Genomic DNA, 230,686 nt, shown 5'->3' with positions numbered 1-230,686 from the left:
GACCTCTTCCGTTCCACCGCCCACATCCCGCACGAAGAGCTGCGGATTCTCTGCGACAGCCAGTATGTCATCAACTGCATCACCAAGTGGATGCCGGGGTGGAAGCGCAAGGGTTGGCGCAAGGCCGACGGTAAACCCGTGTTGAATGTCGATCTGCTCAAGGACATCGATCGCGCGATCGCAGGACGCAAGTACACCTTTGAATGGGTCAAGGGCCATGCAGGCCATGAGCTCAACGAGGCCGCGGACGAACGCGCCAGGGCCGTTGCAACCGCCTATCAGCAGGGCGTGGCTGCGCCCACCGGCCCCGGTTTCTCCGGAGCCTCCGGAGCAGCTGCCGAGCCTGTCCCTGTGCACGCGGCACCAGCCGCCGCATCGGCCGCAGCTCCTGCTGCCAAGGTGGCTGCTGCAACTCCAGCTTCAGCCCCGGCTGCCAAGGCGCCGGCCCCCTCCAGCCCCTTGCCTGCCTCGAGGCTGGACCGGGCTCCACGGCTGCATTCGGAGCCCACTTTGTTCGGTGAATCCGGTATTTTCGGCCAAGCGGACCTGTTCAGCGAGCTGGAAGATGCCGCCGCCCCGGAGCTGACACCGGAAGAACTGGTCGTGGCACTGGAACGGGAGCTCCTCCGCCCTGATGTGCGTGCTGACATCGGGCGGATAGGCGTCCTGCTTCATCCGGACTTCGCGGAGATCGGCCAGTCCGGCAGGTTCTGGACCCGCGATGCGATGATGGTGGCGCTGGAGGAAGATCCCGGCGAGCACGTGGAACTGGAACTGCTCAGCGCGGACCGTCTGAGTGAAAACACGATCCTGCTCAACTACAGGAGCCTCGCGCACTCGGGTTCGGCGCTCCGAAGCTCGGTCTGGCTGTTGGAACGCGGACAGTGGAGGCTCCGCTTCCATCAGGGGACGCCGGAGAGCTGAGCGGTACCGTTGCTGGCTGCGAACCCTGAAGATATTCCGTCGGAACCTGCGGGGGAACAACCGGAGGGGAACAGGCGGCGAGAAGCAGACTGTGGAAAGTAACCTGCGGGAAGTAGCCTGGGGGAAGTAGCCTGCGGGACCGGCCGAAAGGGGGACATCGGCCGGCCCCGCAGGGGTCATGTCCCGGATAAGGGCTCCGGGTACAGCGGAAGGAGCGCTCCTAGTAGGCGAAGCGCTGGGTATTGCCCTGTTCCACCTCGGCATAGCTGGTTGCCGCCGAAGCCAAGGCCACGTTGATGGATGCGAGGGATGCCTCCACCTTGCCCTGGGTCAATGCCCACTCAAGGACGAGCGCGTGGAAGTTGCTGGCAGCCGAACCGCGCCACGTGGCTTGCAGCTCTTCAAGGCCCATCTTCATGGCCTGAACGTCGGCGCTGATCCTGTCCACGGTGGTCTTGACGTTGGACGCCTTGAGTTGCAGCAATTCGGTGTCTACGGAGATGACACTCATGGATAAAGCCTTTCGACGAGGTTGTTCCGCGGTTTGCGGTGGGTGCGTGGGCCACAAGACAAGAGCCTATGAACTACCCCAAACGCCTGGAACAGCACGTCGCCGCTATGTGGATAACGCCTCGGCCGGTTCCTCGTGGAGTGGAAGGCTGACCACCAGTGTTGCGCCGCCGCCGTCGGTATCCTGCACCCGCACGGAACCGCCGTGGCTGCCAACAATTGCCGCCACAATGGCCAACCCAAGGCCGCTGCCGCCGGTTTCCCGGGTCCGGGAAGTGTCGGCCCGATAGAAGCGTTCAAAGACCTTGTTGGCCTCGTCATCGGGAATCCCCGGCCCGTGGTCGCGGATCTCGATCACGGACATCCTGCCCTCGGGAACGTTGCGGACCCCTACCGCGAGTTCAATGGGGCTGCCCTCCGGTGTGTAGCGCAAGGCATTGCCGACGAGGTTTCCGATCACCTGGCGGAGTTTGGCTTCGTCCGCTTGAACGGGAGCAGCAGCGGGGGAGGCGCCGTCCAATCCCACCAGCTTGATGGTCCTGTTGCCGGAGGACGCCTTGGTGTCCACCACGGCGTCGTTGGCCAGCAACTGCAGGTCGACGGGCTTGAGGTTGAGCGGCCGTTGTTCGTCCAGCCTTGCCAGCATGAGAAGGTCCTCCACCATTGAACCCATGCGTTTGGCTTCGCTTTCGATCCTGCCCATGGCGGTTGCCACGTCTTCGGGCGAAGTGAGGGCCCCATGGCGATAGAGCTCGGAGAAGCCGCGGATGGTAACCAGCGGGGTGCGCAGCTCATGGGAAGCGTCGGCCGCGAACCGGCGCATCCGTGCTTCGGAAGCTGCCCGTGCCGCAAACGAGGCCTCGATATGGGCAAGCATGGCATTCAGGGAGCCGCCCAGCCGGCCGACTTCGGTATGGATGTTGTCGATCTCCACGCGGCGGGACAGGTCCCCGGCCGCAATCGCAGCGGCCGTCTTCTCCACCTTGGCCAGGGGCCGGAAGGAACGGGCCACAGTCCAGGTGGCAATGAAGAAGGCCAGCACCAGGGTCAGCAGCCCCACACCGACCACCACCAGGACGGCATGTTCCATGACTTTGTCCACGGGTGCCAGCGGAAGGCCGATGATGACCACGCCGTTCTTGCCGTTGGCGGTCACACCTACGGCCACCACCCGCCAGTTGTTGCCTGCGGTGCCGTTGACTTGGAACGGTGTGTTTCCGCGGGCCTTCGCCTCAGCCGGGGTGATGCTGGAAATGGCCGGACGGTCGTCGGGGCTTCCACCAAATTGGTAGGGCGCAAGTCCGGGTACATACAGCGTCAGCGAGTAGTCCGTTGGGACCGCGGGGTTGTATTCGGAGAGCTTGTCAAAGGACTGCTGGTCCAGGGCAAGGGCGACGGCGGCCTTGAGTTTGTCGTCCACCTGGCCTTGGAGATAACTCTTGACGAGCGTCAGCGTGCCTGCCCCGGTGGCCGCGAGGGCCAGTAGGAGGAGTCCCATGATGATGGCAACGAGTTGCGACCTCAGGGACGCTGTTTTCCAGCGTTGCAGCAAGGTCAGCGCTTCTCTGCCGTCCGCAGCACGTAGCCCACGCCGCGCTTGGTCTGGATGAGCGCCGGGGCGTCGGGGTCGATGTCTACCTTCCGGCGAAGGTAGGAGATGTACGACTCAACGATTGAGGCATCACCGTTGAAGTCGTACTCCCACACGTGGTCCAGGATCTGGGCCTTGGAGAGGACGCGGTTGGGGTTGAGCATCAGGTAGCGCAGCAGCTTGAATTCCGTGGGGGACAGCTCGATCACCGTGCCGCCGCGCCGGACTTCGTGGGCGTCGTCATCCAGTTCAAGGTCGTCGACGCGGATAACGGCGTCGTCGTCTTCAAGCGGCTGGGTGCGGCGGAGGACAGCCCGGATGCGCGCGACCACTTCGTCCAGGCTGAAGGGCTTGGTGACGTAGTCGTCGCCGCCGACGGTCAGTCCGGTGACCTTGTCCTCGGTGTCATCCTTGGCCGTGAGGAAAAGGACCGGGAAGTGCTTGCCCGCTGCGCGGAGGCGTCGGGTTACGGTGAAGCCGTCCATGTCCGGGAGCATGACGTCCAATACGGCGAGGTCAGGGGCATGGGTGTCCGCAGCAGCAAGCGCTTCGCGACCATTGGACGCTGCAACGACCTCGAAACCTGCGAAACGCAGTGACGTGGAGAGAAGCTCGCGGATGTTGGGTTCGTCGTCAACAACAAGGAGCTTGGCTTCGGGGCCGTTCTTTTTCATGCATCCATGATGCTCCCGGATTCTGGGAGTTATCTGAATGCTTTATGGGAGCGGACTGCGTGCAAGGTGGTGCCGGGCAGGGCTCCTAGCTCCCCAACGCGAGTCCCGTTCCCAAAGCCACCATGGTGACGGCGATGCCGCCGTCGAGCAGTTGCCAGGAGCGGGGCCGGGAGAAGAATCCCTTCAGGAACCGGGCGCCGAACCCCAGCGACGAGAACCAGAGAATGCTGCCCAGAATGGCTCCCGCCCCGAACCACCACTGTTCCCCGGAACCTTGGGCGCTGGCAATGGAGCCCAGGAGCGCGATGTCCAGGTACACGTGGGGATTGAGCCAGGTCAGTGCCAGCACTGTGGTTATGGCGGCGGCGAGGCTTTTCTTTCCGGATTTTGGAGGACTGCCGTCAGCTGTCAGGGACTGCGGGTTCAGCGCCCGCCGTGCCGCCATGATGCCGTACGTGACAAGGAACGCCGCGCCCACGTAGCGAAGGATGACGACGGCGGTGGGCGCCGCCGCGATCAAGGCGCCGGTACCGAGGACCCCGGCCGCAATGAGAACGGCGTCCGAGAGTGCACAGATGGTGACGATAGCGGCGACGTGTTCTCCGCGGATACCCTGCCTCAGCACGAAGGCATTCTGTGCCCCGATGGCAACGATGAGGGCAAGGCCGGTGGCGAGGCCGAGGCCCGCCGCGTTGATGGTGTCAGGAAAATTCACTCCTCCAACGTATTGGCGGAGCTCGACTAAGAACAGCTAAAGATTCTTCACTGGATTAAGCTTTGCTTATGAGATTTCCTTCGGAACAGTTGTCGACGTTCGCCGCAGTCCTTTCCGAAGGCACGCTTGAAGCAGCAGCCAGGACGCTTCACATCACCCCCTCCGCGGTTTCCCAGCGGTTGAAGGCCCTGGAGCAAACCGCCGGGCGGGTGCTGCTGCAGAGGAGCAACCCCGCCCAACCGACGGAGGCGGGGGAGGTTGTGCTTCGGCTTGCCCGCCAAGTGGCGCAACTGGAGGCTGATGCCGGAGCGGAACTGGGCTTGGGGGCAAGTGGTCCGCGCTTGGCCATACCGGTTGTGGTGAACGCCGATTCCCTGGGTGTCTGGTTCCTGCAGGCCCTGGCGCAGGTAGCTGCGGAGGTTGACGTCACCTTCGATCTCCACCGCGACGATGAGCAGCACTCCGCCTCCTTCCTGCGCTCGGGGAAGGTGATGGCGGCTGTGACAGCAACACCGGATCCTGTGCAGGGTTGTCGGGTGGAGCCGCTGGGTGTCATGCGCTATTTGGCGGTCTCTGAACCGGCCTTTGCTGCCCGCTGGTTCTCCGACGGCGTCGACCCCGGGAAACTTAACACGGCACCCACTGTGGATTTCGACCGGAAAGACACCTATCAATGGGCCTTTGTGCAGTCGTTGGCCAGTACGCCGGCCGGTGAATCGATTGACGTCAAAGGGCCTCGGCATTACGTTCCATCCAGTCACGACTTTGGAAATGCCATCCGCTTGGGCCTTGGCTGGGGCCTTATCCCGGAGATCCAATGCCAACAGGACATCAAGGACGGCACACTGGTGGAGCTTGCCCCGGGCCGACCCCTCGATGTGGCGCTCTACTGGCAGCGGTGGAAGACCGCCTCTCACGTGCTGGACGTGGTGAGCGACACCGTTCGAACCGTAGCAGCGCAGTTCCTCAGGCAGCCCTGACAAGCCGCAGGACAGTGTTGTTTTGGAACACGCCCGTCGATGCTTCCAAAAATGTCAGTGCCCCATTCCACACTTGAAACATGGCAAAGAAAACAGCACCAGTCAGCAACGCCGCACACCCGGTGGAAGTTCAGTACGAATACCACGTGAGCTACTTTGACTCGGAAGTTGGCCGGGTCCAGGTAGAGGAGTTCGAGGACCTGCAGGCAGCCGAGCGCTTCGCTTCCATCCAACTCCGCTCGGAAGATTGCTGGGCCGTAGTGGAGCGCTTCGACATTCAGGCCTACATCCACCTCGCCGCCTGAGGAGCGTGCCTACTCCGGCCGGTTGTGGGCATGCCCTCCGTGGACGAACGGTGAGGACACTCCCTCGTACTGCATGAGCATCATCATCCCTTCGGCGGCATGGTCCAGGTTGTGGCAGTGATCCATCCAGATCCCCGGATTGTTGGCCACTAGCAGGACTTCCCAGACCTCTCCGCCCTGGATATCAACGGTGTCCAGGACCAAGGGTGATCCGCTCGGTGCCACTCCGTTCCGGCTGAGTACCAGGACATGATGACCGTGCGGGTGCATCGGGTGCGGTTCGGCGGTCCGGTTGATGATCGTTACCTTCACGACGTCCCCCTCCGCGACCTGCATGGAGGGCACCAACGGATAGGCCGCGCCGTTCACCGTGAAGGCATAGCGGGGGACCCCGTCCACAAACCGGAATTGCCGGTCCAACACGATTACGTCCTCACGGTCGGCCGTCGGAGTATCAACCCTTCCTGGCACGGGTTCGCCATAGCCCAACAGATCAAGGACGGGAGTGGTCGCAAAAATTCCAGGAGTGGCCTTCTCCGGGTTGCTCCCCGCTGAAGGGCTGTTTCCGCCGGAAACGGCACCCGAAACTTCGCCGGAAGTGCCACCCGAAACTTCGCCGGAAGTGCCACCCGACACCTCACCCGACATCTCGCCGGGACTCCCGGGGCTGATGACCACCGCGGCGTCAGCGGCAGCATCCATCCGAATGGTTACAGGAGACCCGGGCATGGCAAAGGTCAGGTCATACCGGCCGCCGGCGCCGAGACGGAGCAGCTTTCCTGACACTTCGCCCGGCTTGTTGACTTCGGTTCCATCGACGGCGGCCACTGTGAACGCCGTTCCCTGCACGAGGTAGCGCTGTGGCAAGGAGTCGGTATTGATCAACCGCACGCGAACCAGCGAGCCCGGCTTCACCGTATACACACTGCTACGGTCTGAGGAGCCCAGCATCCCCAGACCGCCGAGGTCGTGCCCTGCCACCACGATGTCCGCGTCACTACGGACCATGGCGGGATCGTGCACGACGAATACGCCGTAGAGCCCCTTGCGGACTCCTTCGGCCGAATCCTGATGGGTGTGGTACCAATACGTACCTGCCTGTGCCGCGGCAAACCTGTACGTCATGGACTGGCCGGGCAGGACAGCGTCCTGGGTGGCGCCTGCCACTCCGTCCATGGCGTTCGGCACGTCGTAGCCGTGCCAGTGCAGCGTCACCCCGGCCTGGACGTCACGGTTGTTCAGTACTACTTCCACTACTTCGCCCAGTTGGGCTTCCAGCATAGGTCCCGGCAGGCTGCCGAACGTCCAGGCTTCCGTTGTCCGCCCCGATGGCAGGGTTACTTGTTCAACCCTCGCCGTGAGTTCATAACGCCGGACTGTGGCATTCGCAGGCATGTCGCCCAGTAGGGCAGTCACCGGCGTCATGGCTGACACCGGAACCGGACTGCCGGCGTCGTGATGTCCGACGGCGGTGATGATCCCGGTGCCGTCCGCGGCACGGCTGCCCAGCCACGTGAAAACGCCGGCTCCCAGGGCCGTGCATGCCATCAGGCCCGCCAGCGCCGTGGCTGCCGTTGCATGCCTGCCGCCACGAGCCGGGCCCAGTGCGGTAACAGCGTGTCGCGGGAAGAGCGCCATTCTGGCCAGCACAACCACCCCTGCGACGAGGAAGAGCAGGATCATCAGGGTCCAGAGTGCGGGGAAGGGTCCCAGAACGAACATCAGGGCGAGGGAACCCACAGCGCCGGCGCCGGCTGCCACCATGGCCAGGACGGCGGCTTCACGCCCCCGGAGGGGTGTCGGCACCTGTGAGTCGTCGTTGGGGGAAAGGTGTGCGCCGGTGTTCCGCCTCCTCAGCAAGAACGGAACACCGGCCATCGCGGCCCAAGCCGCGGGGATGGCGGTCAGCGGCAAGCTGATGGTTATGCGTTCGCTGGCAAACCACCAACTGCCCGCCGCCAAGGCAGGGAGTAAGGCGTAGCGGGCTGCCGTTGCCACCAGGGCGACGGCAGTCGCGAGGAGCGCCAAACCGGTCAAGCGAGGCTTGGCATGGCCTTCACTGGCTGTTGACGTCCACGTCATCCAAGCTGCCGCGGCCCAGGCACCGGCAGCCAGGACCGCCAGCACCAGGTCCACAGCCAACAGCTGTGAAGTGTTCAAGACAGCAGGTGGTCAGGCCGAAGCGGGAGACGTGGGCGCGTCGGAGGAGGTGTCCTTGGGTGGCAGCGGTTGCGGGTTGAGGGCAGCAGCCCGTGCCCGGCTGAACAGCCAGTAGGACATGAAGATGATCAGCAGCCCGGTGATGGGATGGATCGATGCCACCCACGAGCCGGATGGAGTGATGAAATCCTCGGATGAGCCCGTCAGCATGCCGCCAATGATGAAGATGAACAACTGGACCCAGGTCATCAGGAAAATTCCGGCGGCAAGCCAGATGGTTCGGGAACCCATACGGGCGATCGCGGCCACAATAGCGGCGAGGAGCGCGCCGTAGCGGAGGACGTACTGGCCGTTCAGGACGTGGTAAACACCCGCTTCGCGCTGGGCTTCGATGGTGTTTTGGAAGTGGAAGTAGCCGGCAAAAAACAACTGGGCAAGTGATGAAAGCAGAACGATGGCCGCAAGGACCATGAGGGTCTTACGCATTGGGGATCCCTCTGACAGGAACTTCACAGATTCAGTAAAGGCCTTCAAGCCATCGGCACCCTTGGCTGCGGGCTACCCCCACTGCCGATGACTGGCCGCCAGGCTGCCTGGACCAAGGGCAGCTTTTTAAGGGCGGAGAGCTTCACTTGGAATCGTAAAATTGCTGGAGATAAATAGCAAGGGTGCGGGGGTTATTCGCCCCAACGGCTCCCGGCCCCCTGCCCCCAAAGGCTACTGGCCCTGTTCGGTCCCGACGTCCTTTCCGACGTCCTTGGCGTCCATGATGCGGTAGGCATAACCCTGCTCGGCCAGGAACCGCTGCCGTTTCGCGGCGAAGTCCTGGTCGAGCGTGTCGCGGGCAACCAGCGAGTAGAAGCGCGCGGCCCGGCCGTCCTGCTTGGGCCGCAAGAGCCGGCCCAGGCGTTGGGCCTCCTCCTGCCGGGAGCCGAAGGAACCGGAAACCTGGATCGCCACGGAAGCCTCCGGGAGGTCGATGGAGAAATTCGCCACCTTGGACACCACCAGAGTTTGGAGCTCGCCCTTCCGGAAGGCATCAAAGAGTTTCTGGCGGGCCTTGACACTGGTTTCGCCCTTGATCAGGGGAGCGTCCAGCCTTTCGGAAATCTCATCCAGCTGGTCGATGTACTGTCCAATGACCAGTAGCTGCTCGCCTTTATGTGCCTCCACGAGCTGTTCCACCAAGGCGGTTTTGGTCTCCGACGTGGCGCACAACCGGTATTTGTCAGCGTCCTCGGCCATCGCGTAGGCCACGCGCTCGTCCCGGGGCAGGTCCACCCGGACCTCCACGCAATCGGCGGGGGCAATGTAGCCCTGGGCTTCGATGTCCTTCCAGGGAGCGTCGTAGCGCTTGGGGCCGATAAGGCTGAAGACCTCGCCCTCGCGACCGTCTTCACGGACCAGGGTGGCGGTCAGGCCGAGTCGCCGCCGGGCTTGCAGGTCGGCAGTCATGCGGAAGATCGGGGCGGGAAGCAGGTGGACTTCGTCATAGATGATCAGTCCCCAGTCATGGCCGTCGACAAGTTCAAGATGGGGGTACAGCCCGCCGCGTTTGGTGGTGAGCACCTGGTAGGTGGTAATGGTGACGGGCCGGACCTCCTTGACGGCACCTGAATACTCGCCGATCTCGTCCTCGGTCAGGGAGGTCCGTTTGAGGAGTTCGTCCTTCCATTGGCGGGCCGAGACGGTGTTGGTCACCAGGATCAGCGTGGTGGTCGAGGAGGTGGCCATGGCCGCTGCCCCCACCAGCGTCTTGCCGGCGCCGCAGGGAAGCACGACGACGCCGCTGCCGCCGGCCCAGAAGTTCTCCGTGGCCACCTTCTGGTATGGGCGCAGCTGCCAGTCTGTCTCGTCCAGCATGATCAGGTGCGGCTGGCCATCCACATAGCCGGCCAGGTCCTCGGCCGGCCAGCCCAGCTTGAGGAGCAACTGCTTGAGCTGCCCGCGCTGGGAGGAATGCACCACCACGGTCTCGCCGTCGATCCTCGGGCCCAACAACGGCGCAATCTTCTTGGCGCGGATGACCTCCTCCAGCACCGGGTAGTCGTCCGTGCGCATCACCAGACCGTGCTGCGGGTCTTTTTCCAGCCGCAGGCGGCCATAGCGGGACATGGTTTCTTCAATGTCGATCAGCAGCGCGTGGGGTACGGGAAAGCGGGAGTACTTCAACAGGGTGTCCAGCACCTGTTCGGCGTCCAGTCCTGCGGCCCGCGCATTCCAGAGGCCCAGGGGGGTGAGCCGGTAACTGTGCATGTGCTCCGGTGCGCGTTCGAGTTCGGCGAAGGCAGCGATGGCGTGCCGTGCTTCGGTTGCCAACTCGTGGTCGACTTCCAACAGGATGGTTTTATCGCTTTGAACGATCAGCGGACCGTCGGTCACTCTTCATTCCTATCTTGCGCGCCTCCGCGGGCCCGCCGTTTGCTGCAGCTAGGGGTGCCGGTCACCGGCTGGCTCCACATCGATGATCCTGTGGATGGACAGTACCCGTTCGGTGTCCTTCGCGGGATCGAAAACCCGCACCCGGCCACCCGATACGGAGACTGGAACAACGGTTTCCGTATTTGAATTCCCCAGGCTGTCCACCACGTTCATAGTGACTGCCTGCTTCATCCGGATTGCTTTCTGCAGGGTCTCCAGGCCCAGCTGGGTTGATGCCTCGCCCGTCCCGTCACCCGGGACGCTGCGGTGCTGCCGCAGAATCGCCAGTTGAGCCTCGACGTCGTCGTCCGGCGGAGCCGTCCGCGGCGCTGTATAAACCGGTCGGGCGCTGCCGGATACGGCGGTGGTCCGCTTCAGGCGTACGACGGCGGGTTCGGCGTCCTGCACGGCAGGTGAGAGTCCCAGCTCGCGCAACACCCGGGCGGTTTCCCGCGGGCTGGCCGAGGAGGTCAGGACAGTCGGGGCGAGGCGTACCAGGCTCAGGGCCGACGTCCGGGCTTCCAGCAACAGTTCGGAGATGGCCGATTCGTCGTCGCTCTGGATGAAGCTCGCGCTCGAACTGATCCGCAACCGGCCGTGCCGGGACGCGGTGTCCTGGATGAGGTAGGAAAGCGGCTGGGGCACCTCGGTGGCCGAGTGCTCCCGAAGGAACGCCAGCAGCGATTCCGCATCCTCTCCGGCGTCGAGCGCCCTCCGGATGGAGGAGGCAGAGAAACGGTAGATCGACGCCGGTCCTTGCCCTTCGGCGTCGGACATCAGGAGCAGCCTCTCACTGAGCTCAGGCGCCAAATATCCGGGAGCCACGGCGGTCAGGTCCGCCTGCAACAGGATGTGGTTCACCGCAGCGGGCAAGTGTTCGCCAAGGATGGTCATGGCATGTTCGGGGCGGCCCGCCGCGATGGCCGAACCGAGCTGCGTGAACGCCCCCGAACCCATGAGGCCCAGGAGAGTGGCTTCCTCGAGGATGCCGCGCACCAGGGAACTGAACCGCCGGGCCATCCGGGGCTGCGCCCATTCCGCGCGTTGGAGGACCGCACGGGCGTCGAGCACCGGCGCCTTTCCATCCGGCGCTGCCGCCTCGGCGGTGAGTTCGTCCAGGATCTCCAGAAGCCTGCGCCGGACAATAGGGGCATCGGGACGCTGGGCTTCGGCGGACAATGCGTTGATGGTGCTGCCGGCCGCGCCGTGGTGGGAGCCCCCGGTGTTTCCTGCGATGGGCTGGCCCACCATGGACGGGGCGCGTTCGCTGGCGAGCCACGCATTCACCAACCACAACCACTGCTCCTGGCGTGGCAGGCCCGGCCATTCGAGCGCCGGGGACTGCACCCAGGTGGAGCTGTCCACATCCAGGCGCAACAGCCCGGACAGGGCGCACAACTCAAGCAGGACAGCCGTTTGGTGCACCCCGCACCGGATCGACTCGGCAAGCCGGCGCAGCTCGCGCACGCCCACGCCGCCGCTTCGAAGAGTGGCCAACGGTTGCTCCCGCACGACGAACAGCAGTTCATTGCACAGCCTGAGCGTCTCCGCGATGGCACCCATGGCCGCGTTGCGCCGCAGGGCGCCACTGGTGTGCCCCAGTTCCGGCACAGGAGGGGTCAGGCTGAAGTCGTTCACAATGACGCCGCCACGCAGGGCGATGCCAACGCTGTGCGGCAGCTCAACGTGCCCGGCATCGAGGGGGACCAGCAGTCCGCGGGCCAGCAGCCAGTCGATCGGTCCGACGTCGGCACTTTCGTGCGTCACCGAAGCCCGCCTTTGCGCCTGGGGTAGGGCGCCCATGGCCCAGCTGCCGAACTTGTCCAGCAGGGCAGTGGTCCTCTCCGGAGCAGTGGCGAGGATGGCCCGGACGCCTTCCGGCGTGGCAGTCCATTTCTGCAGGGACAGCGCAGCATCCATCGGGGTGCTGGCCGGATGGATATCAATGCCGCTGTGGTGCAGTTCGGACACAAGCTGGACCACGCGCTGGGCAAAGGCCGGCTGCAGCCTGACAAGTTCCGTGTAGCTGCGGCCCAAGCCCGCGGGGTAGATGCCGATGACATCCTTGAGGCTGCCCACGGGCAAATAGAAACGCTGCCTGGAGCCTGCCGGCATGTGGGCAGATGCCGGTGGTTCCGCCCGATGGACCAGTGCCAGGTCCTGCAGCTTCGCGAGGATCGGTTCCAGCGCGGACAAGGTTGACCCTGCAATGACCTTCTTCAGGCCGGCAGCGGAGGCACTGTGTCCGGTATCTGTGTTGGTACACAGATGGAGCGTTTCGAGGACCTGCATTTCCGGCTTGGTGAGCCGCTCCAGGGCCCGCTGGACGCTGACCCGGGCGCTGGCCCTGGCCGCGAGTGCCGCAAAGTCCGGCGCCATGGGGGAGATGAGGTCCGGCCGCGCCGCAAACAAAGCCCGCAGCGAGGCATCGCTGCGCGCCTCGAGTTCCTTGCTGAGCGCTCGAATCAGGGACATCAGTTCAACGTTACCGCCAGCGGCACGCAGATGCCTGTCCCGCCGCAGCGGCTATTGGCGCCGGCGCTGGCGGGCTGCGTCCACCACCAGGAAAACGGCCATGATGAAGGCTATCGGCAGTCCGTAGAGTGCAGTCGAGGTAACCCATACGGGTGCGGCCCCGCCGTTGAAGGCAATGGCCATGACCGCTGCCACGGCAGCCAGCGAAACAAAGGCGACGACGGCGGCAGCAACAGTCAGGGGGCGGCGGTAACCCGGGGAAGTCATGCTCCAAAGGTATCCGGTTGCCGTGGGCTTCCGCTAAGCGCGAAGCGCCAAAGCGGGAATAGGGGGCCGGGCAGGATAACCTTGAAGGAGCAGACCCACACGGACCGGGCTGTCGCCCCTGATCCCGCAGGACCCTGTGGATGCGGCGCCGGCCTGACGTGTTTCCCACGCAAGAACGAAGAAGGTTGATTACGTGCCCACCGGCAAGGTCAAGTGGTATGACAAGGACAAAGGCTTCGGATTCCTCGCGGCCGAAGACGGCCAGGAAGTATTCCTGCCCAAGACGGCCCTGCCCGCGGGCGTAACCGAGCTTAAGGCAGGAACGCGGGTGGAGTTCGGCGTTGCCGACGGTCGCCGCGGGGCGCAGGCGTTGGGCCTGCGTATCCTGGACAAGACCCCCTCCATCGCCAAGGCCAAGCGTATGAACGCACGGGACCTCGCGCCGCTCGTCCAGGACCTGGTCACTGTGCTGGACAACCTCTCCGGCACGTTGTCCTCCGGAAAGTACCCGGAAGGCAATAAGGCGAAGGCAATCGGTACGGCACTGCGCAAGGTTGCCGACGAGCTGGAAGCCTAAGGAACAGCCATGACTTCCGAATCCGCACAGGATACGCAGGCCGCCGGGAACGCATCCAATGCTGCCTCCGCTGCCGAGGCTCCTGCCAACGGGGAGACCCCTGCGGGCGGGGCCGGCCCGGCAGCCAGGGAAGTCCCCGCGCGGAAGGGTGCTGCGCCGAAACCCCGCGCCGGAGTTCCGGTGTGGCGCACCGGTAAGCCGGACGCGTTCCTGGCTGCCGCCGTCGACGTGGCGCGGACAGCCGTGGAGGGTATCGCGAAGCCCGGCGAGGTAGGCGCCCACATCGGGGCCAAATCGGAGGGCGACCGCGTTGTCACCCACCTGTTCGAATCCAAGCTGCCCGGCTATGGCGGGTGGCAGTGGTACGCGGTGGTCACCCGGAACTCGCGTTCCAAGATTGTGACCGTGAGCGAGCTGGGATTGCTGCCCTCGGAGGACTCCATCCTCGCGCCCGAGTGGGTCCCGTGGGCCAAGCGGGTCCGGCCGGAAGACGAGACGCCGTTGGTCGAGGAGACCGCCGGAGAAGTTCCGGAAGAAGCCGTGCAGGCGGAAGAAGCTGAAGCCGAGGCTTCCAGGAATGAACCGGCCGAAGACGCGGACGATGCCGACGCGGACGCCGAGGACGCCGTGCGGGAGCCTGCAGACTCCCCGGAAGCCTGATCCACCAAGACTTTAAAAATAATCGGCGCCTGCCGGGAGCTTCTCCCGGCAGGCGCCGATTGTTTGTGGGGGCTACTTCTTCAGCTCGCCCACCACGTAGTCAATGCTGGCGAGCAGGGCGGAGACGTCGTCCGGTTCGATCGCAACGAACGTCGCGATCCGCAGCTGGTTGCGGCCCAGCTTGCGGTAGGGCTCGGTGTCAACCACGCCGTTGGCGCGCAGCACCTTGGCGATGGCTGCGGCATCGATCGAATCGTCGAAGTCGATGGTGGCAATGACGTTGGAACGCTCTTCGGGGTTGGCAACAAACGGAGTCGCGAATTCGGAGGACTCTGCCCACGAGTAGACGCGGCTGGCGGAATCCGCCGTGCGCTTGCTGGCGAAGTCAAGGCCGCCGTTGCTGTTGAGCCACTGGACCTGCGCATCCAGGGTTACCAGCGTGGAAAGCGAAGGCGTGTTGTATGTCTGGTTCAGCTTCGAGTTATCGATGGCGGTCTGGACGTCAAGGAAGTCAGGAATCCAGCGTCCGCTTGCCTTGATGCGGGCAGCGCGTTCAAGCGCCGCGGGGGAGAAGAGGCCGAGCCACAGGCCGCCGTCGGACGCGAAGTTCTTCTGCGGGGCGAAGTAGTAGACGTCGGACTCAGCCACATCCACGTCGAGGCCACCAGCCGCGGAAGTAGCGTCCACCAGCACCAGGGAACCCTCATCGGCGCCGGCAACGCGCTTGACCGGCGCAGCCACACCGGTGGACGTCTCGTTCTGCGGCCACGCATATACGTCCACGCCGGCTTCCGCAGCGGGAGCGGGGCGGGTCCCGGGCTCGGACTTGATGATGGAGGACTCGTCCAGGAACGGAGCCCTGTTGGTGGCGGCTGCAAACTTGGAGCCAAACTCGCCGAAGGACAGGTGCTGTGCCTTCTTTTCCACGAGGCCGAAGGCCGCGACATCCCAGAACGCCGTTGAGCCACCGACGCCGAGGACTACCTCGTACCCTTCAGGAGCACGGAAGAACTGGCTGAGGCCCTCACGAACGGAGCCTACGAGGTTCTTGACCGGGGCCTGGCGGTGGGAGGTGCCAAGGATGGTCTTCGATGCAGCGGACAGGGCTTCGATCTGCTCCGGGCGGACCTTGGACGGTCCGGCGCCGAACCTTCCGTCCTTGGGCAGCAGGTCGGCGGGAATGGTGATGCTGGTGTCGCTCACGCGTGGCTCCAATGTGTATCGGTCAAAGACGGGGAGGTGGCAGGTGGCATCAACTGCCCCTTCGACACCCCCAATTCTGCCTGAACAGGCGCGGGTGCGCGTACCCGGTGGTGTCATAGTCCGCCACGTGGAACGTGGTTGCGCGCGTTCCCGTCGTCAAGGGGGTGGAGGCAAGGTACCCGGAACCTTTGTGACCCTTTGAAAATTATCAAGAGTAATTCCAAATAAGCTAGGCTTGAGTACGCGTTCACAGGGTGGCGCAGGGGGACGTGCAGCCTCTACGGACGCGGTACGGTGGACATTACGCAAGAACTGCGTTCGAGGAGAGCTGAGCTGGATGACGGATCTGATCGATACCACTGAGATGTATCTTCGGACCATTTTGGAACTTGAAGAAGAAAACATCGTGGCTCTCCGCGCCCGCATCGCTGAGCGGTTGCGCCACTCCGGTCCTACGGTCTCCCAGACGATCGGACGCATGGAGCGCGACGGCCTGGTGGTGGTGTCCAATGACCGGCACCTGGAGCTCACGGAAGTCGGCCGCAAGCGCGCCACGGAGGTGATGCGCAAGCACCGCTTGGCTGAACGCCTCCTTGCCGACGTCATTGGCCTCGACTGGGCGTACGTCCATGACGAAGCGTGCCGCTGGGAGCACGTGATGAGCGAACGCGTGGAACGCAGGCTGTATGAACTGCTGGAGCATCCCACGCAATCCCCGTACGGGAACCCGATTCCCGGCCTGGAGGCCCTGGGCGGCCTCGCTGTCCAAGCTCCCTTCCGCCCGGACGTCAACCTCCTGCAGGCAATGGATGGTTACGCTGCGGACTCCCGCGTTGTGGTGAGCCGGCTCGCCGAGCCCATCCAGGTTGAGCCCGAACTCCTGACCCAGCTGGACGAGGGCGGCATCCGTCCGGGTGCGGCCGTTTCCCTGGAACGCGTGGGGGACTACATCTCCGTCCGGGTGCCGGGGATTGAAGGGGCCCTCGAGCTGCCGCCGGAAGTAGCTGCCCACGTATTCGTAGCAGTCGGCTAGCAAGCGAAAGCCGGCCGGCTGCAGGCGCTCACTCCATGTGGGCGCCTTTGCCTTGCCAGGGGCGTGGTTGATCTCACGTTGCACCGCCGCGCGGCGGTGTGACCTGCGGTTTCCGCGGATAGGTGATAAGGGGAGCAGTCAAAAGACGACCGCCCTGTAGATAACGAATTTATTACCGCGGGCCTTAATCCCCTATAGTTATCTACTAGCGCCGATATCAAAGCGTTACCTGATCTGGAGCCGAGCTCTGCCAGCAGATCAGGGGTGTTAAACATCTACTGGCAGAGGCGGGGGAACCACAATCGGCTGCCTAGAGAAGCAGCCTTGGGGTGAAGTCCGCAGCAGCAGTGCCTTACTTACGCAATTCCCTCCTGGGATACCTGTGTGCCGTGAGCGCTGCGTGCGGGCCGGGTCTTTGCACTCTCTGATCCGAATCCGACAGCTAACTTCGCAGGCTTTTGAGAGAGGAACAGAGTTTGACTTCGCAGAACGTCAGGGGCCGTCGACGCGCTACCGGCCCCGCTACTGAGCTGCGGCCAGCCCGCGTAGTATCGGAGATCCGGCCCCGCGACACCCAGCGTCAGGTGCGCCGCCGTAAGAGCCCGATGCGCCAGGTGGCCGATTTCGCAGCAGCCAGTGGTGTAGGGCAGAAGGCCGGCGTAGCACTCGCTGCTACCGGTCTTGCGCTCACTGTCGGCCTGCCTGCAACGAGTCCCGTCATGGCCACGTCCGAGTCCGGGCAGACTGAGGCCGCACTGGCTGTGGGCGGCGGGAGCCAGCCCGAGGTCTCCGCGGAAGCGTCCGCCAAGATCGACTTCAGCCGCGCCGCGGTGGCAACCAAGGCGGATCCCGACGGCAAGCTCAAGCAGTTGCTGAGCGCCCAGTCCGTAGGAAGCATCCAGGCCAGCTCCTCCAAGGGCACCATGGCCAGCCCCTTGGATACCCTCAGCACTGCATCACCGTTCGGCTACCGCATCAGCCCGCTGACAGGCGGCAGCGGCGATTTCCACCGCGGCCAGGACTTCGTGGCCCAGTGCGGCACGGCAGTCCACGCTGCTGCGGCAGGCAAGGTCACCTTTGCGGGTTGGCATGAATACGGTGGAGGCAACCGCGTGGTAGTGGACCATGGCAACGGCCTGGAAACCACCTACAACCACTTGTCGTCATTCAACGTCAAGGTCGGCGACACCGTGAATCGCGGAGATACCGTTGCCTTGAGCGGCACCACGGGCGCTTCCACCGGCTGCCACCTCCACTTCGAAGTCCAGGTCAACGGCGAAGTCGTCGACCCCATGGGCTGGCTCTAACCCGAGTTGATGGTCGTCTCTCGCATTCTTGACACGCCCCGTGATCTGAATGTGACATTTGCGTTCAACTGTTGTACCGTACAAAGCGCATCGGCTTTTTAGGGGGCCGATGCACTTGGGTGGATTGCCTAGCTCTGCCACCACTCAAGGTCCGTTCGCATAATTCGTCTGGCAGGGGCGGGGGAACCAATTTTGGTCTTCGAAAGAGGGCCTTGGGGTTAAGTCACAAACGCTTCCAACGGCGTGTGGCCGGATGACTCCCATCCGAATCCGACAGCTCACCTCGCAGGCATTGGGAGAGGCTACCTTCGTGTCATCACGCACTACTTCTGCGCGCCACCGCGCCCAGACGGTTACCCCGTTGAACACTCTTTCCAAGGCTGTTTCAGCGAATGCCGGAACCGTCGGCCGCCAGGCCGCAGTCCTTGCAGCAGCATCGGGCCTGGTCCTCAGCGTCGGCCTTCCTGCCCAGGCAGCGGATACTGACGTTTCCAAGGCTGAGTCCAGCGCACAGCAGCTGGTGACCACCGCCGTCGTCACGGCGGAACCAACCGCCACTGTTTCCTTTGAGAGCCCCGTTGTGGTTACCAAGGAAGCCCCCAAGATCCAGCGCGCTTCCCAGACCACGCAGCGCTCCCAGGCCAACGGCAACCAGAATGCCGGCCAGGGCGAGGCCGCAGTCACCGCCAAGTCCGCCGGCTCCAAGGATTCCGCAGCCAGCGCCGCGGCTTCGGGCCTCGCAGCAATCGCGTACACCGGCATCGGCCACCCGTACGTCTGGGGCGGCACCACCCCCAACGGTTGGGACTGCTCCGGCTTCACCCAGTGGGTTTACGCACAGGCCGGCATCAGCATTCCCCGCGTCAATGCATGGACCGCCATGAAGCCCACCAGCACTCCCGCTCCCGGCGACCTCGTCATGCAGAACGGCGGTGCCCACGTTGGTATTTACGTCGGCAACGGCATGATGGTCAGTGCCCTGAACCCCAGCCAGGGCACGCTGCTTCACTCGGTAGCTTCTACCGGAACCTCCTCCTTCTTCACCCTGCGCTAAGAACCGTCCAGGTAAGCCAGCGCGCCCCCAGGTGCTGGCCTGCCCATGACCCGCGTGCTTCCCAGCGGCACGCGGAAACGAAAAGAGATCATCATGACCAGTGCAAACAAGGTTGCGCGGCACCGGGCCGAGGCTCCCAAGACCAGCTCACTTGCCGTGATTGCAAAGGCAGTTTCGGTGAACGCCGGTGGCGTCGGCCGCCAGGCAGCAGTGATCGCCGCGGCTTCGGGCTTGGTCCTGACCAGTGGCGTTGCTGCCAATGCGGCGGATACCAATGTGGATCGCGAGTCCACCTCAACCACCTCCCTGGACATCCAGTCCGTTGTGCAATCCACCATCGCCGCTGACTCCACCGTTGCCATCTCCTACGAGAGCCCGGTTGTCACCACGGTCGAGGCGCCCGCGCCCGTCGTGGAGAAAGCCCCGGCCAAGGCTGAAGCGAAGAGCACCGCACGGGAAGCCACTGTCTCAGCTTCCAACGCTGGTGGCGGCGCGACCGTGGCAGTCAGCAACGCCGCACCGGCAGCAAAGGCTCCGGCTGCTTCCAGTGGCCTCGGTGCGGCCATTGCCGCTGCAGCCTACGCCCAGCTCGGCGTGACCCAGGACTGCACCATGTTGGTTACCAACTCCCTCGCAGCCGTGGGTATCAACTTCCATGACTGGCCTGCGGGTTACCTTTCCCTTGGACGTACGGTCAGCGCAGCGGAAGCCCAGCCGGGCGACCTCGCTTACTACGCCAACGGTGGCCTGGCCGGACAGGCCCACATCGCCGTCTACGTCGGCAACGGCATGGCAGTGCATGGCGGATGGAACGGATCCACCACTGCTCTGTTCAGCGTCAACGTCGGCTCCGGTCCGGTCTTCATCCGGGTCAACGGCTGATCGAACTTTAAGGAAATACCCCGCAGGTTTCACCTGCGGGGTATTTCCGTCTTAAGGGTCAGGGCCGGGGCCTGTGGGCGACATCACAAGCTAATTCCACTGATAATTCGTTGATATGGCATATAGGTGCTTACTCTTATGGTGTCGATCCACAGCCCGTACATGCAGAGGGCAGCCGGCCCTCGTGCCCCTGGCGGGTGCGGCCGTTAAGAGGTACGTGCATGCGCACACTCGTTCTGAATGCTGGATATGAACCGCTGGCGGTAGTTACCTTCCGCCGGGCGCTGGTCCTTGTGCTCACCGGAAAAGCAAGCGTAGTGGCCGAAGGCGGCGAACCTGTCGTCGGGCCGCAGGAGATTCTGGGACGCCCGTCCGTGATCCTCCTCAATCGCTACATCCGGCCGCGGTACAACAGGATTACGGCCGTCAGCCGGCGCGGAGTTCTCCGCCGCGACGGCCACCGCTGCGCCTACTGCGGTAAGACAGCCCACACCATAGACCACGTCCACCCCAAATCCAGGGGCGGCGCGGATTCCTGGGAAAACCTGGTTGCGGCGTGCCTGAAATGCAATAACGCCAAGAGCGACCACACGCCGGCAGAGATGGGTTGGAAACTCCGTTTCACACCCGGCGTTCCCTCCGGAACCATGTGGCAGATCAAAGAACTCGAGAAGCCTGCGCCGGACTGGGATCCGTTCCTCTTGCCGGAATCCGCTGCCTGATTGATGTGCGTCCGCCTTATGCGGCACCGGCAATCCTGTGCGGCACCGGTAATCTGGGCGGATGGAGTTCAACGCAGTGATCTTGGCGGGTGGCAGGGCCACCCGCCTTGGCGGTGTGCCCAAACCTTCGCTGACCTACGACGGCGCCACCCTGCTTTCGCATGCCCTGGACGCAGCCCGGGGTGCTGTGGCAACCGTGGTGGTTGGCCCCGATCCCGGCACCTTGCCGCCCGGCGTGCTGACTGCACGGGAGGAACCTGTGTTCGCCGGTCCTGCTGCGGCGATTGCCGTAGGCCTGGCTGCCCTGGCGGATCGAGGGGCCGCCCCTTGGACCCTGGTCCTCGCGTGCGACATGCCGCATGCCTCCCGCGGTGTGCAAGCGTTGTTGGCTGCGCTGATTGCCACGCCGGAGACCGAGGGCGCCATGGCCGTGTCCCCGGACGGGCGCAAGCAGCCGTTGCTGGGGATCTACAGCACACAGGCCATGGAAAGGGAAGTGGCCCTGGCATCGGGCGAGGGAGGGTTAACGAACTCTTCAGTGTTCCGCCTGCTTGCTAGGCTGAAGGTGATGGCGGTGCCTGTTCCCAGTGGTTCCACGGATGACGTGGACACGTGGGCAGACGCCGCGGTACTGGGCATAGACAAACAGCAGGAGGCGGACGTGAAGAGCCAGGAAGAGACTCTCGAGGAATGGTGCCGCATGCTGCTGCAGGCATTCGAACTTGAAGGCGTCGAGGTGGATGTCAACGAGGTCCTCGCCGTTGCCGGCGTTGCGGCGCATTCCGTAGTGCGTCCCGCTGCACCCCTGACCACGTTCATTGCCGGCTATGCGGCCGGAATGGCCCGGGGTATCGGGCAAGCCAACGACGACGCGGCCATGAGTGCTGCCCTCGGCTTGGCACGCCAAGTGGCTAAGCAATACCCGGAACCCGGGGCAGAATCGGAATGACCGCGGCCCCGGAACAGGGCCACCACGCGGCACATACCTGGCAGGAGGCCCGGCAGCGCGCCTTTGAGGTTGCTGCTCCCATCCCCGCGAGCCCCGTTCCCCTGAGGGCTGCGCTCGGCCGGACGCTTTCCTCGGATGTACTGGCTCTCCAGGACATGCCCCACTATGCCTCGTCCGCCATGGATGGGTGGGCTGTCAACGGCAGCGGACCCTGGATACTGAGCGAACCGGGGCAGCGCCTTGCCCCGTACCAAGCCAGCCCGATCGTTACCGGCGGACTCATTCCGCCCGGGGCCAAGGCAGTACTGCGCAGCGAGAGCGGCGTCATCACCACGGACGACGACGGCCTGCCGGTACTTGCGCTCGGCGGAGCCGCCAAACCCGGGGAGCCCCGCAACGGGCAGCACATCCGTAAAGCCGCGGAGGAAGCAGCCGAGGGCGAGGTCCTGATCAAGGCCGGGGTGGTCCTGAATCCCGCCCATCTGGCCCTGGCGGCCTTGGCCGGACTGGACGAGGTGGAGGTGCTTGGCAAGCCGCTGGTCCGTTTCCTCTTGACGGGTTCCGAAGTGGTGGATCAGGGCATGCCCGGCCCGGGCCAGGTCCGTGACACCTTCGGTCCGCAGCTTGGCGGGGTGGTTGAACTTCTTGGCGGCATAGCGGGGGAGCAGGTCAGGGTCGGCGACAGCTACGAAGATTGGCTTGCCGCCCTGCAGGACGTCGAACCGGACGTCCCCCAAGAAGCCGCGGGGTTGGCGGACGTGGACGCGGAGCCGCCGGCCGACGTCGTCATTACCACGGGCGGTACCGGCCGCTCCGGTACCGACCACTTCCGGAAAGCGATCGCAGAGCTCGGCGGAACGCTGCTGATCGACGGCATCGCCATGCGCCCGGGGCACCCCGCTGTTTTGGCGGAGCTTCCGGATGGACGGTTCGTCCTGGGCCTGCCTGGCAACCCGTTGGCCGCCATGATGGCACTGTTCACGGTGGGTGGACCACTGCTGGCCGCCTTGGGGCATGGCAGCATGCCGGACACAGGCGAGGTGCCCTCCGGTGCCATGATCGACGCCGACCCCGGGCGCACCCGGTTGATGCCGTTCAAACTGGTCTACGGCCTGGCCTCACCCGCCCAACATGCAGGGCCGGGAATGCTGCGGGGGCTCGCCAACGCAGATGGCGTCATGGTGGTGCCGCCGCATGGAGTCCAACTCGGCGAGCTGGTGCAGGCGTTCGCGCTCCCGTGGGGCAAGCCGCTGCCCGTGCCCAAGCCGCCGGAGGAAAAGCCGCGCAAGGCGCCTGCGCGAGGCCAGCGGAAGGGTCCCCAGGGACCGGTCGACTGGAGCGCGCTCGACGCTTGACGCCCGCGGGTGGAACCAAGTGGCCAGCGGGCAACAGGCTTGCCATGATGGACACATGAACCTGGAGAAGGGAGCCTGACCATGGGACGCGTCACCCAACGCCGCAAGATCCATAAGTTCGTCCTGGATGGCTCACCCCAAGCGCTGGAACACCCGGTCCGCTTCAAGGAAGACGTCCTCGCAGTGGAGGAGCCACTGGAGATCCGGCTGGGGGAGATGTCCTTCGCGGTGACCATGCGGACGCCGGGGGACGACTTCGACCTTGTTGCCGGCTTCCTTGTCTCCGAGGGCATCATCTCCGAACCCGGCCAGCTGGTCTCCGAGCGGTTCTGCGCGGGGGAGGACGAGGACGGAGTGCAGACCTTCAACGTGGTGGACGCCCAACTGCGCCCCAACGTCGAACGCCCCGCAACAGGCCGCAACGTGTACACCTCAAGCTCGTGCGGGATTTGTGGAACGGATTCGATAGAGGCCGTCCGCAAGTCTTCCCGGCACAGCCCCAAGGAGGACCCGCTCACGGTTCCCGTCCGCGTGCTCGCTGAACTCCCGGACAAGCTCCGCGAGGCACAGGCCGTTTTCTCCAAGACGGGAGGGGTGCATGCTGCCGGCCTCTTCAGGATCCACGACGACGGTACTTCCGAGCTGCTCTGCCTGCGCGAAGATGTGGGGCGGCATAACGCGGTGGACAAAGTTGTGGGATGGGCGTTGCGCTCGGGGCGGTTGCCCTTGACCGGGACGGTGCTGCAGGTTTCCGGAAGGGCGTCGTTCGAACTGGTCCAGAAGGCTGCAATGGCCGGGATTCCGGTGCTCTCCGCAGTCAGCGCACCCTCAAGCCTCGCCGCCGAACTCGCCGAGGAATCCGGCATCACCCTGGTGGGTTTCAGCCGGGGCCACAGCCTTAATGCCTACGCCGGGCGTTGGCGCATCCGGGAAGAGGACCTTGCCCCTTCCGTTGCCTAGCTGGAGCCGGTTTCAGTTGACTGACACTTGGCTATCAGCTGGGAACGACGTAGATTTTATCCATCGAATGGAATCATGGTTGCCCGCGCCGGCCCTCGCCACGAAGGCCCGGATGCCAGCCAACCACTCCTGCCGCCCGGCTGATTTTCTAAAGAGGTTTTAATTGCACGACGACCGCAGGATCACCGAACAACGTCTGGACAGGTTTGTGCGTGAGCGTCTGCTCCCGGCCATCTACGGCCGTTCGATCCCGCTTGAACTGAGCAGCTGGGAAGCCCCCGGCGAGCCCGTGCCCGCTGCGGAAGCCCTGCGTCAGGTCTTCACGCCCCAAGAGCACGGTGCGGCATGGGGCAAGGCCTGGAGCACAAAGTGGCTGCGGCTGCAGGGGGAAGTTCCGGAGGCCTGGGGCTCGGCAGAGAACACGGCCGTGGAAATCATCGTGGATTTGGGCTTCAACAGCGACGTTCCCGGCTTCCAGTGCGAGGGCACCGCATGGCGCGCGGACGGAAGCATCATCAAGGCAATCTCGCCACGCAACTACCACGTCCCGTTGAAGCTGATTGGCAGCGGCCTGTCCGTGGATTTCTACGTTGAGGCCGCAGCGAATCCCGACGTCGCGCAGGGGTGGTCCTTCGCACCGACGCCCTTGGGGGACAAGGCGACGTCCGGAGATGAACCGCGGTACCGCTTGGGCCGCATAGCCATCGCGGAGCTGAACGAGACCGTCTGGGAGCTCAACCAGGACGTCTGGACACTGAGCGGGCTGATGCACGAGCTCCCCATGGAGATGCCCCGGCGCCACGAGATCCTGAGGGCGTTGGAACGGATGCTCGACGTCATGGATCCGGACGATGTGGCCGGAACAGCTGCTGCGGGGCGGGAAGCCTTGGCGGAGGTGTTGGCCCGGCCTGCCTACGCGTCAGCTCATGAGCTGCTTGCCACCGGGCACGCCCACATCGATTCCGCCTGGCTATGGCCTGTCCGCGAAACCATCCGCAAATGCGCGCGGACCTTCTCCAACGTCGTGGCGCTGATGGACGACAACCCGGACTTCGTCTTTTCCTGCTCATCGGCCCAGCAGATGGCGTGGATGAAGGAGTTCTATCCTGAGCTCTTCGTCCGCATCCGCGAAAAAGTACAGGCGGGCCAGTTCGTGCCCGTCGGCGGCATGTGGGTGGAATCGGATACCAACATGCCCGGCGGGGAAGCCATGGCGCGCCAGTTCGTGGAGGGCAAGAGCTTTTTCCTGCGGGAGTTTAACGTGGAATGCCAGGAGGCCTGGCTGCCGGATTCCTTCGGCTACTCCGGTGCGCTTCCGCAGATCGTCAAGTCTGCCGGTTCCCGCTGGTTCCTGACCCAGAAGATCTCCTGGAACAAAGTCAACCGGATGCCGCACCACACTTTTGCGTGGGAAGGAATCGACGGGACGCGGCTGTTCACGCACTTCCCCCCGGTGGACACTTACAACGCCGAACTCCATGCGAGGGAACTTGCCCACGCCGAACGCAATTTCCGGGAACACGGCCGGGCAACCATTTCCCTGGTGCCGTTCGGTTACGGCGACGGCGGAGGCGGACCCACCCGCGAAATGGTCGCGGCGGCGCGCCGCACTGCGGACCTGGAAGGTTCTCCCAAGGTCCGGCTGGGCACCGCCAAGGACTTCTTCGTCAAGGCCGAGGCCGAGTACCCGCAACTGCCGGTGTGGGTGGGCGAGATGTACCTTGAGATGCACCGGGGAACCTACACCAGCCAGGCCAAGACCAAGCAGGGCAACAGGCACAGCGAGCACCTCCTGCGCGAAGCGGAACTGTGGTGCACCACCGCGGCCGTCCGCCTGGGCGCGGCCTACGAGTATCCTGCCGGTGAACTCAAGAGGCTCTGGCAGCTTGTCCTCCTCCAGCAGTTCCATGACATCCTCCCCGGCAGCTCCATTGCCTGGGTCCACCAGGACGCCGAACGCAACTATCTGGCGATCGCCCGCGACCTCGAGGCAATCATCGTTCAAGCTGCCCAGGCCCTCCTCGGCCCGGGCGACACCGAGTTCCTGCTCAACGCGGCACCCCACAGGAGACTCGGAGTGCCGGCATTGGGCGCATCGGAGCCCGGCAGCTCGCGGACGGGCTCATTGGGCGGCGTTGTGCAGGCGAGCGAAGAGACGGGCGGATACGTCCTGGACAACGGCATCATCCGTGCCGTGCTTGACGATCGCGGGCTGCTGACTTCCCTGGTGGACCACGCCAGCGGCCGGGACGCCATCGCCCCAGGGCAGGCAGGAAACCTGCTGGAACTCTTCAGGGACACGCCCAACGAGTGGGACGCCTGGGACATTGAGGAGTTCTACCGGCGCAACGTCACGCCACTGACCGAAGCGGAAAGCATCGGCCTTGAGCGCACGGCTGCAGCCGCCGTCGTGGTGGTCAAGCGGACCGTTGGCGCCTCCACCATTACGCAGCGCCTCACGCTCGCCGCGGGGGCGGAGTCCTTGGGCATCAGCACGATTGTTGATTGGCAGGAGCGCGAGAAGATGCTCAAGATCGCCTTCCCGCTGGATGTGCGCGCGGACCAGTCCGCGTCGGAAACCCAGTTCGGACATGTCTTCCGGCCCACCCACACCAATACCTCCTGGGACGCTGCAAAGTTCGAGATTTGCGCGCACCGCTGGATCCACGTCGGCGAACCCGGCTATGGCGTTGCCGTCAGCAACGGGTCCAGCTACGGCCACGACGTCACCCGCGCAATCCGCGAAGACGGCGGGACCACGACGACGGTCCGCACCTCGCTGCTGCGCTCGGCCCGGTTCCCGGACCCTGAGGCGGACCGTGGCGAGCACGTGCTGGAGCTGTCCATCCGGCCCGGGGCGGACATCGCCGACGCGGTCGAAGAGGGTTACAGGACCAACCTCAAGCCACGCTTGATGCGGGGCGGGAACCCGGTTGAGCCGTTGGTATCGGTGTCCAACCCAGGCATTGTGGTGGAGGCCGTGAAGCTCGCCGAAGACGGCAGCGGAGACGTGGTTGTGCGCCTTTACGAATCCCTGGGCCAGAGGTCCACGGGAACAGTGACGGCGAACTTCCCGGCCCGGACGGTGGTGGCTACCGACCTGCTGGAGCGTACGGTGGAAACCGCGGGCGTGGCCTCCAGGAGTGCAGACGCGGGCGGTGCAGATCCGGGTACTGCCGTGGCCGGGCTCGTCCTTCGCCCGTTCCAGCTGGTGACCCTGCGCTTCGGCAAGTAGCCCGGGCTTCGGCAAGTAGGAGCGGCGCCTACTCCACCAGTTCGGCGTCGATGACGTCCTTCACCAGCTGCACGCGCAGGGGAATCACAGCTTCGTAGTACTTGACGTCCTCTGTGACGTTCTTGGTGAAGACCTCATCCACGAGGTCCGGCATGCCCTTGACCCCGTCAAGGTAGCGCTCCGCCGCGAAGTCGAACTCTGACCGGTTGGCGCGGATCTTGCTGTTGAGCTCCCGGGCGTCGTCGGCGATCTTCAGCACTTCGTCGGCGGGGGCGTTGCGGGCTTCGGCGTCGGCCAGTTTCTTCACGAAGTCGTCCTTGATCCGGACGAACTCTTCGTAGCTCTCCTCGGACTTCGCCGTCGCCTCGGCATGCTTCTCCAGGTCCGCCACCCTCTTGTCGAAGGTGCGGGCGAACTCCTCGTAGGCGACGTTCCCTGACTGCCTCAGTTCATTTGCCGCTTCCCGGCATGGGGCTGCCGCTTTAACCAGCAATTGCTGGCGCTCCCGGAGGTTGGCGGCCTTGTTACCGACAAACAAGCCGTTGCACCCTGCGGCATCATCAGCGCGGAAAAGGCCCTCGAAACGGGGATAGGACTCCACGAGGCCCTCCATGTAATCGAAGTAGCCCAGATGGGACTCTTCAAGCTGTTGCACCGCTGTGTTGACGGCTTCACTGGAGTCGAGCCCGGCCTTCACGGACTGCAACGACGTGCGTGCCGCCTCTGCGGCCTGCCGGAAGTCATCCAGCTCCTTTTTGCTGTCCTGCACGGCCTGGTCTCTGGAAGCCGGTGCGTTCCGTGCTTTCTTGTACGCCGCCAGGTATGCGTTAACGGCGGGCTGCAGTTTGTCGCGGGCCGCGGCCAGGTCATTGAGGCGTTGGTCCTTTACTTCCAGCAGGGTGTCCTTGCGCTGCTGGGCGGCGGATTGCGTCAAGGCCACGGCAGTCCCGGCGGCGGCCACGAGCAAGGCGATGACGAGGCCGATGATGAGGACGGCGCGATTCCGTTTCCGGGGGCCCGGCTTGGTGGTTTGTTCGGGAGCCGGCCCTGCGGGAGGGTACTGGTTGCTCATGACTGGTCCCCGTCTCCGGATGCTGCCTCAAACTGCTCCAGCCGGCTCTTCAAGACTTTCTCCAATTCCTGGTTGGCCGCGTTCGCATCAGCAACCACCTTGGTGGATTTCTCCTTCACTGCGGCCTCGTATTCGGTCCGTGCCTTGTTCAGGGGCTCGTTGATTCCCAACATGGCCGCAGCCGCCAGTGTTCGCTTGGCGATGCGCACCAGGTCCTCGTCGGCGTCAAGGACTTCCTGTTGCTTGTCCCGCTGGCCCTTGATGACGCCTTCAACGGCTGTCAGCAGCTTGTTGGTCTCTGCATCAGTGCCGTCTTTTGCCTCCGCAATGGCTTTCAAGCACGCATCGGCAACTTTGACGTATTCCGCAGAGTAGTTGTCGCTTTGCAGGTTCAGTTCGGTGTGGAGCGGCCCGCACGGCCCGCCCACCGACCGCGTAATGCTGGCGGTGTTGATGATGCGTTGGTCGTTGTAGGCAACCACCGCGCCATACTTCTCCTTGAACTTTCCAAAAGCGTCGGAAACGGCAGGGTCCTGCAGGGCGGGGGATTCAGCCATCCGGTCCAGCTTGGCCATGTTGGCCGCGGATTCCCGTTGGAGCAGGTCACCCTCGCGTTTGAGGACGGCGTCCTGCTCTTCCTGTGCATCTCCCTTGGAGACGTTGGTGTACCGCGCAGTGAATTCCTGAACCAAGGGATCATAAAGGTTCATGGAGTTGTCCACGATCGACCGTTCCTTGTCCAAACGGACTACATCGGCGCGCTGGACGCCCGCGGGGCGTGAAAAGTACCACCACGCCCCGATTCCCAGGGCCGCGGCGACCAAGGCCACGACCACAACGATGATGACGTTCCGCCGCCCTTTTGCGCGTGCCTGTTCGGTGCCACTACTCACAGCTTGGCTATCAGTCAAAGCTTGTTCCCCCAATTTTCATCCGCTCAATAGAGTCTAGACGTCGTGCTGCAGCCTCTTGACGAAAAGCTTGGTCCGTTCCTGGGTTGGTGAACTCAATACTTCGGCCGCCGGTCCGCGTTCAACCACCACTCCACCGTCCATGAAAATGACTTCGTCCGCCACATGCCGGGCGAAAGCCAGTTCGTGCGTGACGATCACCATGGTCCAGCCTTCTTCGGCGAGCTCCTTGATGACACCCAGGACGTCTCCCACCAGTTCGGGGTCCAAAGCGGACGTCGGCTCGTCGAAGAGCAACAACTGGGGCTTCAGCGCCAACGCCCGCACAATACCCACACGCTGCTGCTGGCCGCCGGAGAGCTCAAACGGGTAGGCATCACGCTTGTCGGCCAGGCCCACGCGTTCAAGGAGCCGTTCGGCCTCGGCAATTGCTTCGGTGCGGGGGCGCTTTTGGACTTGGACGGGGCCTTCAATGACGTTCTTCAACACGGTCATGTGCGGGAAGAGGTTGTAGTGCTGGAAGACCATCGCGCTGCGGTCCCGCAAGGCGGCGATTTCCTTCTTGCCCACCTTTTTGCCGAAATCGATGGAAAGGCCACCCTCGGATTCGGTGCCGCCAAAGGTGACCGTACCGGCGTCGGGCACTTCCAATCCGTTGAGCGAGCGCAACACGGTGGTCTTGCCGGAACCCGAGGGACCGATGAGGGCCACTACCTGGCCCCGGCGGATGTCGACGTCGATGTCGCGGAGCACGACGTTCATGCCGAACGCTTTGGCAAGGTTCCGGGCCTGGAGGACCGGCGCAGCTGCCGGGCCGGCCTGCGAAGGGACGTCAGTGGGCGACATAGCGGTCCAATCTCCTCTCCACGGCTGATTGCGCGGTGGAGAGGACCAGGCAAATGACCCAGTAAACCAGCGCGGCCTGCAGGTACAGGACCATGAACTCCTGGCTGAAGGCGGCGATCTGCTGGGCGTTGCGGAACAGTTCGGTGACCAGGATGAGGGAAGCGAGCGAAGTGTCCTTCACCAACGAGATGAAGGTGTTGGACAGCGGGGGAACTGACACCCTTGCCGCTTGGGGGAGGATGATGCGGAGCAAGGTCTGCCCGCCGGACATGCCGATGGTGTGCCCGGCCTCCCACTGTCCCTTGGGGACGGAAAGGATGGCTGCCCGGATAATCTCAGCCGCGTAGCCGCCGACGTTCAGGGAAAAGGCGATGACGGCGCTGGGCCAGGGATCAAGTTTCACGCCAATGCTGGGCAGGCCGTAGAAAATGACGAACAACTGGACCAGGAGCGGCGTGCCGCGGATCACCGAGACATAGAACCGGCCGATCCCGGACAGCAGCACGTTGGGGCTCAGCCGCATCAAGGCCACTACCAGCGCCAGGACCAGGCCGAAGGCGAAGGACAGCAACGTGAGCGGAATGGTTCCGGTCACTGCCCCCGTGACAATCGGCCCGAAGGAACTCCAGACGAGGTCCCAGTCCATCTATTTGGTGACGTCCGCGCCGAAGTACTTGTCCGAGATCTTCGCCAGGGTGCCGTCTGCCTGGAGGTCGGCGAGGGCCTTGTCCACCGCCTTCGTCAGCTCGGTTGAGCCCTTACGGAAGACGAACGCGCTCTCGGTCTTCTCCGGGGCCTCCGCAGCCACCTTCAAGCCGGAGTCGGGAGTGGTCTTGGCGTAGTCGAGGTACGTGAGCTTGTCATTGACGGTGGCGTCAACGCGTCCCTGCTGGACCAGGGTTGCTGCCTGGGCCCAGCCTTCCACTGACTGCACGTTGGCGCCGGCTTCCACTGCCATCTTGTAGAAGTTGCTGGTCAGCGACTGGGCGGTGGTTTTGCCCTTGAGGTCGGCGAAGCTGTTGATGTCCGACGTGTCCTGCTTGGTAACCACCACGCCGGTGGAAACGGTGTACGGCGTGGAGAACTCGTACTTGGCCTTGCGTTCGTCGTTGATGGAGATCTGGTTGGCGATGGTGTCAAAGCGCTTGGCATCAAGGCCGGCGAAGATGCCGTCGAACTGCGTCTCCTGGAACGTCGCCTTGACGCCGAGCTTCCCGGCAACAGCCTCGGCTATTTCGACGTCATAGCCGGTGAGTTCCCCGGCGCCGTCTGCATGGAAGCTGAAGGGGCGGTAGGTGCCTTCCGTGGCAATGACCAGTTCGCCCTTGGACGTTACATCCGACAAGGAGGTGTCCCCGCCGGACTGGGACTGGGATGATCCGCCGCCCCCACAGGCCGAGAGTGCAAGGGCAACAGAGGCCACAGTGGCTGCAAGGACAGAGCGACGGGTGCGAAGACTGGTCATGGAGTCATCTTAGCCACGAGGTCTGACGGCGACGGCCAAGTGGGCGCTTAAAAAGGCTGAGTGGGGGCGGTCCCCAACAGCCCGCCACCACTCATCCCCCCAATTGTGATCCTGTGGGCGCCACATCCACCGGAAACCCGTTCTCTGATTCCGCTGCCAGGCCGCAAGCCGCATTCACACATTCATGATTGTGCCACGATCTAATGGTTTTGTGAAAGTCTTACGTTGTGCGACGCGCTTTCCGCTTCGCATAGGCCTTGGAGAACCAGATGCCTGCAAGCCCCACTGACGTTGCGAGGACAGCGGAGTAGTTGATCACCGAACGCAGCCAGAGGTGCACAGCAGGGATCAGGGGGAACAACTGGGACACCAGAAGCAGGGTCAGGCCCAGCATCAGCAACGCTGACGCTCCCCGGAGCAGGGCAGGAAAGCGGCCCGTGATTGTTCGCCAGATGGCAGGGAGCAGGCAGGCGGCAACGTACCCGGGGTAGAAGCGCCCCAACGCTGCGTAGGCTTCCATGGATGGACCCCATGTCAGGCCGTTCATGCCCACGGAAGATCCCCGGGTGTCGGTGATGACAAAGAAGAAAGTGGTCAGGGCTGCGATGACACCCAACACCGCAAGTCCCCACGGCCCGTGGATGGCCCGCCCGGCAGACTTGGAGTCGAACCCGGCAGCGACCTTGGTGCCCAGCAACAGGAACGTGCCGTAGAGGAGGAAGCGCAGGATCAGGTTGGTGACGTTCATGCCCCCCAGCACAGCGTCGATGGCCAGGTAGGGGGCCTCGATGCTAAGGAAGATATCCATGGTGATCAGGGCGAAAAGGTAGAACAGCACGCGGTTCTCGCCGCGCAGCGCGCTGGGAATGCGCGCCACTGTGATTGCCAGGCAAATCACCAGGGTTGCCCAGGGCAGGACAGCCGTCATCCGAGGTTCTCCCAAATTCTTTCAGTTCGTTCATGGTCTTGTTCCTGGCGCCGCAGGGTCTTCCCGAGGGCCTGAAGGCGTTCACCGGCCAGGGTCACCAGCTCTCCCAGGGTCATCCGGTCCAGTGCGTCCTGGCGCCCTTCGGCCGGCCAACCGGCTTCCGCTTCGGTGATCAGCCCGCCGGCCACCAGTCCGCCGGCCGGTCCCACCCCTGCTGCCCGGGAGGTGGCTATGGCCAGTTCCGGCGGAAGGCGGTTGGCTGTCAGGTGGGCGGAGAAGTTTTGTGGCGCAATCCCGGTGGCTTCGCTGACCCGGTGCCGCAATTCGCCGTCGTCGATCGCGTCCACCCAGTTGCGCACCGCGGTCGGGTGCGGTGTCCCGGAGAGTCCGGGCGGCGCAGCCTGCCCGGGTTCGCTGCGCTGCACCACGGCACGCAGAAGGTCGATCGTGGCGATCTGGCTGACCAGCTCCGCGGGCGTGGGAGGCACCGGATCTCCGTGCAGGACCGCGTAGAGGTCGAAGGTCGCCAGCTCCTGGACCGGATTGAGGCCGTAAGCCCGGCTGATGCTCACCAGCGTTGACTCGGCCACCTTTCCCCGGACCAGCTGCTGGGCAAGAGTGGTGCGTTTGATGCCGGACACCCTGCAGACATCAGCCGTGCTGGCGTCGGGCGCAACGTTGTGCAGCCAGCGCTGGAACGCCTTGGACTGTAAGGGCATGAAGGACTTTCTACGGGTCTGTAAGGGTGGTTCCAGCCATGCTCTGAAAGATTGCCGGAAGTGGGAGTACGAATCGATTTTACGCGGACGCCACATTGAATTATGCTTGTTTCTTGAACCCGCTGGTCCGTACACCCCCCAAGTCCGGACCGGCGGGTTTTTCCATGCCTGCCCACCGGCGGCAGGCCGCGAGAGGATTTAGAGAATGACTGCAACGTTGGTTGCCAAGGACCTGTCCGGCGGCCACGGCTACCGCACGCTCTTTTCCAAGCTGTCACTCACCGTTGCTCCCGGCGACGTCGTGGGCGTGGTGGGCGCCAACGGTGCCGGAAAGTCCACGCTGCTGCGCCTCCTGTCCGGAGTGGACCAGCCCCAGGGCGGCAAGGTCAGCCTTGCCCCGGCTGACGCTTTTGTGGGCTGGCTGCCGCAGGAACACGAGCGCACCGAAGGCGAAACGATCGCCGCCTACATCGTCCGCCGGACCGGTTGTGCGCGGGCAACAGCGGACATGGAAGCCACGGCCGAGGCTCTGGGTTCCGGGGCGCCCGGTGCCGATGATGCCTACTCGGTTGCCTTCGACCGTTGGATGGCATCCGGCGCTGCCGACCTTGAAGAAAGAATCCCTGCCGTCCTTGCAGACCTCGGCCTGGAAGTGGGCTCCGAGGCCCTCATGACGGGACTCTCCGGAGGGCAGGCTGCACGCGTTGCGCTCGCCGCCCTCTTGCTGAGCCGCTTCGACGTCGTCCTGTTGGACGAGCCCACCAATGACCTCGACCTTGACGGACTCGCCCGGCTGGAGGCGTTCGTCCAGGGCCTGCGTGGCGGCGTCGTGCTGGTGTCCCATGACCGCGAGTTCCTGGCCCGCTGTGTCACCACAATCGTGGAGCTGGACCTCGCGCAGAACTCCGTGGCCGTTTACGACGGCGGATACGAGGCTTTCCTGGAAGAACGGGCCATTGCCAAGCGCCATGCCCGGGAACGGTATGAGGAGTACGCCTCCACCAAGGCAGACCTCGTGGCGCGGGCACGCACGCAGCGTGAGTGGAGCTCCCAAGGCGTCCGGAACGCGATGAAGAAGAATCCGGACAACGACAAGATCCGCAGGGCAGCCAGTACGGAATCCTCGGAAAAGCAGGCGCAGAAAGTCCGCCAGATGGAGTCGCGGATTGCCCGGCTCACGGAAGTGGAAGAGCCGCGCAAGGAGTGGCAATTGCAGTTCAGCATTGGCCAGGCGCCGCGTTCCAGCGCCGTCGTGGCCACCTTGCGGGACGCCGTCGTACGTCAGGGCGACTTCACGCTGGGGCCGGTGAGCCTGCAACTCAACGGCGGCGAACGGATCGGCATCACAGGCCCCAACGGGGCCGGCAAGTCCACGCTGCTGCGGCTGCTGCTGGGGACGCGCGTTCCCGACGACGGCGATGCTTCCATGGGTGCCTCCGTCGCGGTGGGTGAGATTGACCAGGCCCGCGGACTGCTCGACGGCGGCAAAAAGCTGGTCGACGCTGTTGAAGCGGTGCTCGTGGACTGGAACAGCGCCGACGTCCGAACACTCCTGGCCAAGTTCGGCCTCAAGGCGGACCACACGTCCCGCACTGTCGACTCCCTGTCTCCGGGGGAGCGGACGCGCGCGGGACTGGCCCTGCTGCAGGCCCGCGGCGTGAACCTGTTGGTGCTCGACGAGCCCACCAACCACCTCGACCTGCCCGCGATCTCACAGCTTGAGGAAGCGTTGGAGAGTTACGATGGCGCTTTGCTGCTGGTCACGCACGACCGACGCTTGCTGGAGAACGTCCGGCTCGACTCCCGATGGCACCTGGAAAACGGCCGCGTCCAGGAGCTGCACCACACGCCAGGCCAGGAGAAGTAACCATGAGCATGGATGGCGTTGCCTGGAGCTCGCTGCATAAACTGACCCGCGCCCAAAGCGGCTCGCAGCCGTTCTCGAAGGAAACCCTGAAACGGGTCATGGCCTTCGCCGCGCCGCACAAGGGCAAGCTCATCGGGTTCGTCCTTGCCTCGATCGCGGGCGCCGTGCTGGCCGTCGCCACCCCTGTCCTCGCCGGGCAAGTAGTGGACGCCATCATCGGCAACGCCGGCGCTGGCACGGTGATCTGGCTTGCTGTCCTGATCGCCCTGGTCGCAGTGGGTGAAGCGGGCGTTGGGCTCGTGACCCGCTGGCTGTCCTCCACCATCGGCGAGGGCGTCATCGTGGACCTTCGCACCCGCGTGTTCGACCATGTCCAGCGGATGCCCATCGCGTTCTTCACCCGGACCCGCACCGGCGCGCTGGTGAGCCGCCTCAACAATGACGTGATCGGCGCACAGTCCGCGTTCGCCGGCACGCTGTCCGGGGTCGTCAGCAACGTGGTGGCGCTTGTCCTGACGCTCGCGGTCATGCTCAACACCTCGTGGCTGGTCACCGTGCTGGCCATGATCCTGTTGCCGATCTTCCTCATTCCCGCCCGGCGCATGGGCTCCAGGCTGGCCGATCTCCGGCGCGAGGCTGCTGCCCACAACGCGGCCATGGGCACCCAGATGACCGAGCGGTTCTCAGCCCCAGGCGCTACGTTGGTGAAGCTTTTCGGACGCCCGGATGAGGAATCACGGGAGTTCGCTGCCCGTGCAGGCCGTGTGCGGGACATCGGCATCCGCACGGCCATGCTGCAGTTCACTTTCGTCACGGCGCTGACCCTGGTTTCCGCCCTCGCTTTGGCCCTGGTTTACGGGCTTGGCGGTTGGTTGGCCATCGGCGGCCAGTTGGCGGCGGGCGACGTCGTGGTCCTCGCCCTGTTGCTGACCCGCCTCTACGCACCGCTCACCTCGCTGTCCAATGCCCGCGTGGAGATCATGAGTGCGTTGGTCAGCTTTGAGCGCGTGTTCGAAATCCTCGACTTGAAGCCGCTCATCACGGAAAAGCCCGACGCCGTCACCGTTCCGCCGGGGCCGGTGGCCATTGAGTTCGACGACGTGCGCTTCGCCTACCCCTCCGCGGAAAAGGTGTCCCTGGCCTCCCTTGAGGACGTAGCCACGCTTGATACCCGCGGCGGCGAAGAAGTCCTTCACGGCGTCAGCTTCCGCGTCGAACCCGGGGAGACGGTGGCGCTGGTGGGATCGTCGGGCGCCGGCAAATCCACCATCGCCCAGCTGCTCTCCCGCCTCTACGACGTCGACTCCGGTGCAGTACGGCTGGGCGGCACAGAAGCCCGGGACGGCGTGGACGTGCGCGATGTCCGCTTCGATTCGCTGCGGGACACCTTGGGAATGGTCACGCAGGACGGCCATTTGTTCCACGAAACCATCGCCTCCAACCTCCGCCTGGCACGGCCGGACGCCACGGAAGAGGACATGTGGGACGTGCTTCGCAGGGCGCGCCTGGAAGGCATGATCCGTTCCCTTCCCGATGGCCTGGAAACTGTGGTGGGGGAGCGCGGTTACCGGCTCTCCGGTGGCGAAAGGCAACGCCTCACCATCGCCCGGCTCCTGATCAAACAGCCGCGCGTCGTCATCCTCGACGAGGCCACAGCCGCACTCGACTCCACCAATGAAGCCGCCGTCCAAGCGGCCTTGGGAGAAGCGCTCGAGGGGCGCACCGCCGTCGTGATTGCCCATCGCTTGTCCACCATCCGCGCCGCGGATGCGATCCTGGTGGTTGAGGACGGCCGGATTGTGGAGCGGGGCACGCACACGGAGTTGCTTGCGGCGGACGGACGCTATGCGGAGCTCTACCGGACGCAGTTCGCCGAAGCTACGGCCGTGGCCCGCGAGTTCTAGCCCAACTGACTGGCATTAGGGGTTGCTCTGAGCCCTCAGAACAACCCCTAATGCCAGTTACTTCGGGGATTCGAGGGCAGGGAGGACGTGGTCCGTGAGCAGCGGTGCGAGGTCCTCCGGCCAAGGCTCCGTCACATCGAGCCAACGGATCTCAGCAATCTCCGCTGACGGGTGCGCCTCCCAGATGCCGGGCGCCGTGAAGACCGTGGCCTCGATGGTGGTGGCTTCCTCATTGGCGGCCACGGCATGCCAAACGCCCAAGGGCTCGAGGTCCGCGGGCGCCACATAGATGCCGACTTCCTCCAGCAGCTCGCGGGATGCTGCCTCCGCGGCATTCTCGCCGGCCTCGGGCTTCCCGCCGGGATGCATGAATTTTTCGGTGCCCCGCTTGCGAACGGTCAGGAGTTGGCCGGCCCGGTTGTAGACACAGACGGCACTGACCACGATCACGTTCATTGCGCTCTCTCCAAGTGCGATTCCAGCAGCAGGTCCTTCGCCGGGCCGTGGACGTCCCACGTGAAGCTGAAGGCATCCGGTCCTTGCCAGGAATAGCGGACGTGATAGTCGTCGGGGTCGCACCAGTGCTTGTCCGTGGCCAGGCCGGAGAAGCTCATCACGTGGAAAGGACGGCCATCAGGGAAGAACACGTCCAGGGTGCGCCGGTCGGCGCCGGGTTTCAGGACATACTCACGGAAAGCGGGGCCGGTGTGCGTGGGCCAGTGCATGGTTCCGTCTTCGCGGTAGTCCAGTCCGCCGTCGGGGTTCCTGGTGTAACGCACGACGCCGGTAAAGGTTCCGCGGGTGCCGGTGGCGCGGTCCAGAAGGGTTCGTTCCACGGACCATTCGCCGGCCAGGTAGGCCAGCAAGTCCTCCGGCGGCTGATGGTCCTTCAAGTGCCCTCGATTGGAATCGAACCAACGACACCGGCTTTAGGAGAGCCGTGCTCTATCCACTGAGCTACGAGGGCATGTTTCCTGGTCCTGGATTCCTCCGCGGAGAGGTCCAAGGCCCGGACACGACTACAAGCATACAAGCTGCCGGGGCAGTGCCCGAACACCGCTAGGCTGGCGGACATGAAAGGACAAGCGACTGCGCCGGAAGTGGCCGGAACTTTCCTCCCGAACGTTCGGAGCATCCGGGCAGGGATCGGTGGCTGGGCGCAACTGAGCGTTGTCCAGTACTTCGTGGCGGAGGCCGCTGTGATCGAGGCATGGGCGGGCCCGGAGCCCTACAGCCGCGCCACCGGATTCATTAGCGACCTCGGTGCCGTGTCCTGCGGGGTCTACGAGGACCGCGACGTTTGTTCACCCCTGCATCTCCTCATGAACGTGTCCTTTGTTGTGCAGGGACTGGCCCTGGTGTTGGGTGCGTTGTTCCTGACAGCGGGCCTGCTGTGCGTTGCCGCCCGACCGGGGGTTCCTGCCCGGCGCTTCCACACCAATTCCGTGCGGGTGTTGGCCAAGCCGTGGATCCTTGCCGTGGCTATCCGGATCCTTACGGGTGTTGCCGGCGTGGGGACGATCATCGTGGGCCTGGTTCCCGAGGACTATGGCTCGCCCTGGCATTTGGCCGGCGCGCTCATGTTCTTCATCGGCGGCGGGTTCGCGTTGCTGCTGTTTGGCTTCCTCTGGGTGAAGCAAACTCCGGTGAGCTGGTTCCTTGCCGCTTGCGGTGTTGTGTCCGTCGGGGCCCTGGTTGTTGGCGGCGTGACTGCCATGGATGTGCCCCAGCCGGGTTTGCTGGAGCGGTTCATGGCGTACCCGGTGACCGTCGGGTTGGCTGCGGCGGGCCTGGTGATCGCGCAACGCGTGCATCGGGAACGGCGTTTCCGTGCCCTGCAGGCCCGGTAGGGGTGCTCGCAGGTCCGGAACGGGTGCGACGGGCGGGAACGGTAGCGACACAGGTCCGGAAACGGGCGAGAACCATGCTCACAAGGGCTGCGTCGTGCACGGCCCAGGTCTATCCTTGGCGCTATGACGACGGCGGCTGGTCCGCGGGGCGGTGAACGGGGGCTTTTGCCGGACCTCGCAGGGCGACGCGAGCTTGTTGGAGGTTGGGCGGCGATCACGCTCATCCATTACTTCGTGGTGGAAGCGATTGCGATGGCTGCGTGGCGTGGCAACCCTGGCTACGACCGGCGCGAACACGTCATCAGCGACTTAGGGGCAGCACACTGTGGCCCGTTCAACGGCTACGAGGTCTGTTCGCCCCTGAATTGGCTGATGAACGCCTCGTTCGTGCTTCAAGGAGTGGCCATGGTGCTGGGAGCAGTGTTGCTGAGTTCGGCCGTATTGTCCGTGGCAGCGGAGCACGGGCAGCGAGCCATCACGCCAGCCATGGCAGGCAGGTCCGCCGAGGCTTTTCCCTGGATCGCGGCGTGGGCGGTACGTGCATTGGTCCTCGTTGCCGGGATCGGACAGGCAATGGTGGGCCTGGTCCCTGAGGACACGGACCTCGCGCTGCATCTGACCGGCGCCGGCATGTACTTCATTGCCGGACCGCTGGCCCTGGTGGTCCTGGGCCTGGTGTGGCGGGGGCACACGCAGATGTCTTGGATGGTCCTGTTATTCGGAGTGGTGTCCCTTGGAACCACGATCTACGTCCTGGCAGTCCAGTTGCGGGTGGAAGAGGCCGGCGCTATCGAACGCACCATGGCGTACCCCATCATCCTGGGCTTGTCATTGGTGGGCCTGGTGGTGGCCCGCCGTGTCACCAAGGAACGCAGGGCAGTCAGGACTTTGCGGCGCCCGGCCCTCCAGTAGCGTCCGGCCCTCCAGTAGCGTTCCGCCCTTTAGCAGCGTCCGGCCGTCCGGCGGAGGCAGCAGAATCCTTCCGCCCAAGGAACACCGCAGCCACACCACACAGCAAGCTGAGAAGGAACAGCACCCACGACGCAACGGTGACCGCCGACGCCACGGCCACCGAACCGGCGTCGGGCGCTTCCGCTGCCAGTACCGAATCGATGGCGACGTTCGACCACAAATGCGCCACGGCAAAAAGCAGGGGAGCCGCCCACATGGCCCACCGCCATGCTTTACGGGCAACGTTGGTGCCGATGAGCAGGAGCCAGCTGAAACCGAAAATCAGCGGAAACAGGGTCCCGGCGGTCTTGTGCACGTAGTTCAACTGTCCGCGTGCGTCCTCGTCCATGGCCGCGTGCAGTTGGGCGATGTAGTCCTGCGAGAAGCCTCCGATGAGCGAGTCGGGCATGGCCAGGCCACCGGACAACTGGGTCATCTGGTTCAGGGTGAGCAGGTGCAGGTACCAGAACAGGAAAAGGCTGGCCACCACGCCGGCGATGACAATCAGTTTCGAGTTGCTCTGTGCCTTTTGGGGCGTCCGGGCGGTGGTGGGATTAATGACGGGCGGCAACGAGTGTTCCGGAACCACTGCCTTTGCTCCGTGTTTCTTGATGCGCTGCGCTGGGGTCTTGGCCATGTGATTCATTATCCCGCCACATAAGCTGGAACCATGACCATCGGCAGGCACACAGCAACTGAACTCGATCCATCCCTCGACGATTACCAACTGGCCAGCGCTTTGGTCCGCGAGGCAGGCCAGCTCGCGCTCCTGATGCGGATGGGCGGCCTGCAGGGCGAACGCAAAACCTCGGTGTCCGACGTCGTCACTGCAGCCGACCGGGCCGCTGAAGCCTACGTGCTGGAACAGTTGCGCCGCTGCCGGCCGGATGACGGAATCCTTGGCGAGGAGGGCGCATCGGTAGCCGGGACCAGTGGCCGGACGTGGGTGATCGATCCCGTGGATGGCACGTACAACTTCCTGCACGGCTCCACTTACTGGTGCTCGGCCATAGCCCTCAAAAGGAACGATTCGGACCACGGGGGCAATGCCGTGGCGGATCCTTCCGTGATCCTCGGCGCCATCTACCAGCCCGAAACGGACAAGCTCTGGCTCGGCGGCGAAGAACGCGCAGCAACCCTTAACGGCGAAGCGATCTCCGGTTCGGGTGATACCTCAGTGAGCCAACTGTGCGCGGCCACGTACATCCATCCGACCTGGCTCGCCGACCCCCGAACCGCCATGCCGTGGCATGCAGCCGCCATCACCGCAGCATCCTTGCGGATGTTCGGTTCAGGATCCTGTGACCTTGGCCGCGTCGCCGACGGTGAACTCGGGTGCTGGTTCCAACACAGCTGCCCCGAATGGGACTGGCTTCCGGGCAAAGCGATCGTCCGGGCTGCCGGCGGGGACACCGCGGTGGTGCAGGTCAACGGGCTGAATTGGTTCGTGGCGGGAGGCTCGACGGCGGTCAAGGAGTTGAGCGCGGCCCTTACCTCAGTGCCGCAGTTCGCTTAGTTCGCCTGGCTTTCAGTGGCCCGGTCCCGTCCACGGACCGGGCCCGGGCCAAGGAGTGTCAGACCCACCGCCTAGACTGGTAGGCACCATGGATATGTTGTTTGACCCATACGCAGACGGACCCTTCAACGCAGGCCCCCGGGCCGCAGTCAAGGCTGCGCCGGAGCTTTCCCGCCCCGGTGGTGGTGCGGGAGGCGCCCGGGTGGGAACGGACAACAGCGGCCCGGGGGAGGCCCCCGGCTCGGGCGGCTGGGGTCATCACGACGGCGGGATGCCGGCCGCCGATGCGCTTCTCCAGGGGTTGAACCCGCAGCAGGAAGAAGCCGTGAAGCATGCCGGCAGCCCCCTGCTGATCGTGGCAGGTGCCGGCTCCGGCAAGACCCGCGTCCTCAGTAACCGCATTGCCTACTTGATCGCCACCAAGCGGGCGCATCATGGCGAGATCCTGGCTATCACCTTCACCAACAAGGCCGCCGCGGAGATGCGCGAACGTATCGAAGCCTTGGTGGGCGGCCGGGCCAAGGCCATGTGGATTTCCACCTTCCACTCCTCCTGTGTCCGCATTTTGCGGCGTGAGGCGGCCAACGTCGGGCTGAACTCCAACTTCTCCATCTACGATTCCGCGGACTCCCTGCGGCTCATCACGCTCGTGGCCAAGAACCTGGACCTGGATCCCAAGAAGTTCCCGCCCAAGGCAATCCAGCACAAGATTTCGGCGTTGAAGAACGAGCTGGTGGACGATGATTCCTTCGCGTCCTCGGCCAACTACAACGATCCTTTCGAAACTGCGGTCGCCGAGGTCTTCAAGGGCTACACGCAACGTTTGCGGCAGGCAAACGCCATGGACTTCGATGACCTTATTGCCCAGACCGTCTACATGTTCCGGGCATTCCCGGCGCTCGCGGAGTCGTACAGGCGGCGCTTCCGGCACGTCCTGGTGGATGAATACCAGGACACCAACCACGCCCAGTACGCCTTGGTGCGGGAGATCGTGGGACTGGGCACTGACACGGATGTGGCCCCCAGTGAACTGACGGTGGTGGGCGATTCCGACCAATCCATTTATGCCTTCCGTGGCGCGGACATCCGCAACATCGTGGAGTTCGAACACGATTACCCGAATGCGCGGACCATCAAGCTGGAGCAGAATTACCGCTCCACCCAGAACATCCTCAGCGCAGCCAACGCGGTGATCTCCCGGAACCCCAACCGGCAGGAAAAGCGGCTGTGGACGGCCGAGGGCGACGGCGAGAAAATCATTGGCTACGTCGGTGAAAACGAACACGACGAAGCCCAGTTCATCGCCAAGGAGATCGACCGGCTGCAGGACGAGGAAGGGCTGCGTCCGGGCGATGTGGCCATCTTCTACCGCACCAACGCGCAGTCCCGGTCCATCGAAGATGTGTTGGTTCGCGTCGGCTTGCCGTACAAGGTTGTGGGCGGCACCCGGTTCTACGAACGCAAGGAAATCAAGGACGCCCTGGCTTACTTGCGTGTTCTGGTGAACCCGGACGACGACGTCAATTTGCGCCGCGTGTTGAACGAACCCAAGCGCGGGATCGGAGACCGCGCGGAGGGTGCCATTGCCGCCCTCGCAGAGCGTGACCGGACTTCCTTTATGGACGCTGCCCGCCGGGCGGACCAGGCACCGGGAATGGCCACGCGTTCGGTGAACGCAGTGTTGGGCTTCGTGAAACTCCTGGATGACCTCGCCGAGGTTGCTACGGGTTCGGGAGCGTCGGCTGCGTTGGAAGCCGTCCTTGAACAAACCGGCTATCTTGCGGGACTCCGTGCCAGCAACGATCCCCAGGACGAGTCCCGCGTAGAGAACCTCGCCGAACTTGTTGCGGTTGTCCGGGAATATGAGCGGGACAACCCGGAAGGGACGCTGGGTGAGTTCCTGGAACAGGTTTCACTTGTTGCCGACGCCGACCAGATCCCGGACGCCCCCGGCGCCGACATCGATGCCGCTGTTGCCGAGGCGAAGCGCCTGGGCGTTGTCACGCTCATGACGCTGCACACGGCAAAGGGCCTGGAGTTCCGCGTGGTGTTCCTGACCGGCATGGAGCACGGAATCTTCCCGCACCAGCGCTCGGCCACGGACCCGAAGGAACTCGCTGAGGAGCGCCGCTTGGCTTACGTAGGCCTCACGCGTGCCCGTCAGCGGCTGTATGTCACCCGCTCCGAGGTCCGCAGTATGTGGGGCCAGAGCCAGTACAACCCGGCCAGCCAGTTCCTGCAGGAAATTCCTTCGGAGTTGGTGGACTGGAAGCGTGAAGGAACCAGCCGCCAGGTGGGAGGGTGGGGCAACGCGCCCATCGGGTCCAAGCAATACGGCGGGTCATTCTGGGGTGCGGGAGGCTCGCGCGGCGCTGCCGCCAGCCCAACGGCGGGTTTCGACGCCGACGTTCCGGCCGCCGTCGCACGCACCCGAGTGCAGCCGCAAAAGGAAGTCATTTCCGTGGCCGTCGGGGACAAGGTCAACCACACCAGCTTCGGCAACGGCGTGGTGCTGGGCGTCGAAGGCGCCGGGGACAAGACCGTGGCGAAGGTGAAGTTCGACGTCGGCGAGAAGCGGCTGCTTCTGCGTTACGCACCGCTGACCAAGCTTGATGCGTGACACCCACGGCATAATTGGTCGCATGCGACGGACTGTATTGGGGATCCTTGCCGCCTTGCTCCTGCTGGGCAGCACGGCGTGTTCCTTCTCCACCAAGGATCCCAACTACGTTCCGCCGGAGCCTTTGCCTCCCTTGGAGCAGTTGAAGCAGGTCCCGGTCACGGAGCAGACCACCCTGGCTGCAGGCAATGACGTAACGGCCTTTGTGACGCCGGACCGCAACATCGTCTGTGCCATGACGTCGGCCAGGGGCGGCCACCTCAACGTGCCCTACGAGCCGAACAGCTACTCGGACTCGGCCAACAACAAGTTTGCCGTGGTTCCGGTGGTCCATTGCGAGCTGGCGGCGTACCCCAAGCCCGAGGTGGATGACGTCGCCGATGACTGTGGCGGCACCGGCCTGGGATACCTCGGCGGCACGGTCTTGTTGACTCCGGACAGTGCCGTGTACGGCTCGTGTCGCTCCGGCGTAACACAGATGGAGGCGGAGTTCGGCCCCAAAGGCAGCAAGGACGGACCCGTCTCGCAGCTTCGGGAGTTGAGCGAAGGGCAGAACATTGAGCGCAACGGCCTGCGTTGTTCGGCCTACAACAGCGGGGTTGCCTGCGGAAACGTTTCCGGCGGGGTGGCGTTCTTCGTCAGCCGCGAGGGCTACCAGCTGGTTTCCGACGGCGGCAAGACGGTCCGCGGGAGCCTCAAGGAACTTTCCTGAACACCGCCGGGGCTTCCGGAGGGCCAAAAATCCCCGTTATCACGGGGATTTTCTACGTTCCATAGAAGTGTAAGCTTACTCACTTAACCGGTAGTGTGGGAGGGGCGGGACTCCTCAAAGGGCTAAAGTTCCGAGAGGACCTTACGCAATGTGACCGGACGTTGATTCGGATTTTCGCTGCGTACTTTCCGCAGCTGGCTTCGCGTCATCGCGGTTCCGGCTGGACAGAAACTACTTCGACGTAGAAGGACACTAAACCGTGGACCTGTTTGAATATCAGGCGCGCGATATGTTCGAAGCGCACGGTGTACCCGTGCTCGCCGGCATCGTGGCGCACACTCCTGAAGAAGCGAAGGCAGCTGCTGAGAAGATCGGTGGCGTTACTGTCGTCAAGGCACAGGTTAAGGTCGGTGGCCGCGGCAAGGCTGGCGGCGTGAAGGTTGCCAAGTCCGCTGATGAGGCGCTTGAGCACGCAACCAACATCCTGGGCATGGACATCAAGGGCCACACCGTCAACAAGGTGATGATCGCCCAGGGTGCCGACATCGCGGAAGAATTCTACTTCTCGGTCCTCTTGGACCGTGCAAACCGCAACTACCTGGCCATGTGCTCGGTTGAGGGCGGCATGGAAATCGAGCAGCTCGCCGTCGAGCGTCCCGAAGCCCTGGCCAAGGTTGCCATTGATCCCGCAGTCGGCATCGATCAGGCCAAGGCCGATGAAATCGTTGCAGCCGCAGGCTTTGCCGAAGAACTCCGCGGCAAGGTTTCCGATGTGATCCTGAAGCTGTGGGACGTCTTCAAGAAGGAAGACGCCACCCTGGTTGAGGTGAACCCCTTGGTCCGCACGGGTGCAGGCGAGATCGTTGCCCTGGACGGCAAGGTCTCCCTGGACGAGAACGCAGATTTCCGCCACGTCCACCACGCTGAGCTGGAGGACAAGGAAGCAGCTGACCCGCTTGAGGCCAAGGCAAAGGCGCAGGACCTCAATTACGTGAAGCTGGACGGCGAAGTCGGCATCATCGGCAATGGTGCCGGTCTTGTGATGTCCACCCTCGACGTCGTTGCTTACGCCGGCGAGAACCACGGCAACGTGAAGCCCGCCAACTTCCTTGACATCGGTGGTGGAGCTTCCGCTGAGGTCATGGCCAACGGCCTTGACGTCATCTTGGGCGACTCCCAGGTCAAGAGCGTCTTCGTCAACGTCTTCGGTGGCATCACCGCTTGTGACGCAGTCGCCAAGGGCATCGTGGGCGCACTGGCAGAGCTCGGTTCTTCCGCGAACAAGCCGCTGGTTGTTCGCCTCGACGGCAACAACGTCGAAGAGGGCCGCCGCATCCTGACCGAGGCCAACCACCCGCTGGTTACCCTGGCCGCCACCATGGACGAGGGCGCCGACAAGGCCGCCGAGCTCGCCAACGCAGCTAAGTAAAGGGACGCGAGAATGTCTATCTACCTCAACAAAGACTCCAAGGTCATCGTTCAGGGCATCACGGGCGGCGAAGGCACCAAGCACACCGCACTGATGCTCAAGGCCGGCACCAACATTGTTGGCGGCGTCAACGCCCGCAAGGCCGGCACCACGGTCCTGCACGGCGACAAGGAAATCAACGTCTTCGGCACCGTCAAGGAAGCCATGGCTGAAACCGGCGCAGACGTCTCCATCGTCTTCGTTCCGCCGGCTTTCACCAAGGACGCCGTTGTTGAAGCCATCGAAGCCGGCATCGGCCTCGTCGTGGTCATCACCGAAGGCGTTCCGGTTCAGGATTCTGCCGAGTTCTGGGCCCTCGCCCAGTCCAAGGTTGACGCCGACGGCAAGCAGATCACCCGCATCATCGGACCGAACTGCCCCGGCATCATCACCCCCGGTGAAGCATTGGTCGGTATCACCCCGGCCAACATCACCGGCAAGGGCCCCATCGGCCTGGTTTCCAAGTCCGGTACCTTGACCTACCAGATGATGTACGAACTCCGCGACCTCGGTTTCTCCACTGCGATCGGCATCGGCGGTGACCCGATCATCGGCACCACCCACATCGACGCCCTGGCTGCGTTCGAAGCCGACCCGGAGACCAAGGCGATCGTCATGATCGGTGAAATCGGTGGCGACGCTGAAGAGCGTGCAGCCGACTTCATCAAGGCCAACGTCACCAAGCCTGTTGTGGGCTACGTGGCAGGCTTCACGGCTCCCGAAGGCAAGACCATGGGCCACGCAGGCGCCATCGTCTCCGGTTCCGCCGGAACCGCACAGGCAAAGAAGGAAGCCCTTGAAGCAGCAGGCGTGAAGGTCGGCAAGACGCCGTCCGAGACCGCCAAGCTCCTGCGCGAGGTTTACGCAGCGCTCTAGTTTTTACGGCTGACCCACGACGGCGGCCCGTCACCTTTCCAGCGAAAGGTGGCGGGCCGCCGTCGTGCTTTAAGCGAACCGCCGCGAACGACCGGCACCGGGTGTACCCAAAGTTCCACACGTTTGTTAGTATGTCAGGACAAATTTCTGGAAAGGACACCTCCATGCCCCTGGTACGCATTGACGTCAACGAAGGCCGCACCCGCGAAGAGTTGGCAACCATAAGCCGCACCGTCCATGACGCCATCCTGGCCGAATATGGAATCCCCGAGCGCGACTACTTCCATATCCTCACCGAACACCCGCAGGGTCAGATCGTCGCCCAGGACGCGGGCCTCGGTTTTGAGCGTAGTTCCGGGGTGGTCATGATCCAGATCTTCACCCAGGGCGGCCGCAGCCAAGATGCAAAGAGCGCCCTCTTTGCGGCGATTGCGAAGGGCTTGGGCGAGGTGGGGATAGCCGGTGAGGACGTCTTCGTGGGCTACGTGGAGAACACTGCAGGGGACTGGTCGTTCGGCTTTGGCCGCAGCCAGTATGTCACCGGCGAGTTGGCTGTGCCGGCCAAATAACCGGGCCCTGTGTCACGTTGTAAATATGTCAGTACAAACCTTTGACAGGACATTAAATCTGGTGCAAAGTAGTCATGTGGCCCCGCTCACTGAGGGGTAGCAAGGCATTGGGGCCCAGCGCTCAAAGGTTCAGAGTTCCAAGAGAAAGGTCAACGAGTACCGTGACCCACGAACTGCTCACAATCGGGCGCATCAGCGTTGATATCTACCCGAACGACATTGGAGTCGGGCTGGAGGATGTAACCTCCTTCGGCAAGTACCTGGGAGGTTCGCCCTCCAACGTGGCCGTTGCTGCCGCCCGCCACGGCCGCCGCACCGGCGTGATCACCCGCACCGGCGATGATCCCTTCGGCAGCTTCCTGCACCGCGAACTGCGCAAATTCGGCGTGGACGATTCCTTCGTCACGCCGGCGGCCGGGCAGACTCCCGCCACCTTCTGTGCGATCAAGCCCGCAACGGATGAATTCCCGCTGTACTTCTACGGCCGGTTCCCCACGGCCCCGGACCTGCAGATCAAGGCCGAAGAGCTGGACCTGGACGCAATCCGGGACGCCGGGATCTTCTGGTCCACCGTCACCGGCCTCTGCCAGGAGCCTTCCCGCAGCGCCCACATCGCGGCGCACGAGGCACGCCCCCGGACCGGCCTGAAAGACGGCCAGTTCACCATCCTGGACCTCGACTACCGGCCAATGTTCTGGGCATCCGAAGAGGAAGCCCGCGCCGAGGTTGCCAAGATCCTCCCGCACGTGACGGTCGCGATCGGCAATGACAAGGAATGCGCCGTGGCCGTAGGGGAGGGAACTCCTGATGAGCAGGCGGACCGCCTCCTGGCCGCCGGCGTGGAGATCGCCGTCGTGAAGCTTGGCGCGGAAGGCGTCATGGCCAAGACCCGCACCGAGCGCGTGGTTTCCGCACCCGTGCCGGTGGAGACGGTCAACGGCTTGGGCGCCGGTGATTCTTTCGGGGGAGCCTTCTGCCACGGCTTGCTGTCCGGCTGGCCTCTGTCCGAGGTTCTGGACTACGCAAACGCTTCCGGTGCGATCGTCGCATCCCGCCTCTCTTGCGCGGATGCGATGCCGACGCCGGACGAGGTTACCTCGCTGCTGGCCGAACGCGGCCGGCCCATCCCCGGCGCATCCGCCGCACTCGCAGAAGGAGCCGTGCGTTGAGCCTCAACGATGACCCCCGCCGTTACGAACACCTGAGCCGGATCCGGCTGGAGGACCCGCAGGCCGTAGCCCGCGCAGCCGCCACCCGCCGTCGTCATCCCGGCCTGAAGCACGGCGTGCAGAACTTCATTGTTGCCGCCGACCACCCGGCCCGCGGCGCCCTCGCCGTCGGCAGCGACCCGATGGCCATGGCCGACCGCCGCGATCTTTTGGACCGTCTGCAGATCGCTTTGGCTAACCCGGCCGTTGACGGCATCCTGGCCTCGCCGGACATCATGGATGATCTGCTGCTGCTCGGCGCCCTCGAAGGCAAGCTCGTCTTCGGTTCCATGAACCGCGGCGGCCTTGCTGGCCTGGTGAATGAGTTCGATGACCGTTTCACGGGCCACACCGCCGCAGCCCTTGAGGCGCTCGGTGCCGATGGCGGCAAGATGCTGACCCGCATCTGCCTGGGCGATCCGGACACGGTGGCTACCTTGGAAGCTACGGCGAAGGCGATCGATTCGCTCGCCGAGCGGAAGCTGATCGCCATGGTGGAGCCGTTCCTGTCCGTGCGCGACGCCAACGGCAAGGTCCGCAACGATCTCCGTGCCGATGCCGTGATCAAGTCTGTCGGCATCGCCGAGGGCCTCGGTTCCACCAGCGCCTACACCTGGATGAAGCTGCCCGTGGTGGCCGAGATGGAACGCGTCATGGCCTCCACCACGCTGCCCACCGTGCTGCTCGGCGGTGACCCCGACGGCAGCCCTGATGAAGTCTTCGCATCGTGGCAGGCCGCGCTGGCGTTGCCCGGCGTGCAGGGCCTCACCGTGGGGCGGACGCTTCTGTACCCGCACGACGGCGACGTGGCAGGTGCCGTCGCGACGGCCGCCTCGCTGCTGAACAACACTGAGCCCGCGGCACTGGACGCCGCAGGGCTCACCTCGTCAGACCGTATCCCCGTGAAAGTATCGGAGTATCTCGCCATGCGGACCATAACCGGAACAGCAACCCGTCGGATGACCGTGGCGCAGGCCGTGGTCGAGTTCCTGTCCAAGCAGTACACCGTTGATTCGGTGGGTGGCGTGGACTTCTGTGAGCGCCTGATTCCGGGCACATTCGGCATTTTCGGGCACGGCAACGTTGCCGGTGTGGGCCAGGCATTGAAGCAGTATCAGGCCGCTGACCCGTCCATCATGCCGTACTACCAGGGCAGGAACGAGCAGGCCCAGGTCCACCAGGCTGTGGGTTATGCCCGGCACACGCGCCGCCGCCAGACGTTCGCGATCAGCACCTCGATCGGTCCGGGGTCCTCCAACCTGCTCACCGGTGCAGCCCTGGCTACGACCAACCGGCTGCCGGTGTTGCTGCTTCCGTCTGATACGTTCGCGACCCGTGCCGCTGACCCTGTGCTGCAGCAGCTCGAGCTGCCATACGCGTACGACATCACGGTCAATGATGCGTTCCGGCCGTTGTCGAAGTTCTTTGACCGGGTGAACCGTCCGGAGCAGTTGTTCTCCGCGTTCCACCACGGCCTGCGGGTGCTGACGGACCCGGCCGAGACCGGTGCGGTGACTATTTCGTTGCCGCAGGATGTCCAGGCGGAGGCGTTTGATGTTCCCGAAGAATTCCTGGCCGAGCGGGAGTGGCGCATCCGCCGTCCCGAAGCCGAAGATGATGACATCCGCCGTGCCGTGGAAGCGATCCGTGCAGCGAAGCGTCCGCTGATCATCGCCGGTGGCGGTGTTCTCTACGCGTACGCCAATGAGGAACTGGCGAAGTTCGCGGAGCTGACCGGTATTCCGGTGGGCAACACGCAGGCCGGTGTCGGCGTGCTCCCGTGGGACCACAAGCACTCCCTTGGCGCGATCGGTTCCACGGGAACGACGGCGGCGAACGCCATCGCTGCCGAAGCGGACCTGATCATCGGTATCGGCACCCGCTACGAGGACTTCACCACCGCGTCCCGCACGGCGTTCCAGAACCCGGACGTGAAGTTCGTGAATATCAACGTCGCCGCGATCGACGCGTACAAGCACGGCACGCACCTGCCCATCGTGGCCGATGCCCGCAAGGCGCTCGTGAAGCTGAACCAGGCCCTGGGTGGCTACCGCGTGGGCGCTGACCTGGAGCAGAAGGTCGCCGCCGAAAAGAAGCGCTGGGACGCGACCGTGGATGAAGCGTTCGAGACACGCTTCACGCCGTTGCCGGCTCAGAACGAAATCATCGGTGCCACGAACAAGGCCATGGACGCCCAGGACGTGGTGATCTGCGCAGCCGGGTCACTGCCCGGTGACCTGCACAAGATGTGGCGGGTCCGGGACCCGTTCGGGTACCACGTGGAATACGCGTACTCCTGCATGGGCTACGAGATCCCCGGTGGTTTGGGCGTCAAGCGTGCAGCGCTTGCCGAGGCAGCAGCAGGCGGCCCGGAGCGGGATGTGGTGGTCATGGTGGGGGACGGCTCCTACCTGATGATGCACACCGAACTGGTCACCGCCGTCGCCGAACGCATCAAACTGATCGTGGTGCTGATCCAGAACCACGGCTACGCCTCCATCGGCTCCCTTTCTGAGATGCTGGGTTCGCAGCGTTTCGGTACCCAGTACCGGGTGCTGGACAAGGAACAACACTCCTTCGACGCCGGCGAGAACCTGCCCATCGACCTCGCCACGAACGCCGAATCCCTCGGCGCGAAGGTCATCCGGATCGAACCGGGCGAGAAGGTCATCGCCGAACTCGAACAAGCCATCCGCGACGCCAAGGCAGCCCCCGATGAGACCGGCCCGATCGTGATCCACGTCGAATCCGATCCGCTCCTGGACGCCCCGTCCTCAGAGTCCTGGTGGGACGTGCCCGTCTCGCAGGTCTCCGAACTGGAATCCACGCAGCAGGCCTACAAGACCTACACCGACCACAAGAACCGCCAGCGCAAACTGCTCGGCTAGAACCCAGACATCCGCCCCTAAAGCTTGAAGACGAGGAAGTCCGCATGTCGACGACGACCACCACTTTGACCACTATCAACCACTTCATCAACGGTGCTGAGTCAGCCGGTGAAGGTGACCGCACCCAGCCGGTGTACAACCCGGCCACGGGCCAGGTCACTGCCGAGCTGCGCCTGGCGAACGGGAATGACCTGAACACCACGGTCGCCGCAGCCCGGAAAGCCGCCGACTCCTGGGGTGACATTTCCCTGGCCAAGCGCACTGCGGTGCTGTTCAAGTTCCGTGAACTCGTCGCAGCCCACGTGGACGAACTCGCTGAACTGATCACGGCCGAGCACGGCAAGGTCCTCTCCGACGCCAAGGGCGAGATCGGCCGTGGCCTGGAAGTCATCGAGTTCGCCTGCGGCATCCCTACCTTGCTCAAGGGTGACTACTCGGACCAGGTCTCCACCGGCATTGATGTGTTCTCCTTCCGCGAACCGTTGGGTGTGGTGGCCGGTATTACCCCGTTCAACTTCCCGGTGATGGTGCCGTTGTGGATGGCCCCGATGGCCATCGCCACCGGCAACGCGTTCATCCTCAAGCCCTCCGAGCGGGACCCGTCCCCGTCGCTGCTGCTCGCCAAGCTGTGGCAGGAAGCGGGCCTGCCTGATGGTGTGTTCCAGGTTCTGCACGGCGGCAAGGAAACCGTTGATGGGCTGTTGACTCACCCGGACGTGGACGGTATCTCCTTCGTGGGCTCCACCCCGATCGCCCAGTACGTCCACGAAACCGCCACGAAGCACGGCAAGCGGGTCCAGGCACTGGGTGGGGCGAAGAACCACGCGATCGTGCTCCCGGACGCTGACCTGGACAACGCCGCGGACCACCTCGCCGCCGCTGCTTTCGGCTCGGCGGGGGAGCGCTGCATGGCGATCTCCGTGGCCGTCGCCGTCGGGGACGCCGCTGACCTGCTGGTGAAGAAGGTCGAAGAACGCGCCCTGGCCGTGAAGGTCAACAACGGCACCGAACCTGGCGCCGAAATGGGCCCGGTCATCACCCCCGCCTCGAAGGAACGCATCGTCAAGATAGTCACCGAAGCAGAAAGCGCCGGTGCCGCGATGGTGGTGGACGGCCGCGACCTGGTCGTCCCAGGCCACGAAGACGGCTTCTGGGTAGGCCCCACCGTGATCGACCACGTCAAGACCGAAATGAGCGCCTACACCGAGGAAATCTTCGGACCCGTCCTGGTGGTGGTCCGCGTGGACACCCTCGAAGACGGCATCAAGCTGATCAACTCCAACCCGTACGGCAACGGCACCGCGATCTTCACCTCCTCGGGAGCGGCGGCACGGAAGTTCCAGCGCTCGGTCACCGTGGGCATGATCGGGATCAACGTGCCCCTGCCCGTCCCGGTGGCCTACCACTCCTTCGGCGGCTGGAAAGCCTCCCTCTTCGGCGACAAGCACATCTACGGACCCGAAGGCGTCTCCTTCTACACCCGCGGCAAGGTAGTCACCTCCCGCTGGCCCGAAACCCACCACGCCTCCGGCGCCTCCTACAACTTCCCCTCCAACTAGCCCCCACCTCCGCTGCCCCGGCACCAAAGCCGGGGCAACGGAGGCTATCAAGAAAGACACCGTTGTCATGACTGACGTCGAGAACAAACTCATCATCGGCACCGCTCCCGATTCCTGGGGTGTTTGGTTCGCGGACGATCCCCAGCAAACACCGTGGGAGCGGTTCCTGGACGAGGTCGCAGAGTCCGGCTACAAGTGGATCGAACTGGGTCCCTATGGCTACCTGCCGACCGACCCCGCCCGCCTCGCGGAGGAACTCAAGCAGCGTGACCTGAAGGTCAGCGCCGGTACTGTCTTTACTGCTTTCCACCGCGGCGCCAAGCAGTACGAGGAAGCCTGGGAGCCCGCCCGCAAGGTAGCCGAACTCACTGCAGCCATGGGCGGCGAACACATTGTGGTTATCCCGGCCATGTGGCGCGACGACGTCACGGGCGAAGCCGTGGAGAACGGCGAACTGACGGACGAACAGTGGGCAGACCTGTTCGCCGGCCACAACCGCATGGGGAAGGTCCTGTTGGAGGACTTCGGGCTGCACCAGCAGTTCCACTCCCACGCCGACTCCCACGTGGGGGCGCAGAAGGACATCGAGACCCTCCTCGCCGCAACGGATCCCCAGTACTTGAACCTGTGCCTGGACACCGGCCATGCCGAATACTGCGGAGCCTCCAGCCTTGAGCTCATCAAGAACTACCCGGAACGCATCGGCTACCTGCACCTGAAGCAGATCAACCCCGAGGTCCTGGCCGAAGTCAATGAGAAGAACATGACCTGGGCAGCGGCAAACCTGGCCGGCGTCATGACCGAGCCGCCGAACGGTCTCCCGGACCTGCGTGCCGTCATCGAAGCCGTGGAGGGCCTGAACCGCCCCATCTTCGGCATCGTGGAACAGGACATGTACCCGGTAGCCTTCGATGTACCGATGCCGATCGCCAAGCGCACCCGAAACTACCTGCTCTCCTGCGGCTCCCGGACCCGTGTCCAGTAGCACCGTCCAGTAGCAGCCAAACCACACTCACCAAAGGACAGAAACTGTGACAAAGACTCTCCGCGTAGCCGTCATCGGTGCAGGCCGCATGGGTGCTGACCACATCAAGCGCCTCAGCACGCGCATCCACGGCGCTGAAGTTGCCGCCGTCGTCGACGTTGACCTGGCCCGTGCGCAAGCCGCCATTGAAGGCATCGACGGTGCAGTGGCCCTGGCCAGTGCCGACGAGGCCCTCAACAACGGCGACGTCAACGCCGTCCTGATCGCAACGCCGGGGTTCCTGCACGAGGAAATCCTGTACAAGGCGCTGGAGAAAGATTTCCCGATTCTGTGCGAGAAGCCCCTGACCCCGGACGCCGAGAGCTCCTGGAAGGTTGTCCAGGCGGAGCTCGCCCTGGGCCACAAGCGCATCCAGGTTGGCTTCATGCGCCGTTTCGACGCCGAGTACTCGGCTTTGGGTTCCATTATCCGCAACAGCGAATTGGGGGAGCTGTTGATGCTGCACCACCAGCACCGGAACCCGAGCACGCCGGAGGGCTTCACCAATGAGATGCTGATCAACGACTCCGTGGTCCACGAGTTCGACGCCATCCGCTACTTCACCGGCGAGGAGATCACGTCCGTGCAGGTCCGCCTGGGCAAGCCGACGCGCAACGCTCCCAACGGCCAGCACGATCCCCAGCAGGTCCTGATCGAAACCGAATCCGGTGTGCTGGCCGACGTCGAAATCTACGTCAACGCCAAGTTCGGCTACCAGGTGGCCACGCAGGCTTCCTTCGAGGACGGCATCGTGAGCATCGGCGGTGACAGCGGCCCGTACGTCCAGACCGCGGGCAAGTGGGGCGGCAACGTCACGCCCGGTTTCGAGGACCGTTTTGGAGCCGCGTACGACGTCGAGGTGCAGGCTTGGGTGGATGCGGCACTTCGCGGCGAAATCGGCGGACCAACGGCATGGGACGGCTACGCCACCGCCGCCTGCTGCGAGGCCGGCGTTGAGGCGCAGAAGTCCGGCGAGAAGGTCAAGGTCCACTTGAACGCCAAGCCGGATCTGTACAAGTAGGGGACTGAACATGAAGATCGCACTTGATCCCACACCCTTCCACCACAGCCACAGCCTGCTGGAGTTCCCCCGCGTTGCTGCCGACCTCGGGTACAAGTACCTGCAGATGACGCCGCACGCGGACCTCATCCCCTTCTACAACCACCCCAAGGCCGACGATGAACTGGTAGGCAAGCTGAAAGCAGCGTGCAAGGATGCCGGCGTGGAAATCGCTTCCGTCCTGCCCGTGCTTCGCTGGTCCGGGCCGGACGAAGATGCCCGTGAGGCCGCTGTCCGTTACTGGAAGCGGGCCATCCGGATTGCCGTGGACCTTGGCGTCCAGACCATGAACACCGAGTTCAGCGGGCGCCCGGAGAAGGCCGAGGAATCCGAGCGTGCCTTCTACCGTTCCATGGAGGAGCTCCTGCCGATCATCGAGCGCGAAGGCCTTGATGTGCTGATCGACCCGCACCCGGACGACTTCGTGGAGGACGGCCTGGCCGCTCTGCGTGTTATCCGCGGCGTCAATTCGCCGAACATCGGGATGGTCTACGTCGCCTCCCACACGTTCCACATGGGCAACAAACCGTTGGAGATCATGCGTGCCGCCGGTGACAAGCTGCGTCTGGTGCACATCTCCGACACCATGAACCACCACGCCTCCCACGGACTGCGGTACATCACCAACCCGCCCGGGAACGCCGTACGCGTCCACCAGCACCTGAAGATCGGTGACGGGGACGTCAACTGGAACGAGTTCTTTGGTGGCCTCAAGGAGATCGGCTTCCTGGACAAGGAGAACACCGTGATGGTCTCTTCCGTGTTTGCAGAGGACGAGAACGCCGAGGAAGTCTCCCGCTACCAGCTCAAGACCATGACGGACTACATCGCCCAGGCCTAGTAGCGCTGAACACCAAGGAAGCCCCTGTGAATCACAGGGGCTTCCTTAGTGCTTGGAATCAGGCTTAGTGTCTGAAATCAGGCCGAGAAAGGCAGCCGCGGGTCCACGTCCTGGCCGTCCCAGGTCTGGCGGATCCAGCCGTGGTGGGGGTCGTCGCTGATGAGCCAGTCCCGGACGCGGCCGGGGCCGGCCATGACGTTCAGGTAGTAGAGGTCGTAGCCGGGTGCTGCCATGGCGGGGCCGTGCCAGCCGTAGGGCACCAGGACAACGTCGCCGGTGCGGACTTCGGCGGAGACGTCGATGGGACGCTCATCGGAGGCGTAGACGCGGGCGTAGCCGATGGCGTCCGTATCTTCCGGGGCGGGGGAGCCGGGAGCTACGCGGGTTTCGAAGTAGTAGATCTCCTCGAGGCTGGTTTCGCCGTCCTTTTCCTCGTCGTGCTTATGGGGAGGGTAGGAGGACCAGTTGCCGGCGGGGGTGATGACTTCGCAGACGATGAAGCGGTCGGCTTCCAGTGCTGCGGGCGTGCCGAAGTTGTGGACCTGGCGGGAGCAGTTGCCGGCGCCGCGGAGTTCCACCGGGGTTTCTGCGGCGGTGATCAGCCTGGTGGGGTAGGACGCTTTGGCGGGTGCGGTCGCGACGGCGACGCGGCCGCCGTCGTTCGAACTGATGGTGACCGCTTTCTCGATGCCGGTGTAGAGGACGTCGCTTGGCCCGTGGAAGACAGACTGCCGTCCCTGAAGACGGTACTGCTCGCCGTCGACCGTCACCGTGAAGGAGCCGCTCAGCGGCACCACGATGCGTTCCTCGCCCGCGGCGGAAAGCTCGACGGCGGAACCCGCGGCGAGCGTCGCCACCTTCAGTCCCGTGTGGGCCCAGCCGTCGACGGCGAGGCTGGAATCGGAGGTGCCGAGGGAGGTGTCCCACTTGCCGTCGGCGGCGGATCCAAGAGGGTATACCCAGTTGGCCATAGTTAATGTCCTTGCGTTAGCGCTGTACGAGGGTCATTTCAAAGCTGTAGGAATCGCCGCGGTAGACGTGGTGGCCGGTTTCCACCATGCGTCCGGTGTCGTCCACCGCGGTGCGTTCCATGGTGACCAGGGCCGATCCCACTTCGGTCTCCAGCAGGGGTGCCTGGTAGTCGTTGGCGATCATGGCGCCGATCCGCTGCGAGGCGAGGCGGAAGTTGACGCCGCCGCGCCGCAGGATGGCGTAGAGGCCTTCGCTGGCGAGCTGGGCTTCGTCCATGGTGACGATGTCATCACGGACCCAGTTCTCCATGAGGGCCAGCGGTTTGCCACCTACTTTGCGGAGGCGGGTGAAGTGGTAGACCTTGGAACCGGCAGGCAGCTGCAGCGCGGCGAGGGTGGCCGCATCCGCTTCGTCGTGGGAGAAGCTCAGCACATCCGTTGTGGGCTTTTTGCCGTTGTTGCTGAGGTCGTCGTAGAGGCTGGAGAGTTCCAGCGGGCGGCGGACCTGACTGGCAACAACCTGCGTTCCTACGCCGCGCTTGCGGACAAGGAGTCCGGCACGGACCAGTTCGTCCATGGCCTTGCGCATCGTGGGTCGTGACAGGTTGAGCTGAGCCGCGAGGTCGATCTCGTTGTCCAAGCGGCTGCCCGGTTCCAGGACGCCGCTGTGGATGGCAGCTTCAATGCCTTGGACAACTTGGTGGTAGAGCGGCACCGGGGACGAACGATCGATGCTGAGGCTGAGTTGGTTCGCCACTGGTTTCCTCCTGGACGGCTGTGCATGACCGGCGGGAGCAGGGTTTCGGCTCCTCTGCCGGAAGGATGTATTTGTCCGTTCATGTTCTCTTGATAGGACATACTGCCTTTTCCTGATCATAGCAGCCGGGTTTCCGCCGTCAAGGAAGCGCCCTTGACGGACGTGTTCCTTGACTGGTGCGAGGGGTGGAAACGTAAAAACATCCTAATGTCAGGACAAAGTATTGACAAAGTGTGATGTCAGTCACCATGATCTGAGTAGTGGATGGTTCGGATACGAGTCTCCGGACACCCCAAGCTGACATCAAAGGAGATAACGGTGGCAAAATTCTCGTGGCGCAAAGCGGCCCTCGCCGCAGCAGTGGTTCCCCTCATAGCACTGAGCGCCTGTTCGAGCCAGGGCGGCAGGCCGTCCGATTCCGGTGGTGGAGCTGCCGCCGGCCAGGTGGCCTCCACCGACCGCATCAAGGTAGCCCTCATCACGCACGCCGCAGCAGGTGACACCTTCTGGGACATCGTTCGTAAGGGTGCCGAGGAAGCCTCAGCCAAGGACAACGTCGAACTGCTTTACACGAGCGATCCCGAAGCCGGGCGGCAAGCCCAGTTGGTGCAGCAGGCCATTGACCAGAAGGTTGACGGCATCGCAGTAACGGTCGCCACCCCTGACGCCCTGAAGGACGTCCTGAAGAAGGCAACCGACGCCGGCATCCCCGTAGTCAGCCTCAACGCCGGTGAGTCCGTATCCGCCAAGCTCGGAGCATTTACCCACTTCGGCTCCAACGAACAGTTGGCCGGCGAAGCCGTGGGCACCCGCCTCGCCGCTGAAGGGTACAAGCACCCGGTCTGCGTCATCCAGCAGCAGGGCCACGTCGGCCTGGAAGCACGCTGCGCAGGCGTGAAGGCCAAGGTCCCCGCCACTGAGATCCTCTACGTGGACGGCAAGGACATGACAGCGGTTCAGTCCACCGCCACCGCCAAGCTCCAGGCTTCCAAGGACGCAGACGTCATCATCGGCCTCGGTGCTCCGATCACGCTGACCCTTCTGAAGTCCGTCACGGATGCAGGAAGCTCCTCCAAGGTAGCCAGCTTCGACCTCAATGCTGAACTTGCCCAGAAGATCGTTGATGGCAACGTCATCTTCACTGTGGACCAGCAGCCCTGGCTCCAGGGCTACATGTCCGTTGACGCCCTGTGGCAGGCCAAGCGCGGCGGCTTCAAGATCGGTGGCGGCCAGCCCGTCCTGACCGGTCCCACCATCGTGGACAAGGCCAACGCCTCTGACGTCCTCAAGTTCGCCCAGCAGGGCGTCCGCTAATCCAGGCATCAGGCTGCGCGGCCCACACCGCGCAGCCTGACCAACCGCGAAGCCTGAACAACCGCGAAGCCTGAAACAACAAGGAGTCATCCCCATGGCAAGCACAGCAACCCTGCCACCGGCACCAGCCCCGGCGTCCGGTGACGAACGGGTAGGACGCCGCAACCCGTTCCAGAAATTCCTCGCCCGCCCGGAGGTCGGCGCCCTCGTTGGCGCAGTCGTCCTCTTCATCTTCTTCGCCTCCGTATCGCAAACCTTCACCCAGCCCAACGCCCTGGCCACAGTGCTTTACGGGTCCTCAACCATCGGCATCATGGCCGTCGGTGTTTCCCTCCTGATGATCGGCGGCGAGTTCGACCTTTCCACCGGCGTCGCCGTCATTTCCTCGGCCCTGACAGCCTCGTTGTTCAGTTGGTACTTCTCCATGAACGCCTGGGTAGGTGTCCTGCTGGCACTGGTGGTTTCCCTTGCCATCGGATTCATCAACGGCTGGATCCTCATCAAGACCAAACTGCCCAGCTTCATCGTCACCCTGGCGACCTTCCTCATGCTGACCGGCCTGAACCTGGCACTCACCCGGCTTGTGGGCGGTTCCGTTTCCTCGCCGTCGATCTCCAAGCTTGACGGCTTCGAATCTGCCCGCGCAGTCTTCGCCTCGTCCATCAGCATCGGCGGGGTGGAAGTGAAGATCACCGTCTTCTTCTGGATCGTCCTGGTTGCCGTGGCCTCCTGGATCCTGCTCCGGACCCGGATCGGCAACTGGATCTTCGCCGTCGGCGGTGACGCGAACGCTGCCCGCGCAGTCGGCGTGCCGGTGACCAAAACCAAAATCGGCCTCTTCATGGCCGTCGGCTTCTGCGGCTGGATCCTCGGCATGCACAACCTCTTCGCCTTCGACGCCGTCCAATCCGGCGAAGGCGTCGGCAACGAGTTCCTCTACATCATCGCCGCGGTCATCGGCGGCTGCCTCCTCACCGGCGGTTACGGATCGGCGATCGGCGGGGCAATCGGTGCCTTCATCTTCGGCATGGCCAACAAGGGCATCGTGTACGCACAATGGAATCCGGACTGGTTCAAGTTCTTCCTGGGCTTGATGCTGCTGCTGGCTACCATCGTCAACCTCATCGTCAAACGCCGGGCAGAGCTGAAGTAAGGGGCCGGACCAATGAACGCACAACGAATCGACCAGCAAACCCTGCTAAGAGACGAGAAAGATCCTTTGACCCACACGCCCGTTCATCTGCTCTCCCTCGAAGCGGTCGGAAAGCACTACGGCAACATCATCGCGCTGCGGGATGTCACCATGGCCGTGGACAACGGCAGGGTCACCTGCGTCCTGGGCGACAACGGCGCAGGCAAGTCCACGCTGATCAAGATCATCGCCGGCCTGCACCAGCACGACGAGGGCAGCTTCAAGATTATGGGCGAGGAGCGCAAGCTGGGCTCACCCCGTGAAGCCCTCGACGCCGGGATCGCGGCCGTGTACCAGGACCTCGCCGTCGTCTCTCTCATGCCAATTTGGCGGAACTTCTTCCTCGGTTCCGAACTCACCACCGGCGTAGGCCCGTTCAAGCGCATGGATGTCCAGAAGATGAAGGACATCACCAAGAAGGAACTCGCGGACATGGGCATCGACCTGCGCGATGTGGAGCAGCCCATTGGCCAGCTCTCGGGCGGTGAACGCCAATGTGTCGCGATCGCCCGCGCCGTGTACTTCGGGGCAAAGGTCCTGATCCTCGACGAACCGACAGCCGCGCTGGGAGTCAAGCAGTCCGGCGTCGTACTTCGCTACATCCTGCAGGCCCGCGACCGCGGCCTCGGCGTCATCTTCATCACCCACAACCCGCACCACGCGTACCCCGTGGGCGACCGGTTCCTGCTGCTCAAGCGCGGCAAGTCGATTGGTTACTACGAGAAGAAGGACATCACGGTCGAGGAACTCACGGCCCAAATGGCCGGCGGCGCCGAACTGGCCGAACTCGCCCACGAACTCGAACAACTCGGTGGACACACCGAAGCGCTCAACGAGGTCAAGGCCGAAGTAGCAGACGTAGCCGACGCAGCACCGGAGAAGGCATGAAGGAAATAACGCTCGGCCTGGTGGGCGTGGGCCGCATCGGTGTGATGCATGCCCGGAACATCAGCGCGTTGAACGAGCAACTCAATCCTGAAGGAGTCAACGTCAGGCTCAAACTGACGGACGTTGCCGAGGAACACGCACGATCGGTGGCCCGGGACTTCGGCGCGGAGTACTTGCCGTCCGTGGAAGCCTTGATCGCCGCCGGCATTGACGGGTTGGTCGTGGCCACCGGGACGGCCACCCATCCGGATCTGATCATGGCGGGCGTTGATGCCGGCATCCCGGTCTTCTGCGAGAAGCCGGTGGCCGTCAACGTGGCAGAGTCCCTCCCGGTCCTGGACTACATCCGGGAAAAGGGCGGCACGGTCCAGATCGGACACCAGCGCCGCTTCGATTCCGGCTACCTCGAGGCCAAGCGGGCCTATGACGCCGGCGAACTCGGCTGGATCCATTCCCTGCGAGCGGTCACCTGCGACATGGCGCCGCCGCCCGTGTCCTTCCTGGCAACCTCAGGCGGACTCTTCCGGGACTGCTCGGTCCACGACTTCGACATCCTCCGCTGGTTGACGGGACGCGAAATCGTGGAGGTTTACGCGAAGGGATCCAACAACGGCGACCCTGCAATCGGTGAGGTGGGCGACGTCGATACCGCTTTGGCAGTGGTGACGTTCGACGACGGCACCGTAGGCACGGTGTCGGCCAGCCGCTACAACGGGGCCGGGCATGATGTCCGGCTGGAGCTGCAGGGCTCGGAAGGATCCGTGGTGGTGGGCATGGACGACCAGATGGCGCTGCGTTCCGGAGAGCGCGGAATCACCTTCCCGGCGGGGACTCCGCACAAGACCTTTGCCGAAAGGTTCGACCAGGCCTACCGCTCCGAAATGGCCGCGTTCGTGGAAGTGATCCTGGGGGAGCGCAAGAACCCCTGCACTCCCGAGGACGCGGTGGCGGCTTCCCGCGTGGCGGACGCGGCACAGGAATCGTTGGAGACAGGCGTCCCCGTGAGAGTCCCCGTGTAACGCTCTATCATTTCCCGACGCTCTTCCGCGGTTGCTCTATCACTTTCCGACGCCTTTCTGCGGTTGCTCTATCACGTCTCGCGGGAGGGTTCGACGGCGGCACTCGGCCTGAGTGCCGCCGTCGAGCTTTTGGTGGGGATGGCTCCCTGCCCGATTGATCGCCTCCGCCCAGGCCCGTCCACCCCGCAACCGTTCCCGCCGAATGCAGCCAGTGCTACGGGTGCATTCGGCGGCAAAGGGTGCGCCACCCGTGTGGCGGACGCGGCACAGGAATCGTTGGCGAAGCGCGTCCCGTGAGAGTCCCCGTGTAACGCTCTATCATTTCCCGACGCTCTTCCGCGGTTGCTCTATCACGTCCCGCTGGAAGGTCCGACGGCGGCACTCGGCCTGAGTGCCGCCGTCGAGCTTTCTGTGCGGATGGCTTTCTCTCCCATTGGCGTCGGTCCGTCCGTTCCCGCCGAATGCACCCCTTGTTCCACACGTGTCAGGCCCCAAACCGCGGGCCCCAAACCCCAGTGGCAGAGGGGTGGTGGGGAGGGGGTGGGATGTGAAAGAGGAACCGGCAAAACCCGGTGGGATGTGAAAGAGGAACCGGCAAAACCCGGTGGGATGTGAAAGAGGAACGGGCAAAACCCGGTGGGATGTGGCAGAGGGATGGTGAAAAAGGGGTGGGATGTGGCAGAGGGATCGGGCGTGGCTGACGCGGGCCGGAAGAGTCTGGGGGAAAACTCCGACCCGCGCCAGGTATGTGGGGGTTGGATCAGGCGATGACCTTCATTCCCTGCCAACCCGTGCCCAGGCTGATCGGCGGCACGTTGCCCAGCGTTCCGCCACCCGATCCGGGGTACAGCCACAAGGTGTCTCCGATGCGGCCGAGGACGTCGTTCTTGCCGTCGCTATCAAGGTCCCTGGGGCCGGCCAGCGCAGTGCGGGTGCTCCACCCGGTTGCGATCTGCTTCCAAGTCAGCCAGCCTCCGGAGCCATTGCCCGGATATAGCCATAATGCGCCTGTATCCGTGCGCCGCGCCAGTACGTCCCCCTTGCCGTCACCGTTGAAATCGCCGGTGCTGAAAATGGCGTTCATAACGTCCCAGCCCCAGCCGACGGTGTAGGGCGAGCGTTGTCCGCCGCTGCCGTTTCCTTCGTATAGACGCAGTTCTCCGTTGCTCCTGCGGCCGATGAAATCGGGGATGCCGTCGCCACTGAAGTCGCCGGGGGAGAAGATCTGGGACATGGTGGTCCAGCCTGTGCTCACCTGTTTCCGCGCCCCGAAGCTGCCGGCTCCGTCGCCGGGGTAGAAGTACAGGATGTCTCCGGCACGGGCAAGGAGATCGTTCTTGCCGTCCCTGTTGAAGTCGCCCGGAGTGATGGTGTCGGTGACCGAGGACCAGGCCGGAGCCGCGAGGGCCACTTGCCGCGGCAGGAGTCCGCCGGCGCCGTCACCCGGGTAGAGGTACAGGTTACCGGCGGTGTCCGCCGCAAGGACGTCGGAGCGGCCGTCACCGCTGAAGTCATGGGTCGACGGCGGCCCGGCGGCGGGAACGGTGTAGGTCTGGGTCCCCACGGCCGAGGCATTTCCCTCCGCGTCCACTCCGATGTACTTGAGGGTCAGGGTGGAGCTGCCCATCACGAGGGGAACGGTGTACTTGAGGTTGGTTGCCGATTCGGTGGTGGTCGGCGTGCTGCCGTCGGTGGTGTAGTAGATGGTTGCCGTTTCATTGGCGCTCAGGGTGATGGTGGCACCGCTGGCGAGGGCCCGCCCCGTCGGGTTGGCCGTGATTACCGGGGCAGTGGTGTCCGGGGGGATGGTGTAGGTCTGTGTCGCCACGTCGGAGGTGTTGCCCGCGGTGTCCTTGGCAAAGTACTTCAACGTCATGGGACCTGGGCCCGTGAAGGTGATGGGTGACGTGTACAGCAGACCTGCGGTGAGGGGGTCGGTGCCATCCTTCGTGTAGCGGATCTCGGCTGCCTCATTGGCGGTGAGGGTGATGTTCGTCCCTGCTGCGTATTCTCCGCTGGCCGGGTTGGCCGTCACGATGGGTTTGGTGACGTCGGGCCCGGTGGAGTAGGTCTGGGTGGCCACTGTGGAGGAGTTGTTGGCGCCGTCCACCGCGAAGTACTTCAGCGTCAGCGGTCCGTTCAGGATGATCGGTGCCGTGTACTTCGTGCTGGCCGTGGTGGGCGTCGAGCCGTTGGTGGTGTAGTAGATCGTCGCGGTTTCGTTGGCCGTCAACGTGATGGCCTGGCCTGCGGCGTAGGTTCCGCCCTCGGGCGCCGCGGTGACCACCGGCGCCACATTGTCCGTACCGAGGTAGGCCTCGAACTCCGCCAGTCCGGCATTCGTGGTGCTGCCGCTGACTGAGGTGATGTTGAAGCGCACTGAGCTCACAGTCTTGGCGGGGAAGTTGAGGGTAAGCCCGGAGCCGTTGTTGGGCAGAGCCGGAACGGGGACCGTGCTGCCGTCCGAGAACACGAGGTTTCCGCCGGTCACCTGGTCGCTGAGGATCGGCCGGTCGCCAAGTGTCACGGCATTGATGGTACGGGTGGGTGTGAAGTTGTATTGGATCCAGCTTCCTGCCTTCTCGCCGGCGGACACCCATTCGCGGGACGCGTCCATCGGCGCACCCCAGAAGTAGCCGTCCCGGGCCTTTTCGGGGCTTTGGGCGGAGGCCTTCTGTGATGACGCGCTCACTGTGGTGCCCGTTGATTTGGCCGCGCTTCCAACCCACTCGATGGCCGTGATGTACTGCCGTTTCAACCACTCGTTGTAGGGGGAGTCCGGGCACCCTTCGCCAGGGCTGCTGCAGACGTACATGTCGAAGTCTGCGAACCGGACAAACGTATCCACCTTGGCGGTCAGTTCGGATCCGGTGACGTTCTGCGGGTATTCGTCGATGACGTAGGCGTCATAGGCCATGGAGGTGTGCGGCCCGGTGTAGCTGCGGGTGGCCAGTTGCGCGAACTTGGCTGTGGCCCAGTGGTCGCTGTGGTCATAAGGGCTGTTGAAATTCCCGGTCCAGTCCTGCGTGCGGAACGTGGTGGGTTTGAAGTTCGCCACCAAGCGGTTGAGGGCAGTCTGGAACTGGGACTTGGTAAACGTGGCGGCGTTATCCACCGGCCTGATGGAGGACAACCGGCCGTCCCACAGTTTGAGGATGCTTTGGGAATTGTAGGCAGCGCTCCCCAAACCGTTGGGGAAGCCGTCCGGCAAGCGCATGAACACCACGGAGATGTTCGGCGCGCCGTTGAGCGTCTGCATGGTCAACGGCCGGTTGGGGACACCGGCGTCGGAGGTCGTCCAGGAGTCCGCCACACCGGCCATCTTGGCGTAGCTGGCCCTGATTCCCGCCTCCAGGCTGCGCCAGTACGTGGCCCCTTCGCCCGCTTCCCCTGCGGTGGTGAAGACGGTTTGGACGCATCGTTTCGCCTGGATGTCGCGCATGAAGTCGGGACTCAGGAAGATCAGGTCGTCATCGGTATGGCCCACGATCTGCATGGCCCCGCCGGTCCCCGCGCATGGGGTCACGGCGGCCGAGGCAGGTGCGGCAGAGGCCAGGACCAGTCCGCCGAAGGCCAGGACAGGGCTGAGAACCATGCCAAGCACACGGCGCACCAAGGAGCGGTGGCTTACCAAAGGATGCAAGGGATTCGGATGACTCGGTCGACTGAAAAGATGTGAACGGACCACAACAATGCTCCTTGAGCAGACGTTGGGCCCCCCAGCCGGCGAACTTCAGACGCCCGTAATGAACGCCATTCGAATAAATTTGTGCTGTTCCTGCCGGCTGCCGTCGGAGACGGAAACCGGTGCAGTGACCGCTACTGTACTCCTCGGGTCCAACGCTGGGTAGGCCTGCCGTTGAACTTTTCGCCACTACGCTGGGTCCATGACCCCGTCAGGTGCCCTGAATCCCAATCCGCGAACGCTTGATGTTGAAAGCCTCATCCACTTCGACCGTTTGGTCAGCGCCGGGGCGCATTCAATGCACGGCTGGCACGCCCAGTCCCTGGACCTGCGCGGGCGCTCCCGTGAACTGCTGGCGCTGAACCCCCAGGGCGCGATCTTCCTGGGCTGTACGTTCGACGACGGCGTGGAGGATCAGCTGCGCAGCCAGGGGGCGCTCATCTTCCCCAAATTGCAGGGTGTTCCGTTCAACCCCTACAGGGGCAGCCTTTACACGGCGGCCGAACTGTATCCCGGCATCTCTACCGAGGAATATGAGCACACTTTGGACGCGCGGGTCTATCACTGGAGCATCCTGCCCGGCCAGCGCTCCCGGCTTGACTCAACACTCGCCGCGGCCCTGCACGACCACGCGATCGGCGACGCCCTGGAAGAGGCCCTGGCCAACGGGGCGCTCGCCGGGTCCAGGCTGGTGGGCGTCATGGGTGGCCATGCGGCGCAGCGCGGCAGCCGGGAGTTCTCCGACGCCGCCCGCTTGGGCCGCTTGCTCGCGAACGCGGGGCTCACGGTGGCCACCGGTGGCGGTCCGGGTGCCATGGAAGCGGCCAACATGGGTGCCTACCTCAGCGCAATGCCCGACGGCGACTTCCGCACCGCGGTGCAGCAACTCGCCGCCGTCCCGGGGTTCCGTCCCTCGGTGACGGCGTGGGCGCGCCAGGCAGCCGCCGTCGTCGAAAATTATCCGGACGGTACGGCGACGCTGGGCATCCCCACCTGGTTCTACGGGCACGAACCGCCCAACCTGTTTGCCACCCACATTGCCAAGTACTTCGCCAACGCCATTCGTGAAGCCATCCTGCTGGAACTGTGCAACGGCGGAATTATCTTCCTCCCGGGAGCGGCCGGTACCGTGCAGGAAATCTTCCAGGACGCGTGCGAGAACTACTACGGAGCCCCGGAAACCATCACCCCCATGGTGCTGGTGGGCCGCGACCACTGGGAGAGGACATACCCGGCGTGGCCCATGCTGCAAAGCCTCGCCGCAGGCCGTCCCATGGACCGGCAGATCTTCCTTGTGGACACGGTGGAAGAAGCAGTGGCGATCGTGGTGGGCCCGGCCTAGAAATTCTTGCTGCAGGGGCCCTTGCCGAGTTCGGCGAGGCCTGTCCGGTCACCGGCCGCGTATTGGCGCACCCACGAAGCTTGGTCGTACATCAGCTGGCGCGGGTCGTCCACGTGGTCCAAGCCCAGCAGGTGCCCCAACTCGTGCATGATCACTGCCACCCCGATCTCCCTGCCCCGGGGCGAATCCATGATTCCGGTGAACTGGGGAGCATCCAATGCCACTGAACCGGTGACATACGCCTTGTACCCGTTACTCAGGCCGATGGACGAGCTTCCGCCCAGGCCGACGGTTTGCCCGGCCAGGCGCGGCACTTCGTCGGGGGTGCTCCACGCAATGAGCACGGGGGCCCACCGGTCACCGTACATTTCCGGTTGGTAGCCCTCCCTGTTGGCTGACGGCAGCTCGGACGTGGGACCGTCGTAGATGAACTGGAGGCCGGTGGCCATGCTCGCCTGCCGGATGGCTTCCTCGACCAGGGGCTGCCAGGAGGCCGGTGCCCTGGTGGAGTTGACCACGTAATGGATCGGCCTGCAGGGGGAGTAGGCCACGGGTGATCCGTCGTCCTTCACGGCCAGGAATTTGTAGGAAGAACTGGTGGGCCGGACAACCGGCGGGGTGCCCAGCGGCGCGTCCGCTTCCTCCCGCCCGGGAAGTGGATCCTCGCGTTGACCGAACGGCAGGACACCTGGCCGGGGCGCCTGGCTTTGGGCCGTGGAACTGCCTCCCATCCACTGCTGCAGTTCACCGCCGAAGTACGCCCCGGCACACACCAGCCCAAGGACAACGAAGAGGAAGAAGACCGCCACGATGCTGCTGTGCTTGATCGGCCGTGTGGGCTGGTCGAGGGGGCCGCGCGGGTGCGTGGACCAAGGCGGCACCCCGACGGCGGGCGGCACGGGAGCGGCGGGCGGCACCCCGGCAGGCTCGTCCGGGGATCGGCGCGCCGGCGGATAGGGGTCCGGCCCTTTCGGCGACCCATCAGGTTCCATTGAGCCCCCTGACCGGCGGCCGAAGCTGCGCGGTGGGCTGCCGCCGTCGGCCGTTTGGGCCAGCTTAGGACCCGCCAGCGGGAGAAGTCCATGGCGGGACGCCAGGCACGAGGCGCCTGCACCCGCCAACCCCGTGTCACCAACCTGCGGGAACGGTACGCCTAGATGTCCTTCCGGCAGGGAGCCGAAGCCAGCATGCTCATGCCCGTCAGGTCACCGTCCGCCAAGCCGTCGGGCGCTCCGATCTCCGGGTACATCAGCTGGATGGGGTCTTCAACATGGTCCAGTCCCAGCACATGTCCCAGCTCGTGCTGCATGACGGCAAGTACGTAGTCTGAGCCGCCGTCCTCGGCCAGGAGTTCCGAGATTTGGGGTGTATCCAACTCCAGGCTTCCGGTGATGTAGCTCTTGGTCCCGTTGTTGATCGAATACATGGTGCTGCCGCCGGTGCCGATCACCTTGTCCGCCAAGGCAGGGGCAACCTCCGGCGTGGTCCACGAGATCAGCAAGGGCGCCCAGCGCTCGCCGTACTTCCCTGGCTGGTACGGCTCCCGTTTGTCCACGGGCTGTTCGTCGGTGGATCCGTCGTCGATGAACTGGATGCCGGCCGCAGCAGACACGTTGGCGAGGGCCGTTTCCAGGAGCTCGTCCGTGCCTGCGGGCGCTGCGGCGTCATTCACGACGTAGTGCAGCGGACGGCACGGTGAGTAGCCAACCGGCGTGCCGTCGTCGTTGGTTGCCAGGAACTTGTAGGAGTCGTTGGCGAGGTGGAGAGCCGACGGCGAGACCAGCGGCTTGTCCGCTTCCTCCAGTCCAGGCGGAGGTGCGTTCAAGGCCCGGGGGAACGGTTCCTGGTCCTGGCCGTCGGGCTGCACGTTGGGCATGGCGAGCCCCGGGACAAGGCCGGTGATACGGGGATCGTTGTGCAGGAAGCCACTGACGACCACCGCCACGGAGGCAGTCACGGCTGCCGTGAGGAGGCCCAGGACCGGACGCAGCACGCGTCCTTTCCGGCGGCGCCTAGGCACCCGGTATGCCTCAGGCTCCACAGTTCTCCCATCATTGCGCCCGGCACGCGGGGCGGCGTGGAGGACGCACCAAGATTACGGGACGGGCGCAGGCCCGTCCATTCGCGCCGCGTTAGACGATCACAGCTCCGAAGAGCAGGCCAAGCCCGTAGGTGGCGGCAGCGGCGCCTATGCCGATTCCCAGCTGCCGCAGCCCGCGGCTCAGCGGGGACGTTCCGGACAGCAAGCCCACGACGGCGCCGGTCGCCAACAGCGCGACGCCCACCAAGGCACCTGCGACGATCAGCGCAGCCCAACCGGTCATGCCGAAGATGAACGGGATGATCGGCACGATGGCGCCGGAGGCAAAGAAGCAGAAGCTGGACATCGCCGCGCCCCAGGCAGAGCCCACGGTTTCATGGTCGACGGCGGGCTGTTCCTTTTCGGGTTGCAGCGAAAGGCTGGGGTCGCAGTCACAACTGAACAGCCCCATGCGTTCGGCGGCCCGGTGCTCAGCGGCTTCCCTGGTCATGCCGCGTGCCAGGTACACCAGCACCAGTTCGTTGTGCTCCACGTCCAGTGACGGTGCCGCGGTCAGCGTTGCCTGCGTCGGCAGGGTGGCGTTGAGCAGTTCACGCTGGGAACGCACGGACACATACTCGCCGGCTCCCATGGACAAAGCACCGGCCAGCAGTCCGGCTACGCCGCTCATGAGCACCACCGCGCTGGAAACACCGGTGGCGGCCATGCCCATCACCAGGGAGAGGTTGCTGACCAGGCCGTCGTTGGCGCCGAAGACTGCTGCACGGAAGGTTCCGGACAACCTGTTCCTGCCGCGTGTGGCGAGTCCGCGGACCACTTCCTCGTGGATCTGCTCGTCAGCCACCATAGCCGGCGTGGCCGAAGGATCGGTTCCGTAGGGAGAGCGGCCCTCGGCGCGCTGGGCCAAGGCGAGAACGAAGACCGACCCGAAGTGCCGGGCAAGGAACCCAAGGAGGCGGCTGCGGCCGGACGCTGCCTTGGGCATGCCGGCGTGCTCACCAAGGAGCTTGAGCCAGTGTGCCTCATGCCGGCCTTCGGCTTCGGCCAGGGCCAGGAGGATCTGGCGTTCCTCACCGTCGCGCCGCTGGGCGAGTTCACGGTATACGGCAGCCTCTGCACGCTCATCGGCAAGGTACTGGCGCCAGCGCTTGATGTCCGCGGACGATGGCGTTGTGTTTTGGGGCTGCGGGTCCGGAGCGGGGCTCGACGGATAGTTGGATTCCTGGTGCTTCTGCACTGCTTCTCCTGGGCTGGGTGGGGTAGTTGCGGCCCCATTGCACCGCCCACTGTACCGCTTATTTCCGCGGTTTTTTGGCTGGTATTCCTTACCGGGAATGTTCGGTGCGCCTTAATTTCGCCACCGGCCAGGACGCATTCGCAGGCTCCGGTGGCGAGCGTATTGACCCTGTCCTCCCTCGGTGCTCAGATGGATAGACAGGCGCGGGAATACTCCCGCATTCGGTCAGCGGGCTGTTCCGCAGCCCACCACACGGAGGTTGCAGCATGAACACTGGATCACACTTCAACCACCCTGAACGGGCCACCATCGAATCCGATCCGGCCTTCGACTACAGCGAGGACCAGGAAGTGGACGAAGCCTGGGTGGAGGAAGAAGACGTGGCGGACGACGACGAACGCGTGGTGCCGATCGACCCCGCCGAAGAGGAATTCCGGGAAGGCGACGACGAACTTTAGCCCTGGCCTTCGGTAACCGTCTGATCCTCCCGTCTCCCGGATAGCAGGTCCACGGGCGTGCCGTGGAAAACGACAAAGCGGCGCTCCCCGCGAAAGGGGAGCGCCGCCGTCGGGCGTTGCTGCGTTGGGTGCCCTTACTTGGCCGGTGAGCTGAGCTCCTCCTCGGCCACCCGGGTGCCGGCTACACGGTCGGTCCAGGCCTTCATGACCGCAGGATCGGTGGGCTTGCTGAACAGCGAGACGGCTACGTAGACGATCGCCGAGGCAATCAGGCCGTAGTAGATGGGCTCGTTCGCGTAGATGCCGTCCAGCGGAGCCTTGGCGTTGATCTCAAGGATGATCATGGTGCCCAGGGTGATCACGGAGCCCAGGGCCATGGAGGCCGCGGCCGCGATTCCCGTGCCGCGCTTCCATACCAGGCCGCCGATGATGGCAACCAGCAGGCCGCCCACCAGGATGTCGTAGGCAATGGTCAGTGCTGCCACGACGTCCTTGGTGGAGATGGCGATGATGATGGCCACGATGCCGAGTCCCAGGACCCAGTAGCGGTTCGCCTTGACGTCATGCTCAGGGTTGTCGGAATCGTCGGTGTTGATGGTCTTGCCGAACCATCCGGCCACGAACGGCAGTACGTCTGCGCGGGCGACCGTAGCGGCTGCAATGAGCGCTCCGGAAGCGGTGGACATCATGGCCGCGACGGCTGCCGCAAGGACCAGGCCGCCAATGCCGATGGGCAGCAGGTTGGTGGCGACTTCCGCGTACACGTCATCCTTGGCTTCGATCTCGATGCCGGACAGGGCAACGCTTGCGGCCATGCCGATCAAGGCGCCGGCCAGGCCGTAAACGATGCAGTACACGCCGGCCGTTGCGCCGCCCCAGCGGGCAACCTTGGGGGTCTTGGCCGTGAAGACGCGCTGCCAGATGTCCTGGCCGATCAGGAGGCCGAGCGTGTAGACCACGAAGTACGTGATGATCGTTTGGAGGCCGATGCCGCCGATGTCGAAGAAGCTGGCGTCAACGCGTTCACGGATGCCGTCCAGGCCACCCGCGGCGTTCATGGCGAAGGGGAGCATGAGGAAGAAGATGCCCACGGTCTTGATGACGAACTGCACCTGGTCAGCCAGGGTGATGGACCACATGCCGCCAATCGTGGAGTACACCAGAACGATCGCGCCGCCGATCGCGATGGCCAACCAGCGCTCCCACCCGAACAGCACCACGAAGATGGTGGCGTAGGCGCCGGTGGAGGTGGCGCAGAGCATCAGGGTGTAGGCCAGCATGACGATGCCCGAGGTTTGCGTCGCCCGGCTTCCGTAGCGGAGGGTCAGCATCTGGGAGACGGTGTAGATCTTGAGCTTTTGGATGGTGCCTGCAAACAGGAGGCTGAGCAACAGCACGCCGGCGCCGATGGCTACCACCAGCCACATGCCGGAGATGCCGAACTTGTAGCCCAGGCCGACGCCGCCAACGGTGGACGCGCCACCGAGGACGACGGCGGCCATGGTGCCTGTGTAAAGGAAGGGGCCAAGGCGGCGGCCGGCCACCAGGAAGTCACTGTTGTTCTTGGTGCGGGACTTGCCCCACCATCCGAACGCCAGCATGGCAAGCAGATACACCACCACAATGGCGATGTTGATGAACGATGAGTCCATGAGTGAGTCCTTGGAGCTGATGCACGGAGGTTGGGGTTTTCGACGATGCTCCTGGGGCGGGGTCGAAGTCTCCGTGCTGACGATGGGAGATTTGCGTTCGTGTTGTGTGCCTCACAGACAACACTTGTTGCCTCTGAGGATATGTTGTGATCGGAGTAACAGTCAAGAAGCTTTAGGTGGCTTCGGGCTTTGTATAGCTTCCGAAAGCTGCTCTGCGGCTACTATTGGCTGCAATGACAGGGCCGGTTGAACAGGCCTGAAAGGTTCGTGAATGAAGGCTCTCCCCGTTGAACCCAGCAACGTCCCCGTTGCCATCGGTTCAAGAATCCGCGCGGCGCGCCAGGCGCAGCGGCTAACCATCGAACAGGTAGCAGAGGCCACCGGGCTGACCAAGGGTTTCCTCAGTCGCGTGGAGCGCGACCTGACTTCCCCCTCGGTGGCGTCGCTGGTAACGCTGTGCCAGGTCCTTTCTGTCTCCGTGGGGGACTTGTTCGCAGCTCCGGAGACGCATCTGACCCGGCGCGACGAAGCTCCGCGGATTTCGCTTGGCGGGCAGGGCATCGTTGAGCGGTTGCTGACGGCCCGGTCCGAGCGCCGCCTCCAGATCCTGGGCGCGACCATCAAGCCGCGGGGTCGTGGCGAAAATGAACTGTATGCCGTTGACTGCGACGTGGACGTCCTTCATGTGGTCAAGGGGCGCATCAAGCTGATCCTTACCAATGAGGAGTATGACCTCGAAGAAGGGGACACCCTTTCTTTCCCCGGCCGGGAGCCCCACACTTGGATCAATCCCACGGACGAGACCGTAGAGGTGCTCTGGATCCTGGTGCCGGCCGCGAGCCGCTAAGACCCTTCGCGAGATGACAAATAATGCCAATGTTCGGGTTGAACATTGGCATTATTTGTCATCTCGACGATTGCTCGGTGTGTAAACAGGTGATGCATATTAGGCAACTTTGAGTGTATGATGGGTGTCACAAACCCAGTTCCGTCCCACCACCTAAGGAGTTGCGCGATCTTGGAAGAGCTCCGCATCGAAGCCAACGGGAACCTTGGCCCCATCGATTCCTCCCGCATCCCGCGCTACGCCGGCGCTGCCACCTACGCCCGCCTGCCCCGCCTGGACCAGGTCTCCAAAGCTGACGTGACAGTGGTTGGCGTTCCTTTCGATTCCGGCGTCTCCTACCGCCCCGGTGCCCGTTTCGGTGCCAACCATGTGCGTGAGGCCAGCCGCCTGCTGCGCCCGTACAATCCGGCGTGGGACGTCAGCCCCTTCGAGAACATCCAAGTGGCCGACGCCGGGGACATGGCAGTGAACCCCTTCAACATCAACGAGGCCATCGAGACCATCCAGCAGAATGCGCTGGACCTCACGGCGAACGGCAGCAAGCTCGTCACCCTCGGTGGCGACCACACCATCGCCCTCCCGCTGCTTCGCGCCGCCGCGGAACGTGCCGGGGAGCCCATCGCCATGCTGCACTTCGACGCACATCTCGATACCTGGGACACCTACTTCGGCGCCGAGTACACCCACGGGACGCCGTTCCGCCGTGCGGTAGAAGAAGGCATCCTGGATACCGAAGCCATCAGCCACGTCGGAACCCGCGGCCCGCTGTACGGCAAGAAAGACCTCGACGACGACCACCGCTTTGGGTTCGGAATCGTCACCTCCGCGGACGTTTACTACCAGGGCGTCCTGGAAACCGTGGCCAAGATCCGCGACCGCATCGGCAACCGTCCGCTGTACATCTCCGTGGACATTGACGTCCTGGATCCGGCCCACGCGCCCGGCACGGGCACCCCCGAAGCCGGTGGCATCACCAGCCGCGAACTTCTGGAGATCATCCGCGGCTTCCGCGGCATGAACCTCGTGGGAGCGGACGTTGTTGAAGTCGCCCCGGCCTATGACCACGCGGAAATTACCGGTGTTGCCGGCAGCCATGTTGCCTACGAACTGGTTACCCTGATGGCCGACAACGCGGTGGAAGGCGACCGTCACGGCGCGCCGAACGGCTACGCGCAGCAGGCCCTCGGCGCCCGCATCGAAGAGCTGGCCAAGGCGACGCGGCGATGATCGATTTTGATCCGGGCACAGCAGCCCCGACCCGTGAAACCGGGCAGCGCAACGGCGGGGACCTCGTCGTCGAGACCCTCGAAGCGCTCGGCGCCAAGACGGTATTCGGCATCCCGGGCCAGCACGCGCTGGGCCTGTTTGATGCGATGGGCCGTGGCAACCTGCACTTCGTCTCTTCGCGTGTGGAGAACAACTCGGCGTTCGCCGCGGACGGGTACTCCCGCGCCACCGGCGAGGTGGGCGTGCTGTTCCTCTCTACGGGTCCCGGCGCGTTGACGTCGCTGGCAGGTCTCCAGGAGGCGTACGCAACGGGTGTTCCCATGGTGGTGGTGGCCAGCCAGATTCCGCTGGACGGACTGGGTGCCCGCCGCAAGGGCATGCTGCACCAGCTTGATGACCAGAAGGCCTCGGCAGCTAATGTGACCAAGAGCCAGCGCCTGATCCAGCACGCCTCCGGAATCCCGTCGGCGATCCAGGACGCCTGGACCGAGGCGATCTCCTCACCGCAGGGCCCGGTCTGGATCGAAATCCCGCAGAACGTGCTGTTGGACCCGATCGTGGTTCCGCCGGTCGAGGACGCCTTGGCTGAAGCTTTTGACAACCCGCCCCGGGTTGAGCTGATCCGTGAGGCAGTGAAGTGGCTTACGACGGCGGAACGTCCGGCGATCATCGCAGGCGGCGGCACGCGTCGCGGCCGTGGCGAAAAGGCGCTGCTGTCCATTGCCGAACAGCTCCGGGCACCCGTCATTTGCACGCCGGGCGGAAACGGCGCTTTCCCGTGGAACCATGAGCTGTCCCTGCAGTCGTGGATCGAGGACCGGTACATGACCGACGTCCTGGAGGACGCGGATGTGTTGATCGTGATCGGTTCATCCCTGGGAGAAGTGACCTCGAACTACTTCACGTTCGAGCCGCGTGGGCGGATCATCCAGATTGATGCCGAGCCCCGCGTACTGGAGTCGAACCGGCCCGGGCTGGGTATCCGTGCCGATGCCGGGCAGGCATTGGCTGCCTTGGACCAGGCCCTTGCCGAGGCCGATGCTGCCAACACGGCGGTTCGCTCCTGGCACGGCACCAGTCCGGAAGAACTGGTGAAGGAATCCCTGGCCAAGGTCAAGGCCCGCTTGGAATCCCAGGACCTGGCCAAGGAACTGAAGTTCATGTCCGACATCCGCGAGGCTGTCCCTGACACCATGCAGACCTTCTGGGACATGACCATTGCGGCGTACTGGGGCTGGAGTTGCTGGGATGCCCGCGAAGGCCAGTTCCACTCCGCCCAAGGCGCAGGTGGACTGGGCTACGGCTTCCCGGCCGCCATCGGCGCTGCTGTAGGTCTGGAAACCGTCGGCAAACCCAGCAGGGTGCTGGCAGTTTCCGGTGATGGTTCGTCGATGTATTCCATCGCCGAGCTGGCAACTGCCAAGCAGCACAACGTTCCGGTCACGTGGCTCATTGTGGACGACGGCGGCTACGGCATCCTTCGCGAATACATGGTGGGCGCCTTCGGCAAAGCCACCGCAACGGAGCTTGCCCGCCCCGATTTCGTCAAGCTGGCTGAGTCGTTCGGCGTCCCGGCCCGCAGGGTGGCCCCGGAGGAAGTGGGGGACGCACTGAAGGCCTCCTTCGCCGCGGACGGGCCCAACGTCGTCGTGGTTGAAACGCTGCTCAAGATGTTTGGACCCACGCACCTGGACGACTAAACGCGTCCACGGAACTTAGCAGGAACCAACAGGACCCCGCACGGCACTGCCGTGCGGGGTCCTTTCGCTGTGGAGCAGTCCTCGCATTTTTAGTTTCCCAAAGTAATCAATCGGAGGTATAGTTGCTTTAGGCAAACAAAAAGGGGTGCATTTCATGTCCGTCGGTTCAACCACGGCCACCGACCTTGTCCATCAGATCTTCGACCTGCAAAGGACCCTGCGCTGTGTGGTGGCCGCCCAACTGGGCCGGGTGCCCGACCTCGGGGTTGCTGCCCAAGGCGTCATGCGTTACATCGGCGAGGGGGAGGCCAGGGCTACGCACTTGGCGGCCCGCCTCGGCGTCAGCGCGCCGGTGCTCAGCCGGCACATTGCTGAACTGGAGGAGCAGGGCTACGTCGTCAGGCGTCCGGACCCGGCCGACGGCAGGGCGCAACTGCTGGCCCTGTCCGAAGGTGGCCTCGTGAAGCTGCGCGAGTTCGAAGAACAGCGCAGCAGCAGGTTGCGTGACTACCTGGCGGACTGGAGTGAAGAAGACGCCTTGGAAGCTACGCACGTCCTGCAGAAGCTCTCCACATCCCTTAAGGATTCCATCCGGGCAACGGCGGCCGGTTCCACAACCACCAAACTCTCAGTTTAGGAGCCACGAATGGCCAAATCATCAACCCAGGCCCCGGGCGCGGGGCAGGCTTCGGCCAGCGGCGCTGCTGCGCCCATGACGCACCGCCAGATCATGGAAGCGCTCACGGGCCTGCTCGCTGCCTTCTTCACGGCAATCCTCAGCAGCACGATCGTGGCAAACGCACTGCCCACCATCATGTCCGAGCTTCATGGCACCCAGACCGATTTCGCCTGGGTCATCACCGCGGCGCTGCTGGCCAACGCTGCAACGACGCCCATCTGGGGCAAGCTCGCCGACCTCTTCGACAAGAAGCTCCTGGTCCAGCTGAGCATCATCATCTTCGTGGCGGGCTCGGTCATGGCCGGCTTGTCGGAAACCATTCCGCTGCTGCTGACCGCCCGCGTCATCCAGGGTGTCGCCATGGGTGGCCTTACCGCTTTGGCGCAGGCCATCATCGGTTCCATGATTCCGCCGCGGGACCGCGGTAAGTACTCCGGGTACATGGGCGCCGTCATGGCAGTCGGCACCGCGGGTGGTCCGTTGCTGGGCGGCTTCATCGTTGACAGCCCGCTGGGATGGCGCTGGACGTTCTTCGTCTGCGTGCCGCTGGCAGTGGTTGCGCTGATCCTGCTCCAGATCACGTTGAAGATCCAGCACATCAAGCGCCCGGCGAAGATCGACTGGCTCGGCTCCATCCTCCTGACGTCCGGCGTCAGCCTGCTCCTCATCTGGGTCTCCTTCGCGGGCGATCCGGAGTACTACGACTGGGTGTCCTGGCAGTCGGCCCTCATGGTGGGCGGTGGCGTGGTCTTGTTGGCCCTGCTGGTGTTCGTCGAGGGCAAGGTCCAGCAGCCCATCATTCCGCTCAAGATCATCTCCGAGCGCACCACGGCCCTGGCCATCCTGGCTTCGGTGTCCGTAGGCATCGCGATGTTCGGTTCCTCCACCTTCCTTGGTCAGTACTTCCAGGTGGCCCGTGGAGCCACGCCCACCGAGGCGGGACTCCTGACGCTGCCGATGATCGCCGGAAACCTGATCGGGTCCGTTGCCAGCGGTATCCTCATCAGCCGCTTCGGCAAGTGGAAGAGGTTCCTCATTGCCGGCAGCGTCCTGTTGATCGGCGGCCTGGCCTTCGCCGGCACCATGGACCACACCACCGAGCTGTGGCTTGTGGCCATCTACACGGCAGTGTTCGGCCTCGGACTGGGCATGCTGATGCAGAACCTGGTGTTGGCAGTACAGAACACCGTCCGTGCCACGGACATCGGTACGGCCAGCGCCTCGGTGGCGTTCTTCCGCTCGGTAGGCGGCGCGATCGGCGTCTCCGTGCTTGGCGCCATCATGTCCAACCATGTGAAGGACCTTGCCACTGAGGGGCTCGCTGCGGCCGGCATTCCCGTTCAAGGTGACTCCTCCGGAGCCAGTTTGGACCTCGCCGACATGCCCGCTCCCATTGCGGACATCATGCGCGCTGCCTACGGCGACGCCACGGCCCAGATCTTCCTGATCTCGGCAGTGATCAGTGTGGTGGCGCTCATCGCAGTACTGCTCATCAAGGAACGTCCGCTGCGCCGCACCGTTGACGCGGCACCCGAGAAGGAACTGATCGCCACTGCCTCCGGTGACGCCGGCATGTCCCTGGACACCGCCTCCCTCGACGCGGTCAAGCCCGACGACGGAACCCGACTGAGGTCCTCCGGCGCCGGAAATGCCGTGGGACACGGGCGAAGTGGCAAACCCATGGGCGAACGCTCAGCGGAAGACCTGGACCTCGAGTTCGCCCGGATCCTCACACAGGAACGCACGAACTCCCAGGCCTCCAATACCGATGCCAAGCCGGCCGACGTGAAGGAACTGCAGGAACAGCTCTCCCGCACCCAGTACGTCCTGGCGGAGCAGCAACTGCAACTGAGCCGGGCCAACGTGGAGCTTCAAGCACGCCTGCGCGAACAGCAGTCACTGGCCGAACAGCAGGCCCGCACCGCCGAAGAGCTGAAGGCACTGCGCAAGGAACTCAAGCGCGAACGCCGGCAGCAGGAACGCATGGCATTGATGCTCCTGCAGGGCGTCGAGTCCCGATCCGACCACGGCAAGCACGCAGGCTAGGCTTGCCAGCCGGCCCTGTGCTCACGTTGCCCGCCTGGCTGGGCGGGGAAATGCACAAGGGGCTCGACAATAGGCGCTGGCTGGTGTTCCTGCCAGCGCCTTGCGTTTATGGGCCCAGCGTCGTTCGGAGTCCATCCCGGCAGCCTTTGCCGGCGCGACGTGAGCTGCCGGCCAGCGGAGGTTGTCATGTGGGCAGCCCTCAGTCGCTGTGGTCACCAGAAGATATTCGTAATACGATTGTCTGCATGGAACGCAAAATGCGCGGACGGGAAGTCTCGGAGGCTGAGATCGATGAATGGGTGGAGGAGGCCGAAGCCGGCTATGACCTTGAGGAGTTGAAGGCGAGGATGGGACGCCCCGCCCGCGGGGCCGAGGCATCTCAGGTCATTCCGGTACGGCTGACGGTAGACGAGTTGGCTGCTGTGATGGCAAGGGCCGAGCGCGAGCACCTCAACCGATCCGAAGCCATCCGCGCTGCCCTGGCTGCCTGGTCGCACGCGGCGTGAATGTCCGGCGTTCCGCCCGCAAGCACGGTATCAGCTCCAATGACGCGATCGAGGCGGCGACTGGCCGCTGGTGTCTGTCCCCTTGGACGATGAGGATCCACGCAGGTTCCTTCGCCTCGGCTTTGATACGCACGGGCGGCTGCTGGAACTCGTAGTACTGGTCTGGGACGACGGTAGCGAAGAGCTGATCCACGCGATGAAGTGCCGCCCGAAGTACCTCGGGATGCTTGGCTAGCACCGCTATTTTGCAGTGGGTCGCTACCGGCTTGAAAAATGCTCCCACGAATCCCCACGCAGTCGCGGGCCCTATTTGCTGGCCGCCGCAGGGGTCGTTCCTGCGCGTTGCTGGTACTCCGCTGGGATGATCTTTTCCGGAGGTTGTTTCGCTGAGGCAACCGACCTCGTAGAGTAAGGACGCTAATACTGTCAGCGCCTGCTGCTAAAACTTCTTTTACCTCATTCACGCACTCTCCTTAAGGATCCGTGGGCATGCTTGTCACCCTTATACGGCGCTACTCCAAGCCGTATTTGCCGCAGATAGTGGCCGTCCTGATATTCCAGTTGGCGTCCACTATTGCCACGCTGTACCTCCCCAGCCTCAATGCCAAAATCATTGACGAGGGAGTCTCCCGCGGCGATACCGATTTCATCTGGCGCACCGGTGCACTCATGCTCGCCGTTGCCCTGGGCCAGGTACTTACCGCCATCGCAGCCGTCTACTTCGGCTCCCGGACGGCCATGGCAATCGGCCGGGACCTCCGGCGCTCCGTCTACCGCCAAGTCAGCAGTTTTTCAGCGCAGGACGTCAACCGCTTCGGTGCTCCGACGCTGATCACCCGCGGCACCAACGACGTCCAGCAGGTCCAAATGCTGGTGCTGATGGGCCTGAACTTCATGGTTTCCACACCCATCATGTGCGTGGGTGGCATCATCATGGCTCTTCGCGAGGATTTGTCCCTTTCCTGGCTGGTCTGGGTTTCCGTACCGTTACTGGTAGCAGTGGTGGGGTACCTCGTGGTCCGGCTGATGCCGTTGTTCCGCTCGATGCAGGCCAAGATCGATGCCATCAACGGGGTACTCCGGGAACAGATCATCGGTATCCGCGTTGTACGTGCCTTCGTCCGTGAGCCCTATGAGGCAAAGCGGTTCGGTGATGCCAACCAGGACCTCACCGCGGTGTCGGTCAAGATCGGCAACCTCTTCGTCCTGATGTTCCCTGCCATCGGCATGATCCTCCACCTTTCCACTGCTGCCGTGCTGTGGTTCGGTGGCCAGCGCGTTGACTCCGGGGAGATGCAGGTGGGGGCACTCACCGCCTTCCTCCAGTACCTGCTCCAGATCCTGATCGCCGTCATGATGGGTACCTTCATGGCGATGATGATTCCGCGCGCCTCGGTGTGTGCAGACCGCATTGGCGAGGTGCTCGACGTCGAACCTTCCATCCACAACCCCGAGAACCCGGTGATTCCAGCAGCCAAGGCGGGACGCGTGGAGTACCGGGACGTGACGTTCAAGTACCCGGGCGCCGAAGCCCCGGTGCTGAGCAATGTCTCCTTCACGGCCGAACCCGGCAAGACGCTGGCCATTATCGGCTCAACCGGCGCGGGCAAGACCACGCTGGTTTCACTGCTGCCGCGGCTCTATGACGTCGCTTCCGGTGAGGTACTGCTCGACGGCGTCCCGGTCACCCAACTGGATGCCTCGGAGATCAGCAGCCGCGTAGCCGCTGTTCCGCAGAAGCCGTACCTGTTCTCCGGCACCATCGAACACAACCTGCGGTTCGGCAAGACGGAAGCCACGGACCAGGAACTGTGGGATGCGCTGGAAACGGCGCAGGCCAAGGGATTTGTGGAGGAGAAGTCCGCCGGCTTGAACCGCCGGATCTCCCAGGGCGGAACCAACGTTTCCGGCGGGCAGCGCCAGCGCCTTTGCATCGCCAGGGCCTTGGTCACAAAACCCAATGTCTACGTGTTCGACGATTCGTTCTCCGCTTTGGACGTTGCCACCGACGTTCGCCTGCGGAAGGCGTTGAAAGCCAAGACGCAGGACGCCACGGTGATCATCGTCGCCCAGCGGGTGTCCACCATCCAGGATGCCGATGAGATCCTCGTGCTGGACAATGGCCGGATCGTGGACCGCGGAACGCACGACGAACTCTTGGAAACCTCGCCCACTTATCAGGAAATTGTTGAATCGCAGCTGAGCGTAGAGGAAATGGCATGAGCGGGCAGGACCAGCAGAAGAAGCGCGGCTGGGCTGCGAAGGCAGAAGCTGCCAAAGCCGCCAAAGCGTCGGCCGCAGCGGACGTCGCCACCGAGGCCATGGAAGACGAGGACTTCGCCGAAGAGGAGTACGTCCCCACGGAGGCCGACGGCGGCATGTTCGGTGACGTGCCGGCCAAGAAGGCGAAGGCCTTCTGGCCCTCCGCCAAGCGCCTCATGGGGTTGCTGAAGCCCGAGCGCATCGGCGTCTCGATCGTTATTGGGCTTGTTGTTGTTTCCGTGGTGCTGAACGTCATTGCACCGAAGATCCTCGGCAGCGCCATGGACGTCATCTTCGGCGGCGTCATCGGCAAGCAGCTTCCTCCTGGAGTGAGCCCGGAACAGTTCGCCGAAATCATGCGCCAGCAGGGCCAGGACAACTTCGCGGACATGGTTTCCAAGATGACGCTGACCAACGGCATCGACTTCCCCAAGCTGACGTTCCTGATCTCGATCGTGCTCCTGATGTACTTCGTGGCCAACATTTTCCTGTGGGCCCAGGGGTGGTTGCTGAACCGGATTGTGATGCGGGTCATCAAGAATCTCCGCGATGAGGTCCAGGCCAAGCTGAACCGGCTGCCGCTGAACTACTTCGACACCCGCCAGCGCGGTGACATCCTGTCCCGCGTCACCAACGACGTCGACAACGTGCAGCAGGGCCTGCAGCAGGCCTTCGCGCAGTTGGTCAGTTCGGTACTGACGGTCCTGGGCATCATCGTGATGATGTTCATCGTGTCTTGGGAACTGGCCCTGATAGCGCTCATCGCGCTGCCGCTGTCCGGTGTCCTGGCAGGTGTCATAGGTGCCCGCAGCCAGAAGCTCTTTGCCGCCCAGTGGAAGAACACGGGCGCGCTGAACGGCCAGATTGAGGAATCGTTCTCCGGACACGACCTCGTGAAGGTCTTTGGGCGCGATGCAGACATGTTGATTCGCTTCGACGAAAAGAACGAGGAACTCTACAAGGCCTCGTTCGGGGCGCAGTTCGTCTCCGGCATCATCTTCCCGGCCATGAACTTCGTGTCCTACTTGTCCTACGTAGGCATCGCAGTTGTCGGTGGCCTGCGCGTAGCGTCGGGTTCCATGAGCCTGGGCGATGCCACAGCCTTCATCCAATACTCCCGCGAGTTCACCCAGCCTCTGGGCCAGATCGCCGGCATGGCCAACATGCTGCAGTCCGGTGTGGCATCCGCCGAGCGTGTGTTCGAGTTCCTCGACGCCGAGGACGAAGTCCCGGAGACCGGAACAAGGAACCTGCCGCCCAAGACCGATGGCCACGTCGAGTTCGACCACGTCCACTTCAGCTATGTGGAGGACAAGCCGCTGATCGAGGACCTGTCATTCAGTGCCGAACCCGGCCACACCGTGGCGATTGTCGGGCCCACGGGTGCAGGCAAGACGACGCTGGTGAACCTCGTGATGCGCTTCTACGAACTCAACGCCGGACGGATCACCTTGGACGGCGTCGACATCAAGGAGCTCAGCCGGGCGGAACTGCGTTCCAAGGTGGGCATGGTGCTTCAAGACGCCTGGCTCTTCGGTGGGACTATCTACGACAACATCCGGTACGGCAACCTTGACGCCACGGAAGAGCAGATCATGGAGGCCGCCAAGGCGACCTACGTGGACCGCTTTGTCCGGGCCCTTCCTGACGGCTACCAGACCATCATTGATGAAGAAGGCAACAACGTCAGTGCCGGTGAGAAACAGCTCATCACCATCGCCAGGGCCTTCGTCTCCAACCCGTCACTGCTCATCCTTGACGAGGCCACCAGCTCCGTAGACACCCGCACGGAACTGCTGCTCCAGAAGGCGATGGCAGCCCTCCGCACGGATCGCACCAGCTTTGTGATCGCCCACCGGCTCTCCACCATCCGTGATGCCGACACCATCCTGGTGATGGAAAACGGGCAAATCGTGGAGCAAGGCAACCACGGCCAACTGCTGGCACGGCAGGGCGCGTACTACCGCCTGTACATGTCGCAGTTCGCGGGTGAAGACGCCGAGGAAGTCTCGGTGGATGATTCGACGGCGGTGCACAGCTGAGTATCGGAACGCCCCGGCGCATGGAGGTACTGGTACCCATGCGCTGGGGCGACATGGATGCGTACGGCCACATCAACAACGTGCAGATCGTGCGCATGCTCGAAGAAGCCCGCATTGCCGCTTTCGGGCCGCCGGCCGGTGCCGGCTTGCCTGGCGTTGAGCCGCCCGCTGCGTTGTTCAACGACGTCGGAGAAGGCATCATGACGCTCGTTGTGGAACACAAGGTCAGGTACGTCCGCACCCTGGAGTACCGCAATGTGCCGGCCGTCGTCGAGATTTGGGTTGGCGCCATCAAGGGTGCCAGCTTCGATCTCCACTACGTCATCAAGGACCCTGTCACCAAGGAAGAGTGCGTCAAGGCCAGCACGCACCTGGCTTTCGTGGCCGAGTCAACGGGGAGGGTGCTGCGCCTCACCCCGGAGCAGAAGGAAAAGCTCGAAGCCTACCGCGCGTAAATCCCCACGCCCTGCCGCACGAATGATGTGGAATTCCTAAGCGGCAGGCGTGGTGCGCCCAGTCCGGGCGACCTAGAGTTTCCTCATGAGACTTGAGATCGCGGTGACCAGCGCCGCCGGTGCAGGCACGTCCGCAGCCGAGGGCGCGGACACGGTTGAACTCTGCAGCAGCTTGGAACTGGGAGGCATCACGCCCAGCCAAGGACTCTTGGAAGCGAGCCTTGAACACGTTGACGGACGGCTGGAAGTCCACGCCCTGGTGCGGCCCCGCCCCGGAGATTTCCATTACTCTGCCTCGGATGTGGACACCATGGTCCACGAGGTCAAGCATCTGCTGCGCCAAGGCGCAGCCGGGGTAGTGGTGGGCGCGCTGACTGCGGAACAGGAAGTGGACGTTCCGGTTGTTCGAAGGCTCCTTGAATCGGCAAAGGAAACGAACCCGGAAGCCCGGCTCACCTTCCACCGGGCCATCGACCAGTCCCGTGACCCCTTGGCTGCCTTGGACCTCCTCCTGGATCTGGGGTTCACCCGGGTCCTCACCTCCGGACATGAATCAACGGCAGGGGAAGGCCTGAACACACTGGCACGGCTGGTTGAACGGGCCTCCGGAGCCATGGAAATCGTGGCCGGGGGAGGGCTCAAGCTCGCCGACATCCCGGCCATGCACGCCGCCGGCCTCTCAGCAGTGCATCTCTCCGCGAAACGCACCGTGTCCACGCTCGCGGACTCTGCCGTCGCCCTCGGCAGCCGGGACGGTGCCGATCCTACGGCCTACGCGGTGACCGACCGGGAGACCGTCCGTGCAGCGAGGGCGGCAGTAAATGCGGCAACGATGGGGTCATGACGTGGCATCGTCCAACATCACAGTAAGCACCCTAACCCTGACCATGGCCGAGCTGGGCCCTCTGAATCCGTTGCCGGTGGTCGGTTCGGAGCTTGAGGAACCCTACAGCGTGGGGGAGGGCGTCCCGGAGGAGTTGCAGGCAGCTACCCGCTATGGGGTGGTGCCCAACGTGTATCCGTACCTGATGCAGGACGGCTACAGCCGCGCGGCCGCACCCAGGGAGCTGACCGCCGTCGCTCTTGAAAACAGCAAGCTGAAGGCGACTGTCCTGCCGTCCATGGGCGGGCGGATCTGGGAGCTTTTCGACAAGGCCACCGGCAAGCAGCTCCTGCACACTCATGCGGCACCCCAGATCGCCAACATCGCATTGCGGAAGGCCTGGTTTGCAGGCGGCCTGGAATGGAACATCGGCACCCGGGGACATTCGCCCACCAGCTGCGATCCTTTGCATACGGCGATCGTGCACACGGCTGATGGCAAGCACATCCTCCGCATGTGGGAGTACGAACGGCTCCGCGAGGTGGTGTTCCAAGTGGACATCTGGCTTCCGGCCGATTCGGAGGTGCTCTTGGCTGCCGTCAGGATCCGGAATCCCAACGAACATGACCTCCCCATGTACTGGTGGAGCAACGCTGCGATTCCGGAGACGGACCGGACCCGGGTGATCGCACCTGCCGAGGAGGCCTTTGGCAGCGATTACGCCACCGACATCACCCGCGTCACGCCCACCAACCACGAAGGCTATGACGGCACATGGTTGGTCAACAGTCCCCATGCCGCGGATTTCTTCTTCGACATCGACCCTTCGGAGCGGCGTTGGGTGGTGGCAGCGGATGACGACGGCGACGGGCTGGCCATGCTGTCCACGGACCTGCTGCGCGGAAAGAAACTGTTCGTGTGGGGCCAGGGCGCAGGCGGCAAGCGGTGGCAGGAATGGTTGAGCCCCGGTGCCGGTCCCTATGCGGAAATCCAGGCCGGACTGGCCCGAACGCAGTTCGAACACCTCGCCATGCCCGCGGGCAGCCAATGGTGCTGGGTTGAGGCTTACGGAAACGGCAGCCTGGATCCGGGGATCTCCCACGGGAAGGACTGGCAGGCGGCAGTAGCGCACGCCGGGGAGCGTCTGGAAACGCTGATGCCCCGCGAGGAACTGGAGTCGCTGTTGCCGGCAGCCATCCGCGACGCTGACGTGCCGCCGTCCACCATGGTCCGGATCGGCAGCGGTTGGGGCGCGCTTGAGCGGGCCCGTCGCCGGCGCGCCGGCCGGAGCTGGGTTGCCGAAAGCGGGACACCGTTCGTGCTGGAGAGCCTGACCGCAGAGCAGGAACCCTGGCTGGGGCTGCTGAAGGGACAAGCGTTCGACGGCGCTCCCTCCTTTGTGGCGGGGGCGGACTGGGAAGGGTTGTTGGCCGGGCAGGAGAGCCCCGAGGCCCACTACCACCTGGCCACCATGCGGCATGCCCGGCAGGATCTGGAAGGCGTCACGGAGGAGTACCGCCGCGTCCTCGACTCGACCGGCGTCAGGCCGGCGACGATCGCGCTCGCCCGGCGGGGGTTGGCGCTGGTTCTCCTGGCAGCAGGCAGCGAACAGGAGGGGTTGGCTGAACTGCGGACGGCTGTCCCGACAGATCCCTCCAACACCTGGTTGCTGACGGAAGCGGCCACCTTGGCACTTCGCCATGGCGATCCCGCCATGGCGCTGGAACTGACCGGATCCGCTCCCACGGAGGGCGCCGCCGTCGGACGTTTGATGTTCCTGAAGGCCACTGCACTGGCCCGCAGCGGCAGGGCAGCGGAGGCCGCGGCCATCCTCCGTGCGGGCGTGGAAATCCCGGATCTGCGCGAAGGAGAGGACGCCATCGCGGCGCTGTGGGAAGAGGTGTGTGCCGGGGAACCCGTGCCGGCTGCTTACCAATTCGGGATGCATTAAATGCTGAATGAAGCCTGTGGATATCCAGATGCCGACTTAACCCAAACAAGGTAAGTTGGCTTAAATGACCTCCCCTGTGTTGCCTGCCGTTGACCGCGCCCCCGGAATCTCGAAAGAGATCGAGGACGCTGCCTGGTACGTACTCCAGCCCGCTTTGCAAGGGAAGCCTTCAGCCATTGACGGGCGGACGCTGACGTGGACAGCGGAGGCTGCCCGCGAGTTGCTGGAACGGCTGGAGCGGGGCGTCGGGGACTCCAAGGCGCCCATGATGACCAACCTGCGGCAGAACCTGGAAGGCGCATCACGCGAGGCGAAGCTCCTGGCCGTCGAGCTGCTGTATTTGCAGTCGCTGCCGCTGGCTCACGAGGTCAAGTCCCTGCGTGTGAAGCGCGCGCGTGTAGCCGAGGCGGCGTCCTGGGTGGAACCGCCGGTCGAGCTGCCTGAAGAGCTGTACCAAGGCATGACGGACCACGGCGTGATCCGGGACCGCACGGCGGAATTCAACTGGACCATCTGGGACCACCTGACGTGGCTGTGCCGCTTCGTGGAGCACGTTGACAGCCAGAGCACGGAGACCATCAACCGGGCGCTGGCCGATCCACTCAAGTTCCACGAACTCGCTGCCGGTACGCCCGAGGACCAGCCCGCCCTGCGGCGCAGCATCGAATACCTGGTGTGGCCCAGCTACTTCGAGCCGGTAGTGGCGGACGTGGAACGCCGCGAGATCCGGGATGCCTTCGCTTCCCTCGTGGGCGGCGCCAAGGGCGATACCGAAGAGGACATCACCGCTGACATCCACCGCATCCGCCTCCACCTGGACGAACAGGCAGGCCAGCGGATCGACTGGTATGCCCGGCAGTTGGTGAGCCAGTGGCGGAAGGTGGGAGACCCGGGCCGCCGTTCCTGGCTGCTGCGCACACACCATGACAACGCGGACCTGTTGGCCTCCTGGGTGGCAGAGGAGAAAGCCACCCTGGACGTTGAGCACTTGCGCTCGCTGGAGGCCGGAGTCACCGCGGGGGTGGTCCAGCACGCCGTAGACGAGGACTGCAAACACCTTGGGTACGTGGAGCGCGAGGACACCAAGACCGCTGTCTTCGCTTTCCTGACCGTCATGAAGCCCGGAGACCTGACGCTCTACCAGCAGGCGGGACGGGTCCGCGTGGGGGTTGTGCTGGGCGAACCGGATCACGAGAACCGCCGCATCCAACGCAAAGTGCGCTGGTTCGACGACAGTTACGCCATCACGGAGCTGCCGCGCCACGCACAGCGCCAGCTGTCCACGCCCGGCATCATCGTGGACGTCACCAGGGTGATCCAGGCGCTCCAGGAGCTCCTCCCGGTGGAGGCAGAAACGGACGGCGAGGACGAGACCCCGCCCACCGCCGTCGTCGAAGTCGTTCAGCAGGGCTTCCGGCCCCTGACCGAAGAGTTCGCCGCCTCGCTCCACATGGACCTCGAACCGCTCAAGGAAATCGCGGAGCTGTTGGAGGAGAACCGGCAGTTGGTGCTCTATGGTCCCCCCGGCACCGGCAAGACGTACCTGGCCAAGCACCTTGCCGCGGAGTTGGCGGGGGACAGCACGGACGAACGCGTCAAGCTGGTGCAGTTCCATCCTTCCTATGCCTACGAGGATTTCTTCGAGGGCTACCGCCCGGACAAGACCGACGACGGCCAGGTTTCCTTCAAGCTGGTTGCCGGACCGCTGCGCCGCCTCGCCGAGGAAGCCGCAAAGCCGGAGAACGCCCACAAGCCTTACTTCCTGATCATTGACGAGATGAACAGGGCCAACCTGGCCAAGGTCTTCGGCGAGCTCTACTTCCTGCTCGAATACCGGGATGATCGCATCTACCTGCAGTACAGCCCGAATGAGCCCTTCAGCCTGCCGGACAACCTGTACATCATCGGCACCATGAACACGGCGGACCGTTCCATCGCCATGATGGACGCCGCCATCCGGCGCCGCTTCGCGTTCATTGAGCTGCACCCGAATGTGGAACCGGTGAAAGGTTCGCTGCGGCGGTTCCTGGAAGCCCGCGGCCTGGATACCCTCAACGCGGATCTGCTGGATGCCCTCAACGCCGCCATCGATGACTGGGACAGGGACCTCATGATCGGCCCGTCCTACTTCATGAAGCCGGCAGCCCAAACCCCCACGGGCCTGCGGCGGATCTGGAAGTACGAGCTCATGCCGCTGCTGGAGGAGCACTACCACGGGCAACTGAACCGGGCGCAGCTGGAAGAACGCTTCGGCCTGGACCAGTTGCTGGGACGTCTTGCTTCCCGCTGACGCCATCCCGCCCCGTCCCGGGCGGGCACCGGCCAGCGCAGCAAAAAATCCAACGGGGGTGCGGCACATCCTCATGGACGAGCTCTCGCGCGGGGTGGTGGACAAACTTGACCCGGAGTCGGCTGCGTTCATCAACGCCAGTGGCCTGGCCAAGGCTTCGCCCATGGGGATGGGCCTGTACAGGATCGAACCGGTGGGAAAAGTTGGTTCGGTCCGGACAGCCGCCGTGCAGTTGGAAGTCCGTCCGAAGGGTCGCCTGGGCCTGAACCGCTTGCTGTTCCTGCTGAGCTTAGCCGGCGACCAAGGCTTCCGTGACCACACCGTGGAGGCAACGGAACATCCGGATCTGTGGAGCGCGTTGGCGCAGTCCCTGGCGCAGTTGGCGGAGAAGGCCCTGAACCGGGGCGTCCTCCAGGGCTACCTGACCATCGACGAATCCCTCCGGACCGTCAAGGGCCGCATCCGCATCTCGGACCAGATCTCGCGCCGGCCCGGAATGCTGGTCCCGCTGGAAGTGTCCTATGACGAATTCACCGAGGACATCGCGGAGAACCGCATCCTGCGCGCCGCCCTCGACCGGATGAGCAAGGTCCCCGGCGTGCGAGCCGACGTCCTGAGCCGCTTGCGGCAGCTCAAAGGAAAGCTCGACGCCGTCACCCGGCTTAAGCCCGGCGCGCCGCTGCCGCCGTGGCAGGCAAACCGGATGAACCTCAGGTACCACGCCGTACTCCGGCTTGCGGAGGTGATCCTGCGCAACGCCTCGGCCGAGGCAGGCGAGGGCAAACAGCAGTCTGCGTCTTTCGTGGTGGACATGGGGCAGGTTTTCCAGGAGTTCGTGGGCGCCGCCCTGCGTCATGCGATGGGCCGGCATCCCGGTGAAATGCGGCTGCAGTACGGGGCACTCCTGAACGAAGCAGTGCAGGATACCGATCGCCTGACGGTCCGGCCGGATGCCGTGCATTTCCTCGGCGGTCAGCCGGTGGTGGTGTACGACTTCAAATACACGGCGGCCGGGGATACCGGGGCTTCGCTCAACGCTGACCACTACCAATTGCTGGCCTATTGCACGGCCTTGCGGGTACCTACGGCGTGGCTCGTTTATGCCGGGACGGGTGAGGTCAAGCTGCGGCGGATCCTCAACACGGACATCGACATCATCGAATACCCGTTGGACCTGTCGCTGCCCCCGGCGGAGATCCTTGCCGCCGTCGAGGACCTCGCTGAACAGTCGTGGGGAGAAGTGGTGCGCCAGGCTGTGGCGGGGCGGGGAGCCTCCGGCTAGCCTGAGAGGTAAACCCCGAGTGCGATGGAGGCATGATGGCTAAGAAGAAGAAGTCCTGGCGTGATCTGAGCACCAAGCAAAAGGCCATGATGATGGCGGGCAGCGCGGTAAACCTGACGCTGCTGATTGCAGCGCAACGGAGCCTGGCCAAGACCCCGGACGCGCAGATCAGGGGCAAGAAGGCCCTCTGGCGGGCTGCGTCCTTCATCAACTTCTTTGGTCCGGTGAGCTACTTTGTGTTCGGCCGCCGGCGGGATGCCGGGGCAGCCTAGAAAGACACGTCCGACGCCGGGGCGAGCCTAGGCGGGCACTTTCACCGTGAAGGTGGTGCCCTGCCCGGGTTCACTCTGGAGTGTGATGCTGCCGCCGTGGGCCTCGACGATCGCCTTGCTGATCGGCAGGCCCAACCCCACGCCGGGAATGGTGCTGTTGCGGACCCCGTCCGCCCGGAAGAACTTGGTGAAGACTCCCGCTTGTTCATCCTGCGGGATGCCCATGCCGGTGTCGGAGACCTTGCAATAGACGTGGTCCTCGTCTTCCCACGCGGATACCACCACGTCCCCGCCGTCCGGTGAGTACTTGATGGCATTGGACACGAGGTTGTCCAGGACCTGGGAGATCCGGGAGGAGTCCACGCGGGCATGGAGCGTCCCGGGCACGTCCACGGAAAGGCGGACGCCCGCTTTGGCTGCCCTGGGTTCGGCCGAAGCAACGCTGCCGCGCACCAGTTCGGAAACATCCACCGGGTGCGGCTGGATGGCGATCTGCCCGGACCTGACGGCCAGGAGGTCGGACACAAGTGACAACAGGCGTTCTGCATTGCGGCGGACGATGTCCAACTGCTTGCGGTACTTCGGATCCAGCCCGTTGGGGTCATCGAGGATGAGCTCGACGTAGCCGAGGATGGATGTCAGCGGTGTCCGGAACTCGTGGGATACGTTGGCCACGAATTCGTCTTTTGCTGCCAGGGCATTGACCAATTCCGTGACGTCGCTGAAGACCACTACGGACCCTGCGAAGTTGCCGGCCGGGTCAAGCATGGGCCTTGCGCTGGCAGTGAATGCGCGCTGCCCGGCGCCGGATCCCAGCCAGACCAGCTGATCCGTGAAACGCTCACCCAGCACCGCCCTGCGGACGGGCCGGCGCTCCGGCGGCAGCGGGGTGGTGCGGTCCGTGTCGAAAACGAGGAGCTGGGATTCGTTGGGATCGTCGTTGTCCGGGGGAGTGGCCAAGGCGTGCGTCTGCCGTTGCCTGCGGTTCATCAGGATGTCGTGGCCGTCGCCGTCAACGGCCACCACGCCCAGCGGCAGCGCTTCCATGACCGTGTTAAGGAGCCGCTCCTGCTTGGTACTGGTTTCGAGAGCCTCTTTGAGGGCCGCGTCCTTTTCTTCAAGTGCCCGTTGTTGGCGGACCATGCTCAGGGTGAGGACGCTGACCGAGACCCCGATGCCAAGGATCAGGATAGGGAAGAGCAATGGCTTGGTGAGGTCCTGCTCGGTGAAGGTGCCGCGGATGAAGAGCGGTGCCCACACAATAGCCAGTGGCCCGATGAATGCCAGGGCGACGGCCAGACGGGGATACAAACCGGAGGCGCACAGCCAAATGACCGGCAGGACCACCAGGACGCTGATCCCCGTGATCGCCTCCTGCCCGCCTTCGCGGCCGAAGGCGATGGAGACGATGTCCAGGATCGGGATGACCAGGAAGCTGGCAAAGGGCAGCTTGTGCCACGGGACGGCGATGCAAAGGGCCAGGAGGAATGCCTGGCTCAACAGGAACACCAGGAAGAACGGGTTGCCGAGGGTCGCCGGGAAGAACAGCCACACGAGGATGGCGGAAAGGCACACGCAGACCGAGAGCGGCAGCTGGCTCAGCACCACCCTCATCCGGAGGCTGTGCTCATGGAAGGAGCGCTTGAAGATGAACAGTTTCTTCTTGTCATCGACGGCCCACATGGTGGGTGTGCTCATGGGTTAACCACCGGTGGGGCAGAAGGAAGACGGTTCATGAGATCAGCCTAACCATAATGGTTATACTTCGAAGGGTTATCGAAGCGGGCTGAGGGGCGGCAATGAGTGAAGCACGTGTGGGACTGGTCATCGAAGACGACCAGGACATCCGCGAACTGGTCCGGGTGGTCCTTTCCCAGGCGGGTTTCGACGTCCATGTGGCGTCCACGGGCTCGGCCGGCGTCAACTCCGCCCGGGAATTGAATCCCGACGTTATTACGCTGGATCTTGGCCTGCCGGACATCGACGGTTTTGAAGTCGCCCGGCAGATCCGTAAGACTTCCGACGCCTACATCATCATGCTCACGGCCCGCGCCGAAGAGCTCGACACGTTGATGGGCCTTGAAGCCGGTGGCGACGATTACCTCACCAAGCCGTTCCGGCCCCGCGAGCTGCGCGCCCGGGTGGAGGCCATGATGCGGAGGCCGCGGTCGTCGTCGTCGGACGCCAAGCACGCCCCGGAAGCCGCCGATCCCGAGATGACCCACAACGGGCTTGCCGTGTCGGCCGGATCCCGCACGGCCGTCCTCAACGGCATGGAGCTGAAGCTGACCCGCACCGAGTTCGACCTGCTGGTGGCACTGTTGGAGACCGGCCGTATTGTGCGGACCAAGGCTGACCTTGCGCGCCGCCTTCGCAACGAACCGTACGACGTCGGCAGTTACGTCAGCGACGCGGACGAACGCGCCGTGGAGGTCCACATGGGCAACCTGCGCAAAAAGCTGGGGGACAGCATCCAAAGCCCGCGCTGGCTGGAAACAGTCCGCGGCGTCGGCTACCGTTTGGCCCCGGCAGTCCACAACAACTAAGCCCCGCCCCGCTCACCCAACTGGGTAGCAGCTGTGCGCGTTTTGAACGCTCAAAACGCGCACAATTGCGACTCAGTTGGGGAGGAAAGGCGGGGAGGGGGACGGGTCAGGCGAGGGGGACGCGGGCGGGTTCCGCTGCGATCACCGGGTGGTCCGTGTCCGGCAGGGAACGCCCGGGGCCGTCATCGAAGAACTCCGCGTTGGCCCGGACGTAGTCTGCCCATTCATCCGGGACGTCCTCCGAGAAGTAGATGGCTTCCACGGGGCACACGGGATCGCATGCTCCGCAGTCCACGCATTCGGAGGGATGGATGTAGAGGGAGCGCGCGCCCTCGTAGATACAATCGACAGGGCATTCGTTGATGCACGCCTTGTCTTTCACATCCACGCAGGGCTGCGCGATCACGTAACTCATGACCGGCTACACGCCCGTGTAGACGGTTTTGCCCCACGTGAAGAAGTCCAGGGCGGACCGTCCTTGTTCGCGGAACGTGTTGGTGGATGAGTCCTTGACCCCGCCGAACGGGACGTTGAGGTCCAGGCCAGCAGTGGGCCGGTTGACCTTGACCACGCCGGCCTGCGCACGGGCGGCGAAGTCCGTGGCGAGGGCGAGGGAATCGGTGCAGATGCCTGCGGTGAGGCCGTATCGGGAGTCGTTGACGGCGGCAAGGCCTGCCTCGTAGTCGGGAACTTCCAGCACGGCCACTACCGGCCCGAAGATCTCCTCCGTGACCGCGGGGTCGTCCGAGGGCAGGTCGGTGAGCACCGCCGCCGGGAAGAGCAGCGCGCCGGAGGGGTCACCGTCGTAAGTACCGTGCAGGAGGGTCGCGCCGCGTTCGACGGCGGTGCGCACCGCTGCCTGGTCCTGCTCGAATTGCTGCCTGCTCACCACGGCGCCCATCCGCGTGCCATCCGCCAGGCCGTCACCGGTGCTGTAAGTGGCGGCTTCGGCCACCAACGCGTCAAGGAACGCTGCACGGATCCCGGGGGTAACGTATACCCGCGAGGTTGCCGTGCATGCCTGCCCGGTGAGTCCGAAAGCTCCGGCGGCCACTACTTGCGCGGCCTTGCGGGGATCGGCGTCGTCGAGGACCAGGACGCCGTTCTTGCCGCCCATTTCCAGCTGCACCCGGGCACGGCGGGCGTTGAGGATTTCCTGCAATCCCAGGCCCACGTTGGTGGAACCGGTGAAGGACAGCCCGGCGATGCGGGGATCGCGGGCCAGTGCGTCACCAACAACCCGGCCCTTGCCGTGGACGACGTTGAACACGCCGGCAGGGAGGCCTGCGTCCTGCAACGCCCGGGCGAGGTGGGTGGCGGAGAGCGGAGTGAGCTCAGCCGGTTTGATCACCACGGTGTTGCCGCTGATCAGGGCCGGTGCGGTCTTCCACGCAGGAATGGCGATGGGGAAGTTCCAGGGCGTGATCAGGCCTACAACGCCCAGGGCTTCCCGGCGGGTGGTGATGGTGGTGTCCGGGAGTCCGCTGGGCAGGACTTCGCCGGTGGCAGCCCAGCCGAGGGAGCCGAAGAAGCGCAGGACGTCCGAAGCCCGCTTCACCTCGCCCTTTGCTTCTGCCAGGGTCTTGCCTTCTTCCCGGACGAGGTCTTCGGCGATGGCCCCCTGGCGTTCGATCAGCAGGTTCCCGGCGGCAAGGAGGATGGCGCCACGGGAGGGGGCCGGGAGCGCAGCCCACGCGGGCTGGGCAGCGGCGGCGGCGGTGATGGCGGCGTCGACGTCCTCGGCGCTCCCGCTGGGTGAGAGTGCTGCGAGCTCATCCGGACGGGCGGGGTTCATGCGCCGTGTGACGCCTTCGCCGAGCCATTGGCCGTTGATGAGGTGCTGGGCGGTGAGGGTGGCCTCGGCGGTGAGGGCAGTATCCAGAGTTGTGGAAGTCATGATGGTCCTTACGTGGTGGGGTTCAGAGGCTGCGGATGAGGCCGCCGTCGCACCTGAGCGCGACTCCGGTGATGTACGACGCCGGCGCGCTGCACAGGAACGCGGCAGCGGCACCGAACTCGGCGGGTTCCCCATACCTGCGGGCGGGGATGGTCTTGCGGGATTCCAACTGGATGTCCTCCAGGGTGGTGCCGCGGCGCTTGGCTGCGGCCTGGTCCAGCTGGGTGACGCGATCGGTGGCGATCCGGCCCGGAAGGAGGAGGTTTACCGTGACCTCGTCCAGCGCTACCTCGGCAGCGAGGGTCTTGAGGTAGCCGGCCAGTGCTGCCCGTCCGGTGTTGGAAACTGCCAGGTTGGGGAGGGGTGCGGTCACTCCGCTGGAACCGATCGCGAGGATGCGGCCCCAGCGGCGTTCCCGCATGCCGGGCAGGACTTTCGAGACCAAGGCATGATGTGGCTTGACCAGGAGGTCGAACGCCGCGGCCATGTCCTCGGAGGTCAGTGTTGCCGCAGCACCGGGCTTGGGGCCGGGTCCGTTGAGCACCAGGATGTCGATCGGCCCGAGGTTGGCCACGGTCTGGTCCACCGCGGACCCGATGCCCTCCGGGGTGCCGAGGTCCGCTTCGATGGCCACCGCGTCAAAGCCGCTGGTTCCCAAAGAACCGATGCCCAAGGTGCCGCTTCCGTAGGCTGCCTGGAGTTCGGCCACGATCTCCTTGGCACGGTCCCGGCGTCGTCCGACCACCGCCACCCGGACCCCTTCGGCCGCGAGCGCCCGGGCCACGGCCAGGCCGAGCCCGCCGGTGGAGGCGGCCACCAGTGCTGTCTTTCCTGCGATTCCGAGGTCCATCAGAAACTCCCTACTGCTGTACGGGCATCCAGTGCTGACGCCGCTTCCTTCAAATGCACTGCCATGGAGCCACGCAAAGCTTCGGGGAAAAGAGCCGCGGGTGCCCGGACGCCGGAGTCCTTGATGAGTCCGCGCTCGCGGAGGCATTCCTTGCGGATGGCCAGTGCCACCTTGGCCTGCTGTTCGAAGTTGATGAGCGGCAGGTAGGGCTGCAGTTCGCGTTCAGCGGCCTCGTACCCGCCGTCCTGCCACGCCCGCACGCAGGCGATCAGGGCTTCGGGGTAGGAGAAGCCGGTCATGGCGCCGGAGGCTCCTGCCATGAGTTCGTCCAGGAGGCCTTGGCCGCCCAGCCCGCCGAAGATGGAAACCCCGACGGCGGCACTCAGTTCCGCGATGGCCACGCTGGTGGGCGGGGCTTCGGCTTTGACGGCGATGACGTACCCGCAGGCGTTCACCACGGAGGCCAGCGCGGGGGTGGGGATGCTGACTCCGCTGGCCAACGGGTAGTCCTGGAGGACTACGTTGGCCCCGGTTGCCCGGTGGATGGCGTCGAGGTGGGTGATCACCGCATCTGCCCGGGCGGAGTTGGCTTGCACCATGACCGCGGCCAGGCGTGGCCCGGCAACCTCCTGAGCTGCCGTGATCTCTTCGATGGCGGGCCGGGTGGCCAGTGCTGTCACGCCCACCACCAGGGGGAGGGTGGTGGATTCGACGACGGTTTCCAGGACGTCGCGGCGTTCCTGCGGCGTCAGGGCGGCTGCTTCGCCGAACACGCCAAGCACTGTGAGGCCGGTTGCCCCGATGTTCCCGTAGTGCTCCACGAGTTCGGCGAGGCTGTCCAGGTCGACGTCCAGGGTGCTGCCTTGGAAGGGGGTTGCTACGACGCCCCAGACGCCGGCGGGCAGGGATTCACGGTTTTTGGGCGCAGAAGGGAGAGGCATGGTGGTTCCTTTTCAATGCGAACTGCTTGATGCGAACTGCTTGAGTGGGATGGCGGGGCAGGTGGTGCCGGGGACGTCTAGCGTCCCGGCCACACCGGCGGACGCTTTTCCTGGAAGGCGCGGACTCCTTCTGCGGAGTCTTCGCTGTCCAGTGCCGCCATCAGTGCCGGTAGCCTGAGGCCGCGGGCTTCCTGGGCGCTCAGGTGCGCCGTCTGCGTCACCATCTGCTTGACGGCGCGCACGGAGGTGGGGGCGCATGCCAGGATCTGGTCCACCCAGCGCCGGACGGCGGTGTCGAGTTGGTCAGCGGGCACTACTTCGTTGACCAGCCCCATGGACTGCATCTCCGCGGCGTCGGCCTTGCGTCCGGTCAGCAGCATTCCCATGGCTTGGGTGTAGGGCACCCGGCGCACCAGCTGGTGGATGCCGCCGTCGAGCGCCAACCGCCCGACGCGGGGTTCGGTCAAACCGAACTTCGCGTCCGAAGCTGCGACGACGATGTCTGCACCGAGGACGATTTCCATGCCGCCGCCCAGGGCGTAGCCGTTGACGCGGGCGATGACGGGAACATCCAGGGTGGTGCGCAGGCTGAGCCCGCCGAAGCCGTTGGGGTCCAGGCCGGCCCAGTACTCCAGGCCGGTCTTGTCCACGGCGTCGGCGGACATGTCGGCACCGACGCAGAAAGCACGCGGACCGGCACCGGTGACCACGACCGCCCGAACGGACGGATCGCTTTCCAGCTGGGACCAGATCCCGTTGAGCCGTGCGTGGGCGGCACCGTCCACTGCGTTCAGCACGTGCTGACGGTCGATGGTCACCGTTGCCACGCCGTCGGTGATGTCCAGTGTTACCTGGTCAACCCGTTCTTCGACCGTGATGCTCATCGGAGCACTCCCAGCTTTTGCAGGCGTTCGATGGTTTCCTCATCGAAGCCGTTCTCCAGCAGGACCTCGACGTTGTGCTCGCCCAGGCGCGGGGCCGTGCGGCGGATCGACGGCGGGGTTGCCGAGAGGCGGATGGGTGCGTTCAGCATTTTCACCGTGCCCACCGAGGGGTGTTCGGCTTCGACGATCATGCCGTTCGCCTCGGTCTGCGCGTCTGCGAGCGCCTGTTCCAGGGTATGGACGGGGGCATTCAGCAGCCCTTGTTCTTCCAGTTTCGCCGTCCAGTAGGCGGTGGTGTTGGTGGCGAAGTGTTCGCGGAAGATGGCCTGGAGGGCGGGCTTGTTCTTGAACTGCTGCTCCAGTGTTGCGAACCCGGGGCGTTCGGTGAGGTCCTCGTCGAGGTCCAGGGCGTCGGAGATCCGGGCCAGGGGATCGGGGGTGAAGCCGCCCACCATGCACACGGCGCCGTCGGTGGTTTCGAAGACTCCGGAGAGCGGCATGGCGCCCCAGTTGACCTCGTAGCCGCGGTTGAGCTGCATGCACGCTTCCTGCATCTGCAGGTGCAGCATGGAGTCGTACATGGTCACTTCCACCTTTTGGCCGACGCCGGTGGTTTCGCGGGTGCGGAGGGCCAGGAGGATTCCCTGCATGAGGTGCATGCCGGTGATGTAGTCGCAGAGCGTGGTGGGGTAGATGGAGGGTTTGGTGTCCTCGGATTCCCTGCGCCACATGACCCCGGAGTAGGCCTGGGCGATGGCGTCCTGGCCGCCCTTGTGGGAGTAGGGTCCTACAGGTCCGAATCCGGTGCCGGAGGCCCAGATGATGCCGGGGTTCTGCGTTTTCAGGTCCTCGTAGCCGAAGCCCATGCGTTCCATGACCCCGGAGCGGAAGTTGCTGACGACGACGTCCGCGTCGGCCATGAGGCGGTGGAGCACTTCGCGGCCTTCTTCGGTGCGGGTGTCCACGGAGACGCTGCGCTTGTTGCGGTTGATGGACAGGAAGATCGGGTTGTCCTGGCCGTCCTGGTCCGGGAAGGAGTTGCGGGAGATGTCTCCGGCTCCGGGACGCTCAACCTTGATGATGTCTGCGCCGTAGTCGCCCAGCAGCTGGGTGCAGGACGGGCCCATGAACACCTGGGTGAAGTCCACGATCTTGACGCCCTCCAGCGGGAGGGGCGTTGGTGCCGGGCCCGCGGCGGTGTGTTCCGCCGTCGTGCGTTCTGCCTGGTCGGTTTCGGTCTGGTCCACGGTCATGAGGCTCATGCCAGTACCGCTGCTTCGGAGTCGACGGTGGCGTTCGACGACGGGACGTCGCCCGGGTCCGCACCGTGCCGGCGCATGCCGAGCTGGATGTCCGCTGCCGCGACGTCGCGGACCAAGATGTTGCTTTCCACGGCAAGGGCTGCCGCGACGCCTACTGCCTGGCCCATGGCCATGCAGGGCGGGATCTCGCGGGACATCTTCTGCGCCTCGGGGGTGGCGGAGTAGTGGCGGCCGGCCACGAGGAGCTGGTCCACTTCCTTGGGCAGGAGCGAGCGGTAGGGGTAGTAGTAGTCGCGTCCGCGGGCCACGGTGTCGGCGAAGTGCCGGCGCTGGGTGACGTCGTCCTTGGTCATGACGTACTCGCCCTGCAGTAGGCGGGTCTGGCGGACGCCCATCTGGGAAGCGACATCCAGCATGTAGCACTTCTCGAAGCCGGGCAGGTGGGCGCGGACGTAGTCCACTGCTTCCGAGATCTTGTCGCGGGCTGCGAACTCGGCTGCGGTCATGTCCGCGGGGTCCACGCCGTCGAAGCCGGTCATGTGCGGGGCGTTGCACCACACCACGCCCTCAACGGGGGTCTTGAGCCACCACAGTTCCCAAGCGCCGCCGAGGATGCGCTTGATCTTGCGGTTGATGGCGCGTGCTTCCTTCGGGTTGGCCTGTTCGAAGGCTTCGGCCGCGTTGGTGTCCACGTTGCCGAGGCGGAAGACGAGGGTGGTGAGGTAGTTGTCCTTGGCGTAGCTGGCGCCGGCACGGGAGGCAACGTCAATGTCGCCGGTGGTGTCGATGACGACGTCGGCCGTGAAGGCCTGCGGGCCGAGCTTGGTTTCGCAGATGACGCCCTTGATGACGCCGTTGTCCACGATCGGCCGGGAGAACCAGGAGTGCAGGCGAAGATCGACGCCTGCTTCGCGGACGAGGTCGTTGGAAACGCGCTTCCAGCCGTCGGGATCGAAGGCTGCGGCGTAGCAGATGGGCTTGGGGTTGGTGTGGGAGTGGAAGTCGAAGGTGCCGTAGCGGCCCCACTTGTTCCACAGTTCCTCGGAGGTCTTGCGGTCATCTGCCGGCGGGACGATTGCGAGGCCCAGCTTCTGGAGGCGTTCGACGTACTCGGAGACAATGCCCGTGACCGTGATTTCCTGGCCGTTGATCATGTCGTCGAGGACCAGCACCATGCCGCCGGACGCAAGGCCACCCAGGGAGGAGTAGCGTTCCAGCAAGGTGACCTTGGCGCCGGAGCGGGCCGCGGTGACTGCGGCTGCCACGCCTGCGGGGCCACCGCCGACCACCAGTACATCGGAACGGGAGATCACGGGCGCCTTGAGGTCCGCCGTCGTGGTGGCGAGTTCGAGGGAGTTCATTTTTTCAGTCCTTACTTGCCGACGTGGATGCCGTTGGTGCGGCGTGCGGCGATGTAGAAAACGATGCTGAGGATGGACAGGACGGCCACGTAGACCGGGAAGATCCAGGTGAGGTTCAGCGACTGGAACCAGACCAGGAGGTAGGAGGCGGTGCCGCCGAAGATCGCTACGCCGATTCCGTAGCCGAGGGCGACGCCGGTGCCGCGGATGTTCTTGGGCATCAGGGAGGAGCTGACCACGTTGTAGAGGGTCATGTTGAGGACCAGGACAATCGAGCCGCCAAGGAGGACCGCTGCGAAACCGCCGATGCCCGGCTGTACGTAGAGCAGCATCAGGAACACGGCCGGGATGGCCAGGACGCGGGTGACCAGGAACCACTTGGACATTGCCTTGCCGTCCGCCAGCTTGCCGACCACCCAGGAACCCACCACGAGGATGACGCCCAAAACAGTGGTGAGGGCGAAGACGGTCGTGGGGTCTTCCTTGAAGCCGCTGCGTGCGGCGCTGGGGAGTCCGACGTTCCAGGCGTAGTTGTAGGCCTGCGCTGCACCGACCACGAAGATGATGGCCAGGACGGAGAGCCAGTGCTTGCTGACGCCCTTCCAGACGGCGCGCGGGGTGTTGGTGGCCATTTCCTCTTCCTTGAGGGTCTCCGGAAGGGAGCGCCGCAGGTAGAGGACCACGAAGCCGAAGAGGGCTCCGATGATGAACGGCACGCGCCATCCCCATTCGCCCATGGCTGCGGCGCCGAGCACGAGGCTGCACAGGAAGCTCACGAGGGAGGCCATGAGGATGCCGATGTTGACGTAGAAGGACATGATGCCGGCGACGTAGCCTTCACGGCCTTCCGGCGCCAGTTCCACGGCGTGGGAGGTGGAGAGGGGAGCTTCAATGCCGGTGGAGATGCCCTGCAGGATGCGGCACACCACCAGGATGATGCCCGCCCAGGCGCCGATGGTGGCGTAGCTGGGGGTGACGGCGATGACCAGGGTGGTGCCGGCCATCAGCATGATGGACAGCAACATCACCCGGCGCCGGCCGATGCGGTCTGCGAGGGTTCCCAGCAGGATGCCGCCCAGCGGACGGAAGGCGAATCCGACGGCGAACACGGCCAGGGCGTTCAGCGTGGCGGACAGGGGTTCGGTGCCGGGGAAGAAATTCGGTCCAATGAAGGCTGACAAGAGTCCGAAGACCATCCAGTCGTACCATTCGAGGGCGTTTCCCAGGCCAAGGCCAAGGAGTCCTTTGCGGACCTCGGGTGTGAACCCGGCGTTCTTGGAACGGGAGTCGGTGATGGGCTTTGGTGCGGGGACGGCATTGTCCGTTTGGATGTCGAGCATGGAAATTTCCTTACGCTTACGCCGCAGAGGGCGTGAAAGGGTATGACGCAGGGACGCCTGTTGGAGGAAGCGCCTGATGCGAAAGTGGCAAGGAGTGTCAGCGGCCACGGGTTCGTGTCCGGACAGTTAAGGGAAAACGCCTGGTCCGCCCGAGGGCGGGTGCGTTACCACGCGTGTGGTGCGTTGACCCAGATGGCTACGCATACCTCTTCGTAGCTGTTCTTGTACCAGTGGGGGATTTCTGAGGAGTAGGTGATGGAGTCGCCTTCTTCAAGGCTGTAGCAGACGCCGTCCAAATAGACGTCCTTACGGCCGGAGATGATGTAGCAGAACTCTTCACCGCTGTGTGTGAAAGGGGTGGCGCTGGTGTCGTGCCCTGGGGGCGTACTGATCCACTGCGCCTCGATGCTTCCGTCCCGGTTGGGGGTCAGCAGCTCGTGGACTGCCTCGCCGACCGATTCCCGGGTGACGTTTTGCAGGTTCCGCCGGTCCGCTTTGCGGACGACGGGTGACCTTGATTCGTCCTGGCCAATGAAGAACCTCCCTACGGGGATGTCCAGGCCATGGGCCAGCTGTGCCAACGTGGTGAAGGACGGGTTGGCCATGCCGCGTTCGATCTGGCTGACGATTGCTTGGCTAAGGCCGGTGATGTCCGAGAGTTGGGCCAGAGTCATGCCCTTTGCCTTGCGCATGGTGCGCACCTTGTTTCCCACGGTGGCCAGGAGTTCGCTGGTGGCCGGGGGAGCAGGAGTCTCGGTGGTCATTGCCGCATCCTTCGTTGGTGAGCTAACTCACACAACTATAGTGAAGATTTTTAGCGAGTCAATGGTTTTCTTCAGCAAAGTAAAAAATTTTAGGAAAATGATGATTCCAGCTGGCTGATGGTGCCGAAGACGAAGGCGTCGATCTCATCCACCAGGGGCGTCAATTCGGCCAGCTGCTCCCCGCCGCTGAGCAGCTTCATCCCGATTTCCAGTTCAGCAGCCAGCCGCCGCAAGCAGATCGCTCCCACCATGTGGCTGGACGTCTTGAGGCTGAGCACAGCGTCCATTGCCTCGTCCAGGTCCAGGTTGTCCACGGCATGATGAAGCCGGGCCACCCGCCACGGCAGCATCGCCACGTAGTTGCGGACGAACGCGTTGACGATCGCTTGGTCGCCGCCGACGTCGGCCCGGAGTTCGGTGAGGACGGAGCGATCCACCAGGGAGTCTGTGCATTCGTCATACTCTGACACCAGACTCCTCCCGCCGCTGCCGAACAATGGATTCACGATTCAACAGTAGGACCAGCCGAACAGTGCACGGGCCCCAAAGTGAAAGCTTGATCCAATCTTGAGCGGACTCAGAGCCAGTCTTGATCACGCTCGACGGGGATCATTCCGCCGAATCCGCGGGAGCTGCCAGGCGCTGGCTTCCGCCCTCAAGGAAGGCCGTCAACCGGCTTTCCAGCTCGCCGCGGTCCTTGAGCTCGCACTCCCACACCGTGAGCGATTCCCACCCGGAGGCCTCAAGCTGTTCGCGCTGCAGGGAGTCGCGCTCGCGGGTCCTAGTGCGTTTGGCCGCCCAGAACTCCGCATTGGCTGCCGGCGCATGGCGCCCTGCCTTGCAGTCGTGGAAATGCCAAAAACAGCCGTTCACGAAGATCACCTTGCGGCGGCCGGCAAACACCAGGTCCGGCCGGCCCGGGAGCGTCGTCGTGCCCGCCCGCCCGTGTAGCCGGTAACGGTACCCCTTGGCGTGCAGGATGCTGCGGACCAGCAGCTCCGGCTTGGTGTTCTTGCCCCTGATCCGGGACATGTTGCGGCTGCGCTGCTCCGGTGTCAGCAAATCCCGGCTCTCGCCCATCCCTCAACAGTAGCGCCGGCTTCAGCGCACCGCCGTGTTGCCGGCCCGGTTCCGGTGTCCCGGTGCTGCTGCCGGGCCCGGTGACAGGCTACTGCTGCCGTCGTCGTACTGTCACCGTGCCGGGTGCCTGGAAGGATAACAGCCGGAGCCACTCCGGTTGCGGGTCCTTCAGCTCGATTCCCTTGAGTGCCGAAGCAGTCTGGTGAACCACGACGGCGGCCTCGAGTTCCGCGAGCTTGGCACCAAGGCAGCGGTGGATTCCGGAACCGAAAGCAAGGCCGTAGGGCGTGGGAACCCCGTCTGCCCAGGGAAAGCCGTGGTTGCCGGTCAGCTCCAACAGCAGTTCCTCACCTGCGGCTACCGCCTTTCCCTGGATCTCGGTATCGCGGGCAGCCACCCGCCGCCACGAAGGGACGGAGGACTCAGTAGCCAGGATGTGCCGCACCAGCTCGCGGGACTTAGCCAGCGACGCCGCCTCGTCCCACGTGATTCCGCGGGATCCTTCTGCCAGGCGGAACAATGAGGTGCTGATGAGCTGACTGGTGGTTTCCTGTCCGGCGATCAGCAGGAAGTAGCCGAGTGAGCAGATTTCCGCGGTGCTGAGGCCATGGTCGGCCAGGGCCCGGAAAAGGTTGGTGGGCCCTGCACTGGCAGTTGCCGGACTGGCCGGCGCCACGGATTCCAGGACCATCCCGCGCAGCCAGGTGTAGAAATCCGCGGCGCTGTGGGCCAGTTCCAGTTGCCGCCCGGGGTCCGGCCACCCCCAGAACAACTCCAGGGACTCCACGCTCCACGCCTTAAGCCGATCAAGGTCCCGCACGGGCAGTCCCAGGAGTTCCAGCATGACGATCGCCGGCGGGTGGGCAGCGACGCTTTGGACCAGCTCAACCGAGCCTTCCGAGCGCAAGCGGGCAGCTGCTGCCAAGGCCGATTCCCGCGCGAGCTGCCTGATGCGTGGTTCCGCCGCAGCCACCTTGGCCGGAGTAAAGAAGGACGTTACCACTTTCCGGATTCCGGCATGCGTGGGTGAGGCATTACTGGCAAGGACGGCCGGGAGGGCAAACCCGGCACGCTGCAGGACCCGCAAAGCCTGTCCCCGGAGGGGCGTGACCGCCAGGAGCGCGTTGGCCGGGCTGAAGTCCCCGGGACGGTGAAGGACCTCCCGTACCACGTCAGGCTGGCGGATGACGGTGTAAGGGCAGGTGGCCACTGTGCTTGAATCTCCAACGCTCATGCCGGGAGCTCCAGCCAGGTGGCGGCCTGCGTGCGGAACGTGCCGGTCTCCCATCCGCCTGCATCGCCGGACGGACCTCCAAGGAACGGTACGGCGCCAAGGTATGGGATGGCTCCGAGGAGCGCAACGGGCCATTGGTTGATGGTTTCCCTGTTGCTGAGCTCCACCACTCCGGGCTCCGCCGGCCAACTGCCCAACACCACGCCGAGCACCGCCAGGTCCCGGTTTTTCAGTGCCTCCAGGGTCAGCGCTGTGTGGTTCAACGTTCCCAGCGACGGACGGGCAACCACCACAAACGCAGCATCCCCGCCAAGGAGGGTTCCCAGCCCGGCCAGTGTGCCGCCGTCGTGGTCCAACTCCACCAGCAGCCCGCCGGCCCCTTCCACCAGGACGTGGCTGTGGGTGCGGCCCAACTCGCGAATGCGTGCGGCGTGGTGTTCCAGCGGAGGCAGCGTAACGCCGTCCAAAGCGGCAGCGGGCACGGGCGCCAGTGGCTGCTCCAGGACGATGCCGGCCTCTGCTTTGGCCGGTGCCGCCAGCCGCTGAATTTCGGCGCAGTCCGAATCGCCGGCCGCATTGCCGCTCTGGCACGGCTTGTATACCGCCGCCGAACCGCCCCGCTGTTCAAGGACGGCCGCCAGCGCCGCCGTCGTGATGGTCTTCCCGACGCCGGTATCGGTGCCGGTGATGAGGATGGTGCCGGGCAGGCTCATCGTGTTTCCTCCAGGTTGCGGCGCAGCACTGCGCAGGCGTAGTGAATCTCGTCAGAAGTAAGGGTTGCGCGGGCGGTCAGCCGGAGCCGGGACACGCCGTCCGGAACCGACGGCGGGCGGAAGCACCCCACGTGCACACCCTCCAGCAGCGCGGCCTTCCTGGCCTGGACGGCGGCTTCGGAGGACACCACGGGAATGGACTGGACAGCGCCGGGGGAGCGTTCGGCGGCGGGGGAGAGAGGGGACAGTCCGGCCGCGAGTGCGGCAGCGTTGCGGTGTACGGCTTCGGGCCGCCACGGCTCGTCCCGGATGATGCCGACGGCGGTGAGGGCGGCCGCCGCCGCGGGCGGGGCGAGGGCGGTGTCGAAGATGAAACTGCGGGACCTGTTGAGGAGGTGCTCCCGCAGTGGCTCCGATCCCAACACGGCCCCGCCTTGGCTGCCCAAGGCCTTGGACAGGGTTGCCGTCCGTATTACGGCAGGGTGCCTGGACAGGCGGGTTCCTGCCACCGCGCCCGCCCCTCGGCAGGGGCCGGTACCGCTGACCCCGAGGCTGTGCGCTTCGTCGATCAGCAGCAGGCAGTCGTGTTCTTCGGCCACCGTCAACAAGTCCTCCAAGGGGGCGGAATCGCCGCCCACGCTGTAAATGGACTCCACGGCAAGCAGTGCCCGGGGCTGGGTTCGCCCGGCCAGGAGCCGGGCGGCCTCTGCGGCGTCGTTGTGCCTGAAGGAACGCAACTCCGAGCGGCTCAAGCGGAAGCCGTCGATCATGGAGGCGTGGCAGTGCTCGTCCGCGACGATCAGGGTTCCGGGGCCGCCGAGCGCTGTGATCACGCCCAGGTTGGCGAGGTATCCGGAGGAGAAGACCAGGGCGGCCTCGGATTGGGCGAACCCCGCCAAGGCGTCTTCCAATTCCAGGTGCAAGGCGGTGGTGCCGGCAACCAGCCGGGACGATGTTGCTCCGGTCCCGTACCGGCGCGCGGCCTGGGCTGCGGCCTCAGCCAGGCGTGGATCCTTCGCCAGGCCGAGGTAATCGTTGCTCGCGAGGTCCACCACGCCCGCGTCCACTACCGACGGCGTGCGCACCAGGCCGCGACGTTCCCGGACCACGGCCTGTGCGTCCAGCCAGGATTCCATGGACGAACTCACGCTGCCCTCCTGTCAGAAGCCACGGCTGCAGCGGCGACCATGCCCGCTGCGATGGCCTCGGTTTGGTGGGTGGAGCTGACGTAGGGCGGCATGGCGTAGATAAGGTTCCGGAACGGCCGGATCCATACCCCGTGCGCAATGGCTTCCCGCGTGACGGATTCGACGTCCACCGCGTCCCGCAACTCGATCACGCCCACGGCACCGATGGTTCGGACGTCCCTCACGCCGTCGAACGCCAACGCCGGAGCCAACCCCGCAGCCAAACCGGAGCCGACCCGCTGGACGTCGCTGGGCCAACCACCGTCCCGCAACAGCCCAAGGCTGGCGTTCGCGACGCCGCAGGCCAACGGATTGGCCATGAAGGTGGGGCCGTGCAGGAGTGCGCCGGCCCCGTGCCTGGACACTGTCCGTGCCACCTCACCTGTGCACAGTGTTGCTGCCAGGGTGAGGTAACCGCCCGTGAGCGCCTTTCCGACGCAGAGAATATCCGCGGTGACACCCGCATGGTCCGACGCGAAGAGTTCGCCGGTGCGCCCGAACCCGGTGGCGATTTCATCCAGGATCAGCAGCAGTCCATGCTGGTTCGCAATGTCCCGGAGGATCCGCAGGCACTCGGGCGGGTAGATGAACATGCCGCCGGCGCCCTGCAGGACGGGCTCCACAATGACGCCGGCAAGTTGGTCGGCGTACATGGTGGCCAAAGCAGCGACGGACTCCCGCCAGGAATCCACGTCCTCAGCCGTGGCGGTGGCCGCGGCCGGCGGGCGCGGAGCGAAAACGTTGGCGGCCAGCATGCCCGGGAACGCCGAATGCATGCCGTCCACCGGATCACACACACCCATCGCCGCGAAGGTATCGCCGTGATAACCGCCCCTGATGGTCAGGAACCGTTGGCGCTTGGGCCGGCCCGCAGCGGTCTGGAACTGCACGGCGAGCTTCAAGGCCACCTCCACCGCGATGGATCCCGAATCGGCCAGGAACACCCGCTCCAAACCTTCGCCCGGCAGCGCACCGCCACGCACCAGGTCCAGCAGGTTCTCCGCCAACTCAACCGCAGGCCGGTGCGTCAAGCCGCCGAACATCACGTGGCTGAAGGAATCCACCTGCCTCTTCACCGCTTGGTCCAGCACCGGATGGCGGTACCCGTGGATCACCGACCACCACGACGACATCGCATCCAGCACCTCATGCCTGCCGCCGTCCTCGTCGCGCAGCCGCAGCGCCACGCCGTCGGCCGCTTCCACTTCCCACAGCGGCAACGTTGCCGACGCAGGCGCGTAGGGGTGCCACAGGCTCGCGCGGTCACGGTCGATCAGCGAGGCCATCACCGGACCACGCCGTGGCGCGAGCACTCCGCGGTCCACCCCAGCGGCGTCACTTGGACCTTCATCCGGCGGCGGCACACGGTGCAATAGCGCGGCGGTTCCATCACCAACTGCTGCAGGCAGGGCAGGTGAGCCTCCGACGTCGGGCGCTCGCCGTGGGTGCCTGCGGCGCCGGTGGCTTCACCCCCGCAGTGGCCGCAGTAGGTGGTTTCTTGCAGGGCCGCGCTGTTCACAGCGACTTCTGGAGTTCCTTGATGGGCATGTTGAGCTCCACCAGGAGGTCGAGGTCGGCTGTTGCGGGGCGACCCAAAGTGGTGAGGTAGTTGCCCACGATCACCGCGTTGATGCCGCCCAGGAGCCCTTCGCGGGTACCGAGGTCGCCCAGGGTCAACTCACGGCCTCCCGCGTAACGCAGGACGGTGCGCGGCATCGCCAGGCGGAACGCCGCGATGGCCCGGAGCGCATCCTTGCCGTCCATGATGCCTTGGTTTTCCAGCGGGGTTCCGGGCCTGGGGTTGAGGAAGTTCAGGGGGACTTCGTGCGGTTCAAGGGCGGCAAGCTGCGCGGCCAGCTCTGCCCGCTGTTCCAGGCTTTCGCCCATCCCGATCAAGGCGCCGCAGCACAGTTCCATGCCCGCTTCCTTGACCATCTGGCACGTGTCCAAGCGCTCTTCGTAGCTGTGCGTTGTGACCACCTGCGGGAAGTAGCTGCGTGCGGTCTCCAGGTTGTGGTTGTACCGGTGGACGCCCCATTCAGCCAATTGGTCCACCTGGCGTTGGGTCAGCATGCCCAAGGAACAGGCGATGTTGATGTCGACTTCCTCATTGATGCGGTCGATCGCGAACTTGATCTGGTTCATCAGCTTGATGTCAGGACCGCGCACCGCGGCGACGATGCAGAACTCAGTGGCTCCCGTGGCGGCTGTCTCCTTGGCTGCCCTCACCAGTTCCGGGATATCCAACCACACTCCGCGCACGGGAGAGTCGAACAGGCCCGACTGGCTGCAGAAATGGCAGTCCTCCGGGCATCCGCCGGTCTTGATGGAGATGATTCCCTCCACCTCCACGTCCTCCCCGCAATGCTTCAGCCGCACCTCGTGGGCCAGTTGCAGGGCGGCTGGAATGGCATCGTCCGGGAGTTGGAGGATTTCTACAAGCTGATCCTCGGTGAGTCCTTCGCCCCGCTCCAGGACTTGGTCCTTTGCGAGGTCCAGAATGGCGTAACCAGTGGCTTCATGCGTTGCGTCGATGGTCATGGACTCGACGCTATCCGGGGGACGCGTGGCCGATTTTGGAGGGTCGGCACAAAGCAGTCCCCCGGATTTTGGAGCGCGAAGACCTACGGCTTGAGCACCACCTTGATGCAGCCGTCCTGCTTCTTTTGGAACTTCTCGTAGAGCTCGGGAGCGTCGTCAAGTCCACCGGTGTGGGTCACCAGGTGCATGACTCCCAAGGGGTCGGCGTCGTCTTCCACCAAGGGCAGCAACTGGTCCGTCCACCTGCGCACGTTGCACTGGCCCATGCGGAGTTGGATCTGCTTGTCGAACATGGTCAGCATGGGCATGGGATCGGCCTGGCCGCCGTATACGCCGCTCAGTGAAATGGTCCCACCGCGCCTGACCAGGTCCACCGCGGTGTGAAGCGCGGCAAGGCGGTCCACGCTCATGGTCTCCATGGCCACCTGTGCCGGCTTGTCCGGCAGCAAGGACACGGCCTTGTGGAGGAAGGATGCAACGGGGGAGCCATGCGCTTCCATGCCCACTGCGTCAACCACGGAGTCCGGTCCGCGGCCCACGGTCTCTTCCTTGATTTGCCCGGCAACATCCGGGCTGTAGTCCATGGTCTCGATGCCGTGGGCTTCAGCCATTGCACGCCGCTCCGGAACAGGGTCCACGCCGATCACCCGGAAGCCCTTGTACTTGCCGATCCTGGCAGCGAACTGCCCCACCGGTCCCAGCCCCAGGACCGCCAGCGTGCCGCCGTCGGGGACGTTGGCGTACTCCACTGCCTGCCATGCGGTGGGCAGGATGTCGGAGAGGAACAAATACCGTTCGTCGGGAAGGTCGGAGCTGACTTTGACCGGACCGTAGTCGCCGAAAGGCACGCGCAGGTACTGTGCCTGGCCGCCGGGCACGGATCCGTAAAGTTCGGAATAGCCGAAGAGGGCAGCCCCGGAGCCTTTCTCCTTGACTTGGGTGGTTTCGCACTGGGACTGCAGACCCTGGTTGCACATGTAGCAGCGGCCGCAGGAGATATTGAAGGGCACCACAACACGGTCGCCCTTCTTTAGCCTGTGGACTTCCGAGCCCACTTCTTCCACGATGCCCATGGGCTCATGGCCGATCACGTCGCCCTTGTGCATGTAGGGGCCGAGGACCTCGTAGAGGTGCAGGTCGGAGCCGCAAATGGCCGTGGACGTAATCCTGACGATCACGTCCGTTGGTTCCTGAATAGTTGGATCGGGGACTTCGATGACGCCCAATGAGCGCCTGCCTTGCCACGTCACTGCTTTCATACCGGTGCTCTCCCTGCTTTTGGCTGGAGGTGTCCCACGCTGCAGGAGACCATCCCAGCCAAACAGAGTTGGATGACCCGCACAAGGGACGGCGGGCCTCGACACCCCTTGGCCCCCGTCATAGATTGAGGCCATGAGCGGAGAACCGAACGAACAGAAGCGAGCACCCGCCGAACCGCAGCAACCGACTGAACCGGCCGGCGTCGAACCTCCCCACAGCGAGCCCGGAAGCGGTGACTTCACCACCGAAGTCGACCCCACGTTTGTCCCGGATGAGAGCGGTGAATCGCCGGAGGAGAAGCGGGCGCGCGAGCATCCGGAGGCTACCGGCAGCTGACCACCGAATGGCGACGGCGGAGCTTGCGTGCCGCTGTCGGCGGACAATTGCGTCCAAATCGTTAGTAAGCAACCTGATAAATAGGTTAAGATGATGTAAGGCACAACATATCGAACTGAACTGACGAGGAGTGGGCAGTTGTCAATCATAGAGAATCCGCTGGTTCCCGAAGGCGTTCCACGCAAGCATGCCGACCTGTCCGGCCTGCTTAAGGTGCACGGCGAGTACATCCACTGCGGCGAGCCCATGAAGTTCGCCCGGTCATCGGCCCGGAGCATCTACACGCCCCTGTCCACCGAAGAGGACGAAGAGGCCCTCATGGACGTGTACCTGGAAACCCGGGTGCTGCAGTGCACCTGCGGATTCCGCATGGAACTCCCGGCCTAAGACACTCGAAAACCACCCAAGCCGTTCACCAAGGAGGCAATCCACATGGATACCGGGCAAATAGTACTGATTATCGTAGTGGCCGTCGTCGTCATAGCCGCGATCATCATCGCGCTGATGGTGGGACGCAAAAAGAGGGCCGAAGCCAACCGCCAACGCGCCCTCGACCTGCGGGAGAAGGCAGACCAAGAGGCGGTCAGCGCACATCAGGCAAAGGTGGAGTCCGCGCAGGCCGAGGCAGCTGCTGTCCAGGCCGAAGCCGAGGCGAACCGCCTCCGCCGCGAAGCCGAGCGCAACTCAGCCAAAGCCAAGGAAGCAAGCGGCCGCGTTGAAGAGCACCTGCGGCACGCAGACAAACTCGACCCGGATGCCAACACCCGCGGCAACGGCTCCTCCCGGGACGCCGATGTCCCCGAACACGACGCCCGCGTCCAGAACGCCGAACACGACGGCCACCGCCTGACCCGGGACCGCTCGCACCGCGAAGCCGCCGGCAATGACGGGGCAGCCCGCGACGCAGCCCGCGACGCAGCCCGCGACCGGGACGGTGCAGGCCAAGGCAACGCTGTGCGGGACGGTTCTGTGCGGGACGGCGACAGGAACGCCTAGTTTTCGAACAAGACTCTGGAGGGCAGGGAAGTGAGCATCGTGGTGAGGCGAACAGGACAAACGGTGCGGTCGGGCGACGCAAAGCCAAACAGGCACGCAGTAGACGTAGTCCTCAGCCATCTTGGCGAGATCGGTCCGGCCGTGGCAGCGTTGCGGCGCGAGTCTTCACGCCTTGCCGAGTGGGGTGAAGAGTTGGCCCGGGCCAGGCTTCGCGACGCCAAGGTCTTTGCTGCCGGCAGCGATGGCTCAGCCCATGAGGCCCAGCGCTTCGCCTCCGAACTTACAGCCCACGACGCCGCCCACCATCCCGACGGCAACCCGGGCACCTTTAGGGCGATCGTGGCCAACAAGGAAGCCGGGGAAACCATCAGCGGCCAGATTCCGGAGTTGGTCAACCGGGGCGACATCGTGGTGCTGTTGGCTGCCAAGGGCATCACGGACGATCTCCGGGACGCCGCATCGGCTGCCAAGAAAGCCGGCGCCAAGGTGTGGGCCCTCACCGGCAGGGAATCCAAGGACCTGGCCCAGGCCGTCAACGAGGCCGTCAATATCAATACGGATCCGCCGCACGCCGAAGAAGCGCACCTCGTCGCCGTGCTTGCCCTGTGCGAGTGCTTCGACGAGGCCATGCGCGAGGTCAACCAGTAGCACTCCCTCTATCACTTCCCGTCGGTTTTTTCGGGTTGCTCTATCACTTCCCGCCGGTTTTTTCGGGTTGCTCTATCACTTCCCGTCGGGCTTTTTGGTTTGCTCTTTCACGTCCCGCATCGGAAAGGCTCGACGGCGGCGCTCGCCGAGTGCCGCCGTCGAACTTTGTCGGCTGGCCGGGCTCCAGTCGCGGCGCACGCCTTGCCGCCCATCGCGTCCGGTACCACGGGTGCGTCAAGCGGATAGGGGAGCGGCGGGAAGTCACACGGGGTGCGCCGGGCGGATAGGGGAGCGGCCTCTAACCCGATCAGGTGACAGAGCTATGCGCAAAACCCGTTGGTATGTGAGAGAGGGATGGAAAGAGGGGGAGTCGCCGGTGTGACTTGCGACTCATGACGGAATAGTTGCAGACGCCGCTCAGTTGCCGAGGGTGACCCCGATTCACTCTGAAAGGAACTGCGCATGCTGTTTTCCCCGCTGGCACTCGGTGAGCTTGAACTTCCCAACCGCCTTGTCATGGCCCCGCTGACCCGACTGCGTGCAGGCTTGGACGGCGTGCCGAATGACCTCATTGCAGAGCACTACCGCCAGCGGGCTTCGTTGGGCCTGATCGTGAGCGAAGGCACCTACCCGACGCCCGCCGGCCAGTCCTACACCGGGCAGCCCGGCCTGGTCACCGAGGAACAGATCGCCGGCTGGAAGAAGGTGACTGATGCGGTCCACGCTGAAGGCGGCAGGATCTTCGCCCAAGTGATGCATGGCGGCCGCGTCTCCCATGCCGACATCACTGGCGGGCATGAAATTGTTGGCCCCAGCCCCGTAGCGATCGACGGCGACGTCCGTACGCCCAACGGCAAGCAGCCCTTCCCGGTTCCCCGCGAGCTGCGCACCGACGAACTTCCCGGCGTGCTCCAGGAGATCGTGACAGCGTCCAAGAACGCTATTGAGGCAGGATTCGACGGCGTGGAGCTGCACTCCGCCAATGGTTACCTCCTTCACGAGTTCCTCGCTCCGAACTCCAACGTCCGCACGGACAGCTACGGTGGGTCGCCGGAAAACCGGGCAAGCTTCGTCATCGAAACGGTCAACGCCGTCGTGGAGGCCCTCGGCGCCAACCGCGTGGGCATCCGCATCTCGCCCGAGCACAACGTCCAGGGAATCGCAGAGACCGATGCGGCGGACGTCCGGGCCACTTACGAGGTCCTGGTTGACACTATTGCGCCGCTCAACCTGGCATACCTCAGCATCCTGCACCACGATCCCAAGGGTGCCCTGGTCCAGGACCTGCGTGAACGCTTCAATGGCACGTTCCTGGTGAACACCGGGTTCAGCGAGATCACCACGCGCGAGGAAGCCGTCGCGCTTGTTGCCGATGGCCTTGCTGACGGTGTGGTGGTGGGCCGTCCCGCGATCGCCAACCCGGACCTTGCCCGCCGCTGGCGCGAAGGCCTGCCTTTGAATGAACCGAACGCCGCCACGTTCTATGCCGACGGCGCGGAGGGCTACACGGACTACCCGTTCTACGCCAACTAACCCGGCACCCCACTAACCCGGCACCCAACTGGGTCGCAGTAGAGCGCGTTTAGAGCCGTTGTCATGTCTCAGGACCTTGTAGACACTTCATGTCTCATGACTTCGTAGACACTTGATGTCTCATGGCTTCGTGGACAGTTCGTTCGATGGTTTGGGGTTCCGGTTTTTGAGCTGTGGGTAGATGGTTCGTTTGGCGCGTGTGCCTCGGGGGTCGGCTGCGACGCCTGAGGGTTTGCCGTTGCCGACGTAGGTGGTTCCTTGTGGTGGTCTGGGGTGTGTGATGATCTCGGTGCCTTGGGCTCCGAAGAACATGATGGTGGTGTCGTCGTAGAGGATGTGCACGGTGGTGCCGGTATGTTCCTTGCCCATTTTGAAATGGGTGCCCAGGATCGTCACTGAGCCGTTTCTGTTCACTGTCCGTTGTGCGCTTCGCCTGTCCGGACGGGGCGCAATCGGTTCAGGGGCCGCTGGCGGGGACGTCTTGGGGGTGGCGTTCCAGGCTTCACGGGGTGTCATTGCGTTGGGCAGGCCTTGGTGTTCGCGTTCGTTGTTGTAGTAGAGATCGAAGGCGTCCACCTGTGACTGGAGGGCGGCCATAGAGGTTGCCGGTGGCTGCCGGTGAAGGTAGCGGTGCAGGGTCCGGTGGAACCGTTCGTTCTTGCCTTGGGTGGTCGGTTTGTAGGGTTTGCCTGTGATCGGTTCGATGCCTTTGGCTTTGAGGAACTCCACAAGCGCACCGGTGCGACCGCGGCGTGTGGGATTCAGTGCCGCACCGTTGTCGGAGAGGAATCGTTGCGGTGTCCCGTGGCGTTCGATCGCTTGCGTGACAACGGCGATCGCAGCGGCGCTGGTTTCCCCGGCTGCGACCAGGGACGCCAGTGCCAGACGTGAATGATCGTCGACGAGCTGGAAGATCGCTACCTTCTGTCCGCCGGCGAGTTGCCATTCGGTCGAGTCGATCTGCCAACAGGCGTTCGGCTGGGGATAGACGAACCTTTTGTACGCGCTTCGTGGTTTCTTTCTGGGCTCGGGCACCACGACACCTGCCCTGACAAAGATCCTGGCCACGGTGGCACGCGAAGGCGGCTTGAAGCCCTGCCTTGCGAGCTTCGCGATAACGGAGAGCGGGCCGTAATCAAACCCGCTCTCCTGAAGTTCTGCACGGGTACCGAGCAGCAGTTCGATCATGACCGGAGCCGTGACAGTGGGCATGGACTTCGGAAGCGGGGGCTTTTTCTCCAACGCCTTCACTGGTCCCACTTCCGAAGCCGCTGCCCGGACCCGGTAAAACCACGCCCGGGAGACATTGTGCTTCCTGCAAAAAGCCGAGACCGCGCCCCTAGGCGAATCCTCGGGCCACGTCGCGACAGCATGCCGAATCCTGATATCCGGCTGGGATTTACTCATGAACAGCAGCAAACCCGCCAGCAAAGTGTCCACGATGTCATGAGACAGAGTGTCTACGAAGTCATGAGACAGAACTGTCTATTAAGTCATGAGACTCCACACGCGTTTAGAGCCGTCTAAACGCGCTCTGCTGCTACCTAGTTGGGGGCGTGCGGACGAAATGTGACGCTGGGGAAATGGCTGGGGAATAGCAGGGGAATAGCAGGAGAATGGGGGCGTCCGGGCGTCCTCCTCCCTTCCGGGGAAGCATTCCTATAGGATTTGCTCATGCCTGCAGCTTCCCCGAGCTCCGTCCGTACCGGCCTTCCCGTGAGCCGGCAGGTCCTTGCCGACCACGTTTACGAGGCCCTGCTCGAGTGGTTGATGGATGGCCGGCTCGAGCCCGGAGCGGCTGTGAGCATCGACGGCATGGCCAGGGAACTCGAAGTCTCACCTACCCCCGTACGCGAAGCGTTGGCACGTTTGGAGCATACGGGGATGGTCCGTCGGGTGGCGCTCAAGGGGTACCGGGTGGCCCCCGTTTTCACCCGCGAGGACTTCGCGGAATTAATGGAAGCCCGGCTTTCCATCGAGCCTGTCAATGCCCGCCTGGCCTGTTCGCGGATGACGCCGGACGGCCTCGCAGCCTTGAAGCAGGCCGTCGAGGACCTGCGGACAGCTCCGCGCGGTGGGAGTTTTGCGGAGTACCGCAGCTACCTCGAAGCCGACGAACGTTTCCACCAGCTGATTGCAGCCCAGGCCAGCAACCAGTTCCTCCTGGCGGCCTACAACACCCTGGGCGGGCAGATCCAGCGGTTCCGGCTGTTCGGTGGAGTGGGCATTACCGACGCCGAACAGGCGATCGCCGAACACCAGGCAGTGCTTGACGCGCTGCTCAGCGGCGATCCTGAAGCCGCTGCCACAGCCATGACCAAGCACGTAGAGAACGTGCGGGGCCGTGCGATGGCTGACGCGCCCGAAGACTGAGGTCCCTCAGTCCCTGCCCGCGGCCGGGGAAGCCATAAGAATTTTTCCAGCGTCCATGATTCTGCGGGGCCCGCACGCCGCCAGGCGCCCTGACGCCGCGTGTTTCCGCACGTCAAGGACGCCTATGACGCCGCTCTCCTGATCCCGTGACGGGCTTCACAAACATTTGTATGACATATAGGATCTAGGAAGTTACGCATTCAGGGTTGACAGCGTTAACTTATTCGTAAATCCTATAGGAAACAGGATTCCACGAAGGAGTGATCATCATGGCGTACACCGCCGAAAACTGGCCCATCACCGCGGCCCTCCTGCAGTTCCCGGGCACGGATGCTTCGGGCCAGCAGGTCAACGACGCCGACGCTTCCGTTTGGGCCTCGGTCTTCCAGGAAGTCAAGGACGCCGGTTTTGCCAACGCAGACCTCACGGACAGCTGGGTCCGTCCCGGCGACCTGAGCAAGGAGCGCCTGGCCGAGTTCAAGCAGACCGCTGACGAAGTTGGCGTCGGGATCCCGGTGATCTCCGCGATCCGCCGCAGCGTCATCCACGAGCGCGACTGGGAAGACAACCTGGCTTACAGCCACCGCACCATTGACGCCGCAGCAGAGCTTGGCTGCGAAGTGGTTTCCATCGGCCTCCACCAGGCCATCACCCCGGAACAGCAGAAGCAGTTGTGGTTCTGGACCGTGGAAGGCTACAAGGATCCTGTTGGCGACAAGGAAGCGTGGGGCAACGCAGTCTCCCGCATCCGTGAAATCGGCAAGCACGCCGCTGAAGCAGGCATTCTGGTCTCCCTGGAGATGTACGAGGACACCTACCTCGGCACCGGCGATTCCTCCGTGCAGCTGGTCCAGGACATCGGCCTGGACAACGTCGGCCTGAACCCCGACCTTGGCAACCTGATCCGCCTGCACCGCCCCATCGAGGACTGGCGCGAGCTTGTCCAGAAGACCCTGCCGTACTCCAACTACTGGCACATGAAGAACTACATCCGCGACGAGGATGTTGCCCGCGACAGCTACATCACCATGCCTGCCCCCATGGAAAGCGGCCTCATCAACTACCGCGAGGCCTTCAAGTACGCATTGTCCGTGGGCTTCCAGGGCATCCTCTGCGTTGAGCACTACGGCGGAGACGGCCTGAGCGTCACTGCCAGCAACCAGGATTACCTGCGCCGCCACGTCCTCCCCAAGAACGACGGCTACGCACTGGGCCGGAGCAAGGTAGCCCAGGGTCGCCGGCAGCCCGCATCTACCCAGTTCGCAGGAGTCTAGGAATGACGCAGATCTTCGACAACCCGGCAGAATTCGCCGACGACGCCTTGGACGGCTTCGTCGCTGCGAACCGCAACTACGTTGCCCGCGTTGACGGCGGCGTGGTCCGTTCCACCGAAGTTCCCGCCGGCCAGGTAGCACTGGTGGTTGGCGGCGGTTCCGGCCACTACCCGGCATTCGCCGGTTTGGTGGGTCCGGGCCTGGCTGCCGGCTCAGCCTGCGGCAATATGTTCGCTTCCCCCGCAGCCGGGCAGGTTTACCGCGTAGCCAAAGCCGCAAACGCCGGCGGCGGCGTCCTGCTGAGCTACGGCAACTACGCGGGCGATGTGCTGCACTTTGGCCAGGCACAGCTTCGCCTCAACGCAGAAGGCATTGAGACCCGCACCGTCACCGTGACCGATGACATCGCCAGCGCCCCGATTGACCAGCTGGAGAAGCGCCGGGGTATCGCCGGAGACCTTACCGTCTTCAAGATCGCCGGTGCCGCCGCGGAAGCGGGCCTGAGCCTGGACGAGGTCGAACGGTTGGCCATCAAGACCAACTACCGCACCCGTTCGCTGGGCGTGGCTTTTGACGGCTGCACGCTGCCCGGTGCCAAGGAACCGCTGTTCCACGTTCCGCCCGGCCAGATGTCCCTTGGCCTGGGTATCCACGGCGAGCCCGGCATCTCCGAGCACCCGATGCCCACTGCGTCCGAGCTCGCCGAACTGCTGGTCTCCAAGCTTCTGGCAGACAAGCCCGACGATGCCGGCGACCGCGTGGTGGCAATCGTCAACGGCTTGGGCACGGTCAAGTACGACGAACTCTTCCTGCTCTTCGGCAAGATCGAGAAGCTGCTGAGCGCAGAGAGGCTCACCGTCGTTGAGCCGGAGTGCGGCGAGCTGGTCACCAGCCTGGACATGTCCGGACTCTCGCTCACGCTCCTGTGGCTGGATGAGGAACTGGAGCAGTACTGGTCCGCTCCCGCCGACACCCCGGCGTTCCGCAAGGGAAGCATGGCACCGCGCGCTGCCCGCACCCAGGCAATTGCGGACGACGCCGAAGCCACCGAGACCGAGCAGGCCACACCGGCTGCCGCTGAACTCGGGCAGCAGGCAGTTGCCTTGCTCGCCCAGGTGAGGGACGTCGTCGTCGAGCATGAAGAAGAACTCGGCAAGCTCGACGCGATCGCCGGCGACGGCGACCATGGTATAGGCATGCGCCGCGGCGTGGACGCTGCGGCCGCAGCAGGCGAGGCCGCGTCGGGATCATCCGTGGCCAGGATCCTGCTGGCTGCCGGCGAGGCCTGGAGCGAAAAGGCCGGCGGCACCTCCGGCGCGCTGTGGGGTTCCGCGGTCATCGCGGCTGGCCAGGCCCTCGGCAACCGCGACTCCTACACTGACGCGGACGCACGCGCGGCAGTGACCGCGTTCGCCAACGCCATCACGGAGCTCGGCAAGGCAGAACCGGGGGACAAGACCATGGTCGATGCCCTCCTGCCGTTCCGGGACACTTTCCTCGCAGAGCTCGACGGCGGAGCGTCGGCTAACGAGGCACTGGCAGCAGCTGCTGCGGCTGCCGAGTCCGCTGCCGCGGCAACCGCGGACCTCCGTCCGCTCAAGGGCAGGGCACGTCCACTCGCGGAGAAGAGTCTTGGCCACCCGGACCCCGGTGCTGTCTCCTTCGGGCTGATAGTCAACCGCATCTCGCAGTTCATTGATTCACAACTGGCCACCGCCGCTTCGGCACCGGCCGGAAACGGAGCCATAGAATGAGTACAGCAGCAGGCTGGCGCATAGTCGTCGGCAACGATGAAGCAGGCGTCGAATACAAGCAGGCCTTGGTGGCCCTCCTCGAAGCAGATCCGCGCGTCGAGTCCGTTACCGACGTCGGCGTGGGAGCCAACGACTCCACCGCCTACCCGCACGTGGCCGTCGACGCAGCCCGCAAGGTAGCTGACGGCGAAGCCGACCGAGCCCTGCTGATCTGCGGCACGGGACTGGGTGTGGCCATCGCCGCGAACAAGGTTCCCGGCATCCGCGCAGTCACCGCGCACGACAGCTACTCGGTGGAGCGCTCCGTCCTGAGCAACAACGCACAGGTCCTCACCCTCGGCCAGCGCGTGATTGGCTTGGAACTTGCCAAGAAGCTCGTGGGGGAATGGCTCGACCACCGCTTCGATGAAAACTCTTCTTCCGCCGCCAAGGTGGATGCCATCTGCTCCTACGAGCCCGACTACACGAAGGCAGTCTGATCATGACCGAGACAAGCACCTCCACCGCCGGTGCCCCGAACACCGCAGCACGGAAGATCGCCGTCGTAGGTTCCGGCTACATGGGCGGCGGCATCGCCCAGGTCCTGGCGCTCGGCGGCGCCCGTGTTGCCTTGGCGGACGTTTCCGCCGAGGTGGCACAGAAGAACTTCGACCGTCTCCTGGAGGAATCGGACCAGTTCATCAAGGACGGCCTGTTCCCCGAGGGCTCCACTGAGATCCTCAAGCAGAACCTGTGGGCTGCCAAGGACATCGAGGAAGCCGTGGCCGATGCCGACTTCATCGAAGAGGCAGTGCCGGAAGTCCTGGAGATCAAGCACCAGACCCTGGCCCGGATCAGCGCTGCTGCAAAGCCGGACGCCCTGATCGGTTCCAACACCTCCACCATCTCCATCGCCGCGCTGGCTGAGGCTGTCACCAACCCGGAGCGTTTCCTGGGCGTGCACTTCTCCAACCCGTCCCCGTTCATCCCGGGCGTCGAGGTCATCCCGCACGCAGGCACTTCGGCCGCGACGGTTTCCGCATCGCAGGAAATGGTGCACGCCGCCGGCAAGCAGACCGCCGTCGTCAAGGATGTCACCGGCTTCGTTCTGAACCGCCTGCAGTACGCGCTGTTCCACGAGGCAGCCCAGCTGGTTGAGCAGGGCATCGCAACCGCCGACGACGTCGACACCCTGGTGCGTACGACGTTCGGCTTCCGCCTGCCGTTCTTTGGCCCGTTCGCCATCGCCGACATGGCCGGGTTGGATGTCTACAACTTCTGCTACAAGTCGCTGCAGACCAGCTTCCCGGAACGCTTCGCAACGCCGAAGATCCTCACCGACCTCGTGGAAGCCGGCAAGCTCGGCACCAAGACCGGCGCAGGCTTCCTCAACGTTCCCGCCGAGCGCACCCCGGAACTCATCGCGTACCGCAACAAGGCTTACGTGGCCATGCAAAAGCTCATTGAAGAGCTTGGCCCGGCACCCATCAACTGATTCCACCAAGGAGAAATCACATGACTTTCCCCGCTGAGCGCACCGCCATCGTCACCGGCGCTGTCTCCGAACGCGGCATCGGCCGCGCAACCGTGAACTACCTGGCCGCACAGGGCTGGAACATCGGCATCATCGACCTTGATGATGCCGCCTGCAAGGCAGCCGCCAAGGAAGTTGCCGCCGAATTCGGTGTCAAGGCCCACGGCGTTGGCGCCAACGTGGCCAGCGAAGCCGAGGTCCGTGCAGCCATCGACGAACTCGAGGCTGAACTGCCCCAGATCGTTGCCCTGGCCAACGTGGCCGGCGTCAGCTCGCCCATCGGCTACCTCGAGCTGGAACCGGCCGAATGGGACCGCGTCCTGAGCATCAACCTCAACGGCGTGCACTACGCCACCCGCCGCGTTGCCGAGTCCATGGTCAAGAACAAGATCGGCCGCATCGTCAACATCTCCTCCGTATCCGCACAGCGCGGCGGCGGAACGTTCTCCAAGACCCCCTACTCGGTGGCGAAGGCCGGAGTGATCGGCCTGACGCGTGCCACGGCGCGCGAGCTTGGTCCGTACGACATCACGGTGAACGCGATCTCGCCCGGCCCGATCGACACCGACATCATGGGTGGAACCCTGAGCGAGGAACGCAAGGCCGAACTGACCCAGGACCTTGTAGTGAACCGCGTGGGCAGCACCCGCGACATCGCAGCAGCCATCGCCTTCCTCATCAGCGAGGACTCCGGATACATCTCCGGCCAGACGCTGAATGTGGATGGCGGGCTGTACATGCACTAGGCCCGGCATGAGGACCTGGACCAAAGAACGCAAGATCTACCTCGCCGTGGGCATCCTTGCCTGCGCCGTGGGCGTATTCCTGATTGCTTTCACACGCTGATAACCCGCTCCGGTTATCACCCCCCAACTGACTACTCAAAGAGGAGTTTCCATGTCCGTTGCCTCAACTTCCACTAAGGAGTTGCTGGATTCGCCGGTACTTAAGTCGGCTATTTCCAAGGCTTCGAAGCGACTGATGCCCATGTTGGTCATCTTGTACATTGTCGCTTTCCTTGACCGCACCAACGTGGGCTTCGCAGAAGCTGCGCTGGAAGTGGACAGGGGCATCACCGCCGGCGCGTACGCACTGGGCGCAGGCATCTTCTTCATCGGCTACGCGCTGTTCGAGATCCCTTCCAACCTGTTGCTGACCAAGTTCGGCGCCAAAGTGTGGCTTGCCCGCATCGCCATCACGTGGGGCATCGTTTCGGCCTGCTTCGCGTTCGTGCAGGGTGAGACCTCGTTCATCATCCTCCGGTTCCTGCTGGGCGTTACCGAAGCCGGCCTTTTCCCGGGCGTCATCATGTTCCTCGCCGCCTGGTTCCCCAACAAGGTCCGCGTGAAGATGTTCGCCATCTTCTACCTGGCACAGCCGTTCTCCCAGATGATGGGCGCTCCGCTGTCCGGTTGGCTCATTAACATCGGCGACCAGGTTCCCGGTGTAGAAGGCTGGCAGGTCATGTTCTTCGTTGAAGGCATGCTCGCAGTCCTTGCAGGTATTGCAGCTTTCTTCTTCCTGATCAACAGCCCGCAGGAGGCCAAGTTCCTTACCAAGGAAGAAAAGACCGCCCTGAGCGATGTCATGGCACTGGAAGACACGGTCAAGGAAGAGTCCGGTCCCCGCGGCGTCCTCGCCTCCATGAAGAACGGCCGCGTCTGGTACTTCACCGTTATCTACTTCTGCCTGCAGATCGCGGTGTACGGTGTGACCTTCTACCTCCCGCAGCAGGTTGCCCAGTTGACGGGCCAGAAGGTGGGGCTGGCAGTTGGTCTCCTGTCCGCCATCCCGTGGTTCTTCGGCATCTTTGCTTGCTACCTCATCGGTAAGGCAGCCAACAGCGTGGTCCGCCGTCGGCGCTGGGGGACGGCACTGTTCGTTTCCACTGGCCTGTGCATCTTCGGATCCGCGTGGGCGGGGGCCAATCAGCAGCCTGCTTTGGGCATCATCTTCATCACCCTCGCAGTCTGCAGCTTCCTCTCCATCGGCCCGATCTCCTGGTCCTACCCGACCGCGTTCCTCACCGGTACCGCCGCAGCTGCAGGCATCGGCCTCATCAACTCCCTGGGCAACCTCGGTGGCTTCGTAGCACCGATCCTGCGCACCACGGTCAACGAGGTCACGGCCTCGGACACCGGAACCATGGGTGTCTACGCGCTGGGTGTCCTGCCGTTCCTGGCAGCCATCATGATGTTCGGCACCAAGCGTTTCAACAACAAGGCCGACGAATTGCTGGGTAAGTGAGCCTTTCCAACGCCTCCTCCGGCGCTCTGTACATCGGTGTCAGCACCAAGATGTACATGGGCTACGCGCAAACATTGGCGTGGCTTGAGCGACTGATCAAGGAAGTGGACGCCCGTCCGGCCCTCGCGGCCGGGCGGGTTGTCCCGTTTGTCATCCCTTCATTCCCGGTCCTTCCCACCGCTGCGCAGCAGCTCGAAGGCACCCCCGTGGTTCTGGGCGCGCAGGACTGCGGCTGGGCTGACGGTCCCTGGACCGGCGAAGTGTCCCCGTCGATGTTGGCCGAACTGGGCGTGGGAATGGTGGAGATCGGGCACGCGGAGCGGCGCAAGCACTTTGCCGAAGACGATGCCGCCATCGCCTTGAAGGTCCGGGCCGCCGTCGATCATGGCGTGGCGCCTTTGCTGTGCGTGGGTGAGACGGAGCTGGCAGAGCCCGGCGGCGCAGCGAAGACCGTTTTCGAACAGATTGCAGCGGCGGTTTCCGGAGACTGGGTTGTGGCTGGCAGGATCGTTGTGGCCTACGAGCCCGTCTGGGCCATCGGCGCCGCGGAGCCGGCTTCGGCGAACTACGTTTCCGAGGTAGTGGCCGGTGTGCGGGCGCTGCTGGCTGAGCATGGTTTGGCGGGGCTGCCCATCATCTATGGCGGCTCGGCCAAGCCTGGGCTCCTCCCGCAGCTTTCGGGTGTTTCCGGGCTCTTCCTGGGCCGATTCGCGCACGATCCCGCGAACTTTGGAAGCGTGCTGGACGAGGCCCTGGCCCTGACCAACTGAATCAACTAACTGGCAGTAGGGGTTGTTCTGGACGCTCAGAACAACCCCTACTGCCATCTACTTTGGGGGGAGCGGGCTATTCGGGGGAGCAGAGGGCAACGAAACCGCCCAGGTTCTCAAGTCCCTCCGGATGCGTCGGGAGGTAGTTGGTCAGTTCGGGCGAACGCACGACGACGGCACGCCACTTGCCGCGGGAGACCGCCACATTGATCCGGTTGCGTGACAGGAGAAACTCCATTCCCCGGGGTACTTCCCCCGCGGCGGAGGCGGCCATGGAGACGACCACCACCGGCGCTTCCTGGCCTTGGAACTTGTCCACGGTGCCTACCCGGACCTTGCCGAGTCCAGCCTCGCGAAGGTGGTGCTTGATCAGCTGGACCTGGGCGTTATAGGCAGCAACCACCAAAATGTCCGTCTCCTGGAGCGGGCGGGGGGATCCTTCCTGCTCGGAAGGATCACGCCAGTCCAGGCCGAGGTGGGCCTGGACTTGGTGGACTACTTCCTGTGCTTCCTCCCGGGACGAGGTCGAATTGCCGGAGTGCTCCACGTAGACACACGCGACCCCCGGAGCGGCGCCTTCCAAGGTGCGTGCCGATGCCGCCTCCGCAGCCCGAAGCCGGCCATCATAGGAGAGCTCGGACACGGCCTGGCACAGCGCCGGATGCATGCGCCAGGACAGGGCCAGAAAGTACCCAAGCTCGGCCGGCAAGGTGTTGTGGCCGTCCGAGAGCCAGCCGAGTGCCGACTCGTTCACGGGTTCCGGATGTGTTCCTTGGGTAACCTGCGGAAGTTGCTGTGGATCTCCCAGAAGCAGAAGCCGCTTGGTGGCCCGGCTGACGGCCATGGTGTTGGCGAGCGAGAACTGCCCGGCTTCGTCAATGACCAGCAAGTCCAAGGACCCCGGCGGGACCTCTTTGCCCACCATGGCCCAGGCCGTGCCACCAATCAGGGCGCCACCGGGCTTGGCCAGGATGTCGGTGACATCTGCCTTACCGCAGCCCTCCCACGGCACAGGCTCGCCATGTTTGACCTCCTTGGCTACCCGCAGTGGGTCCACGCCGGCCTTCTCCACGGCAGCGCACAGCATGTTTTCCACCACGGCATGGGACTGTGCCACTACTCCGACTTTCCAGCCCTCGTCCACCAGCCGTGCCAGGACGTGTGCACCAACGTGGGTCTTCCCGCTGCCCGGAGGACCCTGCACGGCCAGGTATGAGTTGTCCAGGTCCTTGACCGCAGCCGTGATCGCTTCGATGTATCCGTCCGGGCCGGGGGATACCGGCGGCAGCGCGCTCAACGTGCGGAGCCTGGGCGGGTTCCTGCGGATCATGTCCAGGGCAGGGTGGTCCGGCCAGTCCGGCAGGGAGTCCCGCAGCCGAGTGGCGAGGGCGGCCAGTGCAGCCCTTTGTCCTGTAGTGAAGATGGGCTGGCTGGGAGTGAGGGCCATGGGGAGTTGCTGGAACTCGGAAGAATCATTCCGCAGCCCTTCCTTGACGATGACGAACTCGAAGTCGTCTTCCTCGCCGGTCTCCACGACCTCTGTGCCGTCCCACCCACTCCGGCCCAGAACGGACGACTCCTTTCCGACCAACGCATCCGGCAACGGCGGCCCGTACATTCTGAAGTACTTCTTGCCAACCTCCAGCCCTGCCCCGTCACCTGAACGGCCCACCAATTTCAGGATCCGCGCCGGATTACTCCGGGGACTTGGCTTGGCCCAGTCCTGCAGCACCTCGCCGTGCTCCACAATGAAGAGATCGCGCGCGTCGTCCCACTGCGAGGTGGGCTTCTCGAGGCGATCAAAATGCCCCCACCAGTACTGCTTGTCCTCGCGGCGGTGATACCCGACTCCTGCCGCCACGATGCCAATGGCCTTTGCATCGGCCGAAGCACGCTGGTCCTCGGGCAAACCGTCCAGGTAGTCGAACAGCGCCTGTTCCTCCGGCGCCGCTTGATACTTTTCCGGATCCGGCGCGGGCTGGGCCTCTCCTGCCGGCGCCTCCCCGGCCGCGGCAGCAGAAGCACCGGGAACAATGCCCCGCTCCGCACCACGTGCCAGCAACCAGTTCCGTAGCTCCAACGTGGAGAGGCAGTCGTATTCGTTGTAGTCACGGATGCTTTCAAGGATGGCCGCGGCTTGGTCGACTTGGCCCGTATCCCTTGCCGTGCAGTAATCCGCATAGGCCACCACCGATGCACCCGCGTCGGTGACCTGGCCGGAGCGGAGGTGCCGGCCCATGTACAAGGGCTCCAGTTTCTTGATGCTGTAGGAGTTCTCGGACACCCGGAGGCTATGGCGGACGGTGTCGTAAAGGTCCACCAGCACGCCCTGCCGCAGGAGATCGTCAACGGCGGATTCTCCCAGCACGTGAGTAAGGGAAAGATTGCGGAGGGCCGTTTTCTCGTAGGCCGCATAGTGGTAGATGTGCATGCCCGGGAACTGGGCGCGGCGCTTGGCCACGTAGTCCAGGAAGTCAACGAAGGCCTGTCCCTCTTCGGACCGTGAATGCGCCCAGAAGGGCCGGAAAACCGCCGTGGCTCCCGGCTCCTGGGGGTTTTCGATGACGCCGAAGAGGTACTCCAGCCCCCACTTGCCGGTTACTGGATCCTGCCACAGGGGATCACCCTCGAAGTCGAAGAAGATGTCGCCCGGATCAGGTGCAGGGAGCCTGCCCAGCGTGTTGTCCGGCAGGATGTTGTAGCTGACGGACTTGGCCTCGCCTGCTTTGTCCGTGTAATTGACCGTTCCGTCAGCGGAGCCGACGCCGGTCTGAAGCCGGGCCTGCTCGCGCAGCCGCAACAGGGTGTGGTCGTCTTCAACAGGCAGGACGGCCAGTTGGTCGATGGTGGTGACGCCTGATTCGATCAGTTTCTTCCGGCGGCTGATCCTCATGCCTGCCACCATCAGCAGGTCCCGGTGAAGCTGGACTTGCTCCGCACAGTAATCGCACCGTCCGCATGCGGTGAAGCGGGAGTCGCCCCACGCCACAGGCCCGGACTCCGCGATGTGGGTAGCGGTCAGATCCAGGAATCGGCTGCGGCGTTCTTTGAAGACCGGCAGGATCTGTGACAAGGGGTGGTCGCTGTGCTCGCGGTTGCCGAGGACCAGCGTGACCACGGGATCGGGGGTGATGCCGGCCTGAAGGAGTTGGTCCCCGTAGGCCGCCAACTGAAGGAGTGCAGTGACTTTGGCATGACGGGCCAGCTTGGTGTCAAAAACCGCGTACTCGCCGCCGGGTTTCCGGACGAGGAAGTCCGATCTGCCGTGGAACGTACCGTCGAAGAACGCCGCCTGAAAAACGACGTCCGCACCGGAACGGAGCGCCGTGATTGATTCAGCATGCTTGGCGGTCAGGGTGGCGCGGTCCATCGTGGTGGCGGGTTCGACGTCGTAAACGCCTCTTCCCGTCTCCGCGTCCCAGGGTCCGAACTCGGCAATAAAGTCGTCCAAAACCCTGTGCTCGTGGACATCCCCCAGCTTGGCGGTCCTTTCCAGCATGGCGTCAGGGGTAAAGGAAGCAACCGGGGAGCGACCAAGTTTCTCGTCGAGTTTGCGGAGCAGCTGGTACTCGCAGGTTGCAGCAATGACGAGGTCGCTGGCCGAAAAGACCAGGTCCTGCGGTGCGCCCGCTGCCTCCGGATCGAGGAAGAACACGGTACCTACTCCTAACGCCGAGCAAAGCTGAAACCCTTGCAGCCAAGCTATCAGCGGGCTCGGACAATTTAGCGTGTGGCCGTTCTAGACTGCCCCCATGACTGAATCGCCACATGCCATCGACGCAGCATTCGAAGCTGCCTACCAAGCCGCGCAGAAGAGCCTGAGGGAAGGCGGCATCCCTATCGGCGCAGCGTTGGCCCGTGACGGAGAGATCATTGCCAGCGGCCACAACGAGCGGGTGCAAAACGGCGATCCGATCGCCCACGGCGAGATGTCGGCCCTTAGGGCCGCGGGCCGCCAGAAGAGCTATAGGGACACCACGCTTTACACCACTCTTGCGCCGTGCGCGATGTGCACCGGAACCATCATCCAGTTCAAGATTCCGCGCGTTGTGGTGGGCGAAGCGGAGACCTTTCCTGGCGAATTCGACCTCCTCCGTTCCCGCGGCGTGGAGGTGGTGGTGTTGGACGATCCCCGTTGCGTCGACATGATGCGCACGTTCCAGGAAGAGCATCCCGAGCTCTGGGCCGAGGACATCGCCGAATAGGTCACCGGCGTACAGCAAGGGAATTCAGCAAAGCGCAAAGAAAGAGCGACGGCGGCACCAAGGGCGGGGTGCCGCCGTCGCCGGCTGCTGGGAGCCGTACGTCAAAGAGTCATCCGACGGCTATTTGGCGGGCTTCCTCGGAGCCGACCGGCGGGAACGGGCCGCCGGGGCTGAAGGGATGAGTTCCTTGACCTGGGCCACAACGGAGGCATGTGCGCCGCGGCTGCCCAAGTCCTTGGCGAGGGTTTCCACCTCCGACTTCGCAGCCGCGGCGTCATCGGACTTCGCGTGCAGGTCAGTGCGCAGCTCCACCAGCTTCCGGTAGGCCAGGTTGCTGCTCCGGCCGCCCTCCTGCTGGTAACTGGCGAGGACCGGTTCGGTCAGGCTGAGTGCCCTCTGCGGGTCCGCGCTGTGATGCTTCACCATCTTGTCCTTTTGCCTGCGGTAGAAGTCATCGCCCACGGACTGCGCGACGGCGGTGGCCGCCTTTACGCCCAAAGGCGCGCCGCTGAAGCGCTCGGCTGCCTCGGTCAAGGCATCCAGGCCCCGGCTCAGGTACGGCGACATGGAACCCTCGAACGCGAGGGTGAGCCCAACCTCGCGGGTGAAGAACTCCGGAGCAAAGCGGTCCTCCTCCTTGGAGACGGGGAAACCGACCCGCAAAGGCAAGGTGTTGGAGGCTTGGACGACGCCGTCGGTGCTGTACACGGCCCGGACCAAATACTGGCCCGGCTGGTCGAAGACGAAGCCGACCGTCCCGTACGCCAACTGCACCAGCTCGCTGTAACGGTCGCTGCCGTCGCTTCCGCCATCGGTCGGCGCCGGCGCGAGGGTCACCAGTTCCGGTAGGCCATAGAAGCAGACAACCGATTCGTGCAGCACTACGGTCCCGTCGGGCTTCTGGACGTAGACGCTGGTGTTCCCGTACCGGGGATCCAACCGCGAGTCCACCAGTACCGGGGTGTCGCCCGTGTTCCGCAACCGGAACTCGACGGCTACAGGTTCCATGTAGTCGAAGTAGTCCTTGGCCGAAAGAGTCAGCTCGATGTCGCTTCCCGGCCCGGACACGGTCATGGCGCCCGGGGGAGATTCCAGGTGGCCGCCGGAGGCCCAAGGGTCACCGCCCATGATGACGGCGGCGCGGTCGCCGTGGCGGATGTGGAGCAGTTCGTCGTCGTCGAAACGGAACCGGAAGTTGCCCCAAAACGCATCGGCGCCGTTGCGCTGATCGTATTTCCAGTCGTAGTTCATCCAGGACAGGGAATCCGGGCGCGCTTTATCCCACGCGTGCAGGAAATTGAAGGCGTGTCCGGCCTCGTGGACCCAGGTATAGAGGAAATGGCGCATGGCCCACGCCTCGTCCTGGGTGGCGGGATTGCTGACGAGGTTGGTGAACCACGTGTGGTTGCGGAAAACGGCGAAACCCTGGCGATCGGGTCCCCGGCCTGCGCCGCCAAACCCGGCAGCGGCGTCGAACATGATGCCACCCACGCCTGCGGAGTCGAACAGCCCTGCCTGCACACCCCAGAGGTTCCACGCGGGCCAGCCGGAGTTGTACTTGCCGAAGGAGGTCTCCATGGCGTCGTGCAGCTCACCGACGCTCCACGAAGCGAAACCGGGAGCGCTGTCGTCAATGACGGTGTGGACGGCGTCGATGGTGACCGCAATTCCGGCGTCTTTATAGGACGACTCGATCGTCAGCGTCCGTTCGGCCAGATCGGCCGGCCTGTTGTTGTGCCCGTGGCTGTTATAGACGGGCACTTTCGGTTCGATATCCACCGACTGGCAATAGTCCAGTTCAAGGTTCACGTCCCTGAAGCAATCAGAGCGGTACTTGCAGGCATACGGTGCCCCCGCGACGCCCCCGCCCGTGAACGTGGCAACCGCACCGGTGATGGCGCCGTTCGACCAGGAGACAATAACCTCCACTGAGGTCACCGGGTGGGTGCCTTTCCAGAAGCGCACAGTGCCGGTGATGTGGGCATCGGACTTGTTGATGGTCACCACCGGAGCATCGACGATCCATGATTCGACGTACGTCTTCACTACCTGGGTGAGCCCGCCGACTTTCACAGTCCTGGTACTGAAGAAGTCCCCGCTGACTTTGTTCAGTACGGGAGATTCGACGCCTTGGCGGGGATCGACGTCGAGCCTTAGTTCAACTGCGCTGCCAACAGGCCCGGTGACGGCCTGGTTGCCTTCATACCTGCCGCTGATGGCGGCGGTCCGCCAACAGCGCCACCAGTCCTCCGATGGCCAGGGGAACGAGGCGGGAGACGGCCCGGGTGCGGGAGGGAACGGAATGGCTGAGGGGTGGTGGGGGACAGGGTCAAGGAGGGTGCTGGGGACGTTGGGGGTGTCCATGGGAGGATCTTTCTCGCGCTGCAAGCAATCAATATTTGCCCAAGCCGTTCGCGGCGAACGCGGCCTGTGGGCCGGTCCGGGGCGGACGGTGACGGCTTGACGGCTCGGGGGCAGGCGGTGCGAGTGGGGAGTCCTGAGGAGGTTGAATGGCCGTGCCCGGAAGCCGTGAATAACCCACAACGGATGATACTCCAGCGAATGGATTATTTGAATAGACTGGAGCAAACTTCGATGAGCCGTCTGTCCGGGGGTGGGGTTTGAGCGGCAGTCGCATGCTGAGGCTGGATGATTGTATGTCAAAAGCGTACCGAAAGTGGTACGCTAATGTCTCATTCGGCGGAAGGGGACATGGTGAGCTACCGGCGGGACCTGTGGGAGATCGCGGCCGAGCGGCATGGCGTCGTGACTGTCCCCGAAGCCGAAGATGCCGGCGTTCCCGCAGTGGAGGTACGCAAACTCGCGCACCGGGGCGCTCTGCGGGGCTACGGCAACGGCGTCTACGTTCATAGGGATGTTCCGGTGACCGAACGAACTGAGCCAGCGACAGCAGCGGCACTGGCTGGTGCCGACGCCTTCCTTCACCGGGAAGCCGTGCTCGACTTGCTGGGAGTAGGCCAATTCAACCCCCGCCGGATCAGAGTAGGGACCCGGCGTCGTGTGCGCCGCAGCCTCCCGCAGTGGGTCGAGCTCGAGGCACGTGCCGATGTTTCTGACGAGGACCTGACCCAGTACTTCGGCATCCCTGCAACCACCGTTCGTCGGGCCTTGGAAGATGTACGTGACAGGATGCCGCCGGAGCGCTGGGAGATCTTGGTTGCTCAAGCGCGCCGACTCGAGTTAATCGACGTTCGGGAGGCTACCTCGTTGGGCACCCCAGCCGGGCTTCCCGCATGAGTGCTGCAGCGCCGCCGTTGACTCACGCGCAGTTGGAAGCCCGGCTGGAGGAGGCTGCCCTGGACCTTGGGGTCACCGCGGCGCGTGTCCGCAGGATGCTCTGCACTCTCATCGTGAGCCAGATGTTGCCTGAGGCTGTCGCCGTCAAAGGTGGCATGGGAATCAAACTCAGGATGGGGGAGACGGGCACGCGGGCGACCTCCGATCTGGACGTGTCCAGTGGGCAACGCGGCGTGGACTTCGAAGAGTCTTTCCGTGAGCAGTTGGCGCAGGGGTGGGGTGAGGTTCCCCCCTCCAAAGGAGCTCTGCGCAAAGACCCCGGTGCCCCAAACCGCGTGGCCTTTACCGCCGCACTTAAGCCACAGGAGCTACACGACCCGGGCTTGAGCAGACCGCAGTACGTCATGCACCCGTACAGAGTGACGTTGTCTTTTCTCGGCAGAGAGTGGGCCGCTATTGACGTGGAGGTCTCCGACCCGGAGATCGAGCCGCATGCCCATGCCCGGCTGGACGTCGACGGTGAACTAATTGAGCTGAGTTCGCGCTTCGGATTCGGGGAGCTCCGGCCGGTCCAAGTAATTGATCCTGAGCATCAGATCGCCCAGAAGATCCACTCGCTGACCGACCCCGACTACGCCAGGGCGCACGATCTGGTGGACCTCCAACTGCTGTGGTCTGCAAATCCTGACCTGTCAACAGTGCGCAGACACTGTGTCCGCACGTTCGCGTTCCGACGCGCGCAGAAGTGGCCGCCCATCCCGCTGCGCACTATGACCGGATGGAACATCGCCTATGGGGAAGCCCGCGAGGAGACTGAAATCAACGGCACCTCCTCCGTGCTGCAGGGGATGGAGTCTGCGCGACAGTGGCTCGAGCAGGCCATCGCGGCTATAGAGGGCAGCTGGAATAATGGTGCATCCGGCGGTGAGATCGGATAGCCGAAGGACAAGGTGGAAGGAGCCGGAAATCCATCTCCGCGCCTAGCCAGTAGTAGCCGCCCGGCGTAGTCTGGCATCATCGGCGTCGGTGCCGAGGACCCCATCTGCAATACCCCCGAGGACCCCGTAGCTCCCGCGTCGAGAACCCATTCGATGAAGGAGGACCCATGAGTGTCGTACGTGAATTCATGACCACAGATGCCAAGTGCGTCGTCGAGGACCAGACTCTTGAAGTGGCCGCCCGCATGATGCGGGACATGGACTGCGGTTCGCTTCCCATCTGCGGCAACGACGGCAAACTGACCGGCGTCATCACCGACCGCGACATTGTGGTCAAGTGCATCGCCGAAGGAAAGGATCCCCGTCAGGTCCTCGCCAGCGAACTCGCCCAAGGCAAGCCGTACTGGATCGACGCTGATGCCAACGTTGACGAAGCCATCCGCATGATGGAAGAACACCAGGTGCGCCGGCTACCTGTCATCAGCAACCGCGCCATGGTAGGCATCATCAGCCAAGGGGACATCGCCCGCAACTACAGCGAGCAGCGCGTCGGTGAACTGGTGGAGCACATTTCCGCCAAGGAGCACATGGCCCACTAGCCGCCCGCACGCCCCGGGAGGGCGCCCGCGAGGGTGCACTCTCCGCGTTACCAATCCAGCCGCCGCGAAGCGCTCCCTAGAGGAACGCCTCGCGGCCCGTTCCTTCGCGCAGCACCAGTTCGCCCTCCTCGATCGAGACGATCAGGCTCTTGGGCTTACCTGCCAGCTTCCTGCTTGCGCTGAGATTCCGACTCCTGACTTCCACCCCCACGGTGGCGCCCTTCGCGGGAAGTTCCACCGTCATTTCATCGGCCATGCCCAGCAGCATTTTGGTGGACACCTCCCGCTCCGACGCAGCTTCCTTGCCGTTGACGGTGACCGTCACGTCATCGGATTCGAAGCCGTCCTGGAGGATAATCAGCAGTTCCTGCATGGTCCAACTACAGCACTAACGCGGCCGCCGGGATAGGGCCGGACCTGAAACTGTCGGCCGGGTGAGGCAAACTGTCATGGTGACTCAACTTCTCCAACACCAGTCAGCCGACTCTGCCATCCACCAGCTCATCGCCAAGGAATTGGGCGTCCAGGCCTGGCAGGTCAAGGCCGCGGTGGAACTGCTCGACGCCGGATCAACCGTCCCCTTCATCGCCCGCTACCGCAAGGAAGCCACCGGGACGCTGGATGACACCCAGTTGCGCGACCTCGAAGAACGCCTCCGCTACCTGCGCGAACTGGAGGATCGCCGGAAGGCAGTGCTCGAAGCGATCGCAGCGCAAGGAAAGTTGACCCCCGAACTTGAAGCCGCCGTCGTCGGGGCCGATACCAAGGCGCGGCTGGAGGACATCTACCTCCCCTTCAAATCCAAGCGGCGCACCAAGGCGCAGATCGCCCGCGAAGCCGGACTCGAACCGCTCGCCGACGCCCTGCTGGCCAACCCGCAACTCAGTCCCGAGGCCGAGGCCGCCAAGTACCTCAACGCCGGGCACTCCATCGAAGATGCCGCTGCTGCGCTCGCCGGGGCGCGCGCCATCCTTGTGGAGCGGGTGGCACAGGATCCGGACCTTGCCGAGGACCTCCGCGAACGGTTGTGGACCCAGGGCCGCATGGTTTCCCGTGTGAAAAAGGGCAAGGAAGCCGAGGGCCAGAAGTTCAAAGACTACTTCGAGTTCACGCAGGTGCCGTCGGGCATGCCCTCGCACCGTGTGCTCGCGCTGTTGCGCGGTGAGAAGGACGGCGTCCTGGAGTTGGATCTCGCCGAAGCGGACCCCGCCGACGACGACGCCCTGGCCGCCGCCCGTACACGGTACGAGAACGCTGTGGCCAAGTCCCTCGGGGTCGCCAACCAGGGCCGGCCCGCTGATCTCTGGCTCACCCAAACGGCGCAGCTGGCGTGGCGAGGACGCATCCTTGACCGGCTCACGACGGACCTTCGCGGTCGTATGTTCGCCGACGCCGAGGACGAGGCCGTCCGCGTCTTCGCAGCCAACCTGCGCGACGTCCTGCTCGCGGCGCCTGCCGGCAACCGGGCCACGCTGGGCCTGGACCCGGGACTCCGAACTGGCGTGAAAGTGGCCGTTGTTGACGGTACCGGCAAGGTAGTGGCAACGGACACTATCTACCCCCACGCCCCCGCCAAGAAATGGGACGAGGCCCTGGCCACCCTGGGACGGCTCGCCAAGCAGCACAACATCGAGCTGGTGGCCATCGGCAACGGCACGGCTTCCCGGGAGACGGACAAGCTCGCCACGGAGCTCATCAAGTCCCTCGACGCAGCCGGTGTGAAAGGCGTCCAGAAACTGGTGGTGTCCGAAGCCGGCGCTTCCGTGTACTCGGCCTCGGCGTTGGCGGCGTCCGAGCTGCCGGGAATGGACGTCTCGCTCCGCGGTGCCGTGTCCATCGCCCGTCGCCTCCAGGACCCGTTGGCGGAGCTGGTAAAGATCGAGCCCAAGTCGATCGGCGTGGGCCAGTACCAGCACGACGTTACTGCCTCCAAGCTGGACCGCTCCCTGGATGCCGTGGTGGAGGACTGCGTGAATGCCGTGGGTGTGGACGTGAACACGGCCTCGCCCGCGCTCCTGAGCCGGGTGGCCGGTGTTGGTCCGCTGCTCAGCGAAAACATTGTGGCCTACCGGAACCAGAACGGCCCGTTCGCCAAGCGCAGCGATCTGAAGAAGGTGCCCCGGCTGGGAGCCAAGGCCTTTGAACAGTGCGCCGGCTTCCTTCGGATCACCGGGGGAGCGGAACCGCTGGACGCCTCCAGCGTGCACCCGGAGGCTTACTCGGTTGCCCGCAAAATCCTTGCCGCTGCGGCCGGAGGTTCTGCCACTGCATTGGATCCGCAGGCATTTGTTGACGGCACATTCGGTTTGCCCACGGTGAAGGACATCATGTCCGAACTGGAAAAGCCGGGTCGTGACCCGAGGCCCGCGTTCAAGGCGGCTTCCTTCTCCGAGGGCATCGAGAAGATCTCGGACCTCAAGCCCGGCATGATCCTTGAAGGCACCGTCACCAACGTCGCGGCATTCGGTGCGTTCGTGGATGTTGGAGTGCACCAGGACGGGCTGGTTCACGTCTCTGCGCTGTCCAACAAGTTCGTGTCCGATCCCCGCGAGATCGTGAAGTCCGGGCAGGTTGTCAGGGTCAAGGTGCTCGAAGCCGATCCCGAGCGGAAGCGGATCTCGCTCACGCTTCGGCTGGATGATGAGCCGGGCGCTTCGGGCGGCCGCGGTCGCGCCGGAGGCCAGCGCGGCGGTGCCGGCGGTGCCGGGGGCCAGGGACAAGGGCCGCGGGATCGCCGGCAGGAAGGCGGTCAGCGGCAGGGCAATCCCCGCAACGCCAACCCTCGGCAGGGCAGCGCCGCGCCCGCAGACACAGCCATGGCGGAAGCCCTCCGACGCGCCGGCCTGGGCAAGTAACCGAGCAAGTAACCGAGCACAAAAAAGACACCCAACTGGGTCGCAGTACTGCGCGTTTTGACCGCTCTAAACGCGCTTAACTGCGACCCAGCGTGTGAGCGCCGCTGGCGCGCCGTGGGGCCGGGAAAGTGTACGGGGTGGCTCGCCAGGGCTCTGGCGGACTCTGGCCTTCCGGGTAGATCATTGGGCTGTCCGTCTCGGTGAACGCCGACCCAACTTGGTGCCGCGAGTCCGTGACCCAGCGTGGTGTGGAGGACCTCCACGGGAACCGTGGATTGTTGCCCTTGAGCACGAGTATTAGATTCCTGAATATTCCCAGTCCTCCCCGAGACAGACACTGTCATCACCGTCAAACAGTGTTGGAGGGAAGAAGATGGACATCGTTAATGAACGGGCCGCGGGGATGGATATCTCCAAACGCGACGCGAAGGTCTGCGTGCGGATCCCAGGCGCCAGGGCCGGGACCTACACCTCAAAGGTCACGACCTGGGGCGCGACCACGCATCAGATCTTGGAACTGCGGGAGTTCCTCGAACGCGAACATGTCACCGTGGTGGTGATGGAAGCGACCAGCGACTACTGGAAACCGTTCTTCTACCTGCTCGAAGAAACCCTGCCCGTGATGCTCGTCAACGCCAAAGCTGCCCGGAACATCCCTGGACGCAAAACCGATGTCTCCGACGCCGCCTGGCTGGCCCAACTGGCCGCGCACGGGCTCCTGCGGGCCTCGTTCGTGCCGCCCGAACCCATCCGCGAGCTACGGGACCTGACCCGGGCGCGCGCCATCGCGACCCGCGACCGGGCCCGGGAGATCCTCAGGTTGGAGAAGTTCCTTGAAAGCTCCGGAATCAAACTTTCCTCCGTCGTTTCGGACCTGACCGGAGTCTCCTCCCGGGACATGCTCGAAGCCCTCATCAACGGTGAACGGAACCCCGAAGTCCTGGCCGGAATGGCCCGCGGAATGCTGCGTTCGAAAATCCCGGCCCTCGTCGACGCCCTGACCGGCCGGTTCAAACCACACCATGCCTTCATGGCCAGGCTGCACCTGGACCAGATCGACGCCCACACCCGAACCATCGATACCCTCACGACACGGATCGAGGAGGCGATGGAACCCTTTCGTGACGCCAGGGAAGCCCTGGCCACCATCCCCGGAGTCTCCCACCGCGTCGCCGAAGTGATCATCGCCGAAACCGGGGCGGACATGGCAGTCTTCCAAACCCCGGGCCGGCTCGCGTCCTGGGCAGGGGTCTGTCCCAGCGCCAACGAATCCGCCGGACACATCAAATCCAGCCACATCATGCCCGGGAACAAATACCTCAAAGCAGCGCTCGGCACCGCGGCCATGTCCGCCACACGATCCAAAAACACCTACCTCGCCGCGAAATACCGGCGCATCACAACCCGCGCCGGACGCAACAAAGCCCTCGTCGCCGTCGAACATTCGATCCTCACCGCAGCCTGGCACATGCTCAGCACCGGAGAAATCTACAACGACCCCGGCGCCGACCACTACACCCGCATCAACCCGACCAAAGCCAAGAACCGCGCCATAAAACAACTCAACAACCTCGGCTACGACGTCACCATCACCCCGGTCACCGCCGCCTAACCCACCACTACTTTCGTATTAGTTGGGTGCCGGACTACGCCTTTGCCGCCAAGGCCTCCCAGGCTTTGCTCTTCAGTTCCGAACGCTCCTTGCGTGCCACGATTGCTTCGTCCTGGCTGACGGCAACAAACGTCGTGACCGTGCCGGGGGCCGCACGGGCCACAAGGTCCATGTCCGCGCTGATGACGGTGGCGACCATCGCGTAGCCGCCGCCGGAAACAGCATCCCGGTGCAGGATGATGGGCTGAGTGCCGCCGGGAATCTGGATGGAACCCACCGCATAGCCGGCATCGACGATGTTGGAGGGGTCTGATCCGGCGCCGAACGGTTGATCGCGTTCTTTCCATTCGACCCCCGGCCCGGAGTAGCGGAGGCCCATCCGGTCGGCCACGGGGGTGACTTTCCATTCGCCGTTCAGGAGGTTCTCCTTTCCGGTGTCCGTGAGCCTGTGGTCGTACAGGCCCAGGACAATCCGCACGGTTTGCTCTTTGTCGTAGGAAGGCAGGAAGTGCTCAGGCATGACCCGGACTGCTGGAAGGTCACCCGTTGGCTCACCCACCGGCACCAGGTCCCCGGCTTCGAGCTTCCTGCCGTTGAGCCCGCCAATGCCGCCAAGGACATAGGTGGACCGGCTCCCGAGGACTACGGGCACGTCGATTCCGCCGCGGACGGCGATGTAGTAGCGCGTGCCACCTTGGATGACGCCGAAGCTGAGTTCGTCGCCGGCCTTGAGCTGGAGTTGCGTCCACTGCGGCTGGGGTTGTCCGTTGATCTTGACCTCAACGGGAGCGCCGGTAACGGCGATGGTCGCATCGGTGTCTGTCACCAGAACAGGTCCCAGATAGGTGCATTCGAGGACGGCGTCTCCGGCACTGTTTCCTACCAAGGCATTGCCAAGTTCCGCCGAGTACTGGTCCATGGAGCCGCTTTGCGGGATACCCACGTTGTAGTAGCCCACGCGTCCTTGATCCTGGACGGTGGTGGCGAGGCCAGGATTCTTGATATCAAATGCCATTGAGGGCCTCCATGAGTTCCTGGTTGTAAGCCTGCGGATCAGCCAAAGCCTTGGACGCGTCGAAGGTGACGGGGACTTGGCGGTAGCGGTATGTTCCGTCGTCGACCTGCGCCTGGATTGCGTTGTACTCGTCTTCGGTGACTGGCTTGAACTTGACGATGTCGCCGGGCCTGAAGAAGACCATGAAGTCCTTGAAGTCGGCCAGAGACTGCGCGGGATCGTAAATCGGAGCCGCTGCAACCCCGAACATCTGGTAGCCGCCGGCGCCGCGCACGGAGTAGATGGCTGCGAAGCAACCGCCGTGCCCGACAGTGAGTTTCGGCGTGTCAGTGCGCGGGCTGAGGTACTTGGGAACCTGCAGTTGCTTGTCCCGCTCCACCAGTTGGAACAGGAACGGCAGCCCGGCCACGAAACCCACCATGGAGACGAGCCACGGCTGTTCGTGGTGGCGCCGGATGAACTCTGCGGCGTCCTGCAAACCGTTGACCTTCGCGGCGTAATCCAGATCGGTACCGTCCGGTTCCTGATGGAATCCTTCCCGGAAGCGCTGCGCTACTTCCGCTGTGAAGGGGTCGTCGTACCAGACGGGCACCTCGATGATCCGGGTCTCCAGCACCTGTTCGTTGTGGTTCAACAGTTCCAGCTCGATGTTCCGGACCGTTGATTCAAGGCTCGACGGCGGCAGGACGTCGGGATTGAACCTCACCAGCAGTGACGCATTGGCCGGGCAGATGTCGACGACGCCGGGCAGCGCAGCGTCCGACAGTTTCCTGGCGATGGACATCACTTTGAAGTTGGCCGCCAGGCTCATGGATTCGTCGACCTCAACGAACAGGAACTCGTCGCCGCCCCATGTGTACCGTGCTTCCTTCAGGACCGGGCTTGGGCTTGTCATTTCGCCTCCAACAGATCGGCAGCGGACTCGATGAACTTGGAGTGGTGGGTGACCGCCGCGAATTCGGGGCGGGCCAGCAGCATCTTGTGCACGGGGACCGTGGTTTTGACGCCTTCGACGTGGACGTGGTCCAAAGCAGCGAGGGTGGCGGCGATGGCGGAGTCCCGATCGGCCGCGTGCACAATCAACTTGGCCAGCATGGAGTCGTAGAACGGACTCACCACGGATCCGGTGTCCACACCCGTGTCCACGCGGATTCCTTCGCCGGTGGGCCATTCAAGGGAGTCCAGGCGCCCGGGGCTGGGGAAGAAGTTGTTGCCCGGGTCCTCGGCGTTGATCCGGCACTCGATGGCGTGCCCGGTGAACGTGATGTCCTCCTGGCTCAGGGACATGGAACCTGTTCCTGCGATCAGCAGTTGCTCGCGGACCAGGTCCACCCCGGTGATCTGCTCCGTGATGGGGTGTTCCACCTGGATACGGGTGTTCATCTCGATGAACGCAGCTTCATGGTTCAGGGGGTCGTACAGGAACTCCACTGTGCCGGCGCCTTGGTAGCCGCACTGCCGGGCAAGCTCCACGGAGGACTCGCGGATGGTCCGGCGCACGGAGTCGGGGAGGTCGGGTGCGGGAGCCTCTTCGATGACCTTCTGCGATCGGCGTTGCATGGAGCAATCCCGGTCGCCCAAGTGGATGAAGTTGGTGCCGTCGCCCAGGATTTGGACTTCCACGTGGCGGGCGTGCTCCACGAAGCGTTCCAGGTACACCGTGGGGTCACCGAACACGGAGGCTGCCTCGCCGCGGGCCATCTCGATGGTTTCCAGCAGTTCGTCTTCAGCGCTGACGAACCTGATGCCACGGCCACCGCCGCCTGCGGATGCTTTGACCACCAAGGGGTAACCGATGCCGGAGGCAATTTCGACGGCGTCCGCGTCCGGGTCCAGCGGACCGTCGGTACCCCGGAGCACGGGGACTCCGGCTTTATGTGCTGATTCGCGGGCCAGTGACTTGTTGCCCATCATTTCGATGGCGTCGGCGTCGGGGCCCACCCAGATGAGCCCGGCGTTCGCTACTTTGCGGGCGAAGGAAGTGTTCTCCGAGAGGAAGCCATAGCCGGGGTGTATTGCGTCGCAGCCGGTGTCCAGGGCTGCGGCAATGATCGCGTCCTGGTTGAGGTAGCTGGCGGGGGCGGGGGCGGGGCCCACCACCACGGATTCGTCGGCGGTCCGTGCGGCGAGGGAGGTTGAATCAGGCTCGCTGACAACAACCACCGCGCCGAGGCCCATGTCCCGTGCCGTGCGGATGATGCGTACGGCGATCTCGCCGCGATTGGCGATCAGCAGTTTCTTCATGATGGGTGCCTATCCTTCGCGTACGACGACGATGGGGTCGCCGGGGTTGACCATGTCGCCTTCGGCCACTTCGAACGATTCGAGGATGCCTGCCACGTCGGACTGGATTTCGGTGAATTGCTTCATGATTTCCACGATGCCCAGTGTCTGTCCCACCTCAATCGTGTCGCCCTCGTTGGCGAACGGCGGTTTTCCTGGGCCGGGCTTTCGGTAGAAGATGCCGGGGAGCGGGGAGACGATGGTTCCCATGGGGTGTTCTCGCTTTCAGAAAAGTGGGGTTGGAAAAGGGGAAAGTTTCAGCGGGCGTTGAGCACTGCGCGCACGGCAGAGGCAACGGCAACGGAGTTGGGTGCATCGGAGTGGACGCAGATGCTGCCAAAGGTGATGTCCAGTTCGGTGCCGTCGACGGCAAGGACAGGACCGCCGTCGAGCGCTTTTTGCACGCGGTGGGCAGCGGCGTCCGGGTCGGTCGGCTCGGGGCGGCGCTGGATCAAGAGCTCACCGGCGGGTCCGTAGTTGAGGTCTACGTACAACTCGGGGACGAAGTCCACGCCCATGGCCTTGCAGACGGACTCGTGGGCGGTCCCGGCGAGTCCGAAGAACGGGACGCCGAACAGCTTGGCAGTGCCGGCGGCCGCGGCCATGAGTTCCTCGTCGCCGGCCAGCATGCCGTACAGCGCGCCGTGCGGTTTGATGTGGTTCAGGGGCAGGCCGTGCTTCGCCAGGAAGGCCGTCAGTGCGCCTGTCTGGTAGAGGATGATGGATTCGACTTCCTCCGGACGCAGCACCATGCGGCGACGGCCGAAGCCCACGGGGTCAGGGAGCCCGGGGTGGGCGCCCACGGCAACACCGTGTTCAGCGGCAAGTTCCACGGTCCGGTTCATGACGTCCGGATCGCCGGCGTGGTAGCCGCAGGCCACGTTGGCAACATCGATGATGCTCATTAGCTGTTCGTCATTGCCAAACTCGTGGAGGCCCACGCCTTCGCCCATGTCCGAGTTCAGGAGCACGGTCTTCGCAGGGCTGGGCGCAGAAGTGCTTGAGGTCACATTCGCTTGCATGGGGGCAACGCTATCCAAGTGAACCTCGCATAGTAATTGTGCAGGCTGCTGAATCTCGCACAACGGATTATGATGTCTGCACTATCGGGCGATGATCCGCCTGCAACTGACGGAGGCCCAAATGCGTGTTTCGGACTTGGTGGACGACCCCGACCTCAAGATCTCCCTTCGTGTTCCCGGGAGTCCGGGCCGCCTTGCCAGGCCCATCGTCTGGTGCGCACCCACCGAGCACATGGACCCCACACCGTTCCTGAGCGTCAACGCCCTGGTGCTGACCAACGGCATGGGCCTCAACGTGAAGGACTACCGGATCTGGGACGCCTACGTGGAGCGGCTGATGGAGGTGCCGGTTTCCGGGCTTGTCTTCGGGCTGGGGGCAGCGCACAGCGAGCTTCCTGCCGGCTTGGTGGAGGCCTGCGAAGTTCACGGACTGCCTCTGCTGGAGCTGCCACCCGAGGTGCCGTTCGTGCTGGTCATGCGGCACGTGGAACACGTCATTGCCACCGAACGGTATGAGGAACTGCGGTCCGGGTGGGAGTTGGCGGATGAATGTACCCGGCTCGCCGCCGAGGGCCGCTCGCTGGCAACGGTCCTGGAGCGTGTTGCCGCTTTCGTCCACGCGCGGGTGACGGTGGTGGACGACGTCGGGTTCGAACTTATCGGGGCCGGGGACGCAGCGGGAGGTACTGCGCGCACAACCCTGCGTATCCCCAGCGGAGAGTCGCAACGGTTCCGGTTGATGATCGAGGGCATCAAGAGCACCGTGGTTTTGCAGCCGATCCTGGGTCCCGTGGCGGCCGTGATCGCGATGCAGCTGAGCTACACCCTGGGTTCGCGGTCGCCTCTCCACTCGAGGGAGGCCGCCCGCTTCATGGAAGCGCTGTACGACGGCGGGGTGCGGCCCGGGCAGCTGAAGAAGCTCGCTACGGAAACCGGGTTTGATCCCGACGATTCCTGGGGTTCCGTGCTCATCGGGGCCTCCAAGGACATTCCGCGCCTGAAATTGCGGGCCATCGCGTGGCGGGCGAGGGTTGGGCTCGAAAGCAATTTCGGCATTGTTCGTTTCATGGAGGAGAAGGGCCTCACCACCCTGTTGGTGCAGCAGAAGCGAGCCACGCCACCGCTGTTCGACATGGTCAAGGACTTCTTCAAGGACGCGCCTGAGCTATCCGTGCTGGTCATGGAAAACTCGACGCTGAACGAACTTCCGCTGGCCCTCAGCCTCGCCCGACGGCACCTTGGTAAGCCCGGTGTCCGGACCGCCCCGCTCGCAGACCTTGCCGGGATCGTCCAAGGGCTGCCGAGCGCGGGACTGGTCTCGATGTCCGAACGCCTGCTGGCGCCCTTGGCGGCCGACGGCGGCAGCGCCCTGCGTGAGACCCTCGCCTGCTACTTGCGGCACAGCGGGAGTTCCCGGGAGATCTGCGAGGAACTGTTCATCCATCGGAACACCCTGAGCTACCGGCTCCGTAAGATCGAGGACCTGCTGGGGCTGGACCTGTCCGACGGGGAAGTCAGGGCGACGTGCCTGCTCGCGCTGAGTATCGTCGCCGCCAACGCGTGAGTAAATGTGCAGGCTGCATAACGGGAGACCCCAAAATTGGGCGAAAATCCCGATGCCCGCCTGTGGTGGCCATCACTAGCCTCAGATGCGGGCCATAATTGCCCGCCACGATACGTGAACCTCTCGGGACATCGCTCACGGCGGCAGGAATCCAGGCCCTCTCCGTTCGACCGAACCCTAGGGGTTGCTTTGTCCTACGCAAATTACGTCATGCCGGAAGCACGCCGTGCTCCGCGCTGGTCCCTGACCATGGCCTGGTGGGCTCTTTTCTCGGCCATGTTTTGGATCTATGTGGCCGTTGCCTCCGCAAACGCGGTCGGTACCGTCAACACCATCATCGGCATGGTTCTCACCATTGCCACCTACGGCATCATCAACCTGGTCCTTTCCAGGTATGCGGCCAGGACGGGGCTCACAGTGGAGCTCCTCTCCCGGACGCTGTTTGGAATCGTCGGCTCAGCGCTGGCTTCCCTGATCTTCGCCGCCACGGCCATCTACTACGCAGTGTTTGAGGGATCCATCATCGCGGTGGCATTCCAGAAGTTCTTCGGCGGTGAAATCACCATGTGGTACGCCATCGTGGTGATCTACGCCCTTCCGCTGGTGGCAGGTGGGGTGCAGAACTGGCTTGACCGGCTCAACGGCTGGTTGCTGCCGCTGTACTTCGCCGGGCTGGTGGCGGTGGTGGTCGCGGCCACTGCCATCCGCGGTGTTCCGGTCGGTTTCCCCGAGGGCATCGCCGACGGTCCCGTTCCGGGCTGGCTGACGTCCTACCTGACCTACATGGGTGTGTGGATCATGATGATGTACACGTTCGACTACGCGCGCATGGCCCGCAAGCAGGACGAGAAGTTCCACGGCCGGATCACTTTTGGCTGGGTCTTTTACGCCTTCACGTTCGGCATCAACGGTCTGGTGGGCATCTACATCATGAGCGCGTGGGGGCTGGAAGGAACGGAGACCGGGGTGGTGGACGCCTTCATCTCATCACTGGGTATCTTCGGGGTCCTCGTCATCTTCATTTCGCAAACCCGCATCAACACGGCCAACTACTATCTGGCCTCGTCCAACCTGGATGCCTTTGCCACCCGCGTGTTCCGCCTGGCCCTTCCCCGGTGGGTGTGGGTGATTGTTGCCGGCGCCATTGCCTACCTGTTGATGCTCACCAACGTCCTGTCCTACCTGCTCAAGGCATTGGCATGGCAGGGTGTGTTCGTCACCGCGTGGGTGGCTATCGCCTTGGTCTACATCGCCCTGAACCGGCACAAGATCAACGAAGTCCCGGAGATCCGCCGGGAACGGTTGTCCGCCTTCAGCCCGGGAACCGTGGCCTGGATCCTTGCGTCCGGAGTCGGCATCTTCCTGACCGAACAAACAGCGGCACCCGTGTTGGCGCAGCTGGCGCCGCTCATCACAGTGGCCCTTGCGGCAGGCAGCTATGTGGTGGCCTACCGCCTGAGGAAGCCGCCCGCCATGGATATCTCGGAAGACGTCCAGCTGGATGAGGAGCAACTCGTCTAGGCAGCAAACAAACTGCGACAAACAAACGACGGCGGCAGCCGGGTTCCGTAGAAACAGAACCCGGCTGCCGCCGTCGTGCGTTATGCTGCCGCCGTCGTGCGCTATATCCGGGCGCCGCAGAAACCGAAGTTACTGTGCGGGTGCGGGAACCGGGAAGAACACGCGGGGGTCCTGCAGCAGTGCGGGGTAGTCGAAATCGGAGCGCTTGATCACGTTGGTGACCTCGAAGTTGCGGGCGAAACGGCCCTCAACCGAGATGGGCCGGCCTTGGATGAGCCCGACAGCGAACGTCTGTCCACCGTCGAACGGGACTGCGACCTCCGTTTTGCCGGGGAGCGTGCTGAAGGCCTGGTCCTGGGCGGCGCGCTTACGCGTGGGCTTCTTCTCCCGCTGCACCGGACGCTTCTTCGGAGCACCGAGGTTGCGGCGGGACTTCTCTTCCTCGTACACGAACTGGTACTCGTCCGGGCTGGCGATGGGGCGCGCCTTCCCGTGCGGGGGCAGGCTCACGGTCTCCAGTTGCTCCGGCCGGAGCTCACCCACGGGTGCGCGGACGATCCAGAGACGGTCCTCTTCGGGGTCCTCGGGGTGGAATTCGTGCCGCGGCTCGGGCCAGACGTAATCCAGCCGTTCCTCGATCCCCGGGAAGAGTTCGCGGTAGTGCTTGGGGTCCTTGCCCGCCAGCTTGGACCGGTGGCTGAGGTGCAGTTCTTCCTCACCGAGCCACCACGGCATGGGGATCTTGGCGGCGTAGTCAGGGTGCGCAGCCTGCGGCGCGAACTCCGCGATGTTCTCACGGGTGTTGTCCGGGTGCCCACGCTTGACCCATTCATCCACCATCGCCAGCCCGTACATGGTGAGGGCGGGAACGTGACCCATCCACATGCGCACAGCGGGGTGGTTCTGCCAGCCGTACTCGGGGATGACCAATGCGCGGAGCACTTGGAGGGCTTCGACGCGCTGCTTGCCGAGCCTTGAGGTGTCCAGCGCGGCGGCGCTCTCACGGAAATCGGCGAAGGGGAGGAAAGTCTGCATCCTTTCAGTTTGGGGGTGCATCGCCGCAGATCCAAGTTGAGTGTCCGGGGACACGCGAAGACGATTCGGCCTAGAGTTGTCGAGTGGAAACTATTGGCGAGAAAACGACGACAACGGCGCCCCCGGTTGCCGAACTGCACCTGCACATCGAAGGGACTCTCCAGCCCGAGCTGATCTTCTCCCTGGCTGAACGCAACGGGATCGACCTTCCGTACCAGGACATCGACGAACTGCGGGAGAAGTACGAGTTCACGGACCTCCAGTCCTTCCTGGACCTCTATTACGCAAACATGGCTGTCCTGCAGACCGAGCAGGATTTCACGGACATGACCCGTGACTACCTGAAGCGGGCCGCGGCCGGTGGCGTGCGCCATGCGGAGATCATGATGGACCCTCAGGCACACGTGTCCCGTGGTGTTGCGTTGGAGACCTGCGTGAACGGCGTGGCCAAAGCGCTGGCAACGTCCAAGGAGGATTTCGGCGTTTCTACGCTGCTCATTGCCGCCTTCCTGAGGGACATGCCCGAGGACTCCGCGTTGGACGTGTTGGAGCAGCTCCTTGACATGAACGCACCGATCGCCGGCATCGGGCTGGACTCCGCAGAGGTGGGCAATCCGCCGTCGAAATTTGAGCGACTCTACCAGCGCGCCGGCGAGGCGGGCCTGCGGAGGAGCGCGCACGCGGGCGAGGAGGGTCCGGCGTCGTACATCACCGAGGCCCTGGACCTCCTGCACGTCGAGCGGATCGACCACGGCATCCGGTGCATGGAGGACACCGAGGTGGTGCAGCGGCTGGTTGCCGAACAGGTGCCGTTGACTGTGTGCCCCTTGTCAAACGTCCGGCTCCGGGCTGTGGACAAACTCGAAGACCATCCCTTGCCGGAAATGCTCGCCATCGGCCTGAACGTTAGTGTTAACTCCGATGATCCCGCGTACTTCGGCGGTTACGTGGACGACAACTACCAGCAACTGGTGAAAGTCCACGGCTTCTCCGTTCCGGAGCAGGCAACTCTGGCGGCGAACTCCATCCGGAGTTCGTTCGCGAGCGATGAGCGCAAAGCGGAGTTGCTGGAGGAAGTCACCCAGTGGGTCAAGGAGTCGCTGCCGCCGCAGTAATTTCGCCGCTGTTGCCGAGACTCCTCCATCACTTGGGGCGTCGTGAATGTCACACTCGGTCACGACACACGGTGTTTACCTTTCGCAGTCGCGGGAATTAACAAATCATTGGCAAACTGCTGGGTGAGTATTCACCCATTGAAGGAGAAGCATGGGCGCGAACACCGCCGAGAACACCAATCTTCGTTTGAAGGCCGTACTGGACATCCTCGCCGAGAATGTCTGGTCCGAGGAGAAGCTGAATGCCGGTGAAGTCCTGGCCGAAGCAACCGCCCGCGTTCCGTTCAACGCCCACGAGGCTGAACTGCTGAGCGGTGGGATTCCGCGCGGCCACAAGACCCTGACATCCGCCTCGGCCAAGCTGGTCAAGGCGGGCTGGCTGGTCAAGGGACGTTCCGGCTGGACCATCCCGGAAGAGGGCTTGCGCGCCACCGTCGCCTTCCCGGACGCTGCGGCTTTCGCGGCAGCGCTCGACGCCGGAACCCCCATCCCGGACGACGTCGCCGTCCCGACTGCCCCGCCTGCGAAGCCGAAGACCAAGCGTGCTGCCGGCAAGAAAGCTGCCCCCAAGGCCGCTGCCGCGAAGGAAGCCGCGCCCAAGGCCACGGCTGCCAAGAAGACGACGCGCAAGGCACCGGCCAAGGCTGAAGCTGCATCCGCCGTCGAGACCTTGCCTCAGCCAGAAGCCGTTGCGGTTGCCGGGGACTTCAACAAGATCCTCGGTGCCCCCGAGGATTGGGCCCCCCAGTACGACGAAACCCAGATGGAGTTCAACCCGCTGGTGCAGGTCTGGTCCCTGTCGGCCGAGCTCCCGGCCGGTTTCTACACGTACAAGATCGCGCTGAACCGTTCGTGGAACGAGAACTACGGTGCCTTCGGAGTCCGCGACGGTGCCAACCACGAGTTGAACCACGACGGCGGCCCGGTCACCATCACGTACAGCCACGCAACGCACGACATCGTGGTGGCCTAGCCTCCAACCGCAGTAAGACTCACGAATCCGGCCCTTGTCCGCTGATCCTTCCCTTGCAGGGGGAGCAGCGGGCAAGGGCTGGATTCGTTAAGGTGGGTCCATGGCAGCAGATGGAGTGAGACTCACCGCGCGTGTTTCCGGCGTGGTCCAGGGGGTTGGTTTCCGCTACCGGACGGCCCGTAAGGCCGACGAGCTGCTGCTCACGGGCACGGTCCGCAACCATTCCGACGGCACAGTGGAAGTTGTTGCCGAGGGCCCGCGCCACGACGTACAACGGCTCCTGGACTGGCTGGCTTCTTCGCACGCGCCCGGCCGTGTGGAGCGCGTGGACTCGGAGTTGTCCGAGGCCACGGGCGAATTCGCAGGGTTTGGGATAGCCGGCTAGGTCCCCTACGAGTTGTCTCGTTCTTCAGCCAGGATCATGGCTGTGTCCGTCGTCAACTTCACGCGATTAATGTTGGCGAAATCCACAGCGGCTGCCGCTGCGGGTCGCACACTTCCCGATTGCAGCAATAGCTGGAACGGTGTTGTGGTTGCCGGAACCTCAACTTCGCTATCGTGGGTCATTTAGCAATCCTAGCGATTGTTCACGGGCTGTTCAGGCGTACATCAACGAGCCCGGGGTAGTCAGGGTTTCACCGGTTTCCAGCCAGGTCTTCAAGCCGGAGAGAATCATGGGCCAGCCTCCGTACAGCTGGTCGTTGGCGCCTTCGCGGAGCTGATCGTGAGTCACGGTGAGATGGCACGAGTCGCCCACCGGCTCGATCTCCCACGTAATGCGCGACGTGCCTTCAGCCTTCACGTCCTCGCCCCATAGTGCGGTCATGGTCTGAACCAGCCGGCGCGGGGGATCCACCTCGATGTTCTCACCCTCGCCTAGAGGGGCATCCGCTTTCACGTTGTGCATCTGGAACTTCCCGCCAGGGGTCCAGTCCGAGGTGAACGTGTTTCCGAACTGGTACTTGCTGCGGATCTCGCTGGTGGTGATGGCCTCCCAGAGCCGCTCCGGGGTGGTCTTGATGTAAATCTCGAAGATCTTTTCCATGGGACTTTCCAATCTGGATTTGAGGTCGCTGAGGGCAGCGGCCCATGGTTCTGCATATTTGCTCACCCAACGATCGTGGATGAGTCGGATGGGTACCGGATTCAGGAAGTGCAGCTTTTCACGCCCCCGACGGCGGGTCACCACAAGGCCTGCCTCTTCCAACAGCTTGAGGTGCTTGGCGATGCCGAAACGGGTCATCTCGAACCGGGACCCGAGGGCAGAAAGGGTCTGCCCGTCCTCGCGGAACAACTCGTCCAGCAATTCCCGACGGGTTGGATCAGCGAGGGCTTTGAACACGAGGTCCATGAGCCCTACGATAGGTGACCATTTAGTCACATGTCAACGGTTTCTCTTCGGTTTCCCCTCCGCGGGCGAAGGTGCACCCAGGGCTCTAGTCATAGAAAGTTTCCGAGGACGTGCCGAAATAAGTGCATCCCTCGACGCGGCCACAGACGGGCTCGGGCACTCTCAAAGCCCACCAGAGGACTGCCCACCACCGAACTGAGGCCGGACAATTGCTTCGAAACTGGCTGTTGTTATCTCGTAAACTTTACGATAGTTTCTCCCTGTGATGCAGGTCGCACTGAAGCTTCGGGGCGACGACGCCCTATCGAAGGACAAAGATGACCATCCACCCGGGAGACTTACTGCGGGCTGAAGAGCGCCTCAAACGGATGCATGATCGACTCGGCGGCATTGCCTACGGGGGTGACTACAACCCGGAACAATGGCCGCGGGAGGTGTGGCGCGAGGACGCCGAACTCATGAAGCAAGCGGGGGTGAACCTGGTGACGTTGGCCGTGTTCTCCTGGAGCCGCTTGGAAACAGCGGACGGCATCTTCGACTTCGACTGGCTGGATGAGGTTATGGATCTCATGCACGCCCACGGCATCGGGGTGGACCTGGCGACTCCGGACGCTGTCCCTCCAGCCTGGCTTGTGCAGCAGTATCCGGACATCATGCCGGAGAGGGCGGACGGCAGTATCTTCGGCTTCGGGTCGCGCCAGCACTTTGACGTGTCCCATCCTGTTTACCGGGCAAAGTCGTTGGAGCTCACGGAGAAAATGGGGGAGCGCTATGCCTCGCATCCGGCGCTGCGCATGTGGCACGTGGGCAACGAATACGGCCCCACGTCTTATGGTCCGTGGGCTGAAGACGCCTTCCGCGCCTGGTTGCAGGAAAAGTATGGCTCGATCGATCAGCTGAACGATGCGTGGAGTACCAGCGTGTGGGGTCAGCTTTACACGGATTGGAGCCAAGTCCGGGTTCCGGAACAGCCACGCACCTGGTCCAACCCGTCGCGTCGACTGGACTTCCACCGCTTTACGTCGCACAGCATGCTGGAGCATTTCAAGGCTGAACGGGACATCCTCCGCCGTCACACGCCGGACCTTCCGATCGTCACCAACTTCATGCGCTTCTACAAGACCAACGACTATTGGGCATGGGCGGCCGAAGAGGACGCCGCCGCCTTGGATATCTACCCCGACCCGCGGGAAGTCGATGCCCATGTAGCGGCCGCACTGAATTTCGACCTCATGAGGTCCCTCCGCCATGGCCAGCCATGGATGGTGATGGAGCAAGCGACCGGCGCGGTCAGCCAGTGGTCAATCAATGTCTCCAAGCTCCCCGGAACGATGAGGCTCGGCTCGTACCAGGCCATAGCGCAGGGTGCTGACGGGATCCTGTTCTTCCAGTGGCGCCAAGCCAAGGGCGGAACCGAGCGCTACCACTCAGCCATGGTCAACCACGCCGGTCCCAACACCCGGATCTTCCGCGAAGTATGCCAGCTAGGCCAGGAGTTGAAGGTGCTCGGTGACCTGACCGGATCCCGTTCAGAGGCAAGGGTGGCGATTGTCTTCGACTGGGATTGCTGGTGGGCGCTGGAGTTGGGCAATTCGCCCCGCTCGGACCTGAATTATCCGCAAGAGGTCCTGCGCTTCTACCGGCCCCTTTTCGAAGCCAACGTCGCGGTGGATTTCGTCAACACGAACAGCGACCTTTCCCCTTACGACGTCGTCATCATGCCCGCCTCATACCTGCTGACCGATGCTTCCGCTTCCCGGTTTGAGCAGTATGTCGCTTCCGGGGGACGCCTGGTGGTTTCCTACCTGTCCGGAATCGTTGACGAGAACAACTCGATCCGCTTGGGCGGCTACCCCGGCGCCCTCCGCGACGTACTGGGTGCCTGGAGCGAGGAGATGCACCCGCTCGCCGAAACGGAAGATCTGGTCAAGCTGGCAACGTTCGACGGCGGCATGTCCTCCGCGGACTACTGGACTGAGCATGTGCACGCCGAAACGGCGGAAGTCGTTGCGAGCTACGCCTCCGGCCGGCTTTCCGAAATGCCTGCAGTTACCAAAAATACCGTTGGTGCCGGAACTGCGATGTATATCTCCGCGAGGGTGGAGGACGGCTTGTTGCAGCAGCTGCTTGCTGACGTCCTCCGGACCGCCGGCATAACCGCCGTCCTGGACGTGCCCACAGGAGTGCAGGTCCGTCGTCGTACCAGCACCACGCCTGACGGCAAGGTTAACAGCTTCCTTTTTGTCCTCAACCACAATGACGCTCCCGTCACCGTAGAGGTGAACGACGGCGGCACCGACGTTTTCACTGACAGTCCCGTTCGAGGGGCGGTGGAGGTCGGAGCGAATGGCGTACTGATCCTCAAGACAGGAGCACCCGCATGGCACTGAGATTGGACGTTCCACCCGCCGCGGTTGTTGATGAGAAGCGGCCGGGGAAGAAACGCGACAAGCCGGGCAGCTGGAAGCTGGCCTTCAAGAGGGACTGGCGACTGTACACGTTGTTAGCGCTACCACTGGTGTACTTCCTGGTGTTCCGGTACCTGCCCATGGCCGGAAACGTCATTGCCTTCCGCCAGTTCCAGCCGGGCGGCAACATCTTTGGCGAGAAGTGGGTGGGGTTCAAATACATCACCCTGTTCATCAACGACCCCAGCTTTTGGCAAGCATTCCAGAACACGATCGTCCTTGGCGTGCTGACCTTGGCCTTCTGCTTCCCTATGCCCATCATCTTTGCGCTGATGCTGAATGAGCTACGGTCCCAGAAGTTCAAGAAGTTCGTGCAAACGGTGGCCTATCTCCCGCACTTCATGTCCGTGGTGATCATTGCCGGCATGATTCTGCAGAACTTCTCCATGACGGGCACCGTCAATCAGATTTCGGAAGCGCTGTTCGGCACCTCGGTGAACTTCACCCAGGACCCCAACTGGTTCCGTCCCATGTACATCAGCTCCGAGGTGTGGCAGACCATGGGGTGGGGCGCCATCCTCTACCTTGCCGCATTGACCCGGGTGGACGAATCGCTGTACGAGGCGGCCCGGATCGACGGGGCAAACCGTTGGCAACAGACGTGGCATGTGACGCTGCCGGCCATCAGGCCCACCATCATCACCCTGCTGATCCTCAACATCGGGACGTTCATGGCGGTGGGCTTCGAGAAGATCCTGCTCATCTATAACCCGTTGAACTACGCAACGTCGGACGTCATCTCCACCTACCTCTACCGGGTGGGCCTGGAATCCAGCAACTTCAGCTATGCCGCCGCGATCGGAATGTTTGAATCCGTCATCGGCCTCACGCTGATCCTCTCAGCGAACGCCATTTCAAAGCGCGTCGCAGGAACGAGCCTGTGGTGAAAAAGTCTGTCTCCGCCGATCGCGGCGTCCTCTTGAGTGAAATGCAGGTTTCCACCGGTATGAAGGTCTTCAGGGCTTTCAACCTGTTGTTCCTGATCCTGGTGGTTTTTCTTACTGCCTACCCGTTCCTCAACATCATTGCGCAGTCGTTTTCCAGTGAGGGTTTCATAAACTCCGGGCAGGTCAACCTGTTTCCGATGGGCTTCAATACGGAGACGTACAAGCTGATCCTGGCTGACTCGGCCTTCTGGACGAACTACGGCAATACGGTGCTCTACACGGTGGTGGCCACTGCCATCTCGATGGTCCTGACCACATCCTTTGCCTACGCCATAGCAAAGAAGGACTTGAAGGGCCGCAGCGTCTTCATTGGTCTGGCCGTGTTCACCATGTTCTTCAACGGTGGCCTGATCCCCAACTACGTGCTGATCAGTTCCCTCGGAATGCGGGACACCATTTGGGCCGTGGTGCTGCCTAACGCCATCAGCGTCTTCAATTTGCTGATCATGAAGTCGTTCTTCGAGAACATGCCGAGGGAACTGGAGGAAGCTGCGTCCATTGACGGGCTGACCCAGTACGGGATCCTGTTCAAGGTTGTGCTGCCGCTGAGTAAGGCGATTGTGGCCACCATGGTGCTGTTCTACGCCGTGGCCAACTGGAACTCCTGGTTCCAGGCATTCCTTTACCTGGACAACCCGGATCTCTTTCCCGTCACGATCTACCTCCGCAACATGATCGCCGGAGTCACGACGGCCGGATCGGCGGGAGGCACGGCCGAGAACGTTGGCCAGATCGCCGCCAACATCCAGTCGGTCACCATCGTCCTGACCGTCATACCAATCCTTTGCGTCTATCCCTTCGTCCAGAAGTACTTCTTCTCGGGCGTGATGCTCGGTTCCGTCAAGGAATAACCCCTCATGAAAGGACAAGCAATGATCACCAAACGCCAACTCCGTAGGCGGGATTTCCTTGGGCTCGCGTCCGTCGTCACGATAGGCCTGGTCATGACCGCCTGTGACGAGGGCGGCGAGGAGAAGGTAGACACCTCGAAGTCCCGCAAGGGCGCCATGGACAGTTTCGGGGTGGGGGACACCTTCAAGGCGACGGAGCCGTTGACGTTTACATTCCTTTTCTCGGATCAGCCCACCTACCCGTACAAGAAGGACTGGCTGCTCTTCACCAAGATGGCCAGCGACAACAACGTCACCCTGGAACCCACCATTGTTCCCAACAGCGACTACGAACAGAAGCGCAGCCTTCTCATCAGCTCGGGAAGCGCACCTGAAATCATCGCCAAGACCTACCCCGGCCAGGAAGCAGCGTTCGTATCGGCTGGCGCAGTGCTGCCCGTCAGTGACTACGTTGACCTGATGCCCCACTTCCAGGACAAGGTCAAGAAGTGGAAGCTTGAGCCGGAAATCGAAGCCCTGACGCAGGAAGACGGCAAGTACTACGTCCTCCCGGGCCTCCATGAGGAACTCTGGCCCGATTACTCCCTGTGCTTCCGTAAAGACATCCTCAAGAAGGAAGGCCTGTCCGAACCGAAGACCTGGGACGAACTTCGCGAGGTCCTGCGGTCGCTCAAGAAGGCCTATCCCGACGTCGTGCCTTTCTCCGACCGGTTCAAGGGCGACAGCGTCCTGAACATTGCGGCGCCGTCCTTCGGCACGGTGGCGGGGTGGGGCCTGGTTGACGGTCTCCTCTTTGACCAGGACAAGAAGCAGTTTGCCTTCGCCGGAGGTTCGGACAAGTTCAAGGAACTGGCAACGTACTTCAACTCGCTTGTTTCCGAAGGCCTCATGGATCCGGAAAGCTTCACCCAAACCGATGACGCCGCCATCCAGAAGTTCGTCTCAGGCAAGTCCTTCGTGATCAGCGCCAACTCGCAGAACGTGATCACCTACAGGACGTCCATGGAGCAGTCCCTTGGCAAGGGCAACTTCGAAATCAGCAAGATCACGGTACCTTCCGGACCTGCCGGAGACATCATCGGCGGCACCCGCCTGGAGAACGGCATCATGCTGAATTCCTCGGTGAAGGACAAAGACAGCTTTGTGGCCCTCATCCAGTACATCGACTGGTTGTTCTACAGCGACGCCGGCCAGGAGTTCAGCAAGTGGGGCGTGGAGGGCACGACGTACACCAAGGAAGGCGGCAAGAGGAAGCTCGCTGCAGATATCAACTTCCAGGGCCTCAACCCATCAGGAACCAAGGACCTGCGCGTGGACTACGGGTTCTCCGGCGGCAACTTCGCGTACGGCGGAACAACTGATCTGTTGCAATCGACGTTCAACGACGAGGAACTCGCGTTCCAGGAAGCGATGAAGTCCAAGACACCGCGTCCGGTTGCGCCGCCTGTTCCGTTCAACGATGTGGACCGGGAGCAAGCCACCCTCGCCTTGACCCCGCTCAAGGACCACGTCAAGCAGAACACCCTCAAATTCATCACCGGTCAGCGCCCGCTCGGGGAGTTTGATGCGTACACCAAGGAGCTCGACAGCAAGGGCATGAGCAAGTACGTCGACCTCGCCAACAAGGCCTACAAGGCGTACGCGGACAAGAAGTAGGACCCATGTCAGCCACCAAGGCGGAGTTCGGTTCAGGAGCGCTGTTCAAGGCTGCGGGCGTTGTATACGGCGTGATGGTGTGCAGCGGGCTGGTGCTGCTGGCGAATGTGCTGGTCCTGGCCGCGCCGCTGTTGGGGCCGTTGGCCTTGGCAGGTTTCGCGCTCACCGGCCCTTCCATAGTTGCCGCCTGCTATGCCTTCAACCGGCTCCTGTCCGGGGAAGACTCCAGCGTGTTCCGGGACTTCCTCAAGTCCTACCGGCGGGACTTTGGACAGTCTTTGCTGGTGTGGCTGCCGTACCTGGCATTGCTCACGGTTATCGCGGGCAATCTCATCAGCCTTCCGGGCAGCAACCTTGAGGCGGTTGCTGCCCGGGTAGGGCTGGTGGGACTGGGCATCATGGTGGGCACAGCTGCGGTGCATGCAATGGCCCTTGTGTCGCGGTTCAGTTTCCGGACAACGGACATCTACCGTTTGTCCATCTACAGCATGGCGGCGAATAAGCGGGTTTCGCTAGGCAACGCAGGGATTCTGTTTGTCTGGTGCTTCGTCCTTTTGGCCAACACGGCGTGGTTGGTGCCCTTTACGGCAGGGCCGGTGCTCTACCTGCTGTGCTTGAACTCCAAACCGCTGCTGATGCTGGTGGAAACCAAATTCACCGAGGCTGTCGATTAGAGGTTGGTACGCACCACTGCGCCTTGTGCGACGACGGTGCTCACCTTCTCGAGCGCCGAACCGTCGGCCAGGGGATCGGCGTCGACAATGACGACGTCGGCGAGCGAGCCCCGTACAAGGCGGCCGACGGCGTCGCCACGGCCAAGCAGCCGTGCGGCGTTGGTGGTGGCGGCCTGCAAGGCTTCCAGCGGGGTCAGGCCGGCCTCCGACAGCAACCGGACCTCGGTACCGATCGGAGTGACGTCGGAACCAAAGGAGTCGGTGCCGGCAATGATCGTCACGCCCGCGTCCTTGGCCGCGCGGACGGCAGCTTGAAGGATGGGCGTGTATTCCTTGCCCCGGGCGGCGAGGATCGGGTTTGCCGACGTGGCCATGCTGGTGATCGCATCCATGGTGGGGGTGAAGTATGTTCCGCGGCGGGCCATGTCATGGAGGGTTGCTTCGCTGACGAACACACCGTGTTCGATGCTGCGCACGCCGGCCCGGACGGCGCCGTCGATGCCTTCAGCACTGTACGCGTGGCACAGCACTCCGGCGCCCTTGGCGGCTTTGACGATTGCCCCGATCTGCTCCACGTCGTACACCAGTTCGCGGGGATCCTGCTCGGGAAGGCCCGCCCGCGGGTTGGCGCGGGTCTTGATCACCTCGGCGCCGCGCTTGATGTTGACCCGGGTCAGGTAAGCCAGGTCCTGGGTCTCCGTCACGCCGTCCTTGAGCATCGCCAAGGGGGCCAGGTCCGGGTCGGCCAACAGCGAGTCGCCCTGGTCCGGTGAAATGAAGAGGCCGGCGGCTGTCATCCGTGGCGAGATGCCCGGAGCCCAGGACGGTACGGCAGCCAAAGCGATGTCCTGGTAGAAGGAGCTTGAACCGCTGCGGACGCTGGTGGCGCCGCTTTGGAGCAGGAGTCGGGCATCGGCCAGCGCGTTGGCATGGACGTGCGCGTCCACAAGGCCGGGAAGGACCCACCGGCCCGTTGCGTTGAGGACACGGGCACGCTGTACGACGGCGGCAACGGCCTTGCGCGTTTCGTCGCGGCTACCGACGGCAGCCACTTTGCCGCCGTCGAGAACCACGACGCCGTCAGCCACGGCGTCGCCGGTCTTGGGGTCGACCACCGTTCCGCCTTCGATGATCAGGGCCTGGGTGGTGAGGGGCTTGCCCGGGTAGTTCGAGCCAGAATTGGGGTTGTCGGCCAGGGCCGGGGGAGCCGAGACCATCTGGGCGGCGAGCCCGGCTACCGATATTCCTGCCAGCGCGGCAGCTCCGGCGAGGACTCCGCGGCGGGGCAGCTCACTTTTTGGCGTGGGTGCTGAGGTGTGGTCGTGGTTGCACATCGTTGTACTCCTGGAGGAAATGCCGGAACGCAATGGCCATGGGTTCCACTTTGGTATTCCAGAGTGCAGGAAGTTGATATGGAAAAGCAAGCTTTAGGTCAAAACCCGGAAGCGCAAGGATGGTTTGGTATGCCAATCAGCCGAAGACTACCGTACCGTCCTCCTCGATCCTCCAGCCGGGGTTGTAGCCGATTTCCCACACGATGCCGTTCGGATCCTGGACGTGCCCGTGGAAGATGCCGCCGAATGCCCCTGCCTGCGCGGGCTTCAGCACGGTGCCGCCGGCTGCGACGAGCTCCTCGATGGTGGCGACCACTTCTTCCTGGCTTCCGACGTTGTGTGAAAGGGTGACCCCGCTGACACCGGTGGTTGTTGTTCCTGAGGCGAGGTCCTGGTCGAATTTGCCGGCGTCGAAGAGGCCCAGTACCTGGCCGGGTGCAACCTGGAAGAAGATGATCTCCCCGGGCACATCCATGAGGGGCTCCCAACCGAGCCCGTCCTGGTAGAAGGTCCGGGCCCGGTTGTGGTCCTGCGTGGCAAACGTGATGAAGTGCAGTCGCTGGTCCATGCGGGCAATGCTAGTCCGTAGGCCCCGCTGCGGAGGCTAGCTGAGGTGCTGGCGGGTGCCGTTGATGTCCGCCGCGGGAGCGGCGAAGAGCGCCGCAATGTGTTCGGCCAGCTCGTTGACGTGCGTGTAGCCGGGGAATTTGCGGTGCGGGGCCGCTTCCTTCATGGCGTCATCCAGCAGTGCCTTCACCACGAACACGGTTGCCGCCGAGGTCTGTTCCTTGGGCTCGGTTTTGTGGCCGGACTGTGCTGCGTTGAAACCGTCTGCAACTCCCAGGACCCACGCTTCCGAGGCTGCCTTGATGGCCGAGTACGCAGCGCCGCCCGCCGTGGGCTTGGCCGCGCTCGTGGCCGACACGATTGCCAGCCTGCCTCGCGGGGAAGCTTCCAGGTCGGCGTAGAAAGCGCGCGAGGTGTTGCGCAACGTGGTCATGATGCTGGTGTGGAGGACGTCCCAGTCCTCATCTTTCTGGCCCGTGATGCCTTCGCCGCCACGCCAGCCGCCCACCAGGTGGATGAGCCCGTCCACGTGCCCGAGGTCATTGCGGACCGAGGCCGCAAGCTTTTCCACTGCCTCGCGGTTGGCGAGATTGCAGGTGTAGGGCGTCACGCCGTCGAAGTCTTCCGCAAGCGCTTCAAGGCGGGCGGCATCGAGATCGACGGCGGCCACCCGCGCTCCCAGCGCGACGAGCGCCTTGACCACCGCTTGCCCTGCAGCGCTGGTGGAACCGGCCACGACTACGTTGAGCTGCGGGGCGGTTGCAGAGGTTGCCACGTCGTTGTGGTCGTTCGTGTTGGGCACGATGGTGTCCTTCCATGCGGGTGACGATGTTCTACGAAGCGTACCGAGTGACCAGTCAAACTAACGCTTTGACGTACCGAGCATAAGAAGAACTCCTGCTTGGAAACGTGCTTGCCGCCCTGAGGCTGCGGGTTGTTGGGTGTTGAGAGCAGGTGGGAGGATGGCTCTGTGGAACCCCTTTTCAACTTCCTTGGCAATTATTGGTGGCTGGTTTTCGTCTTTGGCGGCATGGCCGGCGGGTGGGCCAAGTCGATCTCCAAGGCCAACGAGCGCCGCCACCGTCGCAAGGTGGAGCTGTATAAGTTGAAGAACCAGCAGGTGGTTGCGGAGCAGGCAAGCCAAGCCGAGGTCGCAGTGCTTATGGCCGCTCACGACGCCGTGAACCACAAGTGGCTCGACTATGAACTGGACGTTGGAAAGCTCATCGACTATCCGCTGATGAGTGATGTGCGGGAACCGCTGACGGTAGCTTTTTTGCGGGCCAAGAAAGAAGCCGACGGCCTGCGTCCAGCGGCTGCTGCTGACATCACGACGGCGGCAAGGCTCGCCGAATACCGATCGGCGGTCCGCAGCTACGAGATCGCCTTCGAAATTGCCGAGCACGAAGCCAAGCGCATCAAGGACGCCAACTTCACCGGCCCCGAACGCGATCGACTGGCCACGGCACGGAAGCTGTTGAGGATCGCCGAGGACGTTGCCGCGACGCCCGCCGAGCGCCAGACGGCCTACAAGCGTGCCCGTAAAGAGCTTGATGGCCTGATCATGCTGCCCGACGTTACCCTGGCCGCCCTCGAAGCAAAGGTGGCCGGGATGATCGACGCCAGGCGCGATCCGGAGGCGGACGCTCAGATGGCCTAGAGCCGCGAAGCACCCCGCTTACCCGTCATGGCGAATCTTCACCGGCGTCAACATCTCACGGTCAAAGCCGACCACTCGACGCGGGCCGTGCAGGATCACCTCGTGGGTTGCTGAGTTGCCGTTGCTGGACGTTCCTACGCGGAGCCTGACCAGCCCGGGAGTCACAACCCGGCAAAGGTCCACGCCAGTGAACGATGTGCGATCGGCATGGACAACGAAGTCCACGGTGGCCGACGCGCCCGCGGCCAGCTCCACCCGGGCATAACCGATCAGCTCACACACGGGTCGGACCACTTCGGCCACCGGGTCTTCCAAATACAGCTGGACAACCTCGGCTCCGCTGCGGGGTCCGGTGTTGGTGACCGTGCAGCTGACGGTGACCGTGCCCGTCGTCGGCATGGTCGGCGCGCTGCAGCGGTGGGCTGAGAGTTCGAAACTTGTGTAGGACAGCCCATGCCCGAATCCGTACAAGGGAGAAGGATCAAGGGCGCTGACCTCCGTGCGGCCTGCCAGTTTGGAATGGAGGTAGGTGCCGGGTTGGCCGCCGGGGGAGCGGGGTATTGAAATCGGCAGTTTGCCGGATGGATTCACGACGCCGGTAAGTACGTCCCAGAGTGCCTCGCCTCCCTCTTCGCCAGGGAAGAAGCCTTGGACGATCGCGTCCGTGCGGTCCACGAAGGCCCCGAGAGCATACGGCCGGCCGCTGAGGACCACCACCACCGACCGGGTTCCGGATTCGGCGCACGCACTCAGGATGCTGTCCAGCATTGAGTGCTGGTCTCCGGGCAGTCGGAGGTCCGCGGCGTCATTCCCTTCGCCTGACGTGCCCCTGCCGAAGAGTCCGGCGTTGTCGCCCACCACCACAACACACGTCTCCACTGAGGCGGCAAGTGCGCAGGCCTCAGCGATCTGTTCATTGCTTGCCGCTTCGCAGTTCCCTGTGACCGCAACCCGCGTGGAACCGAATCGCTCACGGGCTACTCCGGCCACCGAAGGAATCGAAATGCCCATTGGCACGTCGGGGTGCGAGGCGCCTACGTGGGCATCGAACGAGTAGCACCCCAGCATGGCAAAGGGATCGTCGGCCAGCGGACCAACTACTCCTACGGAGCCTGGCGCAGAAAGGGGCAGTGCAGGCGTGCCGTTGTGGTTCCTGTTGCTCAACAACACCAGGGACTGCGCTGCCAGCTCCCGTGCCAGGGCGCGGTCTTGAGGGGGATCGAGGTCCACCGGCCCGGAAAGTGCGGCCGGAGCGGCGCTGAAGCCGGGTGAGAGGAGGCCGAGTTCGGCTTTTTGCCGCAGCACCCGCCGGAGCGCTTCGTCCACGACCGACTCTGCGATGGATCCTTCGCGGACTTTCCGGAGCAAGGGTTCGCCATAGCAATTCACCGTTGGGAGCTCAACGTCGACGCCGGCAGTCAGCGCCAGGACGGCAGCTTCACCGGGATCAGCGGCTACCCCGTGGGTGACGTCGAGGAAAGCGATGCCGAAGTAATCGGCCACCACGGGTCCCGAAAAGCCCCATTCCTCACGAAGCAGCCCGGTCAGCAGGGCGCGGTTCGCGGCGGCCGGTACGCCGTCGACGTCGGTATAGGCGTGCATGACGGAACGGGCGCCGCCGTGCCGGATGGCCATTTCGAACGGTGGCAGCATCACGTCAGCCAATTCGCGCGGCCCCATGGATACCGGTGCGTGGTTGCGCCCGGCCCGGGAAGCGGAGTAGCCCACAAAGTGTTTCAGGGTGGAAACGATTCCGGTGGACTCGAGCCCTTGAACGTATGCTGTGGCGACGGTTCCTACCAGGTACGGATCCTCACCGATGGTTTCCTCCACGCGGCCCCAGCGCAGGTCCCGGACGACGTCAAGGACGGGCGCCAGGCCCTGATGAACACCCAGTGCTTTCATGCTGGTTCCAATGCGTCGGGCCATTTCCTTGACCAAGTCGGGGTTGAAAGTGGCTCCCCACGCCAGTGGAACCGGAAAAGCGGTAGCCTTCCACGCCGCCAGTCCCGCCAGGCATTCTTCATGTACCTGCGCGGGGATTCCAAAACGCGACGCGGTCATGATCTGCTCCTGCGCACTGGCCAACCGCCGGGCACCGTCCAAGGGCTCCAACGGGACGGTCCCATACATGCGGGTAATTTGGCCCAGCCCGTTCGCGATGACTTCCTCCCACGAGCGGAGATCACCGGCCATCTGGCTCTGCAAAGGAGCCACCGAATCGCCGTCCGTGGAGGCGTTGACCCACACGCCGGCCAGTTGTGCGAGCTTCTCTTCGAGCGTCATTTCCGCGATGAGGTAGTCCACTACGTCCTCGGCCGGAACGCGGGCGAGTGTTTGCTTTTCGGCAGCGCCGCTGCTCATGGGTTCTCCCTGTAGTTGGCGGTGATTTTTAGAAAGTATCAGAAAATTCTGTTTACTTTCTACGGGCAGAAGTGTTGACTTGCAGGGTGGCCGCTAGGTCATAGAGGGCGTTATCTGCTGATAGACGAGCGGAAAGAGAATCTGACGGATACATTCATTCGCGCCTTCGACAACGGAAACTTTCGGAATCGACAACAGAAAGATCACATGAAGACTTACAGAGTGGCCATCGTTGGAACCGGGGGCATCGCCGCCGTGCACGCCGCCAACCTGGCCCGCACGGACGGCCGGGCCGAGCTCGTGGCAGCCTGCGATGTGGACGAAGCGCGTCTGCAGGCCTTCACGGCCGAGCACGGAATAGCGGCCGGTTTCCAAAGCCTCAGTGAGCTCTTGGCCGAGGCCAAGCCGGACATCGTCCATCTCTGCACTCCGCCCATGCTGCACATCGATCAGGCCATCGAATGCCTGGAAGCCGGAGCCCACGTCTTGTCCGAGAAGCCGCCGGCTCTCAGTCTGGCCGACTTCGACCGGCTGAACACCGCGGGCAGAGCCAACGGAGCCCAGTTTTCCTGCGTCTTCCAGCACCGCTTCGGCGACGCCTCAGCGGCCGCGCGGAAACTGATTGGAGGCAGCGATTTCGGACGTCCCCTCGTAGCCCGCTGCGACACTCTCTGGTACAGGCCGGATAACTACTTCGACCTGCCCTGGCGCGGAACGTGGAAGGCAGAGGGTGGCGGTCCAACCATGGGCCACGGCATCCACCAGTTCGACCTTCTCCTGCACCTCCTTGGACCGTGGGAGGAAGTGGTGGCGATCGCCGCCCGCCAAGCCAGGGCCACTTCCACCGAGGACCTGTCCGCTGCGCTGGTCCGCTTCGAAAACGGCGCCACGGCAACGGTCATCAATTCCCTGCTTTCTCCGCGCGAAACATCAGAGATCCGTATCGACTGTGAGTTCGCCACAGTGGAGCTCACCCATCTCTACGGCTACAGCACCAGCAACTGGACCGTCACTCCTGCCCCGAACCATGAATTGTCCGTCGCCGAGGCCTGGAAGGCCGAACCGCTGGAGCGGGGCAGCGGCCACTCCGCACAGTTCCTGGCGATGTATGACGCGCTCGACGCCGGACGGCCGCTCCCGGCCGACGCCGAGTCGTCGCGGCAGACGCTGGAGTTCGCTGCCGCCATCTACGCCTCAGCCTTCACGGGCCAAGCGGTCCGACGGGGCGAGATCGTCCCCGGCCACCCCTTCTATGGGGGCATGGACGGCGACGGCCTCGGTACCCGTGTCCTCGCCTCAACCGCCCGCGCCTGACCACCCTCCGGAGAGACACTCATGACAACCACAACCCAGACAACAACAGCCGCGTCAATTGCCTACTCGGACGATGGGCGCTCGCTCACCTTCACAGCGGGCGATCTGGCCATCGCCACGTACACGTACCAACCTGAGGACGAGCAATACGAAAGCCCGCGGCCCTATTTCCATCCCCTCACCACCCTCGGCGGAGACGAAGTAACTATCTACCGGCCGTGGGACCATGTGTGGCACAAGGGCCTGTCGTGGGCACTTCCCAATGTGGGCGACCACAACTTCTGGGGCGGCGCCACCTACACCCGGGCCACGGGCTACGCGAACCTCGACAACAACGGCGCCATGGGCCATGAGGCGTTCACCAGCATCGAGGAATCCACCAATGGGATCACCGTGACCGAGTCACTGGTGTGGACCGCGCAGCCTTCCAGCGGCCAAGCAATTTCCGATGGCCAGGCTGGACAGCCACTCATCAAAGAGCAACGCAGCTTCGCCATCGGGTTGCTGCCAACTCCGGGGGCGTGGGTGCTGCTTTTCAAGAGCACCATGGACAACATCTCAGGTACAGAAATCGGCATTGGCAGCCCCACCACTGAGGGCCGCGACAACGCCGGATACGGAGGACTGTTCTGGCGCGGTCCACGCTCCTTCACCGGAGGGGAGTTCCGATCGGAGTCGGGAACAGGGGCGGACGAGTTTATGGGGACCCGTTCTTCCTGGATCGCATTCACCGGCCAGCACGACTCCACGTGCCGGAAGTCCACCATTATGTTCGTCGAGGATCAGGGCAACCCCGGTGCGTGCAACCAATGGTTCGCCCGCTCGTCGATGTTCGCTTGCCTCGGCTCGGCGCCCTTCTTCAGCGAAGTAGTCCCGCTCAAGGTGGGTGAACCGCTCACGTACCGCTACGCCGTCGTGATTTCCGATGGTGCAGTGGACGCGGACGCCGCCGCCACGTTGGCTGCCGCCGCCGGCGAGGCATTGGAGGCTTGGGCGTAGTGTGCACGTCGTTCCCCGGAGCTACTGCCGTTTCCGAAGTAAGCATCTATTCATGGCCTGGAATGGACGGCGCGGCCGGGGGATCGCCGCACATGCATACGGCTTCCACCGAGGCCTATGTGGTGCAGCAGGGGACTGGCCGGCTGGAGACGCTCGATTCGCGCGGCTTTACCTCAACGCCGTTGGAACCGGGGACCGTCGTATGGTTCACGCCCGGGACAGTGCACCGGGCCATCAATGACTCAGGTGATCTTCGCGTGCTGGTCGTCATGCAAAATGCCGGCCTGCCGGAAAACGGCGATGCCGTGCTGACCTTCCCGGCGGAGTACCTCAGGGACGCGGACGCCTACTCACGCGCCGTGCGGCTTCCGGCTGCAGACGCGGACGCCGGCGATGCGGCGGCCGAGGCGGCTGCGCGCCGCCGTCGTGACCTGGCGCTAGAGGGCTACTTGGAACTGAAATCTGCCGTCCTGAGGTCCGGGGTCTCCGCGCTCGCCGACTTCCACGCAGCCGCTGCCGCTCTGGTCCGGGAGCGGACCGGGCTATGGCGAAAGTACTTGGCCGACGGAGCGGGACGTCAAGCGCACATCACCGCCGCACATTTGGATTCCCTCGGGTCGACGGAAAGTTTCTACCTCCGGGAAGCGAGGACTACGATGGGCGAACGGAAATCCCGCAGGATTTACGGCATGTGCGGCCGGATCCAAGCGTGGGAACTTTCCGAAACTGAAGCTGCCGGGAGGTGATTCCCGGCCGAAAGGGGTAGGCACACATGGGGACCAAGCAGGACTCGGGACGGGCCACTATCAGCGAGATCGCCCGCGAGGCAGGGGTCTCCGTGCCGACCGTCTCGAAGGTCCTCAACGGACACGCCCATGTAGCTGCGGCAACGCGCGCCCGCGTGGAGGAAATCATCGCCAAGCGCGATTATGCCCGGCGCCCCGCCAAACGCAGCAAGCGCGCCGGACTCATCGACCTGGTGTTCCCGGGCATGGGGTCGGAATGGGCCTGCGAGATCATTGAGGGCGTCGAGCGCGTGGCCCAGGAAGCGGGCTACGGCACCGTGGTCAGCAGCCTGTCGCTGGACGGCTCGCGGATCCGTCCGTGGCTGGCGAACCTCGCAGAGCGAAAGTCCGACGGCGTCCTGCTGGCGGTTTACGAACTGGACTCGAAGCAGATTCAACGCATCAAGTCCCTCGGGATTCCGGTGATTCTCATTGACCCCGTGGGCAAGCCCGGGCCGGAGCTGATGACCGTCGGTGCCGCCAACTGGGATGGTGCGTTCCTTGCCACCGAGCACTTGCTGAAGCTGGGCCATCGGAGGATCGCGATGATCGGCGGCCGTGAGGACCTGCAGTGCAGTGGTGCCCGCGAGGACGGCTACCTTGCAGCCCTCCGTCGGGGAGGCGTGGAGGCGGACTCGTCGTTGATGGTTCCCGGAGATTTTTCCATCGAATCCGGTGAGCGGGGGACTGCTTCGCTTTTGCGGTTGAAGGATCGGCCCACGGCGATCTTCACGGGCAACGATGCCCAGGCCGTCGGGGCGTACCGCGCCGCGAGATCGGCAGGCCTGCGCATCCCGGAAGACCTGTCCATCATCGGCTTCGACGACATTCCGGCGGCCGAATGGATCGAACCGGGCCTGACCACCATCCGCCAGCCCGTAGTCCAGATGGCGGAGACTGCCATGCGGGCGTTGCTTCGCCATTTGGAGGGCGACGAAGAGTTGCCGCAGAGGATCGAGCTGGGAACGGAGCTGGTTGTGCGGGGTTCCACGGCCGCGGTGTCTTAGATCTGGCTCGTAGCTGCATGCCTTTGGCCGGCGTGCTTTTGGCCGGCCTGCCTCCGCGACCTTCTTTGGACAAAGAACGGCCACTCCGCAACTGCAGCCGGTTGCAAAGTGGCCGTTCGACTGTGAAGGCGGGTCGTGGCAGTACGCCCGGCCCTAGCCTCGACCCATATTGGTCGACGGGTCCTCGCCGCCCTCGGACGGATCTGCCCTGAGCGCGTCCGGATCGCCGTCGGGGAGGCCCGCCGGTCCTGGAACGTCGCCGGAGGCCGTGGGAATGTCCCGGTCTCCTTCGCGGTCCTGATTGATGTCGCTGTCCGTGATTCCGGTGTCCTGCTCAACACCGCCATCGCCAGTGGCCGGCACCCCTGAGTCGGAAGAGCCCGCGCGACCCGACGTTGCCTGGGCCTGCTCTTCCGGGGTGTCGGAATCCATGGCGTTGGATCCTTCGCTCAGCGAGGAGTGCACCTGGATGTCGTCTGCTTTCTGGTTCGGTTCCGGCACTTGCCCGCCCTTGACGGGTTCAGACGTGCCGGCCAAGTCTTCCATCGCATTCTCGGCGGCCTTATTGATGCTCTCTTCGATGCCCATCAGATAACTCCTTTGCGCTGTTGGTCCTGCACTGCGGACTATAAAAGTAAGCCTACTTAGTTTCCGCGCAAAGTGACAGGTAGAAGGTGTTCTCCAACGACGGGCGGACGGGGTGTGAAGCCGCAGGTCAACCAGACCGTGGCGCACTTTGTACCGTTCATCGTTGGACGATAAGGTATTCCCAGACCGTTTTGCAGAGGGCGGCATTTTTCGCTCCTTTGCTCTAGGCCAGGGACGCTTTCAGGCAGTAGGAAATACGTCACATGGTCAACCCCCACCCCGAGCAGGAAGCTCTCCAGAATGGATACTTTCTGGATCTTGTCCTCGGTAGTGAAGATGTCGAGGCGTTCCTAACGGACTTGGCAATTTTCTCGGCAGAGAGTCTCTCCCACCCCGACTCGCCGGTTTTTTGCGGCATCACCGTCCTGCGAAAAAAGCGCGCCGCCACAGTTGCCACCAGCCACGATCGCGCCCGGGTGATGGATGACCTCCAGAACGACTTCGATAGTCCATGCCGCACTGCCATGGATCAGATGGGTTCAGTCCTGGTGCCGGATCTCACGCGTGAATACCGCTGGCCCGAGTACGTTGCCGCGGCATCAAGGCAGGGTCTGCGCTGCCTACTGAATGTTCCGCTCCTGGTTGAGGGGGATACGCGCGCAGCGCTCAACCTCTACTCCGAACATGCCAACGCCTTCAGCGAGTCCCACGTCGAACGCGCAGAGGTCTTCGCGTCCCACGCTTCCAAGTCACTTCGGCTGGCCCTGAAGATCGCCCAGCTGAGCGACGCCCGCAACGACCTCGCCGCAGCAATGCAGTCGCGGACCGTGATCGATCTTGCGGTGGGCGCCATCATGGCCCAGAATCACTGCAGCCAAGAGGAAGCCTTCACCATTTTGCGGACGGCTTCCAGCAACCGGAACATCAAACTCCGCCATCTGGCCCAGTCGATCATCGCGGCCGTGTCCTCGGGCAAGGTCACGACGCACTTCGAGGAGTAAGAGTTGGTTAAAACAACAGCGCGGCGGGTTGTTTGCACCCGCCGCGCGTTCCGTTGCTGCCCGACTATTTAGCCAGGCTGCTCGTTCCCGCGCATGCTGCCGTTGCAGCTGTGCCCGTGCCGCTGTTCTTTGAGACGCTGCTTCCGTCGACAAAAATTTCGCAAGTCACTGAGGACTCGCTGGTGAAATCGCCGGAGACGGTAAGGGAGGTTACTTCAAACCCTTTGGCCGTGAATTCTTTCTTCCAATCCGCCGTGATGTCCTCCGCGGATGAGCCCGAACCATTCCAATAATTCACCTGCGCGGGGCCGGTAGTAGTTACCACATACTCGACCTTGTGTTCCTTGTTCAGGGACTCGTTCACGCTGCTCGCCGCGGCTGCGAGGATCACCGTCACGATGATGGCGATGATGATCGAGACGCCGCCCAGGATCAGGCCGGTGATGGAAGTGCCCTTCTTAGTGAACTTCCTGGTTACCCCAATGACGCCAAAGATAATGGCCAGGGGACCAAGAATGAAGGCCAGGAATCCAATGATGGGAATGATGGATAAAACCACGGAAACTATGCCCAGAACCAGTGCAGTGGTTCCAAAGCCGTTGCCCCTGGCGGGTTGCTCGTAACCGGGGAGGGATTGATTGGGGGCGGCCGGCGGGGAATAGCGTTCACTCATGTTGATCCTCTTGTTTTGTTGCGATGCGAGCTGCATCTGGTCAGGGTGCTAAATGTCGATGAATGTGTTTTCAATGCTGGACAGGCGTTCGGGCTAATGCATTCCACCCTCCGGCCGCGTTTCGTGACCCGAGGCAACCTTGGACCAGACTGGGTACGTGACGCATAAGAACTCCCGCCCGGGCCTCGCCGTCGCGGCGCTCAGCATCGGTACCGCGCTCAACCCGCTGAACTCGTCCATGATCGCGGTGGCGCTGGTGGTGCTGCGGGAGGATTTCTCCCTCGACGTTGCAACGGTCACGTGGGTGATCACGGCGTTCTACCTTGCTTCCGCGGCGGGCCAGCCGCTCATGGGCAGGCTGGCCGACCGCTTCGGACCACGCCGTTTGTTCACTTTCGGGATGGCGCTCGTCGCCGTGACCTGCGCCATCGCCCCGTTCCTTCCGAGTTTCGCGCTGGTTTGTGTGGCCCGCGCCTTGATGGCGGTAGGTACCGCGACGGCGTATCCCTGCGCGGTGGTCATGGTCACCGAACTGAGCCGATTGGCCAACGAGCCCACCACGCGTCCGCTCGGGCGCATCCAAATGGCCAACACTTCCGCCGCCGCCGTTGGCCCCGTGGTGGGAGGGTTGCTGGTGAGCCTGTTCGACTGGCAGGCGCTCTTCGTCATCAACGTCCCCCTGGCCCTGGCCGCCCTGCTGGTTGTCCACCGCACCGCGCCCGTCGATACCGGGCAGGAAACGGGTTCCCTCGGCAAGCTCATCCGCGACTCTGACATCCCGGGCATCCTCGCCTTCGTCGCGTCCTTGATGCTGGCCATGATGGCCCTGCTCAACGTCATGCCCGGGTTCCGCTGGCACTTGCTGGCCGCCGCCGTCGTCATCGGTGCGCTGTTCGCGTGGCGTGAACTCCGCTTCAGCCCGCCGTTCCTGGACCTGCGGCTTTTGGGGCGAAACCGTCCGCTGCTGCTGATTTACCTCGTGTTCATTGTGTTCAGCGGGGTCTACTACTTTGCGTTCTTCGGCGTTCCGCAGTTGCTGCAGGAGGCAGGAAATTACGACGCCGGACTGGTGGGCCTGCTGATGCTGCCCCTTGCGTCGTTGTCGGTTGTGGTGACGCCCTTCACCGTTCGCTTGATTGAGCGGTTTGGGGTGAGGGCCGTACTCGTCACCGGAGTCTGCGTCCTGAACGTTGCTTCGGCGGGGCTGGGGCTGCTGACCCTGTCCCTGTGGCCGCCGCTGGTGCTGGTGGTCACCGCCGTCATGGGTGTGCCGTACGGTGCGGTGAGCACGGCTTCGAACCAAGCCCTGTACGTTTCTGCCCGGCCCGAGGAACGCGGTGTTGCCGCCGGCATCTTCCAGACGTGCCGGTATCTCGGCGCGATCACGGCCACTGTACTGATTGGTGTTTTCTACGGGCCGGGCGTCAACCAGGCGAACTGGGGGCTCATGGTTTGGGTGATGCTCGCGCTGAGCCTGGTGGTGATTGTGCTCTCCGTGATGTGGAAGAAGCCGGCCGATGGGGTTGGCCGTCTGTAGGTTCACCGCTTGCGGACTGCCGGCGGTCATTTTCTGGACCTGCGGGATCGGAGGATCCCAATGACAGCGCCAATCAGAATCGAAACACCGACTGTGTAGATCAGGCCGGTTCCTGTGCCGCCGGTCAAAGGCAGTTGGAAGCCGCCGTTGGAGGGAATGTTTTTGACCTGCAGGTCCACCCCAACCGTGGTGGTGGCTGCGGTGACGAGGAAAGGGATGGGCTCAGCCAGCAACTCGTAACCGAAGGGCGCGTTGATTTCCACCAAGTAGTAGGTCCGAAAGTCAGGGCTGCCCGGTGCTACGGCGCCCCCGTCAGCCCAGTCCGAATAGCGCAGTCCGGGGATGGTCAGGGTTCCGTCGCTGGCAACGGTGAACGATGTTTGACCGTCGATGGATATAGGGTCCGAACCGGCCGTTGCATCAGCCAGGGAGGCATAGACAGAAAAGGAAGCGCCGGAGAGCCCAGCTCCGCTTTCATTGATCTTCTCCACGGTGAACGCGCCCCACTTGGTAACCACCGGAGGGGTGACCACTGGTCCGCCGGGTTGTCCGGGATCAACGCTGACGCTGGCCGCATTGGGGTAGAGGAGAGCTTCGTTCTCGATCTCGCCCACGGCGTTGACCAGCACGGAAACTACCACCTGGACCCGCGTGTCTGTACGCGCCGCCAGCAGTTGCCGGCCGGCTTCGGTGAAGATCACCGAGACGGTGTTCGTGCCGGAATCAAAGACGACGTCGTAGTCATTGCCCGAGATCAGTGCGGTCCCGTCAGCAAGGGTCACCTCTGTTCCGACGTAGGTGAGGTTGGTATCCAGATGGTCCACAATCCTGTAGCCGTCGATCACCGCTTCGTTCGGGATGTCGCCGAGGATGGTGAAGTCGATCTGGTCACCCAGCTTCACATCCGGGGCATCCTTGACGGACTTTTCTGCACTGGAGACCGAGTTCTTGGGATAGACGTCAACGTCATACAGCCAGTTGTTCTGAATGTCCGGATCCGTGGTGGGGATGGTTACCAGGAACGGTGCGGCCGGTGTGACACCTGCCGGGACGCTCGTCTCCGTGACCAGATACAAACCAACGGGGAGGTTGGGGAAAAGGGCCGTTCCGTCCGCGGCGGTTGTCTGCGAGACGGCTGTGCCCAGCGTGTAGCCTGCTCCCGAAATCGAGCCGGTAGCGTTGAACGGATCGAAGACGTGGCTTAGGTTGTTGGCGGCCTCCCATCCCGCGTTGGTGGACAGGTCCAGAATGTTGACCTGCTGGATGGTGAACTCGACCCCCGGCAAGGGAGTAAAGCCTGACGTGTCCGGAGCCGCGAACGTGCCGAAGCCGTTGCCGCCGCCGTTGCCCGCGCTGCCGTTGTTGTGGCCGCCACCGCCGTTGTTGCCGCCGCCCCCTTTCGTCGGCTTTTCAAACTTGTGTACGGTGATGGAGCCAGTTTGATCCGCATCAACCAGCGGTGCTGCCGACGCCGTTGGAGTGATGGAAAAGGCCAGCAAGCTACCGAGCAGCAAAGCGGCGGCTGATCTCCACGCCCGCCCGGGGAAATGACTCTTCATTGAACCTCTTTCTGTGCGCGCCGAATGACAGGGCGGTCTTTGACCCCTGGCTGGTGAATCAAGTGGACTAATCCGGCAGCACCCGGATGGTGGTCTCGGGCAGTTTCTCGATGATTCGGCGCGGGATGTTGCCTTGGAAGGACAACCAGAGGATGTTGCCATCGGAGGTGACGGTGTCCACTTTGCCGCGGTCCATGAATTCGCCGTGTTCATAGACCTCGACGTTGCGTCCCCGCACCCCGGTCCAGTCGGTGGCCACAATCCAGCCTGCATCTGCCTGCACGGCGTCCCCGGGGTCCTTGGTTTGGTTCATGAGTCATCCCTCTTTTTGCGCACGAGTCTTTCAACCGCGAGTACTTTTCAGACTCAGTGGCACAACGGGACGGGATGTGACGCGAAAAGCGGTCAGATTTTAAGAATCATCAATTGCTGCGTTGCCCTGGTCATGGCGACGTAGCTGTCCACGGCTCCTTCGATGCCGTCACCGAACGACTCCGGATCAACCAGGACCACCAGATCGAACTCAAGGCCCTTCACCAGTTCCGGCGCGAGCACCCGGATGCGCGGCGACGCTGGGACCGGGCCTGTTCCGGCGTCGTAATTGGAAATAACGCAAGCCGTCCCCTCAGGGTGCGCTTCAAGCCAGTCGGTGAGCACGGTTCCCAACTCGCTGATGGAGCCGTGCGCCACCGGCAGGCCGCCGGTCCGGATGGAGGTGGGCACGTTGGCGTCGGGGAGGGCGGCGCGGATGACGGGCTCGGCCTCGGCCATGACTTCCTCGGGCGTGCGGTAATTGATGCTGAGACTGGTCAGATTGATGGTGCCCAATCCCACCCGCTCCAGCCGCTCCTGCCAGGACTCGGTGAAGCCGTGGCGGGCCTGCGCGCGGTCGCCGACCACCGTGAAACTGCGCGACGGGCAGCGCCGAAGGAGCATTTGCCACTCAGCGTCGGTGAGTTCCTGGGCTTCGTCCACCACCACGTGCGCGAAGGGTCCGGCCAGTGCGTCGGGATCCGCGATGGGCAGGTCATCGTCGGCAAGCTTCTCCTGCATGTCCTCGCCGCGCAGCATGGACATGACTTGGAGCTCGGAGTCGTCGGCGGCGATGAGATCCTCAACCACACGGTCCATGAGTTCCTTTTCGGCAGCTGCTTCGGCGTTCCGACGCCGCTGGCGCTGGGCCGCACGCGGGTCGCCAAGGCGTTGACGGGCAGCGTCCAGGAGCGGGAGGTCGGCTACGGTCCAGGCGTTTGGTTCCTTTCGTTGCAAGGTGGCCACTTCTTTCGGAGTGAGCCACGGCGCGCTCAGCCGAAGGGACGCCGGAACGCGCCACAGGTCGGCGACCAGTTCGGCATAGTCCAGCAACGGCCAAGCCCTGTTGAACGCGTCCGTCAGCTCGGTGTTTTGGGCGAACGTCCTTCTGAGGAGGTCCTCGGGGATCTCGTCGGTATCGAACTTGTCCAGCAGAATGGTGACAAGCTCCTCCCAGACGTCTTCGCGCGCTTCGTTATGCGGCGTCCCGGGCGACGGCGCGTTGAATGCTTCGGCCCAGTCGTCCGCGCTGAGCCACACGTCCGCCCACGGCGTCTCCACCTCAATACCATCCTTGGGCGGTTCCTCATGGAACCGGACGGCTTTTTCAACGGTCCGAACCATATCTGCTGTGGTTTTGAGGCGTACGACGGCGGCACTCGGCTCGGGTGCCGCGGCGGCTCCTTCGGGAACCAGGTCCCTGAAGGTGCACGTTTGCACGCCCTCCTCGCCCAAGCTGGGAAGAACGGCGGCCACGTAGTTGAGGTAGGGCCGATGCGGACCGACGAAGAGTACGCCGCCACGCCTGTGCCCGAGCCTGGGATCGGAGTAGAGCAGGTACGCTGCCCGGTGCAAGGCGACCACTGTCTTGCCGGTACCCGGGCCGCCGTCGACCACCAAAGCACCGCGGGACGATGCCCTGATGATGGCGTCCTGGTCCGCTTGGATGGTGCCGAGGACGTCGCGCATTTTCGCGGAGCGGCTGCTGCCCAGGCTGGCGATGAAGGCGGAGAGATCCTCCAAGGCCGGGTTCTCTTCGCTGTCGCTGGTGAAGGACTCGTCCCAGTAGTCGGTGATCCGGCCACGCGTCCAGCGGTACCGACGGCGGCTGGCCAGGCCCATGGGGTTCGCGTGGGTTGCGCCGAAGAAGGGTTCAGCGGCGGGGGAGCGCCAGTCGATCAGGAGGCGTTGGCCGTCGCTGTCCGTGAGGCCGAGTCGGCCGATGTAGAGGGGTTCGTGGCTTTCCGTGGCGACGACCCGACCCAGGCAGAGGTCCAGGCCGTACGCTTTCAGTGCTTTGAGCCTGCCCGTGAGGCGACGGGTTTCGACGTCCTTCTCAACGGCCTCCTGGCCAAAGCGACTGGGGGATTTCTTGATGGCTTCCAGCTGACCTTCGAGGTCCGCGATCGTTTGCTCCAGGCTCCCGGCGATGGCTGCGAAGTGCTGCTCGTCCTGGGCGATGAGGGAGGGTGCGGCTTTGGGGGATAGGTGCTCGGGCAGGTTGAAGGCACTGGTTGCGAGAGGCATGGGGAGCTCCTTGGTCCGGATTCAGCTCCCCATTGTGCGGCAGACCCCGGCCCTTGCGGCAAGGCCCCCTGTGCCGTATAGATTGAAAGTGAGGAGAGGCGTTCTCCTCTTTTTTGTGGGCTTTTTGGGTGGCCGGCCTGCGCGTTTGGGACGCACCCGGCTGCCCGTTTAGACGACTAGCTGCGTGTTAGACGGTAGGAAGCGTCTAACACGCAGCTAGTCATCGAATCGGGCAGCTCAGGGCCTACCGCTGCAGGAACTCCTCGTGCTGCCGGTGAGCTTCGGCAACCTGCTCGCGGATCTTCTCGATGTCCTTGGCCTTGTTCCGGTACTTCAACGGCATCCGCACGATCTGCGCTTCTTCCTCGGTCAGGGCACGGTAGATGCGTTCGCGTTCTGTGGCGTCGGCGGTGTAGTCGAGGTCCATGTAGTCGATGGCGTGGCGGCGGGCGTTGTTGATGGCGGTCTGTGCTTTGCCGGCCGGGCTGAGCAGGGACAGGACCACTGTCACGATGAGCGTTCCACAGATGACGCTGAGCGACAGGCCGGTGGAGATCTCGACGACGTTCACGTGCTCGCCGCCGTTGATGAAGGGGAGGTTGTTCTCGTGGAGAGCGTGGAGGATCAGCTTCACGCCGATGAACGCCAGGATCGCGGCCAGGCCGTAGGAAAGGTAGATGAGACGGTCCAGCAGGCCGTCGATCAGGAAGTACAGCTGCCGCAGCCCCATCAGCGAGAAGGCCGTGGCTGTGAACACGATGAACACGTTCTGTGTCAGGCCGAAGATCGCCGGAATGGAGTCGAGCGCGAACAGGATGTCCGTGCCGCCGATTGCCACCATCACCAGGAGCATCGGGGTTAGCGCACGCTTGCCGTTAACCATCGTGAAGAGCTTGTCGCCGTCGTACTTATCTGTGGTGTGGAAGAGCTTTTTGGCGAGCCGAATCATGAAGTTGTTCGCCTGATCGTCGCCGTGGCCATCGGGCTTGAGGAGGTTGCCGGCGGTCAGCAGGAGGATCAGGCCGAACAGGTAGAACACCCAAGCAAACGAGTTGATCAGAGCCGCGCCCAGGAAGATGAAGCCGGTCCGGGCGATCAGCGAGAACACGATGCCGAACAGGAGCACCTTCTGCTGGTCCTCACGCGGAACCCGGAAGCTGGCCATGATGATCAGGAAGACGAAGAGGTTGTCCACGGACAGGGCCTTCTCCGTGATGTAGCCGGCGAAGTACTCCGACCCCATCTGCGCTCCGCCGAACACCAGGACCAGGATGCCGAACAGCACAGCCAGGCCCACGTAAATGGACGACCAGACCGCCGCCTCTTTCAGGGTGGGGACGTGGGCCTTGCGGATGTGGAAGAAGTAGTCGAACGCCAGGAGCGCCAGAATGACGACGATGGTGATGCCCCAGATCAGGGGAGAGACAGTCATTGGATCCTGCTTTCGTGAGGCGGGGCGTGGAACTCAGCGAGGGTCGTGTAACTTCTGCCTCCAACTTACCGGGTCGGGTGGGGCGCACGACAACGGCCATCATTGGAAAGTACTTGACAATATGGAAAGTACTTTCTTACAGTGATGTACTGAATGTCACGACTACTTTGGGGGAATCATGAATGAGAACGCAGGCAACATCTCGGCAACTGAAGCACGCGAACTGCTGGCCAAAGCGGACTCATTGGGCGCCACGTCAATCAACGCAGCAGCTTGGCCCGTAGCCGTCCTCTTCACGAGCCTCGCGATCATGGGTTCCCTGCTTATGATCGGCATGCAAATCGTCTTGCATACCGGATACGGCGCGGCGCTTCTGGCCTGTTCGGTGGGCGCGTGGGGCGCGGTGACGGCGTGCATCTGGCCCATGTTCCAAAGGTCAACAAAGGCTGGTTACACCAAACGGTTCCTCACGTCGCTCGTCGCTTACTTCGCCCTGTACGTTGTGGCGCTGGTAGGAGGAACCTACTTCTTCCCGGACGGCAACCTGTGGTTCTTCATTCCGGCCGCTATCGCGTTGGCCGCTATTGGCCTCGCTGCCGCCTTCCGCGAGCTTCTCGCATGAACACGCCTGCGGAACACCCGCGCCACCAGCTGAATGAAGTAGTGCATTCGCCGGTCCGGTTCTCCATCATGGCCGCGCTCGCGAAGGCAGAGTCGTTGGACTTCAAGGACCTCCGCGATGCCATCCAAGTCAGTGACTCTGTGCTGAGCAAGCAGCTTTCGATTTTGGAGAAGGCCGAGTTCGTGAAGATCAAAAAGAGCTTCGCCGGCAAGATGCCCCGAACCTCTGCCAGCCTGACGGCTGTTGGGCGGGACGTCTGGGCGGCGCACCTGCAGACGCTGCGGGAGATTGCGGGCGGCTGACGTTTTGTTGTCAAAGCACGACGGCGGATGCCGCCTTTAGTGCCGCGCGCTTAGCTGGCAGTGACCAGGACTTCGTCGATGCGCGCGAGCAGGCCGGGCCAGTCGTTGCCCATGCCTTCGATGGCCTGTTGGCCCATAGGGGTGTCCAGGTTGAAACCGCCACCTGTACTGGGGATCTATGTTTCGCTGTCGATGCGGCTGGCGGCCCCGGACGTTGAAGCGCAAACTCGAGTCCACTAACGGGGTGGGACCGCCGCTGAGGGTGAGCGTCGCCGTCGTGGAGGTTTTGACCATTGCCTCGCGCGGGTTCGTGTGGAAGCCTCGACATGGTCCTGTCGCCGGGGTGACGACGGGCAGGAGGGAAGGAACCCGACATGGGACTGATCCAAATTGACCTGTTCACCACGCTCGACGGCGTCGCGCAGGCGCCCGGGGGACCTGAGGAAGATCCCGAGGGCGGTTTCGAGTTTGGTGGGTGGCAGGCGCCTCTGTTTGACGATGTGGTTGGCGCGCAGGTCGAATCGGGGATGGTGGGGATGGACGCGCTGCTGCTTGGACGCCGGACCTACGACATCTTCGCTTCGTACTGGCCGCACCAGGACAGTGGAATCGCGCGGTTATTCAATCGCATTCCGAAGTACGTGGCATCGCGGCAGTCGCTGAACCTGGGGTGGGATGGCTCCTCACAGCTCGGTCCTGACGTGGTGGCTTCCCTGCGCGAGCTCCGCAACAAGCACGAGAACATCCACGTGATCGGCAGCCTTGACTTTGTGCAGACCCTGTTCGCGGAGCGGCTGTTCGACCGGCTCAATCTGTGGGTTTATCCGATCATCCTGGGCCGTGGGAAGAAGGTGTTCGCGGATGGAGCGGTGCCGACGAACCTTCAACTTATCGAACCGGTTGTTGCCTCGCCGAAGGGTGCGGTGATGCAGCGGTATGCCTTGGTTGAGGGGACGCCTGGGGTGGGGGACATGGCCGAAATCGCCTAGGGCTCCGTCCACTCGCTGCACCCAAGACTGGGTGACAGTCCCGCTCTACGGAAGCGCGCTGGGTGATTCGTTGGTTATTGTTCACGCGGAAAGCCGCTCCGCCACGAACTTCGCGTCCATGCCAACCCCGCCCAGGATCGACGAGTAGTGCCGTGTCAGCCAAGGCAACCCCACGGCGTATAACCCGGCCTGCTCGGTGACGCCGCCGGTGTGCCGGGGGTAGCCCTACTCATCCAGCACGTTAGGACGCAAAAAACTACGGGTTGACCGGCTCTATGGGCCGCGTCGGGGCGTGCGGCGACAACGCCGCCATGGAGTCATTCTCTTCCCTGCTGCAAAAGAACGGGCTGGACCGACAACGCTGGACTTCACGACAGGAACTGCGCTTGGCCATCGTTACCTGGATCGAGAAAACCTACCACCACCACCGGCGCCGCCAACGCAGGCTCGGTCGTCAAACGCCCATGTAGTTTAGGACAATCGAAACCGGCCTTCAAGCGGCCTGAAAACTATTAACCCTGAGAGTCAACGAAACCCGGTGCAGTCCCTGCGGGCTGAGAGTGGCGTACGACGGCATGTGGTTGGGTTGGGTGCGGTGGCTTGCCGGATGCGGCGACTGGTAAAGGCCATAATGGGGCGATGACCGTACCTTTCGTGGGGGCCACCTCGTCTAACAGAGTCCGTGCAGCCATATTCGTTGATTTCGACAACGTCTATATCGGGCTCAAATCACTTGATCCCTCTGCCGCGGAACGGTTTGCCACTGATCCCGGCCAGTGGTTGGACGCGATTACACAGGCGGACGAAGCGGGCGGGAAACACGTGCGATTCCTCATTCGCAATTGCTACCTCAACCCGACTGTTTACGCGAAGTACCGGACCTATTGGACTCGCGCAGGTTTCAGGGTCATCGACTGTCCTTCCCTTACTCAGCAAGGAAAGAGCAGTACGGACATCAATCTGGTGCTGGATGCAGTAGATGTTCTGGCTGGTGCTGCGCATGTGGAGGAATTCTTTATCGCTTCAGATGACGCAGATTTCACGTCCCTCGTTCAGCGGTTCCGGGCTGCTGATCGCCGAACGACCGTGATAGTCGCTGGACCAGTTGCTGCGGCATACAGACAGATGGCGGACACGGTTATTCAGTCGCACGACTTCCTTGCGCTACTGAGTGGGGTGGCGAGCACCGCCCTCGCGGTGGGGCCGGCCCGGCCACGGGCTGGGGATACTGCTAAGCCTGCGGCCAAGAAGGCCTCGTTAGCTTCAAGTGCAGCAGTTGCGGTACGCGAGATGGTCAAGGCCGCTGAGGGGCCGATCAAATCCGCGGTAGTTGCCCAGCGAGCATTGTCTGTGGATCCGACGCTCAGCAGCGACTGGGGCGGCCAAGGCAAATTCGGTACTTGGATAACCCGCATCGACGACGGAATACAGTTTGCGCCTATTCCCTCCCCGGGGTGGGTTTGGGATGCAAAACGGTTCTCGCAGGGAGATCTCCCTATGGTGGAAGATCCAGACGCTTCATTCCAAAATCAGATTGCACGGGTCACGGATATCCCGGCTTTGTCGGCGGTGCAATACAGACAGATTCTGGTCACTCTGGCCGACAAACTGGCCGAGACCACCAATCGGAGTGAGCTCGCAAAACTGGTCCGGGATGAGTGCTTAGCTTCGGATGTTCCTGTGGCCCGTTCCTCCGTGAATTACGTCATTCAGGGATTGATCTATGCCAAGGTCACTCTCGTCAGTGGCTTGTCCTCAGCCGAGCTTGCCAGGGCCTGGGTGGGTCACGTGGAGGGCATGTGCCGAGTGGCCGGGCTCCAACTGGACAAAGGCGAAGCGGCAAAGCTCCGAGCCTGGACCGGGGGAGGGCTAGCCGGACAACCAGGGAAGGGCTGAGGACTGACTAGTTCACTTGGACTAGCACCTGATCAATCCGCGTGAGTAGGCCCGGCCAGCCGTTGCCCATGCCTTCGAGGGTAAATATGTCGAAATTTCCGAAATGACAGCGTCGGGGGACGAGGTCTCCGTTTGAACGCTCGTCTCCTTGAACGGGAGCTCTGCCTGCGTCATGAACTGTGCAATCGAGCCACTGCGTAAGTAACCCACTACCCGGACCGGCACCAGGATCCATCAAGGCGAGGCGTGAATGCTCATGAACGCGTGGCAATGGGCGCCAGTTGTTCTAGCTGCAATTTCGGCTGTGTTCGTGATGGCGTCTATCCTCTGGAGCATCTTCGACGTGAGGAAAGACGACCGCTTGGACCAGACGACGACGGCCTGGTGGCTGTTCTTGTTGTTGGCTGTCCCATTATTGGGCCTTGTGGCGTGGCTTTACGCGAGGCAGCGGCTCGGTCCGCACGCTGATAGCCTCCACTTCAAGAAGCTGCCCTAACGCAACCCGACCAAGATCCGTCAAGGCAGCATGACCCTTAATCCGGTGGGTCAGAGCGACCAACGCGTGACCGCTCTGACCCAATCGAGCCGTTTACTTGGTTACGTGAACGACAACTGATTTGGTTGTGGCCTGTTCAGTTCCGGGGTTGTCAATGCCAGTGACAGTCCAGTTGCTGAGGAGCAGAACCGTCTTGCCGGTGTCGGAGTTGAATATGACCTTCTTAAAGCCGAGCGCTTCCAACTCTTCTTCGAGCGCTTGGGCATTCATACCTACAACATTCGCGGGTATGACCGCGGTCGTCGCTGCGGGAGTTGCTACGACAGCAGCAGGTGTGACAACCGGCGCAGGCGCGGCTGATGCTGTCACGGTTGCAGTGGCCGTGACGGTCGCAGTTACGGTTTCCGTGACGGTAGGAGCTGCGGCTGGTGTCCCTGCGCAACCCGCCAATGCCAAACATGACACGACCACCACAAATACGGATTTCTTCAAGATTCCCCATTTCATTTACGACGAAGTTCTCTAAACTCTGTCGCCCCATTTAGTTCCCGCGAATCACGAACATAAAGAAGTGTAAGGCTCAACTATTTACGTCCACTTTTGTGACATGTCAGTGGCACGGCACCCATGAGGAGCACCGGGCGGGCTGGTGCGGCTCCACGCGGGTCCGCCGAAGACACTCTGCCAGTTGTTGGGCGGCCGGTCCGGGTTGCCGTCCGCCCGCCCGACAAAGTGGAACATCTCCCGCTCAGGCGAGCCCGGCACAGCAGCCAAGGCGGGCTTGAACAACGGGTGCTCGGAGGAGCAGCGGTTCGGCATGACGTCCTGCAGCACACGTAGGTTATAGGCGTGGGCCTTCGCCAGGAGCGGGTCGAACTCGGCCATGATGCCGAAGAGAGGGCCCACGTCTCGGTAGTTGCTTGCGTCGTAGCCTTGGTCGACGCCGGGGGAGGCAATGTAGTCGAGACGCTTTGTGAGGCCGGCGAGGGTCGCCCACACCGTCGCTGTTCCCGTTCGCGGACGAGCGCGGGTAGACCTGGTCGATGACGGCCGACTGCCTTCGGGGGTGGGGAAGGAGGTGTCAACGAGCACGGGCGTCCGGTCCATGGTAGTGCTGGGGAACTTGGAGGCAGGGTTTATTCTGCCGTCAGTCATTGGCTGTGGCTGCCGCTTGGAGCCTGTCAAAATCCGCAGGATAGGAGCTCGTAAGATGCGCCGATCCACCGAAGGCACTTGGGTGTTTGATGAAGCAGATGAGTCTGCGCTGTCCGCCGATATGGAGTTCGAAGATGTTCTGTCCGGGATCCGGTAGGCCATCTACACCGTGCTTCCCAAACAACGGCTTGTCCTCGAACTCGTCGGGGTAGGCAGCACGGAGCGCAGTAGCGGCCTTGCCTCCCACCACGACTACGAGCTTGGCCGGACTGGCTCCTAAGATGCGTCCCATGTGCTTTGTGGAACAAAGTGCAACGGCTTCTTGGACGCCTTGTTCGTTTCCAGACTTGCAATGCACAACCTCGGTCATTACGGCGCCTTCAAACCAAGGAAGTTCGTCGCCCAGCAGGGCATTCGTCTGCTTTTCGATCCAGCCCCAATAGCGCTCCTTCGATCCCCAAGCCGGTCCGCCAGCCAGAGATGCCTCGTCTACTTTGCGGTGCCGTCTATCACTAACCCAGACATGTTCTGGGCTGAAGCGATTGATCATGAAGTCGGCGATCTCGGTGTCGGGCCATTCCGTGGTGGGGTACTTCTCGGCGAATCTCTTGGCTGGCAGTTTTGCTGCAGGGTCCCCTGCGCTGATAGCCGGATTTGACGATAAAAACACAACCCGAGCCTGCGCTAGGTTTCCAGCCCACGCTTCTGGCACCTGAAAGGACCCAGAATGCCCATCTTGGGACCTGACGATCTTGTAACACGGATGTTGTTCACCAAGAAGCGGATCGTTGGCAGAAGCCAATTCATCGCATCTGGCAACGCTTAGAGCAAGTTCTTCAAGGTAGACAGGCATAACTCCCCATTCAGTTTCAGTCGGTATTCGGAAGCGAGTTCTCTTTTCTTCAGTTAGCTAAATCGTCATGCCCGGAATCCTCGATTACTTTCATCCCCTGCTCCTTGCCGTGCATCCAAAGCACGACGTCCATGGTTCGAAGCTCACTGATGTCTTTGTCAATCCCCGACTCAGTCTTGATCGATCGCAGCCTCTGTTGAAGGCCTGAACCGTCGGTGAGAACACTATGCCAGGTCTTCCATTGCCCCTCGGGCGTTGTATGGCCCATGAGGGGGCCAACAACCGAATCGAAGATGGGAATCAGACGCGGGCGTTTCCGGGCCATGATCTTGCTTGCAGTTGTCGGTCCGATGCCCCAGAGTTTTCCGTTTCCGCGCAGCAGCCGCCAAAGGCCAATTGCGGCGCTCTCAGGACCGAGGAGGGCCTCATATTCCTCGGTCTTTACGGATGCGAGGTCCAAGGCCGACGGAATCTGGGCCAGAAGCTCTGATACTTCCTTGGCGCTTCTTTCGAGGAGACCAATAACTGCCTGCGCGGGCACCTGGACACACAGGAACGACACTGCAAGGACATCGTCGGCGGTAAGAGTATCCACTGCATTGGGCCGGTCGCCGCCACCGGCCCAATCGTCGAATCGGCTTCCGCTCTGCGGAACGCCGAGGTCGTAGAGCTTCGTGTAGTACTTCTTGAGCAGCGCTGCAGCCTCATTGGTGCGGTCGGCTGAGAGAATGTCTGGGAGTGTCAAAGTTTGTCCTATCGATTGGTTGCCCGTAGATGGGTCAGTCATGGGTTGGCTATCGCGGTGTAAGAGAAGTTGGTTCCCAAGCCTGCGCCCTCGCCAGCGACTGCTTCAGTTCCCGGCCACCGCCCTGTTCGAGCACGGCCGAGTCACCCACCACAACCAGCAGACTCCGTGCCCTGGACAGGCCTACGTAGAGTTGCTCGACCGCCCGGTCCATGTCCTTAAATCCGTTGACGCAGAGCACGATTACTGACCGTTCCAGGCCCTTGAATCCAAGAACGTGTCCATAGAACTCCGCCTCGCCGGAGTGGAACTCTCGCCAGTACTCATCGGTGGCTCCCCGCTCGAAGTAGTCCAGATGAACAGGATGACGTTCCTTAGTCGTCAGGAGGGCAATCTGGTTGTTCGCCCAGCCCTCATCAATGAGAGCATCTACGCAGTCCCCGGCGACATCCAACGCGGACTCGCTCGTGCACTGAACCCTGCGCACTGGAAGCCCGGTGCATCCTCGGGGCGTGAAGTGTTCGCCAGCGAAAGGTTTGAAGGTTTCCGCGATTTTTCGAGTGTTCCTCAGATTCTCGTCTATGTGGATGGGGACGAAGGTGGCAGTCGGGCCATTCGAAAAATCGGCCGTTGCTCCTCCCCACCTTCGGTAGACGTCTTGCCGGTCGTCCATGAAGGCGTATACCTCGCCATTGTCCGGGTCGGAGGTACAGGCAAGAAGGGCCTCCCACCATAGAGGAGCGAAGTCCTGGGCTTCGTCAACGATGACAGCGTCCAGACGATCCTCAGGGGCCATGTCGGCCGCCAGCACCTTCAAAAGCTGCGGCATCTCGACGTCGAAATAATCCTGCCCGGTGCCATCCGGAACTCCGAGTCCCCGAACGTATTCGTGAAATTCGCCCGTGAACACCGGCTTTGCCTGCCGCCAAGTTGAGACGCGGTCCTGAAGATACTGGCCAAGCCCCTTGTTGTAGCAAAAGAGCCCAACACATTTGCCCTGCTTGCTGAGGAGCCGGGCCTTTTCCACGGCCAGCCAGGTTTTGCCGCTGCCGGCACCTCCGGTGAAACGGACGCGCGTCAGTGATCGTGTGGCTTGAAGAAGAACTGTTTGTCGTTCAGTCAGATGGTCCTGAGTATCCTCGTCTTCCTTCGGGTTCGTGGCTGAGTCCGACCTGGAGCCGAGATCCCCGCTGAGTTGCCGAACAATGCGCTCCAGGAAGGCTGACGCTAAGGGCGTAGCGCCGTTTCCTTCCTTCTCAATAGCCGCTCGGATGAATTCTGCGGGGGATTCACATTGCGATTCGTCCAGAACGAGCGCCCGTGGACACCCGGCCATTTCCCAATCTGCCGGCACCGTCGTATACGGAAATGCCACCATGTACGCGAACCGGCTCGTCAGCGGTGTTCCCAGCTGACGTCCCAGCCAATTCTTGAACCCATGAGCGGAGCCTTGCGACTGGGCCACCGGGCTCTGGATGTGGCGGCGACCCGCTCGGTCCGACTGGTACCACTGAGCGTTCTCGACTGACACGCGACCGCCCTTGACTTCAATGGCTGCCATACCAACCCCGGGCCAGAGGAGCAGGATGTCGATCTCATGTTCCGCCCGGCCATCGCGCACTTGGACGGAGTGGGCCATGACTGCGTCGTCAGGAAGGCATTGTTTCAGAGCTTCCCAAACAGAACGTTCGGCGCTTTGGCCCTCTGTGAACAGTGGCGATTCCGGAATGCAGCGAGTCATCTCAGCCCGCCATTCTGCAGGGTGTAGGAACATGGAATGCCCCATTTAAGCAGCAAAGAAACGAGCCAGACTCAATGATCAATGTTTCCCCCAGTTAGCTTATTTGGTTGTTGTATCACGCTTTCGGGCGGTTATGCGTGACGTGTCCGATAAGCGAACAGGGAATTTCAAACGTTCGCTATAAACGGGTGCTTGACATTCCAGAGCGCGAGGTGCGCTATCTCGGGCTGACGTTTGGAAAGCTCGACGGCGCTGCCGGTGCCATGCAAGGCGCCGCGCTGCATGGTCAGGGGCCGTCTGCGCAGCGGGCCGTGGTTTCGGATGCCGGCCAGTGGACCGCCGTGTTCCGGCGATACATGGAGCCGCAGCTGAAGAGGACGGAAAGATGTCAGACGGAACCAGGGGTCGTCCCTCCCGGTTGTGGGTGCGAAGGTTGTGGGAGACGTGAAGTTGTTCGAATCAGGGTGCCCAACCCAGCCTCCGCAGCATGTCGTCGATGACACCCCATACTTCAGCCGTGCCTTCTAGCCGTTCCGAGCTTGCCATCGTCAGGAGTTGGCGACGAAGGTTAGCCTCAGCCTCAGTCATGCCTTGGTAGTACAGGGGTGAGAGCAGGTATGAGTGGTTCTCGGTGGCGTAGGCCGCCATCATGTCCAGGAATACTTCCAGTTCCCGGCCAGCCTTTGCTGCTGCCCTTCGACTATCGTCCTCGTTCGAAGGGAACTCCTCCTCGGACATCGGAATGATGTCCAGCTTTCCCTTCCATACGAGGTTCTGCATGGGTTCATGGAAGAGGGAAAGGACGGTTCCCATTCCTCGTTCACTTGTGCTCTGCGCGGGAAGAGCCCGTCGGACGTCGTGGACAATTTCGTGGAAATGGTCGTCTGCCAGCCCGAATCCAACGAAGAGGAGGTGATGCGTCAACAAGTGCGCCTTGACTAGCGCGGAGAGGGCATCGCGGTTGGAGTTATAGCCCAGATAATCGTCGCGCGTGAGGACGATGCTTTCCGGCTGGCTCACGGAACCGTGCAGTTTCAGCAGCCAGTTGTTACCTACAGCGGGGACGTCTTCCGGTAGTACCGTCCGCGGGCGCTGGGCGTCCCGGCATGCCATTTCAAAGAGCTGGTCGTAGTTCAACGTGATGGCTCCGTTAGACGGCAACGTTGCCAGGAGGGCGGGTGCTAAGCCGTACTTCTCGAGACTTACCGCATCGCATATGGCCTTTCCGAAAGCCTCAGATGTGCTGTGCTGTTCGGAGTACAACTGCGAGAGAATTCCTGCCTGGTCAACCAGGGGAAGTCCGCTGAAGCCTGCATCGTCCTGCGCATCCAGCTCGACGCCTTCCTTGAGCTTCTGCAACAAATCCTTCCAACTGGGAGCTCCGGCGCTGACGCTGACGCCGGCCCCAAGGAAGGGGACCACGTGACCTGCTCGGGCCTGACGCCCAAGCCATTGGGCCTTTTCCTGAAGCTTGACGTCGAGTCCCGACCATGCGGATGTTTCGCCCTCGTCACGTCGCAGCTTCTGAGCCAAGGAGAATGCGGCACGGTCCCTCAGGACCAGGACAATGTCCACTTGGTACTTCTTCGAAAGGTCATGACTCGCGGTGAGGATGGCCCGGAGTGCCGCTCCTAGATGCTGTCCCGCACCGCCGAACCCAGTCCCGAAGAAGGGTAGAGCCAGAAGTCTGTAAGGTCTGTGGGTCGGTTGGGGGATCTCCCCAACGCAACACTCGATGAATGCCTCGATCCGCTGAGTCACCGCAGATTCGTCCCATCGACCGTCGATTGGGACCGCTGTAAGGACAGGCACCGGCTTCGTTACATCCCATGGACGAATGACCTCGGCAAGGCGAGTTCCTTCCCGGAACGCCTGAGAGGCTGATTTGGAAGCCACATCTCGCAGATCTTCATGAGCAGCCAGCCAGTGCTCCTCGATCCGAACACGCGAATCCGTCGGGAGCAGCCAAGCATCGCAGCGCAGATTCAGGATGTCTGCCATTGCGACGAAGACGTGGGGCGAATTCATCAGTTTCTAATCCTCAACTATGACTACGTCCGGCAAAACACGGAGCCAGACGCTCTTAGCGGTGGTCCCAAGGGTCCGCATGATGTCGTTTCCAAGCCCGATGGTTCCAGAACGCGAACCGTTGACGCGCCATCGCGCTTGTAAGGACACGCCACTGACAATGACATTCAAGTACCCATCGTTTGCCGGCAAAGCGTATTTCGATCGGGAAGGGATGCGAAGGTTAGAACGAGTGCGATCTCCCTCTGTAATCACTTGTGACTCGATTCGCACGGCTCCATGTTCGGCGGTTTTCTCATTCCTTCCGGTCACCATGGCTTCAGACTCGAAGGACGGCTTCTTCTTCTCCACCTTGGATGTGGAGGTTACGTCCACAGGAATGCGGGACATCTTCACGCCTTGCAATCCGTGCTTTTTCCTAAGTCCCCTTTGTGCGTCTATGTTGGCAAACGGGGCTATACGCTCATTGTCGTGAAGTGCTTCCTTGACCGTTGCCGGAACGGACGCTGCGAAGGTGCTGAGCAAATGCGTTTCCGCCTTTTGTGGGTCAGATGCTGCCGCGTAGTGAACGTAGAGGTTCTCTAGCTCTGCCAACGTTCTGAGCCACCAGCCGCCTGCATGGGGTGATCGCTTTCCGATGCCCGTGGCGTAGTACTGCCCGACTCTCTTTTGGACAGATGTTCCGGCCAGGCCCACGTAAAGGATAGGTGTTTCTGGAATCCAAAAAGCACCAATACGATCGGCCAACTCCTGATCGGAAGCCGCAATACCGTCAACGGTCGGGTTCGGGCAAAGCATTCTGAGGGAGCGGAAGGCCTCCTGATCCGGCCGATAGGCCGGAACGCGACCTATGGCGTCATCGAGGGAGGGAGTCGATGCCACTACGTACACCCCTGGAACATTGAGGGGAATGGGCGTGCGCCATCGAACTACTCCTGCTGCATCCAGTCCGGTCTTGGCGAAAAGTTCCCCCACAGAGATTGTCATGCGCCAATGCTAATTGAGGCATCTGAAATCTTTGTTTATTGTCGTCCCCGCCCCATACCCTGGCGCAGTGAACACATTTGATGGGGGACTTAGCCGGGAAGTGCTCCCCGAGGGACTTTACGAACTTCTACACACATCGGGCATTGAGTCGAAATTGTCCTTGCTACCGGATTTCGACGCCGTTGTTAGCGACGTCGACCCGGCTAACAGCCCTGAGGTGCTTTCCCGCTACATCGCCGACGCTGTGAGGGGTGCGCTGGCCGCCTCTAAGCCCGAAGAACGTGTGGCTCTCACGAACAGGCTCCTGTCACAGCTGCAACAGGACAACCAAGTGACGCCCGGCCCGCGTCAATTGCTCTCCCTCCATAGGCCGGACGCACTGAAGCGACGTCAGCTCAGACGGCCCACCACTAGACTCAGCGATACGGCACTTCTCACCAACGGCAAGGACGACCCCAACCTTGCAGCTGAACTTCGCACGGAGATCGAATCGGCAAATACCGTCGACTTGCTTTGCGCCTTTGTGCGATGGACAGGTCTGAGGCTTCTTGAGCCTGCCCTTGAGCAGTTGAACGAGCGTGGTGTGAAGTTCAGGGTCATTACCACCACGTACATGGGAGCCACAGAACGTCGCGCGATCGATGAACTGGTCAGGCGTTATGGCGCCGAAGTGAAGATCAGCTACGAAACCCAAGCCACCCGACTTCATGCCAAGGCGTGGCTCTTCAGACGGCACACTGGCTTTGATACTGCCTATGTAGGTAGCTCGAACCTCAGTCAGGCGGCGTTGCTTGACGGACTGGAGTGGAACGTACGGCTAAGTTCGATTGCAACACCGGAGCTGCTCAAAAAGTTTGAGGTCACGTTCGACAGCTATTGGGAGCAAAAGGCCTTTCAGTCTTACGATCCGGATCGAGACGGCGACAAGCTGGATGCGGCACTGGAACGTAATGGTGGGAGACGAACGGCCGCGCCGGACACTGTCACTGGGCTCGAGGTCGTGCCATTCCTGCACCAAGAAGAAATGCTCGAAGACCTGGAAGCAGAGAGGTCAAAAGGGTTTAGCAAGAATCTTCTCGTTGCGGCCACGGGGACCGGCAAAACAGTCATCGCAGCACTCGATTACAAGCGTCTCTGCGAAGCAGCTGGAAGGCCGTTGTCCTTGCTTTTCGTGGCTCACAGGCAAGAGATTCTCAAGCAGTCCCTAGGCACCTACCGAAACGTCATGCATGACGGTGCATTTGGTGAACTCTACGTCGGCGATTACAAGCCTCGGCAATGGACGCATGTCTTCGCCTCAGTGCAGTCTCTGGCGTCCTTCGGGGTCCAGAGTTTCAGCACAGACCAGTTTGACGTCGTAGTCATCGATGAGTTCCACCACGCCATTGCGCCGACCTATCGCCAACTGCTTGATTACCTGCAGCCTCAGCAGTTGCTCGGTCTCACGGCTACCCCGGAGCGCGGCGATGGCGGAAACGTCGCTAAAGAGTTCTTCGAGGGAAGAACCGCCAGTGCGCTTCGGCTGTGGGACGCACTGGATGCCGATCTTCTCGTGCCGTTCCACTACTTCGGCGTTTCCGATGATGTGGATCTCAGCCGTTTGGAGTGGAAACGCGGCAACTACGATACCGCTCAGCTTGACCGCCTATACACAGGTAACGATGCTCGGGCAGCGAAGGTCATCCGAGAACTTCGTGACAAGGTCGTCGGCACTGAACACATGCGGGCGCTTGGCTTTTGCGTCTCGGTCCAGCACGCCCACTATATGGCCCGGGTTTTCAACGACGCCGGCATCACCTCGGTCGCCGTCGACGGCGGAACCGACGAGGCCGCACGCGCAGACGCCCTTGCCCGGCTGCGTAATCGAGAAGTAAATTGCATCTTCGCGGTCGACATTTTCAATGAGGGACTGGACATCCCCGAGGTCGACACCATCCTCATGTTGAGGCCGACCCAGAGCGCCACGATTTTTCTACAGCAGTTGGGCCGAGGATTGCGCCGCGCGGACGACAAGGCTGTCCTCACGGTCTTGGACTTTATCGGCCAGCAGCGTCGCGAGTTCCGTTTCGATCTTCGTTACAGAGCGCTGACTGGCTATGGACGAAAACAACTTGAAAAGGCTGTCGAGGAAGAATTCCCATACCTTCCTTCAGGCTCGCAAATTGTGTTGGATCGTGTGGCTCAGAAAGTGGTGCTGGACAACATCAAGGCCCAGCTTCGCTTTAACCGGAATCAGTTGATCAACGACGTGGCGTCTTACGGCGAAACGGAACTGGCCTCGTACCTGCGGGAGTCGGGTAATGAGCTGAAGGCTGTATATCGCTCGACCCGTGACTCCTGGACGGGTTACCTGCGCCAAGCTCAACTGATTGAAGGTTTCTCTCCCCTTGAATCAGTGCTCAAAGGGATCCATCACGATCGATCAAGTGCGGACGAAAAGAAACTCCTTGGGCGGATGGCTGCTCTGATTCACGTTGATGATCCGGAACGCGCTGACGCTTACTCCATGCTGGTTTCAGCCGACGCGCCCCGCTACGCCGAACTGGGTGCGCGAGAGCAGACCTTCGCGAGAATGCTGTTCTACACACTTTGGGACGACGGCGGTGGCTTCAAGACGTACGACGACGGTCTCGATCACCTTCGCGCATATGGGTTTGCGTGCAGCGAGATCCGACAAATCCTGCGCCTGGGCGTCGCAGCCTCAAAGCACGCGGGCAAGAGTCTCGGGGCTGGACTCCAGCACATTCCACTGTTGTCGCACGCGACCTACCGGCGTGAAGAAGTTCTCGCTGCCCTTCAGTATGGCTCGCTGGAACTCGGGAAGAACGTGCAGCATCGTGAAGGCGTTGCTTGGTGCCCGGCGACGTCGACGGACGCCTTCTTCGTTACCCTGAACAAGGACGATCGAAAGCACTCCGCGACCACGATGTACAAGGACTATGCCATTAGCCCAGAGCTCTTTCACTGGGAGTCGCAGAATGCCACCTCGCAGACCAGCCCAACCGGTAAGCGGTACTTGGATCGGCGCGCTCACGGTTCGCACATCGTCCTCTTCACGCGCGACACAGCGGAAGACGAGACGGGTCTGACAGTTCCATATATCTGCCTTGGTCAGGTCGATTACGTGCGGCACACGGGAGAGAAGCCGATCGCGATCACGTGGAAGCTGCACCGGCCGATGTCGGGCGACATTTACACAAAGGCTAGAGCCGTGGCGCAGTAGGCGGGTGGACATTGAGCCAGCTAGCGGGAAGGCAGTGGCCATAGATTCCTTGCCGCGAGGTCAGGACGAAAAAGGATTCTCCAGTGTCAGCCGTTGAGCACCCGTGCCAGCGCAACCGGAAGCGGTCGAGAGTGGACTACGACAAGCTCCAGATTGGCCCTAGTCAGGGACGTGTACAGCCTTCCATCTGACCCAGAGTTGGCGCGAAATGTGGAAGGCTCGACGACTACAACGGCGTCAAATTCCAAGCCCCGTGCTTCTTCCGGGGTCAGGAACGAGTAGGTCCGATCCGCGTTGTCCCCCCAAGTCCACTTATCCTTTGGCATCCAACCCGAAAGCCTGGCCTCCCGGATCACCGCGTCAACGTTTGGTGTGAGTAGTGCCCCGTAGAGTGGTGTAACGATCCCGGCCAGTAAACGTCAGCGTGGCCACCGGGATCTTCCTTCGAGGAAACTCTCACATCCCACTCGAAAGGCGTCACACCGATGACCACTCCCTCTATTGTCGACCCTGCCACCGTCCTCACCAACGCGCTGGGCGACGCATCACCGGATCTGATGCGCACCCTGCTGCAAACCATGATCAACACCCTCCTCTCAGCCGAAGCAGATGCGATCTGCGGCGCCGAGTACGGGAAGCCCTCTGCTGACCGAGTGAATTCCCGCAACGGATACCGCACCCGTGAACTCGATACGCGTGTCGGAACCATAGACGTCGCGATCCCGAAGCTCCGCTCCGGCACGTACTTCCCCGAGTGGCTCCTCGAACGTCGCAAACGCTCAGAAGCGGCGATGATCACCGTCGTCGCTGACGCCTACCTCGCTGGCGTCTCAACGAGGCGGATGGACAAACTCGTGAAGACCCTTGGCATCCATTCCCTGTCGAAGTCGCAGGTCTCCCGAATGGCCGCCGATATGGACGAGCATGTGCGTGAGTTTCGCACGAGGCCGTTAGGTGAGGCCGGCCCGTTCACGTTCGTCGCGTGCGACGCACTCACGATGAAAGTGCGTGAGGGCGGGCGGGTGATCAACACCATGGTGCTCGTCGCGACCGGGGTGAACGCTGACGGGCATCGGGAAGTCCTGGGCATGCAAGTGGCGACCGCGGAGACCACGATGGCGTGGAACGGGTTCTTCGCAGACCTTGTCGCGCGCGGCCTCACCGGGGTGAAACTCATCACCTCTGACGCGCACGCTGGCCTCGTTGAAGCGATGCGCGCGAACTTCCCTGGGACGTCGTGGCAACGGTGTCGCACGCACTACGCTGCGAACCTGATGTCAGTGACCCCGAAGAGCATGTGGCCGGCGGTGAAAGCGATGCTGCATTCCGTGTACGACCAACCCGACCAGAAAAGTGTTGAGGCCCAATTCGACCGGCTCCTGGACTACGTCGAGGACAAACTCCCCGAAGTGCACGACCACCTCGATGCTGCCCGGGCTGACATTCTCGCGTTCACCACGTTCCCGAAAGATGTGTGGCAGCAGATCTGGTCGAATAACCCGAACGAGCGCCTGAACCGTGAGATCCGCCGCAGGACCGATGTGGTGGGGATCTTCCCGAACCGGGCCGCGATCACCCGCCTCGTCGGGGCCGTTCTTGCGGAGCAGTCTGACGAATGGGCCGAGGGTCGTCGTTACCTCGGTCTTGACGTTCTCGCGAGGTGCCGCCTCACGCTCGTGGGTACCGACACTATCGGCCAGCACCATGAGCTCCCCGAGCTCGGGGCCGCAGCATGAGCGCCCCCACTCCTGGGCTGTACTCCGACACCGTGAGTGAGCTCGTCGCGAGCATCTGCAATCACAACGAAAACTAGCCCCCACATCCTTGAAGGATCACGAAACGGTTACACCACTCCACGGGACTTGACCTTGGTGTGATAACCGCCACCGTGCCATCGGGTCGAATCGTGGCCAATCGCTGGCACTGTTCCAAGGTGATGGACTCGACAGTTCGCCGGATGGCGGCGGCGTTGATAATTCGTGGTGGGATACCACGGCCCAGAGGCGAAGCCTTGCGGAAACCAGCCGCCTTCGGGAGGAGCGCTGCGGCAAAGTCTGCGATCGCTTGGGATGTGCGATATCCGGTGTTGATGGTGCTCTCGTCCCACTGAGTACCGGGGATGCGGGTTGTGATGTCCGACCAAGTTTTGACTTGTAGGGAATGGCGCTGCTGCATGTCACCTACCAGCGTCCAGCTGCCAGCGTTCATTTCCTCCAGTATCCGCCACTCGAAGAGGCTGAGATCCTGGGCCTCATCTACCACCACGTGTTCGAAGACTTCACCTGGCTCGAGAAGGACCTGCATATAGGCGAGAAGGGGCCACGTCAAGGGGTTCTTTCGTGCACTCTTGAATGTAGCTGGAAGGTCGCCAGCCCAAGCGCGGAATTTCGCCGAACGCCCTTCCAAGTGCATGGTTGTCACGAAACCGTCGTAAAAAACACCGAGCGCTTCGAGTCCCTTGATATCACTCCGGCGCGACTTGAGGGCTGCAGCCCTAACAACGTCGTCTGCTCCTTCCGGAACTCTCACTGAATCAACAGGCCGAGGCCGGTAAGCATCGGGTTCAAACCCCAAAACTTCAAGGATCAGTCCGTGAACGGAGCTCACAAGGATCCTTCGCTTGCCGATCCCTAAATCGACCGCCGCGGTAGATGCGTGCGCCTCCCACGCTGGAGTAGGTCCGAGAAGCAAGATTTGCCCGAGCGCCGCCTCGCGATCCTCGTGTACCAGCCAGGCGGCACGGTGGGTGGCAATGATCGTTTTTCCCGTGCCGGCATGTCCTTGGACCACAAGTGACTTTTCCGTCGTACGAGTAACTAGGTCGTACTGTTCCGGTTGCAGCGTCGCCAGAACAGAGGAAAGCCCAAGGGATCGAGGTGCGGATAAAGTTTCGCGGAGCAGGTCCTCCATAGTTGCAGCTGCCGCATCTCCTGGAACGATGCGTTCCGCGGGTGCAACCGAAAGCACAGGTTCCGGTGGCGCTTGCTCCAGGCGGGCAGTAGCTCTGATGCCTGCCAACCAGGCTGAGCCACCTTGGGGTTTGGGTGGGGTGGGTCTTTCAGCGTCGCTGCTCTGGGGAAATGCTTGGTTTTCCCGTGGACCAATCCACAAGTCGGCATAATTGCTTAAACGGCGAACTTTTTGAACAAAACGGCGCTGAACGCGGACATTCTTCGTCTGCCACGTCTTCAGATGCCTGAAGAAGATTTCGGCCGCCGGGGCCGTCCAGCTGATGACAAAAAGGTCACCTTGATCGATATGCATGGGCCCGATGTAGTAATTTTCGACCTTCCCGGGTTCGTCGCCCTCTAGGGAAATGCGGCCGGTAAGCGGACTGAAATCGGTCTTCTTGCGCTCACGGAGACCGGCAACACGGGGTTTTTCCTGCTTCGCTACCAGTTCCAGGTAGTGGTCGTTCATGGCGTTTTCGTACGCAAGGACCTGCTTCTTATCGTCCACTAGTTAGATCACTTCCAATTGCAGGAGTGCCAGGTTCTCCAGATCCAGACTCGAGTGGGCGCACTGGGCGATCCTCGCAAGAGCATCGTTGCGTCGCTCCTCAGCTCTGCGCAATTGTCCCTCAAACATGTGCACAGTCTGAGAGGTGGCCTGAACCAACCGCTCACGGATCGACCTTTGATGATTCTTGAATACTTCTTCTGCGCGGACCTTGCGCTCCAGGATTAGCGCATCGTTTTCCGACTGACGACGATCTTGTTCAGAATGGCGTCGTTCTTCCAAGTCCATTAGCAGCTGCTCGGCATAGAGATCCGCGTTAGGGTACAAAGCGGTGCTATGCGATGCTGTCAATGTCCCCTCAGCCACGCTGGTCATGAGGAGGGCTCCTGCTTCGAGGCTCCGTGACTCACCTGTCTCCAGATCGACCGCCTCAACCCACAGTTCGCTGGTTGAGCGAAGCCCGGACCAACCGGCCGCAGCCAGCGCCAACAAATACGTGCCCGATGGGCAGTCTGCATCGGCTGTAGCACGAAGGGTCGCAAATCTCGGAACATGATGGGGCTTGAAGTCACGGGAGGCCACCCGGACCAGCGGGTGGTGTCCGTTGAGGAGTGAGCCGCCCCCTACGCGGGCTTCCTCTGCGTCAAGACTCATGACAAGGGGAGTCTTTGCCCGCCCAGCCCTTTCGACCCGCGAAACTTCCGCTGAGGTCTGACCTTCGCTCCTTCTCCAGTCGACAATCTTAAGCAGCATCTCTTGGCTCACGTCGACACGTAGCTGCTTACTCTTGACGTCCACTTTGACTGAACCCCCGCGGAGCCGAGCCCAGTCCGCCACCAGATGAGCAAGCTCGATCTGGCCTAAGTAGCGGCCGCGACTGATCCTGTCCGCAACCGAGTTGATGCCGAATTGATCCTCAGCTTGAAGTTTGGACGAATGTTCATCCAGCTCAGCTGCATCGGCCTTGCCCTGTTCGACGGCGGCAATCGTCTCATTTATCCGTCGGTCCCTTTCGCTCTCCGTCAGACGGAAGTCCACTACGAGCTCGTTTAGGCTCTCAAAAGATTCCGCAAGAATAGGCTCCAGCTCACCAATGGAATGCTCAAAGACACCAACCCGAGCCATTAATTTCTCTAGAATTCGAGACTCAATAGTTCCCGGAGTCGAGAAGTTCAAGATAAGGATTTTGTCCGATTTTTGACCGATGCGGTCGAGACGACCGATCCGTTGTTCCACCTCCATCGGATTCCAGGGCAGGTCATAATTCACGATCAGAGAGCAGAACTCGAAGTCAAGGCCTTCGCTGGCCACTCGGGTGGCGATCACGATATCGAATTCACCGGTACGGAAGCGCCGCATTATTGACTCACGTTCATCAGGCGTGACTCCTCCGTGTAGCGCCGCCACACGATGGGTCTGGGACAGCTTTCTGCAAAGGTAACTAAGTGTGTTTCGCGAGAAAGTGAAGACGAGGGCGGACCGCCCGGTCATTTCTGAACCTCGAAGAGCTTTGGAGAACGCATCGAATTTGGTATCGATACCCGCGAGACGCCGCGCGAGCGTTTGGACGTGCGCTGGGGGGACCTCAGCCGAGAGCAGGCTGCCTCCTCTGACCACAGTTGGTGAGCCGTCACCGTCGTTCGCTTCCTCCTTTTCAGATCCTAGAACCTGTCTGGCTGTGGCGGGTAGGCACGAACTTGCAAGTCGGAGAGGCATTTGCAGAGCAAAAGCGGGAGGTAGGTTCCGCACCTGTGCGATCTGCCTCAGCCAATCTACGTATGCGTCGTAGAAGGCTTGTTCCTCAGGCGTCCACTCGACAACTGCGTTTACTGCTTCGCGAACTGACCGGGCGGTGTGCACCTCAGTTTTTCTAGTCCGTGTGATGGCCGAAGATAGGCCGTGGAGCTGGTTGCAAGCATCGCGGAGAACCGGCGCCGAAACCACTGAATACTCATCCGTGCTGAGGAGTTCCTCGAGCTTCTTGAAAGCGGCCCGTTCGCGAAGAGCGCGCCCCATGCGAGCACTCGCTATTTGGCTGAGCCATTGTAGTCGTTGAGCATTGGAGACCTTTGGATTTGTTGCACTCCTTCGCAACGCTTGCAGGGCTTCGTGGTGGTCGATACGAAGGTCGAGGTCTGCTCTTGTCTCGATTTCGCCGGGCATGATGAGGCGCATCATTGACAGCAAATCGTCGTTGCCGAGATTGAGCGGGGTGGCGCTCAGCAAGACCAGGGAGCCTGAGACGTCACGAAGGAATAGCCCGAGTTTGAGGCTTGCTGTTCCTTGATTTCGCATTTGATGTGCCTCGTCAATGATGCACAGATCCAGTGCAAAATTCAGCTCCTCCATCTGCTGAAGGCCCTCAAACGTCCGAAAAGTTTGGATGGAGACTACGACCGCGAAATTCTGGGGGAGTGTCCCTGCCTCGAGCCTCTCGATGACCCGGCGGAGGTCAGCCGTTCTGTAATGCTCCAGGTCAAAGCCGAACCGCTCGTTCATCTCACGCTGCCATTTCGGCACAAGCGCGGCCGGGCAAACCACCACGACTCTATTCGCTTGACCTCGTGCCGCCATCTCCGTCCATAGCAGACCAGCTTCAATGGTTTTACCCAAGCCAACCTCGTCCGCGATGAGCATCCGTTCCATTGCCGAATCCAAATACTTCAAGACCGGTTTGAACTGGAAAGGGTTGATGATGGTCTTCGTGACGCCGTAGGAGAATATTGTGTCTGTGACACCCTTATTGAGCTTGGCCCTGGTGACCATAGCTGAGAATGCCTCCGGGGAGGCGGGCGTTTCACGAAGCCAGGACTCTGCAGCGGGAACATCCGGAATCGGTTCTAGGTCTGACTCCGATACCGTCACCGTTCGGCCATCCTGACGAATCACGTAAGACCAGCGAGGTCCCGTCAACAGTCGCCGCATGATGAGAGTGTCTCTGCCGGTGCTCTTGGAAATTGCTCCACCGGATGCCGGAAATTTGGGCGCATCAATGAGAAGGGCTTCATTCCACCAGGATTCGAGCCAGTCCATCCCGATGACGCCCAGAGAACTTTCGTCAGCTTCCTCAAGACTGACCTGTTCGGGGGGCATCGGCGTCCGACCGGGGACAGCTTGTCCGTCGATGACAAGGGCGTTCATCTCGCCGTTCACTTTGGCCCAGTAGATTCCCGGCCTGAGTGAAACTTCATGGTCGGGGCTGTGCAGGACTCGATATTCGTGGCTTAGGTTCAAGTCTTTTGGTTGAGGGGCCACAAGCAGGATTCTGCCGGCGCTTCCGTCATGGAGTAGTCCGAGGTCCGAGATCTGCGGGTGATACCCACAGCTGTTATCGGCTGTCATGAGCACTCGCTTACAGTCGCCCCAGACCTGGCCCTGATGAACCCCATGCACAACCCCCATGTCGAAAAAGCAAACGTGACCTATGAATACGTCGCCTGGATACAGTGATTGTAAATGCAAGTTTTAGTGCGACCTCGGACGCGAAGCGTGTCGAGAAGCTGTTGGCAGCCCTTATGCCTCACGGGGGGCTGCTGCGGCATAAGGACTCGTACTAGATGCTTGTCGTCTGGAGGGTCAACTCCGCAGCGTGTTTCCGGACCGCTTCGACATCGGTAAAAACAAGGTAGCCAAGGGCTGCCAGGATGTTTAATTCCTCTGCGGTACCGTCGAGTTCGAGAACTGCGGGCGAGCTCATTCCTGGCTGCAGCCCGTCTGACCAATAGGCTTCGGCGACACAGATGAGTTCCCCCGACTCCGGGTTACGGACTTCGATATCGATTTCTCCCCTGGCGAGTCCAAGATCGGCGATGTCTTGAACGAGTTCGTCGATGACATCTGAGCGAAGGGTTAAATCAAGTGGCGCCTGCTCAGTGCGCTCTACGTCAGAGGTATGGGCTCCCTGCCACAGCTCGTTTAGCACGCTATTCATGGCGTCGGCGAGTAGTTGGCGACGTGCGGCCAGGAACTCGCGGTAGCGGTCGATGGACCAGAGTTTCTCATCCATCGGTATCCACTGACTCGCGATTGCTCCAGGAAAATCGCGTTCGAGAGCTCGAAAGTACTCTGCCGGGTCACGATCGGTGATATCGAGGTTCGCATCTTGGGTGAGGAAACAGTAATTGGCCACGGCATTTACTTCTTCTTTGGAGTAGCCGGCTTCATAGAGGCGAGCCTTGGGAAAGATGTGGTGGACCTGTAGAGATGAGTTTCGGCCGAGCATGTGCGCCGAAAGAGGAATGCCCGTAGTGAAGTCCTTCGCTCCTTGGGTACGTGTCAGCATGTAGAGCATGGGATAGAAGCGGGCGCCTATAGTATTGCCGCCGAAGTCCCCTTCTCGTACTACGAGGTCGCCCCGGGTCCGGAGCATTTGCTCCATCAGCCCGTCGATTCCTTCCGCATCGACGGCTTTCAGGTCTACGTTGAGCAGAGATTCTGTGGATCCGGCGAAGCGCCCCCACATGGCAGCGTGGATATACCAAGCTAGGATGCGGTCGCGCTCGATGGCGCTCGGGAAACGCCCTCCGTTATTTGCAAGATAGCGGACGATCACGGGGACGGCGTAGCGGGCAGGGAAGACACGGTCGTGATCAAGACCCAGCCGCGCAGCCACTACGTCAAGCACTATAGAGACTAGGCCTGCAGCCTCCTTGAGCCCGACACGAATCTTCTCTGTTTCCACGAAGGCCAGTGCCGAAAAGAGTGCTTCTCCGGTCAATACTGCGTTGACGTTACGAAGCAGCCAGTCCAGTGTGAATTTGTATCCTGCAGAGTGCCACTTCGTGCGGTGCAGGTTCATCTCAGCGCGGGCCTCTGGCCAAGAAGCACAAATTTTGGCCAGCGCTAGGTCGCCTTTGGAGAGCTTGGTTCCGCCAGAGTTGACCCGATTGAAGATGTCGACCACAACATCAATAGACTTGTCGGTGCCGCTTACCTCTTCAATATGGACCTCACGGTTTTGAATTTCAACCAGCTTGGTCATCCTGGCCATGAACTTCACTAGTTCAGCCGCCCCCAGGTTTGAAATCTCAGGATGAGTCTCCAGGTACCTCTCGACGCCGTCCACCATCAAGGATGAAACATCAATCCAGAAGGGGTTGTCTCTCATCTTGACCGGGGCAAAGAACTCGAAAACTTCGTCTTGAACATTGAAGTAGAGGTCCGAGAAGGCCTGAGCGTTTCCCTCAAAGAACTTCGGGGGTACCCCACGGATGACTCCGTAGAGGGTGGTGGCGCGTTGCTGGCCGTCGAGCAGCAGTTTTACACTGCCGTCGCGTTCAATACTCTCGCCACGTGCTGAAGCTGTCAGTACTGACGTGTTCCATGTCATGAACCCGCCGATGGGGTAACCCCGGTATAAGGAGGTAAAGAGGCCTCGTACTTGTTGGCGGTTCCAAACGTAGCCTCGCTGGAACTCTGGCAAAGCAATGTCCTGGCTATCTATTTGATCTAAAACGGTGGATAGCCTCATGGCGAGCTCCTTTGATAGGCACTAATCGTTGCTGATTCTATTGGTCGGTGAGTGGCTGTCGTCTATTCGCGCAGAGTGCAGCACCAGCGATTTCGTGCAACGGTAGGCCTCCAGGCCAAGTTTTCGTGTCAGGGCAACTCGCCGCGCAATAACCAACTAAGCTTTTGTACTGAGCTGCAGCCTGCATACCGACCTCTACGCAAACGGAGAACTGATACACAGATGAAGGCCGATTCGCCCCATTGGAAGGTGATGGGCCCGCCGGCGACGCCGGAAGAGGACGCAGCCTTAGAGGCCTTCCGTAAGGTGCTGCCTGATGACGGTCGGACGACGGCTTGGGTCAATCTGACTTTCATTGACACTAATAACCGTACCGCCGAGGTTGACGTCCTGTTGCTTACTCCGGTGGGATTCTTCTGCGTTGAGCTCAAGGGATGGCACGGAACTATCACTGGCGACTCCCAACGGTGGTATCAGCCCGGGAAGACCCACGCGAATCCGTTCTTGGTGACGGATCGCAAGGGCAAGCGCCTCGCTTCGCTGCTTAAGTCATACGCGTCCAGCCCTCACATGGAACGAAGCGTCCCGTGGGTCAACGCGCTCGTCGTCCTGCACGGCCAAGGGTCCACGTTCGCGGTTGATCCCTCCGGCCGTGCCGGCGTAGTCAAACTTGATGGATATAACGTAACCTCAAAGCCCCCTTTGCAGAGCCTGAGCGAGTTCTTGGCGACGCCGCCAGCCAACCCGAGGGATCTTATCGATCCGCAGCGCACCCAACTCGTAAGGCACTTGTGCGACAAAGCGGACTTCCGGCCAACCCCGAAAACCCGGATGGTCGGCGATTATGTAGTGGCTGATTCCGACCCGGTCGCTGAGGGCGTCGACTGGCAGGACGTGGTAGTTACACACCCGAACCTGACCAAGATCAAGCAGCGGCTGCGCCTGTACGACGTACCTCCGAAAGCATCCGTGTCGGAGCGCAAGCGGATCGAGCAGCTCGCCCAGCGCGAGTATCAGCTCACCTTTGGCATCCGTCATGAGGGCATCGCCGTGCCCCAGCAGTTCCTGGTGACCGACGACGGTCCCGCCCTGGTTTTTGAATACCAGGAGGCAGAACGGTCACTTGATGCATTTCTCGACGATGAGGAAGGGAACCTCACGCTCGACGACCGCGTTGCGATGGTCGAGCAGCTGGGCGACATTCTCCGATTCGCGCACAACCGCCATCTGTTCCACCGCGCCCTGTCGCCGCAGCGGGTTTGGGTTCGGCCTTCGTTCAACGGTCCCCGTCTCGAGGTGCGTGACTGGTACTCGGCGCAGAAGGATCGCGAGACGGCCAATTCGACGAGCTGGACTGTCATCAGCCGTGGCGTGACCGATCTGCTTGGTGTCACAGGCGCTGAAGACCTTGTGTGGCTCGCACCAGAGGCGCGTCAGTCGGTCACCGAGGTGCCGGGCGCTCCCTTGGATATCTTCGGATTTGGCGCGTTGGCGTTCTTGATTCTGACCGGCAAGGCGCCGGCAATGACGATTGTCGAGGTCCAGGAGCTGCAGCAGCAAGCCGGGCGATTCGATCCCCGGACTGTAACCGCGGCCCTGCCAGACACGCTCTCTGAAGTCGTGGGCGACCTTACTTCGGTCGATGAGGAAGCACGTCCCGCTTCCATGGAGGACGCGCTGGAACTGATCAGGATCGCCTGGGCAGAGGTGCGCCGCCCTGACGACCAAGCCCCGCCTGAGGAGATCGCAGACCCGCTCGACGCCCAGACCGGTGACATGATCGGGGAGCGATTCCTCGTGGCCGGTCGCCGCGGTGAGGGTTCGTCGGGCATTGCTCTTGCTGTGCTTGATGACGCAGCAGGCGACGACAGAGAGTTCATCCTTAAGGTCGCCCGTGACGATGCAGCAGGACGGCGGCTCGACGCTGAGGCTGAAGTGCTGGGCGGGCTTGAGCACCCGCGTGTCGTTCGGCTCGTCGAGAGGCTCGAGCTCGGTGGCCGTAACGTCCTGCTGATGTCCGACGCTGGCAAAGAGACCCTCGCCTCACGTCTGGTCAAGGAAGGCCAGTCAACCTTGGAGCAGTTGCAGCGCTGGGGAACCGACCTGCTGGAGGCGATGGCATACCTGGTCGACGTAAAGGGCGTGTTCCATAGGGATATCAAGCCCGCGAACCTTGGCATCGCCCCGGATCCTGCGTACCGCAAGCCGCACCTGACCCTGTTCGACTTCTCGCTGGCACGGGAACCACTGGAGAACATAGCCTCTGGCACACCCGGCTACCTTGACCCGTTCCTGGGTAAGGGCCGCCGAATCCGTTATGACCGGGCGGCGGAGCTCTGGGCGGTCTCCGCCACGCTGTTCGAGATGGCGACGGGTGTACTGCCCTGGTGGCCAAACGGCGGGAGTGCCCCCGTGAACGCGGCTGACCGGCCGGTGGTCGAGCCAACGTCGTTTGACCCGGCAGTTGGCGCTCCTCTCGCTGAACTGTTCCGCAAGGCGCTGTCGCCGGACGTCAAAGAGCGGTTCGGCAATGTTGAGGACCTGTTGCGCGCCTGGGTTGACGTCTTCGCAAGCCTCGCTCTCGACGTCGACGCCCGGCAGAAGGATGATGAACTCGCCTCCCGGGTAACGCTCGAGACGTCGCTGGAAGAGTCCGGCCTCTCGGCCCACGCCCTGTCCGCTCTGCGTCGCCTTGACGGGATCGTGACTGTAGGGGACGTGCTAGGTGTGCATCCGGTCAAGATCAACGGCATTCGCGGCCTGGGGGAGACATACCGCAAGGAAATTCAGGCGCGAATTGCCCAATGGCGAACGGGGCTGCGCCACACCGACGCTGTACCAGGTGTGGAAGTGGCTCTCGGTGTGGATCGTGTCGTCGACACCCTGATCGAAATGCTTCCAGCCGCGGACAAGTCGCTTGCCCACAGCGTCCTAGGCTTGGGGGACGCTGTCCCGTGGCCCACGGCGGCCGAAATCGCGGCCAGTTTCCAGACGACGCGCGAACGGGTCATCGGTATGCTCGACGACGCTGTCGGTGAGTGGTCGAAAGTTAAGCCGTTCATTGCCGCTCGCAGCGAGCTGACCAACATCGTCGCAAACGCCGCGCGCGTCATGACTGTAGCCGAGGCCGTTGCAGCGATTGTAACCCTCCGAGGCTCTACGCTCGACGGTGCCCAGCGAACGAGCTACGGCACGGCATTGGTCCGGGCGATCGTCGAGTTCGATGCCCGAGACACTGAACCGCAGTTCGTCCTTCGGCGCCGGGCGGGCGCCAAGGGTGACCTGCTGGCGCTGAACGAGGACGCCGCCGCTTCGGATGACGGTGGCGCAGCCCCATCCAGCGATCTGCTCACCGAGCTGGCAGGCGAGCTTGGCAGCAAGGCCGATGATCTCGTTGCCGGTGGCGTCGCCGCCGCCAGTGCGGCGATCACCGCACTCCGTGGCGTCGTCAAAGACCTCGACGGCGATAGCCAGTGGCAGGTGACCGATGCTCGCCTCCTGCGATTGGCGGCAGCCGCGAGCCAGACGGCAGCAGTCTCGGGTTTTCAAGAGCTCTACCCACGCGCGCTTCCCGTCAAGGAAGCGCTCGAGCACGCAATGCGCGGCAAGCCCGGTCGCTCCATCAGCGAGACGGCGGTGCGGCGCACCCTAAGTGCGCGGTTCCCGCATCTAACCGAGCCGCCGCCAAGCTCCGACCGCCTCAACACCCTTATGCGCGAGCTGTACCCCGAGCTGGTGAGCAGCAACGGCGTATATGCGCCCAAGAGTACGGTCCTCTACAGCACGGGCACGGTCTCGACGACGCAATTTGCTGCTACACCTGTCGCCGAGGTCACACGGAAGCTCACTGAGTCGCTTTCGAGGCGTTCTGCCCTAACTCTCACTGTGGCCCCAAAGCGGTATCTTGCCACCGTCCGGACCCTTGCTTCGCAGTTCGATATTGAGGTGGTCGATGTCGCCGGGCTCGTTATCAGCTCGACCAAAGAGCAGATAGAGGAGGCGGGCGGTATTTGGAGCGGTTTGCTCGGCTATGACGCTCTGGACCGGGACAGCAAGCAGTGGAAAGCACTGGAGGGTGTTGTCCAAAAATCGGTCCAGCCCGTCTGGGAAGACTGGCTGAGCTCGAACCGGCCGCTGTTGCTGACAAACGCAGGCCCACTCGTCCGCTATGGAATGACTTCGTTGTTGGCCACCTTGCTGGATACTGGGACGAAGAGGCCCGCTGCCCGTTGGCTTCTGGTTGCTAAAGCCGGCGATGCACGTGCACCGCTCTTGGAGGGCCGCTCTGTACCGCTGGGCCCGAGTGGTTGGATAGACCTTCCTCGTGACATAACCCAGCTCGCAAACGACGAGGCCCTCAAACCGCACCACACAAACCCGACCGGAGACCACGCATGATCGACTCATCCACCCTTCTCACCGACCTCAAGGCGCAACTGCGGGCCCTGCAGGCCGACCTGAAGGAGCGGGCCGAGGATGCGACCAACGTTTGGGGTGCAGCCCTACAGAAGGATCACACCGAAGCGCTGCGACGCGAGCGAACAGGGCTGTCCTGGACTGCATGGCGGGACAACGAGGTCGATCAAGCTGCCGTCGCTTGGATCGTTGCGACGACGTTTATCCGGTTCTGCGAGGATAACGACCTTCTCAACGGGGCTACCCTCGACGGATTGCCTGTGCCAGTGGGCTGGATCGCTGGCCCCGGCGACCGGACCCGCCGCGCGCGGGAGAACCAGACCGCGTATTTTCGCCTCAACAGGAGCCACCATGACCGGGACTGGCTCCAGCAGTCCTTCCGGGTTCTGTCCGCCCAGCCCGCTGGAGCATCGCTCGTTGACGCCCAGCACAATCCGGTCTGGACGGCAGAGATCAGCGCCGAGGCCGCGAAAGGGCTTATCGGCTTCTGGCGCCGCACCAATGCTGACGACGCATTGGTGCACGACTTTACCGACCCCGAACTGGATACCAGGTTCCTCGGCGACTTGTACCAGGACCTGTCTGAACACGCAAAGAAGACTTACGCGCTTCTGCAGACACCGGTGTTCGTCGAGGAATTTATCCTCGACCGCACATTGACTCCCGCGATCGCCGAATTTGGAGTTGATGGGCTGAAGCTTATCGACCCCACCTGCGGATCGGGTCACTTCCTGCTAGGAGCATTCGAGCGTGTCAACCAGCAGTGGGCCGTCGACGCGCCCGGTCTGGACCCCAAGCAACGTGTTCGTAAGGCGATGGATTCAATCCACGGCGTCGATCTCAACCCGTTCGCCGTCGCCATCGCCCGTTTCCGACTGACGGTCGCAGGCATTTTAGCCTCAGGTGAGAATTCGTTGGTTGGTATAGAGGACTGGGGATTCCATCTCGCCATCGGGGACTCACTCCTCGGGGAGCAGGGCGTCACTGACAGTCTTTTCGGCGAGGACACTTATGCCTACGCCACCGAGGACCTCGGTGAATACGTCGACATCCTTAAGCCCGGGCGATACCACGTCGTCGTAGGGAACCCGCCCTACATCACCGTGAAGGACAAGGTCCTCAACCAAATCTACCGAAAGGCCTACAAAACGGCCGCCGGCAAATACGCGCTGTCTGTGCCGTTCATGGAACTATTCTTCCGTCTCGCGATCAGGGGCGGATCGGGTCAGGGCGCCGGGCACGTCGGGCAAATCACCTCTAACTCCTTCATGAAACGTGAGTTCGGAAAGAAAGTCATCGAGGACCTCTTCGCGGGGCATCACATCCACAACCCTGTCGATCTGACCAACGTCATCGACACGTCGGGCGCTTACATCCCGGGCCATGGGACCCCCACACTTATTCTCGTTGGACGACGACGCCGACCCGTTGCTAGCAAGGTGCGGGCAGTCCTCGGGGTTCGCGGTGAGCCCAGCACGCCAGAGGACGCATCGAAGGGCTTTGTTTGGAGCGAGATCACCGCGAACATAGACAGCCCGGGCTTCGAGGGCACCTACATCAGCGTTGCCGACCTCAGCCGAGACACTCTGTCGACCTTTCCTTGGTCGCTCAGCGGCGGCGGCGCTGTGTCGATGATGGCAATGATCGAGGGTGCGGCGAGAGGAAAGCTCCGCACGCAAATAGTATCGATCGGGTTCTCTGCTATTACTGGTGACGATGAATTTCTGACTGCGCCGAATCGTATTGCGGCCCGACTCCGCGAGGTGGGTGCACCTCCATTCGTGGTGGGCGATGAAATACGCGACTGGTGCGCTTCGAAGTCGCTTGTGTCGCTAGTGCCTACGGGACTTGACGGTGTTGCACTTGAGCCATCGGTGGAACTTGCCAGATTTCTCTGGAGAGGACGGACCGTGCTCTCCAACCGAAAGTATTTCGATAAGACGCCGAGCCAACGCGGCCTTCGATGGTTCGAGTACGCGATTCAGTTCCCGGCACGGAACGTGGCCCCTCGAAAGCTCGTGTTCGCTTCTGTTGCGACGCACAACCACTTCGTACTCGATTGCGGCGGAAAGGTCTTCAAGCAGTCCGCGCCGGTAATCACGCTGCCGGAGGACGCGACCGTTGAACAGCATCTCGAGTTGTTGTCAGTGCTCAATAGCTCTGTGGCGTGTTTCTGGCTCAAGCAGGTTAGCCACAACAAGGGCAGTACGGTTGACACCAGCGGCGCTCGGCAGACTCTGGCCCCATGGGAGGACTTCTACGATTTCACTGGGACTAAGCTTCAGGAGTTTCCGCTCCCTGAGCGCCTTCTTGGGGCGCGAGGTGCGGTCCTGGATGATCTGGCGCGTGCCCTTGACGCTGTGGCGCCAAGTTCCGTAATTGCCGATTGGCTCGGCGGCCGTGTAGATGGCGGGCTGGGGAGCTCTCTGGCCCGAGCGCATGAAGAGTCATCTGGGTTGCTAGAGCGTCTTGTCTTCGAGCAGGAGGAGCTCGACTGGGAGACATACGCCCTCTTTGGTTTGACGGACGAGTCGATGACCTATGAGGGTTCGCTAATCGATGTCCTTCGCCTTGGACAGCGCGCATTTGAACTCGAGCTTGCTCGGCGTATCGGGAGTGGGAAAGAAGAATCCGTCTGGTTCGAACGGCATGGGTCCGTCGCGATTCAGGACGTGCCTGTGGAGTGGCCCGCAGATTACCGAGCGCTCATTGAGAAGCGGCTTGCACTCATGGAGTCAGACCGGAGCATAGGCCTGTTGGAGCGACCGGAGTACAAGCGCCGCTGGGCGACAGTTCCATGGGACAAGCAACTTCGGGAGGCGCTGGAGGGCGCCATCCTTGACCGATTGGAGAACGCGGAGCTGTGGCGTGACTATCAGGGTCCCACCGCTCGTTCGGTGGCTCAGCTCGCGGACTTGCTGCGAAACGACAATATTCTGCTGGAACTGGCCAGGGAGCTGACAGGGAGCCCCGAACCAGATCTAGCGGCGGTGATCGCCGCACTTGCTCCAACCGAAGGTGTCCCCTATCTCGCGGCTTACCGGTACAAGCCTTCGGGCCTCGAAAAGTTCCGCGAGTGGCAGGCGGTCTGGGACCTGCAGCGGCGCGAGGACGCGGGGGAGAAGGTTACAATCCCCGTTCCGCCGAAGTACTCAACGCCGGACTTCCAGAAAGTTGACTACTGGAAGGCCCGTGGCAAGCTTGACGTGCCCAAAGAGCGGTTTGTGCTCTACCCGGGGGTCGGACGTGAGGGCGATTCCAGCCCCGTCTTGGGGTGGGCGGGCTGGAACCATCGCGACCAGGCGGTCGCGCTGGTCCGCGAGATCATGAATCAGCGGGGCCTCGGTGCTTCTGACGAAGCCATTGTGCCCTTGATCGCCGGGCTTGTTGAGCTGGAACCATGGCTGCACCAGTGGCATACCGAGCTCGAACCCGAGTTCGGGTCCAGCGCGGCGCAGGCGGTCACGAGCCAAATCGAGCAGTTCCTTGCCCAGTTGCAGATGACCCGCGACGATGTGAACGCGTGGCGTCAGCCCGCACCAGCGCGGGGGCGGCGGCGTACGGCTTGAGCGGCCTCAGATTCTGATGCCGTAGCCGAACAGAAACGATGTACCTGATGAACGGAAGTCTTCACCGATGAGCACACCCACCGCAGGCGCCTTGGCCATGATGCTGCGCGATGCAATCCACGTACCCGAGGCTGTCCACGACGATGACTTTGTCATGCGTATCCACGAGGGCGTCCCGGCAGCAGGGCAGACTCTCAAGGACTATGTCGTCACTGAGAAGATCGCTGAGGCCTTTGACGAGGGTCTGTCCCTGGTGAAGTCTGCACTTAGCCGAGGTAATGCCAAGGGTGCGTTCATACACGGCTCGTTCGGTGCAGGTAAGTCCCACTACATGGCCGTGATGCATCTTCTGCTCACCGGCAATTCAAAGGCCCGGGCGCTTGAAGGGTTGCAGGCCGTGGTGGCAGACCACTCGGATGTCTTGTCGCGGGCGTTCCTGGCAGTCGATTACCACCTTATTGGTGCCGAGTCATTCGAGAGTGCACTGTTTTCTGGATATATCAACACCGTAAAAGCGAAGCACCCCGAGGCTGCGGCCCCGGTGCTCCATCAGAGCGACTTGCTATTCCAGAATGCCCAAGCGCTGCGTGCACAAATTGGCGATGAGGTGTTCTTCTCGAAGTTCGAGGCCGACTTTGACCCCGTACTCGGCACCCTCAGCGAGGGCGGACTGTCCCCTGCCGAGCTCGACGCCGCTGCGGATGGCAGAGCCAGTGAACGTGACCGACAAGATGTGGCCGCGAAACTCGTGGAGACCTACTTCCCGGCTTACACCTCCACCTCAGCCTGGCTTCCGATCGACCAGGGCCTCAGGATCATGACCGCTCACGCCAAAGAACTAGGTTACGACGGACTGGTGCTGTTTCTCGACGAGCTGGTGCTGTGGCTCGCTAATCATCTCCGGGACTCAGCATTCATCCAGAATGAGACGTCCAAGGTGGCCAAGCTTGTCGAGACCGGATCGGGGCAGATGGCAATTCCGATGATCTCCTTCGTCGCCCGGCAGAGGGCGCTGAAGGAGTTCCTCGGAGGCGGCAACGTTGGCGCCGAGCAAGTCGCACTCGAAGACTCGTTTCAATGGTGGGAAGACCGATTCGACAAGATCACCCTCGCGGCAGCAGACCTTCCCGAGATCGTCAACAAGCGTTTGTTGACCCCTACGTCTGAGACCGGTAAGAATGCCCTTGCTGCAGCCGTTGCCCGAGTGCGGGCAAACCCCACAGACTGGAAACACCTCCTCACGGACGCCGCCGGCTCGGGCGCGGTCGATTTCGCAAAGGTATACCCTTTCTCCCCTGCCCTGGTGGATGCCATGGTCGCACTGTCGGCCATCATGCAGCGTGAGCGCACCGCGCTGAAGATCATGAGCGAGCTGTTGTACCGCGGGCGGGATGAGCTCACGGTGGGAGATGTCATTCCCGTCGGTGACCTGTTCGACGTCGTCGTTCTTGGTGACGCGAAACCCCTAACGGATGACATGGTCAAGGTGTTTGAGGCCGCGGCCTCCTTCTATCGAGGCAAGATGCGCCCATACTTGTTGGAAAAGCATCGCGTCAGCGACGTGGAGGCCCGGACTCTCGACCGCGACCACCCGTTCCGTCGCGAGGACCGCCTCGTCAAGACACTTCTTGTTGCCGCGATCGCCCCAGCGGCTACTTCGCTGAAGGATCTGACAGCCTCCAAGCTCGCTGCACTCAACTTCGGTAGTGTCGTATCAATGTTCGGCGGCAACGTCTCCGGGCAAGTTGTGACGCTGGCCACCGAATGGCAGGGCAAGTTCTCTGAGATCACCGTCGGCTCGACCGCGGACCCTGTGATCAGCCTCCAGCTGACAGGCGTGGACTTCGACGCGATCCTTGCGCACGTAACACAGGAAGACTCCCAGGCGAACCGCCGTCGGCTTATTCGTGACACGCTCGTGGCCGAGATCGGCGCCGCTGCCACCGGTTCTTACGCGGGCGAGTACAGCATTGACCACGTTTGGCGGGGGCAGAAGCGCATGGTCGACGTCGTCTTCGGCAACGTCCGAGACAAAGCGGTCATGCCTGTGGAGACGTTGAAGGCCTCGGACGGCCGGTGGAAGCTCGCGGTGGACTTCCCATTCGACGACCTGGATGACCGTGGTCCGTCAGATGACATTGAGCGCATATACACGCTTCGCCAAGACGGCATCGTCAGCGACACCATCGCGTGGGTTCCGCACTTCCTGACCACGCAGCGGATGGAAGACGTAGGGAAGCTCGTGCAGCTCGAATACCTGCTCACGGGCGACCGGTTCGACCAGTACTCTGCCAACCTGCCTGTCAACGACCGCGAACCGGCTCGGCGACTGCTGACGAGCCAGCGGGACTCATTGAGAAGCCAGCTTGGCGCCCTCTTGCGGCAGGCGTACGGTGTCGATTCTTCAGCAAACGACGAGAACATCGGCACAAAGCTTCCAGGATCGAACTTCGTTACCCTGGCCGAGGGTTTCACTCCGACCCAACCCTCGGCAGCGACCCTGCGGGATGCTGTTGTCGGCGTGCTGGGCTCGGCGCTGACCGCCCGGTACCCTAAGCACCCGGAGATCGAGCGCGGCACTGAGGAAGTCCGCCGGACCGAGCTGAATGCGGTGTTGGACCTCGCACGCAAGGCGGTGGACGCCGGCGGTCGATTGGCTGATGTTGACAGGGCCACCGGCACCCGGGTACGCCGCGTGGTGACTGCATACGGCGTAGGAACATTGCGTGAGAGCACCTATGCCCTGGATGCACAGCATTTCGGCTTCTTCGATGAGTTCACCCGCGTCGCGGGCACCGGCGACGTGTCCGTCTGGACCCTGCGCGGGGTGCTCGCCGAACGTGGAATGACGACCGACGCCATGGACCTGCTGGTACTCGCATGGGCGAAAATCACTGACCGGGAGTGGTTCCGGGCGGGCGCCCGCACACAGGAACCGGCAATCGGGGGGGCCACGCCGGACATGCTCCTGCGCGAGCCCGTGCTGCCATCCGAGGATGAATGGCAAGTAGCCATGACCCGGGCCAAGTCGATCTTCGGCGTCGGGGCCGACGAATACCACCTTTCCACTGCGTCACTGCAGCGTGTCAGTGATGGGCTTCTCGCAAAAGTGCGCCCTGCGGTAAGCACGACCGCTGATGCAGTGACGGAATTGACGAGGCACCGCGACACGCTCGGCCTGGATGAGACCGCCCCGCGGTGGCAATCAGACACCCGCGGCCGGGACCTTGTCGCGGTACTTGCCGCAGCCGAAGGGCCAGTGGCCAGGATCGAGTCACTCGCCCAGTTTGACCTGCCAGCCGAGCCCCAGGCCGTTGCCAGATCGATCCGTACCTCGGGCGATGTCTTGGCCGCGCTTCGCGGCGCCAACTGGGGTCTGATCGATAAGCTGCCGACGCTGGGCGGTCAACGCGCGGCTCACGCATTGACGCAACTTCGAGGAGTCGCAAACCAGGCGGAACTTCATGCCGCACTTAAGCCTGCCCTGGATGCTGCAGCTCACGAAGCGACCGAGGCCCTGGTGGAGGACCCAGACGAAATCGAGCGCCGACAACGGGAGGACGCGGAGCGGCGCCGCCGCGAAGAAGAAGCACGGGCGCAGCGCGAAAAGGCCGAACAGATCGCGGCTGCAGAGCGAGCTGCCCGTGAGGTGGAGCTGCAGAAGGAGCAAGAACGGCTCGAGGCCCAGCGTCGCCAGCAAGAAGAGCGCGAGGCGGACATTGCGCGCAAGCTTGCCGAGCTGGATCAGATCCGGCTCGAGGCAGACGAACGCAAGCGGCAGCGGATGACCGAGAAGAGCCAAGTCATCGCTCGTGTGGTCGAGATCCAGGAGATCGGGCGGAAGATCAGTGATGAGCTGGCCAACCCGGTTCAGGGCAAGAAGCTGCGTGTGAGCTGGAGGTGGGAGTGAACAGCGCCGGGCATGGAGCCACCCGCACGGTCGCCGTCTCCGAGGCGCTGGTAAGGTCCCGAGCAGCCGAGCTCATCAAGAAGGGCGGCGAGTCTCGGGTTCTTGTGATGCGCGCCCAGCCACGGTGGTTCGGCGAGGACCTTACTGTTGACGGTCACCCTGTCCGGGTGGTTGAGGGCATCTCCCAGCTGGCGATCCTCGATGCTTATGCCGCTCAGACCGATGGCGAATATCTGGTGGTGCTCACTGACCGGCCACGAACCGACCTTGGCGACACCGTGCTTGCCCGGGCCTACCACCAGCAGATCGAAGACCCGGACGAATGGGGGAGCATCCCGGCACTGTTCGGCGGAGCGCGTGAGGTCAGCAGGGAGCTCCGCCGGCTCGACTGGGCGGCCGCTGCTCTGCTTGACCACGAGCCCGCCGGCGGCTGGGCGCCGTCGACGGACCTTGCCGTCTCCGCCGAGCACGCCATCGGCAACCTGCTCTCACACCTGCTGGAAATCGATTCGGCCCAGCTGGACGGTGTCATCATCCTCACTTCACTGAGCAACGGGTCTCGTGCTTCCTGGTCCGCGGTGGATCCGACCCTGCAGAACCACCTGATCGAGTGGGGCGAGCAGGAATACGGGGCCGCGGCTGGCTTCGCGCTGCGAACAACGGCCGTCCCCGGCGGGCTAGTCAAACCCCTCGCCCTCGGGCTGGCCGTCGACGTGCTGTGGCCCAGCCCCGCCGGTGATCTCACTGAAGAGCAGGTGGCCGCCCGTACCAGACTGCTCGAGCGCTACGTCGGCGGCAGGTCAATCACGCCGCTCCAGGCGCGGGAGATTGCAAACGCATCGGTATCTGCTGTGTTGAGGGTTTCGCGAGAGAGCGATCCGGAGGGAAGACTCGGCGTCGTGCTTGACCAAGCTGAGGCTCTTCTTCGCGACAACCTCGGGTGGCCTGCTGGCGCAGAGCGCTCATCCATCCTGCGTCCCGGGTTCACCGCTCGGCTTCGTGTGCTCGCCCAGGCATTGGATGAGGGCTCCTCCGTGGAAGAAGCCCTGACCGGGGTTCTTGACCATCGCGAAGCAGCTCACTCTGACCGGGACGTTGCACCGCGGATGGCTGTCCGGCTCTCCCGCTGGCTGACTACGAGTGAGCAGGACACGCACAGCTTCGGAGCTGATTTGCAGCGGCAGCTCGATGACGGGGCCTGGGTTGACGCTGCACTTGGCGTGTTGTGGAGCGGCTCGTTTGATTCAGAAGTGGGTGCTGCATACGGGAGGTTGATCGAGCGCGTGCGCACCCGGCGTCGTACTCGCGATGAGTCAGCTGCGATGCACTTGGGCGACTCGCCCGCAGAACGGTCGCTCGCGGAACTGCTGGCCAATGGGGTAGGGCTCGGAGTTGAGGACATTCTTCGCGTCGTCGTAAATCCATGGAAATCTTTTGGCGGCGTGCTCATGGTGGTATTAGACGGGATGAGCGCGGCAGTCGCCGTCGATCTCGCCACCGAGGTTGGGCGTTCTGGGCTCGTCGAGTGGGTCCCTGCCGTCACCAAACGCCGGCTTGCAGCTGCGGCCGCCTTGCCGTCGATGACGGGGATCTCCCGCACGAGTCTGCTGTGCGGCGAGATTCGCGGCGGCAATTCAGCGATCGAGAAAGCCGGTCTGGCCGCGGCGTTTCCAGGCGCGCGGATGTTTCACAAGGGTGAGCTGCGGGCCCCAGGCGGGGTACAACTCGCGGAGACTATCGCATCAGCGATCGCCGACCAATCTGTTCCGGTGGTGGGCGCGGTGATCAACGTCATTGACGACGCAACGCATAAGAACGACACTGCCGGCCGGCCGTGGACAATAGGGGATCTGGAACCGTTGCGGGGACTCCTCAATGCGGCATCGATCGCCGGACGCACGGTCGTGCTCACCTCCGACCACGGCCATGTCGTCGAGCGGCAGACCGAGATGCTTCCCGCTGTAGCTGGCGGCGATGCGCGCTGGCGCCCTGCAGCTTCGGGACCGGTCCAGGATGGCGAGGTGTTGGTGAGCGGGCCCCGTGTCGGGCTCGAAGTTGCCAAGGCCGTGCTCCTTTGGCGAGACGATGCGCGTTACGGGCCGGCTCGGGCCGGGTATCACGGTGGCGCGTCATTGGCGGAACTGACGGTTCCGGTGCTGGTATACCAGCGGTCTCTGGCACAGTCGGCGCCAGAGGGCTGGGAAGCAGCGCCCCCTCAGGCGCCTGCCTGGTGGAACGACCCGGTCATCGATGCGCCGCCAGTGCCCAAGCCCCGGGCGGCGAAGAAAGCACCCGAGAAGGCCCCCGCGGGTAAGACGACTCCCACTCTGTTCGAGTTCGATGAGCCGCATGTTCCGGTCGAGGCGAAGCAGGACGACCTCATAAGCCGAGTGCTCGCGTCGACGGTCTACTCCGAACAGATGTCGCTTGCCGGGCGTGCTGCTGCCGGTGCCGGGCCGCTCGTGGAAACGGTGCTTCGCGCCCTCGTCGGCCGGGGTGGAAGGGCGCATCAGGACACGGTCGCATCGGCCGCCGGTTTACCGTATGCCGGTATGGGGCAAGGGCTGGCGGTGGTCAAACGCATCCTGAACGTCGAGGGTTACGACATCTTGTCCTACGACAGCGACGGTGAGACCCTGCGGCTCGACATCGGCTTGCTCAAAGATCAGTTCGGAGTGTCGTGATGACGGATATTGCGATCAGCCCGCGACGGCGCCGCGAAATCATCGATGCTCTCCGTCGAGGCACCGTGCCGCAGCAAGGACTCGACATCATGGCCGTTGGACTTGGCGGCTTCGAGGCCGCGATCGACGACGAGCTGGACGCTGTAAAAAACGGCGCGGCCCAATTTAAGGCCGTCCGGGGTGAATACGGCTCCGGCAAGACATTCTTCTCCCGATGGATTACGGAGCGGGCAAAGAAGAAGAATTTCGTGACCGCCGAGATCCAGATCTCCGAGACTGAGACGCCGCTGTACAAACTGGAGAAGGTCTATCGGCGGGTAGTGGAAAACCTTTCGACGCCGACGGTGTCGAGTGGCGCCTTCAGCGATGTAGTCGATGGCTGGCTGTATGTGCTCGGGCAGGACGTGCAGTTAGCTGGTCTTCCTGACGCGGCTGACCTCGAGACTCGGACCGATGAGTTGCTCGAGAAGCGCCTCGCGTCGGTTTCAAAGGAAGCGCCGGCGTTTGCGATGGCGCTGCGCGCCTACCGCCAGATGAGTGCGAGTTCGAATAATGCCGAAGCGGATGCCCTTCTCGCGTGGCTCGGTGGTCAGCCGCACGTCTCTGCAAGCGCTCGCCGGTCCGCGGGGGTTCGAGGCGAGCTCGACCACTTTGGCGCGCTGGGTTTCCTCCAGGGGCTTCTGACGGTACTGCGCGATTCGGACTACGCGGGGCTCGTCCTCGTCTTGGACGAGGTCGAGACGCTCCAGCGCATGCGATCCGACGTGCGGGAGAAGTCGCTTAACGCATTGCGCCAGCTCATGGACGAAGTCGACAGCGGACGTTTCCCGGGTTTGTACCTCCTTATGACCGGCACGCCGGCTTTTTACGACGGCCATCAGGGCGTCCAGCGTCTTGCACCGCTCGCCCAGAGGCTGCAAACGGATTTTGGGACCGATGCGCGCTTTGATAACCCTCGCGCGGCACAGATCCGTCTGCATGGCTTCACGCCTGACTCGTTGGTGGAGCTTGGCAGCAGGGTCAGGGACATCTACGCCGCGGGGACCGTGGCGAGCGAACGCATCCACGCGGTAGTCGGCGACGCCTACATCGCTGACCTGGCGGCTGCCGTCGCCGGAGAACTGGGCGGCCGGACCGGGGTGGCCCCTCGTGTTTTCCTCAAGAAGCTGGTTTCCGACGTGCTCGATCGCGTTGACCAGTTCCCTGACTTCGACCCTCGCGAACACTACGAGCTCACGCTCGGCGCCTCTGAACTCACCGAGGTCGAGCGGGAAGCTCAGACGCGCGGTGATCTACGCGCTGCGTTGTCTGTCGACGACGTCGACTTAGGCTTCTAGCGTTATGACAGGCGAAACCGGACTTGATGAAGCCATCGAGTATCACGTGGTCAACTCGCTGGGATGGCCCAGTTTGCGCCCCTTACAGGCGGCCTCCGTCGATCCTGTGAGATCGGGCGTTGACTGCCTGCTCATCGCACCTACGGCCGGTGGCAAGACTGAGGCCGCCATCTTTCCGCTGCTCTCTACGATGGTTCTCGAGCAATGGCGCGGTTTGTCAATCCTTTATGTGACCCCTCTACGGGCGCTGCTGAACAACCTCCACCCGCGTATCAGCAGGTATGGCGATTGGCTGGGCCGTAGGGTCGGGCTATGGCACGGTGACATCGGCGAAGCGGAGCGCAGGCGTATCCTCGCGGACCCGCCAGACATTCTGCTGACCACACCTGAGTCACTCGAAGCGATGCTCGTCTCGCGACGCGTCGACCACGACCGTTTCTTCTCTGGGCTGCGGGCTATCGTCGTCGACGAATTGCACTCGTTCGCAGCCTCTGACCGAGGATGGCACCTGCTCGGCGTTCTCGCTCGTCTGGAACGAATAGCACAGCGCCCGATCCAAAGGGTCGGACTCTCGGCGACGGTCGGCAACCCGGAAGAAATCGGGCGGTGGCTACAAGGTGGCGAGGCCACAAGCGGAGCAGGGGAGCGCGAACTTCGTGTGATCTCCGAGGAGACGGCGGTATCTTCGCCCAAACCTGAAGTAATGCTCGACTATGTCGGCTCGGTGACCAACGCGGCGAGGATCGTCGCGGAACTCCACCGCGGTGAGAAGCGGTTGGTCTTTTGCGAATCCCGCCGCATTAGCGAGCAGCTGGCCTTCGAACTACGCGCACTCGGTGTCGAGACGTTCGTGTCTCATTCGTCGCTTTCTGCGGAAGAGAGACGTAGATCCGAGCAGGCATTCGCCGAGACACGGAACACCGTAATCGTCGCCACCTCTACACTTGAGCTCGGGATTGACATCGGAGACCTAGATCGCGTTATCCAGATAGACGCGCCCCGAACTGTTGCCTCGTTCCTTCAGAGGCTTGGTCGAACGGGACGCCGAGCCCGGACACGCCGCAATACACTGTTTCTAGCAACGAGTTCTGACACGCTGCTCGAGACCGCAGGCCTACTCCTTTTGTGGAAACGGGGCTTCGTTGAGCCGATCACGCCGCCACCTCATCCGCGCCACCTCACCGCTCAGCAACTTCTGGCTCTTGCACTGCAAGAAGGCGCCTACGGATCGAACACCTGGCGCGAGTGGTGGGGACGTCTGGGCCTGATGGACGACGGCGCCGAAGTCCTCGCCTATCTCCGAAGCGAAGGCTTCCTCGTAGAGGACGGGGGATTGCTGATGATTGGTCCGGTCGCCGAGAAGTCCTTCGGTCGCCGCCACTTCATGGACTTACTCAGTTCATTCGACGCAGAGAAAGAACTGCGTGTGGTGAACGGAAACAAGGAGCTTGGGTTCATTTCACCGCTCGCTCTACCGCGGGAAGGCTCTAAGAAGCTCGATGCTAAGCCTGTCCTCATGAACGGTCGGGCCTGGCATGTCGACCATGTGAACTGGGAACGGTTCGAAGTTGCCGTCAGCCCGGTGGCCCATAAGGGCGACGTCCGATGGCAGAGCGGTGCAATAGCACTCTCGTTTGAGATGATGCGAGCTCAACGTGATGTGCTTCTCGGCGAAACCCCAGATGTTCCGCTGTCACGGCGAGCGACTGAGCAGCTCGAAGTCCTTCGGGAGACACGCATGCATCAGGTCTCACGGGACGGACTCGTCGTAGAACGGTCGGGGCAAGGCACACACGTCTGGACGTGGGCAGGGCTCAAGGCCAACGAGACGCTCCGCGCAGCGCTTGGAGGTATAGAAGGTCAGTCGTACAACGATGTCCTAATTCTTCGAGGTGAAGGTGACTTTCGGACGCTCGCTGGAATGACCTTCGACGGCGTCGTACCTTACACTCCCGCTGAGATGGTGGGAAAATTAAAGTTCTCTGCGGCACTGCCTATGGCGACCGCGCTCCAGACTCTTGGCGAGCGTTTCGCAGATACGGATGGAGCGAGGAGGGTGGCTCACCAAGAAATGACGGAACGGTCCCACGAGGAGCGATGAGGTTGGCGCTTCACAGCTTGTCTATCCAAGTTTCCTCTTCGCGCAGGTCCCAACTTGAAGCTCCCTCTGGGCGTGGCTTGGAGTAAGCGATCTGTTTGACCCGAAGTACGACGCGGTGCGCTTCGGCAGCTGTAAGCTCCCTGAGTGAAGCGATCGGGCGTACGGTGCAACCCTGAACGATTTCTTGGCGCCGGCCTTGATCGTCTATACCGGCGTGACTGAAGGCTTCGCGGATAGCAGTGATCTGATGTTCAAGTATTGGCGGATCGGCCAACGCAGGGACTTGACTGTCTGAATTTGCTGACTCGAGGTCGAAAAGCGCATCGTTCACCGAATGATTCTATTGGGCGCTGCTTACGTTCTCCCGTCTGCTCCTTGAAGGGCATTTGCCACCAACTTCGCGTCCAGCCCAACCCCGCCCCGGATCGACGAGTAGTGCCGCGTCAGCCAAGGAAGTCCCACGGCATACAGCCCGGCCTGCTCGGTGACGCCCCGGGTGTGCTTCGGATAGCCCCACTCATCCAGCACGGGAATGTCGATGAAGGACAAGTCCAGCCCGTACCCCGTCGCCCACAACACGGACGTGATACCTGCATCGGTCAGGTTCAAGGTAGACGGCTCGGAAGGCAGCCAATCATCCAGAGATACGGCAGGCTGCTCGGGTGCGTCAATCCGGGCGGCGGCGATGTACCCGTCTATTGCTTTGCGCATGCGGTTGTTGAACCCGGCCTCGACTGTGGTGAGGTGTTCGGGGAGGTCGTCGGTGAAGGTGAGGTCGCCGTCGTCGATGTTTTCCAACCGGCCGTGCAAATGCATGCCGCGTCGGCCGAGTTCACGGAGGTGGATGTCGTGGCCGCCGTCGGTGCCGGAGAGCAGCGGGTTGCAGGCGAGGCGCGCGGCGGGGGAGGGGAGTGCCTCGCGGGTGAGGGCGTTCACGCCGTATTCGGGGCCGTGTTTGGCGGTTTCGAGGAGCCAGTAGAGGATGTCGTGGCCGCGGTATCGGCGGGGAGCTTCGGGGCAGGTGGACACGGCGAGGTGGACTTCGCGGCTGGCGGCCGGGGAGAGCAAGGCCTCATAGATCGGGCTTAGGCGGGTTGCTTACTCAGTCACCACCACCCCGGACCTATGCTGTTCCCATGCTGAACGTTGGAGTCGTATCAGGGAACGAGCTCGCGTCCCTGGTTGTGGAGCGGCTGGCTGACCATGGTGCGGTCACCCAGGCACGTTCAGCGCCGGAGCTGAGAAAGGAACGGGACAGCCCTATTCTGGTGAGCTGCGCGGATAAATCTCTTCCGGCTTCCAAATTCGACCTCGTGCTTTCGGTAGCAGACAGTACTGAACGATGCTGCCCCCGGCACAGCCCGGATGTGGTTCTCATGGAGACGGACCCGGCTCTCCTGCGCAACGCGGTGGACCAGCTGTGGGAGAACCGTCTCCTTCCCTTTAGCCGCAACAAGGCAGCTCCCAGGCCGAAGCATCGGAAAGGGCCGGCAGTGATGAGTCCGCCGGATCCGGCGTGGTCGGCTACTGCGGCACGGACTGCCGAGAGGATCCTGAGGACCAGCCCTCTGATCGTTCGGGTGGACCACATCGGCTCCACGTCGATCCCGGGGCTCCCGGCAAAGAACGTCATTGACCTGCAAGTCGGCGTCGCGAACATCAGCGACCTGGATCAGGTGTCCGCACATCTGGACGCTGCAGGCTACCGGGCTGTACCGGGCAAGTGGTGGGACGTGCCAACCAGCTATCAACCCGAACCCGAGCAGTGGGCCAAGCACCTTCACGTAAATTCCGACCCGGCTCAAAACGTCAATATCCATGTGCGGGTTGTAGGGTCGGCTGGGTGGTTCTTTACCCTCAGCTTTCGCGACTGGATGCGGGCGGACGCAGGTCATGTCCGCCGATACGCGGCAGAGAAACAAAGGATTGCCAGCAAGTACGCGAACGATGTCAACGCCTTGAACTACGCGGCGGAAAAGAAGTTGTGGTTTCGCGACTACGTCGAGCCGCAACTCTATGCATGGGTGGATTCAAACGGCTGGCGACCGGAGAAGCGGGAAGAGCCTCATTTCATGGAGTGTTCCAACGTCGCAGTGAATCCGAACACTGTCACGGCACCGGAGTTTTCACCTGCTGCTACAAGATTGCTTTCCTGACCGCAGATAATTGCCGCGGTGGGTTGGGAAGGAAGCTGAAGCTTCTGAACAAGTTCTCCTGTAGGAAGTGCCCTCAGCGCAACAAGACCACTGACATTCACAGATAAACAATGCTCGCCGTCGGCGAGGAACGCGATGGCTACTATCTTTCCCGATTCCGTCGGGGCGATGACCAGCCGGGAGGCTCTCGCTTCCAGATCCCAGAGACAGATGCTGCCGTCCCAGCCTCCAGTGAGGGCTGAGGCGCCGTCCAGGGATAGCGCGAGTGTGGACAGCGGCCCGGTGTGCCCTTCCAAGCAGCCCAGCAGGGATCCGTCGGCCAGGTTCCATACGCGGGGCTTGTCGTCGTGTCCGATCGTAACCAGCCGGCCGTCTTTAGCGAGGGCGGCGTCAGTCACAGGTCCCGGATGCGCTTCCAAGACGTTCGTGCAGGCGCCCGTCTCAAGATTCCAGACCCGTGCGGTGCCATCCCAGCTGGTTGACACCGCTTGGGCCCCATCCGTAGTGACCCGGATGCTGGCAATCCGTTTGGTGTGGCCTACCAACTCCAACACGCGCAGGCCCTCTTCAAGGTCCCAGACGAGCACCGAGCCGTCTTGCGCACCGGTGACCACCCGGGCGGAAGGTTCGCTCGCGGCAACAGCCGTGACCCCGGCTTTGTGGCCCGTGAGCCTGCTCATCAGCCCGCCGCCGGTGAGGTCCCACAGTCTTCCCGAACGGTCTTCGCTTCCGGTGGCCAACACTCCGGTTCCCGGGGCTAGTGCCAGAGCGGTGACCGGCCCGCCGCCGTCGTCCAGTACCAGACGCCGATCTCCTGACCCGGAGTCCCACACCATCACGGTTGCGTCCCGGCTCGCAGACATCAGCTCCTCCTTCTCACTGTGGTACGTCAGCGAGGTTACGGCTTCCTGATGCCCGTGGGGCGCTGGTGCGTTGATGGCGGCGGCCAAATCCCACACTCGTGCAGAGCCGTCATCGCCCGCGGTGACCGCTAGGTCACCCAACTCGGAAATAGCAATGCTCTTCACCGGGCCGGGGTGACCCTTCCAAGACTTGATCATCTCCGCCGCAGCGATATCCCAGACAGCGATGGTTCCGTCCCGCCTGACGGAAGCAATATTTCCCTTCCGACCGAAAGGAACGACGTCGTTTACCCACTCGCCATGGTCCTGCAGTACCGCTGTGGCCTGGCCGGTAGAAAGATTCCACACGCGAATGGTCCCGTCCTGTCCTGCCGTAGCTGCCTCGTCCCGGTCGGGAACGAAGACGGCGGCGGTCAGCTCTGATTCGTGGCCGGAAAGTTCGTGCAGAAGCCCCAGGGTTTCAAGGTCCCACAACCTCGCTGTGGAATCTTTGCTGATGGTGAGGGCCCGCTTGGAATCACTCGAAAACAAGCCCTTTGACACCCCGGCCCTGTGACCTTCGAGGCGGAAGAGTAGCTTTCCATCGGCCAGGTCCCACAAACACGCTGTACTGTCCCAGCTGGTGGTCAAGGCCTTTTGCCCGTCCGGACTGATGGCTACCGAGGTCAGCCAGTTTTCGTGACCATTCAGGAAATGGCCCCGTTTCCCCGAAGTAAGGTCCCAAACATAGGCTCCGTCCCTGCTTGTGGTGACGGCGAAAGTTTTGTTCGGTGCAATGGCGACGTCGGTGACTTCTTCGGTATGTCCCTCCAGAACGAACAGGAGGTTTCCGCTTTCAACGTCCCAAACCTTCGCCGACTCTTCCTGGCCGTTGGCCGTCACGGCAATGTCGCCGTCGGACGTTATGGCTCCGGCGGAAATGGGACTGTCTGAATCTTGCAGAGTCTGCAGGAGAGCGCCTGTTTGGATGTCCCAAAGCTTGGCCGATCCGTCCAGGCTGAGCGTGAATACCCGCGAACCACCGCTGGTTATCGTAGCCCGCTCCACCACGGAGGTGTGGCCGGACAACGTTCGCAGTAGGGCGTCGCTGCTGGTGTTGGTAGTCCACGCGGGGTAAATTCCGTTCGGAACGATCAGGGCGAGGTACGTTCGCGCGGATTCGTAGAGTTCGCGGTCGTTCATCACCAGGGCTTGTAAGGCCAGCTGTCCGGCGGCGTACGCCTCGGAGGTTCCTGCAGCGCCGTCGGCTTCTCCGCGGAGATTGTGGGCCTCGTGCTCAAGGACCATGCGACTCCTATGCAGCGTCTTCTCATCCTCGCGACTCAGTTGCGCCTCGGACTGTACGCGGCGAAGCGTGCCGATGACCCGGTCCACACCGAGAGTGCCAATTGCCTTCGCCAGATAGTGCGCGTCTTGGTAGAGAGCGGCAAGCTCATTCGGCCGCACTTTCGCCGTATGGACAGGGAGGTGTGTCAGTGCATACCCGCTTGCGTTGTCAGACCAGTTACGGCTGTATTCCAGCAGCCGCTCCTGAACTGACTGTAGGACGTCCTCTGTGAACTTTGTGGACAGATGCTGCCCGAACCTTGGGTGCGCCAACGTGTAGCCAACGGCATCGTTTCCCATGATCAGTCGGCGGATTTTGGGGAGGATGTTGCGGTCAAAGTGGTCGCGGAGCATTCCTGTGGGATCAGCGAAAGCCTCCGGAACAAGGGCTTCAAGGTCACTTCGCGCAAGGGGTCCGTGGGCAGCAGCCAACGTGGCGAAGAGCAACAGCGCTGGACGCTCTCCGGCCACATCCAGGAGCTCTTGCCACCAAACGTCCAAGTACGCTGCCAACCCCTCGGGCTGCTGCTCGAGATCTGCCACGTCAAACTCCTTTTCCAGAGCTTCCTTGGCCAGGAGGCCGATGTACAGGGGGTCGGCATTCGTCGCCGCCCTGTTGGTGTTTGCGTCCACAGGGCCGATGGCAGCCGCCTTCATGACAGCGGCCAGAGCTCCCGGCTTTTGGATGAGCGCTGCGGTGTGCGGACCGGTCGCCGAGAAGAGTTCGACGACGGACTCCTCACCGAAGCCGTCGAGCCGCAATTCCTTGACGTCCGGTCCTTGCAAGCGGTACTTGCTCCGCCATTCCTGGCCCGTGTCGCGGATGGAAACTATGACGTGAAGGTGCTTGGGAGATGCGCCTGCCACGTAATTGGCAATCGACCAGCCTTGAATCTCGTCGATGCCATCCAATATGAGCACATCGGGGGTTCCATTGCTATGGGTTGCCTCGCCCAGGCGCTGGTGCAGCATGGACTGAAGAGACAACCGGTCCAAATTCGGATAGTCATCAGCTGTTGGGTCCGCAGACAGTTGCTGCAGGACATTCCTGAGGAAAAATACTTCGTCCAACCAGTACGGGTCATACCTGCTCGTAAAGAAGTGAAAGGCGGCCCGGGCACCAAGTTGTTGGGCAAACTCAGCCAGCAGCGAAGTCTTTCCGAACCCGGGACGGCCGGTGATGGCCAACACGCCGCCCGGCCCGTGTGCAAAAGCGGACAGAGCGGCAATTTCCTCCCGCCGCCCGACAAAGCCTTCAGTTCGCCTGCTCCTAAACAGGGGGGTAAAGGCCCTGCTGAGGTCAGGCTTGGCTTCCTGACGGGGGACGAGCTTGAAGTCCTGGAGTCCGTTCAGGCCCAGATGGCTCCAGAAGACCTCTCGTGTGGCCGCGGGTAGGGTTTCTATGGCGTCGATCGGGGTTAATGCGAGACTTCCCGGCCCTTCACTTGGATTGTGATGCCGGATCACTCCGATGACGTCATTCGTGGCGGACAAAACCCCGGAACCGGACATTCCCGCCCATTGGGAAGTTTCCAAGTCTCCCGGAAGGATAGGTGGCCAGTCCCTGGGTGTGTTGTCCACTTTAAAAGCCAGATACCCGGGAACAAGACCCTTACCAGTGACTGCGCGGAGCCCCTCCGCGGTGGGGATGCTCCCGTAGGTGTGAACGGCGATGCGGCCTCCGCTGACAGCCTTGAACCGTGGAAAACCCACCGCCATGCAATCGTGAAGGACATCGAGATTCTGCCGATCGACTCGTCCGAACGTTAGTGGGGGGAAGCCCACCGCGCCATCGACTGACAATAGAGCTATGTCCACGGTGGCCGATCCGGAACGTATCAAGACCTTGGCGGGAAACGTACCCTCCAGCCCTAGAACTTCGTGACCAGAACCCTTGGCGACGTGGTCTGCAGTGAGCACCACGGAACCGCCGACCATGAGGCCGGAGCCAACCCGTGGCTTGCCGTTGAAGTTGTAGGCAATGTTGACTACACGTCCGGTTTCAAGGAGTGCCATTGAGGTGTACCGCTTTCGCTCCGGGCCTAGAGTGACGCTCTTTTTGTCCTTTCCTGCACCCAGGCAGAAAATTCTTCGTGGCTGAGCTTGGCGCCCGTATACACCCACGACTTCAAACTGTCCCGCAGCTCTATGTGGATGGTTCCGGCACCCAACCCGATCCCGACGTGCGGCCCCATCTCATCAAGCGCCAACGCGGCCACTTCCAGGGGTTCTATCCCGCTAATCTTGAAGTCTGCCGCTCGTCCCGCTATATGGGGACTTTGATCCGCACCCTTAATAAGCTCATTTACTGCCGGAGGGCGGTAGCCGGAAACGATAAATAAGGGAGCCTGGGCACGCTCCTGAATTGCTTGAATAATTCGAACCAAATCTACGGAGATCCGGGCGTATTGATAGTCCCGTCCTACTTTCCCCACAAAGCTTCCTACTGTGAAATTCGGCGATAAGTGGGTCCGGAGATTATCTTCGAGCTTGATGAGCGGAACCCGGGCATTATCGACCGGATCCGAATAGGTGACTCCCGCTTCTTCTTCCGCTACAGCCGGGAACGAGGCGCCGGACGGGTAGACGAGGACGTTCGTATTCGAGAGTTTTCCGTCGTTTTCGCGGCCCGACAAAGCGGATCCATGTGGATTCTCCATGACACTCCTCGTCGTCCGATCCGGAGTTTTCAAACCCCGGGACAAGCCACCGTGCTGCGAGTCTAGTTCAAGGATGCCGCCGTTGGTATTGCTAAATTTGAACTTCGCAACCTTTATTGACGCTTATATGGGCATGCCTTGACTGGCAAAGCCAAGTCTCCGATTATTAGCTTTCCATGAGGTTTAGGAGCGGCGCACATGAGCGAAATGGAAAAGGATTCTTCCAGCATAGGGTTGGCAGAGGCTATCCAAGCGTTGAGGCAGGAGCTCTGGGAGGCTATGGTGGCCGGCACCGGGAGCGAGGTGAGGTTCCGCATCGACAGCATCGATCTGACCCTGGAAACAGCTGTCACTAAGACCATCGGAGGCAAGGCGGGCATCAAATGGTGGCTCGTTGAAGCAGGAGCCGAGGCATCCCGGGACGCGGCCTCGACGCAAACCCTGAAGCTATCTCTGAGCCCTCTTCACGGATCAGAGCCACTGCTCGTGGATGACGATGCCACATCGGACGGGCATAGCTTTGACGACGGTTCGGCTGAAGGAGACGCGGGGTAGTCCTGGGACGACCGCCCGAATCAGGCATGCGCCAGGTTGCCCGCCACGGACTCCGCGTCCAGCCCCACCCCGCCCAGGATCGACGAGTAGTGGCGGGTGAGCCAAGGAAGTCCGACTGCATACAAGCCTGCCTGCTCGGTGACACCCGCAGTGTGCTTCGGGTAGCCCCATTCATCGAGCACTGGGAGGTCTATGAAGGACAGGTCCAGCCCGTAGCCGGTCGCCCACAAAACGGACGTGACACCGGCATCGGCCAGGTTCAGGGTAGCCGGTTCGGACGGTAGCCAGTCGTCGTCAGGAACGGCTGGCTGCTCGGGTGCGTCAATGCCGGCCGCCGCGATGTACCCGTCGATTGCTTTCCGCATGCGGTTGTTGAACCCGGCCTCGACTGTTGCGAGCCGTTCGGGGAGGTCGTCGGTGAAGGTGAGGTCGCCGTCATCGATGTCTTCCAGCCGGCCGTGCAGGTGCATGCCGCGGCGTCCGAGTTCGCGGAGGTGGATGTCGTGGCCGCCGTCGGTGCCGGAGAGCAGCGGGTTGCAGGCCAGGCGCGCGGCGGGGGAGGGGAGTGCCTCGCGGGTGAGGGCGTTCACGCCGTATTCGGGGCCGTGTTTGCCGGTTTCGAGGAGCCAGTAGAGGATGTCGTGGCCGCGGTATCGGCGGGGAGCTTCGGGGCAGGTAGAAACGGCGAGGTGGACTTCCCGGCCGGCGTCGTGCAGTTCCTCGGCAATCTGCCCGCCCGATTGACCGGTACCGACAATCAAGACGGCGCCCTCGGGCAGTTGCTGCGGGCTGCGGTAGTGGTGCGTGTGGAGTTGCGTGACTCCCTTGGGAAGCTTGGCGGCCATGGCGGGCAATTTCGGCACCTGGTAGGCGCCGGTTGCGAGGACCACCTTCTTGGCCGCTAGCTTGCCTTGCGAGGTTTCGAGGCTGAAGGTGCCGTCAGAGGCCGAAAGGCGGGTGACGTCCACGCCCGTCAGGACCGGTGCGTTGATCACCTCGGCGTATCGCCTGAGCAGATTGACGACGGCGGTTCGGGGCAGGAAGGCTTCGGGGTCATCGCCAATGTAGGGCATGCCGGGGAGCTCCAGCGTGAAGTTGGGGGTGTTCATGAAGAATCCGTCCCAACGGTCCTGGTAGGCGCCGCCGAGGGTGTCGCGCCGTTCCATGATTTGGTGCTCGACGTCGGCTTGGCTGAGCCAATAACTGGTGGCGAGACCGGCTTGGCCGGCGCCGATGATCACGGTATCTGGGGCAGATCCCATGGGCTGGATTGTACGCCCGGAGGCTGCAAATGGGGATGGGTTCAGCAGCTACTGAACGCTGCCAGCCAGCCGCGTGCACTCCTCCCACAGCCGCTTCCGCGCGGCCGGTTCGGAACCCATGCCCGGAGTTGGCAGTTGCTTGCGCTTCGCCCAGAGTTTGCCGGTCATCGCAGCGGTCTCCGGTGACGTCGCCAGCCACACGGGCGTATCTGCGGCTTCCTCAGCCGGCTTGCCGAAGGTGTTTGTCAGCCAGCGGAAGGGGCCGCCCACGTCCTGCAGCAGACCCGTGTTCTTGACCAGGCCCGGGTGCACGGCATTCACCACCACTTTGGTACCGTGAAGGCGCTCGGCGAACTCCTGCGTCAACAGAACCCGGCCGAGCATCGTCGGCGGTGTGGCGCGGGTGAAACTGTATTTACCCTTGGCGCTTTGCAGATCCGCGAAGTCGATCTTCGTGACTCGGGGGCCACCCGAATACTTTGACGCAATATTGACCACGCGCGACGTCCACGCATCCTCGGCGCTCGCGTGCTTGAGCGCGTCCGTGAGCAGATTGGTCAGCAGGAAGTAGCCCATCACGTTGGTGGCGAACGTGACTTCCAAGCCGTCCGGCGTCACCTCACGCTCCTTACGGAAAACTCCGGCGGCGTTGACCAGCACATTGAGCTTCTGGTGCCGGGACAAGAACTCGTCCACGGCTTGCCGGATCGAGGCTTGGCTCGAGAGGTCGCACGCAAGCGGCTCAAGCGCTGCATTTGGGACTTTGGCGCGAATCTCGCGGATCGCGTCCTCAGCGCGGGCTGCTGAACGCCCAACCACGACGACGGTCCCTCCTTCGCGGGCCAGCGCAGTTGCGATGGCCTTGCCAAGGCCGCTGGTGGAACCGGTCACAAGTGCTGTTCGCCCGGTCATGGAGGACATAGCTCGATCACAGCACTTCCGGACGTATTTGGCGAGAGTCCTTTGGTGCGACCAGCCTACTTTTTGGGCTTGTTCGCCTTGGCTTTAGGTGCTTTGGGCGGGAGCTCTGCCGCATGGGCGAAAGCACGTGCCACCCACGGCTCAGCCTGTGCAGCATCGCGGTTCCATGCTTCGGGCAAGCCGACGTAGCCGCCCATGGGTCGGTCCTCCGGCCCGAAGGGTTGGGTGTCTTCTTCAGCTTCCAGCATGGCCTTGTCAGCTTCGGAAAGGCGGACGCCGATGGTGGGGCCGAACAAGCCGGCGAACATGTTGCCGTTCACGAACGCACCCAGGTTGCCGAACATCGGTTTGACGACTACATCCGGGTGATCAGGCAGTACAGAGCGGAAGCGTTCCTTATCTTCCTCCGAGGGCTTAGGCATCTGCATCGATTTGTCCTCCTGGTCCTGAGTCATGGGTGAGGAACTATGCGTGCAGCATACGGCGGGTGCGGGTGGTTGGTCATCACTGGGGCTGGCTGGCTTGGAGAGATCCGTTCACCTGCCTTAACTGGGTCTCTTCTTTTCCTCCTTCGTCTATGCAGGCTTAGGGGGCGCATCGGGACGGAATACCCTCCACAAAGCCCGGAACTCAAGGCAACTATCCACTAAGACTTTTCGGTGGAATAATGTGTCCAGCGTTCTTCCAAGATCGGGTGGCGTCAGAGTGACTGGACCCCAGGAAGCGCCGCCTGTTCGCGCGCGCAAAACTCTATCTAGCTTAAAGCGAGCACCCCAGGTATCTCGCTTTCCTTCTCCCCGGCGCCGAAACGAAGGTAGGGTCCCATGGGCCAGCCTTCGGGGCTGGGTCTTGGTTGTCTTGCCACCCACAACGCTGGTCACGGCCTTGGCATTCTGGTTCGGCTATAACTACACGGCAACCCGGACCTACTACCTTGGCGTCGACGCAAACATGCTGGGTTATTCGACGATCGAATATTTGCTGCGTAGCGGCGAACCCGTCATTGTTCCAATTGCCGTTCTCTTGGCTGTCGGCTTAGTAGTCCTGACATTGCATGCCCTGGTCGCGCAGCTGCTGAGGAGGACGAAGCATTCACGGGCCATGCAAGCCACCTTCATAGTCCTCATCGCGCTGGGGGTTTTTGCGCAGGTGTTGGCCATTCGAGGCATGTTTGTTTCGCTTGGAGGTTACTACTTGCTTCCGCCGATTCTTCTGGGCTGTGGGGCCGCTTTGGCAGGCTATTCGTTCCATATGCTCCGGGCGGACTTCGATTCGAAATCCTCGCGGGTCACTAGGCCAGAGGTGCCCGACTGGGAGCGGGCAGGGTATGTCATTGTGACCCTGCTGGTCATACTGAGCCTCTTCTGGGGAATGACTCTGTATGCGGGGGCTCTCGGTACCGGGAGAGCGCAGGCCTTGGAAAACAATCTGGCGGCACGGCCGGGGGTCAAAATCTACAGCAAACAGTCACTGGCTCTTCGGCATCCTGCCATCGTTGAGACGAAGCTGGAAACACTGGACTCGGACTACCGATTTGAGTACTCAGGACTTCGCCTACTGGTTTACTCCGCAGGTAAGTACTTTCTGCTACCTGACAATTGGACCCACGAGTCGGGAACAACATTCGTCCTTCAGGACAGCTCAGATATTCGCATCGAATTCACGCCGGGAAAATCATGAAAACCTATTGGCAGTGCACGTTTCTCTTGTTGACTCTAGGCCTCGCGTCGAGCTCGTGTAGTGTCCCGCCTCTACCGGAAGTGCAAAGCTCGGGAAGCTCATTTACTTCTTCTTCTGCGTCGACTTCCTCCACATCCACGTCATCGGCCGGGTCAAGTGGCGGAAGCACGGAGGCAAGCTCCGCGTCCTCTACGAACCAAACAGGTAGTTCCAACTCGAGTGCCGCAACCACCAGCTCCGGTCCACCCGTGGAATCCAACGCGGTCATACTGACTGGAACCGGACTAATGCCTTCTGGACCTGTTGGGCCTTCATTGACGAACTACCTGGTAGCTAATTCCTCCGTTCAGGAGCTGACTGTCGTTTCAGTCGAGGTATTGAATGACGTGGGTACGTCCTTCTCGCTTGGGAGCACGAGCTGCCTGAACTTCCTCCTCCCGCCGTCGACGGGAGGCGTCTGCGCAGCGATGGTGCTCGATGACGGTCAAGCGACTACCGACCGGGGCCGATTAGTGGTGGTTATGAGTGACAACACGTTCAAGGTCGCCAATCTAGTAGGAAATGGTAGGAGGTCGGGCTCAAGCCAATCGTCATCCTCGGCAACAGCGACGTCCAGTACTGGGCCCACGACCCCGACTACAACCCCGCCTAAAACTATCGCTCCGACGGCTACAGCGACCTCGGGGCAGGTGGCGCGTTGACGTTTAGTCGCTCCAGCGCCCACTCCCAGGCAATCAGCTCCTGTTCCAAGCGGACCCTGTCGCCATAAGTCCCGGCCTGAAGTCCCTGATACACGAGGGCTTCGTTAGGCGTCAGGCGTGTCAACGCAGCACGCGACGGCGACGCCTCCACGCTCCACGCGTCCCGGTGGGCCAGGAGAGTCTCTTCGTCCATGAGCACGCTCGACACGTGCGGGTGCACGGATCGGAGCTGGTCCAAGATGCGGAAGCCGTGAGTATCCAAGTCACCCCAGTAGAGAACCTGACAGGACTGCAACCAGGCAGCGTCCCTCAACGATGAGAAACCGTAGCCCTTCCCGAAGATGGCGAGTGTTCCGGCCCGCTCTTGCAAAGCAAGGAAGTTCACGAGGTTCTCCGTGATGATCACATGGGTGACTGGGAGCCGGAGTGATTCAAAGGCCGAGGCCGTGACCGTAATGTCCCGCGCGTCACCCAGCAGCGGTATGGACGGGTCCAGTAGCCGGAAACGCACCTGCTCCGGTTGATGAAGGAAGCCGTGGCGTTCGGCGAAACGAGCTGCGGGAGTGCGGGCTATCGGCGTGCCAAGCACAGAGTCGTCAAGGCCCGGGTCTGCAGCACCTGAATCGTCGTCCGAGGGCAAGGTTCCTGCCAGGGCCGGCCTCAGCGCCTCCACCATCTCGTCAATAGTCCTGCGGTGCGCCTCGATGAATTTGGTGTGCACGCCAGGCAGACGCAACTGCCTCACATAAACGGCGGGGGAGGGGTGATCCCTAAGCCAAAGTGCCACCCGGGCAGCGAGCAAAGCGTCTTGACCTAGAACCAGCAACTGCTTCGGACGTCTCGCGGCCCAAGCTTGGAGCGCCGGGTCCAAGCCGCCCAGCTCGGCGGCCAAAGACAGGAACTGCTTCGTTTCCCGCTGCTTACCGGCGAACTCAATCTCGTCCTCCACAGAAGCAAACACGGCCACAGCGGGAAGGCGGTTTGAACCGATAGTGGTGCGTCCGACGTCGACGGTTTCCAAACTGAACGGACCCTCTGCGGCGAAGAGCCTGGCTGCCCATTCGCGCGCGGCCGCGTAGTCACCGCGCAGTTCGGTAGCCGATGGGCGCTTCAACACCCGGCGGCGTGGATAAACTCCGCTTGGATCAAGAGCTTCCCGCAGCAGCTGCCCGCGATCCCACACAGCTGCCGACAGCGCTCGCA

Annotated in this window: 191 protein-coding genes, 1 tRNA gene, 3 pseudogenes and 2 riboswitches (2 of these 197 only partly in view); of the genes and pseudogenes, 107 read left to right on the top strand and 88 right to left on the bottom strand. The window is 63.0% G+C overall.

What is annotated here, in order from left to right:
• Nucleotides 1-924 carry the 3' portion of a ribonuclease HI family protein gene (locus HMI59_RS16660; protein WP_193591922.1) on the top strand. The gene continues 144 nt to the left of window position 1, outside the view, so only the last 924 of its 1,068 coding nucleotides appear in the window; its start codon lies off the left edge, out of view; the stop codon is at nt 922-924.
• Nucleotides 925-1,144: 220 nt separating this feature from the next.
• On the opposite strand, the gene HMI59_RS16655 is transcribed toward HMI59_RS16660, so the two are convergent.
• From HMI59_RS16655 to HMI59_RS16640, 4 genes are all read right to left on the bottom strand, one after another.
• Nucleotides 1,145-1,435 carry a WXG100 family type VII secretion target gene (locus tag HMI59_RS16655; RefSeq protein WP_021473671.1) on the bottom strand — a complete coding sequence of 97 codons (291 nt, stop codon included), beginning with the start codon at nt 1,433-1,435 and terminating at the stop codon, nt 1,145-1,147.
• A 105-nt stretch (nt 1,436-1,540) separates the two neighbouring features.
• Complete coding sequence (locus HMI59_RS16650; RefSeq protein ID WP_193591921.1) at nt 1,541-2,986, bottom strand: HAMP domain-containing sensor histidine kinase; 1,446 nt, start codon at nt 2,984-2,986, stop codon at nt 1,541-1,543.
• A gap of 2 nt (nt 2,987-2,988) precedes the next feature.
• Nucleotides 2,989-3,699 carry a response regulator transcription factor gene (locus HMI59_RS16645; protein WP_021473669.1) on the bottom strand — a complete coding sequence of 237 codons (711 nt, stop codon included), beginning with the start codon at nt 3,697-3,699 and terminating at the stop codon, nt 2,989-2,991.
• A gap of 85 nt (nt 3,700-3,784) precedes the next feature.
• Entirely contained in the window at nt 3,785-4,414 is a 630-nt protein-coding gene (locus HMI59_RS16640; RefSeq protein ID WP_227471426.1) for a LysE/ArgO family amino acid transporter, read from the bottom strand.
• Between the two features lie 68 nt (nt 4,415-4,482).
• Between HMI59_RS16640 and HMI59_RS16635 the strand changes: the two genes are divergently transcribed.
• Together HMI59_RS16635 and HMI59_RS16630 are read left to right on the top strand one after the other, a co-directional pair.
• Nucleotides 4,483-5,394 carry a LysR family transcriptional regulator ArgP gene (locus HMI59_RS16635; protein WP_193591920.1) on the top strand — a complete coding sequence of 304 codons (912 nt, stop codon included), beginning with the start codon at nt 4,483-4,485 and terminating at the stop codon, nt 5,392-5,394.
• Nucleotides 5,395-5,474: 80 nt separating this feature from the next.
• A complete protein-coding gene (locus HMI59_RS16630; RefSeq protein ID WP_193591919.1) occupies nt 5,475-5,699 on the top strand; it encodes a hypothetical protein in 225 nt (74 codons plus the stop codon).
• Between the two features lie 9 nt (nt 5,700-5,708).
• Here HMI59_RS16630 and HMI59_RS16625 read toward each other — a convergent pair whose 3' ends face one another.
• The 5 genes from HMI59_RS16625 to HMI59_RS16605 all read right to left on the bottom strand — a co-directional run bounded on the left by HMI59_RS16625 (nt 5,709) and on the right by HMI59_RS16605 (nt 13,022).
• Entirely contained in the window at nt 5,709-7,859 is a 2,151-nt protein-coding gene (locus tag HMI59_RS16625; RefSeq protein WP_193591918.1) for a multicopper oxidase family protein, read from the bottom strand.
• 12 nt (nt 7,860-7,871) lie between these two features.
• A complete protein-coding gene (locus HMI59_RS16620) occupies nt 7,872-8,345 on the bottom strand; it encodes a hypothetical protein (RefSeq protein WP_021473664.1) in 474 nt (157 codons plus the stop codon).
• A 231-nt stretch (nt 8,346-8,576) separates the two neighbouring features.
• Nucleotides 8,577-10,241: a DNA repair helicase XPB gene (locus tag HMI59_RS16615; protein ID WP_193591917.1), complete on the bottom strand. Its 1,665-nt coding sequence runs from the start codon at nt 10,239-10,241 to the stop codon at nt 8,577-8,579.
• A 48-nt stretch (nt 10,242-10,289) separates the two neighbouring features.
• Nucleotides 10,290-12,755, bottom strand: coding sequence for a helicase-associated domain-containing protein (locus HMI59_RS16610; RefSeq protein ID WP_193591916.1), 2,466 nt, complete (start codon nt 12,753-12,755; stop codon nt 10,290-10,292).
• A gap of 51 nt (nt 12,756-12,806) precedes the next feature.
• Nucleotides 12,807-13,022, bottom strand: a complete 216-nt coding sequence (locus HMI59_RS16605) for a hypothetical protein (RefSeq protein WP_021473661.1) — start codon at nt 13,020-13,022, stop codon at nt 12,807-12,809.
• A gap of 193 nt (nt 13,023-13,215) precedes the next feature.
• Here HMI59_RS16605 and HMI59_RS16600 point away from each other — a divergent pair, with 193 nt between their 5' ends.
• Entirely contained in the window at nt 13,216-13,599 is a 384-nt protein-coding gene (locus HMI59_RS16600) for a cold-shock protein (protein WP_021473660.1), read from the top strand.
• Nucleotides 13,600-13,608: 9 nt separating this feature from the next.
• Nucleotides 13,609-14,259 carry a DUF3027 domain-containing protein gene (locus HMI59_RS16595; protein WP_193591915.1) on the top strand — a complete coding sequence of 217 codons (651 nt, stop codon included), beginning with the start codon at nt 13,609-13,611 and terminating at the stop codon, nt 14,257-14,259.
• 72 nt (nt 14,260-14,331) lie between these two features.
• Here HMI59_RS16595 and serC read toward each other — a convergent pair whose 3' ends face one another.
• On the bottom strand, nt 14,332-15,462 hold the full coding sequence (gene serC / locus HMI59_RS16590; protein WP_193591914.1) for a phosphoserine transaminase: 1,131 nt from the start codon (nt 15,460-15,462) through the stop codon (nt 14,332-14,334).
• A gap of 337 nt (nt 15,463-15,799) precedes the next feature.
• On the opposite strand from serC, the gene HMI59_RS16585 reads away from it, so the two are divergent.
• The 9 genes from HMI59_RS16585 (at nt 15,800) to HMI59_RS16545 (ending at nt 26,959) form a co-directional block, all read left to right on the top strand.
• Nucleotides 15,800-16,495 carry a metal-dependent transcriptional regulator gene (locus tag HMI59_RS16585; protein ID WP_021473657.1) on the top strand — a complete coding sequence of 232 codons (696 nt, stop codon included), beginning with the start codon at nt 15,800-15,802 and terminating at the stop codon, nt 16,493-16,495.
• A 228-nt stretch (nt 16,496-16,723) separates the two neighbouring features.
• A riboswitch (cyclic di-AMP (ydaO/yuaA leader) is annotated at nt 16,724-16,967 on the top strand.
• 4 nt (nt 16,968-16,971) lie between these two features.
• A complete protein-coding gene (locus tag HMI59_RS16580) occupies nt 16,972-17,802 on the top strand; it encodes a M23 family metallopeptidase (RefSeq protein ID WP_031216905.1) in 831 nt (276 codons plus the stop codon).
• Between the two features lie 139 nt (nt 17,803-17,941).
• Nucleotides 17,942-18,108: riboswitch (cyclic di-AMP (ydaO/yuaA leader) on the top strand.
• A 4-nt stretch (nt 18,109-18,112) separates the two neighbouring features.
• Nucleotides 18,113-18,856, top strand: a complete 744-nt coding sequence (locus HMI59_RS16575) for a C40 family peptidase (protein ID WP_243542389.1) — start codon at nt 18,113-18,115, stop codon at nt 18,854-18,856.
• 93 nt (nt 18,857-18,949) lie between these two features.
• Nucleotides 18,950-19,738 (top strand): NlpC/P60 family protein, encoded by a 789-nt coding sequence (locus tag HMI59_RS16570; protein ID WP_193591912.1) that lies wholly within the window; start codon nt 18,950-18,952, stop codon nt 19,736-19,738.
• Between the two features lie 221 nt (nt 19,739-19,959).
• On the top strand, nt 19,960-20,460 hold the full coding sequence (locus HMI59_RS16565) for an HNH endonuclease (protein WP_021473653.1): 501 nt from the start codon (nt 19,960-19,962) through the stop codon (nt 20,458-20,460).
• Between the two features lie 61 nt (nt 20,461-20,521).
• Nucleotides 20,522-21,409, top strand: a complete 888-nt coding sequence (locus tag HMI59_RS16560; RefSeq protein WP_193591911.1) for an NTP transferase domain-containing protein — start codon at nt 20,522-20,524, stop codon at nt 21,407-21,409.
• Entirely contained in the window at nt 21,406-22,764 is a 1,359-nt protein-coding gene (locus tag HMI59_RS16555; protein WP_193591910.1) for a molybdopterin-binding protein, read from the top strand. Before HMI59_RS16560 ends, HMI59_RS16555 begins: the two co-directional genes overlap by 4 nt.
• A gap of 81 nt (nt 22,765-22,845) precedes the next feature.
• Nucleotides 22,846-23,724, top strand: coding sequence for a formate dehydrogenase accessory sulfurtransferase FdhD (gene fdhD / locus HMI59_RS16550; protein WP_193591909.1), 879 nt, complete (start codon nt 22,846-22,848; stop codon nt 23,722-23,724).
• Nucleotides 23,725-23,887: 163 nt separating this feature from the next.
• A complete protein-coding gene (locus HMI59_RS16545) occupies nt 23,888-26,959 on the top strand; it encodes a glycoside hydrolase family 38 C-terminal domain-containing protein (RefSeq protein ID WP_193591908.1) in 3,072 nt (1,023 codons plus the stop codon).
• Between the two features lie 28 nt (nt 26,960-26,987).
• On the opposite strand, the gene HMI59_RS16540 is transcribed toward HMI59_RS16545, so the two are convergent.
• From HMI59_RS16540 to HMI59_RS16510, 7 genes are all read right to left on the bottom strand, one after another.
• Nucleotides 26,988-28,031 (bottom strand): hypothetical protein, encoded by a 1,044-nt coding sequence (locus HMI59_RS16540; RefSeq protein WP_227471425.1) that lies wholly within the window; start codon nt 28,029-28,031, stop codon nt 26,988-26,990.
• Complete coding sequence (locus HMI59_RS16535; RefSeq protein ID WP_227471424.1) at nt 28,028-28,942, bottom strand: hypothetical protein; 915 nt, start codon at nt 28,940-28,942, stop codon at nt 28,028-28,030. Before HMI59_RS16535 ends, HMI59_RS16540 begins: the two co-directional genes overlap by 4 nt.
• Before the next feature lie 36 nt (nt 28,943-28,978).
• A complete protein-coding gene (locus tag HMI59_RS16530) occupies nt 28,979-29,788 on the bottom strand; it encodes an amino acid ABC transporter ATP-binding protein (RefSeq protein WP_193591907.1) in 810 nt (269 codons plus the stop codon).
• On the bottom strand, nt 29,775-30,434 hold the full coding sequence (locus tag HMI59_RS16525; protein WP_193591906.1) for an amino acid ABC transporter permease: 660 nt from the start codon (nt 30,432-30,434) through the stop codon (nt 29,775-29,777). The genes HMI59_RS16530 and HMI59_RS16525 overlap by 14 nt, the downstream gene beginning before the upstream one ends.
• On the bottom strand, nt 30,435-31,253 hold the full coding sequence (locus HMI59_RS16520) for an amino acid ABC transporter substrate-binding protein (protein WP_062095419.1): 819 nt from the start codon (nt 31,251-31,253) through the stop codon (nt 30,435-30,437). It lies immediately after the preceding gene.
• A 220-nt stretch (nt 31,254-31,473) separates the two neighbouring features.
• Nucleotides 31,474-32,181, bottom strand: coding sequence for a hypothetical protein (locus HMI59_RS16515; RefSeq protein ID WP_193591905.1), 708 nt, complete (start codon nt 32,179-32,181; stop codon nt 31,474-31,476).
• Nucleotides 32,178-32,900, bottom strand: a complete 723-nt coding sequence (locus HMI59_RS16510; RefSeq protein WP_021473642.1) for a hypothetical protein — start codon at nt 32,898-32,900, stop codon at nt 32,178-32,180. Before HMI59_RS16510 ends, HMI59_RS16515 begins: the two co-directional genes overlap by 4 nt.
• Before the next feature lie 205 nt (nt 32,901-33,105).
• On the opposite strand from HMI59_RS16510, the gene HMI59_RS16505 reads away from it, so the two are divergent.
• Complete coding sequence (locus tag HMI59_RS16505) at nt 33,106-34,767, top strand: ABC-F family ATP-binding cassette domain-containing protein (protein WP_193591904.1); 1,662 nt, start codon at nt 33,106-33,108, stop codon at nt 34,765-34,767.
• Between the two features lie 2 nt (nt 34,768-34,769).
• Nucleotides 34,770-36,671 carry an ABC transporter ATP-binding protein gene (locus HMI59_RS16500; RefSeq protein ID WP_193591903.1) on the top strand — a complete coding sequence of 634 codons (1,902 nt, stop codon included), beginning with the start codon at nt 34,770-34,772 and terminating at the stop codon, nt 36,669-36,671.
• A 57-nt stretch (nt 36,672-36,728) separates the two neighbouring features.
• Here HMI59_RS16500 and HMI59_RS16495 read toward each other — a convergent pair whose 3' ends face one another.
• From HMI59_RS16495 to HMI59_RS16485, 3 genes are all read right to left on the bottom strand, one after another.
• Nucleotides 36,729-37,127, bottom strand: coding sequence for an NUDIX domain-containing protein (locus HMI59_RS16495; RefSeq protein ID WP_193591902.1), 399 nt, complete (start codon nt 37,125-37,127; stop codon nt 36,729-36,731).
• Nucleotides 37,124-37,564 (bottom strand): DUF6314 family protein, encoded by a 441-nt coding sequence (locus HMI59_RS16490; RefSeq protein ID WP_193591901.1) that lies wholly within the window; start codon nt 37,562-37,564, stop codon nt 37,124-37,126. The genes HMI59_RS16495 and HMI59_RS16490 overlap by 4 nt, the downstream gene beginning before the upstream one ends.
• A gap of 1 nt (nt 37,565) precedes the next feature.
• Nucleotides 37,566-37,638, bottom strand: a tRNA-Arg gene (locus HMI59_RS16485).
• Nucleotides 37,639-37,744: 106 nt separating this feature from the next.
• Between HMI59_RS16485 and HMI59_RS16480 the strand changes: the two genes are divergently transcribed.
• Both HMI59_RS16480 and HMI59_RS16475 read left to right on the top strand, forming a co-directional pair.
• Entirely contained in the window at nt 37,745-38,521 is a 777-nt protein-coding gene (locus tag HMI59_RS16480) for a DUF998 domain-containing protein (RefSeq protein WP_193591900.1), read from the top strand.
• A gap of 123 nt (nt 38,522-38,644) precedes the next feature.
• Nucleotides 38,645-39,433 carry a DUF998 domain-containing protein gene (locus HMI59_RS16475; RefSeq protein ID WP_193591899.1) on the top strand — a complete coding sequence of 263 codons (789 nt, stop codon included), beginning with the start codon at nt 38,645-38,647 and terminating at the stop codon, nt 39,431-39,433.
• Here HMI59_RS16475 and HMI59_RS16470 read toward each other — a convergent pair.
• Entirely contained in the window at nt 39,402-40,109 is a 708-nt protein-coding gene (locus HMI59_RS16470; RefSeq protein ID WP_227471423.1) for a hypothetical protein, read from the bottom strand. The genes HMI59_RS16475 and HMI59_RS16470 overlap by 32 nt on opposite strands.
• A gap of 33 nt (nt 40,110-40,142) precedes the next feature.
• On the opposite strand from HMI59_RS16470, the gene HMI59_RS16465 reads away from it, so the two are divergent.
• The 13 genes and pseudogenes from HMI59_RS16465 (at nt 40,143) to HMI59_RS16410 (ending at nt 55,813) form a co-directional block, all read left to right on the top strand.
• Nucleotides 40,143-40,988 (top strand): inositol monophosphatase family protein, encoded by an 846-nt coding sequence (locus tag HMI59_RS16465; RefSeq protein WP_193591898.1) that lies wholly within the window; start codon nt 40,143-40,145, stop codon nt 40,986-40,988.
• An 88-nt stretch (nt 40,989-41,076) separates the two neighbouring features.
• Nucleotides 41,077-43,608: a DNA helicase PcrA gene (pcrA, locus tag HMI59_RS16460; RefSeq protein WP_193591897.1), complete on the top strand. Its 2,532-nt coding sequence runs from the start codon at nt 41,077-41,079 to the stop codon at nt 43,606-43,608.
• A 22-nt stretch (nt 43,609-43,630) separates the two neighbouring features.
• Nucleotides 43,631-44,320, top strand: coding sequence for a hypothetical protein (locus HMI59_RS16455; RefSeq protein WP_193591896.1), 690 nt, complete (start codon nt 43,631-43,633; stop codon nt 44,318-44,320).
• Between the two features lie 259 nt (nt 44,321-44,579).
• Nucleotides 44,580-45,749, top strand: a complete 1,170-nt coding sequence (sucC, locus tag HMI59_RS16450) for an ADP-forming succinate--CoA ligase subunit beta (RefSeq protein ID WP_021473631.1) — start codon at nt 44,580-44,582, stop codon at nt 45,747-45,749.
• A gap of 12 nt (nt 45,750-45,761) precedes the next feature.
• Complete coding sequence (gene sucD, locus HMI59_RS16445; RefSeq protein WP_069696159.1) at nt 45,762-46,664, top strand: succinate--CoA ligase subunit alpha; 903 nt, start codon at nt 45,762-45,764, stop codon at nt 46,662-46,664.
• A 164-nt stretch (nt 46,665-46,828) separates the two neighbouring features.
• The gene (locus HMI59_RS16440) at nt 46,829-47,233 is read left to right on the top strand and encodes a tautomerase family protein (RefSeq protein WP_021473629.1); all 405 of its coding nucleotides are present in this window, start codon (nt 46,829-46,831) and stop codon (nt 47,231-47,233) included.
• Nucleotides 47,234-47,394: 161 nt separating this feature from the next.
• Nucleotides 47,395-48,402 (top strand): 5-dehydro-2-deoxygluconokinase, encoded by a 1,008-nt coding sequence (gene iolC, locus HMI59_RS16435; protein ID WP_193591895.1) that lies wholly within the window; start codon nt 47,395-47,397, stop codon nt 48,400-48,402.
• Nucleotides 48,399-49,304, top strand: a pseudogene (locus HMI59_RS25745) (deoxyribose-phosphate aldolase); the annotation flags it as partial. The gene iolC and the pseudogene HMI59_RS25745, both read left to right, overlap by 4 nt.
• 96 nt (nt 49,305-49,400) lie before the next feature.
• On the top strand, nt 49,401-51,329 hold the full coding sequence (gene iolD, locus HMI59_RS16430; RefSeq protein ID WP_193593798.1) for a 3D-(3,5/4)-trihydroxycyclohexane-1,2-dione acylhydrolase (decyclizing): 1,929 nt from the start codon (nt 49,401-49,403) through the stop codon (nt 51,327-51,329).
• Between the two features lie 44 nt (nt 51,330-51,373).
• Nucleotides 51,374-52,888, top strand: a complete 1,515-nt coding sequence (locus HMI59_RS16425; RefSeq protein WP_166187693.1) for a CoA-acylating methylmalonate-semialdehyde dehydrogenase — start codon at nt 51,374-51,376, stop codon at nt 52,886-52,888.
• A gap of 67 nt (nt 52,889-52,955) precedes the next feature.
• Complete coding sequence (locus tag HMI59_RS16420; RefSeq protein ID WP_021473624.1) at nt 52,956-53,873, top strand: sugar phosphate isomerase/epimerase; 918 nt, start codon at nt 52,956-52,958, stop codon at nt 53,871-53,873.
• A 46-nt stretch (nt 53,874-53,919) separates the two neighbouring features.
• On the top strand, nt 53,920-54,933 hold the full coding sequence (locus HMI59_RS16415; RefSeq protein WP_166187695.1) for a Gfo/Idh/MocA family protein: 1,014 nt from the start codon (nt 53,920-53,922) through the stop codon (nt 54,931-54,933).
• Nucleotides 54,934-54,943: 10 nt separating this feature from the next.
• Nucleotides 54,944-55,813 carry a sugar phosphate isomerase/epimerase gene (locus HMI59_RS16410; protein ID WP_021473622.1) on the top strand — a complete coding sequence of 290 codons (870 nt, stop codon included), beginning with the start codon at nt 54,944-54,946 and terminating at the stop codon, nt 55,811-55,813.
• Nucleotides 55,814-55,890: 77 nt separating this feature from the next.
• On the opposite strand, the gene iolB is transcribed toward HMI59_RS16410, so the two are convergent.
• Nucleotides 55,891-56,784 (bottom strand): 5-deoxy-glucuronate isomerase, encoded by an 894-nt coding sequence (gene iolB / locus HMI59_RS16405; RefSeq protein WP_193591894.1) that lies wholly within the window; start codon nt 56,782-56,784, stop codon nt 55,891-55,893.
• Between the two features lie 16 nt (nt 56,785-56,800).
• On the bottom strand, nt 56,801-57,541 hold the full coding sequence (locus HMI59_RS16400) for a GntR family transcriptional regulator (RefSeq protein WP_193591893.1): 741 nt from the start codon (nt 57,539-57,541) through the stop codon (nt 56,801-56,803).
• A 318-nt stretch (nt 57,542-57,859) separates the two neighbouring features.
• On the opposite strand from HMI59_RS16400, the gene HMI59_RS16395 reads away from it, so the two are divergent.
• The 4 genes from HMI59_RS16395 to HMI59_RS16380 all read left to right on the top strand — a co-directional run bounded on the left by HMI59_RS16395 (nt 57,860) and on the right by HMI59_RS16380 (nt 61,954).
• The gene (locus HMI59_RS16395) at nt 57,860-58,855 is read left to right on the top strand and encodes a substrate-binding domain-containing protein (protein ID WP_021473619.1); all 996 of its coding nucleotides are present in this window, start codon (nt 57,860-57,862) and stop codon (nt 58,853-58,855) included.
• A gap of 94 nt (nt 58,856-58,949) precedes the next feature.
• Nucleotides 58,950-60,008 (top strand): ABC transporter permease, encoded by a 1,059-nt coding sequence (locus HMI59_RS16390; protein ID WP_021473618.1) that lies wholly within the window; start codon nt 58,950-58,952, stop codon nt 60,006-60,008.
• A gap of 12 nt (nt 60,009-60,020) precedes the next feature.
• Entirely contained in the window at nt 60,021-60,935 is a 915-nt protein-coding gene (locus HMI59_RS16385) for an ATP-binding cassette domain-containing protein (RefSeq protein ID WP_031216895.1), read from the top strand.
• The gene (locus HMI59_RS16380) at nt 60,932-61,954 is read left to right on the top strand and encodes a Gfo/Idh/MocA family oxidoreductase (protein ID WP_069696151.1); all 1,023 of its coding nucleotides are present in this window, start codon (nt 60,932-60,934) and stop codon (nt 61,952-61,954) included. Before HMI59_RS16385 ends, HMI59_RS16380 begins: the two co-directional genes overlap by 4 nt.
• Nucleotides 61,955-62,714: 760 nt before the next feature.
• Here HMI59_RS16380 and HMI59_RS16375 read toward each other — a convergent pair.
• Nucleotides 62,715-65,549: a chitobiase/beta-hexosaminidase C-terminal domain-containing protein gene (locus HMI59_RS16375; protein WP_193591892.1), complete on the bottom strand. Its 2,835-nt coding sequence runs from the start codon at nt 65,547-65,549 to the stop codon at nt 62,715-62,717.
• A 292-nt stretch (nt 65,550-65,841) separates the two neighbouring features.
• Here HMI59_RS16375 and HMI59_RS16370 point away from each other — a divergent pair, with 292 nt between their 5' ends.
• Nucleotides 65,842-66,981, top strand: coding sequence for an LOG family protein (locus tag HMI59_RS16370; RefSeq protein WP_193591891.1), 1,140 nt, complete (start codon nt 65,842-65,844; stop codon nt 66,979-66,981).
• On the opposite strand, the gene HMI59_RS16365 is transcribed toward HMI59_RS16370, so the two are convergent.
• From HMI59_RS16365 to HMI59_RS16355, 3 genes are all read right to left on the bottom strand, one after another.
• Entirely contained in the window at nt 66,978-67,973 is a 996-nt protein-coding gene (locus tag HMI59_RS16365) for a matrixin family metalloprotease (protein WP_193591890.1), read from the bottom strand. The genes HMI59_RS16370 and HMI59_RS16365 overlap by 4 nt on opposite strands.
• Nucleotides 67,974-68,134: 161 nt before the next feature.
• Entirely contained in the window at nt 68,135-68,971 is an 837-nt protein-coding gene (locus HMI59_RS16360) for a matrixin family metalloprotease (protein ID WP_193593797.1), read from the bottom strand.
• 142 nt (nt 68,972-69,113) lie between these two features.
• Nucleotides 69,114-70,259 carry a VIT1/CCC1 transporter family protein gene (locus tag HMI59_RS16355; protein ID WP_193591889.1) on the bottom strand — a complete coding sequence of 382 codons (1,146 nt, stop codon included), beginning with the start codon at nt 70,257-70,259 and terminating at the stop codon, nt 69,114-69,116.
• Between the two features lie 266 nt (nt 70,260-70,525).
• On the opposite strand from HMI59_RS16355, the gene HMI59_RS16350 reads away from it, so the two are divergent.
• A complete protein-coding gene (locus HMI59_RS16350; RefSeq protein WP_021472776.1) occupies nt 70,526-70,717 on the top strand; it encodes a hypothetical protein in 192 nt (63 codons plus the stop codon).
• Between the two features lie 134 nt (nt 70,718-70,851).
• Here HMI59_RS16350 and HMI59_RS16345 read toward each other — a convergent pair whose 3' ends face one another.
• A complete protein-coding gene (locus HMI59_RS16345; RefSeq protein WP_193591888.1) occupies nt 70,852-72,369 on the bottom strand; it encodes a sodium:solute symporter in 1,518 nt (505 codons plus the stop codon).
• A gap of 271 nt (nt 72,370-72,640) precedes the next feature.
• Between HMI59_RS16345 and HMI59_RS16340 the strand changes: the two genes are divergently transcribed.
• From HMI59_RS16340 to HMI59_RS16270, 15 genes are all read left to right on the top strand, one after another.
• Nucleotides 72,641-73,216, top strand: coding sequence for a cupin domain-containing protein (locus tag HMI59_RS16340; protein ID WP_021472774.1), 576 nt, complete (start codon nt 72,641-72,643; stop codon nt 73,214-73,216).
• A 171-nt stretch (nt 73,217-73,387) separates the two neighbouring features.
• Nucleotides 73,388-74,443, top strand: a complete 1,056-nt coding sequence (gene speB / locus HMI59_RS16335) for an agmatinase (protein ID WP_062095456.1) — start codon at nt 73,388-73,390, stop codon at nt 74,441-74,443.
• Entirely contained in the window at nt 74,440-76,143 is a 1,704-nt protein-coding gene (locus HMI59_RS16330; protein ID WP_062095458.1) for a thiamine pyrophosphate-binding protein, read from the top strand. Before speB ends, HMI59_RS16330 begins: the two co-directional genes overlap by 4 nt.
• Before the next feature lie 154 nt (nt 76,144-76,297).
• Nucleotides 76,298-76,780 carry a MarR family winged helix-turn-helix transcriptional regulator gene (locus HMI59_RS16325; RefSeq protein WP_166187472.1) on the top strand — a complete coding sequence of 161 codons (483 nt, stop codon included), beginning with the start codon at nt 76,298-76,300 and terminating at the stop codon, nt 76,778-76,780.
• 9 nt (nt 76,781-76,789) lie between these two features.
• Entirely contained in the window at nt 76,790-78,868 is a 2,079-nt protein-coding gene (locus HMI59_RS16320; protein WP_193591887.1) for an MDR family MFS transporter, read from the top strand.
• Between the two features lie 245 nt (nt 78,869-79,113).
• Entirely contained in the window at nt 79,114-79,374 is a 261-nt protein-coding gene (locus HMI59_RS16315) for a ribbon-helix-helix protein, CopG family (protein ID WP_166187475.1), read from the top strand.
• A gap of 70 nt (nt 79,375-79,444) precedes the next feature.
• On the top strand, nt 79,445-79,609 hold the full coding sequence (locus HMI59_RS16310) for a toxin-antitoxin system toxin subunit (RefSeq protein ID WP_227471422.1): 165 nt from the start codon (nt 79,445-79,447) through the stop codon (nt 79,607-79,609).
• A gap of 254 nt (nt 79,610-79,863) precedes the next feature.
• The gene (locus tag HMI59_RS16305) at nt 79,864-81,597 is read left to right on the top strand and encodes an ABC transporter ATP-binding protein (protein ID WP_193591886.1); all 1,734 of its coding nucleotides are present in this window, start codon (nt 79,864-79,866) and stop codon (nt 81,595-81,597) included.
• The gene (locus HMI59_RS16300) at nt 81,594-83,678 is read left to right on the top strand and encodes an ABC transporter ATP-binding protein (RefSeq protein WP_166187479.1); all 2,085 of its coding nucleotides are present in this window, start codon (nt 81,594-81,596) and stop codon (nt 83,676-83,678) included. The genes HMI59_RS16305 and HMI59_RS16300 overlap by 4 nt, the downstream gene beginning before the upstream one ends.
• A 38-nt stretch (nt 83,679-83,716) precedes the next feature.
• The gene (locus HMI59_RS16295) at nt 83,717-84,133 is read left to right on the top strand and encodes a thioesterase family protein (protein ID WP_031216655.1); all 417 of its coding nucleotides are present in this window, start codon (nt 83,717-83,719) and stop codon (nt 84,131-84,133) included.
• 85 nt (nt 84,134-84,218) lie between these two features.
• On the top strand, nt 84,219-84,977 hold the full coding sequence (locus tag HMI59_RS16290) for a copper homeostasis protein CutC (protein ID WP_166187481.1): 759 nt from the start codon (nt 84,219-84,221) through the stop codon (nt 84,975-84,977).
• 1 nt (nt 84,978) lies between these two features.
• Nucleotides 84,979-86,907, top strand: coding sequence for a DUF5107 domain-containing protein (locus HMI59_RS16285; RefSeq protein WP_227471421.1), 1,929 nt, complete (start codon nt 84,979-84,981; stop codon nt 86,905-86,907).
• 64 nt (nt 86,908-86,971) lie between these two features.
• Complete coding sequence (locus HMI59_RS16280; protein ID WP_021472764.1) at nt 86,972-89,197, top strand: McrB family protein; 2,226 nt, start codon at nt 86,972-86,974, stop codon at nt 89,195-89,197.
• A 73-nt stretch (nt 89,198-89,270) separates the two neighbouring features.
• Complete coding sequence (locus HMI59_RS16275) at nt 89,271-90,479, top strand: restriction endonuclease (RefSeq protein WP_193591885.1); 1,209 nt, start codon at nt 89,271-89,273, stop codon at nt 90,477-90,479.
• Nucleotides 90,480-90,511: 32 nt separating this feature from the next.
• Nucleotides 90,512-90,751, top strand: coding sequence for a hypothetical protein (locus tag HMI59_RS16270; protein WP_370583513.1), 240 nt, complete (start codon nt 90,512-90,514; stop codon nt 90,749-90,751).
• A gap of 27 nt (nt 90,752-90,778) precedes the next feature.
• Here the strand turns inward: HMI59_RS16270 and HMI59_RS16265 are convergent, their stop codons facing one another.
• Nucleotides 90,779-92,449 carry a cell wall metabolism sensor histidine kinase WalK gene (locus tag HMI59_RS16265; RefSeq protein WP_193591884.1) on the bottom strand — a complete coding sequence of 557 codons (1,671 nt, stop codon included), beginning with the start codon at nt 92,447-92,449 and terminating at the stop codon, nt 90,779-90,781.
• Nucleotides 92,450-92,550: 101 nt separating this feature from the next.
• Here HMI59_RS16265 and HMI59_RS16260 point away from each other — a divergent pair, with 101 nt between their 5' ends.
• Nucleotides 92,551-93,297 carry a response regulator transcription factor gene (locus HMI59_RS16260; RefSeq protein WP_021472760.1) on the top strand — a complete coding sequence of 249 codons (747 nt, stop codon included), beginning with the start codon at nt 92,551-92,553 and terminating at the stop codon, nt 93,295-93,297.
• 106 nt (nt 93,298-93,403) lie between these two features.
• On the opposite strand, the gene fdxA is transcribed toward HMI59_RS16260, so the two are convergent.
• The 17 genes from fdxA to HMI59_RS16175 form a co-directional block, all read right to left on the bottom strand.
• Nucleotides 93,404-93,712: a ferredoxin gene (fdxA, locus tag HMI59_RS16255; RefSeq protein ID WP_193591883.1), complete on the bottom strand. Its 309-nt coding sequence runs from the start codon at nt 93,710-93,712 to the stop codon at nt 93,404-93,406.
• Between the two features lie 6 nt (nt 93,713-93,718).
• On the bottom strand, nt 93,719-95,194 hold the full coding sequence (locus HMI59_RS16250) for an aldehyde dehydrogenase family protein (RefSeq protein ID WP_193591882.1): 1,476 nt from the start codon (nt 95,192-95,194) through the stop codon (nt 93,719-93,721).
• 22 nt (nt 95,195-95,216) lie between these two features.
• On the bottom strand, nt 95,217-96,044 hold the full coding sequence (locus HMI59_RS16245; protein ID WP_021472757.1) for an SDR family oxidoreductase: 828 nt from the start codon (nt 96,042-96,044) through the stop codon (nt 95,217-95,219).
• Entirely contained in the window at nt 96,044-96,985 is a 942-nt protein-coding gene (locus HMI59_RS16240) for a dihydrodipicolinate synthase family protein (protein ID WP_193591881.1), read from the bottom strand. The genes HMI59_RS16245 and HMI59_RS16240 overlap by 1 nt, the downstream gene beginning before the upstream one ends.
• A 77-nt stretch (nt 96,986-97,062) precedes the next feature.
• Nucleotides 97,063-97,869 (bottom strand): enoyl-CoA hydratase-related protein, encoded by an 807-nt coding sequence (locus tag HMI59_RS16235; RefSeq protein WP_193591880.1) that lies wholly within the window; start codon nt 97,867-97,869, stop codon nt 97,063-97,065.
• Nucleotides 97,866-99,131, bottom strand: a complete 1,266-nt coding sequence (locus HMI59_RS16230; protein WP_021472754.1) for a CaiB/BaiF CoA-transferase family protein — start codon at nt 99,129-99,131, stop codon at nt 97,866-97,868. Before HMI59_RS16230 ends, HMI59_RS16235 begins: the two co-directional genes overlap by 4 nt.
• Nucleotides 99,128-100,492 carry an FAD-dependent oxidoreductase gene (locus HMI59_RS16225; protein ID WP_193591879.1) on the bottom strand — a complete coding sequence of 455 codons (1,365 nt, stop codon included), beginning with the start codon at nt 100,490-100,492 and terminating at the stop codon, nt 99,128-99,130. Before HMI59_RS16225 ends, HMI59_RS16230 begins: the two co-directional genes overlap by 4 nt.
• A gap of 11 nt (nt 100,493-100,503) precedes the next feature.
• Complete coding sequence (locus HMI59_RS16220; protein ID WP_193591878.1) at nt 100,504-101,832, bottom strand: MFS transporter; 1,329 nt, start codon at nt 101,830-101,832, stop codon at nt 100,504-100,506.
• A 164-nt stretch (nt 101,833-101,996) separates the two neighbouring features.
• Nucleotides 101,997-102,596, bottom strand: coding sequence for a helix-turn-helix domain-containing protein (locus HMI59_RS16215; protein ID WP_021472751.1), 600 nt, complete (start codon nt 102,594-102,596; stop codon nt 101,997-101,999).
• An 89-nt stretch (nt 102,597-102,685) separates the two neighbouring features.
• Nucleotides 102,686-103,066, bottom strand: coding sequence for an Hpt domain-containing protein (locus HMI59_RS16210; RefSeq protein WP_193591877.1), 381 nt, complete (start codon nt 103,064-103,066; stop codon nt 102,686-102,688).
• Nucleotides 103,067-103,205: 139 nt separating this feature from the next.
• Complete coding sequence (locus tag HMI59_RS16205; protein WP_166187395.1) at nt 103,206-103,676, bottom strand: very short patch repair endonuclease; 471 nt, start codon at nt 103,674-103,676, stop codon at nt 103,206-103,208.
• 88 nt (nt 103,677-103,764) lie between these two features.
• A complete protein-coding gene (locus HMI59_RS16200; protein ID WP_193591876.1) occupies nt 103,765-104,910 on the bottom strand; it encodes a cytochrome P450 in 1,146 nt (381 codons plus the stop codon).
• A complete protein-coding gene (bioD, locus tag HMI59_RS16195) occupies nt 104,907-105,623 on the bottom strand; it encodes a dethiobiotin synthase (RefSeq protein ID WP_193591875.1) in 717 nt (238 codons plus the stop codon). Before bioD ends, HMI59_RS16200 begins: the two co-directional genes overlap by 4 nt.
• On the bottom strand, nt 105,620-106,771 hold the full coding sequence (locus HMI59_RS16190; RefSeq protein WP_227471420.1) for an 8-amino-7-oxononanoate synthase: 1,152 nt from the start codon (nt 106,769-106,771) through the stop codon (nt 105,620-105,622). Before HMI59_RS16190 ends, bioD begins: the two co-directional genes overlap by 4 nt.
• Nucleotides 106,768-108,096 (bottom strand): adenosylmethionine--8-amino-7-oxononanoate transaminase, encoded by a 1,329-nt coding sequence (bioA, locus tag HMI59_RS16185; protein WP_193593793.1) that lies wholly within the window; start codon nt 108,094-108,096, stop codon nt 106,768-106,770. The genes HMI59_RS16190 and bioA overlap by 4 nt, the downstream gene beginning before the upstream one ends.
• Before the next feature lie 229 nt (nt 108,097-108,325).
• The gene (gene bioB, locus HMI59_RS16180; RefSeq protein ID WP_193591874.1) at nt 108,326-109,351 is read right to left on the bottom strand and encodes a biotin synthase BioB; all 1,026 of its coding nucleotides are present in this window, start codon (nt 109,349-109,351) and stop codon (nt 108,326-108,328) included.
• Between the two features lie 83 nt (nt 109,352-109,434).
• Nucleotides 109,435-110,610: a zinc-dependent alcohol dehydrogenase gene (locus tag HMI59_RS16175; RefSeq protein WP_166187401.1), complete on the bottom strand. Its 1,176-nt coding sequence runs from the start codon at nt 110,608-110,610 to the stop codon at nt 109,435-109,437.
• 133 nt (nt 110,611-110,743) lie between these two features.
• On the opposite strand from HMI59_RS16175, the gene HMI59_RS16170 reads away from it, so the two are divergent.
• The 5 genes from HMI59_RS16170 (at nt 110,744) to HMI59_RS16150 (ending at nt 114,124) form a co-directional block, all read left to right on the top strand.
• Entirely contained in the window at nt 110,744-110,947 is a 204-nt protein-coding gene (locus tag HMI59_RS16170) for a hypothetical protein (RefSeq protein WP_062095488.1), read from the top strand.
• A 138-nt stretch (nt 110,948-111,085) separates the two neighbouring features.
• Entirely contained in the window at nt 111,086-111,334 is a 249-nt protein-coding gene (locus tag HMI59_RS16165) for a hypothetical protein (protein WP_166187405.1), read from the top strand.
• A gap of 45 nt (nt 111,335-111,379) precedes the next feature.
• A complete protein-coding gene (locus HMI59_RS16160; RefSeq protein ID WP_227471419.1) occupies nt 111,380-111,943 on the top strand; it encodes a hypothetical protein in 564 nt (187 codons plus the stop codon).
• A gap of 30 nt (nt 111,944-111,973) precedes the next feature.
• Nucleotides 111,974-112,591, top strand: coding sequence for an SIS domain-containing protein (locus tag HMI59_RS16155; protein ID WP_227471418.1), 618 nt, complete (start codon nt 111,974-111,976; stop codon nt 112,589-112,591).
• Nucleotides 112,592-113,053: 462 nt separating this feature from the next.
• Nucleotides 113,054-114,124 carry an alkene reductase gene (locus tag HMI59_RS16150; protein ID WP_193591873.1) on the top strand — a complete coding sequence of 357 codons (1,071 nt, stop codon included), beginning with the start codon at nt 113,054-113,056 and terminating at the stop codon, nt 114,122-114,124.
• Between the two features lie 120 nt (nt 114,125-114,244).
• Here the strand turns inward: HMI59_RS16150 and HMI59_RS16145 are convergent, their stop codons facing one another.
• On the bottom strand, nt 114,245-115,336 hold the full coding sequence (locus tag HMI59_RS16145; protein WP_227471417.1) for a DDE-type integrase/transposase/recombinase: 1,092 nt from the start codon (nt 115,334-115,336) through the stop codon (nt 114,245-114,247).
• A 462-nt stretch (nt 115,337-115,798) separates the two neighbouring features.
• Between HMI59_RS16145 and HMI59_RS16140 the strand changes: the two genes are divergently transcribed.
• From HMI59_RS16140 to HMI59_RS16105, 8 genes are all read left to right on the top strand, one after another.
• The gene (locus HMI59_RS16140; protein ID WP_021472741.1) at nt 115,799-116,497 is read left to right on the top strand and encodes a GntR family transcriptional regulator; all 699 of its coding nucleotides are present in this window, start codon (nt 115,799-115,801) and stop codon (nt 116,495-116,497) included.
• 269 nt (nt 116,498-116,766) lie between these two features.
• Nucleotides 116,767-117,771, top strand: coding sequence for a sugar phosphate isomerase/epimerase (locus HMI59_RS16135; RefSeq protein ID WP_193591872.1), 1,005 nt, complete (start codon nt 116,767-116,769; stop codon nt 117,769-117,771).
• Nucleotides 117,772-117,773: 2 nt separating this feature from the next.
• Nucleotides 117,774-119,525: a dihydroxyacetone kinase subunit DhaL gene (dhaL, locus tag HMI59_RS16130; protein WP_193591871.1), complete on the top strand. Its 1,752-nt coding sequence runs from the start codon at nt 117,774-117,776 to the stop codon at nt 119,523-119,525.
• Complete coding sequence (locus HMI59_RS16125; RefSeq protein ID WP_193591870.1) at nt 119,522-120,004, top strand: ribose-5-phosphate isomerase; 483 nt, start codon at nt 119,522-119,524, stop codon at nt 120,002-120,004. Before dhaL ends, HMI59_RS16125 begins: the two co-directional genes overlap by 4 nt.
• A gap of 2 nt (nt 120,005-120,006) precedes the next feature.
• A complete protein-coding gene (locus HMI59_RS16120; RefSeq protein ID WP_021472737.1) occupies nt 120,007-120,999 on the top strand; it encodes a 3-hydroxyacyl-CoA dehydrogenase family protein in 993 nt (330 codons plus the stop codon).
• A gap of 20 nt (nt 121,000-121,019) precedes the next feature.
• A complete protein-coding gene (locus tag HMI59_RS16115; protein WP_021472736.1) occupies nt 121,020-121,784 on the top strand; it encodes an SDR family NAD(P)-dependent oxidoreductase in 765 nt (254 codons plus the stop codon).
• Nucleotides 121,785-121,935: 151 nt separating this feature from the next.
• Nucleotides 121,936-123,285, top strand: a complete 1,350-nt coding sequence (locus HMI59_RS16110; RefSeq protein WP_062095497.1) for an MFS transporter — start codon at nt 121,936-121,938, stop codon at nt 123,283-123,285.
• Nucleotides 123,282-124,055, top strand: a complete 774-nt coding sequence (locus tag HMI59_RS16105; RefSeq protein WP_166187415.1) for a triose-phosphate isomerase family protein — start codon at nt 123,282-123,284, stop codon at nt 124,053-124,055. Before HMI59_RS16110 ends, HMI59_RS16105 begins: the two co-directional genes overlap by 4 nt.
• A gap of 76 nt (nt 124,056-124,131) precedes the next feature.
• On the opposite strand, the gene HMI59_RS16100 is transcribed toward HMI59_RS16105, so the two are convergent.
• On the bottom strand, nt 124,132-127,710 hold the full coding sequence (locus HMI59_RS16100; protein WP_193591869.1) for a TM0106 family RecB-like putative nuclease: 3,579 nt from the start codon (nt 127,708-127,710) through the stop codon (nt 124,132-124,134).
• 97 nt (nt 127,711-127,807) lie between these two features.
• Here HMI59_RS16100 and HMI59_RS16095 point away from each other — a divergent pair, with 97 nt between their 5' ends.
• Nucleotides 127,808-128,260 (top strand): nucleoside deaminase, encoded by a 453-nt coding sequence (locus HMI59_RS16095; protein ID WP_193591868.1) that lies wholly within the window; start codon nt 127,808-127,810, stop codon nt 128,258-128,260.
• A gap of 120 nt (nt 128,261-128,380) precedes the next feature.
• Here HMI59_RS16095 and HMI59_RS16090 read toward each other — a convergent pair whose 3' ends face one another.
• Nucleotides 128,381-130,624, bottom strand: a complete 2,244-nt coding sequence (locus HMI59_RS16090) for a hypothetical protein (protein ID WP_193591867.1) — start codon at nt 130,622-130,624, stop codon at nt 128,381-128,383.
• 324 nt (nt 130,625-130,948) lie between these two features.
• Here HMI59_RS16090 and HMI59_RS16085 point away from each other — a divergent pair, with 324 nt between their 5' ends.
• The 3 genes from HMI59_RS16085 (at nt 130,949) to HMI59_RS16075 (ending at nt 133,055) form a co-directional block, all read left to right on the top strand.
• Nucleotides 130,949-131,518, top strand: a complete 570-nt coding sequence (locus tag HMI59_RS16085) for a type IV toxin-antitoxin system AbiEi family antitoxin domain-containing protein (RefSeq protein WP_227471416.1) — start codon at nt 130,949-130,951, stop codon at nt 131,516-131,518.
• Nucleotides 131,515-132,456: a nucleotidyl transferase AbiEii/AbiGii toxin family protein gene (locus HMI59_RS16080; protein WP_193591866.1), complete on the top strand. Its 942-nt coding sequence runs from the start codon at nt 131,515-131,517 to the stop codon at nt 132,454-132,456. The genes HMI59_RS16085 and HMI59_RS16080 overlap by 4 nt, the downstream gene beginning before the upstream one ends.
• A gap of 167 nt (nt 132,457-132,623) precedes the next feature.
• A complete protein-coding gene (locus tag HMI59_RS16075; protein ID WP_021472729.1) occupies nt 132,624-133,055 on the top strand; it encodes a CBS domain-containing protein in 432 nt (143 codons plus the stop codon).
• A 76-nt stretch (nt 133,056-133,131) separates the two neighbouring features.
• Here HMI59_RS16075 and HMI59_RS16070 read toward each other — a convergent pair whose 3' ends face one another.
• The gene (locus HMI59_RS16070; RefSeq protein WP_021472728.1) at nt 133,132-133,428 is read right to left on the bottom strand and encodes a hypothetical protein; all 297 of its coding nucleotides are present in this window, start codon (nt 133,426-133,428) and stop codon (nt 133,132-133,134) included.
• A 76-nt stretch (nt 133,429-133,504) separates the two neighbouring features.
• Between HMI59_RS16070 and HMI59_RS16065 the strand changes: the two genes are divergently transcribed.
• The gene (locus HMI59_RS16065; RefSeq protein WP_193591865.1) at nt 133,505-135,910 is read left to right on the top strand and encodes a Tex family protein; all 2,406 of its coding nucleotides are present in this window, start codon (nt 133,505-133,507) and stop codon (nt 135,908-135,910) included.
• Nucleotides 135,911-136,283: 373 nt separating this feature from the next.
• Nucleotides 136,284-137,522: an IS110 family transposase gene (locus tag HMI59_RS16060; protein WP_166185223.1), complete on the top strand. Its 1,239-nt coding sequence runs from the start codon at nt 136,284-136,286 to the stop codon at nt 137,520-137,522.
• A gap of 34 nt (nt 137,523-137,556) precedes the next feature.
• Here HMI59_RS16060 and HMI59_RS16055 read toward each other — a convergent pair whose 3' ends face one another.
• From HMI59_RS16055 to pxpA, 5 genes are read right to left on the bottom strand one after another with little or no spacing between them, the layout of a single operon-like run.
• Nucleotides 137,557-138,537 (bottom strand): biotin-dependent carboxyltransferase family protein, encoded by a 981-nt coding sequence (locus HMI59_RS16055; RefSeq protein WP_193591864.1) that lies wholly within the window; start codon nt 138,535-138,537, stop codon nt 137,557-137,559.
• Nucleotides 138,527-139,432 carry an allophanate hydrolase subunit 1 gene (locus tag HMI59_RS16050; RefSeq protein ID WP_193591863.1) on the bottom strand — a complete coding sequence of 302 codons (906 nt, stop codon included), beginning with the start codon at nt 139,430-139,432 and terminating at the stop codon, nt 138,527-138,529. Before HMI59_RS16050 ends, HMI59_RS16055 begins: the two co-directional genes overlap by 11 nt.
• Entirely contained in the window at nt 139,429-140,781 is a 1,353-nt protein-coding gene (locus HMI59_RS16045; RefSeq protein WP_193591862.1) for an acetyl/propionyl/methylcrotonyl-CoA carboxylase subunit alpha, read from the bottom strand. The genes HMI59_RS16050 and HMI59_RS16045 overlap by 4 nt, the downstream gene beginning before the upstream one ends.
• A 9-nt stretch (nt 140,782-140,790) precedes the next feature.
• Nucleotides 140,791-141,030, bottom strand: coding sequence for an acetyl-CoA carboxylase (locus HMI59_RS16040; protein WP_021472723.1), 240 nt, complete (start codon nt 141,028-141,030; stop codon nt 140,791-140,793).
• 47 nt (nt 141,031-141,077) lie between these two features.
• Nucleotides 141,078-141,842 carry a 5-oxoprolinase subunit PxpA gene (gene pxpA, locus HMI59_RS16035; RefSeq protein WP_193591861.1) on the bottom strand — a complete coding sequence of 255 codons (765 nt, stop codon included), beginning with the start codon at nt 141,840-141,842 and terminating at the stop codon, nt 141,078-141,080.
• Nucleotides 141,843-141,933: 91 nt separating this feature from the next.
• Between pxpA and HMI59_RS16030 the strand changes: the two genes are divergently transcribed.
• Together HMI59_RS16030 and HMI59_RS16025 are read left to right on the top strand one after the other, a co-directional pair.
• Nucleotides 141,934-143,406, top strand: a complete 1,473-nt coding sequence (locus HMI59_RS16030) for a PucR family transcriptional regulator (RefSeq protein WP_193591860.1) — start codon at nt 141,934-141,936, stop codon at nt 143,404-143,406.
• A 189-nt stretch (nt 143,407-143,595) separates the two neighbouring features.
• Entirely contained in the window at nt 143,596-144,927 is a 1,332-nt protein-coding gene (locus HMI59_RS16025; RefSeq protein WP_227471415.1) for a cytosine permease, read from the top strand.
• Between the two features lie 129 nt (nt 144,928-145,056).
• Here HMI59_RS16025 and HMI59_RS16020 read toward each other — a convergent pair whose 3' ends face one another.
• On the bottom strand, nt 145,057-145,962 hold the full coding sequence (locus tag HMI59_RS16020; protein ID WP_193591859.1) for an MSMEG_6728 family protein: 906 nt from the start codon (nt 145,960-145,962) through the stop codon (nt 145,057-145,059).
• An 83-nt stretch (nt 145,963-146,045) separates the two neighbouring features.
• Here HMI59_RS16020 and HMI59_RS16015 point away from each other — a divergent pair, with 83 nt between their 5' ends.
• From HMI59_RS16015 to HMI59_RS16005, 3 genes are all read left to right on the top strand, one after another.
• A complete protein-coding gene (locus HMI59_RS16015) occupies nt 146,046-147,077 on the top strand; it encodes an adenosine deaminase (RefSeq protein ID WP_193591858.1) in 1,032 nt (343 codons plus the stop codon).
• Nucleotides 147,078-147,228: 151 nt separating this feature from the next.
• The gene (locus tag HMI59_RS16010; protein WP_021472717.1) at nt 147,229-148,050 is read left to right on the top strand and encodes a glycosidase; all 822 of its coding nucleotides are present in this window, start codon (nt 147,229-147,231) and stop codon (nt 148,048-148,050) included.
• A 100-nt stretch (nt 148,051-148,150) separates the two neighbouring features.
• A complete protein-coding gene (locus HMI59_RS16005) occupies nt 148,151-148,435 on the top strand; it encodes an acylphosphatase (protein WP_166187109.1) in 285 nt (94 codons plus the stop codon).
• A 5-nt stretch (nt 148,436-148,440) separates the two neighbouring features.
• Here the strand turns inward: HMI59_RS16005 and HMI59_RS16000 are convergent, their stop codons facing one another.
• Together HMI59_RS16000 and HMI59_RS15995 are read right to left on the bottom strand one after the other, a co-directional pair.
• Complete coding sequence (locus HMI59_RS16000) at nt 148,441-148,617, bottom strand: hypothetical protein (protein WP_166187110.1); 177 nt, start codon at nt 148,615-148,617, stop codon at nt 148,441-148,443.
• Between the two features lie 31 nt (nt 148,618-148,648).
• Nucleotides 148,649-149,401 (bottom strand): metalloregulator ArsR/SmtB family transcription factor, encoded by a 753-nt coding sequence (locus HMI59_RS15995; protein WP_166187111.1) that lies wholly within the window; start codon nt 149,399-149,401, stop codon nt 148,649-148,651.
• Between the two features lie 317 nt (nt 149,402-149,718).
• Here HMI59_RS15995 and HMI59_RS15990 point away from each other — a divergent pair, with 317 nt between their 5' ends.
• Genes HMI59_RS15990 through HMI59_RS15970 form a run of 5 tightly spaced genes read left to right on the top strand, consistent with a single transcriptional unit; the run spans nt 149,719 to nt 155,997 of the window.
• On the top strand, nt 149,719-151,791 hold the full coding sequence (locus HMI59_RS15990) for a beta-galactosidase (protein WP_193591857.1): 2,073 nt from the start codon (nt 149,719-149,721) through the stop codon (nt 151,789-151,791).
• Nucleotides 151,782-152,756 carry a sugar ABC transporter permease gene (locus tag HMI59_RS15985; RefSeq protein WP_021472712.1) on the top strand — a complete coding sequence of 325 codons (975 nt, stop codon included), beginning with the start codon at nt 151,782-151,784 and terminating at the stop codon, nt 152,754-152,756. Before HMI59_RS15990 ends, HMI59_RS15985 begins: the two co-directional genes overlap by 10 nt.
• Nucleotides 152,757-152,797: 41 nt before the next feature.
• Nucleotides 152,798-153,667, top strand: a complete 870-nt coding sequence (locus tag HMI59_RS15980; RefSeq protein ID WP_166187135.1) for a carbohydrate ABC transporter permease — start codon at nt 152,798-152,800, stop codon at nt 153,665-153,667.
• Nucleotides 153,668-153,673: 6 nt separating this feature from the next.
• Nucleotides 153,674-155,323 carry an extracellular solute-binding protein gene (locus HMI59_RS15975; RefSeq protein WP_021472709.1) on the top strand — a complete coding sequence of 550 codons (1,650 nt, stop codon included), beginning with the start codon at nt 153,674-153,676 and terminating at the stop codon, nt 155,321-155,323.
• 5 nt (nt 155,324-155,328) lie between these two features.
• Nucleotides 155,329-155,997 carry a YesL family protein gene (locus HMI59_RS15970; protein ID WP_193591856.1) on the top strand — a complete coding sequence of 223 codons (669 nt, stop codon included), beginning with the start codon at nt 155,329-155,331 and terminating at the stop codon, nt 155,995-155,997.
• Here the strand turns inward: HMI59_RS15970 and HMI59_RS15965 are convergent.
• The 3 genes from HMI59_RS15965 to HMI59_RS15955 form a co-directional block, all read right to left on the bottom strand.
• The gene (locus HMI59_RS15965) at nt 155,994-157,331 is read right to left on the bottom strand and encodes an amidohydrolase family protein (protein ID WP_193591855.1); all 1,338 of its coding nucleotides are present in this window, start codon (nt 157,329-157,331) and stop codon (nt 155,994-155,996) included. The genes HMI59_RS15970 and HMI59_RS15965 overlap by 4 nt on opposite strands.
• A gap of 136 nt (nt 157,332-157,467) precedes the next feature.
• The gene (locus tag HMI59_RS15960; RefSeq protein ID WP_193591854.1) at nt 157,468-157,899 is read right to left on the bottom strand and encodes a VOC family protein; all 432 of its coding nucleotides are present in this window, start codon (nt 157,897-157,899) and stop codon (nt 157,468-157,470) included.
• A gap of 36 nt (nt 157,900-157,935) precedes the next feature.
• Nucleotides 157,936-158,700, bottom strand: coding sequence for an SDR family oxidoreductase (locus HMI59_RS15955; RefSeq protein ID WP_021472705.1), 765 nt, complete (start codon nt 158,698-158,700; stop codon nt 157,936-157,938).
• A gap of 168 nt (nt 158,701-158,868) precedes the next feature.
• Between HMI59_RS15955 and HMI59_RS15950 the strand changes: the two genes are divergently transcribed.
• A complete protein-coding gene (locus tag HMI59_RS15950) occupies nt 158,869-159,558 on the top strand; it encodes a hypothetical protein (RefSeq protein WP_193591853.1) in 690 nt (229 codons plus the stop codon).
• Nucleotides 159,559-159,576: 18 nt separating this feature from the next.
• Here HMI59_RS15950 and HMI59_RS15945 read toward each other — a convergent pair whose 3' ends face one another.
• Complete coding sequence (locus tag HMI59_RS15945; RefSeq protein WP_193591852.1) at nt 159,577-161,922, bottom strand: glycoside hydrolase family 3 N-terminal domain-containing protein; 2,346 nt, start codon at nt 161,920-161,922, stop codon at nt 159,577-159,579.
• 207 nt (nt 161,923-162,129) lie between these two features.
• Between HMI59_RS15945 and HMI59_RS15940 the strand changes: the two genes are divergently transcribed.
• From HMI59_RS15940 to HMI59_RS15925, 4 genes are read left to right on the top strand one after another with little or no spacing between them, the layout of a single operon-like run.
• Nucleotides 162,130-163,236, top strand: coding sequence for a Gfo/Idh/MocA family protein (locus HMI59_RS15940; RefSeq protein ID WP_193591851.1), 1,107 nt, complete (start codon nt 162,130-162,132; stop codon nt 163,234-163,236).
• Between the two features lie 21 nt (nt 163,237-163,257).
• Nucleotides 163,258-164,235, top strand: a complete 978-nt coding sequence (locus HMI59_RS15935) for a PmoA family protein (protein WP_193591850.1) — start codon at nt 163,258-163,260, stop codon at nt 164,233-164,235.
• A complete protein-coding gene (locus tag HMI59_RS15930; protein WP_021472700.1) occupies nt 164,235-164,981 on the top strand; it encodes a cupin domain-containing protein in 747 nt (248 codons plus the stop codon). Before HMI59_RS15935 ends, HMI59_RS15930 begins: the two co-directional genes overlap by 1 nt.
• Before the next feature lie 26 nt (nt 164,982-165,007).
• On the top strand, nt 165,008-166,027 hold the full coding sequence (locus HMI59_RS15925) for a LacI family DNA-binding transcriptional regulator (RefSeq protein WP_166187118.1): 1,020 nt from the start codon (nt 165,008-165,010) through the stop codon (nt 166,025-166,027).
• Between the two features lie 153 nt (nt 166,028-166,180).
• Here the strand turns inward: HMI59_RS15925 and HMI59_RS15920 are convergent, their stop codons facing one another.
• Complete coding sequence (locus tag HMI59_RS15920) at nt 166,181-166,615, bottom strand: hypothetical protein (RefSeq protein ID WP_021472698.1); 435 nt, start codon at nt 166,613-166,615, stop codon at nt 166,181-166,183.
• 263 nt (nt 166,616-166,878) lie between these two features.
• On the opposite strand from HMI59_RS15920, the gene HMI59_RS15915 reads away from it, so the two are divergent.
• The gene (locus HMI59_RS15915) at nt 166,879-167,616 is read left to right on the top strand and encodes a GAF and ANTAR domain-containing protein (RefSeq protein WP_021472697.1); all 738 of its coding nucleotides are present in this window, start codon (nt 166,879-166,881) and stop codon (nt 167,614-167,616) included.
• Between the two features lie 64 nt (nt 167,617-167,680).
• On the opposite strand, the gene HMI59_RS15910 is transcribed toward HMI59_RS15915, so the two are convergent.
• Complete coding sequence (locus HMI59_RS15910) at nt 167,681-168,289, bottom strand: hypothetical protein (RefSeq protein ID WP_193591849.1); 609 nt, start codon at nt 168,287-168,289, stop codon at nt 167,681-167,683.
• Nucleotides 168,290-168,446: 157 nt separating this feature from the next.
• Here HMI59_RS15910 and HMI59_RS15905 point away from each other — a divergent pair, with 157 nt between their 5' ends.
• Complete coding sequence (locus HMI59_RS15905; RefSeq protein WP_193591848.1) at nt 168,447-169,826, top strand: MFS transporter; 1,380 nt, start codon at nt 168,447-168,449, stop codon at nt 169,824-169,826.
• A 26-nt stretch (nt 169,827-169,852) separates the two neighbouring features.
• Here the strand turns inward: HMI59_RS15905 and HMI59_RS15900 are convergent, their stop codons facing one another.
• The 4 genes from HMI59_RS15900 to HMI59_RS15885 all read right to left on the bottom strand — a co-directional run bounded on the left by HMI59_RS15900 (nt 169,853) and on the right by HMI59_RS15885 (nt 175,376).
• The gene (locus HMI59_RS15900) at nt 169,853-171,385 is read right to left on the bottom strand and encodes a SpaH/EbpB family LPXTG-anchored major pilin (protein ID WP_193591847.1); all 1,533 of its coding nucleotides are present in this window, start codon (nt 171,383-171,385) and stop codon (nt 169,853-169,855) included.
• A gap of 67 nt (nt 171,386-171,452) precedes the next feature.
• The gene (locus tag HMI59_RS15895; RefSeq protein WP_193591846.1) at nt 171,453-171,698 is read right to left on the bottom strand and encodes a hypothetical protein; all 246 of its coding nucleotides are present in this window, start codon (nt 171,696-171,698) and stop codon (nt 171,453-171,455) included.
• A 92-nt stretch (nt 171,699-171,790) separates the two neighbouring features.
• Nucleotides 171,791-173,944, bottom strand: a complete 2,154-nt coding sequence (helR, locus tag HMI59_RS15890) for an RNA polymerase recycling motor ATPase HelR (protein WP_193591845.1) — start codon at nt 173,942-173,944, stop codon at nt 171,791-171,793.
• A gap of 244 nt (nt 173,945-174,188) precedes the next feature.
• Nucleotides 174,189-175,376 (bottom strand): TerC family protein, encoded by a 1,188-nt coding sequence (locus HMI59_RS15885; protein ID WP_193591844.1) that lies wholly within the window; start codon nt 175,374-175,376, stop codon nt 174,189-174,191.
• 178 nt (nt 175,377-175,554) lie between these two features.
• Between HMI59_RS15885 and HMI59_RS15880 the strand changes: the two genes are divergently transcribed.
• The 3 genes from HMI59_RS15880 (at nt 175,555) to HMI59_RS15870 (ending at nt 177,289) form a co-directional block, all read left to right on the top strand.
• Nucleotides 175,555-175,998, top strand: coding sequence for a hypothetical protein (locus tag HMI59_RS15880; protein WP_193591843.1), 444 nt, complete (start codon nt 175,555-175,557; stop codon nt 175,996-175,998).
• Nucleotides 175,995-176,300 (top strand): transcriptional regulator, encoded by a 306-nt coding sequence (locus tag HMI59_RS15875; RefSeq protein WP_193591842.1) that lies wholly within the window; start codon nt 175,995-175,997, stop codon nt 176,298-176,300. The genes HMI59_RS15880 and HMI59_RS15875 overlap by 4 nt, the downstream gene beginning before the upstream one ends.
• A gap of 374 nt (nt 176,301-176,674) precedes the next feature.
• Complete coding sequence (locus HMI59_RS15870) at nt 176,675-177,289, top strand: dihydrofolate reductase family protein (RefSeq protein ID WP_193591841.1); 615 nt, start codon at nt 176,675-176,677, stop codon at nt 177,287-177,289.
• Between the two features lie 81 nt (nt 177,290-177,370).
• Here the strand turns inward: HMI59_RS15870 and HMI59_RS25740 are convergent.
• Nucleotides 177,371-177,511, bottom strand: a pseudogene (locus HMI59_RS25740) (FAD-dependent oxidoreductase); the annotation flags it as partial.
• 29 nt (nt 177,512-177,540) lie between these two features.
• On the opposite strand from HMI59_RS25740, the pseudogene HMI59_RS15865 reads away from it, so the two are divergent.
• The 3 genes and pseudogenes from HMI59_RS15865 to HMI59_RS15855 form a co-directional block, all read left to right on the top strand.
• A pseudogene (locus HMI59_RS15865) lies at nt 177,541-177,759 on the top strand (integrase core domain-containing protein); the annotation flags it as partial.
• Nucleotides 177,760-177,928: 169 nt separating this feature from the next.
• A complete protein-coding gene (locus tag HMI59_RS15860; protein WP_193591840.1) occupies nt 177,929-179,185 on the top strand; it encodes an NYN domain-containing protein in 1,257 nt (418 codons plus the stop codon).
• A gap of 313 nt (nt 179,186-179,498) precedes the next feature.
• Nucleotides 179,499-179,681 (top strand): PLDc N-terminal domain-containing protein, encoded by a 183-nt coding sequence (locus tag HMI59_RS15855; protein ID WP_227471642.1) that lies wholly within the window; start codon nt 179,499-179,501, stop codon nt 179,679-179,681.
• Nucleotides 179,682-179,774: 93 nt separating this feature from the next.
• Here HMI59_RS15855 and HMI59_RS15850 read toward each other — a convergent pair whose 3' ends face one another.
• Nucleotides 179,775-179,951, bottom strand: coding sequence for a hypothetical protein (locus tag HMI59_RS15850; protein ID WP_193591838.1), 177 nt, complete (start codon nt 179,949-179,951; stop codon nt 179,775-179,777).
• 19 nt (nt 179,952-179,970) lie between these two features.
• On the opposite strand from HMI59_RS15850, the gene HMI59_RS15845 reads away from it, so the two are divergent.
• The gene (locus HMI59_RS15845) at nt 179,971-180,207 is read left to right on the top strand and encodes a hypothetical protein (RefSeq protein ID WP_193591837.1); all 237 of its coding nucleotides are present in this window, start codon (nt 179,971-179,973) and stop codon (nt 180,205-180,207) included.
• Nucleotides 180,208-180,269: 62 nt separating this feature from the next.
• On the opposite strand, the gene HMI59_RS15840 is transcribed toward HMI59_RS15845, so the two are convergent.
• The 6 genes from HMI59_RS15840 to HMI59_RS15815 form a co-directional block, all read right to left on the bottom strand.
• Nucleotides 180,270-180,836 (bottom strand): alpha-amylase family glycosyl hydrolase, encoded by a 567-nt coding sequence (locus HMI59_RS15840; protein WP_227471414.1) that lies wholly within the window; start codon nt 180,834-180,836, stop codon nt 180,270-180,272.
• Nucleotides 180,829-181,689, bottom strand: a complete 861-nt coding sequence (locus tag HMI59_RS15835; RefSeq protein WP_193591836.1) for a hypothetical protein — start codon at nt 181,687-181,689, stop codon at nt 180,829-180,831. Before HMI59_RS15835 ends, HMI59_RS15840 begins: the two co-directional genes overlap by 8 nt.
• 49 nt (nt 181,690-181,738) lie before the next feature.
• A complete protein-coding gene (locus tag HMI59_RS15830; RefSeq protein WP_193591835.1) occupies nt 181,739-182,434 on the bottom strand; it encodes a DUF6308 family protein in 696 nt (231 codons plus the stop codon).
• 49 nt (nt 182,435-182,483) lie between these two features.
• Nucleotides 182,484-184,175, bottom strand: a complete 1,692-nt coding sequence (locus tag HMI59_RS15825) for a nuclease-related domain-containing DEAD/DEAH box helicase (protein WP_227471412.1) — start codon at nt 184,173-184,175, stop codon at nt 182,484-182,486.
• A 459-nt stretch (nt 184,176-184,634) separates the two neighbouring features.
• Nucleotides 184,635-185,750 (bottom strand): SIR2 family protein, encoded by a 1,116-nt coding sequence (locus HMI59_RS15820; protein ID WP_193591833.1) that lies wholly within the window; start codon nt 185,748-185,750, stop codon nt 184,635-184,637.
• 459 nt (nt 185,751-186,209) lie between these two features.
• Nucleotides 186,210-187,190: a hypothetical protein gene (locus HMI59_RS15815; protein WP_193591832.1), complete on the bottom strand. Its 981-nt coding sequence runs from the start codon at nt 187,188-187,190 to the stop codon at nt 186,210-186,212.
• A 154-nt stretch (nt 187,191-187,344) separates the two neighbouring features.
• Here HMI59_RS15815 and HMI59_RS15810 point away from each other — a divergent pair, with 154 nt between their 5' ends.
• Nucleotides 187,345-190,413: a DUF3427 domain-containing protein gene (locus HMI59_RS15810; protein ID WP_370583589.1), complete on the top strand. Its 3,069-nt coding sequence runs from the start codon at nt 187,345-187,347 to the stop codon at nt 190,411-190,413.
• An 86-nt stretch (nt 190,414-190,499) separates the two neighbouring features.
• Here the strand turns inward: HMI59_RS15810 and HMI59_RS26110 are convergent, their stop codons facing one another.
• The gene (locus HMI59_RS26110; protein WP_193591831.1) at nt 190,500-190,739 is read right to left on the bottom strand and encodes an ATP-binding domain-containing protein; all 240 of its coding nucleotides are present in this window, start codon (nt 190,737-190,739) and stop codon (nt 190,500-190,502) included.
• A 159-nt stretch (nt 190,740-190,898) separates the two neighbouring features.
• On the opposite strand from HMI59_RS26110, the gene HMI59_RS15800 reads away from it, so the two are divergent.
• A complete protein-coding gene (locus tag HMI59_RS15800) occupies nt 190,899-192,149 on the top strand; it encodes an IS256 family transposase (protein ID WP_193591830.1) in 1,251 nt (416 codons plus the stop codon).
• Nucleotides 192,150-192,222: 73 nt separating this feature from the next.
• Here the strand turns inward: HMI59_RS15800 and HMI59_RS15795 are convergent, their stop codons facing one another.
• The 3 genes from HMI59_RS15795 to HMI59_RS15785 form a co-directional block, all read right to left on the bottom strand.
• Nucleotides 192,223-193,833, bottom strand: coding sequence for an AAA family ATPase (locus HMI59_RS15795; protein WP_193591829.1), 1,611 nt, complete (start codon nt 193,831-193,833; stop codon nt 192,223-192,225).
• 42 nt (nt 193,834-193,875) lie between these two features.
• Nucleotides 193,876-197,214, bottom strand: coding sequence for a helicase-related protein (locus tag HMI59_RS15790; protein WP_193591828.1), 3,339 nt, complete (start codon nt 197,212-197,214; stop codon nt 193,876-193,878).
• Between the two features lie 211 nt (nt 197,215-197,425).
• The gene (locus HMI59_RS15785; RefSeq protein ID WP_193591827.1) at nt 197,426-199,342 is read right to left on the bottom strand and encodes a DUF262 domain-containing protein; all 1,917 of its coding nucleotides are present in this window, start codon (nt 199,340-199,342) and stop codon (nt 197,426-197,428) included.
• Nucleotides 199,343-199,564: 222 nt separating this feature from the next.
• Between HMI59_RS15785 and pglW the strand changes: the two genes are divergently transcribed.
• The 6 genes from pglW (at nt 199,565) to HMI59_RS15755 (ending at nt 217,359) form a co-directional block, all read left to right on the top strand.
• Nucleotides 199,565-203,740 (top strand): BREX system serine/threonine kinase PglW, encoded by a 4,176-nt coding sequence (gene pglW / locus HMI59_RS15780; protein ID WP_193591826.1) that lies wholly within the window; start codon nt 199,565-199,567, stop codon nt 203,738-203,740.
• Nucleotides 203,737-207,327 (top strand): BREX-2 system adenine-specific DNA-methyltransferase PglX, encoded by a 3,591-nt coding sequence (gene pglX / locus HMI59_RS15775; RefSeq protein ID WP_193591825.1) that lies wholly within the window; start codon nt 203,737-203,739, stop codon nt 207,325-207,327. Before pglW ends, pglX begins: the two co-directional genes overlap by 4 nt.
• Nucleotides 207,328-207,394: 67 nt before the next feature.
• Nucleotides 207,395-211,237 (top strand): DUF6079 family protein, encoded by a 3,843-nt coding sequence (locus HMI59_RS15770; protein ID WP_193591824.1) that lies wholly within the window; start codon nt 207,395-207,397, stop codon nt 211,235-211,237.
• Nucleotides 211,234-213,921: a BREX-2 system phosphatase PglZ gene (gene pglZ, locus HMI59_RS15765; protein ID WP_193591823.1), complete on the top strand. Its 2,688-nt coding sequence runs from the start codon at nt 211,234-211,236 to the stop codon at nt 213,919-213,921. Before HMI59_RS15770 ends, pglZ begins: the two co-directional genes overlap by 4 nt.
• Entirely contained in the window at nt 213,921-215,258 is a 1,338-nt protein-coding gene (gene brxD / locus HMI59_RS15760; protein ID WP_193591822.1) for a BREX system ATP-binding protein BrxD, read from the top strand. The genes pglZ and brxD overlap by 1 nt, the downstream gene beginning before the upstream one ends.
• A gap of 4 nt (nt 215,259-215,262) precedes the next feature.
• The gene (locus HMI59_RS15755) at nt 215,263-217,359 is read left to right on the top strand and encodes a DEAD/DEAH box helicase (protein ID WP_193591821.1); all 2,097 of its coding nucleotides are present in this window, start codon (nt 215,263-215,265) and stop codon (nt 217,357-217,359) included.
• A gap of 10 nt (nt 217,360-217,369) precedes the next feature.
• Here the strand turns inward: HMI59_RS15755 and HMI59_RS15750 are convergent, their stop codons facing one another.
• Nucleotides 217,370-217,690: a hypothetical protein gene (locus HMI59_RS15750; protein ID WP_193591820.1), complete on the bottom strand. Its 321-nt coding sequence runs from the start codon at nt 217,688-217,690 to the stop codon at nt 217,370-217,372.
• Between the two features lie 23 nt (nt 217,691-217,713).
• Nucleotides 217,714-218,427, bottom strand: a complete 714-nt coding sequence (locus tag HMI59_RS15745) for a hypothetical protein (protein ID WP_370583509.1) — start codon at nt 218,425-218,427, stop codon at nt 217,714-217,716.
• A 68-nt stretch (nt 218,428-218,495) separates the two neighbouring features.
• Between HMI59_RS15745 and HMI59_RS15740 the strand changes: the two genes are divergently transcribed.
• Nucleotides 218,496-219,515, top strand: a complete 1,020-nt coding sequence (locus tag HMI59_RS15740; protein ID WP_193591819.1) for a GrpB family protein — start codon at nt 218,496-218,498, stop codon at nt 219,513-219,515.
• Here HMI59_RS15740 and HMI59_RS15735 read toward each other — a convergent pair.
• On the bottom strand, nt 219,425-223,720 hold the full coding sequence (locus HMI59_RS15735; RefSeq protein WP_193591818.1) for a trypsin-like peptidase domain-containing protein: 4,296 nt from the start codon (nt 223,718-223,720) through the stop codon (nt 219,425-219,427). The two genes, HMI59_RS15740 and HMI59_RS15735, sit on opposite strands and share 91 nt — an antisense overlap.
• 26 nt (nt 223,721-223,746) lie before the next feature.
• Nucleotides 223,747-224,364, bottom strand: coding sequence for a D-Ala-D-Ala carboxypeptidase family metallohydrolase (locus HMI59_RS15730; RefSeq protein ID WP_193591817.1), 618 nt, complete (start codon nt 224,362-224,364; stop codon nt 223,747-223,749).
• A 198-nt stretch (nt 224,365-224,562) separates the two neighbouring features.
• Here HMI59_RS15730 and HMI59_RS15725 point away from each other — a divergent pair, with 198 nt between their 5' ends.
• Entirely contained in the window at nt 224,563-224,919 is a 357-nt protein-coding gene (locus tag HMI59_RS15725; RefSeq protein ID WP_193591816.1) for a trypco2 family protein, read from the top strand.
• A 20-nt stretch (nt 224,920-224,939) separates the two neighbouring features.
• Here the strand turns inward: HMI59_RS15725 and HMI59_RS15720 are convergent, their stop codons facing one another.
• Genes HMI59_RS15720 through HMI59_RS15710 form a run of 3 tightly spaced genes read right to left on the bottom strand, consistent with a single transcriptional unit; the run spans nt 224,940 to nt 227,530 of the window.
• Nucleotides 224,940-226,181, bottom strand: coding sequence for an NAD(P)/FAD-dependent oxidoreductase (locus HMI59_RS15720; protein ID WP_193591815.1), 1,242 nt, complete (start codon nt 226,179-226,181; stop codon nt 224,940-224,942).
• 48 nt (nt 226,182-226,229) lie between these two features.
• Nucleotides 226,230-227,102 carry an SDR family NAD(P)-dependent oxidoreductase gene (locus HMI59_RS15715; RefSeq protein WP_227471410.1) on the bottom strand — a complete coding sequence of 291 codons (873 nt, stop codon included), beginning with the start codon at nt 227,100-227,102 and terminating at the stop codon, nt 226,230-226,232.
• Between the two features lie 56 nt (nt 227,103-227,158).
• Entirely contained in the window at nt 227,159-227,530 is a 372-nt protein-coding gene (locus HMI59_RS15710; RefSeq protein ID WP_193593788.1) for a TfoX/Sxy family protein, read from the bottom strand.
• A 457-nt stretch (nt 227,531-227,987) separates the two neighbouring features.
• Here HMI59_RS15710 and HMI59_RS15705 point away from each other — a divergent pair, with 457 nt between their 5' ends.
• Complete coding sequence (locus HMI59_RS15705) at nt 227,988-228,782, top strand: hypothetical protein (protein ID WP_193591814.1); 795 nt, start codon at nt 227,988-227,990, stop codon at nt 228,780-228,782.
• A gap of 669 nt (nt 228,783-229,451) precedes the next feature.
• On the opposite strand, the gene HMI59_RS15700 is transcribed toward HMI59_RS15705, so the two are convergent.
• Nucleotides 229,452-230,686, bottom strand: the 3' portion of a protein-coding gene (locus tag HMI59_RS15700; protein WP_227471409.1) for a Wadjet anti-phage system protein JetD domain-containing protein. Its footprint extends 46 nt past the window's final position; 1,235 of the gene's 1,281 nt are visible here — the last part of the coding sequence; its start codon lies beyond the right edge, outside the window; its stop codon occupies nt 229,452-229,454.

Source organism: Paenarthrobacter sp. YJN-5 (assembly GCF_015040095.1).
GTDB classification, from domain to species: Bacteria; Actinomycetota; Actinomycetes; order Actinomycetales; family Micrococcaceae; genus Arthrobacter; species Arthrobacter ureafaciens.
The sequence above is the reverse complement of the archived record's forward strand: the minus strand, read 5'-3'. Positions and strand labels throughout refer to the sequence as shown.

Bases quoted from the DNA above. Each gene is read 5' to 3' on its own strand.
- HMI59_RS16655 (WP_021473671.1), bottom strand. From the start codon at position 1,435: ATGAGTGTCATCTCCGTAGACACCGAATTGCTGCAACTCAAGGCGTCC.
- HMI59_RS16645 (WP_021473669.1), bottom strand. From the start codon at position 3,699: ATGAAAAAGAACGGCCCCGAAGCCAAGCTCCTTGTTGTTGACGACGAA.
- HMI59_RS16635 (WP_193591920.1), top strand. From the start codon at position 4,483: ATGAGATTTCCTTCGGAACAGTTGTCGACGTTCGCCGCAGTCCTTTCC.
- HMI59_RS16630 (WP_193591919.1), top strand. From the start codon at position 5,475: ATGGCAAAGAAAACAGCACCAGTCAGCAACGCCGCACACCCGGTGGAA.
- HMI59_RS16620 (WP_021473664.1), bottom strand. From the start codon at position 8,345: ATGCGTAAGACCCTCATGGTCCTTGCGGCCATCGTTCTGCTTTCATCA.
- HMI59_RS16610 (WP_193591916.1), bottom strand. From the start codon at position 12,755: ATGTCCCTGATTCGAGCGCTCAGCAAGGAACTCGAGGCGCGCAGCGAT.
- HMI59_RS16605 (WP_021473661.1), bottom strand. From the start codon at position 13,022: ATGACTTCCCCGGGTTACCGCCGCCCCCTGACTGTTGCTGCCGCCGTC.
- HMI59_RS16595 (WP_193591915.1), top strand. From the start codon at position 13,609: ATGACTTCCGAATCCGCACAGGATACGCAGGCCGCCGGGAACGCATCC.
- HMI59_RS16585 (WP_021473657.1), top strand. From the start codon at position 15,800: ATGACGGATCTGATCGATACCACTGAGATGTATCTTCGGACCATTTTG.
- HMI59_RS16570 (WP_193591912.1), top strand. From the start codon at position 18,950: ATGACCAGTGCAAACAAGGTTGCGCGGCACCGGGCCGAGGCTCCCAAG.
- HMI59_RS16565 (WP_021473653.1), top strand. From the start codon at position 19,960: ATGCGCACACTCGTTCTGAATGCTGGATATGAACCGCTGGCGGTAGTT.
- HMI59_RS16560 (WP_193591911.1), top strand. From the start codon at position 20,522: ATGGAGTTCAACGCAGTGATCTTGGCGGGTGGCAGGGCCACCCGCCTT.
- HMI59_RS16555 (WP_193591910.1), top strand. From the start codon at position 21,406: ATGACCGCGGCCCCGGAACAGGGCCACCACGCGGCACATACCTGGCAG.
- fdhD (WP_193591909.1), top strand. From the start codon at position 22,846: ATGGGACGCGTCACCCAACGCCGCAAGATCCATAAGTTCGTCCTGGAT.
- HMI59_RS16540 (WP_227471425.1), bottom strand. From the start codon at position 28,031: ATGAGCAACCAGTACCCTCCCGCAGGGCCGGCTCCCGAACAAACCACC.
- HMI59_RS16530 (WP_193591907.1), bottom strand. From the start codon at position 29,788: ATGTCGCCCACTGACGTCCCTTCGCAGGCCGGCCCGGCAGCTGCGCCG.
- HMI59_RS16525 (WP_193591906.1), bottom strand. From the start codon at position 30,434: ATGGACTGGGACCTCGTCTGGAGTTCCTTCGGGCCGATTGTCACGGGG.
- HMI59_RS16520 (WP_062095419.1), bottom strand. From the start codon at position 31,253: ATGACCAGTCTTCGCACCCGTCGCTCTGTCCTTGCAGCCACTGTGGCC.
- HMI59_RS16515 (WP_193591905.1), bottom strand. From the start codon at position 32,181: ATGACGGCTGTCCTGCCCTGGGCAACCCTGGTGATTTGCCTGGCAATC.
- HMI59_RS16510 (WP_021473642.1), bottom strand. From the start codon at position 32,900: ATGCCCTTACAGTCCAAGGCGTTCCAGCGCTGGCTGCACAACGTTGCG.
- HMI59_RS16505 (WP_193591904.1), top strand. From the start codon at position 33,106: ATGACTGCAACGTTGGTTGCCAAGGACCTGTCCGGCGGCCACGGCTAC.
- HMI59_RS16500 (WP_193591903.1), top strand. From the start codon at position 34,770: ATGAGCATGGATGGCGTTGCCTGGAGCTCGCTGCATAAACTGACCCGC.
- HMI59_RS16495 (WP_193591902.1), bottom strand. From the start codon at position 37,127: ATGAACGTGATCGTGGTCAGTGCCGTCTGTGTCTACAACCGGGCCGGC.
- HMI59_RS16480 (WP_193591900.1), top strand. From the start codon at position 37,745: ATGAAAGGACAAGCGACTGCGCCGGAAGTGGCCGGAACTTTCCTCCCG.
- HMI59_RS16475 (WP_193591899.1), top strand. From the start codon at position 38,645: ATGACGACGGCGGCTGGTCCGCGGGGCGGTGAACGGGGGCTTTTGCCG.
- HMI59_RS16470 (WP_227471423.1), bottom strand. From the start codon at position 40,109: ATGGCCAAGACCCCAGCGCAGCGCATCAAGAAACACGGAGCAAAGGCA.
- HMI59_RS16465 (WP_193591898.1), top strand. From the start codon at position 40,143: ATGACCATCGGCAGGCACACAGCAACTGAACTCGATCCATCCCTCGAC.
- pcrA (WP_193591897.1), top strand. From the start codon at position 41,077: ATGGATATGTTGTTTGACCCATACGCAGACGGACCCTTCAACGCAGGC.
- HMI59_RS16455 (WP_193591896.1), top strand. From the start codon at position 43,631: ATGCGACGGACTGTATTGGGGATCCTTGCCGCCTTGCTCCTGCTGGGC.
- sucD (WP_069696159.1), top strand. From the start codon at position 45,762: ATGTCTATCTACCTCAACAAAGACTCCAAGGTCATCGTTCAGGGCATC.
- HMI59_RS16440 (WP_021473629.1), top strand. From the start codon at position 46,829: ATGCCCCTGGTACGCATTGACGTCAACGAAGGCCGCACCCGCGAAGAG.
- iolD (WP_193593798.1), top strand. From the start codon at position 49,401: ATGACCGTGGCGCAGGCCGTGGTCGAGTTCCTGTCCAAGCAGTACACC.
- HMI59_RS16425 (WP_166187693.1), top strand. From the start codon at position 51,374: ATGTCGACGACGACCACCACTTTGACCACTATCAACCACTTCATCAAC.
- HMI59_RS16420 (WP_021473624.1), top strand. From the start codon at position 52,956: ATGACTGACGTCGAGAACAAACTCATCATCGGCACCGCTCCCGATTCC.
- HMI59_RS16410 (WP_021473622.1), top strand. From the start codon at position 54,944: ATGAAGATCGCACTTGATCCCACACCCTTCCACCACAGCCACAGCCTG.
- iolB (WP_193591894.1), bottom strand. From the start codon at position 56,784: ATGGCCAACTGGGTATACCCTCTTGGATCCGCCGCCGACGGCAAGTGG.
- HMI59_RS16390 (WP_021473618.1), top strand. From the start codon at position 58,950: ATGGCAAGCACAGCAACCCTGCCACCGGCACCAGCCCCGGCGTCCGGT.
- HMI59_RS16385 (WP_031216895.1), top strand. From the start codon at position 60,021: ATGAACGCACAACGAATCGACCAGCAAACCCTGCTAAGAGACGAGAAA.
- HMI59_RS16380 (WP_069696151.1), top strand. From the start codon at position 60,932: ATGAAGGAAATAACGCTCGGCCTGGTGGGCGTGGGCCGCATCGGTGTG.
- HMI59_RS16375 (WP_193591892.1), bottom strand. From the start codon at position 65,549: ATGGTTCTCAGCCCTGTCCTGGCCTTCGGCGGACTGGTCCTGGCCTCT.
- HMI59_RS16370 (WP_193591891.1), top strand. From the start codon at position 65,842: ATGACCCCGTCAGGTGCCCTGAATCCCAATCCGCGAACGCTTGATGTT.
- HMI59_RS16365 (WP_193591890.1), bottom strand. From the start codon at position 67,973: ATGGAACCTGATGGGTCGCCGAAAGGGCCGGACCCCTATCCGCCGGCG.
- HMI59_RS16350 (WP_021472776.1), top strand. From the start codon at position 70,526: ATGAACACTGGATCACACTTCAACCACCCTGAACGGGCCACCATCGAA.
- HMI59_RS16345 (WP_193591888.1), bottom strand. From the start codon at position 72,369: ATGGACTCATCGTTCATCAACATCGCCATTGTGGTGGTGTATCTGCTT.
- HMI59_RS16340 (WP_021472774.1), top strand. From the start codon at position 72,641: ATGAAGGCTCTCCCCGTTGAACCCAGCAACGTCCCCGTTGCCATCGGT.
- HMI59_RS16330 (WP_062095458.1), top strand. From the start codon at position 74,440: ATGATCGATTTTGATCCGGGCACAGCAGCCCCGACCCGTGAAACCGGG.
- HMI59_RS16325 (WP_166187472.1), top strand. From the start codon at position 76,298: ATGTCCGTCGGTTCAACCACGGCCACCGACCTTGTCCATCAGATCTTC.
- HMI59_RS16320 (WP_193591887.1), top strand. From the start codon at position 76,790: ATGGCCAAATCATCAACCCAGGCCCCGGGCGCGGGGCAGGCTTCGGCC.
- HMI59_RS16315 (WP_166187475.1), top strand. From the start codon at position 79,114: ATGGAACGCAAAATGCGCGGACGGGAAGTCTCGGAGGCTGAGATCGAT.
- HMI59_RS16305 (WP_193591886.1), top strand. From the start codon at position 79,864: ATGCTTGTCACCCTTATACGGCGCTACTCCAAGCCGTATTTGCCGCAG.
- HMI59_RS16300 (WP_166187479.1), top strand. From the start codon at position 81,594: ATGAGCGGGCAGGACCAGCAGAAGAAGCGCGGCTGGGCTGCGAAGGCA.
- HMI59_RS16295 (WP_031216655.1), top strand. From the start codon at position 83,717: ATGCGCTGGGGCGACATGGATGCGTACGGCCACATCAACAACGTGCAG.
- HMI59_RS16290 (WP_166187481.1), top strand. From the start codon at position 84,219: ATGAGACTTGAGATCGCGGTGACCAGCGCCGCCGGTGCAGGCACGTCC.
- HMI59_RS16280 (WP_021472764.1), top strand. From the start codon at position 86,972: ATGACCTCCCCTGTGTTGCCTGCCGTTGACCGCGCCCCCGGAATCTCG.
- HMI59_RS16275 (WP_193591885.1), top strand. From the start codon at position 89,271: ATGGACGAGCTCTCGCGCGGGGTGGTGGACAAACTTGACCCGGAGTCG.
- HMI59_RS16270 (WP_370583513.1), top strand. From the start codon at position 90,512: ATGATGGCTAAGAAGAAGAAGTCCTGGCGTGATCTGAGCACCAAGCAA.
- HMI59_RS16265 (WP_193591884.1), bottom strand. From the start codon at position 92,449: ATGAGCACACCCACCATGTGGGCCGTCGATGACAAGAAGAAACTGTTC.
- HMI59_RS16260 (WP_021472760.1), top strand. From the start codon at position 92,551: ATGAGTGAAGCACGTGTGGGACTGGTCATCGAAGACGACCAGGACATC.
- fdxA (WP_193591883.1), bottom strand. From the start codon at position 93,712: ATGAGTTACGTGATCGCGCAGCCCTGCGTGGATGTGAAAGACAAGGCG.
- HMI59_RS16250 (WP_193591882.1), bottom strand. From the start codon at position 95,194: ATGACTTCCACAACTCTGGATACTGCCCTCACCGCCGAGGCCACCCTC.
- HMI59_RS16245 (WP_021472757.1), bottom strand. From the start codon at position 96,044: ATGGACCTCGGAATCGCAGGAAAGACAGCACTGGTGGCCGCCTCCACC.
- HMI59_RS16240 (WP_193591881.1), bottom strand. From the start codon at position 96,985: ATGCCTCTCCCTTCTGCGCCCAAAAACCGTGAATCCCTGCCCGCCGGC.
- HMI59_RS16235 (WP_193591880.1), bottom strand. From the start codon at position 97,869: ATGAGCATCACGGTCGAAGAACGGGTTGACCAGGTAACACTGGACATC.
- HMI59_RS16230 (WP_021472754.1), bottom strand. From the start codon at position 99,131: ATGAGCCTCATGACCGTGGACCAGACCGAAACCGACCAGGCAGAACGC.
- HMI59_RS16225 (WP_193591879.1), bottom strand. From the start codon at position 100,492: ATGAACTCCCTCGAACTCGCCACCACGACGGCGGACCTCAAGGCGCCC.
- HMI59_RS16220 (WP_193591878.1), bottom strand. From the start codon at position 101,832: ATGCTCGACATCCAAACGGACAATGCCGTCCCCGCACCAAAGCCCATC.
- HMI59_RS16215 (WP_021472751.1), bottom strand. From the start codon at position 102,596: ATGACCACCGAGACTCCTGCTCCCCCGGCCACCAGCGAACTCCTGGCC.
- HMI59_RS16205 (WP_166187395.1), bottom strand. From the start codon at position 103,676: ATGGGCGAGAGCCGGGATTTGCTGACACCGGAGCAGCGCAGCCGCAAC.
- HMI59_RS16200 (WP_193591876.1), bottom strand. From the start codon at position 104,910: ATGAGCGTTGGAGATTCAAGCACAGTGGCCACCTGCCCTTACACCGTC.
- bioD (WP_193591875.1), bottom strand. From the start codon at position 105,623: ATGAGCCTGCCCGGCACCATCCTCATCACCGGCACCGATACCGGCGTC.
- bioA (WP_193593793.1), bottom strand. From the start codon at position 108,096: ATGGCCTCGCTGATCGACCGTGACCGCGCGAGCCTGTGGCACCCCTAC.
- bioB (WP_193591874.1), bottom strand. From the start codon at position 109,351: ATGACCATCGACGCAACGCATGAAGCCACTGGTTACGCCATTCTGGAC.
- HMI59_RS16175 (WP_166187401.1), bottom strand. From the start codon at position 110,610: ATGAAAGCAGTGACGTGGCAAGGCAGGCGCTCATTGGGCGTCATCGAA.
- HMI59_RS16170 (WP_062095488.1), top strand. From the start codon at position 110,744: ATGAGCGGAGAACCGAACGAACAGAAGCGAGCACCCGCCGAACCGCAG.
- HMI59_RS16160 (WP_227471419.1), top strand. From the start codon at position 111,380: ATGGATACCGGGCAAATAGTACTGATTATCGTAGTGGCCGTCGTCGTC.
- HMI59_RS16150 (WP_193591873.1), top strand. From the start codon at position 113,054: ATGCTGTTTTCCCCGCTGGCACTCGGTGAGCTTGAACTTCCCAACCGC.
- HMI59_RS16145 (WP_227471417.1), bottom strand. From the start codon at position 115,336: ATGCCCACTGTCACGGCTCCGGTCATGATCGAACTGCTGCTCGGTACC.
- HMI59_RS16140 (WP_021472741.1), top strand. From the start codon at position 115,799: ATGCCTGCAGCTTCCCCGAGCTCCGTCCGTACCGGCCTTCCCGTGAGC.
- HMI59_RS16135 (WP_193591872.1), top strand. From the start codon at position 116,767: ATGGCGTACACCGCCGAAAACTGGCCCATCACCGCGGCCCTCCTGCAG.
- dhaL (WP_193591871.1), top strand. From the start codon at position 117,774: ATGACGCAGATCTTCGACAACCCGGCAGAATTCGCCGACGACGCCTTG.
- HMI59_RS16125 (WP_193591870.1), top strand. From the start codon at position 119,522: ATGAGTACAGCAGCAGGCTGGCGCATAGTCGTCGGCAACGATGAAGCA.
- HMI59_RS16120 (WP_021472737.1), top strand. From the start codon at position 120,007: ATGACCGAGACAAGCACCTCCACCGCCGGTGCCCCGAACACCGCAGCA.
- HMI59_RS16115 (WP_021472736.1), top strand. From the start codon at position 121,020: ATGACTTTCCCCGCTGAGCGCACCGCCATCGTCACCGGCGCTGTCTCC.
- HMI59_RS16110 (WP_062095497.1), top strand. From the start codon at position 121,936: ATGTCCGTTGCCTCAACTTCCACTAAGGAGTTGCTGGATTCGCCGGTA.
- HMI59_RS16095 (WP_193591868.1), top strand. From the start codon at position 127,808: ATGACTGAATCGCCACATGCCATCGACGCAGCATTCGAAGCTGCCTAC.
- HMI59_RS16090 (WP_193591867.1), bottom strand. From the start codon at position 130,624: ATGGACACCCCCAACGTCCCCAGCACCCTCCTTGACCCTGTCCCCCAC.
- HMI59_RS16085 (WP_227471416.1), top strand. From the start codon at position 130,949: ATGTCTCATTCGGCGGAAGGGGACATGGTGAGCTACCGGCGGGACCTG.
- HMI59_RS16080 (WP_193591866.1), top strand. From the start codon at position 131,515: ATGAGTGCTGCAGCGCCGCCGTTGACTCACGCGCAGTTGGAAGCCCGG.
- HMI59_RS16075 (WP_021472729.1), top strand. From the start codon at position 132,624: ATGAGTGTCGTACGTGAATTCATGACCACAGATGCCAAGTGCGTCGTC.
- HMI59_RS16070 (WP_021472728.1), bottom strand. From the start codon at position 133,428: ATGCAGGAACTGCTGATTATCCTCCAGGACGGCTTCGAATCCGATGAC.
- HMI59_RS16065 (WP_193591865.1), top strand. From the start codon at position 133,505: ATGGTGACTCAACTTCTCCAACACCAGTCAGCCGACTCTGCCATCCAC.
- HMI59_RS16060 (WP_166185223.1), top strand. From the start codon at position 136,284: ATGGACATCGTTAATGAACGGGCCGCGGGGATGGATATCTCCAAACGC.
- HMI59_RS16055 (WP_193591864.1), bottom strand. From the start codon at position 138,537: ATGGCATTTGATATCAAGAATCCTGGCCTCGCCACCACCGTCCAGGAT.
- HMI59_RS16050 (WP_193591863.1), bottom strand. From the start codon at position 139,432: ATGACAAGCCCAAGCCCGGTCCTGAAGGAAGCACGGTACACATGGGGC.
- HMI59_RS16045 (WP_193591862.1), bottom strand. From the start codon at position 140,781: ATGAAGAAACTGCTGATCGCCAATCGCGGCGAGATCGCCGTACGCATC.
- HMI59_RS16040 (WP_021472723.1), bottom strand. From the start codon at position 141,030: ATGGGAACCATCGTCTCCCCGCTCCCCGGCATCTTCTACCGAAAGCCC.
- pxpA (WP_193591861.1), bottom strand. From the start codon at position 141,842: ATGCAAGCGAATGTGACCTCAAGCACTTCTGCGCCCAGCCCTGCGAAG.
- HMI59_RS16030 (WP_193591860.1), top strand. From the start codon at position 141,934: ATGATCCGCCTGCAACTGACGGAGGCCCAAATGCGTGTTTCGGACTTG.
- HMI59_RS16020 (WP_193591859.1), bottom strand. From the start codon at position 145,962: ATGCAGACTTTCCTCCCCTTCGCCGATTTCCGTGAGAGCGCCGCCGCG.
- HMI59_RS16010 (WP_021472717.1), top strand. From the start codon at position 147,229: ATGGGCGCGAACACCGCCGAGAACACCAATCTTCGTTTGAAGGCCGTA.
- HMI59_RS16005 (WP_166187109.1), top strand. From the start codon at position 148,151: ATGGCAGCAGATGGAGTGAGACTCACCGCGCGTGTTTCCGGCGTGGTC.
- HMI59_RS16000 (WP_166187110.1), bottom strand. From the start codon at position 148,617: ATGACCCACGATAGCGAAGTTGAGGTTCCGGCAACCACAACACCGTTC.
- HMI59_RS15995 (WP_166187111.1), bottom strand. From the start codon at position 149,401: ATGGACCTCGTGTTCAAAGCCCTCGCTGATCCAACCCGTCGGGAATTG.
- HMI59_RS15990 (WP_193591857.1), top strand. From the start codon at position 149,719: ATGACCATCCACCCGGGAGACTTACTGCGGGCTGAAGAGCGCCTCAAA.
- HMI59_RS15985 (WP_021472712.1), top strand. From the start codon at position 151,782: ATGGCACTGAGATTGGACGTTCCACCCGCCGCGGTTGTTGATGAGAAG.
- HMI59_RS15980 (WP_166187135.1), top strand. From the start codon at position 152,798: ATGCAGGTTTCCACCGGTATGAAGGTCTTCAGGGCTTTCAACCTGTTG.
- HMI59_RS15975 (WP_021472709.1), top strand. From the start codon at position 153,674: ATGAAAGGACAAGCAATGATCACCAAACGCCAACTCCGTAGGCGGGAT.
- HMI59_RS15970 (WP_193591856.1), top strand. From the start codon at position 155,329: ATGTCAGCCACCAAGGCGGAGTTCGGTTCAGGAGCGCTGTTCAAGGCT.
- HMI59_RS15965 (WP_193591855.1), bottom strand. From the start codon at position 157,331: ATGTGCAACCACGACCACACCTCAGCACCCACGCCAAAAAGTGAGCTG.
- HMI59_RS15960 (WP_193591854.1), bottom strand. From the start codon at position 157,899: ATGGACCAGCGACTGCACTTCATCACGTTTGCCACGCAGGACCACAAC.
- HMI59_RS15945 (WP_193591852.1), bottom strand. From the start codon at position 161,922: ATGAGCAGCGGCGCTGCCGAAAAGCAAACACTCGCCCGCGTTCCGGCC.
- HMI59_RS15940 (WP_193591851.1), top strand. From the start codon at position 162,130: ATGAAGACTTACAGAGTGGCCATCGTTGGAACCGGGGGCATCGCCGCC.
- HMI59_RS15935 (WP_193591850.1), top strand. From the start codon at position 163,258: ATGACAACCACAACCCAGACAACAACAGCCGCGTCAATTGCCTACTCG.
- HMI59_RS15925 (WP_166187118.1), top strand. From the start codon at position 165,008: ATGGGGACCAAGCAGGACTCGGGACGGGCCACTATCAGCGAGATCGCC.
- HMI59_RS15920 (WP_021472698.1), bottom strand. From the start codon at position 166,615: ATGGGCATCGAAGAGAGCATCAATAAGGCCGCCGAGAATGCGATGGAA.
- HMI59_RS15915 (WP_021472697.1), top strand. From the start codon at position 166,879: ATGGTCAACCCCCACCCCGAGCAGGAAGCTCTCCAGAATGGATACTTT.
- HMI59_RS15910 (WP_193591849.1), bottom strand. From the start codon at position 168,289: ATGAGTGAACGCTATTCCCCGCCGGCCGCCCCCAATCAATCCCTCCCC.
- HMI59_RS15900 (WP_193591847.1), bottom strand. From the start codon at position 171,385: ATGAAGAGTCATTTCCCCGGGCGGGCGTGGAGATCAGCCGCCGCTTTG.
- HMI59_RS15895 (WP_193591846.1), bottom strand. From the start codon at position 171,698: ATGAACCAAACCAAGGACCCCGGGGACGCCGTGCAGGCAGATGCAGGC.
- helR (WP_193591845.1), bottom strand. From the start codon at position 173,944: ATGCCTCTCGCAACCAGTGCCTTCAACCTGCCCGAGCACCTATCCCCC.
- HMI59_RS15885 (WP_193591844.1), bottom strand. From the start codon at position 175,376: ATGACTGTCTCTCCCCTGATCTGGGGCATCACCATCGTCGTCATTCTG.
- HMI59_RS15880 (WP_193591843.1), top strand. From the start codon at position 175,555: ATGAATGAGAACGCAGGCAACATCTCGGCAACTGAAGCACGCGAACTG.
- HMI59_RS15875 (WP_193591842.1), top strand. From the start codon at position 175,995: ATGAACACGCCTGCGGAACACCCGCGCCACCAGCTGAATGAAGTAGTG.
- HMI59_RS15870 (WP_193591841.1), top strand. From the start codon at position 176,675: ATGGGACTGATCCAAATTGACCTGTTCACCACGCTCGACGGCGTCGCG.
- HMI59_RS15860 (WP_193591840.1), top strand. From the start codon at position 177,929: ATGACCGTACCTTTCGTGGGGGCCACCTCGTCTAACAGAGTCCGTGCA.
- HMI59_RS15855 (WP_227471642.1), top strand. From the start codon at position 179,499: ATGGCGTCTATCCTCTGGAGCATCTTCGACGTGAGGAAAGACGACCGC.
- HMI59_RS15850 (WP_193591838.1), bottom strand. From the start codon at position 179,951: ATGAATGCCCAAGCGCTCGAAGAAGAGTTGGAAGCGCTCGGCTTTAAG.
- HMI59_RS15845 (WP_193591837.1), top strand. From the start codon at position 179,971: ATGACCGCGGTCGTCGCTGCGGGAGTTGCTACGACAGCAGCAGGTGTG.
- HMI59_RS15840 (WP_227471414.1), bottom strand. From the start codon at position 180,836: ATGACTGACGGCAGAATAAACCCTGCCTCCAAGTTCCCCAGCACTACC.
- HMI59_RS15835 (WP_193591836.1), bottom strand. From the start codon at position 181,689: ATGCCTGTCTACCTTGAAGAACTTGCTCTAAGCGTTGCCAGATGCGAT.
- HMI59_RS15825 (WP_227471412.1), bottom strand. From the start codon at position 184,175: ATGACTCGCTGCATTCCGGAATCGCCACTGTTCACAGAGGGCCAAAGC.
- HMI59_RS15815 (WP_193591832.1), bottom strand. From the start codon at position 187,190: ATGACAATCTCTGTGGGGGAACTTTTCGCCAAGACCGGACTGGATGCA.
- HMI59_RS26110 (WP_193591831.1), bottom strand. From the start codon at position 190,739: ATGCCAAAGGATAAGTGGACTTGGGGGGACAACGCGGATCGGACCTAC.
- HMI59_RS15800 (WP_193591830.1), top strand. From the start codon at position 190,899: ATGACCACTCCCTCTATTGTCGACCCTGCCACCGTCCTCACCAACGCG.
- HMI59_RS15795 (WP_193591829.1), bottom strand. From the start codon at position 193,833: ATGAACGACCACTACCTGGAACTGGTAGCGAAGCAGGAAAAACCCCGT.
- HMI59_RS15790 (WP_193591828.1), bottom strand. From the start codon at position 197,214: ATGACAGCCGATAACAGCTGTGGGTATCACCCGCAGATCTCGGACCTC.
- HMI59_RS15785 (WP_193591827.1), bottom strand. From the start codon at position 199,342: ATGAGGCTATCCACCGTTTTAGATCAAATAGATAGCCAGGACATTGCT.
- pglW (WP_193591826.1), top strand. From the start codon at position 199,565: ATGAAGGCCGATTCGCCCCATTGGAAGGTGATGGGCCCGCCGGCGACG.
- pglX (WP_193591825.1), top strand. From the start codon at position 203,737: ATGATCGACTCATCCACCCTTCTCACCGACCTCAAGGCGCAACTGCGG.
- HMI59_RS15770 (WP_193591824.1), top strand. From the start codon at position 207,395: ATGAGCACACCCACCGCAGGCGCCTTGGCCATGATGCTGCGCGATGCA.
- brxD (WP_193591822.1), top strand. From the start codon at position 213,921: ATGACGGATATTGCGATCAGCCCGCGACGGCGCCGCGAAATCATCGAT.
- HMI59_RS15755 (WP_193591821.1), top strand. From the start codon at position 215,263: ATGACAGGCGAAACCGGACTTGATGAAGCCATCGAGTATCACGTGGTC.
- HMI59_RS15740 (WP_193591819.1), top strand. From the start codon at position 218,496: ATGCTGAACGTTGGAGTCGTATCAGGGAACGAGCTCGCGTCCCTGGTT.
- HMI59_RS15735 (WP_193591818.1), bottom strand. From the start codon at position 223,720: ATGGCACTCCTTGAAACCGGACGTGTAGTCAACATTGCCTACAACTTC.
- HMI59_RS15730 (WP_193591817.1), bottom strand. From the start codon at position 224,364: ATGGAGAATCCACATGGATCCGCTTTGTCGGGCCGCGAAAACGACGGA.
- HMI59_RS15725 (WP_193591816.1), top strand. From the start codon at position 224,563: ATGAGCGAAATGGAAAAGGATTCTTCCAGCATAGGGTTGGCAGAGGCT.
- HMI59_RS15720 (WP_193591815.1), bottom strand. From the start codon at position 226,181: ATGGGATCTGCCCCAGATACCGTGATCATCGGCGCCGGCCAAGCCGGT.
- HMI59_RS15715 (WP_227471410.1), bottom strand. From the start codon at position 227,102: ATGTCCTCCATGACCGGGCGAACAGCACTTGTGACCGGTTCCACCAGC.
- HMI59_RS15710 (WP_193593788.1), bottom strand. From the start codon at position 227,530: ATGCAGATGCCTAAGCCCTCGGAGGAAGATAAGGAACGCTTCCGCTCT.